This is a genomic window from Algoriphagus taiwanensis, assembly GCF_036245645.1.
GTDB lineage: Bacteria > Bacteroidota > Bacteroidia > Cytophagales > Cyclobacteriaceae > Algoriphagus > Algoriphagus taiwanensis.
Genome location: NZ_BTPE01000004.1, coordinates 57,672 through 288,357, shown reverse-complemented (window position 1 = coordinate 288,357; position 230,686 = coordinate 57,672). Strand labels below are relative to the sequence as shown.

Here is a 230,686-nt window from a genome sequence, read left to right as displayed (position 1 = left end):
AGTCTCCGGATACTGTCACTTGGGTGTTTGGAAAGTACTGACTTGGCCAGGATTGACCAATTCGGTGGACTACATCATAGCTGCCAAGGGCACCATGTGGGCATTGGACGAAACAAAAGCGTTTGGATCTGATTTGCCTGCACATCCATCACCTAACTTCTATCTCCTGCTTTTCCTTTACCCTATCCAAAAGAAGAAGTAGCATTTCTGCTATCAATGAATTGATGATCTCACATGGAGGAAAAGTACAGGTTTGGGAATAAACTAACTGGATATCCTAGGCCACCCTAGTTTGTGAAAATAGATCATAGGCCGCTACCAAAACTTGGTTTTCGGCCGAAAGCCCATATCTACCAAATTCCTCAATGGCCTCTCTCTCCTCGGCAAATACTGGATAATAATCTTCATCCAGTTCACTCCAGATTATAAAAAGGTAAGAATAGGAAAGCGGACTGTTTCTCCCCTTTTCCATCCAAAGCTCAAATTGATCTTCGGAAAGGGATTTGGGATAATCGGGACTGTCAAACATACTTGGAAATTTGCCCGAAAGGTAAAAAAAGGAAACTTTGAATAGTCAATTCCAGCTCAAGTTGGCCGGAATTAATCCAGGTTATCCTTTTTCTTGTTTTTCTCCTGATAAAAATCGCTCATTGCCTGAAGGTCCTCATCCATGCACAGGGGCATGAAATCAATCCGAAACTCCTCATTTTTTTTCCTGCGCTTTCTGAGAATATCCTCTCTTTTAGCTTGCACTTTTTCGGAATGTTTTTTCAAAGTAAACCTGTTTTTAAAATAGATCATAAAAAAGCTTTTCACACATTGGAAAGGCTGGTAGTCACTAATCACCCAATTGGATGCCAAACTTTATTCCCATCTGAATTTTTCCTCACGCCGATAAAAATTAACAGGAAAAAGTACCCACTTGAAGGCTTTAATTTCTGCCTTGTAATTACTCAAAGGTAGGGATTGAGGAGGGTAGAAAAATACCCAGTAGTGGGTATTTTTTCAAAAAAAAGGCAGTTTCACCCCATTTTTTTGAAGGACGAACTGCCTTTGCTCAGGATGGATCCAAAAACAGATTCCCTAGTTTTAGCCATGATTTCTTAGGCAGAAAAAACCTGTTTTTTCAGAAAATCAAGACCTATCAGAATTCCTGAATCAATCGATATACTTTATTTTCCTGAATGTAGGAATTCCCATTGACCGGTAAAGCCTGAAGAAACCCTTGCGAAGTAGGCCAAGAGGTAAAATAATTGAATGGGCTCTCGTAGATCCGTTGGATTGCATTTAATCTAAGTGTATTCAAGTCCAAACGGTAAAGATTACTTCCATCGGAAATCAGTAAATTCCCTTTCCATTCACTCATGTTTACTTGAAAGTTGAAAAGTGAAGGTCCATTTGCCACAGGTTCAACTTGCCCGCCTATACGATACCTTTTAATCTGCAAGGTTGAATTCCCGGAAACAAAATAGAAATAATCGCCTACCACTACCCAGCTATTTGAATTTCTGACCTCAGAAGGCACCTGAATCTCGCTTAACCTCCATTGGTCAGTGATCGGATCATATTCCCGGAAATTGAGGTAATTAAATAAGACAGCATAAATTTTTCCATTGACGGAGAATGATTTCACTACGTGCGAAAAATCAAAAGGGAAATCGCCCAGTCTTTCCCATCGACCTGTCTGAAAATCATAGCGATGAAAATCCTTGTGATGGATCTCATTATTACCGGAAAACTCCACGCCCAAGCCGTAATAAATATACCTGTCATTCAGCCCTACCATCAGTTCGGCAATTCGCTGAAAAGGCTGGTTGGCCTCATCTTGAAACGCTTCCAAGGACGTGTTTCCCACTTGAAGTTGATAAAATTTTTCCCTCTCGTCCCCACTGTTTTTCCAAAAGATAATCCGGTCACCAAATGGATACTTGCGAAATTCATGGAGTTGAGGGACATCCAGTCCATCTTGGAATACTTCCCAAGAAGGAAGAATTTCTATGGGCTGGGAATATTGACTAAAATAACCGGGAAATGACATTCTAATAAAAGAGGGGCCTGTGGGAAGAGATCGTACTGATCCTTCATAGACACCTCCCTCCAAAGAGGTCAATGGATAAATTTCCTGAATAAAGTTTTCTCCCGATTGCAGCAAAAAATCATAAGTTATGTTGAGCTCAGGATAGCTGGTGAAAATCCTTAGCTTTTCCCCCACATAGACTTGCCTAGGCTCCACCGACAGAATAGAAGGTACCGTAATAGAAAACACATCTGAAAGGGTAACCGTCTTCCCGCCGCTTTTGATCAATAAATCGAATTTTTGCTCAGTGGGCTGGAAATTATACGAGGTATTTTCTACCAAAATTTCCAATTGCTGATTGGTCGCGCTCAAAAGGGTTACACGAAAATCATTTTCCAATTCGGGAATCCTGACTTCATTGTTTTCGATCCGCGAATTAAAAAAGTCTCCCTTAATGGTGATTCTGGCACTTCTATAAAAGGAGGTCGGACTTACCTCGGTGACTACTGGAGGAGAGGTCCCCAAACTGGTAAATGGAAGAAATTCCCCGTAGACGGTCGTCTCACCTGCTTTCACATAGGGTCTTACCAAGTAATTTCTACCATCAATCAAGTCGTACTGAATCCGAAGGGACCCGACCTCTCCGCTGGGAGATCCCGCCTGAGATACCTTCATCACATCTGCAAACTCCGTGGGGTTGGCATTGGGTGAACTCAAAAAATACTCAAGACCATGCTCTTGAATAGAATTTCTTCCAGCTTTCTTAATTTCAAAATTTACTGAAACACCAGTTTGATTCAAATCAGAAACACCCAAGCTCTCTATGAATGGATAATCCCTCAGTGTTATTTCTTCCTCTTGTCGGCAGGAAGTCCCGGCCAGCAAAATCATTACAACCCAAAAACTATGTCTTAACCAATTCATCATTTTAAAATTTATATCCCAAATAAAAATTCAAACCTGCCAGCGCTCCATCCTTAGAATCTCCGGTAGCCTTGGAATAGTTGAATCCAAAAACTACCGCTCTTCGATTGGGAAGATATTTATCAGCACCCAAGCCAAATCCAGTGCCAGTAAAGGTTGTTCCCAGTTCCAGAGGAGGTGAAGAAGTAGTGACTTGATTGCCTTCTATCTCTGCCATAAAAAGCCCTGAAGTCGAATAGAAAGCTTGAACATAAACCAACCCTGCTTCTGCAAAAATCCTGAACCGATTTGGATTCAAATCAAAGTAATATCGAGCGGCAACGGGTACCTGAACCCAAGACATATCTACAAATACGTCGGTCTGAAAATCAGAACCTTTCCATGAATATTGCCGGAATTGCTGTGCATCCAATTGCGACCATTTCAATCCCAAATTGAAGGAAAGGCTTCTATTAAAGTTCAAAAATAATTCACCGTTCAGCCCGATCACAGGTGCAGCAGCCTGCAGCTTGACCTCCTCGAGACTTTCAGGTATCAAAAACTCAATCGAATTCAATCCAATACCTGCGTGGGGAGTGATGGAGGCAAACTTGGAGAAAGTCCTCTCCTTCTGGATAGTGCTAGCTGTCCTGGAAAAGTAGATGAGTGAACCCTCTTTCAACCTCGTGATAGGGATCAGATTTTCCAGACTCTTATCTGAAAAAGCTGATCTCAAGGTTTCCTTATAATCCTCCTCCAAAGGAAGGAGCTCCTGATCCACTTCCACAAAGAATTGATTGGGTTCCCCGTTCAATTTCCAGAAAATCGCCTTTACGAAAGGCCTGGGAAGTCTTTCCAAAAAGACAAATTGACTTTTTCCTTGCCAGTTCAATCGCTTTCTGAAAAATTTCCTTTCGGACACCTGAAATTCGGAGACCTCTTCGACCGAATATCGCTTAGGCCCTTCCCGCTTACTTCTTATGAAATAAACCACCCGATTGTCTTCCACGGGGATTCCCTCGACTTTTCCCTGTGCGAAGATCGAATCATTAATGATGATGTAATCTGTTTTCATGGAAGTTTGGGCCTCCGAGCGAATACAGAAAAATAAAAACAGACCAAAAACCAACAAAAATACCCGTATAGGGGCAAGGGAGAGAGTAACTAGCAAGAGGAAAATAATTAGACAGTGAGAATACAGGTTTTCGTTGCAAAGGTAACGGGAGTTCTCAATAGTTAAATAGATAACCGATTTTTCTAATAAAAAAATTTTCAAGTCGAAAAGACCCCACAAAAACAAGAGCGGGAGATAAAATCAAGGGTAATTCTAAATCCATGTTTTTGCTCCTTTTCCTCTAGCTTTGCAGGGATGAATAGGGAAATTTTGATCGACTTAGTAAATCAAACCATGCCTTTTGGAAAATACAAAGGCAGACTCCTCTGCGATATCCCCGAGTACTATCTTGTATGGATGAAAGGACAGGGCTTTCCTCCTGGCAAACTAGGGATGCAGCTGAGTACGCTTTATGAAATTCGCCTCAACGGTCTGGAAGGAATCCTGACCGAACTTAGAAGAACCTACGGAAAGGGCTAAAAAGCCTTACTTGATTCTTTCTTTCTGAAGCCTTTCAAATTCCTCCAGCAAAGCGATGAGTTTAATCCGCACATGCTTGTCTGAAATATCCAAGCCCATGGCAGAAAATTGAGTTTGGATAAATTTCAGGGCATTGTAAGGTGTCACTTGGATTTTGTTGAAAGCAGCCTCTTCAGGGGTCAGGATATTGTTATACATATCCATGAGGACATATCCCTTGTCAGAGGTACGCAATACCTCCAAGGCTTTGTCAATGACAGAGTTCCAATTCATAATAAAGTAATTCAGGCAGGAGTGGGTCTACTCCGGGATTTGGTGTTAAGCAGGTTAAAAATAAGGGGATGAGTTCATTGAATGGATATGCTCGGCCAAGTATTTGACAAAGAGGGGGCATTTTCTGAAAAAAAATCAGATACAATCCAGAAAAAAGATAAAATGCTCGAAAGTCCTTATATTTGTCACACTAATTATTTGCATGACACAAGAACTATTTGCCCGCTATTCCTTCCTACTTGACCGGACCGCCCGGCGCGTGAAGCAATATGCCCAACAGCAATTCAAGCAGGGCGAATTTGATGTGACTGTCGATCAGTGGTTGGTCTTGAAAAATCTGTCAGAAAATGGCCCAATGAGTCAGACGGAACTCGCCAATTTGGTATTCAAAGATCACCCTACCCTCACCCGAATCATTGATTTGCTTTGCAAAAAAGGGTATGTGGAGCGGGTCACCCATCCGCTGGACAGGAGAAGCTTCCAACTGCACCTAACTCCGTCTGGAATAGCAAAAGTAGCCGAACTCAAACCTCAGATTTTGGAAATCAGAGAAAAAGCTTGGGAAAATCTCAACGAAAAGGATTTCGAAGAATTCAAGCGGATTTTGAATACGATTTATGAAAATTTGGAGGGTCAAAAAATCGAGGATTGAAAATAGTTAGTACACTAATTATAACTACACAAACAATACTCCCTGTCTAGGGTTAAAGAAGATAAGATATGAATACCAATATGATCCATACAGATCTTTGCATCATCGGAGCCGGTCCTGTCGGGCTGTTTGCTGTTTTCGAAGCAGGCCTGCTCAAAATGAGATGCCACCTGATAGACGCCCTGCCTCAGATAGGCGGACAATTATCAGAAATTTATCCTCAGAAACCCATCTACGACATTCCGGGATATCCTGAAATCAAAGCACAGGAACTGGTAGACAACCTGTTGGAACAAGCCAAGCCCTTCCAGCCCACCTTCACACTTGGAGAGCGAGTAGACCACTTGGACAAGCAGGCCGACGGGAGCTACATCATCACCACCAACGAAAAGACTAAGGTGCACGCCAAGGTCATCATCATCGCGGGAGGATTGGGTTGTTTTGAGCCTAGAAAGCCTGTGCTGAATAACTTGGAAGAGTATGAAGGAAAAGGGGTAACCTACATGGTCAAAAACCCGGAGACCTTCCGTGAAAAAAATGTGGTCATCGCCGGAGGCGGAGACTCTGCATTGGACTGGACGATCTACCTGGCCAAAGTAGCAAATAGAGTGACCCTAGTGCACAGAAACGAAACTTTCAGAGGCGCGCCTGATTCTGCTTCTAAGGTTTTTGACCTAGCCAACAAAGGCAAAATTGACCTGATTCTTTCTGCCAATCTGAAAGAAATCGGAGGAAACGGAAAATTGAATTCCGTTACTCTGGAAGGCAAAAACAAAGAGGAAATCAAAATTGACGCAGACTACCTGATTCCTTTGTTTGGCCTCAGCCCCAAGCTTGGCCCTATCGCTGATTGGGGATTGACTATTGATAAAAATGCCATCGAGGTAGATACTCGTGACTACTCCACCGGAGTGGAGCGAATCTATGCCATCGGCGACATCAATACCTATCCTGGTAAGCTGAAGCTAATCCTTTGTGGCTTCCACGAGGCGGCGATTATGATGCACTCAGCCTTCAAATACGTCTATCCTGATCAAAAACTAAGCTTCAAATACACCACAGTAAACGGCGTCAACGCATTCTAAATCTACCCCAGCCATGATCAAATTTACCGTAGAGGACCAAGAAGGAAACAGACAAGAAGTCGAAGCTCCTGCAGATATGGGACTTAGCCTAATGGAAGTCCTCAAAGCATCGGAATACCCCATTTTGGCTACCTGCGGAGGTATGGCCTTGTGTGCGACTTGCCACGTGGAGATTTTGGAAGGAAAGGATGGGCTAGGAGATGCCACGGATGCCGAATTGGATCAGTTGGAAAACCTCCCAGAATACTTCCCTACTTCAAGACTTGCCTGCCAAATCCGCATCGGTGATATTCTAGAAAATGCAGTGATCAAACTCAGAGGGGAAGATGTGGTGTAAAAAAGTATCAAGTAGCTAGACTTTAGACACAAGACGCTAGATAAGAAGAAAAAACCACCTGGAGACGGGTGGTTTTTTTGTTTTATCCCACTTGGGAAATGGTGATCAGATTCCAAATAGTGAACAAGCTCTCCAATCCTTTATCTTCTTTAGGAGAAATCCGCTCGGTTCTAATATGGGACAACGTGAGTGTTACTAATTTGATTTTGGTTAAATAGCCTTCTCCATCTTTAATTTTTCGAAAGAAAGAGTGAATTATTGGAGGAAAGGGGATTTCATGATTTATTCCTAATTTCAGCAGAATCAACCATTTCTGCTGATGAAAAATCTACTCTGGATTATATACCTTTTTCCCAGTATTGCTTTTTCCCAAATCAAACCCGGTCAAAAAGAGGATGCCGTAAAAATCCATCACCTGATCAATCAATATTCCGAGGCAAGAGAAAAACAGGATACTGTTTTACTTAAATCTATCCTTACTGAAGATGTAGATCAATTGGTATCTTCGGGTGAATGGAGAAACGGAATCCGGGAAGCTGTGGACGGAATGCTGAGAAGTTCGAATGCCAATCCAGGAACCCGCACCCTTGAAGTGGAAAAAATTAGATTCTTTGGTGACGAAACGGCGATGGTGGACTGTCGGTATATTATCAAAAACACAAATGGGTCTGAACGAAATATGTGGAGCAGCTTTATAGTGATTTGGAAACGAAATCAATGGAAAATAGCCGCCATCAGAAACATGAATCCTAGTAGTTCCAATTGACTCGCCTTTCCATGAAAAATATTATTTATGCATCTCTGATTTTTGGTCTTCTGGCTTCCTGTGTCCAAACCAAAAAAGAGACACCCACTTTAATCCTACTCAATGGAAAAATCTGGACCGGGGAAGGTCCAGAAAGTTTTGTTGAGGCAATTGCCATCAAAGGAAACCTTATCCAGGAGACCGGAAGCTCCCAAACTATCTCAGCCTTAGCAGACGCTGAAACCGAAGTGATTGATCTTCAAGGAAAACTGGTCACGGCAGGCTTCAATGATGCACATATCCACTTCCTAGGCGGCTCCATGGGTTTGACTCAAGTCGACTTACTGGCTACTAAATCTCTGGAAGAGGTAATTTCCATCACGAATGATTTCATCAAAAACAACCCTGAAAAGGAATGGATCACCGGTCGGGGATGGCAATACACCTATTTCGAATCCGGCCTTCCTGATCATCAAACCATGAAAGCTCTGGATATTGAAAAACCCGTATTTCTAAAAGCTTATGATGGACACAGTGCTTACGCAAACCCAAAAGCTTTAGAATTGGCAGGAATCACCTCTTCCACAGATTTTGATGGTTTTGGTGAAGTGGTAAAGGATGCTAAAGGAAATCCAACCGGTGCTCTGAAGGAAGGAGCAATGAGTTTGGTTGGGAATTTTGTTCCAGAACCCAGCTACCAAGATGAGCTACAGGCGCTCCGAAAAGGAATGGAATTGGCGGCCTCTATGGGAATCACGAGCATGCAGAATGCCTCCGGAAGCGAAAAAGAACTGAAGCTTTACTTGGATTTACTTTCTAAAAATGAGCTGAAGGTCCGCTATGCAGCTTCTTTTTCGGTAGGGGAAAAGACTACACCCGAAGAATTGGAACGGTTCAACTTTCTTAAAGACAGTATAGGATTGGAAAATCCATGGATCCGGGCCGACGCAATCAAATTCATGATAGACGGAGTGATCGAATCGCATACAGCTGCTATGCTAGAACACTATACTGATCTATTGCCCGATGACGAACTCGCCTTGGGATTGATCAACATTCAATCCGAAAAATACCAGTCCTTGGTCAAGGAATTGGATGCTGATGGATTTCGCCTTTACACTCATGCCATTGGAGACCGGGGAGTTCGGGAAGTATTTTCTGCTTATGAAAAAGCAATGGCTGAAAATCCCAATCGGGATAGAAGACATCGAATCGAACATATAGAAACCATTTCCCCTGAGGATATTCCAAGATTTGCCAAATCCGGAATCATGGCCAGTATGGAACCTATCCATGCAGACCCGGCTACAGTAGGAGTTTGGGCTAAAGCGATTGGAGAAGAAAGACTTCCTTGGTCATTTGCATGGAATTCGATTTTGGAAAGTGGAGCACCCCTCGTTTTCAGTTCGGATTGGCCGGCATGTATTAGTTTGGATCCAATTCGGGGAATCCATGTAGCTGTCAACCGCCGGGACCCTTCTGGATTCCCAGATGGAGGATGGATTCCCGAAGAAAAGATCAGCATCTATGAGGCCTTGAAGGCCTACACTTCTATGGGAGCCTTTTCTTCTTTTGAAGAAAACAAAAAAGGCCTGATCAAACCGGGCTATTTGGCTGATCTGATCGTATTATCGGAAGATCTGTTCACTATCGATCCAATGAAAATCCATGAAACAAAAGTGGACATGACTTGGGTAAATGGAAAAAAAATCTTGAAAAATCGGTAGCAAATACCCTATAAATCTCGTCTCTTGGTCAAATTCTCCTAACTATGAAATCCCTCATCTGGACAACTCTTTTTATCCTACTTGCCGGTTTCAGCTGCATCGATGAGCAAGACCCCCTTCGTCAAGATCTTCTAGACCTTGATCAACTGAGATCTGAAATTGTCGCTTTATCCGAATCTGTCTCATGTACCAACTCGGATGAATGGAAATTCACTCCGATGGGAAGCAAAGCCTGCGGGGGCCCGGAAAGATACATTGCCTATCACCAAAGTGTAGAAAAGAGATTTTTGGAACTGGTCGGTCAGTACACTTTTCAGCAGGAAGAATACAACATAAAAAACAATGGGGTATCGGACTGCATGCTTGTGGTAGCGCCGAGGACTGTCTCCTGCGAAGGAGGAAAAGCTGTTTTGGTTTATTAAATCCCGCCAATGGGACTTTTGTCACAAAATAGTTTGGATTAAGAAAAGTAATATGGGCTTTAAATGAAAAAGCCCGGAATCACTGGAATCTTATTACTTCTTTTTCTCTCTCTTTCTTTCAGGGGGTTTTCGCAAGAAAAAACCAATCAAAAGGCTCTTTGGTACGGATACACCTTTCATGTACCCCTTACAAATAAATGGTACAATGAGACCGAAGTCATGGAAAGACATCTGGTTGACCCATTGGTACAAAGTCAGTTCTTTATCCGGACCCGCTTTCATAAGAAGATTAGCCCATTTTTAAACTATGGCCTTGGAGGAAGTATGTTCCTCTTTCACATCCCAACTAGTTCCGACTTGGCTAATTTCAACCTTCCCGAACTACGCCCTCAAGGGGAATTGAACCTACATGCAAAAGTAGCCGGCATCAGCTTGACTAATAGACTGCGGGGAGAATTAAGATTTTTTCAAAATACTAACCCAGAATACACCGAATCAGAACCGGGTTTCAATTTTACAGCTGCAAGAATCCGATATCGTCTTCAGGCGATTTTGCCACTGGCTAATCTGAAAGATGAAAAATCGCTGAAACTCAAAATAGCCAATGAAATCATGGCCATGGGAGGAGGAGATTTAGAAGAGCTGGCCTTTGATCAAAATCGGATTTCAGCAGATCTTAGCTTCTCTTTTTCCTCTGCCTTAAGCTTGGATTTGGGGTATGTGAATTGGCATCAATCGAAAACCCACGGGGGATATCTGGATCAGCATATCCTCAGGACGGTGGTGAAGCATCAACTCAAATCTGCAAAAAAGTAAAGGCCGGTTTCCCGGCCTTTGGTCGTCCTAGGACCTCGTGTTAAGTTTAATCAGGACAATTTCTTTAATTGCTTCTACTTTATCCTTGATATACCAGCAACTTAGGGACTGAAAGGAATTGTAATTTTCCGATCAGCTTCCTTATTGTTTCTCTGTGAGACAATAATAATTGCTTCTGGAGAAAAATCCTATTTACTTAGGCACACAATCCGAAAGTTTATGCCTCTACCAGAATCTTCTCACTATATTCCTCACTTGGCCTATGATTCGGTGGTCTTTGGATTTTCCAAAGGAAAGCTCAAAATCTTGGTCATGGAATACCACGATACGGGTCTTTTTGCACTTCCGGGAGGATTTGTCAGAAAGAATGAAAACTTGGATGATGCAGTAAAAAGAGGACTTTTTGAACGAACTGGGCTGAAAGAAATCTATTTGGAGCAGGTCCACCTTTTTGGAGACATCAATCGCTTTGATCCAGCCATAATGAAGCGAATCCTCGAAGCAAATGGCTACTCCGTGCCGGAAAACTATTGGATGCTTGATCGCTTTTTTTCCATTGCATACTATGCCTTGATCGATTGGGAAAAAGTCACCCTCAAACCCGATACCCTCTCTGATTCCATAGGCTGGTATGAAATCGACCAACTCCCCGACCTGATCTTTGATCACAAAGAAATTGTAAATAAAGCCCTGCTCACGCTTAGGGAAAACCTCGACAAAAAGCTGATCGGAGGCAATCTTTTACCTGAAAAATTCACCATGAATGAGCTTCAGTCTGTATATGAGGCGATTTTGGGTCAAAAAATCCGTCGGACCAGTTTCCAAAGAAAAATGCTAAGCCTTGATATTTTGGATCGACACGAGAAGCTTTTCACCGGAAAAAGTCACAAAGCTCCCTACCTCTACAGCTTCAAATCAACCTAGTCTATGAAAAATTCCGCCTTTCTGCTGATTGGATTTTTGGCCTTTCTTATTTCCTCCTGCGGAAAAAAAGAAAATGAAGGCCTCATTGCTGTGGATTCAGTAAAAGTAGAAGGAGGCCTGATTTCAGGTAAACTGGACGAAGCCGGAGAAATCAAAATTTTCAAGGGAATTCCTTTTGCAGCCCCACCCCTTGCCCAACTTAGATGGAAAGCGCCTCAGCCGGTGATTCCTTGGGAAGGGGTGAAAGCCTGCGTCAAAAACCCGCCCGCCCCAATGCAAAATCCTCCGGCACCCTTTTTTGCCTGGACAGAGGAGTTTTTAATTCCCAAAGAACCTATTTCGGAAGACTGCCTTTACCTCAATCTATGGACTCCTGCCAAAAGCACCGAGGAAAAACTTCCGGTCATGGTCTGGATTTATGGGGGAGGATTCAGTTCGGGAGGCAATACGGTGCCCCTATATGATGGTGAAGAGTTGGCCAAAAAAGGAATCGTAGTAGTCGCACTCAACTACCGAGTGGGTATTCTGGGCTTTTTGGCACATCCTGAACTCACTGCCGAAAGCCCTGAACAAACTTCGGGAAACTATGGCCTCCTGGATCAAATTGCCGGTTTGAAGTGGGTAAAAAACAACATTGGCGCTTTTGGCGGCGACCCGGACAGAGTGACCATCGCCGGTCAATCTGCCGGCGCCTTCAGTGTCAATGCCTTGGTGGTTTCTCCCAAAGCCCGAGGACTTTTTCATCAGGCCATCGCCCAGAGCGGGGGGATGTTTACCAGAGGTCCGGGCTTGGTCTCAGGACTTAAAGGAGCTGAGGAAAGAGGGAAAATTCTTACCGACACTTTGGGGATGAGTCTGGATGATTTCAGGAATATTCCTGCGGACAGTATCCTTAAAATCCCAGGAAGATATGGCCCTGTGATCGATGGGATTGTATTGCCATCGGTGAGGAAGGCATTTGAAGAGGGTAATTTTGCAGATGTACCTCTCCTTACCGGATGGAATGCTGATGATCGGGTGTCGGGAAATCCTGATTTGACCCCTGAAGAGTTTAAGACCAATGCCAAAAAGCAATACGGGGGAAGAGCAGGTGAATTTTTGGAACTATTCCCCGCTGGAAATGAGGTTGAACTTCAGCAGAGCCTGAATCTTCAGGGAGTATTGACCTTTGGATTTCAGAACTATACCTGGGCTAGGCTGCAAAGCGAAAAAGGGCAAAACAAGGCCTATCTGTATTATTTCACTCGAATTCCTCCCGGAGAACCGAACTATGGAGCCTTTCATTCGGCAGAGTTTAGCTATGCCCTCCACACCCTGAGAAACTGGAAAAGACCTTTTGAAGAAGCAGACTATGCTTTGGAAAAGACCATGAGTGAATATTGGGTGAACTTCGTCAAAACAGGAAATCCTAATGGAAACTCCCTGCCCGATTGGCCTGTATTTGACCCGGAAAATCCTATGGTCATCGAACTGGGCGTGGAAGTAAAACCTAGAGCTATGCCATTTTGGCCACAGATGAAGTTCATGGAAAGTGAATCCCGCTAAAGAGAGTTATTTCACCATCACACCCAGGGTCAGTTCCAGTTCTATCGCCTGACCAAGGCTTGTTTCTATTTCACTTTTGATCTGAGAAAAGTCTTCCGTGTGCAATTCCTTATCAGAAAGAATGGTAACTGATATCCGCAAAGGGCTGAGGTTCCTTATTTTGACCTCACGAAGAGTCCCATGAGGAATTTGGCTTCCGCTAAGCCGTTGGATGAGTTGATTTTCCCGAACCATCTCTCTAAAACTCAAAAACAAGGGAGCTGTAACCAAAATCAACAGGCCTAAAGAAATGAACAAGCCTTTTTTCGCCAGCTGAAAGGGACTGAATCCCAAAACCAAAAAAGTCAAAGCGGCAGCAAGTACAATTCCCGCCAAGTTGGTCCCTAAGAGTAAGGCAGCACCCCAAAACACATTCCATTCCCCCCAACCCAAACCGATTCCTGAAACTGCCAATGGAGGCACCAAAGCCACCGAAATAGCCACTCCGGCAAGGGTTTTGGCTATTTCTTCTTTGGAATGGGCGTAGGCCCCGGCCACACCTGACGCCACTGCGATACCCAAGTCTAGCAGATTGGGCCTGATCCGGGCAAGAATCTCGGCATTCATGGTTTTCAATGGAGTGATCCAAGTAATCACCACGGCAAAGACCAACCCAAGTAAAATACCCCAAAAGAGCGTGATCAGACTGGATTTGATCAAAATCCCATCTTGGCGAAGCGCTCCCATAGCTAGAGATATGATTGGCCCCATCAGGGGAGCCAATATCATAGCCCCGATTACAACCGGACTGGAATTGGCAAACAGCCCAAAGGTGGCAATCAGAGTAGAAAGGGCCATCAAAACCAAAAATGAAGAGGTGGTTTCCGAATTTTTCTTCAGGAGCGTAAAGAGGTCCTTGAATTCCTCGGTAGTGGCATGTCTGACCCAAGGGAGATACCCTCTAGTCAAAGCCTCCCGAAGCTTTCCTGTAGGGAGTCGGTTGAGATTGATCTCTTTTCTTTTGGATTCACTCTCCTTGGTCTGTTCAAATCCTGCCAAAATATTTACCTCCTGTTCAGAAACCTTCAGCTCAAGTTTTTCAGCTTTTTCCTCTTTTCCATCCAAGGCATAGGTAAATTCCTTTTTGCAGGAGACTTCCAGGTACTCTGTGGACACATAGCTCACAAAATCAGGAATTCTCCCCCCCTTGATGGGGAAAAACAAGTTTTGAAGTCCAAACTGTATGATGGAAAAAAGACTTTTTGGAGCCAGAATCAATACATGAAGCAGGCCATCATTCAGACCGGAGTCTTCGATCAGGCGCTTGAAGACTAGGCTACTTTCATTGTGTCCGGCAGCCAAAATCCCCATTGCAGCCACTTCCAGTTCTTTCTCCTCGTTTTCGTTTTTGATCTTGATTTTAAAAGTCTCGAGTTTGACCTTCCTGAACAGTTTGAGAAATCTGGAGAAACGATTGCCAAAAGAGCGGAAAAAATCTGATTCCCGAGGATCAAAAAGAACACTGAGGGACTCCCCAATCACTAAAGAGCTGATACAGATCTCCCCATTTACGGAAAGGAGGTCAAAAGTTTGGCTTTTCTCATGCTCCAAAAACCAATTGAAAGCCTTTTCCTTGGAGGAATCTATCCCAAGAGCTTTTGCAAATAGCCTAAGGTCTGGATGGGGTAAAAGGGCCAGATTTGGATTGTCTTTTTCCTTTAATTTTCCAAGAATACTTCGGCATTGCCCATCAGAAAGCCAAAGAAGCAAGTGATCCTCAGCCGAGAATTGCTCCAACTCAAACTCTTTCCAACTTATCGTTTTCTGGGGCTGTGGATCTAACTTTTCAAAAAAGGAAGCTCGTTCATCCTCGGGGATTGATGGATCAAAAATCAAATAATAGCTATTCATAAAAAGAAAATTAGGCAATGGCACTGATTCAAATTGAAGAAAACAAAAGGGAATTAAAAACTATTGAGCAATTAAGTTTAGAATGCTTTCCATTTACTATTTTGCTGGAGTGAACCAATAGATTTTTAGCCAATCACTTTTACATGAGTCAAGCAAAATCTCATCTTTTCCCAATAGGACTAATAGGATGTGGAATCTGGGGGCAAAACATTCTCCGTGATTTGATTTCCCTCCAGGCAGAGGTCTGGGTGGTGGACCCAGATCCAAAAAAGCTGGAACTAGCAAAAAAAATCGGTGCTCAAAAGACTTTTTTGGAAATCCCAATCGAGCAAATGCCTGAAGGATGGATCGTATCCAGTCCCGCAAGTACCCATCACGAGGTATTGCTTTCCCTATTTCCGCTTGGAAAGCCGATTTATGTAGAAAAGCCACTGACCTGCAGCTATCCTGAAGCCAAAAATTTGATTCAAAAGGCAACTGTCCCTGTCTTTGTGATGCATAATTGGAGGTATCATCGTGGAGTGCGACTCCTGACTGAAATCGCTCACTCCAAGGAATTGGGTGAATTGGTTTTGATCAAGTCCAACCGTTGCAACTGGACCAGCCCTAGGTCTGATGTCGACTCGGTCTGGACTTTAATCCCACATGATATCACTATTGCTTTTAATATTTTAGGCTATTTCCCCAAACCCATCGCAGCTGTGGTCGAAGAATACAAGGGAGTCCAAAGGGGAATGACCGCACTCTTGGGCGGAAAGCCCGCCTGCATAATGGAAGTATCCAACCGATATGCGGATAAGCGAAGAGAAATCCGCTTGCATTTCACTGAAGGAGTCGCTGTTTTGAAAAATGAACAGGTGGATTTTATTGAAATTTTCCATGGAGATGACAGGAGCAAGCCGGAGGAAATGCGACTCGAAATCCGAAAATTTGAGCCGATTCCCCCGCTATACGATGAGCTCCAATCCTTTTTGAATTATGTGAGAGGGGGAGCTTCTCCGCTTACTCCCTTAGAAGAAGGGGTAGAGGTAATACGGATTATCGATGAATTGAAAAAATTAGCCAACCATCCATGAGTAATCCCCTTTTTACCATCATTTTACCGACTTCGATTGACCGTGGGCTTCTTTTACCTTTTTCCATTGGCAGTGTTCAGAAACAAACCATACCTAGTTTCGAACTATTTATCATTGGGGATGGGGTGAATGACTTTACTCGGGAAGTCATTCGGGATTTGCAGGAGAAAGACAGCAGAATCCATTTTTTCGACCATCCCAAGCACCCCCGTAGAGGAGAAGAATACCGACACCAGGCCCTTCAATCTGCCCGAGGCAAATATGTAGCCTACATTACCGACCGGGATTATTGGTTACCCCACCATTTAGAAACCTTAGAAAAATACCTTCAAACGTATGATTTCGCTTCGACACTCAACTATGACGTGAAAGATGACTATATGATTTTTGGAAGAAAAAACCTTGATGCATGGGATGCCCCTTCTTGGCTTTTTTCCTGTGATGGGCACACGCTTGAAATGTACAAAAGACTACCCTATGGATGGAGGACTACCCCCAAACATCTCTACACTGACCGATACATGTGGGAGCAGTTTATCACCTTTCCAGAGTGCAAAGCCTATTGTGGTTTAGAACCCACCGTCTTATGGTTTAAGCGTGGTGATTTCCCGGGTCTATCTTCTGAGCAACGAAAAGAACTTATGATTAAGTGGATTAAAATCATGGAGGACCCTGCCCTTTTTCAACTGAAAAAAGATCATGCCCTCCATGAAATGATGTGGGATTTCAACTTTCTACATCGCAATCACTGGCTGCTCATCAAAGGAAGAACTCCTAAGAAGGCTCTTAAGGTCTTTTGGGAAAAGATCAAAAGTCGCCTATCGCCTGGATAAATGAATCCAAATCCGGAAAATCACCTGCTCGGGTAGAAATTATTGGATCGGTAAAGGACCAAGGAAAACCCAAATCAGGGTCATTCCAATATACCCCCCAATTATCGTCCTTTCCATAATCCACATAAGACTCAGATACGGATTGCAAATGGACAGATGGTGTAAAAAAATACCATCCATGCAATAAACCTCTGGGAAAGATCAAAGCGGCCAAGTCTTCTCCATGTAAGTCATAAAGCTGCCAATTGAGATAGGTAGGAGAATTAGGCCTCATGTCTTTAAGCCCCAACTGGCTATGTCCACTTACCAAACAAAAGTATTCATCGTGCCTTTTGTGAAAATGCAAACCCCTAAATACGTTTGCTTCAGATTTGACATAACTCCACTGTACTGCGTTCAAGTCCAGATTCCAACGATGATTATAAACCTCGGTAAAAGAACCTCTGTAATCTTGATTTTCTTTAAGTTTTTTCAAAACCACTCCCTCGATTTCGCTACCAGCGATCATCCGAGATTCTGAAATCATTTTTTCAATCATAAAAAAGGGTATAAAACTAAAACACTATTTTTTTATAAATACATAAGAAAGTCACACAGATAACAAACAACCCGTAAGATATGGGGCAAAATACAAAATTTCTCACCCTGTCAAAACAGGAAATGAAAAACATTTTCATGTATATATTCCACGTTTTTATGACACCGTGAGCTTTTTCCTGAGAATGATTTAGTGTCCAGCTTTTCTTAGGAAAAACAAAGGCGCTTTGCTGTTTTTGATCAACTATTTCCTGCCAAGGCAAAATTAAATATCCACTTACAGCCATCAAGAAATAGAAGATATATGACAATTCTCCTGAGGTAAGTAAAAGCATGGTCAAATGAAATCCCTGAATAGAGAAAAAAAGAAGTATTGGCTTCTTTCCGGTAAGGACCCAAAGCCCAAAAGTAAATTCAATAATTATGGTCAACCACGACAAGATTTTTGCAACACTAAACTCTCCCATAATCACCGAAGCCATTTGAAAAAGGGAGTTGGGATAAACTTCAGAAAAGAAAAAAATAAAATACTGCCCACTTTGCCAATCCGGATCGAGAAGCTTGTTTACTCCTGCACCTATGTAAAGTAAGGCAATCTGAATCCTAAATATCCATTCCATTCCCGGTCTATAGAGCCCAATCAAGAACAGTAAACTCCCGGAAAACAGAAAACTGTTAGAAAATTGAGTCTTGGATCCAAGAATGGAAAAAAACACAAGCAATCCCAAAATCAAACTAAATCGCTGGAATCGATAACCCAAAAATACCATGGCCAGACAAACCCAATAAATTGCATCCAGTAGATAGAAAAGGAAAGGCCATTGACTTATTGTCTCTAGCCCGGGAATAAAAGGTAAAAATGGCGGAAGAATATGTTTCATTCTTCGAATTCCCACCAAATAGATGACCAACATTCTCGCTGCAAAGAGTACTGGAACTTTAAAATCAGAACGTAACAGCAAGGGGCCTCCAGAATTCAATAATTGCGATACTCCCATGATTCGCCTTCTTTCCCGTTTGTCCTATACACCACAACAACTTTCACTGAATCACCCTGCCCAATCATTGATTCATATTGCTTCAATTGGTCGAAAACATGATGGATAGATCTGTTTTCTCTTCCACTTGAAAGAAAACCATAGCGCTTTTTAACCTCTTGGGTGCTTAAAGAAAGCCCATTGACTTCTGCATAGATTTCATAAAATGTAATCTGGTCAAATGGTGCCCAGGCAAAATACCGGACGTCTTGAAATCTTGCTAGGATAATTCCTACTACTTGAAGCCCAAAAAAAGCAATGATAATCCAATATCTCATTTAGAAATTCAGTCTGAATACTTAAGAAATAAATGAATCTCAAATAGATGATTTTTCTTAAATTTTAAAAATAATGCCAAGTCTACATGAAATGGATAAGGAGAATCTTCCGAAAACTATTCAGCCGACCTAATCATAACCCGATAGTCCGACACGATCTATTAGAGTTTCGGATCGAGGAAAACCTAAAGCTTCTTGTTTATTGGAAAACCCTAGATATTGGAAAAGGACCTGCAGTTGTCTTACAAGCTTTCGAAAAAGAGATTTTAAAATTTGATTGTTTTGGAAACAAGAAGGGACATTACCACATTTCTCCTCATTATGATTTTAGAATTTATTTTGTGGAACAAACCGTGCCCGATCAGATCTCAAGAAGCATTAAAGAACTCAAAATTAATGGATTGCGATACTTAAAGAGTCAAAAAGATAGCCGATTTGACTCATTTCAGCTCCATGAATCTAGCTTCCACTCCATATTGATTGAGGTGGAAAAGGCATTGAATGAATTCTACAGGACTGTACCAGAACTCAGTGAATAGCCCCTCTATTCCATCAATTTTTGTAAAATTTCTATTGCAGCCTCCGAAAGAACCGTTCCCGGCCCAAAAACGGCAGAAACGCCCTCATTTTTCAGAAAATCATAATCCTTCACTGGAATCACCCCTCCGGCAACTACCATGATATCCGGTCTTCCCAGTTCTCGAAGAGCCTGTATAAGCTGAGGAATCAAGGTCTTGTGACCCGCTGCCAATGAGGAAGCCCCCACTATATGCACGTCGTTTTCCACGGCCTGCTCTGCCACTTCCTGAGGAGTTTGAAAAAGAGGTCCGATATCCACATCAAAACCCAAATCAGCAAAGCCGGTAGCAATCACTTTAGCTCCACGATCATGGCCGTCCTGCCCCATTTTGGCGACGAGGATTCTGGGTCTGCGTCCTTCCAGGCTGGCAAACTTATCCGATAATTCTTGCGCTTTCTTAAATGAATCCTGATTTTTCACTTCTGATGCATAGACCCCGGAGATGGATTGAGTTTGGGCTTTGTGCCTACCAAAAGCAGATTCCATAGCCAGTGAGATTTCACCTAAAGTAGCTCTTTTTCGGGCAGCATCCACTGCCAATTCCAGCAAATTCCCTTTTCCCGATTCGGCAGCCTGAGTGATTAAATTCAATGCCTGATCTACTTCGGATTGGTTTCTGTTGCCTTTGATTTCCTTGAGTCGTTGGATTTGGGATTCCCGGACGGATTGATTATCCACTTCCAAAAGATCTATTTCGGTAGATTCATCTACCTGATATCGGTTGACTCCGACAATGATGTCCTTTCCGCTGTCTATTCTGGCCTGTTTTTTAGCTGCGGCTTCTTCGATTCTCAATTTGGGAAGTCCCGCTTCAATGGCCTTGGCCATCCCTCCCATTTCCTCCACCTCTTCAATCAGTGTCCAAGCCCTTTGCACCAGCTGATCCGTCAAATATTCAACATAGAGCGAGCCTCCCCATGGATCTACCACCTGAGTGATTCCTGTCTCCTGTTGAAGAACCAGTTGAGTATTCCTGGCAATTCGGGCCGAAAAATCAGTGGGAAGTGCTATCGCTTCATCCAGAGAATTGGTATGGAGGGATTGGGTATGTCCCATTGCCGCCCCCAAGGCTTCCACAGCTGTTCGAGTCACATTGTTGAATGGATCTTGCTCAGTAAGTGACCAGCCTGAGGTCTGACAATGAGTTCGGAGAGCCAAGGATTTTGGGTCTTTAGGATCAAATTGCTGGACGACTTTTGCCCAAAGCAATCTTCCCGCACGCATTTTGGCGATTTCCATGAAATAATTCATCCCAATGGCCCAAAAGAAAGACAACCGAGGAGCAAAGTCATCGATATCCAGTCCTGCCTTTATCCCAGTACGAAGGTATTCCAGACCATCTGCCAAAGTGTAGGCCAATTCCAAATCCGCAGTGGCACCTGCCTCCTGCATGTGGTAACCGGAAATAGATATGGAATTGAACTTGGGCATGTATTTCGAAGTGTACTCGAAAATATCCCCAATGATGCGCATACTGGGCTGAGGAGGATAGATGTAGGTATTCCGAACCATAAACTCCTTCAAAATATCATTTTGGATAGTCCCGCTCAGCTTTTCCGGACTCACTCCCTGCTCCTCAGCTGCTACAATATAAAATGCCAAAACCGGTATCACTGCCCCATTCATGGTCATGGAAACGGACATTTGATCCAGAGGAATCTGGTCAAAGAGAATTTTCATATCCTCTACCGAGTCAATAGCCACTCCAGCTTTTCCTACATCACCCTGAACTCTAGGATGATCAGAATCATATCCCCGATGGGTAGCTAAGTCAAAAGCAACCGAAAGGCCTTTTTGACCGGCCGCCAGATTTCTTCTGTAAAAAGCATTGGACTCCTCGGCTGTGGAAAAACCCGCATACTGCCTGATCGTCCAAGGCCGCTGAACATACATGGTACTGTAAGGTCCTCTTAGGTAAGGAGGGATACCCGCTCCAAAGTCCAATTGCTTCAATTCAGAAATGGCTTTGGCCTCAAAGAAAGAAGGAATGGTAATTTTCTCAGGAGCTTCCCATGATGCATTTCGGTCTCTTGGAGAATGGGAAGGCTTGGTAATTGGCCAAGTTTTTAAATCAGGTCTCATGGGTTGGTTTGGGTTTGAAGCTCGAAAAGATAAGTGGCACGGGTAGGCTGCAGCTGATGGATTTTTTCTTCAAAGAACTCAAAAGCCATGTCATTCTTGAGCTTTTCACTGGCAGGGAAAATATTGACCCCGATCTTGGATTTATTTTTTTCCAAAACCTGCTCCTGAACCCTTTCTCTTTCAGTTCTCACTTTGGAATGGATGACTCCGTCAGTTAGCATTCTCAACCAACCTCCAAAAGATTCAAGATTTTGAAGACCTTCACGGATCTCGTGCTCAATTTGAGATTGAAGGTTTTCTAGAAAAAAAGATCCGGATGCAGGATCCATTACTTTGTCCAGATAGGCTTCTTCTCTCAGTACTGCTGATACATTTCTGGCAATTCTCCTCTCCCTGCTTCCAGCTTGGTCTTCACCTAAAGGAAGAACCCAAAGCCAATTACAGCCTCCGAGCACTCCGGACATGGCTTGATAGGTTTGACGAATGAGGTTTGTATTTACATCAAGTGTGGACTGATCCCAGTGAGCACTCTTTGCCAAAAGGCAAACTTGATCTTCAGATAATTCTACTTGATAGAGCTTGGCCAATTGGGTCAAAACCTGACGAAGAGCTTTCAGTCGGGCGATCTCTCCGAAGTAATTCTCCCCTACGGCCACCTCAAACAACACCTTATTGAAAATAAAATCCGGCTTTTGGGTCGATTGATCCAGAATTTCTATCAATTCCCCAAGGATGAAAATGGTCCCATCGATCGGGTTGGCCCCAGATTCGGTGTACCGACTGGCTTGAAGGGCAAATGCCTTAAACTGAGGATAGGGTTCTGTCATTTCAAAAATCTCTTCCAAAACCTCCAAACCCAACCCAAAAGCTTCATTTTGATCAAAAACGAGGTCTGATGGAGACCAAAGCAATGCACCCTGTATCCGATCCAAAGGAGCAGACTGCCTGTCTACCCAGTCAAAGTAGGACTTCAATGCCGTGACAGGATTTCCCATGGGACGGATGGCAATGGGAATATATTGGGGCAAAACACCTTCAAGTAACTGATCCAAATCCTCCAATCCTGTCAAATGAAGTACTAAACCCTCGGAGCCATTTTGCAAAGCATCCAATACCTGTGCAGAGGTATCACCCGGCAGCACACTTGTAATGTTTTGCCAAATCCGAACAGATTCTCCCGGAACTTCGGATTCAGGATGAAAGCTGTATTGATGAGGCAAAGAACCTCCCAAATCCTCACGAGTATAAAAAGGATCAAGGGATATCCTTCCCCACAAATGTGACTTCAGCGCCTGTTCAAAATCCTTTCCTTTCAAGTCCTTTTTTACCTGAGCAATCCAGTCCGCCTTGGAGATAGCAGGAAAATCAAAAAAGTCATTTTTCATGCGATTTGGGTTTATTTCCATTCCAAAAATAACCAATCCATCGACGTACGCCAGAATAAATCCACTTGCAGGATTAACCAATTCATGAAATATTCAAATCATCTGAAAATCAAGCTTTAAAACATTCTATCGACAACCACCCGAATAACCATGAAAAAAAATGTAAAAAATCACCCCAACAAAAAAGGCAACTGAATCCTGTCCTGAAACCAAATAAACTACCAATTCTACCTTTCTAATGTCTTTTTATTCACTTTTTCAAACCTTATACAATTTTTTATTTAAGTTAATTTTCCACAAATTTGACGCCCTCGTCTTAGCCAAGATTCGAGGATTTTCAAGTAAATCTTTACTAATGAGTCTAGAAGCCAGTGCAGTTTGGAATGAATGCTTGCGTGTGATCGAACAACACGTCAATGAGCAAAGCTATTCCACCTGGTTTAAGCCCATCAATCCAGTAAAACTCGAAGGCTCGAGTTTGACCATTCAGGTACCCAGCCAGTTTTTTTATGAATGGCTGGAGGACAACTATGTGCAGGTCCTGAAATTGGCCATCAAAAGTACCCTTGGCCAAAACGGAAGACTGGAATATGCTGTAGTGGTGGACAAAGGCAACTCAGCCAACCAACCCTACGTCGTTTCCTTCCCTCAAGGCAATGCTCCAGGGAAAAAGCCCATCACCCCTCCTGCTGAAGTAAAGACGCCCTTTGAGATGCAGTCTTTGGACGCAGATATGCTTACGCAAAGCAATCTGAATCCAAACTATACGTTCAACACCTACATCGAGGGAGATTGTAACCGATTGGCGCGCTCTGCCGGATTTGCAGTAGCCACCAAGCCAGGAATTACCTCGTTCAATCCATTGATGGTTTACGGAGGCGTGGGTCTTGGAAAAACTCACTTAGTCCAAGCCATTGGCAATGAGATCAAAAATGGACCGGAGGATAAGTTTGTCCTCTATGTGTCTTCCGAGAAGTTTGTAAACCAATTCATGGATTCGATCAAAGACGGAAACGTGAAAAGCTTTACCAACTTCTACATGCAGGTCGATGTCCTGATCATCGACGACATTCAGTTTTTGGCGGGAAAAGACCGAACTCAGGAGATGTTTTTTCACATTTTCAACCATCTCCATCAGAGTAAGAAGCAAATCATCATGACCTCCGACTGTCCTCCGAGAGATCTCAAAGGACTGGAGGAGCGACTGCTATCCCGATTCAAATGGGGCTTGACCGCAGACTTGCAGATGCCGGATTTTGAAACTCGTGTGGCGATCATTCGGAGAAAGATGCAGTCTGAAGGGATTTTTATTCCTGACGATGTGGTCGAATACCTAGCCTACACCGTAGATACCAACGTCAGAGAGCTGGAAGGAATCTTGATTTCACTGATTGCTCACGCTTCTTTGAACCGCGTGGAAATCGACTTGGGACTGGCCAAAACCGTCATCAAAAACTTCATCAAGGACATCGAAACCGAAGTCGGGATTGAATTTATCCAAAAGGCGGTCTCTGAATACTTTGGCATCCATGCTGATGAACTGAAGGCCAAAACGAGGAAAAAGGAGATTGTGATCGCAAGACAAGTGGCCATGTTTTTCTCCAAGGAATTCACCAATCACTCCCTCAAATCCATCGGCTATCACTTTGGAGGAAGAGACCATAGCACGGTGATCCATGCGATTCAGACGGTCAATGATATGATGGAGACGGATTCCAGCTTCCGAAATTCAGTGAATGAACTGAAGAAAAAGTTTAAGATCAGATCGTATTGATTTGAGATTTTCTTCGAATACAAACCTTCTTCCTTCCCCCTCTTTTTACCAGCGAACGATCTCTCCCAATTCTTCTTTGGAAAACTCTAGCTCCGTGTAGCCCATTGCATAGGGCCCAATCTCGTAGGGAATATAAATCACTTTGAATTTATCTTCCTGAAATCCCATCGCATTGGCCAGAAAAAAGCCCGTCTCTGGCAAAAAGAATCTTCCGTCCTCCTCCAGGGAAGTTCCCTTCTCTACCTCATGAAAAGCTCTGAACTTTTCCTCAGTCAGCTTCAAAAGCTCCGTTTCCTTTAAGATAAGCTGATTCCTTTCCAAAACTTTTCCTTCGTTAGGATTCAAATTCAGGAAATACACCATACTATTCGGATGAGCGCCACCGAGGTAGGTGTATTGGAAAAATTGAATGCTTAGCGTTTGATCCGAGCTATAAACTACCTCCCCTTCTACTTGGATTTCCCATTCTCCTGCTGATTCAGGGAATTCGGATTTGAAGCTGAGGTATTCTTCCAAAAACACTTCCGCTCCAGCTTCCAGATCCGGAGACTCCTTTTCCCCGTATTCCATCAGGTTCCTGACTGTTTCTCGGATATGGTCATTGATTGAATTGGCTACCTCACCTCCTTTAGCCACAGGCCATACCAATCGGATTCGGGCACAGCTCTCTCCGGAGCATTTTTCCCTTACCAATGAATCCAATTCAAAAGTCACTGAAGAGATGACTACCCCTTCTTCTTTCTGGGTATTTTCCTGTGGTCCGCAGGACACGAACAAGACAGAAATCAAAACGAGGAAATAATTCATGGCTTAAGATTTAGAAAGGAAGAGATCGATGAGTTGTTGTGCCAAAATACGGGGATTCAATTCTCCGGATTTGGCCTTTGGCTTCTCAGTTTCAAGCTTTTGTCTGACTTGAGAATTCTTGAGGAACACCTGCCCGAGAAGATACTGAACTTGATCTTCCAGCCAGGTTAGTCTTTGGCTGGCACGGTTGCTATCCCAAAACCCTGAAGCCTTCATCCTCTGCTCATATTCCTGTAGATTTTCCCAAATTTGCTCCAATCCAAATCCCGTCAGAGAGCTAGCCAATAAAACTTGAGGATACCAGCTTTTTTCTGCCTCTGGAAAAAGATGAAGCGCATTTTGATAATTGGCTTTGGCCTTTTTGGCAGCGTCCAGATTCTCTCCATCAGCCTTGTTGATCACCAAAAGATCAGCCATCTCCATGATGCCTTTTTTGATGCCCTGAAGCTCATCACCCGCACCGGAAAGCATCAGCAAAAGGAAAAAATCGACCATATTCTTTACGGCAGTTTCACTTTGCCCCACCCCTACTGTTTCCACCAAAATCACGTCAAATCCTGCCGCTTCGCAAAGAAGAATTGACTCTCTGGTTTTGCCGCTGACACCTCCCAAGGTACTTCCTGAGGGGCTGGGCCGAATAAATGCCCGCTTGTCGGAGGAAAGCTTTTCCATCCGGGTCTTGTCTCCCAGAATACTACCTTTGGTCAGCTGACTGCTCGGGTCCACCGCCAATACTGCTACCCTTTTCCCTTGATTTAATAGCCAACTGCCAAACGCTTCGATAAAGGTGCTTTTCCCTACTCCAGGAACACCCGTAATCCCTATCCGAATGGACTTGCCGGTGTGAGGAAGTAAATCCTGAACGAGACGGGCAGAAAGCTCCTGATCCGAATCCAGAGCACTTTCCACAAGCGTGATCGCCTGACTCAACACCACCCGATCTCCGGCTAGAATCCCCTCAAGAAAAGTATCAAAACTTAGTCTTTTTCTCATGGCATAGATGGTAAAAAGCGGGATTCTCCCATGGGTGTTTTTTCGTATTGGGCGAGGAGCAGGGACTTAAATTCCTCTGGAAAATAGGGTTCGGTGGGAGAAAGATCGATTTTTTGGTTGAGTTCTTGGGTGAAGAAAAAGACCAAGGTCTTCCCATATTTGGTATGGGGCTGGGCATCTGCAAAATCCTTCATCCAAGATCGATCCTCGTCCAAAGCCCGAATGGCATAAACCCGGATGACCGGCCCGGTATTGTTTTCATTTCTGTAGAATGCCAGTTCCTCATATTTGCCTTCAAAAGCAGAAAGACCGGGTTGAGAAAGACTTTCACTGGTGATTTGATACAATAAAAAACACACTAAGGCGCTCAAAACATAAAATATCCACTTGTTGTTTTTCATTTTCCGGGTGAAAGCAAGGATTGTTCCTTTATGGCAGTAATTTAGCCCAAAATTCTGAAAATGGGATTCGAGTACATCAAAGCACTCCATATCATATTCGTGGTCACCTGGTTTGCTGGGCTGTTTTATATCGTCCGCTTATTCATCTACCAAACTGAAGCACTGGAGAAGCCCGAGGCCGAGCGAAAAATCCTAAAACCCCAACTGGATCTGATGGCCAATCGACTTTGGTACATCATCACCTGGCCCTCGGCGGTTTTGACGCTGATTTTCGGAATCTGGGTTTTGACCTACAGATGGGGATACATGCAGTTGGGCTTCATGCATGCCAAACTTGCCTTTGTGTTGCTTTTGTATGTCTACCATGGTTTATCCCATGTTTTGTACAAAGAACTTCAGCAGGGCAAAGCCCGATGGACCTCTACACAGCTGAGATTATGGAACGAAGTTGCCACACTTTTGCTTTTTGCTATAGTATTCCTGATCGTACTGAAAAGCACCCTCAGTATGGTTTGGGGAATCGTTGGGTTGGTAGGATTGGGAGTTTTACTGATGCTGGGCATCAAGATTTATAAAAAATACAGAAAAGATTAAAACATGAAATTGATTCGAATACTGCTTGTTTTTGGAGTGATCTTAGGAATTATCAGCGCTTGTTCTTCCGGAACCGAATCCGGCGGGGCCTCCATTGAGCTCCCTATTTTGGGAGAAAGGTATGTAGATGACAATCGGGACACCGTTTACCATCAGATCGCTGAGTTTTCTTTCATCAATCAAGTGGGAGACACCATCACCAATGCAGATGTAGAAGGAAAAATCTACGTAGCGGACTTTTTTTTCACCACCTGCCCTACCATCTGTCCCATCATGAAAAAGGAAATGCTCAGGGTGTATGAGCAGTTCAAAGACAATCCCGATTTCAAAATTTTGAGTCACAGCATCGACCCGACGCATGATACCCAGGAAGTGCTGAAGGATTATGCGGAAAAACTCGGAGTGGAAGATGCCCAAACCTGGAATTTCCTAACGGGTGATCAGGAGAAGATTTTTGAAATTGGGCAAACCAGCTACCTGACCACAGCGATGGCCGACCAAATGGAGCCCGGAGGATTTCTTCACAACGGAGCATTTTTATTGGTCGATGGGCAAGGAAGAATCAGAGGAGTCTATGACGGCACCAAATCAGACCAAGTGGATCGATTGCTCAATGACATTCCCAAACTGTTGAAGTAATGAGAAGCACTTTCTCTTTCCTTGTCTTATTTCTGTTAATCATTGGTTGCAGCCCCAAGTCGACCAATGACGAAAACACGCTGGCTCAGATATCTGATCCGGAAGTGATGAAATTTGCAGTGAACGGAAAAAGGCTGTATGAAAATTATTGCGCAAACTGCCATCAATCTGACGGCAAAGGATTGGGAAAATTGATCCCTCCGCTTCGGGATGCGGATTATTTCAAAGCGAGTATTCATCGCACAGTATGGATCATCCGAAATGGGCAAAAGGGGCAAATCACAGTCAATGGCCAAAAATACGATCAACCCATGCCGACCAATGCCCAGCTAACTCCATTGGAAATTGCACAAATCACCACCTATCTCTATAATATCTGGGGAATGAAGGAAGGAGTAATTTCTGCTTCGGATGTGGAAAAATACCTTCGAGAATCTCCCGATGCCTACTGAAACTACTGCTTGATTAGGGAATCGGCTTTATTGAGCACATTTTTGATGTCCTCATTTACTTTAGTCACCTTGACCATTTGATCCTCTAAGTAAGCTTTGACTTCCTCAGGGGTTTTCTCACCGTCTTCGACCTCGTATTGTCTCATCCAGACAAACATCCCCTCATAGGCTTGGTCCAATTCAGCAGCGAGTGTTTTCAGTGCATCGATTTTTTCCTGATTGGGTTCCGGACTTACGGACAATTCTTCCACCATCTGGAGAGCGGTTTTTTCCAGAGATTTGAGTTGTCCCATTTTGGGCATTACCTCATCATGAACTGCGATGACTTCTTCTCTGAGCTTTTTATTAGCCTCAACTTGCTTATTACCACAGGATTGAAAAAGAAAGGTCAGGCCAAAAAGCAAAAAAACAATGGAGTATTTCATATTGGAAGATTTTCTATGACAAACATACAATAAAATCTTATTTTAGTTAAAGTTTAACTTTCAAAATTTAGTCTATTGATAAATCGCCTTCCATTGGCTAATTTTGATTCAAATTAGAATTCTATGAAACCCTTTTGTTTTGCGGACGGCTCGATCATTGATTCCCAGACGGCAACCCTTCATCCCATGGACTTGGGGCTAATCCGCGGATATGGGATCTTCGACTTTTTCAGGACTGTAGATTACCAGCCTTTATTTTTGGAGGATTATTTGGATCGATTTATCGCCTCTGCAGAGAAAACTTACCTTCCTTTACCTCTAGGCCGAGAAGAATTGAGAAGTGTAATTTTTGAACTGATTGAAAAAAATGATCTGCAACAGGGCGGATTTCGAATGGTATTGAGTGGGGGCGTTTCGGATAATCACTTCTCTCCCGCCGATGGAAAACTATTCATCTTTGCAGAATCTCTGGATTTCCCTTCAGAAGAAAAGTACCAAAACGGAATTAAGCTGCTTACCCTTGAGTATGTCAGACCCATCGCCGAAATCAAAACAACAAATTATACCCTGCCTGTATGGCATAGTGTCAACTGGAAAAAGTTGGGTGCTGAAGATGTCCTTTATCACTGGAACAGATGGGTCAGCGAAAGCTCAAGAAGTAATTTTTTCATTGTAAAAAATGGAGTAATCCACACTCCTGATCAGCATATCTTGCATGGAATTACCCGAAAGCATTTGTTGAAACTTGCCCAAAATGCCATCATTCGACCGATTTCCCTGGAAGAAGTTTGGGATGCTGACGAAGCCTTCATCTCCAGTACCACCAAAGTCCTATTACCAGTAACTCAGATTGACGAGCGAAAAATCGGTAACGGAAAGGTAGGTCCTGTCACCCAATCCATTTTGGAAAAATTCAGAGCCTTGGAAAAAGTAACCGTGGCCCAATAAAAAAAGCTCCTTTTGGAGCTTTTTTTCTTATTCGAGGATCAATTCTGCATCCTTAAGAATGTACATCAGCTTTTCAGGGTCAGAAGCATTCAAGGTGAGCTTCCCTTTTACCTTGACTCGCTTGGAGGTGTATTTGATGGGTTTGCTCAGCATCACTTCCATCACTGTCTCTGGTCCTCCCGATCCACAGAAAAAACATTCTGCAAGAGGAAGACTCGACAGAATAATATGGTCAGGCTTGAACATCCCCTCAAAAGGGATAATGAATCCGTCTGCTTCCACCACTTTACCTTCTAGCTTGGTAATATTTTCAGAAAAGACCGGAACGTATAGCTCCCCAAATTGGTCCTCACTGATTTTGTAAGAAACCTCGGACAGATTTTTCCATACGCCCTGAGCTTTTACTCCCTGCATCCCAAGCAGGACAAACACCATCATGAGGATACTTGCAGACCACTTTTTCATTGTATTCAAATTCAAATTTTACCCTATTTAAGCTTTTGTCAATTGCTTTGCAATACTGGTCTGATAAGCGGACCAAGCAGGTATAGCAGAGGCAATAATACCTACTCCTAACGCATAAGCCACTATCCAAAGTTCTTGTTTAAGAAAAATCCATGGCTCTAGGGAAGAAGTCATCATCGGGTCTCCCTGACTGATCAAGAAAGCCAAAAAGCCATGACCTAGGCCGATGCCGATCACTGCACCTAAAAAAGTCAACAGGATTCCCTCCAAAAAGACCAAAATCACCAGCTGCATGCTCGAGGCACCCAAGGCCCGAAGAATAGCAAGGTCATATTTTCTTTCCTTCAGAGAATTGTACAGAGCGATAAAAATCCCCAAACCTGAGACTCCGATTAAAATAAAGGCAATCCCCTGCAGCAAACTGATCCCAATACCTAACAACTCAAACAGTCGGGAAATCTCAAAAGATGGAGAGGCGGCTTGCATGGAAGTACCCGAATTGATCATGCGGGGAAGTTGGACTGCCGCCATAGGGCTTCGATACTGCACCAAGACAGTAGTCACTTCTCTTGTTTCCTCTGTCTGAGGAAAGCCGGTCTTGGCCACAGGATGGTGAAAATGGTCATGATGTGTTTCTTCCTCATGATGTTCTACACCCTCTTCATCAGCTTCTTCTTCTCCGCCTTCTTCATCGTGCGTATACCAAACAGACTCAATGCTCGTCAAAACCAAGCGGTCTACCACATTTCCCCGGGGGGACAAAATACCTTTTACAATGAAATTGTGTTGATCATGGTCATGGCTTCCTACGCTGATTCCATGACTTCCCGAAAACTCACTTCCGAGGGTCAACCCGGATCTTTTCGCCACTTCGGCTCCTAGCACTACTTCAAAGGGTTCTTCCCAAGCTTCTCCCTCCCCAAATTCAACTCCATACAATTCCAGATAGTCGTGATTGGTACCGACAATCCTATACCCTTGATAGTTGTCCCCCAATGCGAGCGGAATCACATTTTTCACTAAACGATTTCTGGAGAGCCGCTGTGCCTCATCCATGGGAATATTTCCGGTAGGAAAATCAATGTGATAGACTGAGGATAATATCAACTGAAGCGGACTGCCTTTGGCTCCCACCACCAGATCGATCCCTGCCGCATCCTGATTCATTTTCTTTTCAAACTGATCTTGGATCAAGAGCAAAACAGTAATAATCGCCAAGCCCAAGGCCAGAAGAAAGACATTCAGCCCCGTGGAAAGAGGTCTGAACGTGAGGTATTTCCAGGCTATTTTGAAGAGATTCATGAGGCTTTGACTTCAATAAAGTTGGGAATATGCTGCTTGACACGCTGATCATGAGTTACGATAATCAGCGCTGCGCCTATCTTTGAGGCTTGGGTCTGAAGCAAACGGATGACTTTTTCCGTATTGCTATCATCCAGGCTAGAGGTGGGTTCGTCTGCAAGGATAAGTTTGGGAGCATTAGCCAAGGCCCGAGCAATGGATACCCGCTGAGCTTCCCCTTCACTGAGGGTAAGCACGGAGGATTTGGCCTTTTCGGCAATCCCAAGATCCTTCAAAAGATCGTTGGTCTTTTGTCCCTCCTTTTTCCCAAAAAAATGAGCGAGTTCCAGATTCTCTCGGACATTCAGTGCAGCCAGCAAATGAGGCTTTTGGAATACAATCCCGATATTTTTCCCTCTGAATAAATCCAACTTCTGCCCTTTCAACTCATTGATTTTGACTCCGTCCAGTACCACTTCTCCGGATGCAGGACTCAAAAGTCCACCAAGAAGGTTGAGAAGGGTTGTTTTCCCGGAGCCTGAATTCCCCAAAATCAACAGAGATTGACCTGAATCCACATTAAAATCAGGAAAACGAATGGACTTTTGCCCGGGATGGGCAAAGCTTAAAGACTTGGCTTGTAAAAGCATAATTTATTTGACTGGAATAGTGACCCGAAAGACAGTGCCTTTGTTTTGTTCGCTTTCAAATTCAATTTCTCCCTGGAGTACTTCCATGCATTTTTTGACAATAGAAAGCCCCAAGCCGGATCCTTCGATGATCCCGACGTTCTTGGCACGAAAAAAACGGTCAAAAAGTTGGCTTTGTTCCGATTTTGGAATCCCGATTCCTTTATCTGCAACCTTTGCTTTCAGAAAGCCATTTTCGACAGACAGCTTAAATTCTACTTTCCCTTTGTCCTTCGAGTATTTTACGGCATTGGAAAGGAGATTTTCCAGCACTTGATAGACCAATTCAGGATCCGTAGTGAGGGTTTTGGGCATCTCTCCAATCTCCGAATTGATGGTGACATCATTCTCGATACCTGCTTTGACCGTATCCATAACTTCCTTTACAAATGCCCCCATAAATACTTTCTTAGGCTTAAACTCCAGCTTGTTTTCGTCAGCTTTTCCAAAAAACAATATACTGGTCAGTAGATTATTCAAAGCACGGACTGAATTTTCAATTTTGAAGGCATGCTTGGTAATCTTTTGCCTGAAAGGATGATCCTTTTCGGCATAGATCTGGAGCAGCTGTGCAGAGCTCAGGATAGAGGTCAATGGAGTTTTGAATCCATGGGATACGTTCAATACAATTCGGGATTTGAGTTCGTTGATTTCCCGTTCTTTTTCGAGGGCTTTGGTCAGTTCTTTATTGGCTTCGTAAAGTTCTGCTGTTCTCAGCTTTACCTTTTCTTCCAGCTCATTGTTGAGCTTTTGGAGCTCTTTTTCTTTCCTGTCTTTAAAAATAGCCAGTTCGATCACCATGTTGAGCTCACGGATATTGAAAGGCTTGATGACATACGCACTCGGGTTGGTACCGACTACTTTGTTTAGTGTCTCGGCATCCGAACTAGCGCTCAGGTAAACAACAGGGATATCGTATTTTTCATTGATAATTTCTGTCGTACGGATCCCATCCAGCTCTCCGGCCAAATTGATATCCATCATCACGATATCGGCCAGATTGTCCTCCAAGATATCCAAAGCTTTTTCTCCAGAGTCGGCAATCCCGATGATTTGGTGGGCATTTTTCTCCAAAGCTCGCTGGAGCAGCAAAGCGGAAACAGAATCATCCTCAACTATGAGGATTTTTAGTGTAAACATAAGGTTGGATTCTTGGGTCTGATGAGGGCCAAAATACAAAAATTAATCTTTTGGCAAGGGGATTTTCACCTGAACCCGCGTTCCTTTAAACTTATCACTCCAAATGGAAATCTTGCCCTGAAGTAGTTCCACCAGATTTTTGGTAATGCTCAGCCCAAGTCCGGTACCGTCAAAAAGACGGTCATTCCCAGTACTTTCCTGCTCAAATGGATGATACATCTTATTCTGAAACTCCGCAGACATCCCCACCCCGGAATCCTCCACTTCCAAAATCAAATCATTGGATTCCCTGTAGACCTTTACCTCGATTTTGCCTTCTTGAGTGTATTTGATGGCATTTCCGAGGAGGTTATTAAATATAATCTCCATAAACCTCCGGTCTATTTTGGCAATAAAATCCTCATTGAGAAAATTCATTCCCAGATCCAGCTTTTTTTTGGAAGCTGAGATTTTGAGCGGTTTGATAAGGGATTCAAAGAAAGGATGGATTTGAGTCGAAGTGTAGACCACGGGCATTTTGTTGGCCTCGATTCGGGCCAAATCCAAGAGCGAATTGATCGTTCCCAAAAGACGTTCCCCGCTTTGAAGAATAATCTCTACCAAATCCGAAATCTCGGAATCCCCCTTTTTGAGTAAAAGGATTTGCTCGGCTCCCCCAATGATGCCATTCAGTGGAGTCCGGATTTCATGACTGATATTGGACAGCAGGCTGGTTTTGAACCGATTGGCCTCCTCTGCCCTATCCTTGGCCAGTTTTAGGTTTTTTTCGGCCAGTTTTTGGGCCGTAATATCCTTGAATACGCAAAGGATAAGCTCTTTTCCAGAAAAATCAGATTCAAGAAGCACACAATATACCTCCATTTCCAAAGCCCCTGATTTCCAATCCATTCGGGTTTCCAGTGAAACTCCGTTTCCCGGATTCTGTCGGATTTTGGCCAAAACATTCAATAATTCCACCCTGAGTATAGAATTCGGAGTCAGGAGTTCGGAAAAAGAAGTGTTTTCAAGAAGAGGCACCTGTTTGCCCATCATCTGAGCAAATGCAGGATTGGTGGTAAGGATATGGTCCTCCCCTAAAAACAAAACCATGCCGTCCTGAGAACTATTCCAGACATTTTTGAACTGCTGCTCTGCCAAAAATTTATCCCGGTTTTTTTGGTCCACTTCGGATTTGAGCACCCCCAGATTTTGAATCTGCCTAAAAACGACACTGATAAGAATACCTATCCCCACCAGAATCAAAACCGCGAGAACCAGAAAAAGAGGCTGCAGATAAAAGGGCCTTTTGATCCGAAAAAGGGAGGATTTGACAGAGGAGGAAAAAATCTCCCCATCGTAGGAAGCTTTCAGTTCAAAGACATAATCGCCTGGGGGTAAATTGGGAAAAAACAGCTCATTGGATCGGGGATCTCTGACTACTTCCCAGGGTGTATCCTCTGAAGTAGCCAACCGATAATGAACGAAGAGCTCCTTGGATTCATTGAATGCCGGTGCAGCATAGTTGACCCTCAAGGCATTATTTTCATGGGACACTTCAAAAGTCCCGTCTACCGAAACGTCTGTATCTCCAAGTATTGCGCTTTTGATGTACAACTCGGGAGCGATTTCACCATAAGCCTCCTGTTCCGGAAAATAAATAGAAAGGCCTTTGTGGGTGCCAATCATCACTCTTCCGGATTGGGCCTGAAGAAGAGCTCCACGATTGACCTCATCCCCGACCAATCCACCTGCTTCATTATAATTGGTCAGTTTGCCATCGGAGATGATGAAAACTCCATGATCAGTACCAGCCCAGATTTGGTTTTTCTTGTCTTTCATAAGCACAAATACCGGGTGGGTGATTGTTTTACCTTCGATAGTGAAAAGGCTCAATTCCCTATCCTTGTAAAGCTTCAGCCCGTATTCCGTCCCTATCAAAACCTCATCCGAACCCAATTCCAGAAAGTCATAGCCTTCTGCCAAAACAAACTTTGAACTTTCCACCACGGGATGTTGATTTTCCAGTCGGCTGGCTCGCATGACGATGAATTTCCCATTGGACAATCGACCGGACTTTCGCTGAAAAATCGTCACATCACCCAAAAGCTCTTTGATTTCACCGGTCAGTTCCTTGCCATAATTCCCCGTTCTCAAGGCTTCGAGAGAAGTATGGAATATTCGCTCCGAATTGGTGAGAAGGGCACTATCCCCAAGGATCGAGATGGAAGAAATATTGACACCCCGCGGTGGAGGAATCATCCTGATTTGCCTGGTAGTCGGGTTATAATAGCCGGTCCCTCCCCAATTGGCAGAAAACCAAACTTCACCTGAAGGTGCTTTTGAGAAATTGATAATTCGGTGATTGGGATTACCCTGGATATTGGCATCTCTGAGCAGAGTCTTTATTCCGGACCTGTTAAATCGCTGAATCCCATTATTAAATCCAAAAAGGAAATCTCCCGGTTCCAGTTCGGTAATTGCAGTAATCTCCTCTCCCAAAAACTCCAAAGATTCCCCACCATAATTTTGAAATGCCTGACTATTACTGTTTGCCAAGCCCCTGCTACTTCCCACCCAAAGTATCCCTTCTCGGTCAATAAAGAGGGTGTGAATGTAATTGGATCGAAAAAGGTAAAACAAATCCAACATCAGAGGTCTTCCTCTTGAAGGTTGGTATCTCTTAAACTGGGAATTGTAGTGGTAATAAACGTAATCTCCCTTGAAGGCTAGAGAAAAGTAAGGTGAGCTAATCACTTCAGGATTGGTAAAATCCTTATCCAGAATTTCTTCAGGAGAATCCGGAGTCTTCCCCCTCGCCAAGAAACTATTTCCCAAAAAATAAAAATCTCCTGAAGGACCCTGCCTTACAATTGCGGGAAAATCAGGAAGAGCTATTCCTTTGAGATTAAAGTCCTTTAGGTAGCCATTTTCCAAGACGTAAACCCCTTTTTGAAAAAACAGGATATCTTTTCCATCCCATCTCAATGCAGAAGAGAGACTACCCATGATCCCAATATCCCTTGAAATCACCTTTTTTTCTGTCTCACCCTGATTCCAATAGATCAGTTGAGAGCCCGTATCGACAAAAAGTCTTTTCTGACTGCCTTTCCCCAAGGTAAAGAAGCGTATTTCGGAAGAAAACTTGGCCGTGACTTGTGGAGGAAAATCCACCTCAGACCATCCTGACTTGGTCCCCTTCAAGACTACAGGTACTCCACTGGCATTGTAAAGCCAAAAATGCCCCTCCTCATCCTTGTGGATAGAAATCCGAAAGGCAAATTTCCGAAGAAGTGAATCTGTCAAGTCATAGGTTTGGATACCATCTGAATAAACCACCCCTCTGGAGGTAGCAAACCACATCTGACCAAGGGTATCTTGCTCAATCTGAAAAACAGTCTGGACAGGAAGTCGAACTCCCTTTGGCTGAAGATTAAACTTAAAGCTCTGGGCAGAGGTGGGGGTAAACCCGATAAAAAGACAAAAGCAGACGCTTAATAGGTAGAAATATCGCCACAGCATAGGACTAAAATCTGAAAAAGATTCCTCTTCCCAAATTCATTGGAGAATGTTTCGCTTTTCTTTTGTCAGCGGGTGGTTTCTTTTATTTTTGTGCCAAACTTAAAAAAGCGCATCGATGAGTGTACTAGTCAATAAGAATTCAAAGGTTATCGTCCAGGGATTTACCGGTTCTGAGGGATCCTTTCATGCCCAGCAAATGATCGAATATGGCACCCAAGTAGTAGGAGGTGTAACTCCTGGCAAAGGTGGTTCCACTCATTTGGAGAGACCCGTTTTCAATTCCGTGGAAGAAGCTGTTCAAAAGACTGGTGCTGATACATCCATCATTTTTGTGCCACCTGCTTTTGCTGCTGATGCGATTATGGAAGCTGCCGACGCAGGGATCAAAGTGATCATTGCTATCACTGAAGGTATTCCGGTGGCAGACATGATGAGAGCCAAGCCTTATATCAAAGAAAGAGGCTGTGTCCTTGTAGGTCCTAACTGCCCAGGCGTAATCACTCCGGGAGAAGCAAAAGTTGGCATTATGCCAGGCTTTGTATTCAGACCAGGTCGAATCGGCATCGTTTCCAAATCAGGAACCTTGACCTACGAAGCTGCTGATCAGGTAGCAAAGGCTGGCTTAGGGGTATCCACTGCCATCGGTATCGGAGGTGATCCTATCATCGGAACCTCTACCAAGCAAGCAGTAGAAATGTTGATGAATGATCCTGAAACCGACGCGATTGTCATGATCGGAGAAATCGGCGGTAATTACGAAGCAGAAGCTGCCAAATGGATCAAAGAAACAGGAAACAAAAAACCTGTAGTTGGCTTTATCGCAGGACAGACAGCACCTCCAGGCCGAAGAATGGGACACGCAGGTGCGATCATCGGAGGAGCAGACGATACAGCTGCTGCCAAAATGAGAATCATGAGAGAAAATGGAATTCACGTAGTAGAATCTCCTGCAGAGATCGGAGCTACCATGGCCAAAGCTCTAGGAGTAAACGCCTAAACCGGTTTTTATCAAAAAATAATTTCCACCAATCATCCAACCCAAGCCTCGGAAAATACTCCGGGGCTTTTTTTTGACATATTTTCTTGGCCTTTTGTATCTTCCTGTATGCAAGCTCCTCACCCCTTGGTTTCTGACCAGTTTTACTCAAAAAAGGTAAAAGACCTTCTGGTAAGAAGTATCCGATGGGTAACTCCCGAGACTTCAATCCAAACCTGCGCCCAATACATGGCCCAAGAGCAGGTCAGTTGTCTCTTTATCGGCTACCAAGCCAAACAGCTCATTGGATACATTACAGACTTGACTCTTCGCGATCAGGTATTGGCGGTGGGATTGGACCCCGGGACGAAGGTAGAAATGATAATGGAGAAGGATCTGATCAGTATCTCTCCGGAGTCCAGCCTTGTGGAAGCTCTTTTGCTGATGTTTCAATCCAAAGCTCGGTATTTGCTGGTAGGCAATGAACAGGGATTTTTGGGATGGATAAGCCGAACCAAAGTCCTCACCGAACAGAGTCAAGGCCCCTTCATGTTTATTCAATCGGTGAAGGAAGCCCGGCAATATTCCGAACTCCGGGAAAAATGGCAGCAGATGCCTGACCTCATCCATTTGTTGATTTCCAGAGGGATGAAGGCTGCCTACGTGAATCAGATTATCACCACCGTGGCTGATACGATTTCCCAAAGGGTCATCGAGCGGGTAATCAAAGCATTTGGCCCTCCACCGGCCCCCTTTGTATTTTTTGTTTACGGAAGTGAGGGAAGAGGAGAATTGACTCTGAAAACAGACCAGGACAACGGCATCATTTATGCCGACAAAGCCAATGAACATCGGGAAGAGGTAAGAGCCTATTTTCTGGAATTTGCCACTCGGGTATCTACTGCTCTCGATGAAATAGGTCTTTCTTTTTGCGATGGAAACTTCATGGCCATGAATCCCAAATGGACACACTCCCTCTCCCATTGGAAAAACAACTACTTGCAGTGGGTCAGCGATGCATCTCAGGAGACGGCTATGAACTACTCCACATTTTTTGATTGCAGAGGAATATATGGGGATTTGTCATTAATAGAGGAGCTAAAAAATCACATGGCCAACTTAATGGATCAGGCATCCGAACGCTTCTTTCTCAGTTTGGGTCAAAACGCCCTTCAATACGAGCCCCCGCTGACCTTTTTCAAAAGAATAAAAACAGAAGATATTGACGGAGAAAAGCAGCTCAATCTGAAAAAAACCATGCGGCCGATCGTGGACCTGGCCCGGGTTTATGCCCTAAAGCATAAGATCACAGAACCCAATACCATTCGAAGAATTGAATTACTGAAAGAAAAGGGCGTATTCTCTGAGAAAGAAGTTCAGGAATTGACTCATGCTTTTGAGTACCTGATGAGCCTAAGACTAGAAAGCCAAGCCTCCTCTCTTTTGGAGTCCCATACTGCCCCTAAGAACTACCTTTTGGTCAAGACACTCACAAAAATCCAACAAGTCACCCTGATTGAGATTTTTAAAGTTATTGAAGAATTCCAAGCAAGAATCCGAATTTCCTTTACCAGAACTCTATAATTTTTTTATGGAAAGGATACTTTTATAATTTTTTTAAAAAAGTTTATTTTTATTCGATAAAGTTTTTTATTTTTGTTTGAAGTTTTAATTTCGGATAAATCGGAATTAAAACTGTTCAAAACAGGGGTTTTATTGGCTTTACCTAGAAAAGAGAAATAAAACCCGAAATAAAATTTGGAAAACTGCCGAAATAACTCAATTCACACCTAATCCATCTTTCCTACATGCTCAGTAAGTATCCACTATCCGATGTTGAAAAAGCCTTTTTGGCAGAATCAGGAGTAGACAAGATTTCCACTCTGATTCCTTACCTGACCGTAGACAATTTCCCCAAGCTGGGCTTGATGACTGCTTGCCGTTTTTTGGAGTGGGCAGCTGCCAATCCCGAGGGAGTTATCAGTTTGCCAACAGGTAAAACTCCTGAGTTTTTTATCAAATGGACACAATACCTGCTTGAGAATTGGGATGCGAAGAAAGGGAAAGAAATCAGGGAAAAATACGGCCTTGGATCCACCAAAAAGCCGGTTTTGAAAGACTTGACTTTCGTGCAGATCGATGAGTTTTACCCCATTTCTTCCAAGCAACACAACAGCTTTTACGACTACGTCAACAAGTTTTACCTGCAGGGTTTTGGACTGTCCAAGGAAAAAGCAATTCTGATTAATTCAGACGAAATCCCCCTCTCAGGAGGCAAACACTTCAGTGAAGTTTTTCCTGATCTCAAAGTAGATCTCAGCTTAAGATTCAGAGACCCTGCAAACGAACTGGAAAAAATCCAACAGGAATCTATTTACATGATCGACCAGTGGTGTGGGGATTATGAGCAGAGAATTCGGGACTTGGGAGGAATAGGCTTTTTCTTGGGAGGAATTGGGCCTGATGGGCACATTGCCTTCAATACCCGCGGCTCACACCTTTACTCTGTCACCAGACTGACCGAGACCAATTTCGAAACTCAGGCGGTAGCTGCAGGAGATTTGGGAGGAATTGAAGTATCCGCCAATAGGCTGGTGATCACGATAGGATTGGACACCATCGTATATAATAAAGATGCAGTAGGCATCATCATCGCAGCCGGGGAAGCCAAAGCCGGGATTGTAAAGGACTCCCTGGAGACCAAAATGAACAATGTCTATCCTGCTACTGTGCTTCAAAAGCTCAAAAATGGCCGATTCTACCTGACCAAAGGAGCGGCAGTTAAGCTTACCGATTCTCTGGATGCTTACTACGAGAAAGGCGAATGGACTTTTGAAAAAACCGAAAGATCCGTCATCGAGCTTTGTAAAAAGCTGAATAAATATGGGCATAGACTCAAGCTTTCAGACCTGAAAGCAGATAAATACACCCGCCTAATCCCCGGCCTATCTGAAGACACGGTCAATCAGGTGATGAAAAGTATTGAAACAAAGTTGAGCAAAGGCTTGGAAAAGGAAACTGACCAAGTTCTGCTTCACACAGGCCCGCATCATGACGACATTTCTTTGGGTATTCTGCCCCATATCACCAATCAGCTCAGCGAGCCGACTAACGAAGCCCATTTTTCAGTTCTAACCTCAGGGTTTACGGCGGTGACCAACACCTTTGTCATTGATACCTTGATTTATACCCGCAAACTTTTGGATGAGGGTAAGATTCAAATGGTAAATTATGAGGACTTTTTCCAAATCGGATATAGTCTAAAGACTGACAAAGACGTCTACCACTACCTGACCAACGTGGCCTCCGAAAATGCAGATGCCAGAAGAAGAGGCCTTTCTCATAGAGTAGTTCGCGCCTTGGTGATCATCTGGTCTATTAAAAACAAGGCTCAACTGCGCGAGACGATCAATGATGTAATCAGCATCCTCAGAAACTCTTACGATGGGGAGAAAAATCCATCCAAGATCCAAACCCTCAAAGGAATGATCCGGGAGTTTGAAGAGGAATTGGTCTGGGGCTATTTTGGGGTACAAGTGAAAAATGTGCACCACCTAAGATTGGGATTCTATACAGGGGACATTTTCACTGAACAACCAGATAAAAACCGGGATGTAGAACCAATCGTGGAAATGTTCCGAAAAGTAAAGCCTACAAAGATTAGTTTAACGCTTGATCCAGAAGGTTCCGGTCCAGACACCCACTATAAAGTACTTCAGGCTACTGCAGCGGCTGTTAAAAAATGGGGAGAAGAACACGACACAAGCAAGTTGAGAATCATTGGCTATCGAAATGTCTGGTTCAAATTTGAACCTCACGAAGCCAATGTCATCGTGCCGGTATCTTTGGGAGACATGTCGGTAATGGAAGATTCATTTACCAACTGCTACCTCAGTCAGGTTAATGCCTCCTTCCCGAGCTACTCCCACAACGGCAAATTCAGTACTGTGGCTCAGAGAACCTGGGTGGGTCAGCTCAATGACATTCAGCTATTGCTGGGCAAAAACTATTTCTACCTGCACGAAAGAGCGAAAGTAAGAGCGAGTCATGGATTGATATTCTTCCGGGATATGAGCGTGGATGAGTTTTTGGCTACGGCCCGAGAGCTGGAGAAATCCATCGAAGGAATGCTTTAAATTAAGCCTTCCTTAGGAAGATACTACTTGATAAAATAAACCTATTAAATAACCAAAGCCTATGGGAAAGGCCATTCTGGGATTGGATATCGGAGGCACCGGAATCAAAGGCGGTGTCTTGATCGAGGGGCACCTTGAAGATATCCGATCGATTCCTACTCCTGCCATGGAGAGCAAGGAATTCATTTTGGAGACGATCGCAGACTTCATCCAATCCTATGAGTCCCATGAACTTTTGGGAATCGGAGTGGGCATTCCCGGGCTTGTAGAGACTGAGGCAGGTGTTGTGATCGGGCTGTCCAATATTCCTTCTTTTCAGCATGTAGAGCTGAAAAAATTCCTCACTGAACGATTTGGACTTCCTGTTTTTGTAAACAATGACGCCAATTGCTTTGCGATCGGCGTACACAAATTCGGAGTGGGCCGACCATTCAAAAACTTGGTTGGCATTACCTTGGGCACAGGGACAGGAGGAGGAATTGTCATCAATGGGCACCTCTATTCTGGCGTCAACTCTGCCGCAGGAGAATGGTGCAGTGCTCCCTATCTAGACAAAAACTTCGAATACTACTGCAGCGGGAAGTTTTTCCAAAACTTTTATTCCAGCAAGCCCAAAGCCTTAGCTAAGCGAGCCTATTCGGGTGATCCTGAAGCTATCCGTGCTTTTGATGAGTTTGGCACCCATCTCGGTGAATTGCTAAAGATGATCTTATATTCCCTAGCACCAGAAGCGATCGTCCTAGGCGGATCCATACGCAAGTCGTACCCGCTTTTCAAAAAATCCATGTACCGTTCGCTTGAGTCTTTTGCCTATCCTACTGTTCTTGAGAATTTAAAAATTCTCATTTCTGAGCTGGACGAAACCGCAATTCACGGCGCTGTGGCCTTGGTGGATGTGGAAGAAGATTTGGTAAGAATTCCTTAATCTGTCTTTTGCCAACATCCAAGCTCAAAACTCTGGGTGGCTTTCTCTTTCAAAAAATGTAAAGAGGATTGCTAAATCGTTTATTTTTGGGCAAATCTTCTTTTATCCCCTGTGAAACGACTGGCTATACTCGCATCCGGAAGCGGATCCAATGCTGAGAAAATTATGGAATTTTTTAAGAGCTCTTCCAAAGGAAAAGTAGCCTTGGTGGCTTCCAACAAACCTGACGCTTATGTATTGGAGCGAGCAAAAAAATTCAACGTTCCAACTTTCACTTTTTCAAAAAAAGAGATGGAGGCAGGACTTATCGAAGAAAAACTCAAGCAGGAAAAAATTGACTGGGTGATTTTGGCCGGCTTTCTTTTGAAAATTCCAGAAAGTTTAACTCGCTCCTTTCCTGACCGAATGGTCAACATCCACCCTGCTCTTTTGCCTAAATATGGAGGAAAAGGCATGTACGGGGCTCATGTTCACCAAGCGGTGAAAGAAGCCGGAGACAAAGAAACTGGCATCACCATCCATTTGGTCAATGAACACTATGATGAGGGGAAGATTATTTTTCAGGCGGCCACCTCAGTCAGCGCAGAGGACACCCCTGAAACTATCGCAGAAAAAGTTCATGCTTTGGAGCACAGGTATTTCCCACAGGTGATCGACAGTCTTCTTTGATTGGTCTTCCCGCCTATTTTGGGCAGATTTATTCCACAAGAGTAAAGACCATTTGTCTGAATTTCCAGCCTGTCTCATCCCCATTGCCAGCTCCTGAGGTCTGCTTGAAGATCAAACCGATGAGTTTCTCTTTGGGTGCTGCAAAATATTGCGTATTGAAATATCCACCCCAGTCGAAAGTTCCCAAGCTACCAATCCCTCCAAGCTGCACACCTTTAGCATCCACCAACCCAAAAGCCAAGCCATAGTCTTTTCCCCCATCACCCAAGAGGTCTCCCACTTGATTGGTCATCATGGTTTCGATGGTAGTTGGACTCAGGATTCTTTTTCCGTTGTAGGTTCCACCGTTTAGGTACATCTGGAGAAATTTGGCATAATCCTCAACCGTACTGGAAAGACCTGCTCCTCCGGAGAAAAACGTCTTCGCTCCGGCTTTGGGATAGTCAGGGTCATAGAAAGTCACTGGAAAAGAAATCCACTGATTATCCTTCCGGGTATGTACCGTCACCAATCTTGGAGATTGGGCCTCACTGAGATAAAATCGCGTATCATTCATTCCGAGAGGATCAAAAATCCGCTCCTTCAAAAAGACATCGAAGGGCTTTCCGGAAATGATTTCTACGAAATACCCCAAGACATCTAATCCCTCACTGTAGGTGTATTTTGCTCCTGGCTCATGGTGGAGAGGAAGCTGGGCCAATCTTTTGACACTTTCCCCGATGGTGACATTTTCTGTAGTGAATAAGTCAACTACTCCTGCTTTGTGGTAGATCATTTTCATCCGCTCATCTCCATCGATCACCCCGTACCCAAGACCGGAAGTGTGAGTGAGCAGGTGTCGAATAGTAATTTCTTTTGTACTGGGCTTAGTAGTATAAGTCGTATCTCCATACCGGAAGTTTTGAAGAATCTGAGGATTTTTAAACTCTGGGATATATTTCGAAATCGGGTCATCCAATCGAAACCTTCCTTCTTCCCAAAGGATCATCACTGCGGTGGAAGTAATCGCCTTTGTCTGAGAAGCAATTCGGAAAATGGAATTTTTCTCCATTTTTTTCCCTGTTGCTACATCAGAAAGCCCCTTGGCCTCGTGATATACAATTTTCCCATCCTTTACCACAAGAGCCACCAAACCAGGGACTTGCTCCTTGGAAACCGCTTCCTCAAGCATAGCATCAAGTTTATTTACTCTTTCCTTAGAAATACCGGGTACTGGATTGTCCCCTGCCGGACTTAAGATTTGAGCTGGTAGAGAATTCAGCAGGAAAAAGAACAGGACAAAGGAAAGGATAGGTTTCATATTTTGGGATTTTACAATCCCTGAAAATAGTAAAAATGGCAAACAAAAAAGCCGGCAAAGGGTATTTGCCGGCTCTTTCAGGAATTGTCTTAATTAGTTCAGTTCCAACTCGAAATAATATTCCGTACCATCAGGGAACATACCCAAAACGACAATCTCCTCACCTTGATGATCAGACAGGAAGTCGATCAGCTCTTGAGCATTTGAAATCTTAGATCTTCCATTGTCAGCGATCACAGAGGTGATGATAAATCCATTTCTTGCTCCTGCCCTTCTCCAATCTTCATTGCCGTTCATTTTGATCACAGCACCTCCGGAGATATTCAGCTGCTCTTTCTGACTTTCTTTGAGATCCTCAAATTGCACCCCTTCGAAAGAATAAGATTTTGGAACCTCACGCTTGATGATATTGGTGTCTCCCGAGAAGTTTTTCAAGGTAGCCGTAACTTTCTTGGTCTTGCCGTCACGGATATATTCTACTTCAACTTTGTCACCCGGTCTCTTTCGAGCTACCATTTCCTGAAGCATGGCCACATTATTTACCTGGCGACCATCCACGGCAATAATTATATCTCCTTCCTGAAGGCCTGCCTCTTTTCCGGCAGAGTTCTCATTGACACCACCAATGTAAACCCCCTGCTCCACAGGGAAGGTTTTATTCAGTAAATCTGCCAACTCAGGGGAAACACTTTGAATATTGACTCCAAGAAGACCTCTTTGCACCGCTCCGTACTTCATCAAGTCGTCCATCACCTTCTTCACCAAGGTGCTCGGAACAGCAAAGGAATAGCCGGAAAAGGTTCCTGTTCGGGTAGCAATCGCCGTGTTGATTCCAATCAACTCTCCGGCAAGGTTCACCAAAGCTCCCCCTGAGTTTCCGGGATTGACCACCGCGTCTGTTTGAAGGAAAGACTCGATTTGCAGATTGTTTTCAACCCCCTGAAGGATGCCAATATTTCTGGCTTTTGCCGAAATAATTCCTGCAGTCACTGTAGAGTTCAAATCAAAGGGATTTCCCACTGCAAGTACCCACTCTCCGATGCTGGTTTGATCAGAATCACCAAACCGTACAAAAGGAAGGTTGGTGGCTTCTATTTTCAGCAGGGCCAAGTCTGTGGTTGGGTCTGTACCCACGAGAGTCGCCTCATACCGCTTATTGTTTTCTAGGGAAATGTCAATTTTGGTTGCCCCATCGATCACGTGATTATTGGTGACAATGTAGCCATCGGGTGAAATAATTACACCGGAACCTGAACTCATAGGCATGGCCCCGCCTGGATTTTGTCTTTCTCTAGGATCAGGAAAACCGAAAAATTCCTGAATCGGGTCTCTTCCCGTTCTGGGAGTGTAGGCTATTTGGCTTTTCACGTGAACGACTGCTGGAGTCACCACTTGGGCTGCAGCTACGAAATTGATCCCATCCGGGACGGTGAAATTCTCTCCACCAAGGAGATTCACGAAGCTAGCCTGCTGTTTTTCATCAAATGAAGAAGCACTCTGTGGCTTCAAAAGAAAATTAACCCCTGCCAAGGCGACTACTCCACCTATCAGGGCCGCCATAAGCATTCCAAGGAAGAATTGTCTCTTACTCATATATTTTGCTGTCATAGTTTTAATTTTGTTTGAAGTACAATCTAAGACTCAAAAAACGAACCTTAGGATACGATAGCCTTCCAAATTAACAAGAATTAACCGCATCCGCGAGTCCTAGTGTATCAACAAAAAAAGAAAGAGTGGGTTTTCCCACTCTTTAATTATTTGACCTCGATGGAGGCTCTTTTTACCACCTTTTCCTTTTTTGGCAAGGTGATCTTCAGAAGACCATCTTCGTAGCTCGCTTCTACTTCCTCCTCCTTTACATCTTCAGGAATAAAGAAGGATTTGACAAATGAGCCAAACTGAGTCTGCACGCTGTGGAAGTTTTTACCTTCTTTCTTCTCTTCCATTTTTCTTTCTCCTGAGATGGTCAGCTTGCCATCCAAAAGATCGATTTTGAAATCCTGCTTCTTCACCCCCGGCACTGCTACATGGATTTCATAAGTTTTTTCATCCTCAGCAATATCCACAGCGGGACTGAACTGTCGCAAAGCAGGTGCAAATGAGTCATTGAAGAATCGATCGAGCATTCCGCTGAATGTCACGGGAAGCTGCGGGTCTAATTGGTTGTTTCTTACAAGTTTCATAATGTCGTTGGTTTAATGATTCTAAAGACGTTAAAGAAAATCTGTACCAAGAAGATTTTTGCGCCAATTTGTCCTAAAAATGCTTTATTAAAATAAAAAAAAGGTCATTTTGTCTTATTCTTAGGCGGAAAAATGAAATTCTCCTTTTACTATTTGGTTGAGAATTTTTTACTTTTAGGAAATTAACCTAACACCCATGCGCCTTTTCTTACCCCTATTTTTGGTCTTTGCTTTGACGATTACAACTATTAGCAAGGCTCAAGAATCAGAGACAGGCCCCATTATAGATTCACTTTTGGTCTCCAAAACCGACAGTATTTTTGAACTTTCACCTATTGACACGGTAAGGGAAAATCGGACGAAGAATGAACTCCCCGGATTGGAAGAATTGATCAGACAAGGAAAAAATCTGACCCTTCAGTCCAATCAAATCAAATTGGAGCTACAAAAACCACTGGATACCGCAAGGATATCTTCAGAATTGGAAGGAATCGAAATGGTCATTTCCAGCTTGGAAAGAAGGACCTCAGATTCCACTTTTCGATTTAATTTCAGATACATCAACACCCTCAGTTCGATCCTAAAAAAAACCGAGGAGCACAATATCGCACTCGATACTGAAGTCCAAACCAAACTCAATCGGCTTGCAGAAATTGATAGCCTGCTTGATGTATTTCGAAGAGACAAACTCTTTCGCCTGAAAATCAAAGATTCGCTGCTGATCCCCAAATACTCGGAGGAAATCAATGATTTGAAAAAGAATCTAAGCAAGTTGGACAGTTCACTTTTCAATCAAATCGTAAAAGCGGCCCAAATCCAATCTACCTTGAGCCTTCAACTGGTGCGGCTTTATGACCTCAAGGAGTCTGTTCTTCAAAGCCAAGAGGAGCTTAAGTCGAGTCTTTTTACCAAAGAGATCAACTACCTGTGGGAGGACCCAAAAATCCCCAACCCGGAATCCATCATTCAGATCACCTTGGATTCTTTCCGGATCAATATGATTGTGCTGCAGCGGGAGATGAGAGGACAAGAACTTGACATTGCATTTTCACTCTTGTTTATTTTCATTCTTTTCATTTGGATCCTTCAGGTGCGGAATAAGGTCAAAAATCAGGAAGTAGAAGGAGAATTCTTACTCAACCGACTCCGGTTTTTGCCCAAATCTCCATTAGCATCTACCACTGTCTCTATTCTTCCTGTGGTCTATTTCCTATTTGAGGGAGGCTCTATCACCTTTTTGTCTTTGATTTTATTTCTTTTGATCTGCTCTTCCACTTTTTTGATTTTCCGTTCCTTTCCATTGCCTATTCGGATCAAATGGGCGGGAATGGTCCTGATCTTGATTTTTTTCATTCTGAGCAATCTTTACTTCGAAATGGTCTATCAGGAGCGAATGTATCTGCTCATCGGAAGTATTTTGGCTTTGGTCATTCATATAAGATATGGCTCCAACCGATTCTATTCTGAGGTAAAAAGTGAAATAAAGTTTGTCAATATTGCCCGTTGGATCTCTATTTTCTTTTTGGTTTTGGGAGTGTTGGCCAACCTTTTTGGGCGCTACAGCCTAGCTAAAATCCTGAGCATCACAGGTGTGGTAAGCTTTACCTCGGGAATTGCTCTTTACTTTTTTGTGCAGGTCACTATGGAAATTATCTACCTGCTTCTAGAAGGAAACAAAAAACACAATCCTCTGGATATCATTCTGAATTTTCAGGAATTGCAAAAAAGACTGCGCAGTTTTCTCTCTTTGATTGCTCTGATCGCTTGGCTGATTATTCTTTTTCACCATTTGGCTGTTTATACCTATGTTAAGGACGGATTCAGTGAGTTTTTGACCAAACCAAGGGTATTGGGAGATTCTTCTTTTACTTTTTCCAGTATTTTCCTTTTTCTGGGAATCCTTTTCGTTTCTTCCATTTTGGCTAACAATATCGCCTATTTCTTTTCCTACAAAGATCAGAACAACACCGGCTCAAGAACCAAAAAACTGGGAAGTAGCATTCTCATTATCCGCCTTGGTGTATTGCTCTTGGGCTTTTTTATCGCGGCTACCGCAGCAAAAATCCCTCTGGACAAAATCACTATCGTCTTGGGTGCTCTCTCTGTGGGTATTGGATTTGGACTTCAGACCATCATCAACAATCTGGTGTCAGGAGTGATTTTAGCCTTTGAACGCCCCATTCAGATTGGGGATGATATCGAGGTGGGGACTCTGACCGGAAAAGTAAAAGAGGTCGGTATCCGCGCCAGCAAAATTTTGGCCTATGATGGCTCAGAAATTATTGTGCCTAATGGAGACCTCCTATCCCAAAGTCTGATCAATTGGACACTGTCCGATAAACGTAGACGGATCGAACTCATCATAGGGGTAGCTTATCAATCTCAAATGGAACGTGTCCAATCGCTGATTCAAGAAGTATTGGATGAGGCAAGAATCCTGAAAATTCCTGCACCAAAGATACTGATGCAGAACTTCGGTGAGAGTTCTGTAGACTTTAGGGTTCTTTTTTGGGTAGAGTCCATGGATATCTATCTTGATGTTCGCAATGAGGTAATGCATGCCATATTTGAGATTTTTCTGAAAAATGGCATCGAAATCCCCTATCCCAAAAGAGATCTCTACCTCAAAGAACTACCCAAATCAGCCCAAAAACCGGAGGAAAAAGAAAAATCCCCGGAAGATGATTCCGGGGATTCGAACACACAAACATAAAATGTATGCTTAGGCCTTTTTGACGTTGATGGCGTTGGGTCCTTTTTTACCATCTTTGACGTCGTAGGTCACCTTGTCGTTTTGGGCAACTTTGTCAACCAACCCTGTAGCGTGTACAAATACATCGCTCTGGGATTCGTCGTCAACGATAAATCCGAAACCTTTGGCTTCATTGTAAAATTTTACTGTTCCGGTAAACATAATGAATTGTGATAAATTGTAATTGAAAGTGCTTTAAAAGTAAATATTTGTGTGAAAAAAACAAAATAATCGTCTTTTTTCAGCCGATATGAAAAAATTTATTCTGATTAGACATGCAAAATCCGCCTGGGACCAACCTTTCCTACAGGATCATGACCGTCCACTAGCTGAGCGGGGGCTAAAAGATGCCCCTAAAATGGCTCAGAGACTGAAGAAAAAAGGAATTTATCCAGATCTGATGGTCAGTTCCACTGCTACTCGAGCCTTGGAGACAGCCAAGATCACGGTAAAAGAACTTGGCTATTCAAAGAAGGAAATCAAGGCCGATGCTCATCTCTATCATGCCAGCCCTCAAGCCATATTAAAAATCATGAGAATGCAGCCGGATTCGGTGTCCACATTATTCCTCTTCGGACACAATCCAGGCCTCAATGAGGTCATTGAATATTTAGGAGGAAAAATTGACAACCTTCCCACCTCAGGCCAATTTGGATTTTATTTGGAGGCGGATTCCTGGGAAGAATTAAGTCCAGAACGAGTCAAAGTTTGGTTTTTGGACTTCCCAAAAAATAAATCCTAAAAGTCTCTTACATCCTGAACCACTCCTTCAAATCGATCAGGGTATTCTATCATTCTGATGATCTTATCAGCAACTTCCTCTGGAGAGCTGAGTTTTTGGCTCGCTTTGTAGTCAACAAACCTCTCCAAAGCAGGAAAATCATCAGCCTTCGCACTCCGAATCTCTGCCTGCATTTCGGTATCTACTATTCCCGGAGCTAAGGAAAATACCCTGATTCCGCAACCCCTTAACTCCTCCTGAGCCACTTTTGAAAACATAGCCAAACCGGCCTTGCTACTACAATACTCCGACCAGCCGGAAAGAGGCTTGTGGGCTGCTCCCGAACTGATATTGATGACCACCTTCTCTCCTGGACTTTCACTGTAAGCCTTCACAAATCCATCCGTAATCATCATCGGTGCCAAGAGGTTCAGATTCATTGCACGCTGAATTCCTTTCGGATTAAGCTTTCCTACAGGCTTCACCTCTCCTATCCATCCCGCATTATTGATGAGAACGTATCTTTCGAAGGATTCCTTTGGAAAAATACGGGGAAGAATTGCCTCGAGCGCACTTAGATCACTGATATCCAAAGACAATTCCTTTACCCGTTCATCTTCGATCCCCAAAGTGGATCTGGAAATAGCTACTACCTGAATCTCCTTCCATTTAAGATATTGATCCAAAATAGCGTGTCCTAAGCCCTTGCTGTGCCCGGTAAGGATAAGTAGAGTTTTCATAAGAGAAAAAAGGCCCAAATAAGGCCTTTTAATTTATAGAATGTATTGTGATAAGTCTCTGTTCTTGACCAAACTGCTCAATCGATCCTGAACCATCTCCTTGGTAACCATAATCTTGGAGTTGGGCTCAATAGTATCTGGCACCTCAAAAAGGAAATCGTTCAACAAGTGACTCATGACCGTATGGAGCCGTCTTGCTCCGATGTTTTCCACTTCTTGATTGATCAAAAAAGCCAATCGGGCGATTTCCTCGATCGCCTCGTCATTGAACTCCAAGGAAACCTGCTCCGCTTCAAAAAGGGCTTGGTATTGCTTGGTCAAGGCATTTTTTGGCTCTCGGAGAATCCTCGAAAAATCCTCCTGAGTCAGGCTATTAAGCTCCACGCGGATTGGAAATCTCCCCTGAAGCTCCGGAATAAGATCCGACGGCTTACTGACATGAAAGGCCCCTGCAGCAATAAACAAAACATGGTCAGTATTGATTACGCCATATTTGGTAGTCACAGCCGATCCCTCCACGATGGGGAGCAAATCTCGCTGTACCCCTTCCCGACTCACATCAGGTCCTCCTCCATTTTTGCCGGATTTCGAAGCGATTTTATCAATTTCATCAATGAAGATAATCCCGTTGTTTTCAGCAAGTTTGATCGCTTCTTCTTTGACTTCGTCAAAATCCACCAATTTGGACGTTTCCTCTTCGAGAAGAACTTTCCTGGCTTCAGCGATACTCAGTTTTCTTTTCTTGGTCTTTTTAGGCATCATTCCGGAGATCATGTCCTGAAGTCCAGCCATACTGGCATCGTCTATCATTCCGTTGCCTATCATCCCAATCCCCACCGGCGAACCCGCCTTGACATTGATCTCAATCTTTCGATCATCCAATTCTCCGTTACGGAGCTTTTCTCTGAATCGTTCACGAGTTCGCTCATTCAACTCCTCATCAGAGCTCGGTTCAGCATTTGTCTCAGTAGCCACAGGCATAGTACGGTTAAAACCAGGACTTTTGACTGGAGGAATCAGAATATCCAAGATGATTTCCTCCACTGCCTCAGCAGCTTTGATTTTTACTGCCTCATTTTTCACCTCGCGTACCAAATGAACTGCCTGCTCGACCAAGTCACGAACCATGCTTTCTACATCTCTCCCTACATATCCGACCTCTGTAAACTTTGAGGCTTCTACTTTGGTAAATGGAGCTTGAGCAATCTTGGCCAGTCTGCGGGCGATTTCGGTCTTTCCGACCCCGGTACTTCCTATCATCAGGATATTGTTTGGCACGATATCCTTTTGAATTTCAGATTTAACCATCATCCTGCGGATTCTGTTGCGCAGAGCAATGGCTACGTTTCTTTTGGCGTCCTTTTGACCGATGATGTATTTGTCCAACTCCCCGACTATTTGCCGAGGAGTGAGTGAACCTATTGTATGCATGCTATAATCATTAAGTAATGGGCTTGACACGCCCTAAACACTAGCTCTTTTTGCAAAGGATTCAATTAATCCTTTGACTTATTCTCCTCCGTGAAGGTAAACTTCATCGGCTTATCCACCTTGTACTTGGTCAAGGCAACTTCCAAAACCTCTCCTACCCGGTCCACAAAATGGAAAGTGATTCCTTTGACATACTGTGGATCGATCTCTTCAATATCTCGTTTGTTCTTCTTGCAAAGAATGATCTCCTTAATCCCTGCTCTTTTTGCCGCTAGGATTTTCTCCTTGATTCCTCCCACAGGCATGACTTTCCCAATCAGACTGATCTCTCCGGTCATTGCAACTTTTGCTTTTACCTTTCTTTGGGTGTAAACAGAAGCCATAGCCGTGAGCATAGTGATACCAGCCGAAGGTCCGTCTTTTGGAACTGCACCAGCAGGCACGTGAATGTGAAGATCATATTGGTCAAAAACCCGATGGTCAATGCCTAGGGTTTCAGCTTTGGACTTGAGATAGGATAGCGCAGTCATAGCCGACTCTTTCATCACATCTCCCAGCTGACCAGATAGGGTCAATTTGCCCCGACCCTTGCTGAGACTGGATTCAATGAAGAGGATTTCACCTCCTACACTAGTCCAAGCCAGCCCGGTTACCACCCCAGCTTCGCTATTGTCCTGATAGCTTTCTTTGTCAAAAATCTCCGAACCCAAGATCTTTCTCACTGCGTCAGGAGTGATTTTATGGTCATATTCCTCCTCCATGGCTATGGATTTGGCTATGTTGCGGACTACTTTTCCGATGGCACGCTCCAGATTTCTCACTCCGGATTCCCGGGTGTAGTCTTCGATGATTTTAGTCAAAGCAGCCTTTTCAAAAGAAATGTCTTTTGACTTTAGGCCATGTTCTTTTCTTTGCTTTGGTACCAAGTGACGCTTGGCTATCTCGAGCTTTTCCTCTAGGGTGTAGCCGGTGACCTCAATGATTTCCATTCGGTCTCTGAGGGCGGGCTGAATCGTATCCAGTGAGTTGGCTGTAGCGATAAAAAGCACTTTGCTCAGGTCGTATTCTACCTCAAGGTAATTGTCTAGGAAAGCAAAATTTTGCTCCGGATCCAACACTTCCAGAAAGGCAGAAGAAGGATCTCCTCTAAAGTCCGAGGAGAGCTTGTCAATCTCATCCAAAACAAAGACTGGATTGGAGATTTTGACTTTTTTCATGTTTTGGATGATTTTCCCCGGCATCGCGCCAACATAGGTTTTGCGATGACCGCGAATCTCTGCCTCATCATGAAGGCCTCCCAAAGACATCCGAATGTATTTCCTCCCCAAAGCAGCCGCGATGGATTTTCCAAGGGAAGTTTTCCCCACGCCCGGAGGGCCGTAAAGGCATAGAATCGGGCCTTTCAAGTCATTTTTCAACTTGAGAACGGCGAGGTATTCAATGATTCTGTCTTTTACCTTTTCCAGTCCAAAGTGATCCGCATCGAGAATAGCCCGGGCATGCTTCAGGTCAAAATTATCCTGAGTGAATTCATTCCAAGGCAGCTCAACCATCGTTTCGGCATAGTTGAGCGCGATGGGATATTCTGCTGCTGAGGGGTTGATCCGGAGGATTTTATCCAGCTCTTTTTCAAAGTGCTTTTTCACTTCTGCTGGCCAGTTTTTTTGAGCTCCTCTTACTCTCAGGTCTTCTACCTCTTTTTCAGGGCCTTCTTCACCCAATTCAGTCTGAAGGACCTTCATCTGCTGACGCAGGAAGTAATCCCTTTGCTGCTGATCGATATCTGTATGGACTTTCTTCTGGATTTCGGACTTCAATTCCAGCATTTGGATGTCCTTCATCATAAATTCCAAAAGCAGGGTAGCCCGCTCCACCCCGTCATTGATCTCCAAAAGACGCTGCTTGGCCTCTACAGGAGCGTTGATGTTGGACGAAAGGAAATGCGTCAGGAAAGGCGTATTATCGATATTGTCCAATGCCACCTGAGCCTCTCTTGGAATCTCGGGATTCAGATGCAAGATTTTGGTAGCTGCTTCTTTCAGGGACTCCTCCAGCGCTTTGATTTTCTTGGAGTTTTTGGGGAAATTCTCCTCCAGATACTCCACCTTGGCAGTAAAATACGGATCATCAGACAGGGTTTCCTTGATTTGGAAGCGCTTTTTCCCCTGAATGATGATGGTAGTATTTCCATCAGGCAGGACAATCATCTTGATGATTTTAGCCAAAGTCCCTACGTGATAGATATCTTCCCAAGAAGGATCGTCATTGTTGGGATTGATTTGGGCGCAGACTCCGATCAGCTTGTTTCCTTTGTGGGCTTTTTTCACCAAACGGATAGAGCGCTGACGTCCTACCGTGATTGGGATGACCACACCGGGAAAGAGCACCGTGTTGCGGACAGAAAGAATGGGAATCTCCTCGACGTAGGTCTCGCTGCTTGGATCCTGCTCCTCTTCATCAGTAATCAGTTGGATCAAGTCTCCCTCGCCGGCAAAATCTCCGTTCATCATGTTTTGGAAAATATTAGTTTCGTATTGGCTCATATGGACACATTGACAGACGGGCTGTCGTATATAGCTAAAATAAGAGAAGAACCCTCAAATAACGAAGGTTCTCCCATATGGTTCAAGGTCAGTGCCAAAAGAAGAAAGGGTCAAAATGGCAGGGAACCCCTCTATAAATCAATAGAAATACTTCGGGTCAAACTCAAAAATACTGTTAAAGCCCCAAAGGTAAAATACATTACCCACCTGAAAAGCAGTTTTTGCATCTGCAAATCCGTATCTACTATTTAGATAATCAGGACTTTCCGCTTGCCAGGTATCCAAATCCAATACAGTCCAGATATATTCAGATTTGAAGTACACCCGATTTCCAATCTGTACGGTTTGATTTGCTTTAGAGAAAAACATCTGATTTTCTAAAAATCGGAAAAGCTCCCACTCCAGCTTAGCCTTGTTGAATTTATAAATACCCATACCATACCGAGTCGTTTCATCAAAGGCAACGTATGTTGAAGCATAGAGCTCGCCATTCCATTCGAAAGAGGTGTAAAAATTATACACCCCATCGTGCTGACTGAGACTAGGCAGCTTTTTCCATTCCTTGGACTTAAAATCAAACAAATACCTCTGAATATCCCCGTCATATCCTGTTTCGGGAATTATTTTATCCCCTTGGTAATAAAGTTGGCCGTCAACGATCACTACCGACTGAAACGAATGGTCCTCACTCGGGATTGATGGCAACTGGGTCACTTTCTTTGCTACAGGATCAAAGGAATAAAACAACTTGGGATCCGTGGGATTATAACTTGAATAGGCGGCAAAATAGATTTTACCTTCGCCTTCAATGGCAAAAAGACTCGTTGGATCATTCACCGGAAACGGAAACTGAGCTGATAATTTGACGGTTTGGGCGATTGGATCTATTTCAAAAACACCATTGGATGAGATCAAGTATCCCTTGTTTCCCACAGCCACGGCCCGACCGCTTATCCCATAATATGATTCATCAAATGGAATAACAGGAATACCCGGGGCTGTCCAAGTGATGGAAAAAGAATCCTTGGTTTGTTGACCCGCATTATTGAGCGTAAGGGATATTTCTCTTTTGGCAGGTTTTTCTCCTACGTATTCGAATGAAATCTCCATCTCTTCGGAGGTCAGGGAATTGACCTGATACCGAAAAATATCAGGAGAAAATTCAATCTTATTGAAATCCACAGATTTGGGATTAAAGTTTTCACCTTTCAGAATAAAAAATCCCGATGATCCATTAAAAGTGGTTTCTTGACCCGGCAAAATCACCGTTTCTTTCAAGGACAAAAGCTTGTCTACCGTGTAGGAATTTCCTCTGATGATCAGTTCGAGTTGAGGCTCCCTTTCAGTAAACAGGGCGTTCAACCCTACTCTGATTTCCTGGTCTCCGTTTCCATCTACATCCAAAATGAATGTCTCTCCATTCTGATTCTTGTATTTTACCTGAAGGTATCGGTCTTCCAAGTATTCACCTTTGATCAATAGGTCTTCAGTGTACCCCAAAGGCTGTGATGGCATTATTTCAATTTGCGGTTTTTTGAAATTAAAGGCTTTCTCGACTTTAAGGGTTTTTCCTGCTACATCGAACTCAACCTCAAACATCTGCTCCATTCCTTGATCTTGTAAAAAACCAATTCCTCTCGGAATGATTACCTCAAAGTAATCTTCTTTGATCTGCCCTATCGGAGCTATTACTCCTTGGATTTTGGCAGCATATTTATTTCCAACTTTTGACAAGTTACTCGCAAAAACCTTCAAAGTATCGCCGAAGTAAACTTCGCTGGGAATTTCAATCCGGTCAAAAATAAACCCATCAGAACCCTGACTGGTAAAGCTGTATGGCTTGGAATAAATGGTTCCCTTCGTTGTTTTGAGAAAAGCCGAAACGAAGATGATATCCCCGACCTTCATGGAGTGACTGGCCTTCAGCTTAAATTCTCTTTCGGGTTTACCTGTTTCACTCACATAATCTGCATTGAGGATGGTGGGATTGACATTGGTCCCGTAAGCAAATCCATACTCCTCAATCTCTTCTGAACCAAAATCCAGAATACTGGCAGAAAACTCAGCACCTGTCGCATCGACTAGCTGCACCAAGGCTACTGTAAACCGTGGATTGGTCCTTGGGATGACTTCTTCCTCTGCGCAGGAAAATCCCAAAAGGGAAATAAAGAAAAGGGCAAAAATCTTTGATTTCATAGCTTAAAATTCAATTCCAAACTGAACGGATAATCGTTGACGGGCGTACTCTGAGCTGCGGTTGATCAGGCTGAATTGATAATAACCTCCCTGAGTGGACCATTCCAGCTCTGTAAAAAACCTCCTGTTACCCTTCATTCGAAAATTGGTTCCCAACTTTATTACAGGAATAAATCTTGGATCCAGCGCTTGGGTAATGGGCACCTCAGAGATCATAGTCTCATTGTTTGACACAAATCGCTCATCTACCATTCCTCCGCTGGTTTCCACATTCCCAAACCAAAGTCCGGCTGAAAATCCGAGGTAAAGCTCAGATTGCTTCTTTTTTAAAAGGCTATATTGAAAAGACCAGGGGATATAAATGGCCGATTCTCTGAGCGTCTCTGTTCCGGTAACGACTACGGTACTACTGGAATAGCTCGAGGACAAGGTGGTCTCAAATAGGGAAAATGCAACTCTCAATTCGGTACTAAATCGGGGAAACACCCTGAGATCATGAAATCTGACCCCGACAAAACCTGAATAACCTAAATTAGTCCCAAGCTGATTGGCCAAATCCAGATTTTCCACCTCAGGACTTATGGAAAAATAGGTGAATCCTAATCCCACTATCGGGGAAACCTGGATCGAAGGAATTCTACTCAGATGAAACTCATAGCTTTGATTGCTGCACTGAAGATATTCCTGAATGATGGAAACAAAAGCTTGATCCCCAAAAGTCAGTTTGTCAATCTCAGAATAACGAACCACTCCGCATTCTCCTGTAAGGAAATTCTTCAGAGTGGCGATATAGGGCTTGGTGAATCGCTTTACAGGCTGATTGTTGACCATCACCATATCATATTTAGCTATCAACTCCTCAAACTTAGAACCATTGTCCAAAAAATACCTCCCCCGATACTTACTAAGTTCGATGGCCCCCGAGACCATGACCTGAAGAAATACCAACTCTTCACCATCGGGCAAAACTCGGCTATAAAACAACTGCCCATTGGTCAGACCAAAGCCCTCCAGATCTTTTGGCAAATAGGAAGTTCTAACCCCTTTTGCTTCAAATTCTACTTTTGGATAATCCGTCATATTGTAATTGCGGATGACGGTCCCAAATACTTTTTCCCCGGAAGCCAAAATCACGAAATCAGACTCCTGCATGCTGCCCAAAGGAACAGTGGACCACCTTTCACCTGAAAAAGTCTTGGTTTGGCTAAAAACGGAAAGGGCACTCGAAAAAAATAAGAGAAATGCAAAAGAATATTTTTTCTTCATAAACTTGGATTTGGGACCGATTTACCTAAGAAAAAATTAAAAAACAATCCCTCCCTGCCAATTATTAGTTATTTATTTGAAAATAGGAAACTTATTTTTTTGAGGTTGATTTTCACTCTTTTTCTTTCCAAAATTTTCATGATTCACAGCCTCTGCAAGCCAAAAAAATTAATGGTCAATCACACTACAGATGAGTGGATTTTAGGGACGATGGAGGAGGAAAAAAACAAGCCTGAATGATTTCAGGCTTGCTTGGTATTGATCTTCTTCCTCAGTTACGAGGCGGAATTAGGGTCAATTCAGAATCTACTAGCTAAAAAGCTTCAGGATATCATTTCCAATGGCGAAAACCATCAAAGCCAAAAGGATGACCATGCCGACTTTCTGTGCGTTCTCCAAAAACTTGTCTGAAGGAGCCCTTCCTGACACCATTTCATAAAGCAAAAACATCACGTGTCCTCCGTCCAATGCTGGAATCGGAAGCAAGTTCATAAAGGCCAAAATCATGGATATCAAGCCGGTGATGCTCCAGAATTTTACCCAATCCCAACGATTGCCATAGATTTTGGCCATCCCAATCGGACCGCTCACATTTTTGGCAGATACCTCTCCGGTAAACATTTTACCCAAAGCCTTGGCATTGACAATCACCACTCCAAAAGCACGGGCAGTACCTTTGGAAAGGGCCTCACCTATCCCATATTCTCTTCTGACCGGTTCAATCAGCGGGTTAGCCGCAATACCGATCGTCCCTTCGGCAGATACAGGCACCATTAGAGTATCCATTGTGCCTTCAGAGGAAATCACCAATTGGGCTTCCTTATTTTTCACCTCCGCCAAAGCCGACTGAAGCTGATCAAAATAAATGATCTCCTGACCATTGACTGATACAATCTTATCTCCAGCATCGATTCCCGCAGCCTTGGCAGCTCCATCCGGAGATACTTCCAAAACATCAAATGGAAACCGGACGGCAACAAACTTGCTGAATGCCTCTTCGGAATTGAAGGTATTGATGAATCCTCTCGGGATCTCAATTTTCAAAGTTTCTCCATTGCGATCCACGGTATAATAGCCATCCTCACTCAGCAAAGCTGAACCACTAGTCAGATCTGTAATACTCTGATAGGGAACACCATTGATGTCAAGCACTTTATCACCCGTTTGGAAACCGATAGCCTCTCCATACTCATAAGCTACGATTCCATTTTGGATAACCTGATCTCTTGAAAAATAGGTCTCTCCATTTTTGTAAACCAGGACCACAAAGATGACAATCCCGGTAATCACGTTGACGATAATCCCTCCCAGCATCACGATCAATCGCTGCCAGGCTGGCTTAGACCGGAATTCCCAAGGCTGAGGCTCGGAGGCCATCTGTGCCGTGTCCATGGACTCGTCCACCATCCCGGAGATTTTCACAAATCCTCCCAAAGGAATCGCCCCGATGGAATATTCGGTTTCCCCCCATTGGAATCCTGCGATTTTCGGAGGAAAACCGATGGAGAATTTTTCTACTCTCATGCCAAACATCTTGGCGGTAAGCAAGTGACCCAGCTCATGAAGGCCCACCAGGATGGATAATCCCAAGAGCAGCTGTCCCACCATAATTAAAGTTTCCATTTATACTTTTGACTTAATTAGATTTTCAGTAATAGTTCTTGCCTCTGCATCACTTGCCACATAATCCTCCAAGGACGGGTGAGCTACAAATGAAGCTTTCGCTAAAGTTTCCTCGATGAGATCAGACATTTCCAAAAATCCCACCTCACGATTTAGAAACGCTGCCACGGCAATCTCATTGGCTGCATTGAGCACACAAGGGGCATTTCCTCCTTTTGCTAAAGCATCAAAGGCCAGCTGAAGGTTCCGGAATGTTTTCATATCCGGCTGCTCGAAGGTCAATTGGGGATATTTGGTGAAGTCAAATCGCTCAAAGTCACTCTTCAGACGATGAGGGTAGCTCAAGGCAAACTGAATGGGGATACGCATATCCGGTGGCCCGAGTTGTGCTTTGATCGATCCATCTTCAAACTGCACCAAGGAATGAATGATACTCTGAGGATGCACTACCACTTCGATTTGCTCAGTTTTCAGGCCGAAAAGCCATTTAGCCTCGATTACTTCCAGGCCTTTATTCATCAAAGAAGCGGAATCAATCGTGATTTTGGCTCCCATATCCCAATTGGGATGCTTGAGTGCTTGCTCACGGGTGACTGTCTGCAAATAATCGCGGTCTTTTCCACGGAAAGGGCCTCCGGATGCAGTGAGAATGATTTTCTCAATGGGATTGTGAAATTCCCCAACCAAACACTGGAATATGGCGGAATGCTCCGAATCCACGGGATAGATATTGACCCCGTTTTCTTTGGCTAAAGCAGTGATAATTTCACCTGCCACGACCAGCGTTTCCTTATTTGCCAAGGCAATCTGCTTACCTGCTTTGATCGCATGTACCGTAGGAATCAAGCCCGAATAACCCACCAAAGCAGTTAATACCACATCGATAGTATCCATCTCCACAACTTGAGCAATCGCCTTTTGACCGGCAAAAACCTTAATATCTTGCGGGATGAGCGCTTCTTTTACCTTCTGGTAGTTGGCCTCATTACCGATCACAACGGCATTGGGCTTAAACTCCAAAGCCTGAGAAATCAACAGATCACAGTTATTTTGTGCAGTAAGGACTTCAACTTCAAAATCTTCAGGATGCTGTCTGATCACATCCAAGGTTTGGGTACCTATACTTCCTGTACTGCCAAGTATGGCTATTCTTTTGGGTTGGGTCATTCAGAGAGACTTTGGGATCAAACAAAAACCTTCCGAATGCCGGAAGGTTCGATCCAAGACTGACAAAATTACCAAATGCGGGGAGTTTTCCTTGTACACTTCGTCACAATTTGCCGATTGGGACAATTTTTGATCCTCCCTGGGCAGATTTAGGTCTTAAAAAATGTGAATGGGAAGTCCATCACCCAACCAATTTTCTGTGAATAAGTAAATGAATACCATGAACAACGCAATGAAATCATTTGCCATTCCTTTCGTCTCAGGCATAGCCGGGGCGGCACTATGGATCGCAATTCAGACTCCGGAAAAGCAGGATTTAAGCCCCTCTTTTACTCAATCCTACGAAATACCTACCCAAACGGCAAGTCAAACGGTCTCGTCCTCCCTTAGAACTGACCCGCCGATTTCCTTCATTGAAGCTTCGCAAAACAGTACTGAATCGGTTGTTTTTATCAAAAACTTCAGCGGGACAGACTACCGGCGATACAGCATGTTTGACTACTTCTTTGGAACAGGGCCTACCCAGCAGGTCAGTACCGGTTCGGGGGTGATCATTTCCAAAGACGGCTACATCATCACCAACAACCACGTGATTGACCGGGCGGAGACTATCGAGGTGGTTCACCAAAAAAGAACCTACAAAGCCAAACTGGTGGGAACGGATAAAAACACGGATATCGCCGTCCTGAAAATAGAAGCCGAAAACCTTCCGGAAATCAAGCGTGGGTCCAGCCGAAGCTTGCAAATCGGGGAATGGGTCTTGGCAGTAGGAAACCCTTTCAATCTTACCTCTACAGTCACAGCAGGAATCGTATCTGCAAAAGAAAGACAGATCAATATCCTGGGTGGGGATTTTCCTTTGGAGAGCTTTATCCAAACCGATGCTCCAATCAATCCCGGAAACTCCGGAGGCGCCTTGGTCAATGTCAATGGGGAATTGGTGGGGATCAACACCGCCATCCTTTCCCGCACCGGGTCTTACACCGGCTATGGATTTGCCGTGCCTGTAGATGTGGCCATCAAGGTTGCCAATGACCTGATCAAGTATGGTGAAGTACAAAAGGCCATTCCGGGCGTAGATGTAGTGGAAATCACTCCTGAACTCGCTGAGGAAATGAAGTTGAAAAGCTTGGATGGGGTAATCGTCACCCATACGCTCAGAAATGGAGCCGCAGAAATGGCCGGCTTACAGAAAAATGATGTGATCACCCGAATTGGAGATTGGAAGATTATGGGCAAAGGGAGCTTCGAAGAAGCCCTGTCCTACTACTATCCCGGAGATCAGCTCAATCTTGAATTTACGCGAGACGGAGCATCCAAATCAGCAACCCTTACCCTACAAAATCTGGAAGGAGGCACTGGAATCATTAAGAGGGAATATTATTCTTCTGCCTTGATAGGCGCACGATTGGAGGCAGTCAATACCATAGAAAAAGACCGACTCAAAATTCCTTATGGAGTAAAAATCAGCTCCCTGACTCGAGGATATCTTAGGGATTTGGGATTCCGGGATGGATTTGTTATCACCCATGTCAATGAAATGCCTGCCAAAGACCCCAAGACTTTGGGAGAATACCTTGAGAAATTCAGCGGAAGACTCAAACTGGAAGGAGTGGCGCCGAATGGTCAGCCGTTTATGCAGAGTTATAATGTCCGATAATTCTATGGGACTAATCGAAATCCAAACTCGCTTTTGGATTGATTTTTCCATAAATTAAACTTTCAACTAAACCCAAATGAAAACCCTACCCCAATCCTGCGAACAGTGCCTTGAACAGTTTTCCATGGCTCTTGAAGACCTGAAAATTCATGTTGACCGGGCCAAGAAAATCGAATTGAATGAATCTCAGTCCAGAGAGTTGATTATTGAATTTGAAGTGGCTCATGAGTTGGCCTTGAAGGTAATCTCCAAGTTTTTCCACAAAATGGGAAAAGGGCCGTTTTCAGGTTCGAGAGATGCTACAGCAGAGGCCTTTCATGCCGAACTTATCGACGATGGCAAAGCTTGGCTGGACATGGTCATCGACCGGATCAAATACAACCCAGTTTACGCGCTGGACAGCCAAAAGGACTTTCTAGAAAGAATCAAAAATCAGTATATCCATCTCTTCGAAAAATTTGAAGATACCATGGAAAAAAAACTGAATGAATAAAAAAAGAGCTGCTTCGACCGAGGCAGCTCTTTTTGGTTGATAATTTCCTCAGGTTTTTAACCCTAAAAATTCATTTGATTTAAATCCTCTTTATGTAGAATTTTCGCAGAAAAAGTCGTGGATCACTGCAGAGATCATTATCTATTGAGACTGATTTCTGAGACTACCTACTCCCAAACATCCAATCTCCCAAACTTCCCTACTACCAGACCTCCAAACTCCCCCACTCCCTAACTTTCTTACCTCACCAGAATACCCGATGGTCCACGTCCCACTTCCATGGTTTTGACCTCCGAACCGTCTTTGGAATAAACAGTCACTTCGCCATTTCCCTGGAAACCCTTGGAGTTGGATACATAAAGTTCCTGTCGGTCTTGGTCATAGCCTATTCCATAAAATCCAGTCCCCGTTTTCCAACTTGGAATCAAAGTCGTATCAAAAATTGAAGTCACCGCAATTCCATCGTTGTAATCAGGCCATCCCGAACTGGTCAAAATGTAAATTCGGTCATCTTCCCCGAATGCTACTCTACTCGTCGCATTGACTATGTCGAGTTGAAGGAAATTTTTCTTGGTTAAGTTATCCAAGTGAAAAGATTGGAAATACACATTTTCAGCATCGTAAGCATATACCCACAAATCGCCTCGCTGCTCAAAAAACTGAACAGGATTACCAGAAACCTCCAAAGTCTTCACAACAGTTTCGAGCTCGGCATCGATGATCTCGATTTTGCTTTCTTCTCTCCCGGCCACAAAAACATATTTCCCAAAGGCAAACAAATCCTCTGGCTTGCTCGAAACTTCGATTTTCTTTTTCACAGCGCCTCCATCCAAGCCTGAAACCACGGCTACATAAGAATCCGGAGTATTGAAACTGGCATCATAGGGTCCATAGTCTGAGATAAAAACCTTTCCTCTTGCTGTCACCAAGGACCTTGGCTGATCCAGATCGGCAACAACAGCTCCTCGGGACTTGAAATCACCCGGATTTACAATTTCGACTTTTCCAGTATTAGCAACCAAATACAAGCGGTCTTCTTCCAAAACCAAGTCCTCCAACAAGCTGGCAAAGGGACGATTGTTTTCCAATTCAAAGACATTCTGAGTCAATGTCCCAGACACCGGATCAAAGTGAAAGACCTCGCCGTCATTTGCGCCGAAAGCTCCTTCGTTCATCAGGAGAATTCCGGTATCGTATTTCCCAAGAGGACGCTCCTCGGTATCATTTTCACAAGAAAAAAGCAGGGTAATCAGGGCCAAAGCCCATAGTTGGTTTTTGAATAAATACTTCATAGTAAAAGAGTTAGATTAAATTGATATGATCGACCGGGCATGGCCCGGAGGTAAAGCACTTGATAATCCCGATCGAACAGATTCAGCACCTGAAAGCTGATCGGGACTTGGAGTTTTTTCCATTGGAGTCGGGAAAAAGAAAAGCCGGCATTCCAAAGTTGATAGCCTTCCAAAACCCGGGCATTTCCGGTACCGATGGTTCGCTGCCCAACATAAAAAGTGGAAAGATTGAAAGTGAGCCCATTGCTGTCAGCTTCCAAACTTCCATTAGCCTGATGTTCGGGCGTATAGGGAAGTTGCTGGGGATTTTGGGAATCTGAAGTCAAATCCAAGGCTCGGGAAAAGGTATAGCTTCCGTTCAGTTGCCAGTTCCACTGACCTGTTTTCCAGGCTCCTTTTCCCTGATATTCTAGCCCCTGATTGCGGACTTCTCGGATATTCTGTGGACTCCAGATTGCCCCTTGAGGAAGCCAAATGATCCAATTGTCCACCTGCATGCGATAATAGGTCAGGCTTTGTTCCCAAGAGAAATCGGATTTTCTATTCCAGCGAAAGCCGACTTCTCCATTTTGGCTTTTTTCAGGAAGTAAGTCGGGATTTCCTCCCGGATTCCAAAAGCGGTCATTGAGCGTGGGCACTTTGAATCCCCTTCCGGCTGAAGCTTTGAGTGAAAGTTGGTTTTTACCTTTTCCCCAAATCAAAAAGTCCATTCCCAATCCCGGAAGAAAAGGCTCCAACTGATCTTGATAAGCCAATTGTCGAAAATTAGCTGAGATCGACAGGCGCTGATTTGCAGTCCATTTAGCACTTTGGTACAATTCGATCCGTTGATCAGTGGCCGAGTAAGTACTCAGCTCTCCTCGGGCAAAAGTGCTACGAGCCCCAATCTTGAAAATCCAATTTGGCGTTTTCTCCACATCCCAATCGGTAGCCAAAAGAAACTGACGGGTTCGGTTTTCACTGCCGTTGAAAATGAGCTGATCCGTGACCCAACCCGCTTTGATGTTCCAAACCGAGCCGGCTCCAAACCGGAAATAATCCACCACAGCTCGCCAACTTTGATCCTGCTGCTCGTCACGAGTTGCGGAACCCATCACAGGCTGAATCTGCCGGTCTGCTCGATTCCACCAAATGGAGGCTTTGAACTGACTTTTCTCCGAAAGATTCCAAGCCAAATCCTGCACCCATCCCACTTGCTCGGTTTGGGCATTTTCCGCTCGGATTTCTGGAGTTCCGGGTTTGGAAAGATCCTGGAAAGGGAAATCATTGCGGGCAAACTGTCGGTAAAGCTTGGTTTGGGTGCTGAAATTTTTCCCTGAAAATCCAGCCGAAAACGCCGAATTACTCAAGCCAAAACTTCCAAACGTCTGACTCAGCTGCCCTCTGAAGCCTTGGCCAAATCGGCTCTGAGTACCCAAATGCACACTGCCACCGATGGCCTCGTTGCCAAAAAGAGCTCCCGAACTCCCAAAATGAACTTCCGCCTGATCGATAGCCTGAATAGGCAGAATGCTCAAATCACTTTGTCCCAAAGAAATACTATTGATCGGCAAGCCATTCCAAAAAACTGCCGTATGCCCTGCCGAAGTCCCGCGGAAGGAAGGAGAAGCCAGCATCCCCGCCCCATATTGACGGACAAAAACAGGAGATTTTTCCTGAAGCAAATCGCCCAAGGAGCGGGCAGAATACCCCTCCAACTCCTTTTTTTCGAAGGAAATCACTTTTTGCCCTTGAGCAAATCGGTCCAAGGCAGGCGCATACACCTCCACCTCAGCCAAAGCCACCGTGTCCTGTGGGGCAGTAAAGCCAAACAGGGAAAATACCCAAAACACCAAGGTCATATCCGATCGAATAGATTAAGACAATTCTTCCGATAGCTATCGGGATCGGCTTGGAAAGAAATTAAGAAAGAAATGAAAGCTTTCTCACCGACCGCTGTCGGCTGAGAAATCGACAAGTCTTCTTCGCTTTTCCTCCGAAAGCACAGAATCAACTGATCAAGGCAGGTCTCCTGGCTCGTCTGACTTTTGCCGGCCTTCTCGCCCCAGCTCCTTTCGGATTCGGACAATGGCTAAGTGGTGCAAAAGCACTTCCCCATTCCGATGGCTATCGGGACAGGGCAGACTTACAGTTGCGGGGACAGCTCCGGTTTCGCACCGGATTCCCTTTTAATCCCAAGCTCCAATCCCTTTTACCGGGATGGTTTGGGAACCAAAATCGACCTAAAGTAAAGCGATTTTTATTTGGCAGAAAAGCCTCCGAATGTTAAAAATTTTGGAAAGGTGCCAAAATCACCTTTACCTTGGCAGAAACTTTGGTTTTACTCCCTAGATGAAAAATCCCTCCAAAAAGTCAATTTTGGCCTATTTCTCATGGAATTATCACCCGATCCTACTGGGATTGATCCTGCTTTTTTCCTGTGAAAAAAAAGCGGAGACATCTCTTGCATCGACCCCTGTTGCTTTGGAATTTGCTCAGGGGTTTGAGCTTTTCAGGGGGGGAAATTTCTGGGAAATCCAGGTCACCCAAGGCTATACCGGAGCAGAAAAAACCTACCGCTACCTGGTCCTCGAGGAAGGAGCGAAAGTCGAAAAATCCGGCTTTGACGCAGTCGTACAGCTTCCTGTTTCCAAGGTGATTTTGACCTCGACTACACACATTCCTCACTTGGACATGTTGTCAGAAACCGACAAATTGATTGGTTTTCCTCAGACTGATTTGATCTCATCCCCGACAACCCGAGCCCTTATTGATTCCGGAAAAGTCACCGATCTGGGAGGCGGACCTTCCGCCAACCCGGAAATGGTTATTGATCTTCAGCCGGACTGGATCATGATTTCTACGTTGGGAGAGGATTTGAGGTACTTAGATCTCTTTTCCCAAGCTGGAATTCCGGCTTTGATCAATGGAGAATATGTGGAGCAAAATCCTCTGGGAAGAGCCGAATGGATCAAGTTTACGGGGATTTTGCTGGGCAAATACGAGGAGGCAGTCACAGAGTTTGAAAAGATCAAAGAAGCCTATCAGGAAGCAGAAAAATTGGCGACCCAACCCCCCTCTGACAGCCGCCCGAAAGTACTCAGCGGAGTGATGTATCAAGACATTTGGTACGCCCCGGGAGCGGAAAGTTGGGGGGCACAAATCCTCCAAAATGCTGGTGGAGACTATGTTTTTGCGGATCAAAGTGGGTCAGGCAGTCTCCAATTAAACTATGAATTCGTTCTCGATCGGGCTGCAGAAGCTGAAGTTTGGATTGGTTCGGCTGATTTTCCCGATGTAAAAACCATGGGAAGCAGCGAACCCCGCTATCAAAACTTTCAGGCTTGGAAAAGTGGTCAAATCTACACTTACACCGCAAAAAAAGGGGCGACGGGAGGCTTGGAATACTTTGAACTCGGCTATGTCCGTCCCGATCTGATTCTCAAGGATCTGATCAAAATCCTCCATCCGGAACTTTTGCCGGAGTATGAGTTATATTTTTATCAGAAGTTGGAGTAGACTATAGAAAAATGTAAAAATCATGTGATTCAGAAATTAAGATTTCGGAGTTCTTTTGAGTCTTTTTTTTCTAAAGTGCTCTAAAATCTCCTCGTTAGTCAGTTGGACCAATTCCTTAGAAATTCTCTCGCGCTCCTGACGCATGAATTTCACTGCATCGAATGATTTATCAGCTGTCTTCATATTTTCCAAACTCTCTAGGTGATCTTATTTCTAACTGTTTGTATCCCAATTTAACATTTACAGAATTATAACCTCTAATTCTTTGAATATTAACAATATGCTTAAAGTTCCAACTAACCAAGAAATCAGCGTGGTTTACGGTAGCGATCGCAATATGAAGACAATCCGCAAAACTTGTTTTTCCCACAACATTCTCTGAGATGTACGTTCTTGCGAGGTCGATCATTTCTTCAGTAAGGACTAAAAACTCTGAATTTATAGAATCGAATTTGAATTGAAGATTTCTCACTTTTTCTGGCGCATATTCAAGTTCTTCAATTGTAATCTCAGAATATAATCCCACAAACTCGTAATTTTCTATCCTTTCAAATAAAGAAATAGTATGCAATGAAAACTCTTCATCGAAATAACCTCCAAAAACTGATGTATCTAAATAAAGCCTTTGTTTCACATCATAATTTACGATTTTTAAAACTACTTCTTAATCCATTTAAAGTTATAGGATTGAAAATGATTGATTCTAGTATCTCCGCATAGGTTTGTGTCTCCACAAACCTCTTTTAGAAAAATAAATGTCCATTCGCCCCTACCTCTTCCCCATCGCCTTCCTCCTACTCGGGCTGAGCTTTTTGCTCAACTTGAGCTTGGGTTCGATATGGATTCCATTCGGAGAGATAGTCGGCGGATTAATATCGGGAGATTGGGCCAAAGCTTCTTGGGAGCAAATCATCATCAATTATCGACTTCCCAAGGCTTTGGTCGCCGTTTTTGCTGGAATCGGATTAAGTTTGAGCGGACTTCAAATGCAGACTTTTTTCAGAAATCCATTAGCAGGACCCTTCGTCTTGGGCATCAGTTCGGGGGCGGGTTTGGGAGTGGCAATCTTAATGTTGGCAGGATCAGCACTGGGGTTTGCCCTCAGTGGAATCAACTCCTGGGCTATTGCAAGCGCAGGGATTTTAGGTGCCGGACTAGTACTTTCCGGAGTGAGTTTGGTGGCTTGGAGAGTAAAAGACAGCATGACCTTGTTGATCGTGGGATTGATGTTTGGCAGTTTAGTATCTGCCGTGGTTTCTGTTTTGTCTTTCTTTTCAGGAGCGGAAGCACTCAAGCTCTATACTGTCTGGTCCATGGGAAGTTTGGGATCATTGGGCTGGGCACAAGTGGGGATTTTGGGCATGGTAATTCTATTGGGAAGCATTCCAGTTCTTTTTTCCATCAAATCATTTAATGCACTTCTCTTGGGAGAGAATTATGCCAGAAGTATGGGAGTTAGCATACAAGCCATGCGATGGATGATGATCATCAGCACCGGCCTGTTGGCAGGTGGAATCACTGCTTTTTGTGGTCCGATTGCGTTTTTGGGAATTGCAGTCCCCCACTTAGCTCGAATGGTATGGAAATCCTCCGATCATCGGGTATTGTTTCCCGGCTCGGCATTGATTGGGGCAATTTTGCTTTTGCTTTGCGATGCCGTAGGTCAGCTTCCTGGATTGGCAAGTACCTTACCGATCAATGCGGTCACGTCTCTGATTGGCGCTCCGATCGTGATTTCTCTAATTTTGAAAAGAAACTTCAGCAAAGACTTTTAACCCATGCGCCAAAGATCTCTTGCATCGATTCTTCAGGGAAAAGACCTCCAACTCGGGTACCTTAAAAATGGAAAGCGCAGGGAGGTTTTATCTCACCTTGACTTTGAGCTATTTACCGGGGAAATGACTTGTCTCCTTGGACCAAATGGTGTTGGGAAATCCACTCTGGTCAAAGCCATAATGGCCCAACTTCAACCTTGGCAAGGCTCTCTTAATCTAGATGGTCAGGCCATTTCTTCTTACAGTCAAGAAAGCTTAGCTCGAAAAATGGCCGTGGTTTTGACAGAGCCTGTTTTTCCGGGAAATATGACCGTCGGTGAATTGGTTGCCTTGGGAAGAACCCCCTATACCGGATGGTCGGGTAGGTTGAGTCTTGAAGATCAAAAAGAGGTCGAAAAGGCTATCGCACTTACCAACATCGTTTATTTGAAGAGTGAGCGACTTAGTGAAATCAGCGATGGACAACGACAAAAAGCCATGATTGCCCGGGCCATAGCCCAAAATGGGGATTTGATTATTTTGGATGAGCCCACGGCGCATCTTGATCTGGTCAACCGATTTGAAATCATGGACCTCCTTCGAGAAATCGCCCTGGAAGAAAACAAAGGGGTTTTGGTAGTCACCCATGACTTGGAAATCGCCATAGAAACTGCCGATCGATTTTGGCTTTTGACCTGTGGCAACCCTCTTTTGTCTGGAAGTCCTGAGGATTTGATTCTTTCCGGAGAAATCAATCAGCTATTACCCTCAAAGAAAATTCAGTTTAGTCCAAAAAGAGGCAGATTGGAAATTCAGGATTTCCCCGAAGAAATTCTCATTTCTGGCAACGAAGAATTAGTATATTGGGTCAGGAAAGGACTCAAAAAAGCAGGGATTCAAGCTGTACCCAAGGAAATTCGAGTCCAAGCTGATCCGTTCCGGATTATAGCGGATGAAAACACCTTCCAAAGTGTAGAAGAACTGATCAGCAGTTTAAAATTGAGTTGAGAATTAACTTTTTCATTCATGGACCAAAACGAACTTTTCAAAAACTACTTGGAAGGGAAACTTTCCTCTGAGGACCGACTTCTTTTTGAAAAGCTATTGAAAGAAAATCAGGCCTACCAAGCTGAGCTGAACCAATACAAAAAACAAGTATCTCCTGCAAAAAAAACCCGATTCAGATCTTGGGCCGTCTCTTTTCTGATCGCCTTGGGGATTGTAGCTCTGGGAATTTTTCTCGTGTATAGTCTCGCCAGCCCTCCTGGCACAAAACTGTTTTCTACCTACTATCAGCCTTTAGATGTGGAGACTTGGGAAAGTTTGTCCATTGATCCCTCGATTGAAAAGGGAGTAACTGCCTATAAAAACGGTAAGTACGAGGAGGCGAAGACCCTTTTTGAGCAAATGTTAGCCAGCAATTCTAGCCCGGATGTTTTGTTTTTTCTCGGGCTTTGCCATTTGGCCTTGGATCGACCGGAGAAGGCTGTTCCCATTTTGAGCAGAATCCCCAAAGACTCTCCATTAGCCGGAGATGCGGCTTGGTATGAGGGATTAGGCTATCTCAAATTGAATAAACTGGAAAAGGCCAAGCCCTTGCTCCTTACTGCATCACAGAACTCTACCCAGTTCTCCCCAAGTGCCCAAGAGATCCTTGGAAAATTGAAATAACCTCTTGATTTAGAAAGCCTGAGAGATTTTTCATTTCGAATTCAAAGCCCTATTTTTCATAAGCTTTAACCCTAAATAACCTTATGACCTCTCGCAACCTCGTTCTGGCTGGATTAGCTCTGATTATTTTTTCCTGAGAAAATACCTAGCTTCAACTTACCCAATCATCCGAATCCCTAATGCTCACCTTCCCGCTCAACGAGCAGGAATTGGTGGATTTGGTGAGTTGTTTGGAAACGCTGAAACAAATGACCTCTTATCAATAAATATCCAGTTTAGATTTCCACATTATGAAAATATCAATTCAAACATTAGTCATCATTGGCCTACTAGCCTTTTCATCAACCTATTTATCAGCACAAGATCGGATTGATAAAGAAGCCCTTAAAGGATCCATGAATTACGGAAAATCCGTCGCTGTCTTTGGTGGATCGGTCTCTGTAATCCCTCCCAGCGATAGCGCCAAAGTCCTGTGGGAAAGATACCTCGACCTCAAGATTACCAATTTTGGAGTGCCTGGAGCGGGATTTTCTTCACTTCAGGGAAAATCTCTACAGCAGCAAGTGGATGAGGCAGGCGTCTTTGATATCTATATACTCTGGGCCTCCACAAATGACTATACCAACGAACGAGAGAATGGAGAATACACCGATTACACTGAGTTTGATGGGTACGATGAGCAAAAGCTTACTACTCAGGCAGGTGGGATTAATTACTGCATCAAGAAAATCTATGAGAAGAATCCGGATGCCATCATCTATTTCTTCACTTCAAGCAAGGCATTTATCAACCGAGGCGCCTATGATCCATTTTTTGAGAATGGCATGGTTCGCTATGTTGAAATGCAGAAAAAAATCTGTGCACTTCATGGCATCCCGGTCTTAGATCAGTTTGAGGTAGCCGGTTTCAACACCTACAATCAAAGTAAATTTTACCGAGATCCCATTCACATGAATTACTTGGGCTATCAAAAGTTGGGTGAATTACAGGTTGGCTTTCTGGCTTTTCCAAAGTAAAATCGAACAAGATTACTCATCTTAAATCGGGAAAAACAATTTAAGCTTTGCCTTTCCACCTGGGCATCCATTCAAATAATTTTTTTGATTCTTTCTACAGAAAATCAATAGCTTACCCTATTCAAACCCAAAAAACCTACACCTATGAAAACACAATTCAAATTAGGCTTTGCAGTCCTTGTCTTGACTTTTTCTGCTCAGGCTTTCGCCCAAGACGGGACCATCTATCCGCTGGAAACTCCCGCCGAACCCAATGCCATTCTGCTTGGCACAGGCGGAGTGGAAAACCAACCTGCTCCTGAAACTTGGTTTCGACAGTGGGGCGACCCCATGGCACGGAACATCTCCACGGCTACCTTGACCCCCTTCCTTCCCGAACCCGGCAAAGCCAATGGTGCGGCAGTAATCGTCGCTCCCGGAGGAGGATTTAGCTGGCTGTCCATGGGAAATGAAGGTTGGGAAGTGGCCGAGGCGCTGGCTAAGCAAGGCATCGCAGCTTTTGTGCTGAAATACCGACTGAATCCCACTCCACCTTCCCTCGAAGACTTTTCGGCTTGGATGAACCGACCAAGACCTGCTGCTCCTGCTCCAACTTCTGATGGTTCCGGGTCAGCTGCTCCTGCTCCCAGACCTCCGCAGCGAGACCTTTCCAATCAGCTGGAAGATGCAGAAGCCGCTTATGCGATGATCGTAAACCGAGCCCAAGAGTGGGGAGTGGATATAAACCGGATCGGAATGATCGGTTTTTCCGCAGGGGCAGGATTGACCATGCATGCCACACTCCATTCCAAAACGATGAAATTGGCCTTTATAGGCCCGATCTACGGAGGAATGGGTCCTGTGGAAGTGCCTGCCGATGCACCGCCAATGTTCAATGTGATTGCCACGGATGATTTTCTCTACAACGGTCAATCCGGTATCATCGAATCCTGGTACAAAGCCGGAAAACCCGTCGAGTTTCACCTCTACCAAAACGGCGGCCATGGATTCGGGCTGGGCAATCCCAACCGGACCAGCAACCGATGGTTTGATGCCTTTATGCATTGGCTGGATGTGAACAAGTTTTTGGCTCAGAAATAAAATAAATGGCCATAAAACTTAGCTGAGCCTGAATCATCGAAATCACAAATCTAGGCATAGTTTCCACTCAGCATATCTGAAGCTCAGTGCTAGACTGAGTCGATCCCGACAGCTGCTCGGGATCGATTCCGGCTATACTAGTCAATCCGAAATGGGTGTTTTTTTTCCTTTTCGCCGAGAAACTTTATATCCACCGAATGCCAAGTATCATCTTCGAAATCCAACAGACTCCAAACAAGATCAATTCTTGTAGAAATGGACAAAAATTCTGATAGTCTAGCATTAATAGCCCTAGTGAAAATCAATCCAAGACTAACTTCAGAACATCCACCCCGATCGCATATCCAAAAGTCTGCTGTCCGCTTTTATAAATCCGAATCTTGTTGCAAGCTCTGCCCATATCCACAGGCAGCCAAGTCTTGCCTCCATCTTTCGTTTCATATCCGGATTGAATAGTCCCGACAAACCCATGATTTTCATCTAAAAAGCCAATCCCAAAAGTCCTAGCTCCGGCATCCTCTACCAGGTTCATTTCCTCCCATGTCCTTCCCCCATCTTGGGTTTTTGCAATCCTCTGCTGCTTCACTTGGGGATCAGGATTGTAAGATTGAATGGTCACATAGCCCACCTCGGGAGTTGGAAAAGATGCCTTCCAGGTCGTTTCAAAAGGCCTCTGACTCTGATATACCTTTTCCCAAGTCAGTCCCCCATCCTCTGTTCTCAAAATCAAAGCATTGGATTGAGCAATATCAGCATGGCTTGCTGCACAGGCGATCCCAACATTTTTGTCAAACATTTTAATATCAAAGAGCATCTGAGCATCCCCACCCATAGCATGAGAAGTCCATGTTTCCCCACCATCTGAGGACTTCATCAAGTTGGCAGGACTCCCGACTCTTCCCACCGCAAAAAGGTGTGTTTTGTAAGCTATCTCGCCATGATTGATGTATTGTTCACGCACCACATCTATGGCGCACAATCCCTTCACGTAGGGACCTGAATAGTCTACTGTCTGCCAAGTCTGCCCTCCATCCCGAGTTCGGTATAAAGGAATGGTATCTGTCACATTGGGGAAATAATCAGTGCCAACGGTACCTACAAAACCAATCTTCTCATCCACAAATGCAATGGTTCGGAAAAAAGACCCCAACTGCTCCCACTGTTTCTCCCAAGATTCTCCTCCATCTTGGGTCCGGTACACAGATCCTTTTCCGTTGACATACCATCCTTGAAGTTCATTGATAAAGACAATATCGTCCTGCTTACCGGGATAAGGATCGGTAGTCAGTTTGACCCATTTTGCCTGCTGGGCAGATGAATTAAGAATAGAAAAGAAAAACACCAGAATTAAGACACTTCTTCTCATAGCTTTTTGATTTTCGTTTTTTTAAGCAAAAGAACCTTTGTCTTTATTCTATCCCATTGAATACTACAGGAATGAAGAATTCAAAGGATAAATACGATCAAAAAAAAAGAAGTACGACTTCCTGAAAAATACAACCGCATAAGAAAATGGATACTACAGAAATCCCTCAGGAAATGCTCCTTTTTTCCCCTCAAATCAGGATCAAATATGGTCTTCATCTTTAATAGAAGCTGCTTGGTATTTTTCAATTCAGAAAGACTCTTTGAAAAACGCCCCATTTTAATCCTTAAAAATTCAATTATCCTTTTCCCACCATATTTCCTATTTTCAAAGGAAATCCCAGAACCATGAAAATCCCGATCCAACCTGCCATTTTCTTCCTTCTCACCCTTATTGCAGCTGCTTGTAGTCCTTCAACAAAAAAGGCGGCTCAATTTGAACTCCTTCCAAGTCCAAAGGAAATCAGTATTTCCGGCCAATCTTCCTTAAATCTGACTGAAGCGGAAATGGCTTTTGATCAGGCCAAAAAAACCATGATAGAAAAGGGAGATTTGGAGGGAATTGAGAAAATTTCTTTCCAATATCTACAGGACTCCGATCTGAAAGAAGAAGGATACCTGCTGGAAATAAATGATCAGGGGATTTCTATTCAAGCACCTTCAGATGCAGGGCTTTGGTATGGGTTGATGACCCTTGGACAGTTGATTCAGGATGCAAAGGATCAGGATGCGACTTTGCCTTTGGTAAAAATCAAGGACGAACCCTCCTTGGACTACCGGGCAGTTCATCTGGATGTGAAGCACCATTTGGAGAAAAAGGAATACTATTTCGAACTCATGGATCGCTTTGCTGCGCAAAAAATCAATGCCGTGATCGTGGAAATCGAAGACAAGCTGAAGTATGAACTTCAGCCTAAAGTCGGCTCTTCCGATGCCTTTACCGTTGCAGAATGGAAGGAACTCAGCGATTATGCCTTGGCAAGACATATCCGAATCAGTCCTTTGGTCCAAGGCTTGGGCCATGCTTCTTTTATCCTGAAGCATCCCGATTACATTCCACTACGGGATGACCCCGAAAGCGACTGGGCTTTCAATCCTCTGGATGAGAAGACCTATCAAGTCCAATTTGACTTGTATGAAGATGCACTGAAGGCATTTCCCTATGCTAACTATCTGCATGTGGGAGGAGATGAGGTGCATACTACGGGAAGAAATTCCGGAAAATCCCCGCTGGAGCTTCAGCTGATTTGGCTTAATCGGGTGAGCGAATATGCTTCCCAAAAAGGCTTGACGCCCATTTTTTGGGATGATATGCCGCTGAAGAATGCAGAAGTTTATCGCTCGATCTATGACTCCAAATTGTCCCAAGCCCAAGTAGACAGCATCTGGACCGCCAATGAACCCAACCTCAACAAGTACATTGATCTGTTTCCGAAAAACTGTGTCTACATGCGCTGGAATTATGATATGCCCGAGTCTCCGGGAAATAACCTGGCAATTCAATGGTTTTCCGACAACGGGCTAAAAGTGATGGGAGCTACAGCCGGACAAACCCGCTGGAACCTCATGCCACAGGACCAAAGCAACACGAATAATATCCGGGATTTTGCCCTGATTTCGATCCGAAACAAGGCCGATGGGCTGCTTTTGACGCTTTGGGATGATGATTCTCCTCACTTCGAATTGTACCAAAGAGGGATCGCCATCTTTGCAGAATACACCTGGGCGGGAAATAAAAGAAGTACCGATCAATTGCACCAAGCCTATCGTCAGCGGGCTTTTGGACCTGCTTTGGCCTCGGCCGATTTGGAGTTTATCAACGCCTTGGAAGCTCCTGTTGCTGAATGGAAAAACCTGCTTTTGGATAGGGGCAGGGACAGAAATAGACTTAGAAAACTGGAAAATCCGATCGAAGAGGCTGTGATTCCTTTTCCTGATTTGGATTCAGCGGGAAAATGGTCTGAAAACTACCAAAGCAAAATCCAGCAAGCCAAAACCAATCTGGCAAAGGTAGACTCCATTCTGAATCAGATCGGGCAGGCCAAAAAAACAGCCCTGAGGAACACCCATCAATTGGAAGTCTATGAGCAGGTGGCTCAGGTGGTTCAATTTTCCAATCGGGCTATTCTTGCTTTAGCCGAACTGGACGAACCGAGTGGGGAAAAAAGGGAGGTGGCTCTTTCCAAATTGAAGGAATTGGAAACGGAATGGGCCAACATCCAATCTCGAGTCGAGGAAGTCTATGGCAAAACCCGGCAACTTGACAAGCCTTCCGAATATATGCTTGACCAAGACCACCATGTTCACCTCGCTAATCAGGCGTTGAAGTTCCGGGATTGGCAGTTTTATGTGGAAGGCTTGTTTTTGGAGAAGGTAAAGAGGGAGCTGAGGTAGTAATTCAAAAACAATAATTTGACCCCATTCGGGGTCAAACTTCTCAATAGCCATGGGTGCAACCCATGGAATTGAAGGTGGACCTAATAACGACCCCGAAGGGGTCGAACCCTTTCAATCCAAATAGTTCAACCCCATCCTGGGTTAATCTCTTGAATTTCGATTTTCCCTAGGTTTCACCTAGGGCTATTGAAAGATTAGACCACTTTGTGGTCATAAAATCCATCAAAAAAGAACAAATACGCAAATCTTAAAGAACCATCACTCATTAAAAAACGGCCGCATTTCCTCATGGATCTCTTCCCGGAGAGTTTTGAGTTTGAGGGCATATTCTTCCAGTTTCTTTTCCTGCTCCGTCTTGGGCACCCAGGGTTTTACCTTTTTGGGATTTCCGTTTTCATCCACTGACACAAAAATGATGATGCAGTGGGTCTTTTTCTCAAATTTCTTCTGCTCAAAACTTCTCGAATAGACTTCCACCATGATGTGAATACTGGAACTTCCCGTAAAAATCACCTGAGAATCGATCTTGATGACTTCTCCAATTCCAATGGGTTTATAAAATCGGATTCCACCCACATAGACCGTGACGCAGTAGCTTTCCGCCCAATTTCTCGCGCAGGTATAGGCTGCCTGATCGATCCATTTCATCACGGTACCTCCGTGGACTTTTCCCCCAAAGTTGACATCTCCGGGTTCGCTGATAAACTGGAAGGTGGTTTTATTTGAAGCCATAGCAAGAGAAAATAGGATTAGTGAATTTCTACCAAGTTATCGATTTGCATTGTAGATAGGGCTAATGCTACTCGGGTAAAAAAATAGAATTTCCCCCATTTCACTTAAACCATTGTAAATAAAGAGTACCCATTGGGCTAGTCTATCCAAGGATTCATCCTGAATATGGGTGTTTTGGTCGAGTTTTTTACCCTAGATTATTCTGTCTGTTTATTAAAAGTCAAATGATTGATATATTGAATATGATTTTTACAAAATTTTATAAAATCCAGACACCTATGAAAAAACTATCCTTTATCCCTGCCTTGGCATTGACTGCCCTACTCTTTCTCCAGGCCAATCCAAAACCTGAAGCTGACAACCTCATTTCTCTGCACCCCGAAGCCCCCGCTCTGCCGGCTGATGTCAAGGCCATCGTACAGCAGAAATGCTACGGATGCCACAATGCCGAATCAAAAAATGAAAAAGGCAAAGCCAAGTTGGATTGGGATGCTCTGGAAGCAGCAAAAAAATCCAAAGCTTTGGCCACCATGGGTAAAATCACCGAAGAACTGGAAGAAGGAGCAATGCCTCCTACAAGGTTCCTCGAAAACAACCCTGACAAAAAACTAACCGAGGAAGAAACAGCAACTCTATTAGCTTGGAGTAAGGGCAAAAAGAAATAAGATGAAGGCCAGAACCTATCTTTTGGGTGGTTTGATTCTGATTCTTGGAGCCATCCAGCTTGTGCCCAATGAACTTCCTGCAGTCCAAAATACTAACCCTGCTGATATTTCAAACACAGGATTGCTCGATGAAGGAATGCATCAGACGCTCAAAAACTCCTGCTACGACTGCCATAGCAATGAGACTTCCTACCCTTGGTATTCTTATGTGGCTCCCCTTTCTTGGTTGGTAGCCAAAGATGTAAGAGAAGGAAGAGAGGAACTCAACTTTTCTCATTGGGCAGATTATGACATGATGGAAAAACTGAAAAAACTCGATGATATCGCCATTGAGGTTGCAGAGGGAGAAATGCCCATGGAGGTCTACACGGTGATTCATTCCGGAGCCAAACTAAATCCAGAACAAATTCAGGAAATAGTGACTTGGGCAGAAAACGCAATGGATATAGTAGCCGAAGAGGAGGAATAAGTCCTTTACTTCAAAAAAATTGGGCGGGCTGGAAAGGACTTTTTTCAGCCCGTTTCTTTTTTGATTGCTTTGGCTAAATTAGAAGCTATGAATCTCCGCGCTGCCAAATACCTGTTAGTGTACATCATCCCTGTAGTGGTTGCCTTTTCCCTTTGGTCGGCCAATGAATGGTCCTACTCGGCCTTGATTTTTGTATTTGGAGTAATTCCCTTGGTAGAGCTTTTTACCCGATCCTCCAGCAAAAATCTAGATGCACTGGAAGAAGAGCTGGTCAAAAAGGATCGCACCTACGATTGGATTCTATACTTTTTGGTTCCGGTTCAATATGCAATTTTGGTTTATTTCCTCCTTCAGGTAAGTCAGGAAGACCTTTCCCTTTCCACTCAAATAGGAATGGCACTTGCCTACGGGATGTCTTGCGGAGTGCTAGGCATCAATGCTGCCCATGAACTGGGCCACCGCAACACTTGGTATGAGCAGCTCATGAGCAAAATGCTCCTGCTGACTACGCTCTACATGCATTTCTTCATCGAACACAACCGGGGACATCACCGGCATGTAGCCACAGAGGAGGACCCGGCATCCAGCCGATTGGGAGAAAATGTGTATGCTTTTTTTGTTAGGACCATCACTGGTAGCTACCTGTCTGCCTGGAAGTTGGAAAAAGAAAGGCTGGCTAAAAAATCAATCTCTTTTTGGTCACTGAAGAATGAAATGCTGAGATTTCAGTTGTTTCAACTGGCTTTATTGGGATTAATCTATTCCATTTTCGGAATTCAAACCTTGCTATTATTTGGCCTTGGGGCATTTGTAGGCATTCTCCTCCTTGAGACGGTCAATTATATTGAGCATTACGGACTGAGAAGGGAAAAAAGAAACGGACACTACGAAAGGACCTTGCCTATTCACTCTTGGAATTCTAACCATCCGATCGGCCGAATGATTTTGCTGGAGCTTTCCCGACATTCGGACCACCACTACATCGCGAGCCGAAAATATCAAGTCCTCAGGCACCACGAAGAAAGCCCCCAAATGCCTACCGGCTATCCCGGTATGATGCTGTTGGCTTTGGTGCCTCCGCTATGGTTTAGGGTAATGAACTCAGAAATTAGAAAATACTGTTCGAAGGTTATCCTTTAAAAAACTTTTTATTTTTCTCGATAGCCTAAAAAATTTATAACACTTTATCTAAATATTTATATTTTTTACAAGATTGAAAGAAATTCAAAAAACAATTATTCCATAGTGTATATTTTCTAATTCACTTACAAAATCCGTTGTTTTCTATAAAAATTAATTTTAAAAAAAGCCAGGTCGTTTTTTTTTTGAATTTTTCTTTAATTCTTGAAAATTAGATTAACTTTTAAAAAAAAATTTTTATTAAGAGTGTCGAGAATGTAATAAATCTGTATTGGGTGGAGGGTTAGTTCAAAGTAAACACCATCAAAAAAGCAAATGACATATGAGCCTTTCGGGTATCCCACTAAATAGTAGAGTTAAATCCCTTGAAAGTCTCTCAACTTTGGTCTTTGAAGCATTGGATATGCCAATCTTCATACTCTCAATCAAGGAAGGTCTTGATTTTGTTACGATTTATTCATCAGAAAAAGCGCCAACCGAATTACTTCCAGAATCGATATGGAATCAAAAAGCAAGGAAATGTAATGATTACATCCATTGCATTGAGGATTTGAGGACACTCAACAATTCCTTGGGTGAGTTGGATCACCTTTTGGAAGTGGGTATTCTTTTTTGTTCGAGGATGAAGCTAGTCAGTAATCGAAAGGAGCATTTGGGTCATCTGTACCTTATGGATTATAGTGTTCGAGAAATTGGGAAAAATCAAACTCAATTGATGGAGGCCATTCGAGACTTATCTACAAAGATACTTGAGGGAGAAAAAGAAGGCCGTAAATTTTTTGAACGAAGAGATAGGGCTATCAATTTAAATAAACTTGTTCTTGAGGCTTCAAAGCAAATCGGTCTGGGTGGACTTTGTATCAACCTTCCTAAAGAAGAGATTTATTGGTACAAAAGCAATAACTCCATCTTAAACCTGCCTGATGGTTTTGACTTGGAGTTTTCCGAGTTTATAGATGAATCGATTTCTAAAAAGCATAAAAAATACCCATTGTTGGTTTCCCTAATTGAACAGGTTAGAATAGGGCTTTCCAAACTCAAAATCAGATTTCACAATAATTATGTGGTTATCGAAAATGAAACAAAATCCTATTTTTCCTTCTCCTTGGAAAGGATAGGAGATTTGATCTATGTTGTATTTTATGAAAATACCAAACTTATAGAGTTAGACTCAGAGCTCACCAGAATCGAATCACTTCTGCTAGCTGAAGAGTCTATTCAACAAGTAGCAGGATGGACTCTAACCCTAAATAATCAGGAAATGGCTTGGACGGAAAATGTCAGGAAACTACTTGGATTAGCTCCGGATACCCTGCCATCTTGGGATATTTTTGAAGCGAAACTAAGCCTTTGCAATAAATGTCTTCCTTCAGAACTGGAACTCATGGTAAGAGGACCTAAAGGAAAGTTTGAAAAAGTTGTAGATCTGGTTTTGGATTCTGGTGAGGTTAGACATTTATCGATCTCAGCTTCTCTTTCTAAAAACTCCAAAGGTGAAGAAATTATCTTTGGAAGCCTTAGGGATAATACTCAAGCACTTACTACTGAAAACGAACTGTCTTTTTTGGTCGATAAGCACCAGAAAATCAAAAGCTATATCGACCATCTTTTGTTTACAGACATTTTCTTTCTTCTGAGATTAACCATGGAAGGAACTGTAAAATCTGTCAATAATTATTATTCTAAAACTTTTCTGGGCCCCTATCCACAAAGTTTGGAATCTTACCATCCTATGAGCGATATCGTTGAAGATGATCATCTGCTTTGCCAACAGACCTTTGAAAAGGCCCTAGCCAACCCGGGAAGTAACAATCGGGTTTTCCTTCGAAAAAAGACGTTTGATAAAAAGGAAATTTACACTCAATGGGACTTCAAAGTAACTCTAAATGAATATGGACAACCTGAAGAAATTCTTTGCATTGGTATTGATATTTCCGAAATCCAGATTAAACGAAAGGAACTCCGTGAACTGATCGACTTGGTATCTAAACAAAACACGCAGTTAATCGAATACAACTCAATCTTATCCCATAACATTCGAAACCACGTTGCAAACCTCAAAGGACTAGCTAACCTAATTGACTTGTCTAAAGATCCAAAAGATATCTTCCAATTTTGGGACCTTATCAAAGAGGCAATCCATCTGCTTGATCAGCGAATCATTGCAATAAATCATTTGGCAAAGCAAAAAAGTAAACATACTCAGGAAAAAAGTCAGATTACCCTAAACACGATCCTAGCTAATTCACAGGCCTTTTTTACGGACGAACTTCAACTTACCAATGCACAATGGTATGTGATCTCAGAGCCAGAATTACTCCAATTGAAAATGAACTCAGTTCTTGAGCGAGTTTTGATTCAATTGATTTCAAATGCTATTAAGTTTCGATCTCCCAAACGAGAGTTAATCATCAAAATTAAAATAATCCTTAAACCCGATCTTCTTCAAATTAGCATTCAAGACAATGGGATCGGTATGGACCTCAAGAAAAATAAAAAGATTTCTTCTGACTATCTGGAATTTAACCACCTAGAACCAAATTCTAAGGGCCTTGGAATATTTCTGGCAAAGCACCTATTAGAAAGTATTGGAGGAGAACTTAACTATGTCAGCCGAATAGATTGTGGTACAAAGGCCATTTTAACTTTTTTCAATTATGAGAAGAAAACTAATCCTAGTGGATGATGATAAAATCTCCCTACTAATCACTAAAAAAGTGATCCAAAGTATAATCACAGATGATTTTTTTTCTGAAATCCTCATTTTTGACCAACCAGGACTTTGCTTGGATCAGATGGCTGCTATCTCATTTCAGGAAGAAAAAATATGCATCCTGTTGGATCTCAATATGCCGCTTATTTCCGGGTGGGATTTTCTGGAAAAACTTAGCCTAATCGATCCGAAGGAGAACATCCCGGTAGTTATTCTCACTTCTTCAGTCAGTGAACTAGACCGAGAACGATCCAAAGGGTACTCCCGGGTCAAGGATTTTTTTTCCAAACCAATGTCAGAGGCCCTAGTCAAACGCATATATCAAATCTGCATGGAGATGGAATAGGTGGCCACCGTCCTTTGTGAAAAATCCTTCTTATCCATTCTTCCCAACAAGCATCCCGTAGGATTTCTTAAAGTGGCTTTGCAACCTGCTCAAAAACCAAAAAATGCTGGATGCTGAGGAATTTCCCATTTTGAACCAATTTGAATCCATTAGCTTCCAACTCTATTTTAGCCTGATTGACTGTCATTTTGTGTAGGGGTTTGATAGGAATCCAATCGTCTTCTCCCCGATATTCGATTAGGATGAGTTTTCCCTTAGGCTTCAGGGCCTTTCTGATTCCTGCAAGCATTTCCACCGGATACTCCAGCTCGTGGTAGACATCGACCATCAAGGCTACATCCACAGTGTTTTCAGGAAGGTTAGGCGAAGTTTCAGTTCCCATGATCGGCTCCACCTGAGAAAATCCCAACTCTTTGCTCTTGGAACTAAGGTATTTAATAGCTGAATCTTGAATTTCTACCGCATAGACTTTTCCCTCAGGAACTCTGGGAGCAATTCGAAAGGTAAAATAGCCTGAACCTGCCCCGATATCCGCTACTACGCTATTTGGTTCCACTGGAAGATTCTCAATGGCTTTGGAGACATTCTCTTCCTTTTCTCTACTGGATCTTTCCAGCCATGACATGCCCTCAAAGCCCATAACGAAGGATATTTCCCTTCCCATGTAGACTTTTCCGATCCCGTCAAAGCTGGCGTTTTTATAGGTATAAACTTCCTCTTTACTTTTTTTTGAGGAGCTTTGTCCGGAGCAGGATAGCGCGAAGCAGAGGAAGAAAAGAAGAGAGAAATAGCCAATTGAAGTTTTCATAAGTTGATAACTTGGCAAATGGATTTCAGTTTTGGCTTGAGAAAACATATTTCGTTAAAAATAGAAAAGGCTTCTCTTTACCGGAGAAGCCTTTGACTGATCTTACATTCCCAATAAAAGTTGCAGGTCCAATTGATCTTCAACTTTGATTAGCCCTCCCAACTTTTTGGGAGGAGAGAGACCCAAAGTGGCAAAATCAAGAATTAAATTACCAGCCAACCCCTCCTTGCGTTTTTCCAATATAAAATCCGGAAATTCCAGCCTTTTGCCAGCGAGATCAAGAAAGAGATGACAGTAGATTTTTCCTGATTTTTGCCTGAAGTTGTTGACTTTCACCTCGGCAAAAGGATACTGATCTGCTTTGAGAGTAGATCGAAAATCACTGTTAAGGATGAAGTTGCCACAAGAAAAGCTCCGGATAGGAATCTGAAAACTCAGGGCTTGTCCGGCCTTTGGATTATTCACTTTGAGGGTATCAAAACTGCCCTCTTTAATGTAATCACAGTTGAATTTCCCAAGTGAAGTGTTTCCACTGACCTGCACCTTTTGGTGTAGAATCACCAATTCTCCCTCCTCCTGGGAAGGAGAAGAGAGAATTAAGAGGATGAGAAAAATCAGGCTGTTCATCTTAATGATCAGTTAAAATCCGACCACACCTTCGATCATGATTCCATTGAATTTACCTCCGTTTCTGATGTCAGTGGCTGCAAATCCATCGTATTTTTGATTCACGTATTCAATTTTGGCCAAGATATTTTTGGAGATAAACCAGCCCCCGCCAATCTGTGTACGGTCAATAGTCACATCCAATCCACTTCCTGCCAAGGCTCCTTTTACCTGGTTATATCTGCCTGCGAAATAGAATTTCTCGTTGCTTCCAAATCTGTAGACCAAATCTGCTCCGAGTTGATTCCAGGTTCTGTCTTCGGTTTCATTGGCAGCTTTTCCTTTGGACTGCTCGATATTTCCGAAAAACTCCAGTCCCTTATATTTCACGAATGGATTGAAAACCATGGCTGTAATATTGTCTGTCTGTCCGGGATTGATACGGCCGGAGGTAAAGTTGGCACTGGTAGAAGCTAGCGTGTTTTCCATCACGAGGTAATATCTGGATCCACCTCGATCGCCACCGTAAAGGGTGTTTCTGGCAGATCCGGAAGTAGTGTAGATAGACCCGGTCAGTCTCAGTCTGAAATCTTCAGATAGCTGCTTGTCATAGCCTACTTTTCCCATCAGAGAAAGCTTTCTGTTGTCAGGTCGGGTCACACCACCTTGGATTTCTCCACCGGTGATCCCACCCATGATCAGGAAACCATTGTTTTGGAAAGTCAAATCACCTCCTACTTCAGTGGTAAAGGCATCCATGATGTAGTTGCCCACGAAGGGGTTAAACATGGCATTACCGTTGTCTGTTCTGCGGAAGTGAGCATCCCCGTAGTTGATCTCCATGTGTCCCACTCGCAAAGTCAAGTACTTGGAAAACCACTCTGGATTGCCCAAAAAGGGCAGCTTGTCAAATTGAAGGAATCCACCTTTTACCCAAGTTTCTGGGTGGTGACGGGAGGACAGATAGGTAATCAGATTCAATCGGACACCATCCATCAGTTCCACGTCGATATTCAGGTTGGCTGTTGCCAAATTGCTACCAGAACCAATCTCAATCAATTCGTTGGTATTTACTCCGTTAGGATTCAATACAGCCTGTGCGGTGTTTTTGTGACTTAGACTTTGTAGCTGCTGGGCAAAGTGTCCCCCAATTCTTACTTTGACTCCTTCAAAAGGTACGGTGTCCAATTTGCTTGTTTCAAAGACATTGATACCTCTTTGGTCATAAGGTCTCCAGTATTGGACATCTCTTTGCAATCCCTGGGACAAACCTGTAGCAGAGATTCCTGCTGCAACTAAGGCACTGAATAGATACTTTTTCATAGTATTTTTGGATTAAAAGGGTTGAATTTTAAAGGGTAGGTTGAAATCCTGTCTTAAAGGATATTTTTATTTCATCGTCAGTTTTTACTGTTCCCAATAGAGCTGTAGGAGGCTCTATTGAAAAATAGGTCAACTTGGTACTCAGCTCTCCTTCAAAGACCATTTGGTTGCCTGAGGGGGTCATTTTCACCGGAAAACTCACCGACTTCGTTGCTCCTGCTATGAGCAAATCCCCGTTGGCAGTGAAGGTGGTGCCAGAACCTGAAAGCTCTTTTAGTGTGAATTTGATCTCTTTGTGGGAGTTGGTTTTGAGTGCTTTGTATGCGTTTTTATCCAATCCTGAGGTACCGCTTTTGAGGCTTTCTGCCTGAAAGGAAATAGTGAGTGATTGGACGGTTTTTAACTTACCAGCTTCCAGAAGAAACACCCCTTCTCCCTTGGCTTGATTAGTTTCCATATGCCAATCGTGCAGAGTTGAGCCGCCCTCGATTTTGAGTAATGGGCTTGCCGACATCACGTATTTTGCCTGAGAAAAACTCGCCTCTGAGCCCAGTAAAAACAAAAAGACCAGGAGTATTGCTGATTTGATTTTGGAGATTTTCATCATCGTTTGGGTTAATTTTGATGATGCTAAACTCCGCAGTGGTGCCAAATAAAAATGTGACGAATGTCAGCTTTAACTATGATTGATCACATCTGAGAAACTGACATTTTTAAAATTATATTCGGTTATTTTGAACTATTGGTATTAAAAATAAAATATAATTCCAAAATTTACATTAAAACAAATTAAAATTCCTTACCAATCTAAATTTTTAAAATAAAAGTTGGTTTTTGGTGACTTTGGTCACAAAAGGACTGAAATCCCCAGAAAAAATGCTGCATTTGACCTGGAAATCATTCCAAAAACCGGCTTTTGAGCCGCTTATCCCGATCAAAAAGCAAAGGATAATTAGTCCTCCCTCTGACTGGCCAATTGTTTAACCAGCTGCTTCCGTCATGCAATCCCCAAAAAGTCACCCGGGAAATTTTATCCCCATGTTTTTGAAATAGGTCAAAAAGAGAAATATAGCGGTCTACCAGTTCCTTTTCCTGCTCAGGAGATATTCCTTCTTTGAAAGGGTTCCATTCCTCTGACTCGGCAAAATTGATGGACAAATCCGCCCCCTCCACATCTGTAGGTCTGGGAAGGACATCCACATCCAATTCGGTGATATGCACCTCAAAGCCTGCCTCATGAATATCCAAAATAGCCTGCTCGATTTGTTCCAAGCTGGGAGAATTGAGCCGATAGTGCCCCTGCATGCCGATTCCATCTATCCGGACACCTTTGGCTTTCAATGCCTTGGCCATATCCAAAATGGCCTTTCTCTTTTCCGGTTTCCAGACATTGTAGTCGTTGTAAATCAGCTGAGCTTCCGGGTCGATTTCATTCGCCTTGCGAAAAGCCCTTTCGATATAGTCTTCTCCGATCAGGTTGTACCAATGGGTTTTTCTCCAGCTGCCGTCATCTTCAAAGGCCTCATTGACCACATCCCAAGCATGGATTCTTCCTTTGTATCTTCCCACCAAGGTAGAAATATGACCCTCCATGCGGTTCAAGAGATTTTCCCTATCCAAAAATCTCCCCTCCCCATCCTGAAAAACCCACTCGGGTGTCAGCTGATGCCAAACCAAAGTGTGACCGACAATGAATGCCCCCATCTTTTCTCCCATTTCCACAAAAGCATCACCAAAATCAAAGCGATACTCTCCCTGCTTGGGTTGAACAGGTCCCCACTTGAGTCCATTTTCTGAGGTGATCGAACTGAAATGCATTAATAGCAGGGAGTCCGCCCCCTTTTCGGTTCCATTGACCTGCCGCATATTGAGCGCAGCTCCGATAAAAAAGTCACTTTCAAAATGATCTTTTAATCCCTGCTCTTTGGGGCTTTGACAGGAAAACAAAAGAATAAAAGGCAATAGGCTCTGAAGTAGGTTTTTCATCTAGGAATATAAAAAAACCTGCTTCAAGTCAGAGCAGGTTTTCCACCAGTAGTCTTTAATCGCAACTGCCGGAGTGACACATTTCCCCAAGTTTAGTCCTTTCCTCCGCTTCCTTTGAATTGGTCCTCTTTGTAGGCAAAAAGGACATTGAAGGTGGTCAGGGATCCATAGCATCGAGTGATGTATTGCTGAAGTCCCACCCTATCCTCATCGTCTAGCTTGGGGTGGTTATTGATGTTTTGTTCCAAAACCCGGAGCTTTTCACGGACCATAACGATCTTATGAAAAAAAGTCTCAATGGGAATCTCCTTGCTCTGAAGGTTATTATCGTAGGGTTCGATGACCAGAGTACCGCCCATCCATTTTCCTCCCAAGGGCACCAGGGGAGCTCTTTCCGAAGTGGCCAAGAGCGCTTCCCGAATGGCTTTTTCCACGTCCTTCATCGTAAGCATGGGAAAATCCGGCACTTTGGCCTCCTCTACTGTAAAGCCTTCGTAGTCTCTTGCGAGAGTTTTCACCTCCTCGATGGAGGAAAAGTAAATTTTGTAATAGCTGGCATCAACGGATACAATGACCCCAGATCCAAATTTGGGGTGACCTATCCGGCTTCCCACCCCCAGTTCACTTGCTGACATAGATTCAAAAGTTTGTTGTTACGAAAATAAAAATAGCAGAAGGATTCCCAAGAATTCACTCCAAATTCAATAGCTGGAGGGCTGTAACAAATTGCTGATTTTTGCATCAATGGGTTATGCTTCCTATTTTTCTTTCCAACCCAAAACGCTTATGAAATCATTCTTTGTCCAGGGCATCTCTGCCTTTCTAGGTTTTACCTTTTGGGGTGCCGGGATGGTCAAATTATACGAAGGGCACAATTTTATCCAATGGATCGGACCTCCTTGGTTAGTCGAGCGATTGGTAGAGTTTGATTTGGGCTTTTATGCCCAATTCATTGCCATCTGTCAAATCATAATCGGATTTATGCTCATCACCACCCGATACAAACTCCTCGGCGGAATCATGCTTGTCCCGATGATTTTAAACATTCTGATGGTTACCATCTCCCAAAATTGGAGAGGAACTCCCTATGTTTTGGCAGTCTTGTTACTGCTTAATGGAATTTTGCTTTGGCAGTACCGTGATTATTTCAAGCCTATTGTTCAAGAAGAACCTATGAAAAACCCAAGCCGAAAAGCACCAGCAAGAGCCTGGCAAGGGCATTTGGTCTGGTTGGCAGGATTGGGGCTTTGCTTGGGTTCCATTTCCGTTTCTTATTTTCAACTGACTTTTGCTTTTATCTTGGCTGCCTTGGGTTTGATTTTGGGGATTCTTTCCATGCGGGTGGATAAAATCTTCAAAACCTAAAGAAGCCCGCTTCATTTTTTCCCGATTCCATATCCAAAAACCTTAACTTTTACCCTTTCTTTCCCAAGACCCCGCACAAAAATGAAACTTTACCCTTACCTCAATTTTGACGGCACGGCTGAGGAGGCCATGCGATTTTACCAATCCGACTTGGTGGAGAATTTGAAGGGCCCATTGGCTATTTTGGAGAAATTCCAGGAATGGAAATCCCCGAAGCAGAGAAGCAGAGAGTCATGCATGCCTCTCTTCGAATCAATGACCAGGTAAAAATAATGGCCAGCGACACCAGCCCAAGCATGGGGCATCACTGGGTGAAAGGCAATCACAACTACATCTCCATTGATGCTCCCAGCAAGGAAGAAGGAGAAAGATACTTTTGGGAACTTTCCCAAGGAGGAAGAGTAGAGATGGAGTACCAAAAAACCTTCTGGGGAGCTTATTTCGGCAGCTTTGAAGATCGCTTTGGAATCAGCTGGATGGTCAATTACGATCTGAAATCAGGAGAGGAATAATCTAAAAACAACGGAATGTCAGTAAATCAGCTCAAAGTCGCCCTAGCCCAAATAGCCCCCGTGTGGCTGGATAAAAATGCCACCTTGAAAAAGGTCCTCGAATCGATGAGTGAAGCAGCCTCACAGGGAGCTGAACTGATTGTGTTTGGAGAAGGGCTAGTGCCCGGATATCCCTGGTGGCTCAGCATCACGCATGCCTCTGCATGGGACGAAAGGATCCAAAAAGAAATCCATGCTCACTATGCCCAAAATGCCGTTCAGATCGAAAAAGAAGACCTGAAACCCATCCAGGAAGCTGCAAAAACCCATCAAATCGCCGTTTACCTTGGGATCATTGAGCGGCCGACTGACCGGGGTGGACACAGCCTGTATTGCTCTTTAGTCTACATCAATCCTCAGGGTGAAATCTGCTCTGTGCATCGCAAACTCCAACCCACTTATGACGAGCGCTTGACCTGGTCTCCGGGTGACGGCCATGGACTTCGGGTTCATCCACTCAAGGCTTTTACGGTCGGTGGACTGAATTGCTGGGAAAACTGGATGCCACTCGCTAGAACGGCTTTGTATGGCTTGGGAGAAAATCTCCATGTGGCCGTTTGGCCTGGAGCTGTCCGAAACACGGAAAATATCACCCGAATGATCGCCCAAGAAAGCCGCTCGTTTGTGATTTCCGTATCCAGTCTGATGCGAAAAAGTGATTTCCTGCCCGATACGCCTCATCTGGATGTGATTTTGGAAAATTGTCCGGAAGTGCTGGCTAATGGAGGAAGCTGCATCGCTGGGCCGGATGGCAAATGGATTTTGGAACCGGTGGCGGATCAGGAAGGACTTTTGTATCAAACTCTGGATTTCAATCGGGTGTTGGAAGAGCGACAAAACTTCGATCCGGTAGGCCACTATTCCCGACCGGATGTGCTTCAGCTTTCGGTGAATCGAGACAGACAAAGCTCAGTTTTCTATGAAGAATAGGTTTTTTTTTCTTCTATTTCAATCGGGGTTTTGAGCAGTTCAAAACCCTTTTTTTTCGAACTCTCCAAACCCATACTTTTCTGATGCTGGAGAAAAAAGTGAAAAATGAGGGAATGATGACTATTTTTCAGGAAAGTGGAGGGCAGATTTCCTCCTATTGAAGTACCTTTTACTAGTCAAGTCTTTGTTCCAAGATTTATGCCCACGTCTATCCCTGATTCCGAATTTTCAATCACCCGAGGGGGATTACTCTATAAATTCCTTAGAGGAATTGGGGTGATTCTTCCGGAAAAGCCCTCTATTCTAAGGCAAATCCTGTTTTTTACCCTATTTAGCTATCTCCCCCTACTGGTTCTTAGCTTAGTCGAAGGATTACACTTGGGAAACAAGGTAGAGGTCCCTTTTCTGGTAGAATTCGCTTCTGCTATCCGTTTTCTTTTGGTGATTCCCCTTCTCTTAGTCTCTGAGGTGATCGTGGACAAACGGGTCAAGCTGACACTTAACCAATTTGAGCGATCCAATCTCCTTTCCGAATCTGGGAAGGCCAAGTTTGAAGCAGCAAAATTGGACGCAGATCGATTGGGAGAATCCATTTGGGGAGATTTGGTGATCATTTTACTTATTCTTTCCTATCTCCTTTTCCGGATTCATGTCAATTCTGTTGAAATGACTACCTGGGCCTATCCTAATCCTGCAGATCCATCTGAGCATTCCTTAGCGGGGATTTGGGCTGCCTATGTGAGCTATCCGATTTTCCAGTTTATGATTCTTCGGTGGATTTGGAGATGGATCATTTGGAGCCGAATGATGCGAAAGATTTCCCGTGCTGATTTGGCGATTATAACGACCCACCCTGACCAATCCGGGGGTTTGGGTTTTTTGGGCGAGCCTCCCATGCCCTTCAGCATCTTTACTTTGGCTTTGAGCATAGTCTTTTCAGGGATTATGGCCGAGCGGGTGATTTTCCAGGGACTCCATCTCCATGACCATTACCCTTTGATTGCACTTTTCGCAATTCTGTGTATTCTGATCAATCTGCTCCCACTCATTCATTTTATAACCATACTGAATAAGGCGAGAATCAAGGGGATTTATGACTACCATGCACTCATTTCAAGGCATCATAGGGAGTTTGAAAAGAAATGGATCAGCTCCGGAAAAACCACCCCCGAGGAAATATTGGGTAGCCCGGACGCTTCCTCCGCTGCAGACATTCAGGCAGTGTATGAGGCCGTCAAAAAGATGACCCCTTATCCATTCAACCTCAAATCGATGGTGGCAACCTTGGTTTTGGTTCTGTTTCCTCTTCTGTTTGTCTTTGCTCTGGAAATCCCACTTTTGGATTTGCTCAAAAAACTGGCAGGAATTTTCTTCTAGGTGACTTCAAAAAAATGACCTCTTTCCATCAGGAATTGGATAGCTAAGCCAATTTCTCCAAATTCCGAAAAATTTGACTCCATGAAGAGTTCCCTGTTCAAAATCGCCCTTTTAATTCTGTTTCTGGCAGGTATCTTTTTCCTTTTTCAGCGAAGTGAGGAAAGAAAAGAACTCGAAGCCAATTCTGCCCTGATTCAGCAGCAGGTAGAGCAGGTAGGCAAGCTCATTGTGACTGAGGGCAACTATGCCAAAATCTTCAGCTATCGCAATTCACAGGGGCTATTCTACAACCTGCTCAGCTCTGACAAAAAGGCCCTGATTCTGGTCAACGCCAAAGCAACCGTAGAATATGACCTCAGAAAAATCAGCACGGAAGTGGATCCCAAGACCAAAACCCTGCGAATCAAAAACCTCCCCGATCCTGTGCTGAACATCTATCCCGACATCGAGTACTATGATGTGACTCAGGGTTACTTTAACCCCTTCAGCGCTCAGGATTACAACAAAATCAAACAATCTGTCACCGCTCAAATTCGGTCCCAAGTCGAGAAATCCGATCTGATGAAAAACTCCCAACAGCGCCTCCTCGAGGAACTCACCCGCCTCTATGTCCTGACTCAATCCCTGGGCTGGACCCTAGTTTACGAGGAGCAGGTGATTGGGAATGAAGGGGAGTTGGAGAGGCTGGGGAAGTAACCCCTAACTCACTCTTCTCATTTCATCAATAAAAAATCCCGCGAAGCCTTCGCCCCGCGGGATAAATCAAAAATCTGATATCCGAAATCCTCAAGCTCCTCTCCCACTTGCCTGAAGCGGAATATCCGTTAAGTCTTGAACTTTGATCGGTTTGCCTTGCTCGATGGATTTGCGTGCGGCAATTCCCACCAAGCAGGACATGGCCCCATCCCGGCTTCCCGCAGACTGTCTCCATGGATCAGGCGCATTGGTGTCCAGGAATAGTTTATCCTTCAATCGGGTATCTCCACCCCCATGTCCACCACCACCTTGAGGCACGGTGATGAGGTAGCGCTCTCCGAAGTTTTTGACCAAAACGATTTCATCCTCATTTTTCTCATCCCAAGGTTGGCTTTCCTTGATCCAGGCTTCCAAGCGGCCTTTGGTCCCGTTAAATGCAATTCGATAGCCCTCGTAAGGAGAATAAGTCGTAAGTGAATAGCTGACCTGCACGTTGTTTTTGTACTTGATCTGCACGGCCATCTTGTCGTAGATATCGATGCTTTCACGGAATACACAGCCATCCCGATGATAGCCGTCGTATTTTTCATTGTCCACGTAGAGCTTGGTCAGGTGATCACTTTTGGTGATATCCCAATAGAAATCACACTTCGACGCGTGAGGACAGCCTCGGCAGGTAGTGGATCGGAATGGACCGTTTTTCCCATAAAACTCCAAGGAGCCATAGGCAAATACCTCTTCCGGATCGGAATCCAGCCACCAGTTGAGCAAATCGAAATGGTGCGTGGACTTGTGTACTAGCAGCGTACCTCCAAACTCCCGGTGCCCATGCCATCTGCGGAAATAGTCCGCTCCATGGGAGGTATCCAGGTACCAGTGGAAGTCCACGGAAGTGATGTCTCCGATCTCTCCGGCTCGAAGGAGTTCATAGAGCTTTTGTCGATGAGGGGAATAGCGGTAGTTGAAGGTGACGATCAGTTTTTTGCCGGACTTTCGCTCTGCATCCAAAATAGCCTGCATTCTTTGCTCATCTGTGGTCATGGGTTTTTCAGAGATCACATTCATCCCTGCCATCAGCCCTTTCACGATAAACTCATGGTGAGTGCTATCCATGGTAGTCACAATCAGGACATCAGGTTTGGTTTCAGCGAGCATTTTGTCCGTATCTAGAAAAGTAGGACAGCTTACGCCCATGTAGGATTTGCCGTAGGCCAGTCTTCCTTCGTTTTTGTCTGCCAAGCCCACGAATTCAATTTGATTCTGGTAGGCACGGACCACTTCCCTTCCCCACATAGCGAGCCCTCTCACTCCAGTACCCACAAGGGCCAATTTCATTTTTTCTCCAGGTCTGTCAAAAAGAGTCAGAGCCTCGGCAAGGGGATGGATAAAAAGGGAACCGGCTAATGCGCCGCCTGTTTTGGCTATGAAATCTCTTCTGGATTGAAGCAGTTTACTTTTCATGGTCTTTGAGTTTTATTGTGATTTCAAGTTAGGAAAATGAAAAAAGGATGGAATAAAATTTTACGGAATCGATTTTCCTGTTCCGAGAATGGCAAAAAACCATTCACAGCTTAGTTTTTCATCTATTTTTACACCCAAGAAATCAAAAAATGGAACGGACACTCTCAGTGCGGGGACTTTTCAGGATAAGCAGGCCGATCAATCTGCTCCTGGTAGCATTTGCTCAGGGGATGACTGCCTATTTTCTGGTGGAAACCAATGCCCAAGGCCTGCCTGTCCTTCAGGATTACCGCCTGTACCTTTTGATTTTGTCTACGGTCATTATCACCGCAGCTGGCTATATGATCAATGACTATTACGATGTCAAAATCGACTATGTCAACCGGCCCCATGAAGTAGTTGTAGGCAAAGGAATCAAAAGACGGGTGGTGATTGTCTTGCATACCGTATTCAATTTCACGGCTATAGGATTGGGTTATTTGATTGCCCCAAGAATGGCCCTGATTAACTTCTTTGCAGCTTTTCTCCTTTGGCTGTATAGCAATCGCCTAAAGCGGGAGCCTTTTATCGGAAACCTCACCGTGGCTTTTTTGACAGGATTGGCCATTTATCTGATCGCATTTTACTATCAGAAAAATGAGCTTTTAGTCTTTACTTACGCCATGTTTGCCTTTTTTCTGAACTTAATCCGGGAAATCATCAAGGACATCGAGGATAGACCAGGAGACAGAAAACACGGATGCCGAACCCTACCGATTGTCATTGGCTTCCGCAAAACCAAGCAAGTCATCTTCGCCATTGCAATCACATTTGTAGGAGCAATTTTGACTGTGACTTTCCAAATCAACAATTCCCACCTATTCGTGTTTTTTGGGGTTTTGGGGATAGTCTTCTGCTTATTTATGTGGAAAGTCTATCGCTCTGACCGAAAAAATCATTTCACCCAACTCTCCGCATGGGCTAAACTTTTAATGCTTATGGGAACGATGAGTATGGCGTTTTTGTGATTTGAAATTTTAGGCTTGAGATTTTAAATCGAAGATGGTAAGGATTCAAGGTTTATCTTTAATCCTATCACGCGAATAGTTAAATTTGATTTAGCCAAAATAAAGTACAATGGGTGCGATACAACTTAAATCAGACCTCCGAAAAATCATAGAACGAATTGATAATGAACAACTCTTACAAACAGTTTATGATTTCCTTAAGCAAAGAGAAGATACAAAGGAAGGCGAATTCTGGAAATCATTAACGGATGAGCAAAAAAATGAAATCTATTTATCCTATAATGAAGCCGAAGATGACAAGAGCTTGATTGCTTGGGACAGTCTAAAGAAAAAATACTAGTGGAAGTCTTCGTCACTCCAAGGGCTGAGAGAAATTTTGATTCCATTGTGAAATACATCAGCTCTAAATGGGGAGAAAATACTGCCAAAGAATTTATCCATAAAGTGGATGAGATTTTTAAAATTCTGAAAACGCAGCCTTATATAGGAATGGTTGAAACTAGCGATATCAGAGGATTTCAACTTTCGCCTCAAACCAGAATCCTTTACAGAATCCGAGGGAATAAAATGATCATCTTGTCATTTTTTGATGTCCGGAAAAACCCCAAGAAAAAATTTAAATAACCTATACGAGTAGATCCAAAATCGTGAAGTCCGATGAAAGGATTTGCTTTATCTCATTGATTGTTTAAGGTATCTCGAGAAACCCCAACCATTGATCTCAGCGCGATGCGCTTTATTACGATTGTATTTCCATGGTATTTCCACAGTATTCCACCTCCATTTCCATTTCTCAACTCAAAAACCAACTTTTTTAGCAATTCCTTATTGAATCAATTACTTTCATGGAAATTTTTCAAAGAATGCACACTCCAAAAGTCATTATCATCAAAATTGGCTCCAATGTCCTGACCCAGTCCAATGGCTTGCCGGATTTGGAGAGAATGGCACATTTGGTCAAGGGCATTCATGATTTGATTCAGGCAGGAAAAAAGGTCGTATTGGTCAGTTCAGGAGCGGTAGCTTTTGGAAGACAGGCTCTTCCTCTTTCGGAAAAACTCAATCCAGTGATCAAAAAGCAGATTTGGGCGGCCACAGGCCAAATCCGTCTGATCAATCAATACCAAGATTTGTTTGGAAAGCTGGAACAGCCCATTGCGCAGATTTTAGTCACCAAGGAGGATTTTCGGGACCGGAAGCATTTTCTCAACATGAAAAACTGCCTCGAGGCTCTACTTCAGCAGGGGATTTTACCCATCGTCAATGAAAATGACACGGTGACCATCACCGAGCTGATGTTTACGGACAACGACGAATTGGCTAGCTTGACTGCCGCTATGCTCAATGCAGATACGCTTTTGCTGCTTACCAACGTGGATGGCATCTTCACCGGACCACCCTCCGAACCCGGTTCTGAACTCATCGAACAGATCTCTTCCTCCCTCCCCGAGATGACGCAATACATTTCTGCTACCAAGTCCTCCTTTGGACGAGGAGGCATGCTGACCAAGTACGCCATGGCCAAGAAATCTGCAGATTTGGGAATTCAGGTAATTATCGCCAATGGCAAGCGAGAGGGTGTGTTGGAAGAATTTGCGAAGCAAAAACTCAGATGTACCTGGTTTGAACCCAAAAAGGTAAAACAGGCCGCAAAAAAATGGCTGGCCCATGGAGCCCAATATTACAAAGGAGAAATCACCATAAACGAAGGGGCGAAGTCCTCGCTGACCTCATCTGTCATCCGTAGCTTATTGCCTGTCGGTATCACTCAGATTGCAGGGGAATTTTCCAAAGGGGACATTCTTCTGATTCGTGACGATAAAGGAACCAAAATCGGTCTTGGCAGAGCAGAATACTCCTCCAAACTTGCCTTGGAACGGATAGGTCTGAAAAACCAAAAAGCCCTGATCCACTACGACTACCTCTACCTCTTTGACCATGACTGAGTACCAATCCATCTTCGAAGCCGTCCAAAAAAACAGCCGAAAGCTGATTCATTTGGAAGATCAGCAGATTCGGGTGATTCTATCCGATTTGGCTGAATTGGCAGAGGAAAAGACTCCCTTTCTCCTTTCTGAAAATCAAAAAGACCTCGATCGCATGGATCAATCCAATCCCATGTATGATCGACTCCTGCTTACTGAAAGCAGGATACATAGCATTGCTGAGGAAATCCGACAGGTAGCCAATCTGGCTAGTCCTTTGGGATTAGTACTGGAAGAGAAAAGCCTGGAAAACGGACTGAAGCTGAGTAAAGTGACAGTGCCGCTGGGAGTCATCGGCATCATCTACGAGGCTAGGCCCAATGTCACTTTTGACGTGTTTTCTTTGGCGCTGAAATCCGGAAACGGATTGGTTTTGAAGGGAGGGTCTGATGCAGACTTTTCCAACCGTGCCATCATGAGTCTAATCCATCAGGTGGTGGAAAGGCACGGGTTTCCCAAAGAGGCATTTCAACTTTTGCCTCCTGACAGAGCAGCTACAAAAGCCTTGTTAGAGGCAGTAGGATTGGTGGATGTGATTATTCCGAGAGGTTCTCAGGGCTTGATTGATTTTGTGAGACAAAACGCAAAAGTACCCGTAATCGAAACTGGGGCTGGTATCGTCCATACTTATGTGGACGAATCGGCCGATCTGGATCAAGCCCAAGCCATTCTTTTCAATGCAAAGACCCGCCGTCCCAGCGTCTGCAATTCTCTGGATTGTCTGATCATCCACCAAAGCCAACTTCCTCATCTGGAAAAACTGATCTATCCCATGGTAGATGTAGGAGTGGAGATTTTTGCGGATGATCAAGCTCTAACAGTCCTGCCAAATCACCCCCAAATTCATCCTGCCGAAGAAAAGCATTTTGGAACCGAATTTCTCAGTCTGAAGCTAGCCATCAAGACTGTATCAGACTTGGATGAGGCTTTGGATCATATTTCCACTTTCTCCTCCAAGCACTCTGAAGCCATTCTCTCCGAAAGCAAGGAAAACATCAACCGATTCCTCAGAGAGGTGGACGCTGCTGCCGTTTATGTCAATGCTTCCACTGCTTTTACGGATGGGAACCAGTTTGGACTTGGGGCGGAAATCGGGATTTCCACCCAAAAACTCCATGCCCGAGGTCCGATGGCATTGCGGGAATTGACCAGCTACAAATGGCTGATCCAAGGACAGGGACAAGTTCGCAGCTAATTCCGGCTTTGTGCCCAATATCACCGAATCTAGGCTGGAATTCCTCTTAGCTTTGCAGCAAACGCAAACTCATGAAATACCTGTCCGCCATCATTTTAGCTTCTTTGATTCTTTTTTCTTCCTGCTCTTCAGAAAAATCCAATCAAGAGTCAGCCCATTCAGCAAGCCTAGTTGAAGTGATCAATCTCAGCCCCAAGGATTTTCAGGAAAAAAGCTCCGGAGGAATCATTCTGGATGTGAGAACTCCCGGAGAAATTGCCCAAGGAAAAATTGCCAATGCTGTGGAACTTGACTTTTACCAGTCCAACTTCCTTTCCAAGGCCCTTGAGTATCCCAAAGACCAAGAGATCTACCTCTACTGTGCTGTAGGTGCACGAAGTCTGGAGGCTGCCAGATTACTCAGTCAGCAGGGATTTACCAAAGTCTATCACCTTCAGGGAGGCATTCAGGCCTGGTATCAGAGTGGATTGCCGATCACTCAATAAATCAATACACATCCAAAATCAAGTATCGAACCCCGGCATGCTCAAAAGCATCGCCGGTTTTTTTACCTCTCATGGAAGCGAAAATCGGCGCTTTGGTAGAGATACCATACAGACAATGCCCATTCACTTCTACCAACTCTACTGAGGTGGAAATGAAAAAAATCCGCTGATCGGTGATGACCACTGCCCCAAGTTGCACTTGATTATGCTCTAGTTCAGGATCTATATTTTCAAGAACCCGAAGTTCATTTTTTAAAAAGGTCAATTCTTTTTCCATTCGCACCAGCATCTCATTTCGCTCAGCACCCCCCCGATGCTCCTGACTTGCTATTTCTGAATGATCAGTGATTTCAGTTCTTAGTGAAAGAACTTCCTTTTCAAAATCATCGATGGTCAATTGCTGCTTGATGATACAGGCATGAAGAATACTGGGCTTGGCAATTCGGGTCGTAGTCATTGGAATTCGATTTTTACTTTCCCAATACTAGGATCAAAAACCCAAAAGAAATATGATGAAAGTCAGGCCTTCAACTGATTTGGAAAATGCATCGTCCAAAGTTCAAAACGCCAGAAAATATCCTGATCATTAGGCTATTTTCACTGGTTTGCCAGACTTGGCACTTTCCAGAATGGCCTCCACTATCCGTATGTCTCTAAGTCCTTCCTCTCCGGGAACAGGCATGGGCTGCTTGTTCAAAATCGCCAAAGCATCCTGATCCATTTGGTTGGCTTGCTGCCAAGGCACCTCGTAGGGATAATTGATTTCACCGAAGGGGCTTTTTCCTTTGTTGCCTGCGTAGGAGGAGAAAGGTGCCATTTCGAGCTTTCCGTTGGCGCCGGTCACATGGAGATAATTGACATTCTCAGCAAAGGAGGTTTTGATCCACCCGGTCACTCCATCTGGAAAAAGCAATTCGGCCTCCACGATTTCTCCCAGCCCGTCCTTATAGATTTCGGGTCTTTCGGTCCACACCTTGGCTGATTTAACTTCAATAGGTTCCATCTGCGTACCCAATCTTGCTCCCTGAATTGCATAAACTCCCATATCATAAATGACTCCTCCTCCCATTTCCCGCTTTTGTTTCCAGTGGTCAGTTCGGTTTTCACGATAGCCGGCAGCACAGGCCACAGATTGGATTTGGCCCAGCTTTCCACTTCGGATCAGCTGCACGTAGGTCTTGGTATTGGGCTCATGCTGACAGCGGTACCCAATAGAGAGGCTGACACCATTGGACTTGCAGGCATCAATCATTGCCTGACAATCTTCGGCTGTCACGGCCATGGGTTTTTCGCACCAGACTTGCTTCTTGGCGGCCGCGGCGCGCTCCACATATTCCCTGTGCATGGAGGGAGGCAGGACTACGTAGATGACATCGATATCCGGATTATCCTTGATGGAGTCAAAATTGCCGTAATCATAAATGTTTTTGTCCGGGATGTTGTACTTGGCTTTCCATTGCTCGGCCTTAGAAGGAGTCCCGGTGACAATTCCTGCCAAATAACAGTGTTGGGTCATTTGCAAAGCCGGAGCTAAAAGATCTGTGCTGTAATAGCCCAATCCTACCAAGGCTACTCCTAGTTTTTTTCGTTTGGGAAAAAGATTTCCAGCCCAAAGGTCCGAAGGCTGAATCAAACTTAGGCCGCCAATTGCTCCTAATGCTTTTAAAGAATCACGTCTGCTTGTCATGGTAAATGGGATTTAGGTTTGAAAGAATTGAGCTTAAAAGATGCAGGAAAATCCTCCTAAAAATTAGGTAATTTTAGCCTAAACCAAACCACATGTCAATGAAATCCCTTCTTTTAATCGTCTTCAGCCTTTTCTCTTTTTCTGTCTTGGGACAGACTAAGCCCTACCTCAGTCTAGCCGACGCAGAGCGGGTATATGAATCCGCTGCCGCCAAAGCAAAAGCGGAAGGATGGAATGTAGTCATTGCTATTCTGGATGATGGAGGTCATCCCATCCTGCTCAAGAAAATGGACGGAGTACAAATAGGCTCTGTGGAAGTAGCTTTGGCCAAAGCCAAGTCCGCTGTCTTTTTTAAGCGGCCCACCAAGGTGTTTGAAGATGCCATGAAAGCTGAGGGAGGAAGCCGAATCGCAACTCTACCCAATGCAGTCGGTGTAGAAGGAGGACTCCCCATCTTCAAAGACGGAGTGATCATTGGATCGATTGGAGTGTCAGGGGTCACCTCCGCTCAGGACGGAATCATCGCCTTGGCCGGAGTTGAGGGATTTTAGAAAAAGAAAAATGAGGCTGTCTCATAAATCGTTTCGTTGTCAGCCTGAGCACTTGAGAGACGAGAGTCTCGAAATCGAAGGCCATTTCCAGTTTTCTAGAAAACATTTCGACTTCTCTCAATGTGACAAACTTTACTTTTGAGACAACCTAATTTTTTTAAGCATTCTTGATCAGCTTCTGGGCGATTTCATTCAGCTTTTCTTCGAAAGCCATGACGGAGAGTTTACCGTCTTCTTCCAAGGCTTTGAGATTGCCCAAGTCTGCCTTATCCATGTCCGAACTGGCATTGATAATTTTTGGCTCGATTCGATAGTAGTCTTCCGAATTTTTTCCGGAAAGTGTACCATAGATTTTCGCCAATTGATAATCAACCGTCTCGGAGTTTCCACTCATCATAATATCGATCAACGGCTGAATCCATTTCAATACCCCGGCATCTTTGAACTCGGAAAAATGATACGGCTTTTTGATCGAGCCCGTCCCAAGAGAGACTATCATCATGTCCTTTGCGCTTGGTTTGGTCGGTTTATCCTCATCATTCAGGATTTTCTTAAAATCCAGCTTTCGGCATTCGGAATAGGCACACAGCGCTGGATTATTGGCAAAAACCCCTCCATCGATCAGGGTATGCGGAGTCCCAAAAATTGAATAGATATGAGCAGGCTCAAAATAAGTAGGAGCCGCGGAAGTAGCTCTGGCTACATCCTTGAAGTGAAAATCATGAATATTGCTCAAAGCATCGATGCTGGTAAAAAAATGCGCCTTCCTGTTTCGAATATCATAACTAGTAACCAGACAAGGCTTTTTGGATTGGCTGAGTTTAATGTCTCCAAAGTAGTTTTTTAGCGCAGTATCCAAGGCATCAGCAGAGTATCGCTCATCATTGAGCCCGCTGAGACTTTTAAGCTTACGGCCCAGGCTTACATCAAATATCTCATCTCCCTGGTCCAGGTAAAGATCCAATGCATCTTTGGCAGAAAAGCGATAGCCTCCATTCTCATCCGGGCAAAGCATGATCAAACCTAGGATACCTCCGGTACTGGTCCCGGCCATAAAATCGAAATACTCCCCGATTTTAGCATCCGGATTTTTGGTCAATTCCTGGATTCTTTTTTCTAGGTGAGTAAGGATAGTTCCTGGAAGAATCCCCCGGATTCCCCCTCCATCGATGGACAAAATTCTGACTTTTTTCATGAGTTGATTATGGGTTGGTTAAAGAATCATTTTTCCCCAAATGAAAGGGAAGCATCTCTAAGAGCTGATTGGCTTATGGTCATAAAATGACTTGGATTTCCTAAAAATCAGGTTTAAAAATGCCATCAAAAATTAACTTTTAATCTCCTTAATTCCAATTGATTACCTATTTTGAGGAAAGTTTTACCTTATTTCTTTTAACCTAAACTCTACTTACTATGTCTCTCGGTGCCTTTTCCATCAGTCTCTCTGTCAAAAATCTGGAAGCATCCAAAGCCTTTTATGAAAAGCTTGGCTTCCAGGTATTTGGTGGCTCGGAGTCGATGAACTATCTAATCATGAAAAACGGAGATGCCTTGATCGGTCTTTTTCACGGAATGTTTGAGAAAAACATGCTCACCTTTAATCCTGGTTGGGACCAAAATGCCCAAAACCTCAATTCCTTTGAAGACGTAAGGGATATACAAAAAAGAATCAAGGAAGCAGGCATTCCACTTGCACAGGAAGCCAACGAATCCTCTGTCGGCCCTGCGAGTTTGTTGATTTTTGACCCGGATGGCAATCCGATTTTGATCGATCAGCATCGATAATCTGCACTGCTCCTTTTGATATTTGATCAAGCGATTGGGCTTTATTTCATTTCGAATTGAATGACCTGTTGTAGATTATGAAAATTAAAGCAATCTCTTTCCTGGCTTTTCTGACAGTAGTATTCTTATCCTTTTCCACATTGGGAGTTCAGCTGGACTCCGTCTCCACTTTTCCTTTTCATCTGGACAACAAACTCCTCGTCTTCACGGGTAAAATGAACGGAGTTGAGACCCAGTTTGCCTTTGATACCGGCGCTGCCATGGGACTGGCAAATAGCCTGAGCAAGCCAGCCGGAAGGCTAAAAATGAAAGGAAAAAAGATCAAAATGAGGGATTCCAATCGTCAGGTCAAGAAGGTCAAAACCGGCCTGACGGATGAGATCCAAATAGGTGATTTTAAATTTGAAAAAGTCCGAAGTCTAGTCAATGACATGAATTTGCTTTACTGCTTGGATTTCTATCTTTTGGGTTCGGACATCATCAAAAGACTCAATTGGGAGATTGATTTTGACGCGATGCAAATACGTGTTTCTTCAAAGCCCTTTCCTGTGCAAGCAGAAGATTTGATCTTTCCGGTGACCTATGCAAATAACCGTCCTTTTGTCAAAATGGAATTCTTGGGCCAAGAATTTGACCGGATTCTGGTGGATTTTGGCTACACCAAAGTGATGGACTTCGATGACAAGGAAGAAGCTATCCGGGATTTTTTGGCACAAAAAGACAGCTTGGGACTCAGTAACCCAAAAATCACCACATCCATGGGGGCTTTGGGTTCGGACACCTACTCTGCGCGTACCATCCTTGTGGACAGTCTAAAACTGGGGAATTTATACCTCTCCAAAATTCCTGTGGATTTTGAAAAAACCTCCGGATCAAAGATTGGATTGGAATTTTTCAGAGCCTTAAGCTCCAAAACCATCATCAACAATTCTGACGCTACTTATGCACTTAGGCTGCGAGAAAGCCCGGAATTCGAGAAATATACAAACCTTGGGGTATTTTACACTGACGGAAAACTTATCGTACGTGGAAAACCCATTGGCCTAACTCCGGATGATGATCAAATCGAAATCGGTGAAGAAATACTCAGTATTGACGGAAAGAAAGCCGCTGATTTCTCCTCAGAATGTGACTTTCTCGAATGGTCATTTTCCAGAACTCCCGATCAACTGGAAATTGTCAAGCTTGACGGCACTCGTCTGGTATTTCCAAAACTCGAGCTCAGGTAATCCTTGATTCTTCCCGCTCTGCGACAAATGGCCGTTACGGAGAAAAGACTTAACTTTTGAAATGCTTTCCTCGACAGAAACCAAAGACTCCATCCGGGATTTTTTCAACAAAAGACACACTTCCCTGGGCTTTATGCTTCGGTATTCCCACAGGAAATTCAGTCAGGCAGCTTTCCATCGGTTTAGGGTAGAGATCAAAAAACTCAAGGCGCTGTTGGCATTACTCGACCACGAATCAGCGGATTTTTCAAGGAAAAAAGTCTACGCTCCCATTAAAAAACTCTATGTTCAAGCAGGCCATGTTCGAGAACTTCAGGTAGAAAAAGAGCTTATTCACACCCAAATCCAGCCCGGGCAACTTGGCAATTTTTTCCTAAAACTTCAAAATGAAATTCAACAAAAAAGAGAGTCCTTTTTTGCAACCCGGACCTTGAAAAACAGAAAAAAAGCCGACAGAAGCCTGTTTAAAATCGGTCAGGAAATTGAAAAGCTGGGAACAATCAACCGAGCAGAAATCCTTCAAAAGAGCAAAGAGAAAATCAAAAATCTACTCAAAGAAGGCATTGAATCCCACAATGCACATGAGCTCCGCATCCAGCTCAAACTCCTAAAGAACCTCCAGGAAATCCTGGGAATGCGCCCACTTCCGGCTAATGGCCCTGAAGAAGAATTGATGAAGCTTTTGGGAGATTGGCACGATCTGGAAGTATTGGTTCAAAGAATGAATCATTCCCCTCTGAAAAAGGATCTCCCAGCTGAAGAAAAGAAAGACCTCGAAAAGGTGATCCGAGCACTTGATTCCAAAAGATCAAACCTACTAACTGATATCCAAATCAAAGCCCCTTCACTACTTACCTAAACCACCACACAATGAAAGCTTGCTTACGCCAAAAATATGGTCCACCCGAGACCTTCCAAATCATGGAAATTCCCAAGCCCATCCCTAAGCCGAATGAAGTCTTGGTCAAAGTCATAGCGACTACGATCAATCGGACAGATATCGGCGTATCTACCGGGAAGCCCTATGCTATCCGGGCCTTTGCTGGCCTTTTCTCCCCGAAAATACAAGTGACAGGAACTGATTTCGCCGGGATTATCGAAGAAGTGGGAAAGGAAGTGAAGGACTTTCAGGTCGGAGATCGGGTATGGGGATTTGAGGATAATGGGGCTGGCACTCACGCAGAATACTTGGCTTACCCCATCTCTAAGGCTATCTTGAAAATGCCAAGGGAGATTGACTTTGCTACAATGGTCGCCTGTGCTGAGGGGGCTCATTATGCCATCAACTTCATCAAAAAGGTAGAGCTTCGACCCGGAATGCAGGTATTGGTGATTGGAGGCGCCGGGGCCATTGGCTCGGCGGCAATCCAAATCCTGAAAGCCAGAGATGTGAAGGTTACGGCAGTTTGCTTTGAAGAAGATGTGGAAAAGGTAAAGAATCTCGGTCCCGATCGGGTGATAGCTTTGGAAAAGGAAGATTTTACCAAGGAATTAGCCGCCTACGACTTTGTCTTTGACTCGGTAGGCAAGAGCCGATTTTCCATTTGCAAACCCGTGCTTAAGGAGAAAGGGGTTTATATTTCCTCCGAACTCGGCCCCAACTGGGAAAATATCGGCTTGGCGCTCAAGGGTAAGTTCACCAAAGGCAAAAGGGTTATTTTCCCCTTACCCTTGGATATTCTGGACAGCCTGAAAACCATGCAGAAACTGGTGGAAGAGGGAAAATTCAAGCCGATGATTGATGAGCGACATTTTACATTGGAAAATGCCTTGGAAGGATTTGCCTATGTGGCTTCGGGGAAAAAGAAGGGAAATGTGATTCTACATTTAGCGTAATTTCTCATCTGAAGGCAGACCTTTAAAACAACCCAGAAATCTTGCCTTCTCTATCTATATCGACAGCTTCCGCAGCTGGCACCTCAGGCAATCCGGGCATTCGGAGGATTTCGCCCGCTATAGGAATGATAAATCCAGCACCCGCTGCAAATTCAAATTCACGGATCGTAATCTTGAAATCCTTGGGTCTTCCGATCAGCTTTTCATTATCGCTGATGCTCTTTTGGGTTTTTGCAATACATATGGGAAACTTGGAATAGCCGAGTTTCTCGATTTTTTTAAGCTGCTTTTTGGCATTCGTCGAATACTCGACTCCGGAAGCTCCATAAATGGTTTTTGCCACTTTTTGCACCTTTTCTTCCACAGAATCCTCCAAAGAATACGTAGGTTGAAAAGCGGATTTGGTCCCTTCAGCAGCCTCAATAACCAACCTCCCCAAGTCCTCGCATCCTTCACCTCCATGGGCCCAACCCTCACTCAGGGCTGCCGGAACTCCCTGTTTTATACAATAGTCCAGAATCAGTTCCTTTTCGGCAGTGGAATCCGAACTGAACACATTCACGGCTACGACTACGGGAATCCCAAAACTCTTGAGACTGTCCAAATGATGCTGGAGATTGGGTAAGCCCCATTCCAAGGCATCCACATCCGGATAGCTGAGGTCCTTGAGCGGCTTGCCTCCATGGTATTTCAAGGCCCTGATCGTTGCCACCAAAACCACCGCTCTCGGAGACAATCCAGCCTCTCTGGATTTGATATTGAAAAACTTCTCCGCTCCGAGATCCGACCCAAAGCCAGCCTCCGTCACCACAAATTCACCCAAGCTCAAGCCCATTTTGGTCGCCAAAATAGAATTGGTCCCCTGTGCAATATTGGCAAAGGGCCCACCATGAAGGATCGCCGGGTTGTGACCCAAAGTCTGAACCAAATTGGGCATGATGGCCTCCTTCATCAGGGTAGCCATCGCACCTTGGGCATTCAGGTCTCCGGCAAAAACAGGAGAACCATCAAATCGATCTCCGATGTATATTCTAGCAAAACGGGCTTTAAGATCCTCCAAATCCTTGCTCATGCAGAGAATGGCCATAATCTCTGAAGCCGCAGTAATATTAAAGCCGGTTTCACGTGGCATTCCTCCGTTTTTCCCTCCCAATCCTACAATTAGATTTCTCAAGGATCTGTCATTCATATCCATGGCCCGCTTCCATAGAATCGTCCGAGGATCTATGCCCAAGTTTCTGGTCTTACTTTGGATATTATTGTCAATCAGGGCTGAAAGCAGGTTATTGGCTTTTTCGATCGCATGAAAATCCCCTGTGAAGTGAAGGTTGATATCTTCCATCGGAATGACCTGAGACCAGCCTCCACCTGCTGCACCGCCTTTGATCCCAAACACCGGTCCCAGACTGGGTTCACGAAGCACGGCAATGGATGATTTGCCAAGCCGGTTTAAGGCATCGTTCAAGCCAATGGAAACGGTAGTTTTGCCTTCTCCAGCCGGAGTGGGTGTGATGGCCGTGACCAAAATCAGATGGCTTTTTTTGGCCTTTTCCTCATCGATCAATTCTAGAGGAAGCTTGGCCTTGTATTTCCCATAAAACTCGAGTTGATCTGTAGAAACCCCGATTTGCTTGGCGATATGCTGTATGGGTTTGGGATTTACCGAATTGGCAATCTGGAGGTCATTCATGGGTGTAATGTTTTTATAAAGGAAACAGAAAGAAAAAGGGAAAACGGTGACCAATCTTACCTAAAAGACTGATTGAAGTCAGGCAAATAAGAAGAATGCTCAATCAGAAGGCTGGGCTTTTTAATAAGAGTAAATTACGGGATTAAGGTTATCCGAATTCCGACATCTGAAATCCGAAATACTAAATCCCCTCCTGCTCGATCAAATATACCAAAGCAGCCATCGCAGCCGCACCCAGCTCCAATTCCCGCTGATCGACCGCCTCAAAGACATCCGCCTCCGTGTGATGGTAAAAGAAATACCGCTGCGAATCCGGCTTAAGCCCAATCAAAATCGGCCCCTGATCTCTGAGAGGCCCAATATCTGCGCCGCCACCCGGCCTATCCAGGCTCCAAAGCTGATACTGTCGGAGCAAATCTCCCCAAGAAGCTAATTTACCTCGCTGGGCATCTGTCCCGCTGGATGAAAAACCGATAGGCAAAAATCCACCCGAGTCAGACTCCAAAGCTGCGATATGTTTCTCGCCTTTTTCTTTGGCTACACGGGCATATTCCTGCCCTCCCCGAAGTCCGTTTTCCTCATTCATCCACATCACGGCCCGGATAGTCCGCTTGGGTTTCCAGCCCAATTCCTTATACAGTCTGAGCACCTCAATCGCCTGCATACAACCCGCCCCGTCATCGTGAGCCCCTTCTCCCACATCCCAAGAATCCAAATGACCTCCTACGGCGATGATTTCCTCAGGCTTCTCTGTTCCACGGATTTCCCCAATCACATTGTAGGACAGCTTTTCAGTTTTCATCTCCCCATGAGACTCTAGGTACACTTTCAAATCTGCCTGATCTGCCAAAAGCTGACTGAGCAATTCTGCATCTTGGGTACTGATCGCCAAGGCAGGGATTTTGGGGAAATCAGGATTGTAGCGCTGATTTCCGGTATGGGGAATATCATTTACCGTGTTGCTGAGCGAGCGAACCAAAGTTCCGATGGCTCCGAGTTTGGAGGCTTCGGCAGCACCCGAACTGCGTTGGGCATTGGCTCCGCCATAAGCTTGAAAGGTATCGATGAGCTTGGGGTCCATAGGTCCGTTGAAAAAGACGATTTTCCCTTTCACCTTGTCACCCATCTCCCTGAGCTCAGGAATGCTTTTCACTTCTACCACTTCCCCAACCAGACCTCCGGGGCCAGTTCCCTGTGTATTTCCCAAGGCCAAAGCGTTCAATTCCACCGTGCCGTGCTTTTCGGAATTGACGATTTTGACCACATCCTTTCCGCCCCTTTCCCAATGCGGAACCATCACCGGCTGAAGATAGACCGTGTCAAAATCATAACTTTCCATCAGTTGCTTGGTCCATTCCACAGCAGAAGCTGCACCCGGAGAACCTGCCAATCGGTTGCCCACGACTTTGCAGAGATAGCGAAGATTTTCATAGGTATGGCCGGAGGAAAGCTCAGCATTGTAAATCTTTCAAAGATTGGTTTCGTGATTTTGAGCGAAAGCAAATACAGGGATTAAGGCTAAGGCTAGGAGAAATTTCTTCATATCGGAAACTACTTTTTTGAAAAAATAGAAAAAGAAAAATTGTTCCGGAAATGAATTTGATCAATGGTGAATATCCCTAAGAAGGATAACCCTGAATTTCTTTTGAAAAAGCAGCTTTAGCCCAAATAATCAATCAGTTCCTTCGCTCGCTCATCCCCAAAATCGACCGAAACAGCAAGAGAATTTGGTAGTTCGGTTTCTTTTGTCCAACATTGAGACAATAGAAAACTATCCTATACCAAAAACCTATGCGAAATCATTTACCCTTGCGAGCTTTTTGGGCCTTACTGATGGGATTGGCAGTTTTTGCCTGTAAAACTGACCCATCAGATGACCCAACCCTCAAGCCCGAAGACAACCGATTTACCAAAGTCGTCCTGACTGAAGGCATGGACGAACCCATGGAAATGACCTTTTTGCCAGGCAATCGGGTCCTTTTTGTGGAGAGAAAAGGGGGCGTGAAAATCCTGGATGAAAACACCGGAGAAGTCACCTTGGTCGCCACCATCCCGGTCAACACCAAATACACCAACAAAGCCGGAGTCACCCGCGAGGCTGAAGAAGGGCTGATGGGCGTGATTGCTCATCCGGACTATGCCAAAAACAACTGGATCTACATGTATTATGCAGATCCAGCTGACGCCAAACATGTCTTGGCCAGATGGGAACTGAAAGGCAATGAGCTGGTGGAATCCTCCAAAAAGATCGTGCTCGAAGTCCCGACTCAACGCGAAGAATGCTGCCATACCGGTGGTGGGATGGTCTTCGACGCAGAAGGTAACCTCTACTTGACCGTTGGAAATAATACCGTAAACCCTAGAGAAGGCTCTTCCAACTTGGACGAAAGACCCGGTATGGAAAACTCCGACGATCAGCGTGCTCCCGGAAATACCAATGACTTGAGGGGTAAAATCCTCAGAATCCATCCGGAAAATGACGGTACTTACACCATTCCTGAAGGAAACCTTTTCCCTCCCGGAACAGAAAAAACCCGTCCCGAAATCTACACCATGGGCCATCGAAACCCTTGGAGACCGACTCTTGATTCCAAAACAGGCTATCTCTATTGGGGCGAAGTAGGGCCGGATGCCTCCGTGGATTCGATTTGGGGACCAAAAGGATATGACGAGTTTAACCAAGCTAAAGGCCCGGGATTCTTTGGTTGGCCTTATTTCATTGGAGACAATTTCCCTTATAATCGACATAATCACGCCGACAGCTCTTATGGAGCCCCTTACGACGTAAATAAGCCTGTCAACGAATCGGTGAACAATACTGGTTTGAGAGAACTACCCACTCCGGTCGTTCCTGCCATGATTTATTATCCTTACGGTACTTCTGAGAAATTCCCGGAATTGGGAAGCTCCGGTCGAAGTGCAACGGGAGGGCCGGTTTTCCGCAAAGCGGATTTCAAAAAGGATGCACCTTACGTCTTCCCTGCCTATTACGAAGGCAAATGGCTGATCGTGGACTTTATGCGAGGCTGGATTTTCGCAGTTACCATGGATGAAAATGGAGACTACCAAAGCATGGAGCGATTCCTGCCCAACGAGACGTTCAGCTCCGCAATTGATATGGACTTCGGGCCTGATGGCTCCTTGTACATTTTGGAATATGGATCAGCTTGGTTCCGTGGCAATGCCAATTCCCGCCTGATCAAAATCCAGTACAACAAAGGCAATCGTAAGCCGAATGTGAATGCAGTTGCAGATAAAACAGCCGGAGCAACACCTTTGACTGTGAATTTCTCCTCTGAAGGCACGAATGATTTCGATGACTACGATCAGGGCAAACTATCCTATGAATGGAAAATCACCAACGGTTCCGGCTTCAATCAAAACCTAGTTGAAGCCAATCCAAGCTTTACATTTAGCGAAGCTGGCACCTATCAAGTCATGCTAACCGTCACCGACACCAAAGGAGAAACCAACTCGGCCTCTTTGGAAGTGACAGCCGGAAATGAACCACCTGTGGTCAGCATTGACTTTGGAGGACTGAACAGAAGCTTCTGGTTTGGAGACAAAGATTTGACTTATGCGATCTCTGTGGTCGATAAAGAAGATGGTAGCTCGGCAGATGGAAACATCAAACCTGAAGAAGTTGCAGTCACTTTTGACTATGTACCGGCAGGGTTTGATCCAATCGAGGTAGCCTCTAAGCAAAGCGGTGTGGAAAGTGCCGCCATTTTGAACCTCGGCAAAAACCTGATTGAGCAGAGCGACTGTAAGTCTTGCCATCAATTTGCAGAAAAATCCATCGGTCCAAGCTATCAGGCGGTGGCCGAAAAATATCCCAACTCCGAGGAAAATACGAAGTACTTGGTGGGCAAAATCATCAACGGTGGAGCCGGAGTCTGGGGAGACCATGCTATGAGTGCTCACCCTTCACTCAGCGAGGCTGATGCCAAGCGAATGGTGGATTACATTCTGGCAATGGACGATGTGCAGGCTAATATTGCCTCACTTCCTTTGAGCGGAAAAGTCACTGCAGAGATCCCTGAAGGGGAAAACGGACAAGGAAGCTTCTTGCTCCGAGCGTCCTACTCAGATAAAGGCGGCAATTCCATCGGTTCGCTCAACGGGGTAGATTTTGTGGCCTTGAAAAGTCCTTTTGTGGATCCCCAAACTTCTGTGGACCGCAAAGGTGTACAACTCCTGACCACACCTCGGGTAAGCTTTTTGATGGCAGGTGATAATTCTCATTTTGCGCTAAAAGGAATCGATCTCACCGGAATCCAGCAAATCGATGTTCTCGCTGCAATCAATCAGCGAAATGGAGCCATCGGTGGCACAGTGGAAGTCCGTTTGGGTTCTCCAACAGGAGAAATCCTCGGAACATCTGAGAAAATCGGCAGAAAAGAAGGCGGAGGTTTCCGACCTCCTCAGGGAGTGAGTATGCAGGAATGGGTTCGCATGAACGCAAACCGGGCCAAGGTCAAAATCAAGCCTACCACGGGTGTTCAGGATTTGTATTTCATTTTCAAAAATGCCGATGCAAAAGGAGAACAAGTATTAATGAGCATCAACGAGATTGAGTTTAAAAATAAAGTAGAAGAGTAAAAGTTGCTTATCACCCCCAAAAGCCCCGGATCAACAGTTCGGGGCTTTTTTGATTACAAGCAGGTTCATTAAACCTATTTTATTCAAAATCAGGATAGAATATTTACTCTAAAGCCTTATATTTTTCAACCTGTTCCAATCCCGATGCTTTCTGCCGTAGCCCTCTCCTCTTTTGACCAAATCTCTTTCACAGCACTTCAAAGTTCTGTTTTAGTCCAAGCAGAGGGAGGATTTTGGCTAAGCCAACTTTTCGGAAGATTTCACCCCATGCTGGTTCATTTTCCGATCGCTCTGATTCTGGTGGCTGTAGTCATGGAGTTGTTTACGATTGGTAACTTCCGGCATTCCTATCGGGGAGGAATTCGCTTTTTGGTCATTATTGGAGCTATATCAGCGGCAATCTCAGCGGGGATGGGCTGGCTATTGGCTGAAAATGAAGGTATTACCGGAAGCACTTTGGACCTGCACAGGATCATTGGAATGGTCAGTGCAGGCTTGAGCCTCTTATTGTTGGTTTTGCTTCGCAAAAGTGAACTGAATCCCTCCTCTTCATCCATCAAGGCCTATCGCTTTTTCTTGTTTCTTACTGGAATCGGAATTGGAGCAGCTGGCCACTTTGGGGCATCTTTGACTCATGGGGAAGATTACCTCACCGAGGTTTTACCCCAAAATGCAGATCAGGAAGCTCCCCAATCCCTGACTGTGGACTTGGCAACTTTCGCTTCTGAACTTTCTCCTGAAAAAGAAATCCAGCTCGTGACCAATGTCCGATCAATCCTTGCCCATAACTGCTACAAGTGTCATTCAGGAGCAAAAATCGAAGGAGAACTTCGATTGGATGAGAAGGAATTTGTCTTTGCCGGGGGAGAAAATGGCCCCGTGATCGCTCCCGGAAATCCTACAAAGAGCGAGCTGATCCGCAGAGTTTCTCTTTCTAAAAACCACAAGGAGGTCATGCCAGAAAAGGGAAATCTCCTCAGCAAAGAAGAAATCCAATTACTTACCCTTTGGGTGGAAAAAGGTGCGCCTTGGCCAGATGGAGTGGCTCAGCAGTCGGTGTATCGAGTGGCAGCTTTGGCACCCCGAAAACCTGATCTCCCTGCATCCAAACCCGGGCTGGAGAATCCGATTGATCGCTGGGTGGATCAGTATTTCAAGCAAAACCAACTCTCCTGGAGCGAGCCTGTCGATGACCGGACTTTTCTCCGAAGAGTGTATTTGGACATTATCGGGCTTTTGCCTTCTCCGGAGGAATTGGCAGCTTTTCAGGCAGATACCAATCCCAATAAGCGGGAAATTTGGATCCAAAATCTCCTCGATCGAAAAGATGACTTTGCCCAGCATTGGCTAACCTTTTGGAACGATGCGCTGAGAAATGACTACACCGGAACAGGATACATTACCAAGGGCCGCTTTGCTATCACGGATTGGCTTTACACGTCCATTCGGGACAATAAACCCTACGATCAGTTTGTCAAAGAGCTGGTCAATCCATCTGAAAAGTCCAAGGGATTTATAGAAGGCATACGCTGGAGAGGAACTGTGAATGCTTCCCAGCGAACCGAAATGCAAGCTGCGCAGAATGTGGGACAGGTTTTGTTGGGTTTGAATCTGAAATGCGCGTCCTGCCACGACAGTTTTATTAGTGACTGGAAGCTTGAGCAAGCCTATGCTTTTGCAAACATCTTTGCAGATTCAACCTTGGAAGTAAGTCGCTGTGAGCAGCCCACCGGGCAGATGGCCAAAACCAAGATTCTTTGGGAGGAATTGGGGGAAATTGATTCCCTGGCCACCAAAGCTGAAAAACTCCGTCAACTCGCCGACCAACTCGTTCAGCCTGCCAACGGACGCATGTATCGCACGGTGGTCAACCGAATCTGGAAACAGCTGATGGGTCGAGGCATGGTCGAACCGGTAGACGAAATGGACAATGCTCCCTGGAGTCAGGATTTGCTGGATTGGCTGGCGGTAGATTTTGTGGAAAATGGCTATGATCTTAAGCGACTGATCTATCAAATCACGACTTCCAAGATTTACCAAAGCCCATCCGTCACCGTGGCTTCCGCTGAAAAGCTGATGGCCGAAGACTTCAAATTCCAAGGAGTGATCCGTCGCAGAATTACCGCGGAGCAGTTTTCCGACGCAGTGGCTGAGATAGCGGCTCCTTTGTTTGATTCAGTTGAAGTGAAATTCAGACCTTATCAACTCATTCCAGAAGCCAAAACCAATCTGAGTTTTGCAAGAGCCTCTTTGGTTGCCAACAATGAATTTCTAAAAGCGCTTGGACGACCCAATCGGGAAATCGTCTCAACCAGCCGGGATTCTCAGGCCAGTCTGCTGCAAGCCTTGGAGCTAAGCAATGGGGAAAAACTCAACAAAGCCTTGGTCAAAGGAGGTGAAAAATGGGCTACTACCTTTTCCGATCCTGTGGTCCTGACAGAAAATCTTTATGCCAAAGCCTTACTGCGAAAACCAAGTCCTAAAGAACTGGAAGTCGCCCAAAAAGCTTTGGGACCCAATCCAAGTCCTGAAGCTATTCAGGATTTACTCTGGGCCGTTTTCCTCTTACCTGAATTTCAATTGATCTATTGAGCCATGAAAACCCTCCAAACCCGACGCGACTTTCTCAAGAAAACCAGTGCTGCAGCCATGGCCACCATGGGCATGGGGGCGCCTTTGGCAGGCTTGCTTTCATCCTGCGAAAGCAAAATCCCTACGACGGCTGACTCGGTGATTTTACTTTTCATGGCTGGTGGAATGGCACACACCGAGACCTTTGATCCAAAGAAATTCACCCCTTTCCGGAAAGGAATGGAAGCCAAAGAAGTACTGAGTACTTTTCCATCAATCCCCACTAAACTGGACGGAATTTTCTTCTCGGAAGGCTTGGAAAACATCGCCACAGTCATGGACAAAGGCACCTTGATTCGCTCCTATCAGGCTGCTGATTTAGGACACATCCTTCACACGAGACATCAGTACCATTTCCACACCTGTTACGAACCTCCACAATCCGTGGTAGTTCCGCATTTGGGAAGTTGGATAGCCAAGGAAAAAGGCCCACTCAATCCGGTCATTCCACCCTTCATCAATATTGGACAGCGGTTTACCGTGGGCGAAGGCGAAGAGTTAAAGGCTTTCCACTCTGCCGGATTCTTGGGTTCGGAATTTGGTCCTTTCCTGATTCCCGATCCTTCTGCAGGATTGGAAGCGGTGAGACCGCCTGTAGGAATGGATTACAAGCGATTCGAAGGAAGAAATCAGCTCTACAATGACCTGATCGCAGCGAGCCCGATGGGAGAGTTTGGATCGGATTACCAAAAAGAATCCCTCAAGCGATCCATGGAGCAGGCGTACATGCTGCTCAATTCCCCCGAGGCGAAAGCCTTTGATCTGAGTCAGGAACCCAAGGAAACCTATGACCTCTACAACACCGGACGATTTGGGCTGGGTTGTCTTTTAGCAAAAAGATTAATCGATCAAGGTGCGCGATATATCACAGTGACTACGGAGTACGAACCATTTTTCGGTTGGGATACCCATGACAATGGGCACACCCGACTGAAGGATATGAAAAAAATGATCGATGCACCGATTGCCCAATTGATCAAAGATCTAGATCAAAGCGGAAAACTGGAAAGAACGGTAGTCATCGTGGCCAGTGAGTTTAGCCGAGACATGTTGACTGAAGGCAGACCGGATTTGAAAGTACAAGACCAAGTGGAAGTGCCTGACATCATCGAGGACATGAAAAACTACGGCATGCATCGGCATTTTACGGATGGTTGCTCAGTTTTGATGTTTGGAGGAGGAATCAAAAGAGGGCATGTTTTTGGCAAAACAGCCGACGAACGCCCCTGCAAAACCATCGAAAACCCAATCAAAATTGACAGCATCCATCAGACGATTTACCATGCCTTGGGCATTCCTCCGGACAAAAACTATGAGATCGAGAAGCGGCCTTTCTATACCACTCCGGACGGACATGGGAAAGTAGAATATGGGCTACTAGCAAAAGCCTGATTTTACCAACCAAAAAACCCCTGTTTTTTGCCTTTAATCATATTCCTCCAACCTTGAGGTTTTGCGACGTTAAACATTTTATCAAAAAGTAAGTCTAGCCTTTTGTAACTCTTCAAACCATTTTAACTAAACAAAACCATTTCAAAATGAAATTACTTGCAACGTTTATCCTAGGTCTTGTCACCGCTTTTACCCTAACTGAAAACCCGGCTCCTGCCACTGTAAATAAAGCTGAGAGCCAAGTTCGTTGGGAAGCCTCCAAAGTGACAGGAACCCACTGGGGCTATGTTCCGATCAAAAATGCGAATCTCGATGTAACCGGAGGAAAAATCACCGGTGGCTCCTTTGACATGGATATGGTCAATCTGACTGTGGAAGATTTAACAGATGAAAAATCAAAAGGCAACTTGACCAATCACCTGAAGTCTGATGATTTCTTTTCTGTAGAAAAATTCAATACCTCCACTTTCAAAATCACTGAGGCCAAAACTAGCAACGGGACTGACTACACCATTTCTGGCACTTTGACCATCAAAGGAATCAGCCAACCGGTTTCCTTTCCTGCGAAAGTAGCTATGGCTGGAGGTAAGATGACTGCAACCGGTCAGATCACTTTTGACCGCACCAAATACGACATCAAATTCCGCTCTGGAAACTTCTTCGAAAACCTCGGAGACAGAATGATCTATGACGAAGTGAAGTTGGATGTGAAATTGGTCGCTTCAGTTTGATAGGATTCGGAAATTGGAAGATTCCAAAATTGAAAAATTTGGCCTGGACGAATATCCAGGCCTTTTTTTATGGCTCCAGCAAACTAGCCAAAAACTGAGCAAAAGGACGAACATTCTGCTCCGCACTGGCAGACTCCAAGGCATTCATATACTCTTCCCTCCGAGTCACAGGCACTATTACCCAAGGATAGCCTCCTGAGGCCATCAACAGATTCATCAGGAATCGGGCAATACGACCGTTTCCATCCACATAGGGGTGAATGTAAACAAAGACGAAGTGACCCAAGACGGCTCGAACTGCCGCACTTTTTTCTGAAGAAAGCAACTCAAAATACGCCGGCATCAAGTCCCTCACCTGATCCTGGGCGGGAGGAACATGCTTAGATCGACGGATAAAAACCAGTTGATTCCGATATCCCGCCAAATCCGAAGCTCGGATAATCCCTGCCTCCACACTCGGAGCAAACAAGTCCCGATACCAAGTCCGATGGACCTTCTCAGCCACCTGACCTGATTCTGCACCGGAAAGGACTTCTTCCAAGGCCTTTTTCACCGACTGAAAAGCCTGCCAATAGCCTCTTGCTGCCATCGCATCCCGATGCTGACGGTCTGCCTCATGAATTTCGGGCTGCCAACTACCAGCTTTAATCCGCTCAATCAAATCTTCCGATACACGATAGCCTTCGATCGAAAGGGAGTTGTAAGCATCATTGACAAATAGCTCACTGACTCGCTGAAGGTAGGCGGAGGAATCAGCAGAAAGACCCGGCTCGGCTGGAAATACGTCCAAAACCGTCTCCCGCATGCTCATCCACATCAGCTGAAGCCGATTGACATAAGGCAAAACCTGCCGGGAAGGAATCAGCAAAGTACTCGCCTCGGTAAAGGGGTCCTGCTCGGTGACCGCATAACCTACACTCCGCATTCCCTCAAGAATATCGTCCGCAATAGCATCCCGACCAATATTTCGAAAGGCTCCCGCCAATCTTCCCGCCACCACGCTATGTCCCCCATCCAGTAACCTTCTCAGCAAATCTGTCCCGTCCCGAAATGAAGCCAAAGCCGCTCTTGCATCCACAGGATTATTCCGAAAGAAAGGCTCCGGGCAATAAATCAGGGCTGATTCCAGAGAAAAAAGGCGGAGACCATGCGAGTCAATGAATACTTCCTCCTTCTCAGCCATCCTTGCCCGAGTCTCAAAAATAGAGGTATCGAAAGGCAGCTGAGTTGTCTGATTACGGGCTGAGGGAGCTCGTACCAAAAGCTGTCTCGGCACGGTCAGGTTTCCTGCATGAAGGATGACTGATTGCTCAGGTGACAAACTCCACTCCTCCCCAAAACGCTCATTCAGATAGGCTGCGCAGAAATACCAAAAGGAGGTATACCAAGATGTGCTTTCCCCGGCCGGTTCGTCCGGTCGCGTAGGGATATACCATCCCCGCATCACCTCTTTCAAAAAACCCGAACGAACCAAGCGCTCCCGATGGGTACGGCTGAGATCGGATGATTTGACGGCGATCTTATCTACTTCCTGCAGATCTTTGAGGATAGTCAGAGAGTTAGCAAGTCTTTCGGAGATCGTAGCCATTACCTTTCAAATTTATTCAAAGGTAATTTAGCTTTTAATGCTTTACAACTTTTAGCTTTAAATGTTTTATTATTTTTAGCTTTTATTGAATTATTAAATCTAGCTTTTAATGTATTTCAAGTGAAAATTCAAATGGAGTATCCCAAAAAATCAGATCAAATTATCCTTCTTATGACTAATCCAAATTCAAATCCTTCCCACACTTATTATCCCTTTTCCGCGGATGGTTTTGACCTTTTCGGTTTTATTCTAAAATTGAAGCAAACACCCACTCTCCATGAAAATCAACAATTTCCTCTCTGCTTTCGCTTTATCCATCATCCTTTTCTCCTGCTCTGAAAAAGAAAAACCCAGCCTTCCTCAACTCCAAGACGAGGTCGAAGTAATTCGGGACCAAAATGGCATCAATCATATTTTCGCCCAAAACGAAGCCGACCTGTTTTTCATGCAGGGCTATTTGGCAGCCAAGGACCGATTGTTTCAGTTTGAAATTTGGCGCAGGCAAGCCACCGGAACTTTGGCCGAAATCCTCGGAGAAAGGGAATTTGAGCGGGATCGTGGGGTACGCCTATTTCAATTCAGAGGTGATAAGGAAACAGAACTTCGTCACTATCATCCGCGTGGTGTAGAAATAGTGGACGCGTTTGTGGCAGGGGTAAACGCCTACATTGAGGAAGCTAATTCGGATCCAAAATCCCTGCCTATTGAATTTCAAATGCTGGGAATCCAACCCCAACCCTGGACTTGGGAAGTGGTGATTTCCCGGCATCAGGGGCTTTTGGAAAATGTCGCCGATGAGTTAAAGATCAGCCAAGTAGTCAGTAAAATCGGTCCTGAAGCCGCAGAAAAGCTCTATTATTTTCATCCCAATAAACCTGATTTGAACTTGGACCCGGGAATTCCCACGGAACTCCTTTTCAAAGATATTTTGGCTCCTTATCAGGCATTTAGAGGAAGAGTGGAATTTCAGCCCGAGGATATTGACCCTGCTTATCGGGGGAAGGAAAAAGAAGTAGAGGTAGCTTTGGCAGCACTTCAAGAAGAAATACAAACCACCTTGGAGGCCGATGCTTTTGCCCAAGGCTCCAACAATTGGGTGCTGAGTGGAACCAAGACCGAAAGCGGTTTTCCCTTCATGGCCAACGATCCACATCGGCTTCAAGCCGCCCCATCTCTTCGCTACTGGGTGCACCTGAATGCTCCCGGCTGGAATGTAGTCGGAGGCGGAGAACCGGTCATTCCGGGCGTTTCAATAGGACACAATGAATATGGAGCTTGGGGCTTGACGATTTTCTCCACGGACAATGAAGACATGCGGGTCTATGACATCCACCCTGATAATCCAACCCAATATCGCTTCCGGGATGAATGGATGGAGATGAAGGCGATCTCTGATACGATCAAAATCAAAGGTCAGGAAGACCGAATCGTTACACACTATTACACCCTGCATGGACCAGTCTCTTTTATTGATGAAGAATTGAACAAGGCCGTGGCCGTTCAGTGCGCTTGGCTGGAACCGGGTTCGGCACCTTATTTGGCGAGTTTGAAAATGGACCAATCCAAAAACTGGGAGGAATTCCGCGATGCCTGCACGAACAACTTTATTCCTGCCGAAAATATGGTTTGGGCAGACCGGGAAGGAAATATCGGTTGGCAGGCTACAGGGATCGCGCCGGTTCGAAGAGGATTTTCGGGCTTGGTAGCCACTATGGGAGATGGTCGATACGAATGGAACGGATACTTACCCATAGCCGATCGACCGCATGAGTACAATCCGGAGTCCGGCTTTATTTCCACAGCCAATCAAAATGTTGCTCCAGCTGATTATCCTTATCCCGATGCCTTGGGCTACGAATGGGCGGACAACTTCCGTGGGGAGCGAATCAGGGAGGTTTTGAGTCAGGATAAAAAATTCACTCTGGAAGAAATGGGAGCACTTCAAAATGACTATTTGGCACTTCCTGCCCGTCAGCTTGTCCCATTTTTGAAAGATCTAACTCTCGAAAATGAGCGCACGGATTCTCTTCGAAATCTCCTGCTCAATTGGGATTTTATCCTTGCTCCCCAATCCATTGTAGCAGGCATTTATGTCATGTGGGAAAGAGAGTTGAGGAAAAAAGCCGGAGAAATCGCCGTGCCTGAGGAAGTCAGAGGCTTGGTTGGTAGCATTGCCCTTACCCGGGTAATCGAATGGGTGATGAATCCATCCCTGATTTTCTCATCCAATCCAGAAAATTCAAGGGATGCCTGGCTTTCTGAGTCTTTTGCCTCTGCAATTTTGGCTTTGGAAAAAAAACTTGGCCCAAATCCTCAAAAGTGGCAATACGGCCAAAAAGACTACAAGCATGCCCTGATTTACCATCCTTTGGGCAGAATTGCATCCGAGGAGTGGCAAGCCAAACTCAACGCCGGACCGCTTCCCCGTGGCGGCTACAGCTTTACCCCCGGTGCCAATGCCTATGGAGACAACAATACTTCCGGAGCTTCTTTCCGGATTTTGGTGGATACCAAAGACTGGGAAAACACGATGGGGATCAATACACCCGGTCAGTCTGGCAATCCTGAGAGTCCTTTTTACAAAAACCTCTTTCCGGTTTGGGCTAAGGATGAATTCGTTACGATTCCCTATTCCAAGGAATCGGTGAAAAGCAAGGCTGCTGAATTCCAAGTCTTTTCACCGAAAAATTAATTCGCTTACAAATCAAACTTCACCGTGAGCAAACCATACCTAGGCTGCACCAAATAGGAATAGGTACTGATCAGGTTTTCATTGAAGCTATCTCTCCGGATGGAGCGGGTGTCCAGGATATTCCAAACTGAAAGTTTGAATTCCCAAGGACTCTTTTTGCCCTGATAGATCAAAAAGGCATTGAGAAAATCAAAGTCGCTCTGTGTGGCAGTAGCCTTGTTCAGGTAGGTGTTGTAGGTGTAATCTGCTTTCAGTTTCAAGCCTTTTACGATATCCAAATCAATCTCCACCTTGGGACTATGGGTGGTAAAAGTGTTTTGGATCGGACCTGAATTGTAATTATTGGCTGTGAAAGAATACCCCAAATCCACTTCCAGGACCTTGAAGAAAGTCGTAGTCACTTTGGTGTCGTAAGTCTGGGAAAACTGCTGATTTTGAGTAGGCCGCTCATCCAAAATCAAATTGGTAGAAAAGGCATTCCACTGTCCACCTACCTCAAACTTGAGCTTGTTCAGGGATTTATCCAATCGCAAATCCCCGTTGAGTGTCTCGTTTACCGGCTCCACATTGATCAGGGAAAGCAGACGGTTGATTCCTGAAAAATCGGTCGTAGTTGTGATTTCATTTCGCTTGCGGCTGTAATTCAGGTTCCCAAAAACCGTCAAGCCAGAAAACATATCAAAGTGGGAATAGCTCAAGCTATGGTTATTGAAAATCCCATTGTCCAAGGCCCGATTTCCCTGAAAAATCGCATTGTAATCCTGCAGAACAAAGCCCTGAGCCAGTTTCTGGATATCCATAAAATTGGCCTCGGTCTGGAATCGATAGGTTAGGGACCGGTTGGATTTGATCGCCCACTTGGCATAGAGACCGGGCAAAGCGAGAATTTTATCGTAGCTCAGTTCATTCTCAAACTGCCGATCTTTCCATGAATACCGATGCAAATAGGCCGAAGGACTGATGATCCATTTTTTCCACTTGGTCTTCCAGGTCATTCCCAAATACAAATCCTGCAAGCCAAACTTATTGGCATTGTCAAATTCCTCAAATGCTTCCTGAGAACCTTCCTGTGCCAAACTTCCATTCAGGGTTTGGGCTAGATTTTGGTAGCCCAAAGTCCAGTTGAGGTGATTGGTCGGATTGAGGATGTAATAGTAATTCAGTGCTCCTTCCAGTGTCTGAGTGGTGATTTCCTGGTTTTGAAAAAAGCGATAGGATTCCTCGTCTTGGATAGGATACAAGCCCAACAAAGGTTTGAGATTGGTGGTCAGATCGTAAAGCGGATCGTTGAATTTTCGCTCGGCATTGAGCTCCATGGAAAAGACATGCTGCTCATTGGGAGCATGGAAATAATCCAATCGATGCTGCCAGCTGTAGGGATTCCGGGAATTGATTGCTCCGATATTCTGGACATTTTCACCAAAGGTGGAATTGAGGATATTGCTGTTGGAAATGTCCGATAGCTTTCCGAAAAAGCTGTATTTCAGGTAAGTTTCTTCTTTCGGAGTGTAAGTTAAAGAGTATTTCCCCAAGCCTGATTTATTTTCGACCTGACTGGCCGAATTGAGGATTTCCTGCGTGTTTTCCTCCGAATTCAAATAGGTCCGAAGCGAGCTACTCCCTAGTCTGTTATCCGAAGCGGAGGCAATCAAGAAACCGGAATGTCTCCATTTTTTACTGGGAGAATAGTTGAAATTCAGCGCTCCCAAGGTGGTTTTTAAGTCAAAGGCGTTGGTGCGGGAAGCCAAGGGAATTCCCAAATCATCTGAATTGAGTTGGACACGGGAACCCGCACGTCCACCCAATCCAGCCATTCCTCCGCTGAACCGGAAATAATCCTGTAGCGTGAAGGTTTGCTCCCCGACATTATTGCTCCCACCGATCAGATTCACATTGAGTTTGGGCGCGTAGTAAAAGGCATTTGCATGCCCCAAATAGCGCTCCTGAGGACCTGCCCCGGCCGTCAAGTCTCCAAAGACCATGTTCTTTTTCCCCTCTTTCAACTGGATATTCAAAGCCAGGGTCTCATTATTGTCCAAGCCTCGGACGGGGGAGATTTCATTAAAATTTTTCAAAACCTGCACCCGATCCACAGCATTGGCGGGGAGATTTTTGGTGGCCAGTTTGGAATCACCGTCGAAGAAAGTTTTCCCATCCACGAGTACTTTGTCCACCTTTTTACCTTGCACTTTTACCTCTCCATTTTCATCCACTTGGAAGCCCGGAAGCTTTTCCAGCACATCTTCCAGCTTGCGCTCATTTCCCGTGGTAAAGGCATCCGTTTTGTAGGTCAGGGTGTCCCCTTTCATGGTGACGGGCATTTCCGAGACTACCTCCACCAAACCCAATTCGGTATCCGCCTGCTGCAAGACAATTAACATGGGCGTTTCGGAATCCCATTCCTTGACCGGCATTTCAAACTGCCGAAAACCGACAAATGAAACCCGAAGCAAATATTCATTACCCGGTGCCAAGGTGATTTTGAACCGCCCCTCGTCATTGGAAATCCCAAAGCCTCCGATCTTTTGGGTGCTTTGGTTGATAGCCACCACATTGGCATAGGGAATCGGCCGATTGAGGGAGTCTAGCACTTGGCCGATCAGGGGCTTACTTTGGCCGAAGGCCGAAAAAGCATATCCCAGAAAAAAGGCAAAGAGAATCAGTCTTTTGGAAAAAAGCATTTTGGTTAAGTATGAAATTTGAAGTGAGAAAGCTGAAATTTCTTACGTGAAAGCTTTAGATACAGCTTCCAGTTTCTAGCGTCTAGAGTCTAATGTCTTGCTTCTGTAATTCATGAATCGGAAATGGATGGGGCTTCGACTCCGCTCAGCATGACATCGGACATCTGTCATCCGACATCAATCAATTCCCAATCCGTATCGTAAACTGATTCCCCTCTCCCGGCTTGCCTTGGTAGCGGTTCATCATCTGCTTCATCCCTTCTTCCTGAATCGCACGGAATTCCTCACGCGTCACTTCTTTTCCCCGCTTGGGACGAACAATGGCGACCGGTTCGGCAGAAGGATTCAACTCTATTTTTTGACAGATAAGGGTTCTCCCGGAGTTTTGCACTTCCAAAATCAATCCTGGCAATCCAAAGAAGTTTTCCGGTCCATGAGGCACGGGAATATCCGGAGTGAACCAAGCCGTCACTTGAATCGTGTCTTTGACATTTTCCATCTCCGTCATGCCTGTGGAAAAGCGCTGGGAGTCTACGATTCGGGAATAGGTGGCCTTTTGTGCGGTATAGTCGCCGATTTTATTGGTTTCTCCGGTCAGTTCCCATTCAGCCGGCTCGAGTGCATCCTTGATCAAAAACTCTTTCCCCATAACATCCTGCTCCTGCTCGAAAGTCTGATCGGCTATGTTTTTATAGAGCACCCGATCCTGACTTCCCTGATTGATCACAATCTGCATGCCTCCTGAAGATGCCGTGGCCGGACCTCCGCCGAGGCTTTCTACCTGCTTCCAGTTGGATTCGATGGGAGTAAACGAAAGGACATATTCCCTCTCCATTTGCTTTTTGAGCTGGGCTTGGATCTCGGCCATTTGCTCAGGAGCCATTTGGGAGGAATCCATTTCAAATTTGAAAGAAGAAGAGGACTTATAATATGCTCTGCCGGTAAGGCCTTGAGCCATACTGGTAGAGAATGAAACGGCCAGCAAGAGGACCGAAGCGAAAAGGTGTTTGATTTTCATAGCAGCTTTTGTTTTACCCTACAAATGAAATAAAGCCCGCAAAAACACAAGGTTAAGCAGTGTTAACGAGTGTTAACCTGAGTTTTTTCCTCCTTCCTAACCTGCTAATTTAGCCTTATGAATAGACTGGAATTCAAGCGGATCGGAATTTTAATCGGGGTGACCTTAGCCATCAGTATATTAGTTCAGGCTTGGAGACTGTTCAACCAATTTGAGGTAATTGAATCCAAATTGGTTAGCGATATCCAGCAAAGCTTGGACAATGCGGTAGAAAACTACTATGCAGACATCGCCAAAACCGATGTCATCACTTTGACTGACAACCTTGAACTTTTTCAGATCAAAGGCCAGCCTGATTTGATTGATTCTCTTCCAAAAGGCTTTGACCCGGAAAATTTCACTGAATCTGATACCTCAATCTCGAAAGAAACCTCTGACTTCATTGAACGGGTTGGGAAAAGCAAGATGATTTTTAGAGCCATACAGGACGTTGAAAAAAATCGTCCTGACTCTATGTTCTGGTCAGAAATCAAAAAAGATAGTGCCTCGCATTCATACACTTGGGACTCTACATCAGGAGTCGGTCTTGACCAGGAAAATGAACTTCGGGTATTTTTTGGAAAGAGAGCAGCTGATAGTTTAAATCAGATCAAAACCTTAACCAATCGTATCATAATCTCTATCACCCGGGATAGTTTGGATTTTGACAAAATCAATGCGTTTCTTTTCCAGGAACTGGATCGTCGGGGCATAGCTATCAATTACAGACTTATCCAACTCAGTGGAGATACTGCAGAAGATAGCTTTGTATTAGCCCAAAAGCCCCAGATGCCTTTCAAAACCGTTTCCCGATCTACCTTCCTGCCTCCGGGGCATTCCTTAGAAATGTATTTTGAAAATACCGCCATTACCATTTTTAAGCGGGGATTAGTTGAATTGATGACCTCCTTGGTTTTCCTTGGGATTATTGCCTTTGCCTTTTACTACCTCTACCAAACGATCAAAAACCAGAAAGAAATCGCTGAAATCAAGCAGGACCTGATCGGGAATATCACACACGAATTCAAAACTCCGATTGCGACCACCCTTACTGCGATCGAGGGAATCCAGCAATTCAATCCGGAGAAAGATGCAGCCAAAACAGACCGCTACCTGGATATTTCCAAAACCCAAATGCTCAAACTGAACCAAATGGTTGAAAAATTGCTGGAAACAGCCACGTTGGATTCAGATCAATTGGTGATGAAAAAGGAGGCGATCGAACCCGAAATTCTCCTGAGACAATTGGTGCAAAAGTTCCAGACTTTAGCGCCGGAAAAGCAAATCGACCTGATTCTTCCGGCCAACCCCCAACCAATTTTCGCAGATCCTTTTCACTTCGAAAATGTGATTTCCAATCTCCTCGACAATGCCATCAAATACGGCGGTGACCAAATCCGAATCTGCCTCGATCAAAACGGTTTGCACAAAATCCGAATTCACGACAACGGAGGAAATATCAGTTCGGAGCAAAAAGAGCGGGTTTTTGAGCAGTTTTACCGAATACCAAAAGGCGATGTCCATGACGTGAAAGGCTTTGGAATAGGCTTGTATTACGTGAAAAAGATTTTGGAAAAGCACGAAGGAAAAATCGAACTGGAAACGGGAAAGAATTCTACCACCTTTATCACTTATTGGCCATGAGCAAAATCAACGTACTATTAGCTGAAGACGAGCTGGCGCTGGGAATGATCATTCAGGAGAGTTTGGAAAGCAGGGACTTCAAAGTTCGGCTATGTCCCGACGGGCTAAAAGCCTGGGAATCCTATCAGGCCCAAAAGCCAGATATTTTGGTACTAGACGTGATGATGCCCAAAAAGGACGGATTTTCCCTTGCTGCCGAAATCCGCAAAATCGATCCCCACACCCCGATCATTTTCCTGACTTCCAAAAGTCAGACAGAAGATGTGGTCAAAGGCTTTGGCCTCGGAGCGAATGACTACGTGCGCAAGCCCTTCAGCATGGAAGAGCTGATCGTGCGGATCAAGGCCCAGTTGGATCGCCTGCGAACCCGGCAGAATCAAAGCGACTGGATTTCAATAGGTAAATATAAATTTCACCCTACTCGTCAACTGCTAAAGCTTGCCGAAACCGAGACTCCCCTGACTGCCCGAGAAAGCCAACTGCTGCAGATGCTTTTGGAAAATGCCAACGACATAACCGACCGCACGCTGATTCTAAACCAAATTTGGGGTTCGGATGACTTTTTCAATGCCCGTAGCATGGATGTTTTTATCACCAAGCTTCGCAAAAAGCTGCAGGACGACCCCAATATTCAAATCCTGAATGTGCGGGGATATGGGTTTAAGTTGGTGTGTTGAGGATGTACTCGGATTACAGATATCGAATAGCGGAAAAGCATTTCTTTCTACCCAGAATCCTGCCCTTAGGATATCCATCCTCTCACTTTCATTGAAAAAAGCCCCTTTAGAATCCAACGAAACAATAAATCAGGCATCAAAACTACCTCTCCGGATTTTTTAGTCAGATATTTCCGAGTGAGTCTGGCGCGAATCTTCTCAGCTGGATATTTGACCAAAAAGCCTAATTCTTCGTCAAATTCCCCTTCCGCCCATCGTGTAGGTGTAGTCTCCTCCCTTACCGAATACATCATGTAGGGAAGAAATCTGATCTTCTTTTCCAAGCCCTGACTCCTAAGTCGAAACAGAATGTACTGTTCATGATTCCAATTGGGCTTGGGATTATAAGTTTGCATCTGCCGAATCAGTTGATCCGGTTCACTAAGAACCGGGCCAATCAAATCCAGATAAGGCCGAAGATAATTGGAGGTCAAAACCACATGCCGATCGGTAACTCCCCAATAAAATTCCCCATAAGGAATCCAAATTTTGTCTGGATCCAATCGATCCAACTTGGGATGTGACACCTCCCAGATGAAATCAGAGCGGGTGATTACGTATCGATCGTATTTCTTTCTGATTTCCTCCTTTTCAAGAAATTCCAAAAGTTTGGCCTTCAGATACACCAATATCCCGGCACTTCCTGGTTGTTCATTTCCCCCCTTTATCCCCCCGAGCCATTGGTCAGGCACAGTTAATACCTGCCTCCATTCGGTATTTTTCCCATACCTATCCAGCTGAATCTGATCAAATCCATCGCCGAAATCCTCATACTCAGGTACTACCCAACGGTAGATAGCATGCGCCCAATACTGATTGGAAGGGGTATTTTCAGGAGATTCTCCAATGCAAAGCGCCAAGTCTGCCTCAAGGGCCTTCAACACGTTTTTTTTGAAGGAATCCCAAGTAAGCCTGTCAGCTCTCGCCTGTCCCAAAATGATGACCAATGTTTTGGATTTCATTTGATCAGACTGCTTTCAATCACCACTTGTTTCTCGATCCAATGGAAAGTCTCAGTCAGACCCTTAATCAAGGGTGAAAAATTGGTCTTTCCTATCTTTTGCTCAAAGAGTCTGTTGTCGGAATTTCGCCCCATCACCCCCAAAGGACAAGGAAATCCATATTTTTTGAAAAAAGCTTCGCCTTGAAGATTCCGGATTCGGAGATTTTTGCCTGAAAGTCCGATGGCCATTGCTGCAAGTTGATTGATGGAGAGCATCTCCTCCGAACCGATATTCACCGGTCCGGTAAACTCACTCGCCATAAGCTCCAAAACCGCATCTACACAATCCCCTACATAAAGAAAGGAACGCGTCTGAGTTCCGTCTCCCCAAACCTCGATTTCACCTCCATCGGGAGCCTCGATGACTTTGCGAAGCATTGCAGCCGGCACTTTTTCTTTGCCTCCTTTCCAGGTACCGAAAGGTCCAAAAATGTTGTGGAAGCGGGCAATTCGCACATTTAGCCCGTAGTTCCGGTGAAAAGAAAGGTAAAGCCTTTCACTGAAGAGCTTTTCCCAACCATATTCCGAATCCGGAAAGGCGGGATAAACCGTAGACTCCTCACAATTGGGATGGGTTGGGTCTTCTTGGTTGAAAAGGGGATAAACACAGGCAGAAGACGAAAAAAACACCTTTTTCACACCTTTTCTCACACACTCTCGCACCACATGGAGATTGATCAAAGCGGAGGAACTCATCACATTCGCATCATTCAAGCCCGAAAAAAGGTACTCGGCTCCTCCCATATCGGCTGCCAGTTGGTACACCTCATCGCAACCTTGAGGAATGGCTTTTTCTACCTGAAGAGGATCCGTAAGGTCTAGGATTTGATATTCATCAGCGATTTGGTTGGGATCTAAATATTCGTGGAACTTGAGGTCACAGACTAAGACATGATTGCCTTGTTCCTTTAATCGTTTGGCAAGATGTCCTCCGATAAAACCTCCACCGCCTAAAACGGCAACTTTCTTTTTCATTTTTCTTCCTGCTGGGGAGCTATAAGATTAAGAAATTTACACGAATGCAGGAAGCCTCTCTTTGCAATCCACAACCACCGATTTTCCCCAAACGAAAAGCCATCTAGGCAACTCGATTCTAAGAAAAAGTGATTATTGCTGTTTTCAACCCGGGTAGTTAGGAGATTTTCAGATTTATTCTTCTCCTTTTGCTGCTGCGAGGTTTTTCTTGAATAGCCCCAAATCCCGATGTTTACTTTGCTCTCCAAGCTTGACTGCCTTTTCAAAATAGGGAATAGCTTCTTTGGTTTTACCCATAGCGACCAATCCGTCCCCCATACTGTCATAGACATTGGCTGACTGTGGATTTTGCTCCAGATTATAGGAAAACAGAACCAAAGCATGAGCAGGCTGATCTTTGCGAAGCTGATCATAGCCAAGCATGTTGATGATGGCTTCGGTAATCTCGCCATTCAAAGTATGCGTCTCCAATCCCTCCAGGTATTTCTTGAATTGCTCTAAATCATATTTTTGGGCTGCTTTGACCAGCTTTTTGGCAGGATCTCCATGATACTTCGAGAGAATCGAAGCGGAAATTTTCTCAGGTTCCTGAAGGTGGAAATAATGCATGTAGTTGGATAGCAATATCATTTCAGAATCTTGCCTGTTTAGGATCAAATCCGTGAAATTTGAAATTCGGTCTCGCTGAAGCAAATTGACCACCTGCTGATAATCAACAGTGAGCGTTGGCTCAAAAGGATTTTCCATATAGCCTACATGCTTGCCTCCCAGCAGAATTGCCGAAGGAATTTCAGGGAAATCGTAAAGCTTAGGATTGCTTTTTTCTCCCAATGCAAACTCATACATCACTTGAGCCTCTGCTTTTATTCCTGCCGGCGCTTGCTGGAATCTCTCTTTCCTAACTTCAAAAAACTCTTTTGCGATTTTCTCTCCATCCCATCCTGCTTGGTTGAAAATGGTGATCATTTTCTCAAAACTGGAAGACTCGTCCACCGGGTCAAGATAAATCATCCCCTCCACCGACTCGGGATATGTCATTGCAAAATCCTTGATCAGCATACTTCCCCAGCCATGACCCACCAAAATATAGGGAGGTTCCAAGTTTAATTTTTCCAGCAAATTTCTAAGCTGCCGGGTTCGATTTTCAGGGGTGGGTGATTCATCAAATGGATCAGATTGCCCAATCCCCGCTCGATCATAGGCCAAAATAGGGACGTTTTCAAGGTTATCAATCACTTTATACCAAGTATCGAAACTTGATGCATGGTTACTTTCAAGGATTACCAAAGGTTGGCCAAACTTTCTATTTTCAATTCCAGCCAAATGATAAAAGATGTCTTTTCCATCAATTGCCACCTTTTTGCCTGGGTTTTGGCCAAAGCAAGTCACAAAAGAGACCAAAACCAATACTAACCAAACTGAGATTGACTTTGCCATAATGATTTGATTTTAAAAGCTATATCTAGTTAAAGTACGTACAAAATCCTACTAATTGCAATCTCAAGCAATTATTTTTTAGTAAATCTTTTAAATTACATACACAACTTTTCCAAAGTTTTGAACTTTGGAAAAGCAGTTTCCCCACTAAAAGACCATGAACAACTTACCGGACTAATTGGTAGACTTCATTATTGTAATAATTAGTACAGTAATTATTCCTGCAAAAACTACATAGCCCTTGGCAGCCTCGCTCCAGTCTCCCTCCACCAGTTCTCCAGTTTGGCTTTGAGTTCGGCTACCACAAAGGGCAACTGTTTGGCTAAGTTGGTTTCCTCCTTGGGGTCATTGGCGAGGTCAAACAGCTCCACTCCTTCCCCGTCAAAATAATAAATCAACTTGTAGTCCCCCGATCGAATGATAGAATAGGGCAAAACATCCGGCGTCCGGTAGTGGGGAAAATGCCAAAATAAATCCCGGTTGCCAAGTGCTCCTTGTTCCAATAGCAAAGGCTTCAAACTCACCCCATCTCCGACTGCCGAATCCTCTCCCATTAAGTCCAAAACGGTCGGAATCCAATCCATGGTGATGATTGGTGTGTCCGAAATCGTCCCTGCAGGAATCTTATTCAGCCAAGACACGATTGTAGGCACCCGAATGCCTCCTTCGTAGGGATAGCCCTTGAAGGATCGAAGTCCCAGATTTACGGTAACCGGGTTTTGGGGATTTCCGATGAGCCCGCCATTGTCAGAGGTGAAAATAATCAGAGTCTTTTCCCGAAGCCCCAACTGCTCCAACTCCGCGATTACTCTTCCTACATTTTGATCCAGATTCTCAACCAGAGCTGCATAGGTGGGATTTCTCTGTTTTCCCGGAGGTTTATTTTTATATTTTTCCACCAAATCCTCAGGACCCATGATCGGGGTATGTACTGCATAGGGTGCCCAATGTATGAAAAAGGGCTCCTTGGACTTTTGCTGAAGAAACTTCACGATCTCATCCCCTTCCCGATCGGTCAGAAATTCCCCCTCTTTTCTGGGAGGGACGTTTTTTAGCACATAATCTGGGTTGCCGTTGGGTGATAGATAAGGGTCAAAATAGCTTGGTGGCTGACCGAGATCATTTCCGCCGATATTAATCTGGAATCCCTGATCTTCGGGGTGGTGTCCTTCCTCACCCAAATGCCATTTCCCCACATGCATGGTGGCATATCCCAACCGAAGCAATCGCTCCGGCAAAGTCAACTCTTCCAAAGGCAAGAAGCCCTGAATTTTTGGAGTCTTCAAGGGCTTATCTTCAAAGATCACATATTCCCCCGGGTCACCGGAAGTAGAATATCCCTGAAACTTGGCCCGAATCCAATCGGTGATGCATATGCGTGCAGGATATTTCCCAGTCAAAAGTGCCGCTCTCGTCGGGGAGCAGATCGCCGCCGCAGCGTAGGATTGGGTAAATCTCATCCCTTCTGCAGCCAATCCATCCAAGTTGGGAGTCTCGTAGAAATCACTTCCAAATACCCCAAGATCAGTCGCTCCCAAATCATCCACATGGATAAGCAGGATATTTATTTTCTCCTTTTTCTGAGCTAAAGCTTGAGAGGAAAATACAATTAAAACACTTATTATCAATAATTTATGCATTCGTATTCGGATTTGTGTTGGGGATTTATATGTAAGATAAAATCATTTAATTAAAAAATTCAGCCACAGGCAAAGAAGTGTCCGTTGATAGCAGTAGTTGTTTTCAAAGTAAGGTTTATTCAGTTTAGTCCCAAAAGTCAGGGGAATTCGGGAAGGCAGCCCAAGGTCTTCCCGAGCCTCTGCACAAATTCGAACTCGATCAAAATCTCATAAAAAAGCCCGGAAAATTTTCCGGGCTTTCATTTTTTAGAAACTATGATGCAGACTCAGCTGCAACTGACCTTTGCTGACTTGGCTAGTGGTCTGATTCATCCAGCCGCCTTGCATGCGCAGGTTGTTTCTCAGTCCATAACCGAGCCCCAAATAGGTACGGTTTCGGTCAAATCGCTCGACCACTCTCCCGTCTCCGATATCTGTCTGCCCGTTGATGAAAATCTCATTGTATAAAGCCAGATAGACTACATTCTTCTTCAGCTCGGTTCCATTGAGAGGAAGGTTGAGGAAAAGATTGTACCGATAGCGGGTACGAAAATCCTGATTTTCCACCCAGCGTTGTTCATAGCGAAAGCGATGGGTGAGGAAAACTCTACCCCCGACCTTTTGAGGTAGGAGAGCCTCTTGGTAAATCCGGTTTTCGGGAACTGAGTTTCTGCTTTCTCCAAACTCCCCCGAGGAAATAAAGGCATAGCCCAAGGTAAACATCACGTCGGCCTTTTTGGGTCGATAGGTGAACCCCGTCCTGAGCAGCAGCTGCTCCCGATCACTCCCCAAATCCCAATACCGGAACTGATAATCCCCCTGAATCCCAAAGCCTTTGTCCCCCAACTTTTTGGTAAAGAAATACATGTACCAAGCCCCCAACTGATCTTCATCTACCTGAGCCCGCACCCATGAGGGGGAGGCCAGGAAGAGCATGAAAAAAAGGATTAGGATTCTTTTCATTTCTTTTACTTTCAAATTTTGAGACTATTTGGAAGCCAGTTTTTGCGAAAAGGCAGGCAATGAAGTGATGGTCTCCTCGATAAAATTAACGTAGCCTGTCTGCAAATCATAAACCGCTCCCACGATGAGAATATCCTCTCCGTCAAACTTCCTGCTGAGTACCGGTTCCAATCCGCGGAGCATTTTTACCTGCTCAATTACATTCTCTCTGATAGCCACATCCAAAGCCTCCTTGGCCGGAAGATTTTGCGCTTTTGCCCGGAGAGAGGCAGGCTTGATTGAATTAATCAGCGTAACCACATGGCCCGGAGGGTTGGCAGGCAGCTTCATTGCCGCATCTACAGCGCCGCAAGATTGATGACCCAAGACCACGATGAGACGGGTTTTCAACACTTCCACAGCATATTCGATTGTACCATAGGAAGCTTCAGCCATCACCTGACCGGCTGTTCGAGTGATAAAAAGATCGCCCACTCCCTGATCGAAGATGATTTCGTTGGGCACCCGGCTATCCGCACATCCGATGATAATGGCAAAAGGAGCCTGACCTGCCTCGGTGTTTTTTAGGTCCTGATCGGTTTGTCTTGGATTGATACTTTTATCCTCAGCAAATCGACGGTTACCATAAATAAGCTTCTTCAGTCCATAAACAGGGTCAGCATAGGCACTGTCACGATTTGCGAAATATTGGTTTTGCTCCAACTTTAGAAACTCTGAAACTTCAGGGGAAATTACCTGCCCAAATAAGTTGCCCGGACTTACAAACAGGGCAACCAGAATGATATAAATTAATTTAATTTTCATTTTTGAAATTTTAGGAATTGAAATAGGCTTCAGGCCCTCTTTTGATTTAGAAAAGACCGGAGGTTTCCCACCTTGCCCGTACCCCATCAACCGATGGACAAAGCAAGAATTGGAAGTATCACGATTTACTTTCCAATAAGAAAGGATCTGAAAACAAAGAATACTGGGATTTAGAGTGAAGAAATTGATTCACTCAACTAGAAAAATCACTGGGATTCGGGAGGGAAATCAACCCTAAATAAAAAGCCTGCGGGAAATTGATTGACACTTAACTCGGCCACTTCTGAAACGAAAATTCCGGAAAATCCGAGAAGTACAGGTTCTGTTTCCAGCACAAACTTGGTTTTGTCCTTGCTCTCTTTTCTTTCCTCTTCTATTTCCAAAATCTCAACCAGATTAAATCCATAATAATCATCCACCCAGTCTATTGCATTCAGAGAATTCACAATTGGACCAAGCAAAATGATAAAAATAAATAAAGAGGATAATAAGCGCATTTTAGACACGATATGCCTAAAAACAGGTTCATTGGCCTTTAGTTTGAAAAATCATAAAAAAAATTTGTAATCAAGAAAAAATTAATAAATCAAACCCCTTGCAATCAAAGGCTTACATCCAGGAATCCAGCCTGATTCAATATTTCAAGCTTTTTAAATATGCGATACTTTTTGGCAAAGCTTCCAACTCATGATCGCTTTCATCTTCAATAAACATGTGCTTGATTCCGATCTTATTAGCCTCCCTGAGAATGGCCGGAAAATCCAATTCACCCTCGCCCAGTGGGACATCATTCTCCGGTCCGGTGAGTCCAGTCATATCCTTTGGAGCTCCTTTTTTGAAATCCTTCAGATGAAGTGACACCCATCGCTTACCATATTTTTTCAAAAGTGCAGCAGGATCCCCTCCACCAAAATGGGTCCACATCACGTCCATTTGCAGAGAGACGTACTTAGGATCGGTATTTTCTACCAAGTAATCAAAAAGGGTTTCCTTGCCATAAGGCTGAAACTCGTATCCGTGCACATGATATTTGAACGTGATTCCATTTTCTTTGAGGACTTTGCCCCCTTCATTGAAAGCCTTGATCGCACGATCGGCATCGGCCTTGGAGAATTGACCTGTCTTATGCGGAATCCAAGCGCACATGACATACTTGGCTCCCAGCGCTTTGGCCCGATCTGCCACTGCCTGCGGGTCTGACTCCAATTGCTCGAAACCCGTGCCTGTTGAGGGTAAAGAAATGCCCCGATCAGCCAGCATCTGCTTAAAATCCTCCACACTCACCCCTTGTGGTGCACCTCCTTCAAACTCGGTAAAGCCCATTTGCTGGATGATATCCAGTGCTTCAGGAACTCCATTTTTCCATTGATTTCGGAAAGTATAGGAGGCAAAGCCAAGAGGAACCTGAAGCATAGGGTCGCCTTTTTTCTGGGCATGGGTTTGGGGAGGGATGATGATCCACACCAAGGTGAGAGCGATGAAGAGCAAGGCCTTTTTCATAGGTTTTTGGGAAGTTATTTCTCACAGATGACTCAGATGAACACAGATAAAAAATCATCCGTGAACATCTGTGAAATCTGTGAGAGCATTTTACAAATTCATTTTTTTCAACTCCTCCACTGCGTGATTGGCAGCTCGGGCAGTCAGGGTCATAAATGTCAAAGTGGGGTTCTGTGTACTCGCACTGGTCATACAGGCTCCATCTGTCACAAAGACATTCTTGCAGGCATGCAGTTGATTGTATTTGTTTAGCAAAGAAGTCTTGGGATCATTACCCATTCTTACTCCACCCATCTCATGAATATCCGACCCAGGAGGAGATCCCCGATCTACCACATTGATATTTTTGAAGCCCATCCGCTCAAACATCTCACTCTGCTGCTCCACAAAATCGCGTGTCATTTTATCATCATTTTCTTTCCACTCCACAGACATAATGATTTTTGGAATTCCGTACTTGTCTTTCTCGGTTTCACTCAATCGCATATGGTTGGATTCCTCTGGGACCATTTCTCCCTGCATCCAAGCTGCCATGCTCCAAACTCCATATTTCGGATTGAGCAGACTGTCTCGCAAAGCATCTCCGATCAGTTCTCCGTTTCCATCCAATTGCCTGCTGGCTGACATCCCGATCGCATAGCCTCTCAGAAAGTCGGTCTCCTGCCGATAGACATTCCGGAAGCGGGGCACATAGGCGTGTCCGGGATTCTTGCCGTCATTGAATTTATCCTGAAATCCCTCAAAAATGGCATTTCCACTACCTCGGTAATTGTGGCATGTGATGAATTTCCCCATCAAACCATTGTCATTCCCTAGTCCGTTAGGGAAGCGGGAAGACTTGGAATTGAGCAAAATCGAATTGGAATTGATCGTGGAAGCATTGACAAAGATGATTTTGGCATAAAACTCGATCGCTTCCTTGGTATGTCGGTCAATCACCCGAACCCCGATGGCTTTTCCCTTTTGCTCATCGTATAAAATCGATTCTACTACAGAATCCGGGCGGATTGTCAAATTCCCGGTTTTCTCTGCCCAAGGCAAAGTGGATGCATTGGCGGAGAAATACCCTCCATAGACACATCCCCGATTGCACATGTTTTGATTTTGGCACTTATTCCGGCCTTGATCTTTGTGAATCTGCTGTGGATCGGTCAAATGAGCACAACGTCCCTGGATCAAATGTCGCTCATTCCCATACAGCTCCTTCAGCTTTTCCTTGTAGTACTGCTCCACACAGCTCAACTCGAATCCCGGCTGCACCACCTGATTTGGGAGTACATCCAGACCATCCCGACTTCCCGCAAAGCCAACAAAAGTCTCGACATAGGTGTACCAAGGCTCCATGTCCTTGTATCGGATCGGCCAGTCTACTGCATAGCCATCACGCGCAGGGCCCTCCCAGTCAAAATCCGACCAGCGCTGAGTGCCCCGAGCCCAAAGCAGGGACTTACCTCCTACATGATAGCCCCGAAACCAACGGAATGGCTTCTCTTCGATGTAAGGCTGTTCGTCTTCAGCCAAAGCCCAGTGCATCGTTTCCTCGCGTCTCCAATTGGCAGCACCCACACCGGATCTTTTTTCGATCGGAACTACGCCTCGGAACTCAAATTCCCAAGGGGCTTTGGAAGCGGTGGGATAATCTTCGATATGCCGGACCATCCTTCCACGCTCTAGCACGAGTGTTTTTAGGCCTTTTTCGCAAAGTTCTTTGGCAGCCCAGCCGCCCGAAGCCCCAGAACCGATCACAATGGCGTCGTAGGTGTTGTTTTGTTTAACTTTCAAATTAAGGTTGGACATGGGCTTATTATTTTTTGCTTACTTAAATTTTTCAAGGAATTCTCGTGGAGAGATAATTTCAGTATTGTGGAATCTTTTTAAAGTGAGCAGGTCATTATCTCCCGTGATTAGGAAATCAGCCTGACTTTCAAGGGCTAGATTAAGAAACTTATCGTCCTTTGGATCTCTACAGATTGAAACATTACTTTTCACAAGTTGAAACTGAAGCTCCTTCACCAGAATACTTTGGAAAAACAACAATTCATCATTACTGTAATACTTTCTGAATTTGGGCCTTTGAAGAACCCCAACTACTTCCTTGAAACATTCGTCAGAAGTCAGCAAAACTCCAATTTCAAGCCCCCTCCTGAACGAATCTGCAACCCTTGAATCGGGAGAAAGGAGGGTGCTGACAAGACAGTTGGTATCAAATATTATCTTAATCCTCATTCAGTATCTGATTGAGAATATCCTCCGTCAATCCTTTCTCAGATGCATTTTTGCGAATTTCTCTCAGTCTCTCCCAGTAATCTATGTTTTTAGATTTTTCGCTCTGGGAAATGATTTTAGAAACCAATTCATTGATTTCTTTTTTCTTTTTATCCTCCAATGCATTCCAAGCATTAGCTACACTTTTGGAAACTTCTATGGTTATCTTTTCCATGATCCTTCTTTAAGAAATAGGCACATCCACACATCCATGATAGTAGCCGGGAGCTACTTTATAATCCCGGTAATTGACCATGACTTCCTTAACTGTGGTAAAGCCCATGATCGTATTGGATCGCATTAAACTGTAGAACTTTTCTTCCTCCTCTACCCCGGAGTCTTTGAGTGCGAGCAAGCTTTTCTCTTTTTCCTCTTGGGAAAGGTCCAAAAAACCAGCTTTTCCCAAGGATTTCAACTGGGTCTTGATCAAATCCTGATCTTCTTTTTCGTAGCATTTTTCGAAGAGCTTGATCAAAAACTGGTCTGTCCCGGTACTGATTGCACCTATGGGCTGGGCATCAGGAATAGGCAAGATGGGAGGCAAGCCCTCGGGAATAAAGGTTTCAGCGATTGCCGAAATCAATTGCTCCTCCTCGAAAGAGAAAAAGCCCGCGTGGGTCAGGCGATCTACGATTTGCCATTTCCAGTCTGCGAAGACCAATCCTGCAATTCCAGCCACCGAACCTCCGATGATTTTCAATGATTTGCGTCTATCCATGATTTCGAATTAGGGAAAAGAAATATTCTTTACAAGTTAGATTATTTTAAAAAAGAGTTGGAAAATGAAGGATGTAATTCCACCAGCGGAAAAAAATTTGAAGCCTAATCTATCGATCAGTTTGGTTCAAAGAAAACCCTAAGGAAAAGTAAGATCTAAACCTCTTATCCGTGGTATTGGAGCTGATTCCAAAGGAGATCGGACCCAGTATGGATTGGTAAGAGATATCTGCCCCATACCCGAAATAAACCTCATCTTGGAATATTTCATCGGCCCATTTGCCATCGGAAATTGGATCTGCATCGCTGAATCCCACACTGTTGATTCCAGCTCTTACAAAGATCTTGTTTAAGGGGATGAATTGGACATCCAAGCCCAATTTCAGAAAATTGGAAGTGGTGACTTCTGCATAATTGAGCCCCCAAAACCGGGTATCATTGAATCGGATATTCTGATAGCCTCCCAGATAAAATTCCTGAAACGATTTTACGCCCTCATTATTTGATAGCGTAATAGATCCAGCGACGATCGGCTGGACCTGAAATCGGCGGCTAAGCGGAAGCAGTTTGGAATATCTTCCATACATACTCAGGTAAGGGTCCGGAGTAAGGGACTCGGCCAACAGGTCCACAAAACTTTCAGGAAAACCCACCTGAACTCCGTCAAAATTGAAAAACACCGAATCTACTCCCGCTCTAAGATTGATGCCTACCCAGTTTTTGAAATTAAAAGTCCCTTCGATCAATCCTTCTGCACCACGGGTCGGAAAATTCCTGTCATTCTGGGAGTTGCGATAGTACCTCACCCTAAACCCCAAATGGGACTGGAACGCATTTTTGATATCCTCTGGGACTGTCGGATTGAGCCTTACTTTTGAGCTGGATGTCTCAAAAACACCCCCCACATACCAAGCCTCTTTCAGAGAGGAAGTAGAGATTAATTGAAGCTCTGCCCTCTGGTTTCTTTCAACATTTATATTGACTTCTCTACCTCCTTCGTACTCTGGAAGTTCCTGATTGAGGAAGTTGTAGCGGGCATTTAGTGCAAATTTCTTTTCTCTTCCAATGTATTTGTAATGATCCACCCTAAACTTAGGATTGGCTGACACATCACCCACAAATACTGTCCTGGAGGATTTCCCAATGAAATCTCGAGCTGTGAAATTGAGCAGGATTCCCGCCGAAAACTGATTATCGTAATGAAAAGCAAAGCTGAAAAGCTTAGAGGATTTCTCTTTTACCCGGATGATAAGGTCATAGGTATTTTCTCCCAGCCATCTCATGGAATAATCCACTTTATAAAATCCATTGATCCCAAAGACCCGCTGAATCCCTTCCTCGACCATGTCGCGGGTAACGGATTCTCCGGATTTTATTCCCAGTTTCGAAAGAATCAAAGAGGAAGGGAAAATAGAATTTCCTTGAACCTCTATCCTCCTTATTTTGGAGGACATTGCCTCCATTCCAATACCCGGAGAGGGAGAATCAAGCTGTAAGCTGTCAGCTAGTCGCTGAAATAAAGGCAGAAACTTTTCCCCAGTCTCATCTCCTAGACGAAGGATTTTATCAAAACTACCAAAACTACCGGTAGAATAAGGTCCCAAATCCGGCTTGATGTAGATGTCAGTTTGTTCGATATTCTCTCTTGTCTTTGCCAAGGACTTGGCCATAGAAAGCTGCATGAGAATGGCTCCAAAACCTTCGAGTTTCTTGGAATCAATGAAGTCTTCGTCACTCACGTTGACTCCGATGATAAATTCAGCCCCCATTTCTTTGGCGACATCTACCGGGAAGTTGTTCACCACTCCCCCGTCCACTACAATGGTAGAATCCAGCTGAAAAGCCGTGAATGCTGTGGGTATTGCAATACTTGATCTCAGTGCATCATGAAGATATCCTTTGGAAAAAACCACTGGCTCTCCGGTACTGACATCTGTGGCAATGCACCGAAAAGGAATCGGCAAGTCGTCAAAATCCGAAAACTGATTTGCCGGCCAGGTGAAATAGTGCAGTACCTCTGAGAGCATCTGACCTTCGATCAATCCTGAGGGTAGAGACACTTTACCATTGACCAAAGGAAGCTCAATGAGATATCGGTTGTAGTATTCTTTCTCTTCGAAGGCAATGGTTTCAAAGCCCACCCGATTGGAAATAATCAAGTCCCAATCTATAGATCTGATGATTTGCTCCAGCTCGTCGGCATTGTAGCCCATCGCATACAATCCCCCTACAACCGACCCCATGCTAGTTCCCACAATGTAATCCGGACGGATACCCGCTTTCTCCATGGCTCGCAGGACTCCTATGTGAGCCATTCCTTTTGCCCCGCCTCCACTCAGCACAAGTCCAATTTTTGGTTTTTCCGAAGGCTTTCCTGGGGTCTGAATAGCAGATGCTGCTTCAGGAAAACCTGAAAAACCAAAATGAAAAACAATAAGAAGGAATAAAGCGCGAGCCAAGGAAGTTTTCAAGGGAAAATTATTTTCTGTAATCCAAAGGTGCGCTTCTGTCACCTACCAAGGCCTCGTAAGTAAAGTCAGCCCCTCTTCTTCGATTCAGCTCATCCAAAGCAGTCTGAGTTACGGAAGGGTTTTGGAAAATATCCATAGCCGTGAGAGTGAGAGTTTTTGCAGCCACGAGCATTCCTTTTTGTCCAATGCTCATCCCTCCGGCAGCCACTGCTTGCCAAGTGTGAGCTGAAGTGCCCGGAACCCAAGTCGCTGCTCCAAGTCCCACAGTAGGAACCAACCAGCTGATATCACCCACGTCTGTAGAACCTCCGCCGCCTTTCTCTTCCACCAGAAACGGCGCTATTTTGGTAGCATCCTCAGGAGAAGCTTTTACTCCAGAGGGAAAAGTCTTGATGATATCCTCTGCAAATTTTCTCTCCTCAGGAGTATAATTCACTCCACCCACCAACTCTAGATTTTTATGCATGATTCGTGCAAGGGTTTCATTGGGAAGAAGGTTATATACGCCATTAATGATCTCGTATTCCATTCGCGTTTGAGTGCCCAAAGCTGCCCCTTCGGCTGCCTTGACCATTCGGTCAAAAATCTCCTTGACCACCTGGGCATCCGGGTGCCTCACGTAATGATAAGACTCTGCAAAAGCAGGAACGACATTGGGAGCCTCACCGCCCCGGGTGATGACGTAGTGCATTCGAGTCTCCATCGGCACGTGCTCCCGCATCAGATTGACCATGAAGTTCATGGACTCGACTGCATCCAAGGCAGATTTACCTCTCTCCGGCGCTGCAGCGGCATGAGAGGCCTCCCCGTAAAATCTAAACTTGGTTGAAATATTGGCTAAGGATGAAGTCGCGCCGGCTGCATTTTGAGAGCTTGGGTGCCAGTGTAGCATGGCATCTACATCGGAAATAAGACCTGCTCTTGCCATATAGACTTTGCCTCCACCACCTTCTTCTGCCGGGGTTCCATACACGCGGATGGTACCGGAGATTTGATTAGCCTTCATCCACTCCATCACGGTAATACCAGCTGCCACTGAAGCAGCCCCGAAAAGGTGATGCCCGCAAGCGTGACCTGCTCCACCTTCCACTACCGGTTCACGGAAAGGAACCGCTTTTTGAGACACTCCCGGTAAGGCATCGAATTCAGCCATAATGCCGATAACCGGTTTACCTGAGCCATATTCTGCCACAAATGCAGTAGGAATATCAGCTACCCCTGAAGTCACTTTAAACCCTGCATCACTTAGCGTTTTTTGAAGCAAAGCGGAGCTATTGGTCTCTAGGTAGCCCAATTCTGGATTTGCCCAGATCTGTCGGGCGATATCTCCATAAAAGTCAGCTTTGGAGTCCAACTTACTCAAAACTTCACTTTGTTGGCTAAACGCAGGCGAGACCAAGATCAGAAATACAACTAGAAAGAGCTTGTTCATGGGATTGATGGTTTGTTGGCTGTGAAAATAGAAAGTCTTTTTTCCTTGAAGAAGAAAATTCAAAATCTGTTTCACAAGAACCTTTAAATATTTCTTCAAATTGAAACTATCCAAGAAAAAAGATAACAATTACGGATTTTTACAAAACTTTTTATGGACAGAGGTTCCGAATCAAAATCCTAAAAATTAACTTTCTGATAACCAAGCCAAAAGCACTATGAATAAAATATTTAAAATCGCAGCCTACCTCCTAGGGGCTATTGTTTTGCTCTGGATCTGTGGGGTAGCCTTTCTCCAATTTGCCTTTCCCAAGGTAGACCCGGCACCTGAACTCACCATCGAATACACTCCTGACAGGATAGAAAATGGCGCTTACCTAGCAAACCACGTGGCTGTCTGTATGGATTGTCATTCCAAGCGCGACTTTTCTCTTTTCTCCGGACCTCCAACTCCCGGAACCTTGGGTGCAGGGGGAGATCGATTTGACCACAGCATAGGCTTGCCGGGTGTTTTTTATGCAAAAAACATTACCCCATTCGGGATTTCAAACTACACCGACGGTGAACTATTCCGGCTGATCACTACAGGAGTGACCAACGATGGCCGGGCCATGTTTCCGCTGATGCCTTATATGTATTATGGAAAAATGGATCCAGAAGACATCTACGACATCATTGCCTATATCCGATCTATTCCTTCTGTAGAAACTGATATTCCTGATTCTAAGGCAGATTTCCCTGTAAACCTGATTCTGAGAACCATGCCCCAAAATGCAGAGATGGTGACCAAACCCGATCCTTCAGATCAGATTGCCTACGGAGGCTATTTGGTGAATGCTTCCGGGTGCATTGAATGCCATACCCGAATGACTCCTCAAGGGGTAATAAATCATGAATTTGCATTTTCAGGGGGCAGAGACTTTCCTTTCCCTGATGGCTCGTTGGTAACCAGTTCCAATATTACTCCTGACGCGGAAACCGGCATTGGAAACTGGACAGAAGAGATATTCATTCAGCGGTTTAAACAATATGCAGATTCCGGCTATGTCATTCCAAAAGTCAATCTAGGAGAATTCAATTCCATTATGCCATGGACCATGTATGCCGGAATGAAAGAAGAAGACCTGAAAGCAATCTATGCATACCTACAAACTATCCCGGCCATGAAAAATGAGGTAGTCAGATTTACCGCAGCCAATTGATAGTTGATCTTTTGATTTGACCTTTAATAGAGGACCTCAGTTGTCTGAGGTCCTTTTTTTTTGGCTTTGTGACACCTGTCACCGAATTTTTGAAGGCTTAAATTCTATTTTTCGAAAGATTTTGGGGAGGTATTCCCTTACCCGAAAAATTTTAGATCCCTTTACATAAGCCCAGAAATACCTTACTAAATGAAATCCTCAAGAAGAAAATTCATAGCTCAGTTGAGTGCTTTGGGAGCCACTACCGGACTTACCGGAATCGCCTCTGCATCAACCCAGCCAGAAAAATCTCCCAAAGAAATCCCTACCTCCTTTACCGTTTCCATCTTACAAACCACTGACGTCCACTGCCAGATCCATCCTCATGATGAGTTATTTTGGGAAAATGGACAATCGGTATTTCGCAAGACAGGCGGTTATGCGCATCTCAAAACATTCGTAGAGAAACTCCGAAAGAAAAGCGAACATAGTTTCTTGATAGACACCGGAGATATGTTTCAGGGCTCGGAACTATCCGTGAAAACTACCGGTGAGGCCATGGTACCCCTACTAAATGAGATGGGCTACGACCTTTATCTTCCTGGCAACTGGGAGGTGATCTATTACAAAAAAGCCATGCAGCATCTCCTAGGGTCTCTGTATGCACCAAAAGTATGCGCCAATATGTACCATGACTTGGGTGAGGGAAAAAAGGGTGAACTCATCTTCCCGCCTTACCATATCTGGACTGTTAATGGGGTGAAAATAGGTTTCTTGGGCTATACCGATCACCTTGTCCCCATCCGACAATCCCCTAACTACAGCAAGGGAATCATCTACACCAAGCCGGAAGAGAATCTGGCTCACTACGTGGATGTGCTGAGAAATCAGGAAAAATGTGCCTTTGTGGCCATTATTGCCCATCTGGGTTTATCTCAGCAGCTGCATTTGGCCAACCTGCCCGCCTGTGAAGGAGTGGATTATATTCTGGGAGGAGATACCCACGAGCGGGTCAGAAAACCCATCCAATCCAAGTATGCCAAAGTCGTGGAACCCGGAGCTTTTGGTTCTTTTGTAGGAAAACTGGAATTAAAAATCGAAAACGGAAAAGTGGTCAGTGACCGCTATGACCTTTTGGAAGTGGATGCTGTAAAAAATGCTCCGGACAAAAAAATGACCCAATTGATTGCTCAAAATGAGCAACCTTTCCAAGAGGATATTTACCAGATTGCAGGCTATAGTACCGTGCCCCTTTATCGGTACTTTGTGATCGAAAACCCCATTGACACCATGATTCTTGATGCCATCAATTGGCAAGTACCTGAGGTGGACATAGTTCTTTCCAACGGATTCCGCTTTTGTCCCCCCAGAACCACCCCGGACAAGACCGGAAATATCCCGATTACCCATGGCTTCATCTACGACATGCTTCCTGTAGACAGCACGATCCGTACCGGAAAAGTGACTGGAACCCAAATCAAAAACTGGCTGGAAAAAGAACTGAACAATGTCTTTGCAGAAGATGCCTCCAAGCGTTTTGGTGGATGGGTGATCAAATTCAAAGGAATGGAAGTCGAATTCAATGCCTTTGGTGAAGAAGGTCATCGGGTTCAAAAAGCTTTGGTTCATGGAAAGCCTCTGGAGATGGAAAGAGTCTACACGATCTGTGCCTGTGAGCGGGACGGAGATCCGGATGATATGCTTTGCCGATTCAAAGGAGTAATGGATACAGAAAATACAGCCTATACACTTCATGAGGCTATGAAAAACTATTTGGCGAAAAATTCACCTGTAACTCCAATCCCACCAAAATCTGCCGTGGCGTTGGATGCTCCCGCCACTTTACTTACCCAGGTCCATGGCGTGGATTACGAATTCAGATAAAATCAACCAAGAGAAAGTTGCTTCAACCCCGAAAGCCGGCACTTTGATGCCGGCTTTATTATTTTTTGGCAGCATAAATCACATAAGACAGGCTTCCTGCTGCCATTCCAAAACCCACTCCCACAGACAGCCAAAGACCAAAATCGTCCTTAATTATACTCAGGGTAATTCCTAAAAAAACCCCAAGCAATAATCCACCCGAAATAAACATAGGGAGGTACTTTTCTTTTTCATTCTTCATCTTCAAAACTGAATAAATCCTCAATTCTTACTTCAAATACCTGCGCCAAATCATAGGCCAGTCTCAAGGAGGGGTTGTACTTGTTTTTCTCCAAAAACACGATCGTCTCCCTTCTCACCTTTACTCTTTTTGCCAAGTCTTCCTGCGTCATTTCTTTTTGCAATCTGAATTCCCGGATTCGGTTAGTCATTGGGCACACCTCTAAAATGAAAAAACAACCAGCTCAAAGCAAAAATGACAGCCATACCCAAAATCCCGGTCCCGATCAGCTCCTCCTGATCAAATGCTACCTGGTCTTTTAGCCAAAGCAGAAAAACCCAGAAATAAAGGGAAATGTAGTAAGAAAGCGAGGAGGTACGCAGCATGACCATTTTACTCAGTTCATCCTCCTGAGGCTCGCCTGATTTCCAGCTTTTTATCCTTCGCCCTAGAATAAAAACAGCAAATGCTACAATGACCAAGATGATTCCTAAGCTCCCCAAGTCAAACCCTGTCATGGAATCCTTGCTAAACCAAAGTACCAAGGTGATCGCCAGAAGGGCGAGTAGGACGAATAAGGCGATTACATTTTTCATGTCGATATGTGATATATTTCTAACACAATGTTAGAATTATTTAACATCTCATCCAAGAATAAAATCACGTTTTTTTAAACTTAAAGACCGAATCTTTACTTTTCAGAAAAAAACCATCTCTTCATGTCCAGAATTACCCTGCTGCTTCTGACCCTCTCCTTTTTCACTTTCTCATGCCAGCGAGTTTTAAAACCCTCCGGCTGGGATACTACTCAGGTTGAGATAGTACGAGACGAGTTTGGAGTACCTCATATTTTTGGAAAGAAAGATGCTGACGTAGCCTACGGGCTGGCTTGGGCACACGCAGAAGATGATTTTGAGACCATTCAGAAAACCATTTTGGCAGGAAAAGCCTTGGCAGGCCGGGTTTTCGGTGAGCAAGGGGCAGGAGTGGATTTCTTCGTCCATTTACTGGAAACCAAAAAAATAGCAAAGGAAAGATACGATGAGGCCTTCTCCCCTGATTTTAAAAAGGTCTTGGAGGGCTACGCTGTTGGCATGAATGATTATGCCCTGGCTCATCCGGAAGAAGTACTCTACCAGCCTGCATTCCCCATTACCCCAAAAGAAATAGTCTCGGCTTATATCCTTTCTCTTGCACAGATGTCCGGTGCCGACCGAGCCGTGCAAGCAATCGTGGGCGGAAATGTGGAAATGATTCCTGAAGACCCGATGCCCAAGGGGTCCAATGCCATCGCGGTTCATTCCAGCAGGACAGATTCCGGTGAAACCTTCCTGGCTATCAATTCCCACCAGCCTCTGGAAGGTCCGGTGGCCTGGTATGAGGCCCATCTTCAATCGGAAGAAGGCTGGAACATTCTGGGCGGGCTTTTCCCCGGCGGAGCCATGATTTTTCATGGAGCCAATGAACATTTGGGGTGGGCTCATACGGTAAATACTCCAGATTTTCTGGACCTCTATCAGCTAGAACTCAATCCCGATGACCAAAATGAATACCTCGTCGATGGAGAATGGCTGGAATTGGAATCACACTATGCCTGGCTGAAGGTTCGACTTTGGGATTGGATTACAATTCCTGTTCCGAAGAAAGTTTGGAAAAGCATCCATGGCCCGACTTTAATCACAGAACAGGGAGCATTTGCCATCCGATTGGGTGCGTTGGAGAGAATAGGAGCACCGGAACAATGGTGGAGAATGAACAAAGCCAAAAACTTTTCCGAATGGAAAGCTGCCATGAACTCCATGCAGTTAACCAATTTCAACACGGTCTATGCAGACAAATACGACACGATTTTTTACGTCAGCAATGGGCTCTTACCAAAAAGAACTCCCGGCTTTGACTACTCAGGTACCGTCCCGGGCAACACCAAAAATACCCTTTGGACAGAATTTCACGCATTCCAAGACCTTCCACAGCAGGTAAATCCAAGTTCTGGATACCTGTTCAACACCAACCATTCTCCATTTAAAGCCAGTGGATTGGAAGACAACCTGTTTTATGAGGATTATCCTGTTGAAATGGGTTTTGACTTGAGAGACAACAATCGCTCCGTCAGATTCAGAGAACTGATGCCCGATACAGGCAGGATCTCTTGGGAGGATTTTGAGCGGATCAAATTTGACCAGACCCTACCTCGGAACCTGGCTTTTCGCACTGACATGACTTCCCTTTTCTCCTTGGATTCCCTAGCGAATGAGGACATCAAATCGCAGATTCACAGGCTTCAAAATTGGGATCGGGAAGCTGCAATAGATAGTGAAGGCGCGGCGATCTTTGGTTTTATTTATTACTATTGGTGGGACCAGTTTGCCAAGGCAGGCAGAAGTTTTGACACAAAGCTGACCGAAGAAGAGGCCCTGATAGGCATCCGTGAGGCAAAAAAGCATTTTGAAACTCATTTCGGTAAGCCGATCGTGACCCTGGGAGAATACCAAAAGCTAATCCGTGGAGAGAAGATCTTGCCCCTTTGGGGCTTGGACGATGTGCTGGCTGCCATTCGGAGCAGCCCACAGGAAAATGGAACCCGAAAGGCCGTGCAGGGAGAATCCTACATTTTGATGGTCCGGTTTGGAGATGGACTTCCCGTATTGGAAAGCATCAATGTCTATGGGACAAGCAACCGACCCGAAAGTCCACACTTTTCAGACCAGATGGAGCGCTTTATAAATCGAGACCTCAAGCCGATGACTTTGGACAAGGAAGAGGTCATGAAAAAAGCCAAGCGGGTTTATCATCCGGGAGATTGATTTCTCCATATTTCTGAGGAAAAATGGCATTGAGAAGGTTTCAATCCGACAAAAACATGAACATGATGAGGGACGCCGTTAACGATAATTGACTTCTGACCTTTGTTGGTAATTATTCCAGCCATGTATTTGAAAACCTCCTCTCTACCAAGGCTTTTGAAGCAGGTTTTGTCTTCCTTTGACAGCGAAGATAAATCTGATGAAAAGTGTCAGCTATGATTAAAAAGGTTAAATATTGAATCAAAATTAGTTTTTCATAAAAAACCTAAGCTTAAGATCTTTATTCAAATTACCCTATCCTATTTTTTGCATTTCACCCCTTCGGGGTTTGTAACAAGAATCCCTCGCTTGTTATCAAAAACATTTCATCCCTTCGATTCTAAAATCTTTTCATCCCTTTGGGGTTTGGGAGTTTGGGAATAAAATTTATTGACAGTTCAACCAAAAAAGAGACGAGAATTAATTCACTTTTAGAATGCCATCTTCAACAAACCAAAAACCATCCCATTCCCAATCCCAAGTGGATAAGTCTAAAATGAGGGCCTCAGATTGATTTGTAGATATATATTTCAGCGCTTGTTGGCCTAAATTCCAATTTAGAGGAAAAGTACTTTGAAGCTTTTCTGGCTGCTCATCGGGGCGATTATCTTCCAGGAAGTATGCATAGGATTGACCCAATATACGGGCGAAACCATTTTTATCAATTACAACTGCAGTTCGTTCATCGACACCGATTGCTTTTAACGGTTTATTTGCTGAAACCTGTTTTAACCGGGCTAAAAAACTAACCAATCTTCCTTCCCGGTTTCTTTGATAGAAGTGCTGATCGGTGATGGTGTTTTTCAGAAAGGGATGATTAATTAGACTGGATTTCCGGACAGTCAATCGTCGATCAAATGGATTTTGCAATGCTTCCTGGCTAACAATTGAACCATTTTCGCCAGTGTAAACAAACTCACCCATTATCGCACAGCCAGCACTAGTTCCTCCAATAGGCACTTTTTTTTCATGAATAAGGTATTGAATGGCTTCTTCGACCAAGGTCCCCTCCCACATTTCCAAGTAAACTGACTGATCTCCTCCCGCAATGAACAATGCTTCGGCATTTTTAAGGGTCTGATACACCTGTTCGTTGTTAGCTGATTCTCTGGAATTCAACAGAAGCGTTTCGACGGAGTTTAGCCCGCCCATTTCAAATAGATAATCATTGTATCCATCTCCTCCGCTCGCACGGATTATGACCATATCTCCTCCTCCAGATCGCTCAATCATCCACTTCATAGCCGCATCTACATCAGTACTTCCTCCCATGAGCACCAAGCCTGATTCAGTTACTGCCTCCACATTTTCGGGATTTCCCACTTTTCCCTTGGAATAGGGATTCAAGGCTTGGGCAGGGTCAGAAGGTGTAGGTTGGCCTTGCCCATCACAAGAAAAAGAAATCACGAGGATTAATAAAAGAAATGGATTTGTTGATACTCTAGTCATAAATCAACTATTGGATTGTAATTCAAAAATAAAAGGGCTAGAATTATTACCTATCTTTTTCAGAATAAATTTTCAATTTGGGCACTTCATTTTTGGCAAAAAAGGGAATAGGACAAGATTGAATCAATAGTTAAAACCCAAACTGAAAAGAATTTTACTAGGATACTTGCCCAAATATAGGCTGAAGTTATAAGAATTCTGGCTAGTTTAGCTTTCAGGACCTAAACCGCAAACCCGAAAGATATGTCGAGAATTCATCAACATACAGCAATTTTTCTGATAGGTATGCTTACTTTATCCTGCAGCCCAAAAGCAAGCTTCCGAATCCTAGACAAACCCATTACCTGGAATTCAGAACGGGAACAGCTGTCTCTTCAATACCTGAAAGACCGTCATGGATTGGAAAAAAGCCAAGCTAGCATTGACCCTCAAATGGTCGTGGTGCATTGGACGGCCATTGACAATATTGAGGTGACTTTCGATGTCTTTGATCCACCTACGCTTGGAGGTCGGGCGGATTTGACCGGGGCAAGCAATCTGAATGTTTCCAGCCAATTTTTGATTGATCGGGATGGGACAATTTTTCGGCTTTTGCCGGATACCACTTTCGCTCGGCACACAATTGGCTTGAACTATTTGGCCATAGGAATTGAAAATATCGGAAGTGACGATATGCCTCTGACCAAAAAACAGCTGAAAGCGAATGAGGCTTTGATCCGCTATTTGAAAAGAAAATATCCTATCGACTATGTAATCGGGCATCATGAATACCAGAACTTTCAGGATACGGAACTTTGGAAAGAAGCCGATCCCAACTATCGGACTGTAAAAACTGACCCCGGAGACAAATTCATGAATCAACTGAGAAAAAACCTTTCTGACCTCAACCTCAAACCAGTACCCAAGCTTTAATCCCCTCCATGAATTCCACTTCAAAATGGGTCCTTTGGACCTTCGCTTGCCTATTTTTTCTCTCGGCATGTAAATCGCAAAAACCATCCGCCTCCGCTCCTCCCACCAATAAATCAACCGGACCCATATCTGGCACCCCAAAAACCACAGAAACCCTTCCTACCAAAACCCCGGTTAGGCCTCCCGTGGCACTTCAGCCCCTTGCTTACCGACTGCCCGATATACCCAGAGAATTTCGTGGGGTGTGGATTGCTACGGTGGCCAATATCGACTGGCCAATCTCAGGAACCGATCCCTGGGAAAAACAGAAAAGAGACTATTTGGCCCTTTTGGATTACTACAAGGACCTGAACTTCAATGCCGTCATCGTCCAAATCCGAACCGCGGGAGATGCATTCTACCCCAGCAACTATGCCCCGTGGTCAAAATACCTGACAGGAACCCAAGGCGTGGCACCCCAAACTCAGGAAAACCCACTCACCTGGATGATCAAAGAAGCCCATGACCGCGGGTTGGAATTCCATGCCTGGCTCAATCCCTACCGGGCGACCATGGATCTGAAAACAGAGGAGCTTAGTAAGTCTCACGATTTTTACCGGCATCGGGACTGGATGCTGAAATATGGCACCAAATGGTACTACGACCCGGGATTGCCTGAGGTCAAAAACCACCTTTTGGCCATCATTAAGGAAGTGGTGAGCAACTACGACATTGATGCCATCCATTTTGATGATTATTTCTATCCCTATCGGGAACCCAAACAGGAATTTCCCGACAAGGCTTCCTACAATAAGTACAAAAAACCCGGACAATCTTTGGAGGATTGGAGAAGGCAAAATGTGAATGAATTGATTTTTGCCCTGAATCAAACCATCAAATCCACCAAACCTTGGGTTCAATTTGGCATTTCTCCCTTCGGAGTATGGCGTAATCAGGACAAAGACCCCAAAGGCTCTCCCACCCGCGCAGGTCAGACCAATTACGATGATCTGTTTGCCGATGTCTTGCTCTGGATGAAAAATCAGTGGATCGATTACCTTATTCCCCAGCTCTATTGGAGCATGGAGCATCCTTTGGCTTCCCACCGCAAACTGGCCGATTGGTGGGCAAACAACAGCTACGGAATCCCCATTTACCTAGGAAATGGTCCTTACAAAGTCAGGGAAGACTCCGATGAAGCCTGGAAAAATCCTGGGGAAATCAACACCCAAGTAAACTACGGACGAACCCTGACCCAAATCCATGGCAACTCCTTTTTCTCTGCCAAATCCATATATTCCAAAAACAGGGATGTAGCTCAGCTACTCAAAAATGAGGTGTACGACCGACCTACCCTCCCGCCTTCTTTTGCTCCAAAAGCTCCTGCTGTGATCGAAATCCCGGTAGTTTTTGATGTGAAAAGCAACTCGGAAAAAACCCAAATCCAATTGGAAAAACCCTTGGATCCCGCCATCCGCTATGCTATGGTGCAGGGAGGAAATGAACTCGACACACTTCATGAAGCAATTATTCATACGGCTTGGGTAGGTGGATCGAGAGTCCGATATTTAGAAGTTCCGAGTCTGAATACCGACTATTTGGCCATCCGATGGATTGACCACTACGGAAGGATCGTTCAGACTCAGGTCTTCCAAACCCCAAAAAACACCCGCCCATGAAAGACATGCTTGTCCGCCTGATTGAACTCCCGGAGTCTTGGGCCTTGGAAGCCAAGTTGCAGGAAAAAGAGAACATCCATATCCGAAAAGCCATCGCCCCGGAAAAGCATCTAGTCTGCGATTGGGTTTTTGAGCATTTCGGTGCCTATTGGAAATCAGAGGTGGAGGTAGCTTTTTCCCGACAGCCGGTTTCCTGCTGGATTGCTCAGCGGGGAAATGAGATTTTGGGTTTTGCCTGCTACGAGTGCACGGCAAGGAATTTCTTTGGACCCACAGGTACCTTGGAATCCGAAAGGGGAAAAGGAATAGGAAAGCTGCTTTTACTTAAATCTCTGGAATCGCTGCGTGAAATGGGCTACGCCTATGCCATCATCGGGGGAGTCGGTCCGGCTGAGTTTTACGAGAAGGCTGTCGGAGCAAAAATCATCGAAGGCTCAGAAATCAGCATTTACCAGCATTTATTGAGAAAATCATGACCCAAAATCCCTCGAAAAACCCATGGATTTGGGTGCCCTCACTTTACCTGACCGAATCAGTTCCCTATGTCATCATCATCACTGTCTCAGTGATCATGTACAAGAGCCTGGGAATCTCCAACGCAGATATCGGCCTTTACACCTCCTTCCTTTATTTGCCTTGGGTGATCAAACCCATCTGGAGTCCGATTTTGGAGCTCTTTGGGAATAAAAAGAAATGGTTCCTGTCGATGCAGCTAATTCTTTCGCTGGTGTTTTTGGGAGTGGGATTGACCACAGGCTTGAATCAGTTTTTCACGATCACCTTAGCCTTCTTTTGGATGGGGGCCTTTGCCTCCGCCACCAATGACATCGCCTCGGACGGATTGTATTTAATTGCCTTGAAGCCCGATCAGCAAAGCTTTTTTGTGGGAATGCGAAGCACCTTTTACCGAGTGGGAATGATCACCGGACAAGGTTTGATCGTAGTGATCGCTGGTAACCTGGAAGAAAGCCTGGGAGATCCGACCAAAGCTTGGTCCTGGACCATGATCATTGTGGCGGGATTGATGCTTCTTCTGACTCTGGTCAACTTTTTCTCCACTCCCAACGTGCAGGAGATCCGGGTAAAAAAGGAAGATCAGCCCAGTTTTGGAAAGGTTTTTTCTACCTTTTTCACCAAGAAAAATATCGGGCTATCCCTGGGTTTTGTCCTGCTTTACCGCTTGGGTGAATCCCAATTGGTCAAGATGGCCTCTCCTTTCTTTTTGGATGAAAGAACGGCGGGAGGCTTGGGACTGAGCGTCACAGATGTGGGTTATTTGTACGGTACTTTAGGAGTGATTTCCCTTTTGGCAGGGGGAATCATCGGCGGAATTGTGATTTCCCGAGATGGCTTGGGCAAGTGGATGATGCCCATGGCTTTCGCTATCAATGCCCCAAATCTCGGTTATGTCTTGCTGGCTTGGCAACAACCCGAAGGCTTTGTTTTTCCTGCTTTTGTTGTCGTGATTGAGCAGTTGGGTTATGGATTTGGCTTTGCAGCTTACATGGTGTTTCTGATCTATCTGGCGGAAGGACTTTTCAAAACTGCCCATTATGCCTTGGCCACGGGTTTTATGGCCTTGGGCATGATGATTCCGGGGATGATTTCGGGCTATATGCAGGAGTGGCTGGACTATCCCGGGTTCTTTGTTTGGGTGGTGCTAGCCACGATTCCCAGTTTTGTCATGGCGTATGCGGTGAAGTATCCGAGGGAGTTTGGGAAGAAAGTAGAAAGCTAAATTCAGAATTCTGAAACTTAAGTGAATTAATAAATGCTTAAGTGATCAAAAAACAAATTTATACTTTGACGACACCTCGACAAGCTCGGTGTCCGGGAACTCAAAGTGTTTTGGGGTTGGAGAGAAAAGGAGGCTTTGCCTCCTTTTCTCTCCAACCCCACAGTTAAAATAAAACTACGGTGGTCGAGCTTGTCGAGACCAACCACCTAATTTTCAAATCTTTGAATTTTGCAATCTTCCAATCAGCAAATGAACAAATCCCAAAAAATAGCCCAATGCTTCTCACCGGCAGCATTTATTCACGATACGGAAGAAAACTACCAAGCCAACGAGCGTCTGATCGTGGAGCAGGAAATCGGCGGGTTGACTTTTTTTCATAGCCGGCATTCTGCAGCGGCCAATTTTGAAAAGCGGGCAGAGACCTTGGACGTTTCAGGCACTTTTGAAAAATTGATCCAACTGATCAATAGATACCAAAGACTTTCCAAAATTCCGCTTTTGATCAGCATTGATGGGGAATATGGATTGGCTATGCGAGTCGAAAAAACCCCACAATACCCCTTTGCCATCACCTTGGGAGCATTGAAAAAAGATGCAGAAAAGTGGGTGGAAGAAGTCGGCTATCGCATGGGCTTGGACATGAGGAGATCCGGAATTCACTTGAATCTTGCTCCCTGTGCCGATGTCAATACCAATCCTAATAACCCGGTCATCGGCTATCGCTCTTTTGGCGATCAGGCAGAAAAAGTGGCCAAACTCGCTTTTGCTGCCTATTCAGGAATGAAAAAAGCAGGAATCGAGGCTTGCCTGAAGCATTTTCCCGGTCACGGAGATACTGCGGTGGATTCCCATTTGGGTTTACCGATTTTGCACAAGACCAAAGCAGAACTTGAAGCCGAGGAATTGCTCCCCTTCCAATATGGAATCGATCGAGGAGTAGAAATGATCATGGTGGGGCACCTGGCTGTACCTGCCCTGACAGGAGGAAAGGATATTCCTGCAAGTATCAGCCGGGAATTGATCAATGATTTACTCAAGGGCGAGATGGGTTTCAAAGGGCTGGTAATTTCCGATGCGCTGAATATGAAAGCCGTTGCTAACCTTTATCCAGAACCTGGCGAACTCGAATGGCAGGCGTTCCATGCGGGAAATGACATTTTGTGCTTTTCAGATCATGTGAAAGAAGGAATTGAAAAAATTGCCCAAAATGCCTCAGAGGAAGAAGTGGATTCGGTTTTTGAAAAAGTCATGGACTTGAAAAAGCGATTGGGAGTAATGGAAAGTAAACAAATTGAGGTTCCAAGTTTCGATTGGGAAATCCATTCCCAACTCCAAAAAGACCTGGCGGAAAACTATGTTTCGGTGATTTCGGGGGAAATTAATCCTTCCGAACTTCAAGCCTTGGCCGAAGCTGGAAAGCTAGGGTATCGGGAGTTTTTCACCCAAAATCAAAGCATCTTTTCCAAGCAACTCAAGTTGAATTTTGTCCCGGTGGAACAAGCCGAAAAATTTATTTTAGCTGTCTTTGTCCCCAGTCACAAACCTTTGAATCAGTTTGGGATGAATCAAGCTGAACTCGATGAAATCAAAGAATTAGCAGATAGCAAACCTTGTATTCTGGTTCATTTCGGAAATCCTTTGGCCTTAAAGCACTTTGGGAAAATGGAAGGTTTCGAAGCAGTGATGTGTGGTTATCAGGGATTTGAGGAGGTGCAGGGGGTGGTCACCAAACTTTTTTCGTAGGCTAATCTATTGTAAATCCTTTTTACATTAAGATCCATAGAAATCAACCTTATGAATAGCACTCCAAAATACCGATCACCTGATGGTAAACATAAACTGAGTTTTATTTTAGAGGGGGAAATAAGATATGGGCCTTCATACTATAAACTTGAATTAAACGGAAAACCCATTAAAAATCGAATTTTTGGATTTGTTAACCTTTGGCATCCAGAGTCAAGGTTTTTGGCATTACAGGAATGGCTTACAACTGATTATCAAGAAGGGCCAATTACCTCTCTAACTATTATTGATTTAAAAGAAATGCTAATTGCGAATATTTCTACATTACAAAAAGGTTTTATATCTCCAATAAAATTTGAAGAAGATGTAATTCTCTACCAAAAAGATTATTCTTTTGGTCAAAAAAGAGAGTTTGAGATGGATTTAAGAACTGTTAAGAATTGGCAAAAAATGATCTTATAGAATTGAAAAAATAACAAAACCCTTCGATGGCTTTAAATTCCTTGGAGGGTTTCTTTTTTTACTTCTCTACCGAAAAACGATACTCGATGTTTTGGGTGTACTTCTCCCCTGGATTCAAGATTGGACTTGGGAAGTTGTCGTGATAGATGGCATCCGGCTAGTTTGAGGTAAAAAACCTCAAACAGAAAAAATCTTAAGTATTTTAATCTTGTATCCAAGTGATTACATTTACGTATGTTTCTTCTGGAGAAAACCTCAGAATTCGACAAGTGGCTTAAAAAATTGAATGACAGAAAAGCCAAAGCTAAAATCCTCTTGAGGTTACAACGAGTAGAAGCAGGGAACTTAGGAGATGTCTCTTCTGTCGGCGAAGGAATCGAAGAATTTCGGATCCATTATGGTCCGGGTTACAGAATTTACTTTCGGAGACAGGGAGAAAAAATTATACTCTTACTTGTGGGTGGGGATAAGAGTTCCCAGGAATCCGATATCAAAAAAGCAAAGGCTCTCTGGAATCAATACAAAGAAAACTAATATGGATACCTCAAAATTTGACATTGCCGAGTACCTCGATGATGAGGAGATGGTTCAGGAATACCTGAATACCGTACTCGAAGAAGGAAATGCTCAAGAAATCATTGTTGCGCTTGGCCATGTGGCAAAAGCGATAGGAATGTCACGGATTGCTGAACAAACCGGACTCAGCCGTCCAAGCCTTTACAAAGCCCTTTCCTCGGATTCAAAACCGCAATTTGAAACCATTCTAAAAGTAATCCGAGCGATCGGGGAAAACTTTCAATTGAAGGCAAGCCTGTAATTTTTTCAGACCTAATTCGGAATTTTTCCGAATTGACTCTCAAAAAATAACAAAACCCTCCAAAAGCTTTAGACTCTTGGAGGGTTCTTTTTTTACTTCTCCACCGAAAATCGATACTCGATGGTATGCTCATACTTCTCTCCAGGATTCAAGACCGGACTTGGGAAATTATCATGATTGATAGCATCCGGCCAGTTTTGAGATTCGAGGCAGAAGCCCCAATGAATATCATACGTTTTGCCATCTGCACCTGAGAAGTTGGAAAGGAAATTAGCGGTGTAAAATTGGACGCCTGCATTGTCAGAGTACATATCCATCACCCGCCCACTTTCCGGATGCTTGATTCGGACGAAGTGTTTCATTTCAGGGGTTCTTTCCATTTTCATGATCATATTGTGATCAAATCCCCCACCATTGGCAGCAATTTGATCTCCCAAGATTTTTGGAGTTCTGAAATCAAAGGGAGTTCCGGTCACGTCTTTTACCTCACCTGTTGGGATCAATTCCTCATCCACCGGTGTGTACGCATCCGCCCAAAACTGAAATTCATGATCCGTCACGTCCCGCTTCATTCCTCCCAGATTGAAATAGGTATGATTGGTCAGATTGAGAATGGTCTTTTTGTCGGTTGTTGACTCAAAGCGAATTCTAAGGGAATTATCCGTCGTCAACTCCATCCAAAGGGTGGTTTCCAAATTTCCTGGATAGCCTTCTTCCCCATCCACGCTGAGGTAGGTCATCTTTACACCCACTGTAGAGTCATTGGAGTAGGTTTCCGGAGTCCAGACTTTTTTATTGAAACCTTCCACTCCACCATGCAGGTGGTTATCTCCATTGGTTTTGGCCAGCGTGTACTTGGTTCCGTCCAAGGTAAATTCTGCATCGGCGATTCGATTGGCAACCCGACCTGCAGTGGCTCCAAAAAATGGATTGGGCTTGCTGAGGTATTCTTCCACAGTGTCGAAAGTGAGCGTGATGTTTTCCTTGTTTCCATTTTTATCGGGAGCGATGATTTTATGCACCAAACCTCCATAATTGGATAATTCCACTTGCATGGTGCCATTGTCAAGGACATAATGGAAAACCGGCTGGCCCTTGTGTTCGGCCACTTGTTGTGCTTTGATCATAAGATTGATTTCTTCTTTTATAGGTTCTTGGGTGGGTTTTTGGGAGCAGGAAAAAGCCATTGAAAGGATGGCTGTAATGCCTAGGATTGAGGTGTATTTCATGGGGTGGTTTATTGCAAAATTGAAAGATTTGAAAATTGGAAAATTAAGTGAAAAGGTGGCAAGGTTGTAAAGTTGTAAGGTTGCAAAAAGGCCTTAACTTCACCCAGCCCCTCGTAAATCGTAAATCCAAAACCGTAAATCTACTGCCTTAAATACTTCTGCCGAATCAGATTCAACTGAAGCTGGAGCTCATCCCGTTGGATAAATTTCCCCTGAATCATGATGGCCTGAGGTTTTTGCATGGTAGTCAGGTCTTCCAATGGATTCTTTTGAACTAATACAAACTCCGCAGCGGCACCGGGTTTCAATACTCCCCATTCCCCGCTTTCTTCAAAGTAGTCAGCACAATTGACTGAGCCGGTTTTCAGAATTTCATAATTGGACATGCCTGCTTTGGACATGGACTCGATCTCCCGATGAATGGAAAAACCAGGGACATTGAAGACCTGAGGGGAATCCGAACTCATGATCATCGGTACCCCTGCTTTGTGCAAATCCAAAAAGAGCTTTTGTCTAAACTCCAGAAAGGGTTTGACTTTGGCTTCAGCAAGTAACCCATCCGCTTCCAGCTTAGATTTGGTATTATACCATTGGGTGGTCAGCTGACCCGGAAGATAAAACATCTCAGGTTGCTGCCTTAATTCATAAGCAGGCTGATAGCCGAAATAGCGCTCGAAAAGTGTCAGAGTCGGGGCGATCCAAGTTTTATTTTCGAGACAAAGCTGAATCAATTCCTGCAGTTTGCTTTGATCTACCTGTCCCACCAAATTCAGGTTGAAAGGACCGGAAACCGCTGGGTCAATTACCGTCCCATCAGGAAGCATGGCTTCCAAAAACCCATCGATATGCTCCACGGAGCGATAGCCATTTTTCACCGAAGTGACCAATCCCACATCCAAAGAAACATGACCTCCATAATAGATCCCGACTTTTTTGGCTTCATCAGCAATGGCCAAAAACTTTGGATCGTCCAGTCCCGGGTGTAATTTCAGATGATCATATCCGGCAGACTTTTGGTCTCTGACCATCTGCCGGCCTGAATCGGGATTTTCTACTGAACTTCCATTTAGGGAAGGTCCTGAAATAAACATCCGAGGCCCGGCAATTTCTCCTGATTCTACTCGCTTTTTCAAGTCCAAATGAGATTCATGCCCCAGCATACTTCGGATTCTTAGCACCCCATTCGCCAAATACATCCACAAGACTTCCTCCTGGAAAACTGCCCCAAACTGATCAGGATTGGGCAGGTGCGCATGAAATTCCGCCAAACCGGGGAAGACATACATCCCACGTCCATCCAAGGTTCGGATACCCGCAACCGTGATTTCCTCCTCAGGAGCAATTTCCATAATCACCCCGTCTTTAACATAGATGGAATGATCTTCCAAAACCTGATCATTTTCCATGGTGATGATATTCACATGGTTGATCAACAATTCTTGGGAAAAAGAGGGATTCAAAATAAGACATCCCAAAAAGAGGACAAGGAGATATTTAAAAGCTTTCATAGGGCGGTGGGTTTTATACGAAACATAATTTCGCCTATTCCCCTATGGAAACCAATCCGATGGTGGATTTTTTGTATTTACCACCTAGATGTAAGGGAAAAATGCTCACAGATGACACAGATGCTCACAGATTTATTCATCTGTGATGATCTGTGTCATCTGTGAGAAATAAAAAAGGGCTGAATCTCTCCAGCCCCTCCTTTTTCAGATTTCAAATTTCTGAATTATGAATTCCATTGGGTATGGTAAAACTTTCCGCTTGGGTCATCTTTGCGCTGATAGGTATGCGCACCAAAGTAATCCCGCTGCGCCTGAATGACCGAAGCAGAAGATTCCGCCGTAATTCTTCCCAACAAATAATTGATCCCTGCGCTCATGACCGGCAAAGCAAAGCCATGAGTCAAGCCCAAGCCAACCAATTCTGCCAAAGCCTTCCTTCCGGAAATCACCTGCTCTTTTACTCCTGACATTTCAAAGAAAGAAACCGGATCAGAGTAATTCGCTGAAATATTCTCCATCAAGCCAGATCTGATAATGCAGCCATTGGTCCAGATTCGGGAGATTTCATTGAAGTTCAAGTTCCAGCCTTTGGTATCGGAGACGGTTTTCATCAATCGGAAACCAACCTCGTGGTTAATGATTCTAGCCAAGGAATAGGCTGCTTTGATTTTTGGGAGCCAGGATTCCAAAGAACCTTCGACTTTTTGGAATTCGTGTTGGAAAGTTTTGGAAAAAGCTACCCGCATGGCCTTTTCGCCTGAAACTCCGCGGGCATTGACCGCCTCAGCCAAGGGACTGTAGGGAATTCCATATTCCAAGGCCGTAGTCAAAGACCAGGCGCCGGTACCTTTTTGACCTGCCTGATCGAGGATTTTGTCCAATAGCAATTCCCCGTTTTCTTTGAACAGGAGCAAATCAGCTGTGATTTCAAGCAAGAAAGACTTCAGTTCGCCTTGGCCCCATTCCGTAAAAATCTCGGAAACCTGTTCAGGGCTACAGCCGAAACCAAATCTGAGCAAGTGCACCAATTCTGCCAAAACCTGCATCTCTCCATACTCGATGGAGTTGTGGACCATTTTGATGAAGTGACCGGAACCTCCCGGACCCACGTAAGTCACGCAGGGCTTTCCGTCTTTGTCTTTGGCAGAAATTCTCCCCAAGAAATCCTCCACCATGGCATACCCTTCAGCATTTCCACCGGGCATAATGGATGGACCTTTTCTCGCTCCTTCTTCTCCTCCGGAAACCCCCATGGGCAAAAAGTGCATGCCTACTTCCTTCATTCGATCCACTCTTCTTTCAGAATCTTTGTAGAAGGAGTTCCCTCCGTCGATGACCAGATCGTCATTTTCCAAAATCGGAATCAGCGTATCCAACTGGGCATCAATCGCAGCACCTGCAGGAATCATCATCAGAATTCGGCGCGGTTTTTCGAGCGAATCCACAAACTGCTGCAAGTCCTCAAAGGCTAGCATATTGGAAAATTCAGGGTTTTCATCAACCACCTTTTGGGCGATTCCTTCCTCTTTTCCAGCGACAAATCGGTTATAAAGTGAGACCGGAACTCCTTTTTCGGCGAGGTTTAGCGCAAGGCTTTTGCCCATTACGCCCATTCCGATCACTCCCATTTTCATTTTCATCGATTGAGATTTTAAATAGTGAAGGGAAGCTTCCAGCAATTGCTCGGGAGTCCCCGTGATATCCAATAAATACCCGGCTTGCGGCTTTTCCCAAACAGCAATCTGAGAATCCAGCATTCCGGCTTTCATGTAATGATTTTTTCTGGCCAGCATTCGCTCCCAAATCAAATCCCTATCCCCTGTCAGATGAATCCAGCGAAGATTTTCTGATATGGAGAGTTTGTCCCGATAGGAATTTTTCAAGGCCGAACAAGCCAATACCGCTCCACCTTTTTGCTCCGAAGCCAGAAGCTGATCTGCCAAAGCCTGTAACCAGGGCTGCCGGTCCTCGTCATTCAGGGGATGCCCGGCGCTCATTTTGGCGATATTTTCGGCAGGATGAAAATGATCCGCATCGAAAAATGGAAGTCGAAGCCTCTCGGCCAAAAGCGTTCCCAGGGTAGTTTTCCCCGTTCCCGATACACCGGTGACGATTACAAGCATGGGGCGAAGTTAAGTTTTTATGGCCTATCCGCTAATTTTCCAATCTTCAAATTTTTCAATATTCAATTTCCTACCTTTGCCCCTTCAATTTCAAGATTCATGATTTCAGTAGATAACGTGACCGTCATGCACGGCGGCACTCCGCTTTTCAGCAACATCACCTTCAATATCAATGAGAACGACAAGATCGCGCTCATGGGGAAAAACGGGGCCGGAAAATCCACCCTCCTCAAGATCATCGCAGGGGTAAATAAGCCCACCACCGGGGCTGTCTCTGCACCGAAGGGGTATGTGGTAGCCTATCTTCCCCAACACTTGTTGACAGCAGATGACTGTACCGTGATGGAAGAAACTTCCAAGGCCTTTGCCGAATACTTGGGGATGAAGGAGGAAATCGACCGAATCAACGAGGAGCTAACCGTCCGAACGGATTATGAATCGGAGGACTATTTCAAACTGATCGAAAAGGTATCCGAACTCAGCGAGAAGTTTTATGCCATCGAAGAAATCAACTACGAAGCTGAGGTAGAAAAAGTACTATTAGGCTTAGGATTCGTTCGCGAGGACTTCCAAAGATCCACTTCTGAGTTTTCCGGAGGATGGAGAATGCGGATTGAGTTGGCCAAAATCCTTTTGAAAAAGCCTGACCTGATTCTATTGGACGAACCGACCAACCACTTGGACATTGAATCCATTCAGTGGTTAGAAGAGTTTTTGATCAATAAAGCTAAAGCGGTGGTGGTCATCTCCCACGACCGGGCTTTTGTGGACAACATCACCACCCGCACCATCGAGGTGACTATGGGCCGAATCTACGACTACAAGGCCAAATACAGCCATTACCTTGAGCTTCGCAAAGAGCGTCGCGAGCAGCAGCAAAAGCATTACGAGGAGCAGCAGAAGTTTATCGCAGAGACGACTCAATTCATCGAGCGATTCAAAGGGACATACTCCAAGACCCTTCAGGTTCAGTCCCGGGTGAAAATGCTCGAAAAACTGGAAATCGTGGAAGTGGACGAGGTAGATACTTCTGCTTTGAAACTTCGGTTCCCTCCTTCTCCACGTTCCGGAAAATATCCGGTAATCGTCGAGGAGATGATCAAAAGCTACGGAGACCATGTGGTCTTTAAGGATGCTTCCATGACCATCGAGCAGGGACAAAAAGTGGCTTTCGTCGGGAAAAACGGTGAAGGTAAATCCACGATGATCAAAGCCATCATGGGTGAAATCGACTTTCAGGGGAAATGCGAACTTGGGCATAATGCCATGGTGGGCTATTTTGCCCAAAATCAAGCTTCCCTTTTGGATGAAACCCTTTCCATTTTTGAAACCATCGACAACATCGCTGTGGGTGAAATCCGAACCAAAATCAAGGATATTTTGGGAGCTTTCATGTTCAAAGGCGATGATATCAACAAGAAAGTGAAAGTCCTTTCCGGAGGGGAGAAAACCCGTTTGGCCATGATTAAGCTTCTTCTCGAGCCGGTGAACTTGCTGATTCTTGACGAACCAACCAACCACTTGGACATGAAAACCAAGGATATCATCAAGGATGCGTTGAAAGCATTTGACGGCACCTTAATCGTCGTCTCTCACGACCGGGATTTCTTGGATGGATTGGTGACCAAGGTATTTGAGTTTGGCAATAAGCGCGTGAAAGAGCACTTCGAGGATATCAATGGATTCCTGAGAAACAAAAAGCTGGAGAACTTGAGGGAAGTTGAGAGAAAGTAGGCAGTTCCCAGTCGGCAGTAAGCAGTCGTCAGGTTGAAAGTCTGAAGAAAGAAGTCAGAAAGCTGAAAATCCGGAGTGAAAGCTTCGGGTTTTTAGTTTGCTTTTACCCCGAAATCTGTGTTCATCTGTACCATCTGTGAGAAATAGTTTATCCCATAAAAGGAAAAAGAATCAACTTCTCTTCCTTGCTGGACTGATAAATCGCCCGAATCAATTCAAGGGATTTTCGGGATTTCGGCCCATTTACTTCAGGCTGGTTTCCGGTTTCGATTGAATCCAAAAAATCTTTCCATTGGGAAGCATGCAGTTCAAAGCCAATCGCATTCGGATCAGAGGAGCCGGAAGCCGCGATTATCTCTGAGTTGGCAATAGGACTTGCTTTTCCTCTCACATTCCAAGCCACCAATTTCCCCGCTTCCAATATGGCACTTCCTTCGGTACCATAGACTTCCAGTCGCTCAGGATAGCCGGGAAAAAGCGAGGTTCCGGCGGTGATCGTCCCCATTGCTCCCAATTTAAAGTTGACCAAAGCAGCACCCAAATCCTCTCCTTCAATTGGATAGAGAGCCGTTTTGATTTTCCCAAAAACCGAATCCACCTCACCCATCACTTCCAGAAGCAAATCCAGGGTATGAATGGCCTGATTGATTAGTGCTCCTCCCCCGTCATAGGTTAAAGTCCCTTTCCATTGACTGGATGAATAATATTCAGCTGAACGGAACCAATTAACCGCCGCATTCCCCATCAAAAGTTTGCCAAATTCCCCTGCTTTGACCGCTTTATAGAGTTTTTGAAAATCGGGAGAAAATCTGTTTTGGAATACGACTCCCAACTTTACTCTCTTTTCATCGGCGGCTTTGATCAATCGGTCTGCTCGTTCCAAAGTGACTTCGATGGGCTTTTCTATAAACACGTGCTTTCCTGCCTCGATGGCTTTCAGAGCAGGCTCTAAATGCAAACCACTTGGAGTACAGATGCAGACGATTGAAAGACCCGGTATTCCAATAAATTCATCCCAATCGCTAAAGACTGGAACAGCAAATTGGGCTTTGGCTTTTTTTGCACTTTCTGGATTGGGGTTGAAAAGTCCGACCAATTCCGCATTCGCCAAGCTTTCTATAGCCTGTGCATGTTTGACGGCGATGGCACCTGTCCCGATGATTCCTATTTTTTTTTGCTGCACTTTTAAGGGAAAATTGAATAAATGTCTTTTCGATGGGCGATTCGGGTGAAAGTAACTGTTTCACCATCTAGGAATATCCCAACTCGAAAATTACCAAGCCGAACCCGAAAGGCATCTTTAAAACCTACCAACTTTTTCAAACCAGAAAGCTCTTTAATCGAACCCACTTGCTCTGTTTTTTGAATTAGGTCTTTGATGCTGCGGAGGACCTTTTTATCATGAATTTTTCGGAGATCCTTTTCAAAAGCTTCTAAAAATAAAACTTTCAAAGCCCTTCAAATATCTTATCAATATTGTCTTTAGAAACATGCTTTATTTTATCAACTTCTTTCATCATTTCTGAAAGACCTAAATCAAGTTTTTCCTCCACGCTCAACTTTTTGGAGGAAATACCTTCCTTCTTAAGATACCTTTGGATTTTCTCCAATTCTTCCTTTGATTTTGGAGTGATTACAATTGATTCCATTTTTTATGCTTTTTAGGCAGCTAACCACATCACTTATTTGCAATTATTCAATATACTTTAAACCAAATTTACTAAAAACCCAATTAATTATTAACCCATCAAAACCAAAGGATCCTGTCTAAGCAGCTGCACGAGAGACTGATAGAGCTGAGCATGGTACTCTTTGAATTCCCGGCTTCTCTCGAAGAAGTTCTCTAGGGCTACTGCAAAAAACTCATGCTCGTTTAAGCCAGCACTTTCTCTGAAAAAAGTACCTTGGCCACTTTTCACTTTTGCGAGTTCCCCAGGAACCCATTTAGAGTACTCTTTCCAAGCTTGGGGGCTGAATTCCCTTTCCCCGTCATTTTGAATCCAATTGGCTAATTTCAAGGCATGGGCTACTTCATGGATTCCAAGGTTGATCCCATCCGATTTGTCTGCCAAACCTTCTACAAAGCACCGCCAGGAAATGACAATCAAGCCATGCTTGGGATTAACCTCTCCCCGATGATAAATCTTGTTGATCGTACTGTAATAGGTATTGGGATAAACCAAAATGGTATGGAAATGAGCCAATCTGAGACTTTTCCACCCAAAAACAACCATGGTGATCGTCGCTCCGATCAATAGCTCCATTTCTGTCGTCACCTCCTCCAATCCTCCTCTTCCCAGAAATCGCTTGCTGGATAAAATCGTCTCCAGCCTATGAATAAATTCCCTTTTGTGGGGATTTCTCAGCTGAGCGAAATAATAGAAGTGTTGCTCCAAAAATCGTACTTCTTCAAAAGAAACTTTCCTGGGGAAAAGCCTCCATCTGGCCTGATTGATCAGGTCAATGAAAAGGTGGGATCCAAACATGTGCAAATAAAAATGGCAATCACCTAAGGTAATTGCCATTTTCGGGATATGCAATGGTAAGATTATCGGGCGTAATTGACCGCTCTCATTTCACGGATAACCGTGATTTTAATCTGTCCAGGGTATTGCATTTCCTTTTCTATTTTCTGTGAAATATCGAAGGAAAGCTTACTAGCAGTCTGATCGTCCACGTGGTCTGCATCGACCAAAATTCTGAGCTCACGTCCAGCCTGCATTGCAAAGCACTTGTTGACACCGTCAAAGCCGAGAGCCAAATCTTCCAATTCCTTCAATCGCTTGATGTAGCTATCCATGATCTCGCGACGGGCGCCCGGTCTGGAACCTGAGATCGCGTCCGAAGCCTGAACAATCGGAGAAATCATAGAGGTCATCTCAATCTCATCGTGGTGAGCACCGATAGCATTGCAGATTTCCGGATGCTCTTTGTAGCGCTTGGCCAATTCCATTCCAAGGATTGCATGAGGCAATTCCTGCTCTTCCGGCCATACTTTTCCGATGTCATGTAGCAATCCAGCTCGCTTGGCAAGCTTGGCATTGAGGCCCATTTCGGCTGCCATGGTAGCGGCAAGTTTGGCAACTTCTCTAGAGTGCTGAAGAAGGTTTTGTCCGTAGGAAGAGCGGAATCTCATCCTTCCAACCATTTTGATCAGCTCTGGATGCAATCCGTGAATTCCCAGATCAATACAAGTTCGCTCTCCGATTTCAACGATTTCCTCTTCGATATTTTTCTCAGTCTTGGCTACCACTTCCTCGATTCGGGCAGGGTGAATTCTTCCGTCCTGAACCAAACGGTGCAGGGAAAGCCGGGCAATTTCTCTTCTCACGGGATCAAAGCCAGAAATAATAATCGCTTCAGGCGTATCATCCACTACAATTTCGACACCTGTAGCAGCCTCGAGAGTCCGGATATTTCTTCCCTCACGACCGATGATTTTTCCTTTGATGTCGTCACTTTCGATGTTGAATACGGACACGCAGTTTTCTACGGCGTGCTCGGTAGCGGTCCTTTGGATGGTATCCAAAACAATCTTCTTCGCCTGTTTTGTGGCGGTCAGTTTGGCTTCATCCAAAATGTCCTTCATCTGGGAAGAAGCTTTGGTTCTCGCCTCCTCGGTCAGCATTTGAACCAACTGCTCTTTGGCTTCCTCTCGGGTCAATCCGGCGATTTTCTCCAAGTCCGCGATTCGCTGATTAGTCACCCGATCCAGTTCCTCTTTTTTCACCTGAACGGCGTGAAGCTGGGCATTGAGATTTTCTTTCTTGCTGTCCAGTTCTGCTTCTTTCCTCTTGACTTGCTCTTGTTCTTTAGCTACCTGCTGCTGCAGCTGCTTGACCTTGTTTTCGTTGGTGATGATGATGTTTTTCTTGTTGCTCATCTCCTCATCAAACTCAGCCTTCATTTTCAGGAACTTCTCTTTTGCTTCGAGTATCCTGTCCTTTTTGATCGACTCGGCATTCAATTCTGCCTCACGAATCATGGATTTGACTCTTTCTTTAGTCTCCTCTTCCAGTTTTGCGTGTTTATTCTTAATGAAAAATCCCGCCAAAGCGGCACCCCCACCAAGCCCCGCCAGGGCTGCAAGGATGATAAATAGTACGTCTGCCATAGGGTTATTTATATATTGGATCCCTACCGGCCCAAAGAATTGCTAGAAAAGAGTGGGTGTCAATAATTAGACTGCTTTGCTCAGCAAAGCTGAAATATGGGATAGACTCCGCTGAATATGCTCAGAGTCTTCTGCATTGACTTCGTTGGTTTCCAGAGATTCAACCATACAATCAAAGGCCACCATAGCCAAAAGGTCAGTCGCATCATCCAGGCCAAACTCCGCCTTATATTTCCTCAATTTTTCATTAATCAGTTTTCCAGCATGCCGAATTTTCGCCTCGTCTTCCGGCTTGACTCGCATGGGATATTCCCTGTCCCCAATTTTCACTCTGATTGCCAGCGTCTCCATTTCATTCGGACAGATAAGTGATCAAATGATCTATTTCTTGTATATAATTATTGATTAAGTCACTCATTTCGGTGGCATCCTCTGGACTCACCGGTCGGTTATCCACAATGTTACTAATTTTAATCTTATTTTTAAAATGATGGATTTCCTGCTCTTTTTCCTGAATTTCTCCCTCCAGAAGAGAAAGACGGGCTTTTAGCTCCTGATTTTCAGCAGACAAAGCCTCGATTTTTTTTCCAGCCTGCACGGCCAGTTTCTCCAGTTTTTGCAGTTCCTCGTGTATCATTTTCAACTTCTGATGACAGCCCCCACTTGTTCCTGAAAGGCTTGGATCAATTTACTCATTGTTTTGTCAATTACCTTGTCGGTCAGGGTATTTTCCTGATCCTGCAAGATAAAGCTCAGGGCATAGGCTTTCTTACCTGAATCAATCTTATCTCCCTGATAGACATCAAACACTCCGATTCTTCTCAAGAGCTTACCTCCGGCTTTTTCTGCCACTGCCTTGACCTGATCGTAGGTGATTCCCTTATCAATGACTAGAGAAAGATCTCTCCTTACCTCAGGGAATTTGGAGATTTCCTGATAGCGCTTGAGTCCGGATGCTTTTTTGCATAGCAAATCCCAGTTCAAATCAGCATACCACACCTCCTGCCTCACTTCTGCCAGCTTGAGGATTTTATCATCCACCAAGCCCAAAGTAGCCACTACTTTTTCTCCCAACTTCAATTCCAATCCATAGGCAAAAGGCAAAGCTTCTACCGGAGTCACCTGAGTCACCTGCACATTGAGTTTTTCAAGAATCCGCTCTACGGTAGCATAGAGATCCGCAAAGCCAAATGGTTTTGCAGATTCGATCCAGCTTTCAGCAGAACGATTTCCTGAATGGAAAATTGCCAATCTCCTGCCTTCCTGATAGCCTTCGGAGGTTTTTTGATAGACTGTCCCAAACTCAAATCCTTTCACATCTGTCTGTCGCCGGTTGATATTGTGTGCCATCACCTCAAGTCCTGAAAAGAGCAGGGTCTGACGCATGACACCCAAGTCTTCACTCAGCTTATTGTAGATCTCCACATTGAGCGCTGGATCCAAAAAGCCGGATTTCTCGGCATATTGAGGCTTAGTCAGGGAATTGGTAATCAGCTCGAAGTAGCCATTTCCAGCCAGCATTTCAGTAAGACGATACTGGAGTTTGTTCAAGTCTTTAACCGGATGCTCGGCCAGGTAGTCTGTGCTGAGATTTTCAGCCAAAGCAACTTGCTGAAAGCCGTGAATCCTTAGGATCTCTTCAATGATATCTGCCTCCCGTGTCACATCCACCCGATAAGGCTTCACCATGGCCGTAAACCCTTCCTCAGTCTCATTTACTACCCGAATATCCAAGCTTTCCAGGATGGTTTTCACCTCCTTGGGTTCGATTGCTTTTCCGATCAGCCTATTGATTCGAGCAAAGGCTACCTCTACCTCGAAGTCCTGAACTGGATTGGGGTACAAGTCGATGATTTCAGAAACGACTTTCCCTCCGGCAATTTCCTGAAGTAAGGAGACTGCCTTTTTGATCGCATAGACAGGAATATTCGGATCTGTTCCTCTTTCGAAACGGAAAGAAGCGTCAGTTTTCAAACCGTGATATTGAGAACCTTTTCGGATCACATCCGGTGAGAAATAGGCGGATTCAAGGAAAATGGTGGTAGTCTGATCGCTAACCCCAGACCCTTTTCCGCCGAAAATCCCTGCAATACACATCCCACCTTCCGAATCACAAATCATCAATTCCTCTCCGGAAAGCTTTCGCTCTTTTTCATCCAATGTGACAAACGAAGTCCCTTTAGCGAGTTTTTTCACTATGATTTTTCTTCCTGAAATCTTATCCGCATCAAATGCATGCAGCGGCTGACCCAAATCGTGGAGAATGAAATTGGTAATGTCCACCACGTTATTGATCGGCTCCAAGTCCAAGGCGCGTAGGAAATTTTGCAACCACTGAGGAGATGGTCCTACTTTCAAATCAGAAATAACCACCCCTGCATATCTCGGACAGTCATTGGCATCTTCCACCTCCACAGAGATGGATGGTCCAGCAGACTCGATGTTCAGTTCCTTTTCGGCAGGGAGGCAAATAGGGCGTTGGAGAAGGGCTTTCAAATCACGGGCTACGCCTAAGTGAGATGCAGCGTCCGCACGATTCGGCGTCAATCCGATCTCCAGCACGGAATCATTTTCCACCTCAAAGTAGGCCGAAGCGGGGATCCCATTGGGCAAATCGGTATCCAAAACCATAATCCCTGCATGGGAAGTCCCAATGCCGATTTCGTCCTCTGCGCAGATCATCCCTTCGGAAACTTGACCCCGGATTTTTGCTTTTTTGATTTCAAAAGGTTCTCCTTGTGTCGGATACAGCATAGCCCCGACTGTAGCCACAACTACTTTCTGTCCAGCAGCGACATTGGAAGCTCCGCAGACAATGTGCGATGGTGTACCTGTTCCGATATCCACCGTGGTAATGCTTAGCTTATCCGCATCAGGATGCTTTTCGCAAGTCAGCACCTCGCCGATTACGATGCCCTCCAAGCCTCCTGGAAGGGATTGAAATTCCTCCACAGCTTCCACCTCAAGACCTGATTGAGTCAAAAGTGCAGCGATTTCTTCTGGGCTTTCAGTTAGAGAAATGTATTCTTTAAGTCGATTAATCGAGATTTTCATAAGTTTTCATTCTCGGAGATGCTCCGATGGTTAAGAAAAAAGGTGCAAAAGCACCTTAGAAAGCAATGAGCAAATTTAAAAGAATTGCAGGAGGGCAGGATTATTTATCATAATTTTTCTCTCCTGCCTCGATAGATATGGTCAGCAGATTCTCTTTTGGAGGCAAAGGACAGGCATAGTCGGGGTTGTAGGCGCAGTAGGGATTGTAGGCTAGATTGAAATCAATGGTGATGCTGTTTTTCCCATCCTGACGGACATTGAGATAGCGCCCTCCTCCATAGGTCTCTCTCCCACTTGTCTCGTCTGCAAAGGCCAAAAAGAAATTTCGCATGTCACTCTCGCTGACGGACTGTAAAAGAAGCAGCTTATTGGTCTTTCCTCCCAATTCAAATTCAGCATAGGAATGCTCGATATACCGCTCTGTGGAGCCGTCAGTCATGGGTACTTGGCGGACTTTTTTACTCTCTATAGGCGTAAGTCTAGCCTTCACCTTGTATTCTGGATTGATCTCGTAAAAGGTTAAGGTTTGGAGGTTCCGCTTTTGATCTTCGGTAAGCGGAGATTCCACATTGAAGCGAAGATATTTAAACTGCCTCTCCCGCTCTTTTTCAATTTTTTCAATGTAGGCTTCGGGGCTTTCAGCAGCTGTAAACATGTATGCTACTGCCGAAATCACTACTATTCCTACTACAAGAAGAATAATCTGGTTAGTTTTCATAAATCAAAGGATGCCTTCATCGGCGAAGCTAAAATAGCCATGATCGGAGTAAATCACATGGTCTACCACTGCCAAATCCAAATCTCTTCCGATTCTGACAAGCCGTTCGGTAAGCCTCTTATCCTGCTCGGAAGGACTAGTGGACCCACTTGGATGATTATGAACAAGGATAATGGACTGGGCCATATGCTCCATAGCTATCTTAAAGACCATTTTGGGATCGACTACAGTCCCTGCTGTGCCTCCCTGACTGATCAACTGCTTTTTGATCACATGGTTGGATCGGGTCAATAAAATCAGGTAAAAATATTCCACCACTTCATCATACAGCTCTGGCCTCATCAGGTCATAGGCATCCTTTGAAGAGGAGATTTTGTACTTGACAGGAGGCTCCTGATCTTTTCTCCTACGACCTAGCTCCATCGCACTGACTATGGAAATGGCTTTGGCCTCTCCAATGCCTTTGAATTTCATCAAGTCCTTGACCGATAGCCTTGCCAAAGCAGATAAGTCATGATTGACATTGCGGAGGATCATCCGGGAGAGATCGACGGCACTCATGGTCCGGGTACCCGAACCAATCAAAATGGCAATCAACTCAGCATCTGTCAAAGCGGATTTCCCCTTTAAAAGGAGTTTTTCTCTTGGCCGGTCCTCTTCAGCCAACTCTGAGATTTTGGTGGATAAGTATTGATCCATAGGCATTTATTAAAAAGTGAAATGAAATTTAGTTAGAAAAAGGCATAAAAAAAACCCCGGGGAAATCCCGAGGTTTTGCATGCAAAATGGTACCAAAGATTAAGCTATCGCGTTAACGAATTTAGCCAATTTAGATTTCTTGTTGCTGGCGTTGTTCTTGTGAATCACGTTCTTCTTGGCCAGTTTATCCAGCATAGAAGACACCTTCTTGTAAAGCTCCATCGCTTCTACTTTGTCGGTAGCAGCCTTAAGCCTTTTGATGAAAGTTCTGGTGGTCTTAGCCTGATATCTGTTTCTCAAACGCTTAGCTTCGTTGGCACGAATTCTTTTCAGAGCTGATTTGTGATTTGCCATATCTCGTTTTTAAATAAATTCTTTACGATCCCCTATTCCGAATTGGAGTGCAAAGTTATTGTAAATTATTAATTCTGCCAAAGGAATTTGAAACATTCATTCCGTACTGGGTTTCTTTTTCTGAAGATGCTTCGGAAAAACATGGGGTTCAGAAGCGCAAAGATACATTTTTTCGAAACCACCAAACGAAATGTTTTGCCTAAATTCAGGAATGAAAATTTTTATTCTTTATAGTTTTCTTTATACCTCATACTTTTTTGTGCCGCCTTTTTGGGGATTTTATGCTCATTCTCTGATCAATAGACAAGCCGTATTTTCCCTCCCGCCTGAAATGTTGGTCCTTTATAAAGCCGAAGTGGAATTCATTACCGAAAAGGCAGTCAACCCTGACCGCAGAAGATATGCCGTAGAGGGGGAGGCTGAAAAACACTACATCGATCTGGATCATTATGGAGACAGCGCGCTGTTTATCCTCCCAATTTATTGGCAGGAAGCCATTCAAAAGTTTCCCGAGGATACCCTCCGTGCTCACGGCATCGGTCCCTGGTCGGCTTATTTGACATTTATCAGCTTGACCAAGGCCATGGAGCAAAAGAACAAAGCGGCAATCCTTAGACTTTCCGCTGATTTGGGTCATTACTTAGGAGATTTGAATGTGCCGCTTCATACCACCAAAAACTACAATGGTCAGCTTACCGGACAGGAAGGAATTCATGGGTTTTGGGAAAGTCGGGTTCCGGAATTATTGGCAAAAGATTATTCATTTTGGGTGGGGAAGGCAGAATATGTGGAAAAGCCTCAGCTGGCCATCTGGGAAGCAGTTGCAAATGCCCATGCCCAGGTAGACAGTGTACTAAGAATAGAAAGAGAGCTCACGGCTCAATTTCCGGAAGATCAAAAATTCAGCTACGAGGAACGAAATGGCCTTACGGTTCGAGTTTATTCCAGAGAATTCACCGAGGCTTATGCCACGGCTTTAGATGGGATGGTGGAAAGACAGATGCGCAAATCCATTAAAATGATTGCTGATTTTTGGTACACAGCATGGATTAATGCGGGACAACCGGATTTGAGCACGTTGGGACAGTCAGTTTTGGAAGAGGAAAAATTTGACAAAGACCCGAAGCTGAAGGTTAGGGATCATTAAAATAAGTAGGCAGTCACAGTTAACAGTAGGAAGTTTAGCCCAAGAACTTAATTTGGAGAAACATGGATTATCGAGACTTAATTGTTTACCAGAAAGCATTCAAACTGGCAATGAGGATTTTTGAAATCAGTAGAACATTTCCAAAAGAGGAAACTTATTCCCTTACTGATCAGATTCGTAGAAGTAGTCGCTCGGTTTGTACAAACATTGGAGAGGGTTATCGCAAAAGAAGATATCCAGCACATTTTATTTCCAAGCTAAGTGATGCAGACATGGAAAATACCGAAACTCAGGTTTGGTTAAATTTTTCATTAGCCTGCAAATACATTCCTGACTCCATTTTTCAAGAGCTGGACAAGGAAGCTACTGAAATAGGCAGACTGCTTAACTATATGATGGAAAATCCAGAGAAATTTGGTTCCAAAAAGCTCTGAAATTCAATTATTCTCAAGTGAGAAATACCGTGACAGTCTGCTTACTGAGACTGCCTATTGAAAACTTCTTACTTAAGAATTCAAATACCTACGAATAGCCCCTCCCAATCTTTCAAATGTATCCTTGAACACCTCCTCCTTTTCCTCAAGCAGAGTCACACGAAAACCTCTGAGGTCCGAACAAAACGATGAAATTGGAACTACGCAAATTCGCTCTGAGGCAAGTAAATAATATACAAATCGTTTATCCAGAGGCATTTCCTGATCTTCGAGCCATGAATCCAATAACTTTTGCAATCGCTCATCCTCCACCGGAAGAGATTGGTTTGGTGACAGCAGTCTCTCATCAAATACGATGGTGTTGTAAAATGCCCCTTGAGTTGGATTAAACTTGATGCCATTGATATCACCCAAAATTTCCCGCATCCAGTCACTCCGTTTTCCAATTTGCGCATTAGCATGCTCCCTATACGAATGATACTCCGGATGGCTCATGATTCGTGGAATTGCCAATTGGGGTAAAATAGTCGAGCAAACCTCTATCATTTTGGCATTTTCCAAGGTCTGGCAAAGTTTCGAGAACTCTTTCGAAGCCTCACGATTGTAAAATTCCATCCAACCGCAACGAGCCCCGGGCCAAGGGAATTCTTTAGAAATACCCTTTAAAGAAATTGCAGGACGGTTACCAATAACTTCTGCCAAAGCCACCGCTTCAATCCCGTTGTAGGTGATGTTTTGATAGATCTCATCCGCTATCAAGAGAAGATTAAATTCATCTGCGATTTTCACAAAACCTTCCAAGACTTCCTTGGGATACACCATCCCAGTGGGATTGTCAGGATTGATGATCAAGATGCCGACAATCGAAGGATTGTATTTGACCTTGAGATACAGGTCTTCCATATCCGGTAGCCACTGATTATCCGGATCGAGTCTGTAGGTAATCGGGGCCGTATTGGCATGGGCAGCCTCAGCCGAGCTATGGGTAGAGTAAGCCGGGGAAGGACCTATGATTCGGGCCGTTGGAACCAAGAATTGATATAATTTGGCAATCGCATCTCCCAAACCATTGAAAAACAAAATGTCCTCAGCGGTAATCTGAGTTCCTCCTTTTTCATTGTTGAGTGTAGCCAAAAACTTCCGGGTTTCCAACACTCCCTTGGAATCGGCATAGCCATAGGTTTTATCTTCCTTCAGAAGGTCTGCTATGATCGCCTTCATCCAATCTGGCACATGATTGCTTTTTTGGATAGGGTCTCCGATGTTTTCCCAAGTGATAGGAAAACCCAAAGCCTCAATTTGTCGGGCTTTTTTGACGATTCCTCGGATTTCGTAAGAAAGTTCTTCTGCTCCGGGTCTAAGGAGTAGCTGTCTCATGATTCAATAGGCTGGTTTGGACAAAAATTCCGGCACAAAGAAAGGGAAAAGCCGATGGAAATCTCAGAAAACCTCCAAAAAGCAAAATGAAGAAATAGGAAAGGCCCGATTAATAATCTAGAGTTTTCTCACTTGAGCTCTTCGCAGAACATTTAACGTAAGAATCCCAACCTGATGACTTTTGACTCGTTGAGGTATTTCGTTACTCAAAAATCACAGAACCAACTCAGTTCAGCTTGAGTTACTATAATCTAAAAAAACTAAACCCAGTGCTTGCCATTATCCTTCGAATCCTCCTCTTCATCTTATTTATCGGCCTGATTGATTGGTATGCTTATCAGGCTTTCAAAACCCTCTTTCCCACGCAGTTTTGGGTGAAAATCGGCTATTGGGTCTTTTCCCTTTTTGTTTACCTATTCATTGCCTATGGCTTTTTGACATTCAATAGGGAAGCGATGAATCCCAATTTTGGAAGGATGGTTTCTTTGCTGATTCTATCTCTAATTCCGAAACTGATCATTTTGACCTTCCTTTTTGGAGAAGACATAACCCGTTTTTTTACAGGAACTTACCAGTCTCTGACAGGAAATAAAGAGGGTGATTTTCTGCCTGACCGCAGAAAATTCGTCAGTCAGGCAGCTTTGGCCCTTGCAGCTATTCCTTTTGTGGGAATTCTGCATGGAGTTTTGATCGGAAAATATCGATATCGGGTGATGAAGCATACCTTGGAATTCGACGATCTGCCTGAGGAATTTGATGGCTTTACCATCACCCAGATTTCGGATATTCACTCCGGAAGCTTTGACAACAAGAAAAAGTTGGAGTATGGGGTAGACTTGATCAATCAGCAAGAGTCTGATATTATCCTTTTCACCGGTGATTTGGTCAATAACCACTCGGGAGAAATGGAACCATGGATCGAGACTTTTCAAAAACTCAAGGCTCCCATGGGTAAGTATTCTATCTTGGGAAATCATGATTATGGAGATTACATGGCATGGCCGAGCAGAGAAGCCAAGGTCCAAAATCTTCAGCGACTCTTTCAGATTCACGAAGAACTCGGCTTCAAACTGCTTCGCAATGAAAACCTTCAACTCCAAAGAGGAAATGGGAGCATCGATTTGATCGGGGTGGAAAACTGGGGGAAAGGCTTTGCTCAATATGGGGACCTAAACAAAGCAACCGCCAATCTGAAAGAGAAAAGCTTCAAAATCCTGATGAGTCACGATCCCTCCCACTTTGACGAGGTGGTCAAAAACTTCAGCCAATTCATCCACCTCACGCTGAGTGGACATACCCACGGGATGCAATTTGGAATCGAGATTCCGGGTTGGATCAAATGGAGTCCCGCTTCCCTTCGCTATTCAAAATGGGCCGGCCTTTACGAAGAATTGGGTCGCTACCTCCATGTCAACCGAGGTTTTGGGTTTTTAGCCTTTCCCGGAAGAGTGGGGATTTGGCCGGAGATTACCGTGCTGGAATTGAGGAGGAAATAGTTATAATCATCTTCCACTGAGGGAAAATCTTTTTAAATAGCCTTAAAATCAATATTTAGCAATGCTATGAAGAGACTTCCAGAAATTTTCCAAGGAAATGAACAGCGAAAATTAAACCGAGTGACGAGTGTACTTGAGGTAACTGGAACGATAATCTTCGGCTCACTTTTAGGATTATTTATCTTTGGTAAAAGCTTCAACTATTGTGAACATGTTTTGGAAATCCAATCAATTCAATTAAATGGTGTGGTAACTGAAAAATTTCTCAGAAGTTGGGACCGGAATTATCACGGGTTAAAAATTATGGATGATAATGGGGAAACCATCTCCTTGAATCTTACACTTGATCTCAACATTGGGAAAAATGGTCGAAGCATACTTTGGGAAAATATAAGTCAGGGAGACTCCATTATTAAGAAATCTGGTGATTTAGATGTAAGATTTAAGAATGATGATCAAAGTTGGAAAATGCAGAAATTAAAATATGATTTAACTCAATGTAAGGATTGATCAGCACCCAGATCTCAGTTTGAACCATCTAAAATAGAATACCCATTTAACTGATTATATTTTTCCATTCCTTTCCCATTTGGTCAAAAAATAGGCTGATCTTATAAAAGCTTGTATTACAAATACAAGATATCTTGTATTTGTAATACAAGCTTTTATATTTGTATTGATTTACAGTAACTTAAATGATACAAATAGAGCTATTAGCCCAAGTGATCGAGGAGCAAAACCAGAATTTTCTCCAAAAACAGCTCATCTCAAGGGAGGAGTCTATCCCTTTGGAAAGCAATCAAATACTTGTAGTCAGCGGAGTACGACGCTGCGGAAAAAGTATTCTGATCCGTAAAAGTCTTCCCTCGGATGCACCGGGACTTTATCTAAACTTTGAAGACCCCCGATTGGTGGATTTTGAGGCCGCTGATTTCCCCAAATTGGAACAACTAAGAGATCAACTGGGCAAAAGCTCCATCCTTCTAGATGAAGTCCAAAGTGTGGCTGGATGGGAGATCTTTGCCAGATCACTTCACGAAAAAGGCCAAAAGCTCTACATCACCGGTTCCAATGCCAGCATGCTAAGCCGAGAACTAGGTACTCGCCTGACGGGACGATACAAGCAGATCGAACTATTCCCTTTCAGCTATGCTGAGTTTTTGCTTTTCAAAAAGCTCTCTCCTGGAGAAGAGAGCTTCGAAAGCTATTTTCTTGCCGGAGGCTTTCCGGAGTATTTGCAAAATCAGGATCAAGATTACTTGAGGACCTTGTTTCGTGACATCCTTACCCGTGATGTGGCTGTCCGAAGAAACATCAGCAACGAGACAGCCCTTATTCGCTTGGGTGTATTCCTATGCTCTAATGTAGGTAAGCCGTTCAGCTATTCCCGAATGGGTAGTTTGTTGGAAATCAAATCCGTTCGTACTGTGATCGACTATTGTGATTATCTCGAGGAAAGCTACCTGTTTGATCTCATCCCCATGTATTCTCCCTCGATACGCAAACAGCTGGCCAACCCCAAAAAAGCCTTCTGCGTGGACCCGGCTTTGGCCTCAGCCAATTCCCTCTCGTTCAGCAAGGATTTGGGAAGAAAGCTGGAAAATTATGTTTACCTGCATCTCCGCAGATCCTTCAAAGAAATCCAGTATTTCCAAAACAAAGATTCGGAGTGCGATTTTGTAGTAAAATGGAATGAGGAAATCATCGGGGCAATACAGGTGTGCTGGAGCTTGAACTCGGACAATCTCCAACGAGAATTGAAAGGCTTGAAAGCAGCCTTAGAAGAGACTCAGGCTCACAAAGGTATTTTGCTAACTTGGAATCAGGAGGATCTATTGGATGGGATAATGGTGATGCCTGTGTGGAAATGGATGATGCAGCCGTCGAAAGATTTCTTTGGCGTAGATTAAGACTTCTTTTTCCGCTGCCTCATCCCCTCAACAAAAAAAGCAATTGCTCCCCAGGCTATCACAAGACCTAAGACCCAATTGGGAATTGGGAAAATGTCCAAATACTTAATTAGCAATATCAGAATGATCAGGACAAAAGGAAGGCCGTAGAGCCGATCGATGATTTTCTTACTCATTTTCGCTTTAGCAAATATCTCGTTTGACCATTAGAATAGCCGAAAATAAGGGTATCCCCTAAGAATCCATATCGGTTTTGGCGACTTCCTTCACTGGTATTCATTTCCAGGATTTGATTGTCGATAGTTTTCCATTGGAACGTAGGAATCGCAGAATAATCAATAGGAGCATTTACCCCGAGTCTTTTGGCATCATCTCTCAAGAACTGGGGATCAATGATCCATTTTCCATCCTTGGTGAAGGTTTCGACATAGTTCTTTCCATAAAACTCATCTTTGACTATTTCTCCATTTGCATCTTTTGAGAAAAGCATCGTCCATTTCCCAATCAATCGCGGGTCTCGTTCGGCTTTTTGAAGAAATAAAAGAGAAAATAAAATCAGGAGAAGTAGCGTTTTCATGGCTTAATTTTTTCTAATACTGGTATCCCGAAGCTTTTTACCTTGAATAATTATACCTGCTCCAAGCCATACCGATTGTAAAAACATAGAAATAACCACGGGATTCGGATAATTTTTTCCCTCAGGCACAAGTCCCTTGTACCACCATGAAAATCCCCCAATTAATAGCGAAGTTGTGAAAAGAACAGTGTATGCGATTAAAAGACTTTTATCCTTCCTTTCCATGCTATTAACCTAGCTCCTATTTTTTTTAAGTCCAGTCAAAAGCATACCTCCCTGCCCAATTATCAATAGGACCATAGCTATTGCTGTGAAATTGGGCACTTTACTTTCTCCATTCGACCAAATCCCACTATGCCATAAAGAAAGGCTTCCAATCAAAAAGGCGACAAAAATGATTCCCAAATGAAAATAAAACCTCCTGCTACTCATTGGTCAAAAATGGTTTAAGACCTAAAAAAATAAAATTTAATCCAAAAAACAACCCCTCGAGAATTTCTTCTCCAGGGGGCTATTTTCAGACTTCTTATTATAAACTTCTGCAATAAAGCCTTCGACTCCGTCAGGCTGACCATCTGCCTACTGAGACTGCCTACTTTATTGGCACAAACCTTCGAGATCTGAGAGACCTCAAAGGTTACTTCAGATTTTTATACCGAATTCGCTTCGGCGTCACATCACCCATTCGCTTCTTCTTGTTTTCCTCGTAATCGGAGAAGTTGCCTTCAAACCAATACACCTGAGAATCTCCTTCGAAAGCCAGAATATGCGTACAAATTCGATCGAGGAACCAACGGTCGTGGGAAATGATCACCGCACAGCCACCGAAGTTTTCCAAAGCTTCTTCCAAAGCTCGTAGCGTGTTTACATCCAAGTCGTTGGTCGGTTCGTCCAAAAGCAGCAAGTTGCCGCCCTCTTTCAGCATCATGGCCAAGTGAACCCGGTTCCGCTCCCCTCCGGAAAGTACCCCAACTTTCTTTTCCTGATCCGCTCCGGCAAAGTTGAACTTAGAAACATAAGCTCGGGAGTTCACTTCCTTGTTACCCAGCTTCATCAGTTCGTTCCCGTCGGAAATAATCTGGTATACCGATTTATTTGGATCCAAGGAGTCATGCTCTTGATCCACATAAGCCAGTTTCACAGTCTCTCCTACCTCAAAATTGCCTGAATCCGGTTTTTCCTGCCCGGTAATCAGTTTGAATAAGGTAGTTTTACCTGCACCATTCGGCCCGATGATTCCTACGATCCCGCCCTGTGGCAAAGCAAAACTTAAGTTTTCAAACAATAACTTATCCCCATAAGCCTTGGAAACATTATTTGCCTCAATGACTTTGGCACCCAATCTTGGTCCCGGGGGAATGAAGAGTTCCAACTTCGCTTCTTTCTCTTTTGCTTCTTCTCCGACCAACTTATCATAAGCATTTAGACGGGCCTTGCCTTTGGACTGTCGTGCTTTGGGCGACATTCGAATCCATTCCAATTCCCGCTCCAAGGTCTTCTGACGCTTGGATTCGATTTTTTCTTCCTGCTTTAGTCGATTTTGCTTTTGCTCCAGCCAAGAAGAATAATTTCCTTTCCAAGGAATTCCTTCTCCCCGATCCAGCTCCAAAATCCAACCGGCTACATTATCCAAAAAGTATCGGTCGTGAGTCACGGCAATGACCGTACCCTTATAATTCTGCAAGTGCTGCTCAAGCCAGTGGACGGATTCCGCATCCAAGTGGTTGGTAGGTTCGTCAAGAAGAAGCACATCCGGCTCCATAAGCAGAAGACGGCAAAGGGCTACCCTACGCTTTTCCCCTCCGGAAAGATTAGCCACATTGGCATCAGATGGGGGAAGTCTCAAAGCATCCATCGCTTTGTCCAGCATCACGTCCAGTTCCCAAGCATTGGCTGCGTCCAGTTTTTCCTGGACTTCACCCTGACGCTCGATCAGCTTGTTCATCGCATCCGGATCGTCCATCAGTGCCGGATCCATGAATTTTTCGTTGATTTCTTCAAATTCCTTCAGCAGGTTGACCGTGTCAGCCACAGCTTCTTCCACTACTTCTTTGACGGTTTTGGTTGGGTCAAGCTTAGGTTCCTGCTCCAGCATTCCGACGGTATAGCCGGGAGACCAAACTACCTCGCCGAGGAAATCTTTGTCGATTCCGGCTATGATTCGTAGAAGGGAGGATTTACCCGAACCGTTGAGTCCGAGCACTCCGATTTTGGCTCCATAGAAAAATGAGAGGTAAATATCTTTGAGAACTTTCTTCTGAGGCGGGTACACTTTGGATACCCCTGCCATGGAAAAGATGATTTTTTCTGCGCTCATAGGTGTCTTTTCAGCTTTTTGGATCTAAGTGGGCAAAGATGGCAAAAATATCCCTCTTTTAGGATTAATGAGGGGTAATTGGTTATTTTGCAAAAAATTGAAAACGACCACCTATAACCTATTGAATTGAGATGGATCATCCGTACGGGTATATCAAAGACGGAAAAGTCTTTTTGAAGGGATTTTTGGGAAAGCCAGACCGTGAAATCGGCGAAGTGAAAGAAGACGAGGCATCCACTATCAGTTATTTTGAGGCAAGATTTGAGCAGGTCAAAGAAAAAGTCGAGAAGCTCAAAGCTGACATTCAGGAAAATCAAAACAAAGGTTCCTTCCTGATGAAGTTGATTCATCTCAGAGATTCCTTGTATGCCACAGACGCATTAGGAGATTTTATCCCCTTAATCGAAGAGCTCAATCAGCAGGAAACCTACCTGAATGAGATCATTCAAGCCAACAGAACCAAAAACCTGGAAGTGAAGAAGGGCTTGATTTTGGAAGCTGAGGCGATGAAGAATGATACCGACTGGAAGGAAACTGCAGAGAAATTCAAAGACTTGAAGCTCCGCTGGATCAAAACCGGGCCGGTGGACAAAGAAATCCACGAAGAAATTGAGACGCAGTTCAATGAGGCCGTTCAGACTTTCTTTGAAAACAGAAGACATTTCTTTGAGGGCTTGGCCCTTCAGGCTGAGGAAAACATCAAAGTCTACGAGGCACTTGTAGTCCAAGCTAGAGAAGCGCACGACTTACCGGATGCCAAAATGGCTTTTGAAATCTCCAAGCGAATCCAAAAAGAATGGAAAGAAGCCGGTAAAGTCCCTGCTGAAAGACGACAACCCCTATGGGATGAATTTTCCAAGCTGAACAATCGGATTTTCTCCAGATTCAAGCGTACGATGAACCCAGGACCACAAATGCATCCAAGGGAGGTGGTTCGGAAAATCGAACAAATGGTAGAAGAATTGAAAAAAATGGCTCATCAGCCCAGCAGCCGAGCGATCACTGAGCGCGCCAAAGCCATTCAGGAAGATTGGAAAAAACTTCCCCCAAGAAAACCAAAAGAGGCAAATCTCCCTGCACGTTCCTACCAGTTTTTCATGGATATCGTTTTCGAAAAAGCCTTCCTCGAAAGACTCGCCCATGGAAAATACCCGGACTTCGACGACAAGCCTCTAAACGAGCAAATTCAGATCAAAACAGCCATTTTGAAGGATTTGATGCACAGAGATCAAGGAGAATTGCAGACCATGCAAGAAAACTCCGAAAACTTCCGTGTACAGACTCCAGACTTCGAAATGATGATGAGAAAAAAGCTTTCTGGACTGAAAAGAAAAGTGGATGTAAAAAATTATATCCTAAAGCAACTTTCTCCCAGATAATGAGTAGAACCTACATAATCAAAAATTTACTATTCTTGCATTCTTAAAATCCGGAACACCTTAAAATAAATCCTATGTACTGGACACTTGAACTTGCTTCCTACCTTGAGGACGCTCCCTGGCCAGCCACCAAAGATGAGCTGATTGACTACGCCATCCGATCCGGCGCTCCACTTGAAGTAGTGGAAAATCTCCAAGAACTTGAAGACGATGGAGAACCTTACGAAACCATCGAGGAGATTTGGCCTGACTATCCTACCAAGGACGACTTCTTCTTCAACGAAGACGAATACTAAAAAAAACCCTGCGATTGCAGGGTTTTTCGTTTTCTGAATTAGTGGTAAAGGCATTAAAGAATCAAAGTCCCAAAACCTGCCTCAGCCTAGCATAGCCTGATTTACTTACTGGAATCTTCTCCCCGGATCTCAGCTTTGCCAAGTAGCTCTCCCGCTCATAGGGCTCTATTCCTGTGATTTCGTTCAAATTAATCAGGAATGATCGATGGACCCGAGCAAACTTTCCAGCATCCAGGCTATCTTCCAGCTGCTTCATCGTCATTTTTTTCAGATACTTCCCCTCTTCGGTATGGATACCTACATAATCGTCCTCAGCTTCGAAATAGCGTACAGATTGGACAGGGATAATTTTGATGTCATTTTTGACCCGAACCACTAATCGGTCACTTTTCTCAGCAAGAGACTGTAGTCCAGACTCCTCCTCGGACTCCACTTTCCCCAGCTGATTCATTGCCCTTTCCATAGCTTGTCTGAATCGCTCTTTGGAAAAAGGCTTGAGCAGATAGTCCAAGGCTTGGGCATCAAAGGCCTTCAGGGCATATTGGTCAAATGCCGTAGTAAAGATCACTGCCGGAGCTTCATCCAGCAGTTCCAGCATTTCAAATCCGGTGATTTTGGGCATCTGCACATCCAGAAAAATCAGCTCAGGATTATGCTCTTGGATAGCTTTGAATCCGGAAAACCCATCCTGACAAACCGAAATCACTTCAATCTGCGGATAATCCATCAGATATTCCTTGACCAGCTCTGCTGCTAGTGGTTCGTCGTCGATGATGATGGTTTTGATCATTGAAAAGGGGGGATAGAGTTTAAAATATGGGAATTTTTAATTTGACTTGGAAGACCTCTTCCAGAGCTGACTTTTGGAGCAGATCCTTTCGTCCAAAGATCAAAAATAGCCTGCGCTCTACCGAACTTAGCCCAAATCCAGTGCCTTTTTGGGTAGAGGCTGTCGGGTCAAAGGGATTTTTTACTTCCAAAATCAGGTAATTCCCATCCTGTTGGGCACTGATTTCGATTTTCACTTCCCCTGCTACTCCATATAAGCCATGCTTGATGGCATTCTCTACCAAAGGCTGGATCAAAAGCTGGGGGACACGGATTTCGGCTGTACCCTCACCGATCTGAAAATCCACGGATAATCTATGTCCAAACCGGATGCGCTCGATTTCTAAATACATCTTTAGCGTCTGCAGCTCCTCTTTGAGTTCTATTCTGGCCTGCAAGTCCTTCCGGATGGTCCCTCTCAGAAAATCAGAGAGTAAAAGAACCATTTCTCTTGCCCGCTGAGGCTGAGACACGACCAGAGAATTGATGGAATTGAGACTGTTGAATAAAAAATGGGGCTGAAGCTGCTGCCTGAGCTGAGTGAGTTCTGCCTCTTTGGCCAGTTCCAGCATCTGAGATTCCCGACGATTGATTTCCTCTTGTCTTTCCAGCTGAGAAACTGCCAAAGCCAACAAGGCAACCATCTGCTCAGCCAAACCCAATACGGCCCAGCGAAGGTAAAGCTGGGCATCCAGCATCTCACGGTATCCCGGCTCATTCGCATACCAATCCATCACCCAGCGGTGAATCCAAACTGAAATGAAACTCAGACTGATAGGCAGAAAAAAAATGAGCCAAATATTCTTGCCTTTGGGAGAAATCAAGCTGAAAACCTGATCCAAAATCATCACTCCGCCTACAAAAAGCAATGCATAAATCAGGGCATCTGCCCCGGCTAGAAATGAATCCAATCCCCAATCAATCAACAAAAAACAGCATCCCAGAAACCAGATGAATCCGGCTCCCGGGATGACCCATTTTCCCAAATTGGGATTGGAAAAAGCGTGTAGTAGCAAGTGAAAGAGGTTTAAAAGAGACTTTTAAGGTCGTTAAAAGGATTTGATTTCCAAACCTCCAAACAAGATCGTTCCTTTCAGGACCACGACTTTGGATGTATCCACTCCGCCTTCTCTGAAAAACCGCTTGTCTTCCAGTCCTGCGGCAATGTTGGTCACCTCAGTTCGGATATCCCAATGAGGAGGCACGAACAATTTGACCCCACCAAAGATGATGTCGACCTGAATGGTGATCACCCCATTGAAATCCACTTGGGTCAAGTCCAAGTCCGCCCCACCAAAAGCTGCGGTGATTTTTCCACCCTGAAAGTTTTTGGACATAAACTTCCGATTGACTCCGCTAAAGATCGCGTCGATATTTAATCGGTCATGGAAGGAAGTGCCCGTAGTTCGAGTAAATCCGGAGTCAGAATAAGTGCTATCTTCTGAAGAAAAGGCAGAGCTGCCGGTCTCATCGACCACTTTGGCATCCTCTACTGTGGAGCTCCCAAAGGAAGATTTTGAGTTTTTATTCTGCCAGTTTTGCCGAATATCCTCAAGCACCTGCTTTTCCCTTCTTTTTTGGGTAATCAGATAAATCCCCAAAACAATCAGTCCCAACGGCCAGATGTATTGACCTAGTCCAAAGTCAAATCCAAATTCATTTCGGAGGAGAAAATAACTACCCAAGAAGAGCATCACTGCTCCAAAAAAGCTTCTGAATTCATGCTTAATCAGGGTAAAAACCCCTATTGCAATCAAAATCATCGGCCAGGAAAGCACCCATCCTGGGATAAAAAAGCCGAGTTTTCTGAGAAGGAGGATGACCCCGATACCTAGGATGATAAATCCTATCGCAATGCTGCCGTCATTGTTTTTTTTGCTGAGTTGGTTCATGGTTTGTTTCGGTTTTATATGATGGGACCAAAACTAGCCAACCCATTCCTTGCTCTAAATAGGCAATAGGCAGACTTGGGGATAAAGTCGGTAAAGCCCACCAAAAAGTCGGTGAATCTGCAGGGCTCAGTCTTTTTTCTTTGAAATCAAAAACTCAGCAAACTCCATGTCCTCAGGAGTGGTGATTTTGATATTTTCCGGATTCCCTGCTATCAGGCTGACTTGCCATCCCTGATGCTCATAGACAGTAGCATCGTCGGTGAATTCAGGGATTTCGGTGACTTGAAAGGCCTTGAGAATCTTTTCTACCTGAAAAGTCTGAGGAGTCTGCACCAATCGGTAGCGCTGTCTTTCCCGGAATGAGCTTTTTCCATCATCAGAAAGCTTCCGGATAGAGTCCTTCAAGGCTACTACAGCCACCGCACTCCCCGATTGCTGAGCCACTTCAAAGCTTTGCTTGATGACTTCCTCCTTGACAAAAGGACGTACCCCGTCATGAATAGCCACTAATTGAGTATCCGGAGCCAAAGCATGAAGACCGTTTCTAACAGATTGAAATCGTGAATTCCCACCTGCTACGACTTGATGAGGGATATCGAATGCGAATGCTTGACAAAGAGAATTCCAATAATCAAAATCATCTGCCGGTAGCACCAAAATCAATTCAGCTTCCGGGACGGAGCTATTAAAAATCCGAAGCGTATGCATCAAAACCGGCAATCCACCCACTGGGAGATACTGCTTGGAAACCGGCCCTCCCATTCGGGTACCTCTTCCTCCTGCTACCAAAATCGCCGCTTTTTTCATGGCAAATTATTTTCTATTCGGGTGATCAAAAAACCAAAACATAAGGGCTAAAAAAAAGCCCCTTTCGGAGCTTTTTAGTTTATAGAATCAACATGGCGTCACCATAAGAGAAGAATCTGTACTTCTCTTTGATGGCTTCTTTGTATGCTTTCATGATCAAATCATACCCTCCAAAGGCCGCTGCAGTCATCAAAAGAGTGGACTCCGGCAAGTGGAAGTTGGTGATCAGGGAATTGGCAATTTTGAAATCATAAGGAGGGATTATGAATTTGTCAGTCCATCCGGTAGATGCTTTAAGCCTTCCTCCTGCAGTCACAGAAGATTCGATGGTCTTAAGAGATGTGGTACCTACAGCTACAACCCGCTTTTTGGCATCCAATGCCTCATTGACCAATTCCACGGTCTTTTCAGGAATATTGTAGTTTTCTGAATCCATTTTATGCTTGGTCAGATCTTCTACATCTACCTGTCGGAAAGTACCCAAACCCACATGCAAGGTAATCGGAGTGACTTCCACCCCTTTCAATTCCAATCTTTTCAGCAATTGTGGAGTAAAGTGAAGTCCAGCAGTAGGGGCTGCCACTGCGCCGACATTTTTGGCAAATACAGTCTGATAGCGATCTCTGTCCTCAGGCTCTACCTTTCGGTCAATGATTTCCTTCAAAAGCGGGGTTTCACCCAAGGAATCGATGGTCTTTTCAAACTCTTCCGGAGTTCCGTCAAAAAGAAACCGGATCGTCCTGCCTCTTGAGGTAGTATTGTCGATGACCTCAGCTACCAAGTCGCTGTCTCCAAAATACAATTTGTTACCAACTCTGATTTTTCTTGCAGGATCTACCAAAACGTCCCAAAGCTTCAAATCAGGATTCAGTTCTCTTAAGAGAAACACCTCAATTTGAGCCCCGGTTTTCTCCTTATTTCCATACAATCTGGCAGGAAAAACCTTGGTGTCGTTGGTAACGAAAACATCACCATCGCCAAAGTACTCAAGGATATCCTTGAAGTTTTTATGCTCGATCTGTCCGGTTTTTCTGTGGACGACCATCAATCGGGATTCATCCCGGTTGTCGGTTGGATATAGAGCAATTAGTTTTTTAGGGACGTCAAATTTGAAATCTGATAATTTCATCTGTAGTTATTTGATTTTTATGGTCAGACCTGCTTTTGCAAACAGGAGGATAGAATTTCGAGCAGCTTTCCAAGAAGGCGGGGCAATCCCAATGTGCAAGGAACAAGTCATACTCGATTTTCTAGGGTGCTTTTGATTGGATTCTCTTTAAATTCGCTTGGTTTTTGCTTTAAAAAGTGCAAAGTTAACAACAATAATGTCCAAATTCGCCTAACTTACCAAATTGTTTTAAACCAACTATTCATCGCATGCTGTTTTTCCGCCTCACCTGGGAAAGTTTCCGTTTTGCCATCAATGCACTCCGCACCAATCTCACCCGGACTATCCTTTCCCTTTTGGGAGTAACGGTCGGGATTTTCGCCATTATCACCGTATTCACCCTAGTAGATTCATTAGAGACCAAAATCCGTTCCTCTTTTGCATTCCTTGGTACAAATGTAATGCGGGTGGACCGTTTTCCATTTGAAGGAGGAGGCCCTGATTTTCCTTGGTGGAAGTATTTCAGACGACCCACAGCCACACTCTCCGAATACCGGTTTCTGTCAGATCGCATCAAAAATGCGCAAGGGGTGACCATCTCTGCTTCATCAAACACCACCATCCAAGCCGGAAGCAATGCCTTCGAGGGCATGGCCTTGACAGGAGTCGTACATTCTTACCAAGAAGTATATGAAATTGTCCTAGAAGAAGGACGGTATTTTTCAGAAGCAGAAATCGAAGCCTCCAGAAATTTGGCCATCATTGGTAAAAAGATAGCCAACACCCTTTTTCCCAATCAGCCGGCCATCGGAAAAGAAGTAAAGATAAAAGGGATGAAATTTGTGGTGATCGGGATTTTTGAGGAGGAAGGTGAGGGATTTCTAGAACTGCCATCAAAAGATGAAGCCTGCTTGATTCCTTACGGGGCCTTCACAAAAATGTACTATACGGGCAGAAATGGCTTGGAGCCTACGATCGCAGCAAAAGGGCTGGCAGAAGATGTCGGTTTGGTCGCTCTGGAAAATGAAATGACCGGGCTCCTTAGAGCAAAAAGAGGACTTAAACCCACTCAGGAGAATAATTTTGCCTTGAACAAAACAGAATTTATTCAAAATGCTATCGGGTCAATTTTCGATGTGATTTCTGTAGCCGGTTGGGTAATTGGCGGGTTTTCCATTTTGGTCGGTGGATTTGGCATTGCCAATATCATGTTTGTCTCTGTACGGGAAAGAACCAATATCATCGGCATTCAGAAATCGCTGGGTGCAAGAAATTACTTTATTCTCTTCCAGTTCTTATTTGAGGCGATTTTCTTGAGTCTAATCGGCGGAGGCACAGGAATCATTCTCGTTTTTCTATTGAGTTTCGTACCACTCGGTAGCTTGGACCTGATTCTATCCTTCAAAAATATCATCTTGGGACTTGGTGTATCGTCTGCCATAGGGGTAGTCGCGGGTATTGTTCCGGCCACTTTAGCTGCGAGGCTAGACCCGGTAGAAGCCATTCGAACTACCTAAAACGAAAAAGGAGGCCTTTGAGCCTCCTTTTTTTTATTGATTCAATTGATTGTCAATCTTCCAAGTCCACCGTTGGCTCGGTAGGCAGAAGCCCTGAAGCAGCTTTGATTTTCCCTTCCAGTTCTTCCATCAGTTCAGGATTATCCAAAAGCAGGTTTTTCACAGAATCTCTTCCCTGTCCTAGCTTTTCACCGTTGTAGCTAAACCAGGAACCGGCCTTTTTGATGATGTCCAGCTCCACGCCCAAGTCAATGATTTCTCCTACTTTGGAAATCCCCTGACCATACATGATATCAAATTCCACCACTTTGAAAGGAGGAGCCACTTTGTTTTTCACCACTTTTACCCGGGTTCGGTTGCCAAGGACATTGTCTGCACTTTCTTTGATTTGGCCTACGCGTCGGATATCCAATCGGACTGAAGCATAAAACTTCAAGGCATTACCCCCTGTAGTCGTCTCCGGGTTGCCAAACATCACTCCGATTTTCTCACGAAGCTGATTGATGAAAATACAAGCGCAACCGGTCTTATTGATCGCACCTGTCAGTTTTCTTAAGGCTTGGGACATCAATCGGGCCTGTAAGCCCATTTTGCTATCTCCCATTTCTCCTTCGAGTTCACCTTTAGGAACCAATGCAGCTACCGAGTCAATCACAATAATATCAATCGCTCCCGAGCGGATGAGGTGTTCTGCAATTTCAAGCGCCTGTTCTCCATTATCCGGCTGAGAGATGAGAAGATTTTCAGTATCGATCCCCAATTTTTCTGCATAGCTCTTATCAAAAGCATGTTCTGCATCGATGAAAGCAGCCAATCCTCCGGCTTTTTGTGCCTCAGCGATACAATGCATCGTCAGAGTAGTTTTCCCTGAGGATTCAGGACCATAGATTTCGATGACTCTTCCCCGAGGAATGCCTCCTACACCCAAAGCCATGTCAAGCCCCAAAGAACCGGTAGAGATCGCGGGGACTTCCAGGACTTTATTGTCACTCAGCTTCATTACGGTGCCTTTGCCGTAAGCCTTTTCGAGTTTATCGATGGTCAGCTGTAGTGCTTTTAGTTTTTCTGCGTTATTACTCATGAGTTAGAAAAGATGAAAATTGAAGATTGGAAATTTACCAAATACCCAAGCATTAGCAATGAAAAGCCCGGATTGTTTTCGATTGCCAAATTTGTACATTTAATTTATCCGAAAAGCTCTATTTTTCGTTTAGAAAAACAAAACCTGAAAATTTTGTCAGTTATTGTCAGAAAATCCATGATTCGCTCAAGTCTCTTCCTTGCGGGAATCCTCCTTCTTCTCCATTTCCCGGCTCCTGCCCAATCCAATAAGGCCTTTACCTTTGGGGAAGAGCTGACTTTTGAGGTGAGTTATGGTTGGCTGGAACTGGCCGAAGCCAAACTTCAGGTGGCCAAGCGGGCTGTGCAGGAAGGGACCAAAGCTCATTATAAAATAGATGCCTACGGCAAAACCAAAGGAGCTGCCACCATTTTCGGAAAAGTAAATGACAACTGGGGCACCCACCTAGATACAGGAAGTTTGCTCCCCTCCCTTTCCTATAGGCATATTGAGGAAGGAAAATACCGAAAGCACGAAAAGGTCTATTTCGATCAGGAGAAAAAGCTGGCCAAAATGGAACTCTATGACCGTGAAAACAAAAACTTAAAAGAGGTCAAAGAATTTAACCTGCCTGGAAAAGTCCAGGATTTGGTCAGTGGCTTTTATTATTTGAGAACACTTGACCTTTCCAAACTAAAGAAAGGAGAGACCATCACGATTACTGGATTTTTTGATAAAGAAATATATAACCTAAAATTAATATACGAAGGCAAGGAAGAGATCGATACCAATCTCGGCAAGCAGGAAACCTTCGTTTTTTCTCCTCAAATACCCAAAAACAAACTCTTTCGCGGAGAATATCCGGTCAAAGTGTGGGTTACTACGGATCAGAATAAAATTCCGGTAAAGATCAAAGCCAATCTTTTCATTGGTTCGCTGAATATCGACATCGCAGAGGCGAAAGGACTCCGGTCAATGTAATATTTTCTTAATTTTTGAATAACGTCCGCTTAACTTTTAGGAAACCTCAAGCCCAAAAACCCATTCAAAAAGCTGGTCAGCCAATGATTGTTTGGTTTAAATGAGGGATTATTGATTAATTTTAACCGAACCTTAAAATCATCTCCATGAGCGAGAAGCAGAAGATCAAAGTTTTGGTCGTCGATGATGAACCAGATATCGTTGAAATTCTAAAATATAATCTCCAAAAAGAGGGGTATGAAGTAGCCACCGCAGAGGACGGAATCAAAGCTGTGAAGACAGCCGTCAAATTCCAACCCGATGTCATCTTGCTTGATATCATGATGCCCGGACAGGACGGCGTGGAAACGTGCCTTCAAATCCGTCAGATTCCCGAACTCAAAAATGCTTTTGTCATCTTCCTCACAGCCCGGATGGAAGAATACTCCGAGGTAGCGGCCTTTGATGTAGGGGCAGATGATTACATCACCAAGCCCATTAAGCCCAGAGCCTTGATGAGTCGAATTGCGGCCCTTTTCCGCAGGGAATCCAAAAAAGAGCAGGAAGTATCCCAAATCAAAATCAGGGACCTTGTCATCGACAGAGGTAGCTACACCATCAATAAGTCTGGCAAAACCATCACCCTGCCCAAGAAAGAATTTGAATTGTTGTATTTCCTCGCCAAAAACCCTAATATGGTCTTCAGCCGGGATGAGCTTCTCCAAAACATCTGGGGTTCGGATGTTTTTGTATTAGCCAGGACAGTGGATGTGCATATCCGTAAAGTCCGGGAAAAAATCGGAGAAGACTACATCACCACGGTAAAAGGCGTAGGATACAAATTCGACTTGGGATAACACATGCTTACCAACTCCAGGGGGATAGCACTTATTTTGGCTATTGCCATTGCTGCTTTGGCGACTGCTTTCCTTTCCCTGATGGGCGAGAGCTCCATCACTTATATGCTGGTGGCGGGAGCTTTGATTTTTTCCATTTCCTACTTGCTGATCAATATCACTTTGGAGTTTCTCATTTTTAGAGAAATAGGGAATATTTATACCCTTTTGGAAAAAATCCAGAAAAAGGATCTTTCCGATATTCAGGACAAATCCTTTCGCTCCTCCCTCTCTCCGCTTCGCAAAATCAACTCGGTGATCAACTCCTACGCGATCGCCCGTCAGAAAGAAATAGAAACTCTGACCAAAAACGCGGAATTCAGAAGGGAATTTATCGCTGATATTTCCCATGAACTCAAGACTCCCATTTTTGCTACGCAGGGATATATTCATACCCTTTTGGATGGAGCCATAGAAGACAAGCATGTTCGGATGAAATTCCTGAAGCGTGCTGCCAAAAGCTTGGATTCACTTGATGTACTGGTTCAGGACTTGCTTACACTGAATCAAATGGAGAGTGGAGTTATCAAGTTTTCCTTTTCCGATTTCGACCTTCGAGAACTCATCGATGAAGTCATCGAAGAATTAGAGCACAAAGCTTCCAAGCGGGAAGTGAAAATCAAATGGGAGTATGACTCCGAAAGGAAATATATCACCCACGCCGACCGACCCAAAATCTACCGCGTGTGCCAAAATCTGATTTTCAACGCCATCAAATACAACCACCATGGAGGGGAAGTGCAGATTTCACTTAAACCCGGGAAAAACACCCTCCAAGTAGAAATCAAAGATGATGGACAAGGCATTCCCCCTGAAGATCTCAAGCGGATATTTGAGCGCTTCTATAGAGTGGAGAAAAGCCGAAACAAGAAAGAAGGCGGTACCGGGCTGGGATTGGCCATCGTCAAACACATTCTGGAGGGCCACAAAAGCAAGATTTCTGTCAGCTCTACCGTGGGTAAAGGGTCCCTATTTAGCTTTTCACTTCCCATGATCAAGCATCAGGAACAGGAAGACTCAGCCAAAGCAAGTCCACAGAAACAGTAAATTAAACGACAGGTATTTTTTATTCCTCTATCCTTTTGGCTTACCTTTGCCCCCTCTTTAAAGAGGCGCGGGAAAATCCATGAAGAAAGTAGACTTTCAAAACCTTATTCTGTTCGAAAACGAGGATTACCTGGTGATCAACAAGCCGCCTTACCTGTCGAGCTTAGACGACAGGCACGAGGCGCAGAACATTCTGGACCTTGCCAAGATGCACACAGCAGATGCCCAGCTGTGCCATCGATTGGACAAGGAGACCTCCGGATGTCTGGTGATTGCCAAAAATCCAGAGGCCTACAGGCACTTGGCCATCCAGTTTGAAAACAGGGAAGTCGAAAAAGTCTATCATGCCGTCATCGAAGGAATCAAGGACTTCCGGCAGGAGCTGGTAGACCGAAACCTCGTGGCGACAAACAAAGGAATTGCCAAAGTCAGTAAAGAAGGAAAGCCTGCGCAGACCGTCTTCAACACCTTGAAGACCTACTATGCGCATACGCTCGTAGAATGCAAGCCTATCACCGGTCGTCTGCATCAGATTCGAGTACATTTGGCTTATCTCAAGTCTCCGATTTGCGGAGACACTTTATATGGTGGCAATCCCTTATACCTTTCTTCGCTCAAGCGCCGCTTCAATCTCAAAAAAGACACAGAAGAATTACCCATCATGCAGCGGGTTTCCCTTCATGCTTATTCTATAGCCTTTGAGGGTCTGGATGGAAAATCCATTCAAGTCGTTGCGCCTTATCCAAAGGACTTTCAGGTACTGGTCCATCAGCTGGAAAAAAATACCTGATCGAAAGCAGGGCCAAGGAAGCTAAAAAACCGAGGAAAATTCGGGATTTTGGACCTAAACCCATGAAAATTAGGAATAAGGATTGGAAATAGTTTGCATAAAAAACAAAATGCATCTATCTTTGTGTCCCTTTTTGGGGTCGATAATTAAATAACAAGCTAAAAATTAAACAGTTACACAGTGGATACTCTGAGCTATAAAACCATCTCAGCCAACAATTCCACCGTAGAAAAGCAGTGGGTCGTCGTAGACGCGCAAGCTGCGATTCTGGGAAGATTGGCGAGTGAGGTTGCGAAAATCTTGAGAGGAAAGACGAAGCCTAGCTTCACTCCTAACGTGGATTGCGGTGACAATGTCATTGTAATCAACGCAGACAAGGTACGATTGACGGGTGACAAGTGGGATGCCAAAGTATATGTGCGTCACACCGGATACCCAGGTGGACAGCGAATTTCCACCCCAAGAATCCTGAAGCAGAAGTCTTCAGCGATTTTGGTGGAGAAAGCCGTTCGAGGCATGCTGCCTAAGAACAGATTGGGAAGAAAAATGTACGGTAACCTGTACGTGTATGAAGGTGCTGAGCATCCTCATGCCGCACAGCAGCCAAAAGCCATCACCCTTTAATCGCTAAATCATGGAAATGATCAACACAATCGGTAGAAGAAAAACATCCGTAGCCCGAATCTACATGACTCCAGGCAACGGAACCATCACCGTAAACAACAAGGCAATTGAAGTGTACTTCCCGTTTGATTTGCACCAGATTGTAGTTAAGCAGCCTTTGGCACTAGTAGGTGTAGAAGGTAACTACGACGTGAAAATCAATGTAGACGGCGGTGGAATCAAAGGACAGGCTGAAGCAGCTCGTATGGCAATCTCCAGAGCGCTATGCGAATTTGATGCTGAGCACAGAGGACCTTTGAAAAAAGAAGGTTTCCTTACTCGTGACCCTAGAATGGTCGAGCGTAAGAAGCCAGGACGTAGAAAAGCAAGAAGAAGATTCCAGTTCTCCAAGCGTTAATCGGAACGATCTTCATTCCATAGAAAACAATTTTATTCATGTCAAAAATCGAATACAAAGACTTACTGGATGCTGGTGTTCACTTCGGACACTTGACGAGAAAGTGGGATCCAAGAATGGCTCCATATATCTTCATGGAGAAAAACGGTATCCACATTATCGACCTCAACAAAACGCTTGCTTGCCTCGAAGAAGCATCCAACGCAATCAAGCAAATTGTACGTTCCGGCAAAAAAGTGATGTTTGTCGCTACGAAAAAACAAGCCAAAGACCTAGTAGCTGCAGAAGCTCAGCGTCTCAATATGCCTTACGTGACCGAAAGATGGTTGGGTGGTATGTTGACCAACTTCGCTACCATCAGAAAATCTCTTAAGAAGATGTCTTCTTTGGAGAAAATGATGAAGGAAGATTCTTACAAAAACCTGGCTAAGAAAGAGCGTCTGATGGTAAGCCGTCAGAAAGACAAAATGGAAAGTGTACTCGGCGGTATCGCTGACCTGAGCAGACTTCCTGCAGCTCTTTTCGTAGTAGATATCAAAAGAGAACACATCGCAATCGCAGAAGCGCAAAAATTGGGTATCCCGGTTTTCGCATTGGTAGATACCAACTCAAATCCTAACGAGGTGGACTTCCCAATCCCTGCAAATGATGATGCATTTAAGTCTGTTTCTTTGTTGGTAAAAGCTTTCGGAGCAGCCATCGAAGAAGGTCTTTCCGAAAGAAAGAAAGACAAGGACGAAGCCAAACTTTCTGAAGAGGAAGAGGCAAAAAAAGCCGTGGACGCCGAAACTCAAGAGTAATCCACACCAAATTTGAAATAAATAAAATTGAACATCCGGCCCAGGCCGATGTTCAATTTTTTTGTTTTTACTCTTTCCCCTGGTGAGAAGCTTAACCCAGAGGAAATATTCCCCGGTCCTCTGTTTTGAAACATGGACCGTCAATCACAGAAAATAATTAATCGCTAGATAAACTGATCACAACATGGCAATTACTGCACAAGACGTAAACAAACTGAGACAAATGACCGGTGCCGGTATGATGGACTGCAAAAAAGCTTTGACTGAAGCGGAAGGTGACTTCGAAAAAGCAGTAGACATCCTCAGAAAGAAAGGTCAAAAAGTATCTGCTTCCAGAGCAGACCGCGAGACCAAAGAAGGCGTAGTAGTAACCCGAGTAGCCGAAAACGGCGCAAAAGGAATCCTTCTTTCCCTGACTTGCGAGACTGACTTTGTGGCTAAAAACGAAGAATTCGGTGCTTTCGCAAATACCTTGATCGATATGGCTGTGGCTAACAATGCTTCTTCCAAAGAAGATATCCTTGCCCTTCCTTTCGAAAACATCACCGTAGCTGAGAAAATCGTAGAAATGACCGGTAAAATCGGTGAGAAAATCGAAATCTCTCACTACGAAGTCATCTCTGCTGAGAAAGTCGTTCCTTATATCCACTCCAATGGCAAATTAGGTGTATTGGTAGGATTGGTGAATACTTCAGGTGCTGACGTAGAAGATGCCGGAAAAGACGTAGCCATGCAGATCGCAGCTATGAATCCGGTAGCGGTAGATAAGGACGGAGTGGATGCTTCCATGATCGAAAGAGAAATCGAAATCGGTAAGGAGCAAGCCAGAGCAGAAGGCAAGCCAGAAGAAATGTTGGAAAAAATCGCTATGGGTAAATTGCAGAAGTTCTACAAGGAAAATACTTTGTTGAGCCAGCAGTTCGTAAAGGACAACTCCAAGTCAATCGCTCAATACCTTGACGGTGTTACCAAAGGCTTGACTGTTAATACTTTCAAGAGAATCTCCATCGGATAATTTCTCCGAATTTCTACTATCAAAAAACCCTCTCAGTTAATTCTGAGAGGGTTTTTAGTTTTTTAGAAAAATTCAAGGTGAATAACTTTCCCAATTTGGGAAAAATCCCGATCGTCGTGAAGTAGCGGAATTCCTTCCAAATTGGCGAAAAAAGCAATCTGACAGTCCGGACTTTTTCGGATGGTAATTCCCTCTTTCCGACATCTCCTAAAAATTTCAGCTGATCCAATAGCAACCAAATAGGGATCTACTTTCAGTTTTGGAATAAAATTGAGAAAATGGGAAATTCTTTCTGCCTCCTTCTCAGTTTTGATTCCTTGTAAGATTTCTTGCAAAATTATGGGGCAAATCACGGCTTTGTCCTCAAAAAGCAAGACTTTAACCTTTTCTCGGATCACGGGGTCAGAATCCCTAAAAAAATGTATCCAAGCACTTGTATCAACCAAAACCTGCATCCCAGCTATTTTTCAATACGCATTTCCTCCAAATCCCCTTCCCATTGAACTTTGCCCGCTAGCCCTGCCAATTCTTTTAATTTGAGCTTTCTTAAATACTCTTCAAGGGCAAGGTGTACAGCCTCTTTTTTTGTCTTTATTGAAGCTAGCTTCATAATCTCTTCGATCAGCTCTTGATTGATTTCAATATTCGTTCTCATCTCACTACAGTCTATACACCAATTTACTTTTTTATTTACACCAAAAATAAAAAACTCCCCAAAATAGTTCTGGAGAGTTTAAAAAGGAGTCAACAAACTTTTCCAAAGTTTCGAACTTTGGAAAAGTTACCCCATCTGAATCTGCTTAAGAATTCATCAACTCTTCAATCTCCTCCGCCTCAACAGGAATATTCCGCATCAGGTCAAAATATCCCTCTTCCTGAACCACTACATTATTTTCCAAGCGAATCCCAAACCCTTCCTCCGGAATATAGATTCCTGGTTCCACCGTGAATACCATTCCGGCTTTGATCGGGAAATGCATCGTGCCCACATCATGCACATCCAATCCCAAATGATGGGAAGTCCCGTGCATAAAGTACTTTTTATAGGCTGGCCAGTTGGGATCCTGATTTTTGATATCGGTCTGATCTATGAGTTTCAAACCAACCAACTCGGATTGCATAATCAGACCCACTTCCTTGTGATAGTCCTGAATTGTCACTCCAGGGCGCAACATTGATGCCGCCTGTCGCTTGACTCTCAGGACTGCATCATACACTTCTCGTTGCCTTTTGGTAAATCTTCCACTCACAGGAATAGTCCGCGTCATATCCGCATTGTAATTCCCATATTCTGCCCCTACATCGAGCAACAACAATTCACCGGCATTGCAGGCTTTATTGTTTTCGATATAGTGCAAGACACAGGCGGATGGACCGGAAGCGATGATCGGCTCGTAAGCAAAACCCCGACTTCGGTTTCGGACAAATTCATGGATAAACTCAGCCTCGATTTCGTACTCCGTCACTCCCGGTTTGACGAAAGAGAGGATTCGTCGAAATCCTTTCTCAGTAATATCACAGGCGATCTGCATCTGATTGATTTCTTCCTGCTCCTTCACTTCTCTCAGTTCATGTAGGATCGGAGCCGCTCGCTCATATTCATGCAAAGGGAATTTCTCCTTGCAGCTTTTGATAAATCTTGCATCCCTAGTCTCCACCACTACTCCGGCACGGAGGTGTTCATTGGTATTCAGGTAAACCCGCTCCGAAAGAGCCATGACCGAGTTGAAAATCTGATCAAAAGCCGATAGCCATTGGATATTTTTTATTCCTGAGGCAGTTTCGGCTTCTTCCTTGGTGTATTTATGCCCTTCCCATACGGCGATATGCTCATTCGTTTCTCTCAGGAACAAAACTTCTCTCCAGGCAGGATTGGGGCAATCGGGAGCGATAAGCAGGATAGTTTCCTCCTGATCGATTCCAGAGAGATAAAAGAGGTCATTATTTTGTCTGAATTTCATCGTGCCATCCGCATTGGTGGGCAGGATATCGTTGGAATTGAAGATGGCCACTGAATTTTTCGCCAGTTTGGCAGCGAGCTTAGCCCGGTTGCGGATATAAAGTTCTTTGGGAAGAGGTTGATATTTCATAAGTTGAAAATTAAGCGGGCAAGTTAATAAAATCTCATTATCGGCTTCTTTGACAATAGTTCGTAATGGCCTCGACTTCGCTCGGCCACCTAGATTGACATTTGTAAAGGGAGGGGGAGGAATGCGGCTGAGCCGCATTCCTCCCCCTCCCTCAGTAACAGATCAGACGGACACCGAGCGAAGTCGAGGTGTGCATTAATAATTCCAAACACTGGAAAGAAAGCGGATATGCACGTATAAAACCTGTCTATCCTCGGAATCAAATTCAGAGATAGCCCGTTTCAAGTTAAATTTGTACTTTCCAAAAAGGATTAGCGCAGCATGCAATTGAATATAAAAGAGCTACCCAACGGGATTCGGATAGTTCACCAAGAAGTCACCCACACCCGTTTGGTTCATTGCGGATTCATTCTCAACATAGGCAGCCGAGATGAAGATAAAGAGCAGGAAGGACTTGCCCATTTTTGGGAACACATGGCTTTCAAGGGCACTCATAAAAGGAAGACCTTTCATATCATCAACCGACTGGAATCTCTCGGGGGAGAACTTAATGCCTATACTACCAAGGAAAAGGTTTGCTTTTATGCCTCGGTATTAAAAGACCACTATCCCAAAGCAGCCGAATTGCTGTTTGACATTACCTTCAATTCTACTTTCCCAGAAAAGCAGATCGAAAAAGAACGGCAGGTGATCCTCGAAGAAATGGCCATGTACCGGGACTCCCCGGATGATTCCATTCAGGATGACTTGGATGCTTTGGTCTTTGCCAATCATGCCTTGGGAAGAAATATCCTGGGCACCGAAGAGACCGTGGGGCGATTTTCCCAACAGGATTTCTTTGACTTCATTTCCACCCATTTGGACACCTCGCAGCTGGTTTTCTCTGTGGTGGGAAATATACCTTTTGAAAAAGCCCTGAAGGCAATCGAAGGCCCACTGAAGGAAATCCAAACCAGACGGACACTTTATGTCAGAAATGGATTTCACACCTACAAACCTCAGGTAAAAACAGTCAACAGGGAGGTTTCCCAATCTCTCTGTGCCATCGGCCGACCTGCCTATTCCCAGCATGACCCCAATCGATACAAGCTATTTCTGCTCAATAACATTCTCGGAGGCCCTAGTATGAACAGTCGCCTGAATCTTTCCCTCAGGGAAAATTACGGCTACGTGTACAGCATCGAGTCCAGCTATCAGCCCTTTTCAGACACAGGATTCTTTGGGATTTATTTTGGGACAGAGGAAAAAACCCTAAAAAAATCACAGACCATCGTCTACCGGGAAATGCAGAAGCTCCGAACCAAAAAGTTGGGAACTTTGCAACTCCATATGGCAAAAGAACAGGCTATCGGACAGATGGCCATGGCTGAAGAAAACTACGCTGCCCTGATGCTGGTCTATGGAAAAAGCCTAATTGATCACGACAAAATCGATCCTTTGGATCGGATATTTGATCAGATTCGATCCACTTCGGCCGAGGATATTCAAGAAATCGCAAAGGACATCTTCGACCCTGAACAACTTAGCGTCCTTACTTATATCCCCTCTTGATCCATGGAATTCATCGACCCTGCATTGCTCGCCTATTGCGAAGCACATACCAGTCCTGAGGATTCACTTCTCCAGAAAATCACCCGGGAAACCCAAGCCAAAGTCCTGATGCCGAGAATGCTATCCGGCCATCTTCAGGGCAAAACTCTAGAGCTTTTCGCCAAAATGATCCGTGCCCAATCCATCCTTGAGATCGGAACATACACCGGCTACTCAGGAATCTGCCTTGCCAGAGGCCTAAGCAAGGGAGGCAAACTCACCACCCTGGATATCAATGACGAACTGGAGCCTATGGTGAGGGGATTTTTTGAGGAAAGTGGCTTGGCTCATCAGATCGACTACCGATTGGGAAATGCCAGAGAGATTATCCCTACTCTTCCCGGTCCTTTTGATATGGTATTCATTGATGCAGATAAGTTTTACTATTCGGAGTATTTCGACTTGGTCATAGACAAAGTCAGCCCGGGAGGGATCATTTTGGCCGACAATGTGCTTTGGTCAGGCAAAGTGCTAATTGAAGAGGGGAAAAAGGTAGATAAGGATACCCAAGCATTGCTTGATTTTAACAGGAAAGTACAGGAAGATCCACGGGTGGAAAATGTACTTTTACCCCTTCGGGATGGGATTCTGATGGCAAGAAAACTGGGTTAGGATAAAATGGGAATCATTTTTGCTATTTGGGGCAGTAGCAATTGATTTCTTCGAAGACCATGATCCTAAGACTGCCCAGCTTTTTCTTTTTAAGCTTTTTCTGTACCCTAGGAACGCTTTTGGCCCAAATTCCACAGGTGCCAAGTGAGATGGAATTTGCGGACCTGATCGTGAGAATCAATCCCCAAGCCAAGCGGGAAATCCAACTGGATGTCGATGCCCTTTACCGCAATCCTACCTATTTCAAGCTCAAAAACGACCGGGTCAATCTATTCATGCCTATTGTGGAAAGAGAGCTTCGCAAGCAAGGGGTGCCTGATGATCTCAAATACCTGGTAATTCAGGAAAGTGGGCTGATCGCAGATGCGGTATCCACTTCCAATGCGGTAGGCTTTTGGCAGTTTAAGCAAGGAACGGCGGAAGAAGTGGGACTGAGAGTGGATGGACAGATCGATGAAAGGAAAAATATTGTCACTTCCACTCAAGGCGCAGCCAAATACCTCAAAAAGCATCAAGCTGTTCTGGACAACTGGATGACTGCACTCGTCTCTTATCAGATGGGACTTGGTGGAGCCAAATCCTACTTCGGAAATCAATATTCGGGTAAAAAAGTCATCGAAGTAGACAGAAATTCCCATTGGTATTTCAAAAAATACTTGGCCCATAAAGTGGCCTATGAAGGGCAAATCTCTGTTTTCGCTTCAAATCAACGATTAGCTGAAGTCCAAATACAAGGTCCGGCTACCTTCAGCACTTTGGCAAAAAGATTTGGTGTCAGCGAAGATCACCTCAAAGAATACAACAAGTGGGCAGTCAATGGAAAAGTACCTGCGGGAACGCATACCCTTTTCTACATCGCTGCAGGATCCCTTCCTGTGGAGCCTACCATTGTCACAACACCTGAAAAGAAAAACAGCAATACTTCGACTTCTTCCTCCTCGAGTACGGCTTCATCGGCTTACAAGCAGGCCGATTCCTACCCAAGAATTAGCGGCAATACCACCCAAGCGAGCAAGCCCAATCAAATCAAAGTCAATGATCTCGATGGCGTTCAGGCCTCCACTGCCACAACTCAAAGTCAATTTGCAGACCGAGTGGGCTTGAAGGAGAAAAAACTCAGAAAACTCAATGATTTGGAACCCGGAGAGCGAATAGAAACAGGAAAATACTATTACACCGAAAAGAAAAAGGCCAAAGCTGATGTGGAAACCCATATCGTACAGCCTGGGGAAACGCTTTGGAGCATTTCACAGAAATACGGAATCCGATTGGCTTCCCTTAAGGCAAAAAACAGAATCCGCAGTGACCGGGAGCTTAAGGCAGGAATGGTTCTGCAGCTTCAGGAACCCAGAAAACGCGGAGAGGAAATTCAAATCGTTCCTTTGAAGAACTCCAGCCCTGGGCCACGAACCGTAATCGCACAGGACAACACACCTACCCAAGCTCCGTCCTCATCAGCTCCAAAACAAGAACAGAAACCATCTTCCAGCCCAAGCTACCACATTGTCAATCAGGGAGAAACGCTATTTGCCATTTCCAGAAAGTACGGAATCACCGTGGAGCAACTCAAGTCTTGGAACAACATTGGCAGCAATAACATCATCTCCATCGGTCAGAAATTGGTTATCTTCCAGCCCTGATTCAGCCTGTTATCCAAAGTAAATGCGACGTTTTCTCTTACTTTTCAGTGTATTTTTTTGCTTGCTGATCCGGACTTCGATGGGTCAGGATCGGATTATTGTACCTGATACGGTTTTGATCAACGGAGACACCCTGGTGATGCTGGGCGATTCCATTTTGATCGAAGAGCCGCAAAAGGAGATCTTTTGGTCCACAGGTGGAAATTATAACCTGAATATTCAGCAGGTCACCTTGAGCAATTGGGCTGCAGGTGGGGCGAGTTCTTTTGCTCTAAACTCAGGTGTATCCCTTTTTGCCAATTATAAAAAAGACAAAAAGGTATGGGACACGCAATTGAACATCAATTTGGGCTTCAATCGACAAAACGACCGAACCTTCGAAACTCGAAAGACCAACGATAACTTTGTCTTTTCCAGCAATTATGGTAGAGAATTGTCCGATAAGTACTTTCTTTCCACCCAACTTGACGCCCGAACCCAACTTTTAGTGGGTTACAAATACAGCAGGCCCGCTGGCAGCGAAACTGAAATCCGAACCAAAATCTCCGATTTGCTTTCCCCCGGGTATATTCAGTCCTCTACGGGTTTGAATTACAGGAGAACCTTTGAGGATAAAAGCAGCCTTTCCCTCATCGTATCCCCCTTCACAGGACGATTTACCATAGTACTCAATGACTCCCTGAGCAATGCAGGAGCCTTTGGGGTGACTCCGGGAGAAAATGTACGTGCTGAAGCAGGGATGTCCTTCGGGGCTCGGGTAGCAGACTTTATTCTGATGGAAAATGTCACCTGGAGAGCCAATATCAACCTATTCTCCAATTATGAGAGCTTTGGAAATATGGTCGTCAACTTCAACTCCGACATCCGACTAAAAGTAAATAAGTACATCTCTACCCGGATCGAAACTGTGCTGATTTACGATGAGGAGGTATTTATCAAGCAGGATGATGGAAGCAGTAAACAGGCCGTGCAATTCCAAAACCTGATCAATTTCGGAATATCCCTGGATTTTTAGAAATCTACATCCAGTCCAAACTTCCGCTGAAGCTCGCCTAAGGCCGGATACTTTTTCATCAAATGGATCAGCTTATCGCTATCTGTGTATAGCTTACCGCTGTTGTCATCCTCTTCTTCCTTGATATGCACTCCGATGGTAAAGCCATTGGCGCCGGTCAATCTTCGGATCAAGCCCACCAGATCTGGCTTCATTTTATTTGCAATTTCCTCCTGCATATGTCCAGCCACTTCCAGTCTGACCTCCCCCGATTCCAGCCTGATGACCTGATCCAAAATTGCCAATTCAAACTTCCTTTCCGCTCGACGGAAGTGATCTCTTACTTCAGGCAGGCAAGAGTCCAGCATCTCTTGGGTCAGGGGCTTGGATACCGTAGGCTCCTCAACTTTGACCACTTTCTCGGCAGGCTTAGGAGCTTCGGCTTCTTTGGCTTTTCTGTCTACCAACTGCTTGGTCTGTGTCAGGCTGACCGGGATGGCAATGGTCGACTTGATCGGAGATTTTTTCTCGGGAATGGGTGTGGGACTTGGGATAGGAAGAGGCTCAGCCGGACTCTCTGAGGGATTATTTATCCTTTTTTTTTTAGCTCATCAGCCAAGGTAGCCATACGGAAAGCATGGGGGAGCTTCGCCATTTTCATCAGTGCCAGCTCCACATGGAGGCGCTGATTTTTACTCGTACGGTAGTGGATATCACACTGATTGGCAAGATTGAGGGCTGAAATCAAAAAAGAAAGAGAAGCCTGCTGGGTCTGCTGCAAATAGCGGTCCTTGGCGGAATCAGATACTTGCAAAAGATCAATAGTCGCCTCGTCTTTCACCACCAGAAGATCCCTGAAATGCTCACTCAGCCCAACAATGAAGTTGTGCCCATCAAAACCCTTTTTCAGAATCTCGTCAAAAATCAAAAGCACAGAGGAAATATCCTCAGCGACCAGCGCATCCACAACCTTAAAGTAGTAATCGTAATCCAGGATGTTGAGATTGGCAATAGTCTCTTGGTAAGTCACCTTTTTCCCCGCAGAATAGGTGACAATCAGGTCAAAAATCGACAAGGCATCTCTCAGAGCTCCATCCGCCTTAGTAGCAATCAATCGAAGGGCTTCTTCTTCGTAATCGACACTTTCTTTCTCGGCGATGTACTGAAGGTGATCGGCAATGTGCTTGATCTGAATTCGGTTGAAGTCAAAAATCTGACAGCGAGAGAGGATGGTAGGAATGATTTTATGCTTCTCTGTAGTCGCCAATATAAAAATCGCATATTTAGGCGGCTCCTCCAGGGTCTTCAAAAAAGCATTGAATGCCTGGGTGGAAAGCATGTGCACCTCATCGATGATATATACTTTGTATTGACCTTTTTGAGGAGCATATCGGACTTGCTCTACCAGATTCCGGATGTCCTCCACGGAATTGTTGGAAGCTGCATCCAGCTCATAGATATTGAAAGAGGCACTGTTTTGGAAGGAAACGCAGGAATCGCAGGTTCCGCAAGCTTCGTAGTCTTTGGTGAGATTCTCACAGTTGATGGTCTTGGCCAAAATACGGGCACAGGTAGTTTTTCCCACCCCTCTTGGTCCACAGAAAAGAAAAGCCTGGGCAAGGTGATTATTTTTGATCGCATTCTGAAGCGTAGTGGTAATATGCTGCTGCCCCACCACACTCTTGAAATCTGCCGGTCTGTATTTTCTTGCCGAAACGACGAAATTTTCCATCGCTGCAAGATATAAAAAAGTGGATACTCGGGAAGGGAGAAAAACGAGGTATGGTAAAGTTTTTCAGTAATTGATTGATTTTTAAACGGATTGGAAAATTGAAAAATTGGAAGACTGGAAAATTGAAAAAGTCGAAAAGTGATAAGGCTGTAAAATTATTGCTGGAGTTCTCCAAAATATCGTAAATCGAAAATCGTAAATCGAAAATGAACGAATTTCCTCCTACTTTTGTCTTCCCTACATAATGGGGCTGACCGGTTTTGACAGTAAGTGTAAAGATCGGGCTCGCATGCAGGCTGGAGTATGTACGGCCTTGAAAGATTCATACGAACGATAAATGGCGAAACTTCTTACGCCATGGCTGCCTAATCTCTCCTAACTAGGACAGATCGCTTAAAGGGTTGAGTCACGAGAGTGATTCCCCGGCCACATCTCCCCACTCGCCGTCTGATCCGGGTGGATTCGAGGTGTCGACTTGATCGGACTGCTGCTTGTGATGCGATTAAGCAAGCTTAAGACCAATCGATAAGCCAAGTTGAGGTGTGTCACCCAGCATAATTTGGTCGAAAACCCAACAGGTGACTAAGCATGTAGACGGTACGGTGTTTCCTTATCTGGACGCGAGTTCGAATCTCGCCAGCTCCACGAAAAAATCCCTTCAGATCAAACTGACAGGGATTTTTTTGATTTATTACCATTCTTATTACCTCGATAGCCAGTTACACTTTTCTGGATATACTCACTTTTAACATTCATATAAAATGTCAAGTTTTAGCCCAATGAAAAAACTCCTCCCTCTTTTTTTGATCCTTTTCAGCTGCAATATCATTCCCCCTGAGCCCTCAGATTACACCATAGAGGAAGTAAGTGTCGTGGGTGGTCCGGTTTTATCCGTTCAGGATAGCGTAGGCTTGCTTTTGACAGTAAGAGGGCTTCCTCCTAGCAATGCATGGAAAATGGTGTGGGAAGTCAATGGACAGGATGCTTTCACACAAGATGTCTCAGGCAAACCGGGGACATTTTCCTTCACCAAGAAATATCGAGGATCTCAGACTGGAGAATATCTTTTCAAAGGATGTATTCAATCCAAAACCAGAAGAATATGTGATGAGACCACCTTCTTCCTCCAATAGGAGAAAAATTCTTGTCAGCCTGTAAAATAGGCCTCCAACTCACTCATCATCGCTTCTTTTTCCCTTAGGTCCCGGATGATTTTTCCTTTTTCCAGCAAAACAATCCGGTCACAGATCTCCGTCACATGATTCAGGTCATGGCTTGATATCAAAAAGGTTCTTCTCGAATTCTCAGTTTCCCTCAGCACCAATTTTTTGAGTCGAATCTGAGAGCTTGGATCCAAGTTTTCGAAAGGTTCGTCGAGGAATACGACATCCGGATTGCCCATAAGTGCAGCAGCGATACCCACTTTTTTCAGGTTACCTTTGGATAGGTCACGGATGTATTTCTTTTTACCCAAGACCTCATCATTGAATAGCTCCACAAATTTTTCCAAATGAAGCCTCAAGTCCGCCTCTGACATCCCATAGATTTTCCTCAGGGATTCAAAATACTCATCCGGAGTGAGGTAGGACAAAAGCATGTGCTCGTCCAGATACGCTCCAACTTTGGCTTTCCATGCTTCTGTTTTTGCGACATTCTCTCCGTTGATCATTACGCTGCCCGCAGTCGCTCTGACCAAGTCAAGCATGATTCGGAAAAGGGTGGTCTTCCCTGCCCCATTGTTTCCTACCAGTCCAAAACACTGCCCGGAGGGAATTTCCAGACTTTCGACATCCAAAACGACGGCATCTTTGTATTGCTTCTTAAGCTGATTTACTATAATCATAATTCTTGACGGAAAGAGGATGAAATTTCGTAACGATTATTGAGTACTCGATTGATATTGATTTGGGACAAAGGCTTAAATGCCACCAATCCGATTAGTCCGATTACCCCCAAGGCAATCACTCCTGCAACCTCATTAAATAGAAGGAAAAATGGGATATAAATGGCATAAGGAAAGATAAACATCGGGATAAACATCAACCATTGGGCAGCTCCCATCCCTTCGTAATTAAACATGGCGCCTTTGTTCAAATCCATCGGTTTGGGCTTCCAAAGCGAGAAATAGATGATCACATGCATCAGCACACCAATATTGAAAAAGAAACAACAGATGTGCAAAAGCAAAAACTGAAGCCCAAAGAATGCATAAGGAATTGAGGCCAAAAGGCAAAGGAATGAAGTTCCGATAAACAGTAGATATTTTCCTCTGATCAGGGATTCAATCCCATTCCTTTTTGAAATGTAGAAATCAAAGCTTGAGGAATTCCAGCTCAGGAAAACCTGAGCATATTGAAGCATGAAAATCCCGGTAATAAATACTCCCACGAATACAAAGATCCAGTGCAGACCGCTTCCCTCCTCAGTGGCATATTGGGGGTTTTTGTAGAAAATCAAGCCATAGAGAAGGAAGAATCCGGCCAGCATCAGATAGGTCCTGCTCTTTTTATGCCGGATGATCAGCTTCCATTCCAGATTTGCAAGCTCTCCAGCCAAACCAAACCGGGAGAAAAACCCAATGTTTTGATTCACGAAGCGGACATCTTCCTCTTCGGTCAAATCTTCCAGATAGGCATTGGCTACGTAAAATTTGAAACAAAGCACATAAGCCCCCACCCCAAAAGCCAGTAAGGCAAGAAAAGGAAGTGGGCTAAGAAGGGCTAAATCAAAAACCGGCTTCATGATTTCTCCCAGATTAAACCAGCCCATGTAGCTTGAACCAGTTCCCAAGAGCAAAACGGCAAAAACGGAGATTAACCCAATCATGCTGTCATCAAATCGCTGTTTAAACCACAACATAAACCAATGCAGCGTCCAACTAGTCAATAAAATGGAACCCAGCCAAGTAATTAACCCCTGCCACCCATATTCACTCCAAACCACATCCAAGCCGAAAGGCAAAAAAAGCAGAAGTGCAATCAGGGAAAGCGGAGAAATGAAGGAACGAAGAAGAAGAATATTGACAATTCTCTTTTTACCAATGGGAAGATGAAGCAGGCTTTCCAGATCGACTACAGGCAGCTTTTGGATAAAATACCGGTACATGAACTCCGCTAAAAAGAAATAAATCAAGTAGCTGTTTAGCACATCCAGCGGGTTTTGCCCTTCAGCTAAGCTCTCAATGATTCTTTTCAGAAGAAACCCGGCCGCAAAAACATAACTCAAGAGCAAGAGAGCCAAAAAACCCATAAACAAATTCATGAGCAGGCTTTTGGCAAAGGAAGTAGACCGGACACTTTTCAGAAACTGCAGTCTAATAAGGGTAAAAAACATAGGCTTAAGTCAGGAGTTTTCTATTAATGAACCAAAATAGACCCAAACCTTTTAATTTTTAAAATAAATTTGACCTCAAAAAGGATAAATGACGAATAAGCTACAGGAATTAGGATTTTTTGAGGCGGTAGAGCAAAGGCGATCCGTTCGAATCTTTGATCAAGACACCCCATTCGACCATTCCGTCGTCCAAAAATGCCTTGAAGCAGCTATCCTTTCACCCAATAGCTCCAATCTTCAGCTGTATAACTTTGTCCGGGTGCCGGAAACCTCCCCTCTCAAGGAAGAACTATCCAGGCTTTGCATGGGACAAAAAGCTGCCACCACGGCCCGAGAACTTGTCGTCGTGGTAACCCGAAGAGATCTTTGGAAATCCCGAGCAAAAGCCAACTACGAATACATCAAAAAGTCCTACGAAGGCAAAGCCGATAAAAAGCAGAAACAGGCATTGGGCTATTATGGAAAGTTAATTCCCAAGCTGTATTCCTACTATCCGGGCTGGTCATTGATCAAAAAGCTGATCGCTTGGTGGGTGGGTTTGAAAAGACCGATGGTACGAGAAGTGGGTGAAACTGAGGTTCGCATTTCTGTCCACAAAAGTGCTTCACTGGCGGCCATGACTTTTATGCTTGCGATGAAGGCCTCAGGCTACGATACCTGTCCCATGGAAGGACATGATTCCCAGCGGGTAAAAAAACTGCTCAATCTCCCCTCCTCCTCTGAGATATGCATGATTATCGGCTGTGGAAAAGGCCTTCCAGAAGGAGTTTACGGAGAAAGATTCCGAGTACCTAGCAGCGAATTGATCAAGGAGAGCTAAGCAAATGGCCTAGTTAAAAATCATCGTTGATCTCGATCCAGTATCCATCCGGGTCTTGGATATAGATCTGTTTAATTCCATCCACCCGGTTGGTGATTTCTCCCTTCACTCCTGCCCAGCTTTCGAAAGGATAATTTCTAGCTTTCATATTGGCTACGAAAGCTGCCATATCAGGAATGCTAAAGCACAAGTGATTGGTTTTTGACTTTTCTTTCGGATGATTCGCTGCTTCGATCAAATGAAGAGAAGCCCCACCTCCGATATCGTACCAGGCATGCAGCCCATCCTTGAAAGGTTCATCGATTTCTTTGAGCGCAAGTACATTTTGGTAGAAATCCATGCTTCGCTTCAGTTCCGATACATGGACAGCAATGTGATTCACTTTGATTTGGGCAAAAGAAGCCATAGCTAAAGTCAAGAATAAGCAGGTGAATAGGATTTTCATGGTTTTCTGGGTTGGATGATTAATGATAGCCAATTTCTTCTCAAAATGAAAAAGCCAGCCCTTGGTCAGGCTGGCTCTTTGCTATTTTTTAATGCAATGCTTTTCGCTATTCCTTCAGTGTGGTAGCCAAAGCGATACGGTCCGCCTCATCAAAGAGGTTGATGGCACGCATATAGACTTCATTAATGTCATTTACCACCTTGTAGAATGCATTGTCATCAAATACCTGTCGACCCAAGTGAGCTTTCACCAGTAATCTGAGGTATTCCTTAGACTTATTGAAATCCTTGGCATCGAATTCCACTTTGTTTTTCTTACCAAACTCGGTCAATTCCATCAGCATGGCATCACTCACTTTGTATTGAGAGTAATACTCATCCAAGGTCATGGAAGCGAAACTATCCTTGTTTTTGCCATAGAAATCCAAAATAAACTCTCTGGAAGAATCCGAATTGAACAAGCGGGTCACGTAAGCACTGCTCATAGTCGTATCCAATGGAACAAAGTAATCCGGCATAATTCCTCCGCCTCCGTAGACTAAGCGGCCTTTTTTGGTCTCATACTTCAGACTGTCATTGAACTTGATGCTGTCTGCAGAGAAAAACTCTCCGTGCTCATAGCGATCCATCCAGTCTTTCTCGTAAGCCTCGTAATCTGAGCTATAAGGCTTCTGAATAGATCTTCCAGAAGGAGTGAAATATCTTGCAATGGTCAGTCTTAATTCTGCACCATCAGAAAGGTCGATTGGCATCTGCACCAAACCTTTCCCGAAGGATCTTCTACCCACAATCAATCCCCGGTCATTGTCCTGAATGGCTCCCGCCAAAATCTCAGAAGCAGAGGCTGAACCCTCATTGATCAATACAATCACTGAGCCCTCTTCAAACATTCCCGGCTTGAAGGCAAAAGCCTTTTGGCTGTATTGGGACACTTTTCCTTCTTGTGATACGATCAAATCCCGGTCTCCCAACAGCTCGTCAGCCATATTGATCGCAGCCCCCATGTATCCTCCCGGATTACCCTGAAGGTCGATGATCAGCTTCTTCATTCCCTTCACCTGAAGGTCACTGACAGACTTTCTGAATTCCTCATACGTTGTTGCCGCAAATCGGGTGATTTTGATGTATCCGATTTCGTTATTGACCATGTATGCGGCAGGGATACTGTATTGAGGGATTTTATCTCGAGTAATCTCATAGGTAATCAGATCCGGGTTATTTTTCCTCTTGATGTCGACTACCACTTTGGACCCTCTCGGACCTCTCAGGTAGTCAAACACATCCCGGTTGGTGATTCCGATACCAGCTACATTTTTTCCATCAACAGAAATGATTTGATCTCCGGATTGGATCCCCAAAGCCTCAGAAGGCCCTCCTGTCAGCGGAGCGACCACATAGATCGTATCCCGGATAATCCCAAATTCCACACCGATGCCGTCAAATTCCCCTTCCAGCTGTGACTGGGCGAGAGAAGCATCCCGGGCAGGAATATAGCTGGAGTGCGGGTCGAGGTGCTCCAGCATCTTGTTGATACCAAATTCCACGAGTTCATTGGTATTGACACTGTCCACATAGTCTCTGTTGATATAGGTCATGATCTCCTGAAGCTTGTACAAAGCAGCTCTCAGGTCATTTTGATTGCCTTTGGGTTCGGCAAATGTCGCCCCAATCCATATTCCGGCAGAAATAGCCAAGGCCAAAAGTATGGGCAATCTGATTTGGGCTTTTGAATTTTTAGTCTCGCTCACGTGAATTTTTGTTATCTCCTCTAAGTAACTCAAACTACAAGAAAATCATTTGAGTTTAAAATGGATTTTAGATAAAATTAACGATTGATTATACGATAGGAAAAGATAAAGGTCTGAACACCCCCACTTTTTCGCTCAAAAAAAATTAATTTTGCCCAATGAAGTTAAATCCCGGTTTTGAAAAAAATTCAGTTGGTGAGCTAGTTTCCGAAAACTATGTCTTTGCCGCTGTCTTGCATTACTTCGGGATCAGCTTTTATCAATATCCTACCGATTCTTTGGAAAAGGTCTGCCGCAAGCACAAAGTAAATCCCCAGCAACTGGTGGCAGAATTGGAAGCTTGGGCAGAACAAAAGGAACCTTCTGTCGAAGATCTCTACCTGAATCCCATCGAGCTTCTTGTCGCTTACCTGAAAAAGAAACATTACTATTTCGTCAGACAAGAACTTCCTTTTCTATCCAACATGGTCTCCGGAATTACGGCAGATTCGAGATACGCCTCTCTGATGGCTGACTTGAAAATCATGTTTCCCATGTTTGTGGAAGACTTCATTCATCACATCCATGAGGAAGAAAGCCGAATGTTTAAGCGAATTGAGCTGCTTCAGGATATCGAAGACGGAAACTTCAGGACACAGGACGCCTTGGTGATTTTGGAAAAAGATCCCATCAGCTTTCTGGCGGATCAGCATGAAATCCACGACGATGAGATGCAGGGAATCCGTCAGCTGACCAAGGACTATTTCCTCGAAGAGGATGCTCCTTTGACAATGAAAGTCCTTTACCACGAGCTGCAAAATTTTGAAAAGGAACTTTCCATCCATGCCAAAATCGAGGATGAGCTTTTGTTCCCAAAAGCAGTCCAGTTGGAACTCGAGGCCCTCAGAAAAATCCGAAAACAAATCCAAACCAACTGATGGCAAGAATCCTCGCCATAGATTTGGGAACCAAGCGCACCGGAATTGCTGTTACTGACCCGCTGCAGATTACCGCAAATCCTTTGGAGACAATAGACACGGCTCAATTAATCCCTTTCCTGAAGACCTACTTTACCCAAGAGGAAGTAGACACTTTGGTTTTGGGACTTCCTATCCGGCTCAACGGGCAGGACAACGAAATGACCCCAAAGGTCAGAAGTTTGAAATCAGAACTTGAGCGTGTTTTTCCGGAGAAAAAAACGGTATTGATCGACGAGCGATTTACTTCCAAAATGGCCATGCAAAGCATGATCGCCATGGGAAGCAAGAAAAAAGACAGAAAAGAAAAGGCCGGCAATCTGGACAAAGTCTCTGCCGCCATCATTCTTCAATCCTATTTAGAAAGACAATGATTTACCCTATCGTTGCCTATGGCAACCCGATACTGAAAAAAGAAGCTGAGGACATCACAGAAGGCAGCGATATTTCCCAACTCATTCAGGATATGTATGCCACCATGGACCATGCCAATGGGGTGGGTCTGGCTGCACCTCAAATTAACCAAGGCATCCGGCTTTTTGTCATCGACAGTACGCTGATGCTGGATGAAAATGATGAAGAAAAGGGAATCCGAAGAGTATTTATCAACCCCATTATTCTGGATGAATACGGAGATAATTATGGATTCGAGGAAGGTTGCCTAAGTATTCCTGATGTCAGAGCGGAAATCATCCGTCCAGAAAAGCTCACCATTGAATATTTCGATGAAAACTGGAACCTCAAAGAAGAAGAATTCTCAGGAATGACCGCCCGGGTGATCCAGCATGAATACGATCATTTGGAAGGGATTCTTTTTGTGGATTATCTGAAAGGTTTGAAAAAAAGGCTCATTCAATCCAAACTGATTGATGTAAGCAAAGGAAAAATCCCAACCGATTATCGGATGATCTATCCCTTGCGCTAATGGAAAGAAGCCCCGAAATACGGATCGCTCTCGTTCAGACAGACTTGCATTGGCTCGATAAAACCGCCAACATGGCCAAGCTGGAGGAGAAAATCTGGGATTTGAAGGGCAAATGCGACTTGATTGTCCTGCCGGAGATGTTTCCTAGCGGATTTACCATGGAGGCGCAGAAGTTGGCAGAACCCATGAACCTCCACATCCACCGATGGATGAAGCAAATGGCTGCCCACACCAACTCAGTGATCACAGGCAGTGCAATTATCAGCGAAGGCGGTAATTTTTTCAATCGCCTGTTATGGGTAAATCCTAACGGATATACCGAGCATTATGACAAGCGCCATCTGTTTAGAATGGCAGATGAGGAAAAGACTTTTTCACCCGGAAAGCAACTCCCGATTTTCACCCTAAAAGGCTGGAATTTTTGCCCTCAGATATGCTACGATCTCAGATTCCCTGTGTGGGCAAGAAATGGTTGGGAAGATGGAATTGCGGGCTATGATGTGCTATTTTACGTAGCATCCTGGCCAGCAGCAAGAGTAAGTGCTTGGGACGCCCTGCTCCCAGCAAGAGCGATCGAAAATCTTGCTTATTCCTTTGGAGTGAATCGAATCGGAACTGACGGAAATGGCATCCAATACAATGGTCACAGCGCAGTTTTTGACTTTAAAGGGGGAAAAATCCTAAACCTGGAAGAGGAAGAGTCCATCCAAATCATCTCTCTCAATTTCAAGGAATTGGAAGATTACCGGATCAAATTTCCTGCTTGGCAGGATGCAGATTCCTTTCAGATCACTGAGTAAAGCCGGAAGAATGGCCTTAACTCTCCTTGAAAGGCAGTTTGAAACCACCCCAATTTTTGTATTTTAGCCCTCCAATTTAGCTCTGTCCTTATTTTTCCCCAGCCGAAGAACCAAGTTTTCGGACCAAAAAAAGACAGACCCTAATCCTTCACCACTAGATGAAACCTATGAGTCACTCACCCAAAATTCTCTACACGCTAACCGACGAAGCGCCTGCGCTTGCCACGTATTCCTTACTCCCGATCGTTCAGGCCTTTACCCATTCGGCAGGCATCCAAGTAGAAACCAGAGACATCTCGCTTTCCGGCAGAATCATCGCCAATTTCCCTGAGTTTTTAAAACCAGATCAGCAAATCGGCGATGCTTTAGCCGAATTGGGTCAGATTGCAACTACTCCAGAAGCCAATATTGTCAAGTTGCCCAATATCTCTGCCTCCGTGCCCCAATTGAAAGCAGCTATCAAAGAATTGCAAGAAAAAGGATACGCCCTGCCGGACTATCCCGAGGAGCCAAAAAATGAGGACGAAAAGGCCATCAAAGCCAAGTATGACAAAATCAAAGGCTCGGCAGTAAACCCTGTGCTACGTGAAGGAAACTCCGATCGAAGAGCTCCTTTGGCAGTAAAAAATTACGCCAAAAAACATCCCCACTCCATGGGAAAATGGGGCTCAGACTCACTTACCCACGTAGACAGCATGAGTTCGGGGGATTTCTATGGTAGCGAAAAGTCCATTACCCTCTCCTCACCTACGACTGTTTCTATCGAATTGAACGGAAAGGAAGGACAGAAAGAAACCCTCAAGTCAGGACTTAAGCTTCAGGCAGGAGAAGTCATTGATGCGGCTACGCTAAGTGTATCTCAGCTCAAGGCATTCCTGAAAAAAGCCAAAGCAGACGCTAAGGAAAAGGGCGTTCTTTTCTCCCTCCATATGAAAGCCACCATGATGAAGGTTTCCGATCCTATCATCTTTGGTCATGCGGTTCGTGTCTTTTTTGAGCCCATCTTCACCAAGCATGCAGACACACTCAAGTCAATCGGCGTGGATGTGAACAATGGCTTCGGAGATCTTTTGGCCAACTTGGACAAGCTTCCTGAAGACAAAAAGAATGAGATTCTAGCCGATATTGATGCATGCTATGCAGACGGACCGGACTTGGCCATGGTCAATTCGGACAAAGGCATCACCAATCTTCATGTGCCAAGTGATGTGATCATCGACGCTTCTATGCCCGCAATGATCCGAACCTCAGGCCGCATGTGGAACAAGGAAGGCAAGCCTCAGGATACCAAAGCGGTGATTCCAGACCGAAGCTATGCCGGAGTTTATCAGACCGTGATTGATTTTTGTAAGAAAAACGGGGCCTTTGATCCAGCTACCATGGGTTCAGTACCCAATGTGGGCTTAATGGCTCAGAAGGCTGAAGAATATGGTTCGCATGACAAAACCTTCGAAATTCCTTTTGCCGGTACGGTAAACGTGATAGATGCTGAAGGAAAAGTTCTTCTTTCCCATGAAGTCGAAGCCGGAGATATCTGGAGAATGTGTCAGACCAAGGATGCTCCCATTCAAGATTGGGTAAAACTTGCTGTGACTCGGGCAAGACTGTCTCAAACTCCTGCTGTTTTCTGGCTGGATAAAAACCGGGCTCACGACCGTGAATTGATCAAAAAGGTAGAGCAGTATCTTCCAACCCACGACACAAAAGGCCTGGAAATCCATATCATGTCTCCCGTGGAAGCCACTCAATTTTCCTGCGAAAGAATTGTGGAAGGAAAGGATACCATCTCCGTGACCGGAAACGTGCTCAGAGATTACCTGACCGACTTATTCCCTATTCTGGAAGTAGGTACTTCTGCCAAAATGCTTTCCATCGTTCCTTTGATGAATGGAGGCGGACTCTTTGAAACCGGTGCGGGTGGATCAGCTCCCAAGCATGTGGAGCAATTTGTCACTGAAGGCCACTTACGCTGGGATTCTCTCGGCGAATTCCTCGCTTTGGCAGTTTCTCTGGAGCATTTGGGCGAAACCTTTGGAAACGCACAAGCCAAGCTTTTGGGAGCAACTTTGGACAAAGCCACCGGAAGATGGCTGGAAGAGGACAAATCTCCTGCTCGAGTGGTGGGCAAGCTGGACAATCGAGGCGGGCATTTCTACCTAGCCATGTATTGGGCGGAGGAATTGGCCAAACAAACCGAAGATCCTTCCCTAGCAGCTAAGTTTGCTCCCATAGCTAAAGCAATGGCTCAAAACGAAGAAAAAATCGTCGCAGAATACAATGGCTCCCAAGGAAAGCCGGTGGACATCGGCGGATATTACAGACCTGATGAGAGCAAAACGTCTGTCGCAATGAGGCCTAGTGATACCTTTAATGATATCTTGGCTGAATTGGTATAAAAAGCAAAGAGGCTGTCTCATAAATCGTTTCGTAGTCAGCCTGAGCGGAGTCGAAGGCCGTTTCCAGCTCTCTGGATGACATTTCGACTTCGCTCAATGTGACAAACTTTAATTTTGAGACAGCCTCTTTTCATTCCAATTTTTCCAAAGTTCAATGGAGAGATTAAGCCACTTGATATTTCACCCCCTGCTGATCCATAAATTCCTTGATGGCTGAAACATGAATACACTCTCCCAAATGAATAAAGGAGTAATCATTCACCTTTTTTGATTTGCCATGGGCTACGATTTCTTTTTCCTCTATGTCAAAGCCCAAATGCAGATGTTTGGTCCGGCTTTGCATCCCGACCACAATTCCTTCTGAGTCAAAAAGCGGACCTCCACTTTGGCCTCGTAGTCCGGGCGTGCTCATTTCAATTCCGTAGACTTTCCCCTTTTTATCCCCCAAAAACCGGGTAACCATCCCTTCCAAAGGAAAGCGGGGAGATCGAGGCTGACCTGCCTGGGTCCATTCCAATTGGTCTTTGGCCAAGTTGAGTTGAAAATTGCTGAATTCCGGAAAGGGGAAACCCAAGCGGCAAAGCATCTGACCGGGTTGAACCAGCTGATTGTCTTTCAAAAATCTGGGGAATTGAGTCACACCTAATTTTTCAAAACCCTCGATTTTGATCAAAGACAAATCATATTCCGGATGATTGACAAAGCGGATATTTTGGATCTTGTCTACACAATCCACAAAGGTGATTCGCATTTCGGCAGTTTTAGAATCATCCAAGCCTAATTTATTGGCTACTGTTTTGGCCAATTGAGAGGACAGTCCTCGGCTTTCGCTTTGGTATTGATGAAATTTTCTATTGATCGCGTCGGCTTGGGCAATCCACTGGGCCACATGCTTGCAGGTCAATGCCCAGCCTTCTTCATTGACAAAAAACAAAGTAGCGGCTCCTCTTTGAGCTTTTTGACTACCAAAATTTCTGGATATGGAATGAATAGCCCGGGTGAAACCCGCAACTTCTTGAATGGCTTTGACAAACATAAGCTTGGAAAGGATGAATGCTGAAATTAGGGAAATGAGGTGATTTTTGACTGCATTTAGATCAAAAGAAAAATTTTCAAACCCGCAATCGTTTGTATTTCAAATTCACAGGCATTGAGAATTCAGAGGACTTTGGAAGTTTGGGGAGACCATTTATTTGTAATAACTTAGGCTGTCATTCAGGAAATTTTGAGCTGTGGAGCTCCCTGAAGAAGTTTTTAATTCAAACCTATACTCAAAATAATAATAGCTTATGAGCAAAATTAAAGTAGGAATCAACGGATTCGGAAGAATCGGCCGCTTGGCATTCCGTGTAGCCACAGAAAGAGAAGACATTCAGGTAGTAGGCATCAACGATTTGATCGATGTGGACTACATGGCCTATATGCTGAAATATGACTCTACCCATGGGCAATTCAAGGGTACAGTGGAAGTAAAAGATGGCAATCTGGTAGTCAACGGAAACAGCATCCGAGTGAGTTCTGAGAAAAACCCTGCCAACCTGAAATGGGGAGACATCGGGGCAGATTATATCATTGAATCTACCGGTATTTTCTTGACCAAAGATACTGCTCAGGCTCACATCGATGCCGGAGCGAAAAAAGTGATTATGTCTGCACCTTCCAAGGACGATACACCAATGTTTGTCATGGGAGTAAATGAGCATACCTACACCCCGGACATGACTTTTGTATCCAATGCATCTTGTACGACCAACTGCTTGGCTCCAATTGCCAAAGTACTCCACGACAACTGGGGTATTGAAGAAGGATTGATGACTACTGTGCATGCGACTACCGCTACCCAGAAGACCGTAGACGGACCTTCTGCTAAAGATTGGAGAGGTGGACGTGGCGCTGGACAGAACATCATCCCGTCCTCTACAGGTGCAGCCAAAGCCGTGGGCAAGGTAATCCCTGAATTGAATGGCAAGCTCACTGGTATGGCATTCCGCGTGCCTACTCCGGATGTATCTGTAGTGGATTTGACTGTACGATTGAAGAAGCCTGCCAAATACGCTGAAATCTGTGCTAAAATGAAGGAAGTGTCTGAGACCTCCATGAAGGGAGTTTTGGGATACACTGAAGATGCCGTGGTATCCAATGACTTCATTGGCGATCCTAGAACTTCCATCTTTGATGCCGAGGCGGGAATTCAGCTTTCTGACACCTTTGTAAAGGTGGTTTCTTGGTATGACAACGAGTGGGGATATTCCAACAAGGTAATTGACTTGCTCGCTTACATTGCTAAAAAATAATCGTAAAGCCCCGGAAAATATCCCGGGGCTTTTTTTTGCCTATCTCCAAGTAGGCAACCAAAGCCCTATTTTAGAGTTACAATGAAAATCCGCTAAAGAGCATGTATCTCCCATTCTTCCCACTTAAGCTAGTTGCCTTTCCTGACGAAGAGGTGAATTTGCACATTTTCGAACCCAGGTACAGGCAGCTGATGGGGGATGTAGAGTCTCAAAAAATCAACTTTGGCATTTGCTCTTACACCAATCAGCTTTCCGGATACGGCACAGAGGTAAAGCTTATCCGGGTTCATAAAAGGTATGAGGATGGAAGAATGGATATTCAGACGTTGGGAATACGACCCTTTAGGATTCTTTCTTTTGACAATCCCATGCCCGGCAAGCTTTATTCAGGAGGAGAAATAGAGTTTCTCCCCAATGACCCAAGAATTAGCCAAGTCACCCATCATGAATTTATCTTCTATCTGAAGGAAATTCTTCACCTGTTGAATTACCCAAATGTCTTTGATCCAAAGACCGTCACCTCCTTCACTTTTGCCCATAAAGTAGGGCTGAAACTGGAAGAAGAGTTGGAGCTATTTAAATTACCTTCGGAAAACGAGCGAGCAGAATACTTGATTCACCATTTCAAGAGAATGATTCCGGTCATCAAAGCAGTGGAACAGGCCAAGGAAAAAATCAAGCAAAACGGGCATTTCAAGCATCTGGACCCGCTCAACTTCTAAAAAAAATGCCAATCAAACAGATTGGCATTTTTTTGATCTTTGGTGATCCCGCTGGGGCTTCCCGATATCAAGGCTATCGCCTCTCATCGGGACAGGCTTCTCGCCCGTTGACCCTGTTGTGATCTTCTGTGATCCCGCTGGGGCTTCCCGATATCGAGGCTCTCGCCTCTCATCGGGACAGGCTTCTCGCCCGTTGACCCTGTTGTGATCTTTTGTGATCCCGCTGGGGCTCGAACCCAGGACCCTAACATTAAAAGTGTTATGCTCTACCAGCTGAGCTACGGAATCAAAATAAAAGCGGAGATCTTCCGCTTCTATTTTCTTTAAAGTGATCCTGTCAGGACTCGAACCTGAAACCTACTGCTTAGAAGGCAGTTGCTCTATCCAGTTGAGCTACAGGACCTGGATACTATTTCTAGTATAAATTAAGTCGGGGTGGCAGGATTCGAACCTACGACCTCCACATCCCAAATGTGGCGCGATACCGGGCTACGCTACACCCCGAAACTTTTTAACTCCTTGTGAGTCTTGGTACTCTTTTGTGATCCCGCTGGGGCTTCCCGATATCGAGGCTCTCGCCTCTCATCGGGACAGGCTTCTCGCCCGTTGACCCTATTGTGATCTTTTGTGATCCCGCTGGGGCTCGAACCCAGGACCCTAACATTAAAAGTGTTATGCTCTACCAGCTGAGCTACGGAATCTTAAATCTTCCAAATCCGGCTTTTTTACCTTGCTTTTTGATCGATCATTGCCGTAATTGGACTGCAAATTTATGACTCTGATCTTTAAATGCCAAGTACCAAATCAATCTTTCTAGCAAAACTTTCTATATTTTTTTTCTTGCTTTTGCAAACAATTCATTGTCAGGCCAATACCCCTCAGCTTTTGGTAGCAGATTCTTTGTTTGAAAACAAAAGCTACAAGGAAGCCATGGAGATTTACAGGAGTAATTTCCAAAATGGCATCTATTCTCCTTCCATGTTGCTGAAAATGGCCTTCATTTCGGAGGGAATTGGCGACAAAGAAAATGCCGCCCTCTACCTGAGTAAATATTATGACCTCAGCCCCAATCCTCAGACCATCTCCAAAATCAAAGATCTGACCGGGCAAACGGTTATTGAAGGCTATGAAGTAAGTGACGGAATGCGATTTCTGGTTTTCCTGGTGGGCTATCAGGAGATTATCGTAGGTCTCCTGGCTTTGGCCTTGCTTGTCTCATTTATTCTACTTTGGTCTAATCGTAGCAATCTGACCGAAGCAAGGTTTTTCTGGCCTTCCATCATTCTGATCATTTTACTCTTCCTTTCCAACAATTTCTTCAAAGCTCCCAAAACCGGCCTTGTCACCGGAAGCCCGACCTACATCGTGACCAAACCCAGCGCAGGAGGAGAACTTATCGAGCGGGTGGAACCCGGGCATCGAGTTAAAATCAAATCCTCCAAAGACGTATGGTACGAGGTAGAGTGGAAAGAGCAGACAGCCTACATCAAAAAGGAAAATGTCACCCGATATTGATATGCATTTAAAGCAAACTCAATTAAAACCACTGGGCGGTGGAAAAAATCAGGCCGAATAATAAAAGGAGATCCAAGCCGAAAAAATAGTGTGTAAATGAAAAATGCCCGGGTTCGCCGGGCATTTCAATTACAACTTCTTGATCTGGATGTTTCGGTAGTGAACCACATCTCCGTGGTCTTGAAGGGCGATTTTCCCTTTCTTGTATTTTCCGAAACCCGGCATATCCTTGAATTTGCTTTTGGCAATCAATTCTTCCCACTCTGGTGTCCAAAGTGTGGTTTTTACAACAGCCACTCCATTAAGTCGAAGTTCAAGATTTCCCTGATCAACGATAATCTCGGCCGTGTTCCATTCGCCTGCGGGCTTTACTGTCTCCTCACTGCTTACAATAAGATCATAAAGATCTCCTGCTCGGTGACTGATGATTTTTGCATCTGGGTGACCTTCATTATCCAACACCTGCATTTCAGGGCCAGTCTGCCAAGGATAATCGTATTCTGCAGACTCATTCACCAAGAAAATAATCCCACTGTTTCCATTGGGAGCAATTTTCCAATCACATTTGAAATGGAAGTTTTCGAACTCCTCGGTGGTGATGATATCGCCTCCATCCCCTGTTTGCCAGCCATCTTTATTGGCGGCATCTAGATAAATCTCTCCGTTTTCAATCTTCCAAGCCTTTCCGACTTCACCTCCGCCGTATTTGGACCAGCCGTTAAAGGTCTGACCGTCAAAAAGGGAAATCCATTCCTCTGCAGGAGCTGCTGCAGTTTCTTCGCTAGCTGTACTTTCGGCTTCATCGGATTTGGGAGCTGCACATGAGGCAAGCATACCTACCAAAGCCAATCCGGCCCAATAACTTTTCTTCATTTTCTTATTTTTTTAACAACAATACGTAACGCACCATATCCTTGGCATCTTCTTCACTGAGTCCTGGATGTGCAGGCATTGGTACCTCTCCCCAAACACCTACTCCGCCCTGAATCACCTTTTGAGCAAGCATGGCTACATTTTCTTCGGTGCTTTCATATTTGGCAGCCACCTCTGCGTAAGACGGCCCTACGATCTTCCTTTCCACCATATGGCAAGAGGTACAGTCAGAGCCTTTGACTTTTTCCAAGCCTTTGATGTAAATCGGATCATTGGCGTACTTCTCCTCCAAACTCACCTCCTTGGCAGGTGCAGGGGCTGCTACCTCCTGCGTCTCACTGCTTGATGATGCTTTCTCTCCTCCCCCACATGCAAAGGTAATTGCGGCTAATGCCAGCAGACCTAGATTTACTTTGTTTGCAATTTTCATTTTCTAACGTGTATAAATAAAGTGAATTAAATTCCTAAAACTTTTCTGTTGAACGCCTCGTCTGCGCCGGTTCCCGCAAAATCATCAAAGGCCTTTTCAGTGACTCGGATGATATGTCCTTGGATGAAAGGAGCCCCTTCGGCCGCACCTTGCTCAGGATGCTTGATGGCACACTCCCACTCCAATACAGCCCATCCGCTGTAATCGTACTGCGAAAGTTTGCTAAATATTCCCGCAAAATCAACTTGACCGTCTCCCAGAGATCTGAATCTTCCGGCTCTTTCTACCCAGCCCTGAAATCCGCCGTATACGCCCTGCTTTCCTGTAGGATTAAACTCGGCATCCTTCACATGAAACATTTTGATTCGATCATGATAGAAATCAATGAATTGGAGGTAGTCCAAGCACTGAAGCACAAAGTGAGATGGATCATAGAGGATATTTGCTCTCTTGTGACCGCCTAATTTTTCCAAAAACATCTCAAAAGTGATCCCGTCATGGAGATCTTCTCCCGGGTGAAGTTCATAGCATACATCCACTCCCACCTCATCGAAAGCATCCAGAATAGGCTTCCAACGCTTTGCCAATTCGGTAAAGCCGGTATCTACCAATCCTGCCGGACGCTGAGGCCAAGGATACACTGTGTGCCACATCAAGGCTCCGCTGAAAGTAGCGTGGGCATTAAGACCTAGGTTGGCAGAGGCTTTCGCCGCATATTTGAGTTGCTGGGTAGCCCACTCAGACTTTCCTTTGAGGTCTCCCTTAAGATTCGCTGGCGCAAAACCGTCAAAAAGCTCATTATAGGCAGGATGCACAGCCACCAGCTGTCCCTGAAGGTGAGTAGAAAGCTCAGTGATGACCATCCCTGTATCCTCCACGATTCCGGCTACTTCATCTGCATAGGTTTTGCTTTCTGCTGCTTTTTGCAAATCGATCATTCGACCATCCCAGGAAGGAATCTGCACTCCCTTGTAGCCTAGGTCGGCCATGTATTCACAAATGTTTTTTAGCGTATTGAAAGGGGCTTTATCATCGGCAAACTGTGCCAAAAAGATTGCCGGTCCTTTGATTGTTTTCATATCTGTTTTACTGATTTATTTTGAGTTCTGTTTATTGGTTTCCTCTAAGAGAAAAAGAAAGGATTTATCGAAGCTAAACGATGGGGAATTGGTTCTATTTCTCCACCACAAAAGGAGTCCATTTCTGATCGGACTCATTGCTCTTTAGCACCAAGTCGATAAATGCCATCCCCCGGATTCCGTCCTCTATACCCGGATAGTCCTCCCACTCCCATTTTGGCTTTTGACCGGCTCGGTCTGCATAGATACAGCGGGCAAAATTCCGGTAATGATTGGCAAAAGCCTCAATGTATCCTTCCGGGTGTCCTGCTGGAGTGCGGGTGTTTTCCTGGGCCAATGATCCCAAATAACCTGTTCCCGCACGGAAAATTCTAGCTGGTTCATTGGGGAATCTCACAGTCAAGGAGTTGTTGAGCTCTTGCTCCCACTCCAAGCCTCCTTTTTGTCCGTAAACCCGGACTTTGAGGTTGTTTTCACAGCCTGTATCCGTCTGAGAAGCCATCAACACCCCAGATGCACCATTTTCAAAGCCAAGCAAAACCACTCCGTCGTCATCAATCGGCCTTCCCGGGATCTTGATATACAGGTCTGCGCAAATTTTAGTCACCTTGAGGCCCGTGATGTACTCTGCCATATTGAAGGCATGGGTACCGATATCTCCCATACAGCCCGCTTGTCCATTTCGGGCCGGGTCTGTCCTCCACTCGGCTTGTTTGTTGTTTTCAGTTTCCAAAAGCTTGTACAACCAGCCTTGGGGATATTCTACATAGACTTTTCGGACCTCTCCAATCTCCCCATTCATGACCATCTGCTTGGCCTGCTTGATCATAGGGTAGCCGGTATAGGTATGGGTGAGAAGAAATCTCCGATCAGAATTTTTCACTATGGGATAAAGCGCCTTGGCTTCGGCATAATTGAGCGTCAACGGCTTATCCAAAGCCACATGAAACCCATGCTTCAGTGCTTTGACAGTAGGATCAAAATGAACATTATTTGGAGTCACAATAGCTACCACATCCATTCGCTGATCCTCGCGAAGCTCTGCCTCTTTTTGAAACATTTCATCGTAGCTTCCATAGACTCGGGAAGGGTCTATCATTAGTTCCTCTCCTCTTTGTCTGGATTTTTCAGGATTGGAGCTAAAAGCTCCACATACCAGTTCAAACATCCCATCCATCAGGGCTCCGTTGAGATGAATGGCTCCAATGAATGATCCTGGGCCGCCTCCCACTAGACCTAGTTTGAGTTTTCTTGCCGTTGACATAGTCAATAGTTTAGTTTAAAGGTTATTTTGAGTTGTGTTATTTAAAACTGGAATTTCGGGTATTCTCAGCCCTGTTTGGCTAATTTCTGATCAATAGCTTCATGGGTTTATGAATGGCTTGACAAAACTTTCCGATCCTTTTCTTCAGAATCTGGAAACAGATGCTTAAAATACAGCAAAAAGCCCAAAATTTAAATCTGAAAGCAGAAAACCACTTTTTCTTCGAAAAAATCCCCTCTCCTCGCTTATGAACCCAATGACCAAATTTCGCCTGTCACTCATGATGTTTTTGGAGTTTTTTGTCTGGGGTTCTTGGTATGTCACCATGGGTACGTTTTTGGGAAATAATTTAAAATCAGCCGATCAGGAGATTTCCTTGGCTTTTTCCACCCAATCATTCGGTGCCATCATCGCTCCCTTTATCGTCGGACTGATTGCTGACCGGTATTTTCATGCTCAAAGAATTTTAGGCGCAATTCATCTTTTAGGGGCTGGCTTGATGTACTTGCTCTACAGCTCCACAGATTTTTCCGGCTTTTTCCCGGTTCTTTTGGCCTACATGATTTTGTTTATGCCTACCCTTGCCTTAGTCAATTCCATTTCCTTCAATCAAATGAAAGATCCGGCTAAGGAATTTTCCATAGTCCGGGTTTGGGGGACCATAGGATGGATAGCTTCCGGTCTTTTGATTTCCACTTTAGGATGGGATAGTGTTGCTGGTCTAGCCGATGGAATGCTCAAAAACACCTGGTTGATGGCAAGCTTGGTTTCTTTGGCATTGGGCATTTACAGCTTTACCCTTCCTGCTACCCCGCCTAGGGCACAGGCCCAGGGTGAGTTTAAGCTTTCAGAAGCTTTGGGATTGGATGCCTTGGCCCTTCTCAAACATCGAAACTTTGCCATTTTCTTCTTGTCTTCGATTTTAATCTGTATTCCGCTTGCGTTCTATTATCAGAATGCCAGTCCCTTCTTGACAGAGATCGGGGTAGAGAATTCCACTGGAAAAATGACCATTGGCCAGGTTTCGGAAGTTTTGTTTATGCTAGCCTTGCCTTTGTTTTTCTCCAGATTTGGCATTAAAAAGACCCTGATCGTGGCCATGCTGGCTTGGGCGATCCGCTATTTGTTTTTCGCTTTTGGGGATGCTGACTCTGGTGTATGGATGCTTTTGGTAGGGATAGCCCTGCATGGAGTTTGTTATGATTTCTTTTTCGTGAGCGGACAGATTTATACCGATGCCCACGCCGGACATCGATTTAAATCCTCCGCGCAGGGCCTCATCACTTTGGCCACGTATGGAGTGGGCATGCTGATCGGTTTTTGGGCAGCCGGGCAAATCTCGAATCACTTCCTCGACGGCTCAGGAAAACATGACTGGACATCGATTTGGTTGATTCCTGCTGGTATTTCCGTTTTGGTTTTACTATTTTTCATTTCTTTTTTCAAAAAGGAAAAAATCAAACCTATTACTAACCCAAACTAACCATGGATTTTGATTCCGGAAGACGATCTCTCGTGAAAAAACTGGCTTTTGGCGGTGCTGCGCTAGGGTCACTCTCCTCTTTTGATTGGAAAGAGGAAAAACTCCCCTCCTTGAAAGGAAATATCAATCATGGCGTATGCGCCTGGTCCATGAGACCCCTGTCTCTCGAAGAGCTCTGTATAGGGATCAAAACTGTCGGCGTACAGGCCATCGACCTAATTGGCCCGAATAACTGGGCTACCCTTCAGAAGCACGGCATCCACTGCTCCATGTGCAACGGCGCGGAGCTAGGCATCCCTGACGGGTTCAATGATCCGAAATTCCACGATCAGCTGGAGAAAAACTACAAAGAAGTCATCCCACTGGTAGCAAAAAACGGGTACAAAAACCTCATTGCATTTTCCGGAAACAGAAGAGGAATGGATGACGAAACCGGCCTCAAGAATTGCGAAGCAGGAATCAAGCGCATTTTGGCGGATGCTGAAAAGCACGGCGTCATCATCACAATGGAATTACTAAACAGCCGGGTGGATCATAAAGACTACATGTGCGATAAGTCCGCCTGGGGAGTAGAGCTATGCAAGCGGATTTCGAGTGACAACTTTAAGCTCCTTTTTGACATCTACCATATGCAGATAGACGAGGGTGACATCATCCGGACTATCCGCAATAACCATCAGTACTTCGGTCATTACCATACTGCCGGCAATCCCGGGAGAAATGATCTGGATGAATCTCAGGAAATATATTATCCGCCCATCATGCAAGCCATTGTGGATTCTGGGTTTAAGGGGTATGTTTCTCACGAATTCATCCCCAAAGGACAAGATAAAATCGCTGCACTGGGACATGCCGTGCAGGTTTGTGACGTTTAAGAAAATTAATTAACCAAATACCATACTTATGGCAAATGAGAAATATGACGCAATCGTAGTTGGGTCAGGGATTAGCGGTGGTTGGGCCGCAAAAGAGCTGACGGAGAAGGGGCTGAAAGTATTGCTCCTGGAGAGAGGCCCGATGGTTGAGCATGTGAAGGATTATAAAACAGCCACTCTACCCCCATGGGAAATCCCGCATAGAGGACGCCGAACTCAGGAAATGTTGGAAAACCATCCCAACCTGAGAAGAGACTACGTACTCAATGAACTTAATCTGGATTGGTGGGCTCACGAAAGCGACTCTCCCTATGTGGAAGAGAAGCCCTTCACATGGTTTAGAGGCTATCAGGTAGGTGGCCGATCTTTGCTTTGGGGCCGTCAGTCCTATCGATGGGCTAATGTGGATTTTGAAGCAAATGCCAAAGAAGGTATAGCTGTGGACTGGCCTATCCGATACAATGATTTGGCTCCTTGGTATAGCTATGTGGAAAAATTCATCGGGGTATCCGGTTCCAAGGACGGATTGGAAATCCTTCCGGATGGAGAGTTTCAGACTCCTGTCCCCATGAACTGCGTAGAAAAAGACGCAGCAGAAAAAATCAAAGCCCACTATGCCGGTGCAAGAACTTGGACCATCGGCCGTCCGGCTAACAATACCGACCCTTTACCCGGTAGATCTGGCTGTCAATACCGAAACAAGTGTTCCTTGGGCTGTCCTTTCGGAGGATATTTCAGTACTCAGTCCTCCACTTATCCTGCAGCTTTTGCTACAGGAAACCTTACCCTGAGACCTTGGTCTATTGTAAGGAGACTGATCTATGACAAAGACACCCAAAAAGCTACAGGCGTAGAAGTATTGGATGCCGAAACCAATCAAACCTATGAGTTTGATGCCAAAATCATCTTCCTCTGTGCTTCTGCCTTCAACTCGACGGCAATTTTGATGAGATCGGCCACCGATATCTGGCCGGGAGGATTAGGATCCAGCTCCGGAGAGCTTGGGCACAATGTAATGGATCATCACTTCCGCTGCGGAGCCAATGGACAAATGGAAGGCTACGAGGACAAGTATTACTTTGGAAGAAGGCCTACTGGTCTATATATCCCCAGGTTCAGAAATCTCAACGGGGATAAAAGAGATTACCTGAGAGGATTTGGCTATCAAGGGGGTGCCAGCCGCAGTGGCTGGTCCAGAGACGTAGCGGAATTGGGCTTTGGTGCTCCTATGAAAGAGGCTTTGACCGAACCGGGACCATGGAGTGCCGGATTTACTGCCTTTGGAGAGATTCTTCCTTACCATGAAAATCATATCCGACTAAGCGATACAGTGAAAGATAAGTGGGGTATGGAAGCTTTGGTGATGAATGCTGAGATCAAGGAAAACGAGCTGAAAATGCGTCAGGATATGATGAATGACATGGCCGAGATGCTGGAAGTAGCCGGATTCAAAAACGTAAAAACATTCGATGCAGGCTACACTTTTGGTCAGGGTATCCACGAAATGGGAACGGCCAGAATGGGAAGAGATCCTAAAACCTCTGTCCTCAATGGGAACAATCAGGTATGGGAAGCCAAGAACGTATTCGTCACAGATGGAGCGTGCATGACTTCGGCTGCAGCCCAAAATCCATCCCTGACCTATATGGCATTGACTGCAAGAGCTGCAAATTTTGCCGTGGAAGAATTGAAAAGACAAAACCTCTAATCAATAAAAGCTAT

At 44.5% G+C, this 230,686-nt stretch carries 215 protein-coding genes, 4 tRNA genes, 1 other RNA gene, 1 pseudogene and 1 riboswitch; of the genes and pseudogenes, 109 read left to right on the top strand and 112 right to left on the bottom strand.

Annotation, left to right across the window (positions count from 1 at the left end; genetic code table 11):
- Window positions 1-19 precede the first annotated feature (19 nt).
- A complete protein-coding gene (locus tag AAA938_RS07590; protein ID WP_338228030.1) occupies window positions 20-202 on the top strand; it encodes a hypothetical protein in 183 nt (60 codons plus the stop codon).
- Window positions 203-277: 75 nt separating this feature from the next.
- Here the strand turns inward: AAA938_RS07590 and AAA938_RS07585 are convergent, their stop codons facing one another.
- From AAA938_RS07585 to AAA938_RS07570, 4 genes are all read right to left on the bottom strand, one after another.
- Entirely contained in the window at window positions 278-529 is a 252-nt protein-coding gene (locus AAA938_RS07585; protein ID WP_338228029.1) for a hypothetical protein, read from the bottom strand.
- Window positions 530-600: 71 nt separating this feature from the next.
- Complete coding sequence (locus AAA938_RS07580) at window positions 601-774, bottom strand: hypothetical protein (protein ID WP_338228028.1); 174 nt, start codon at window positions 772-774, stop codon at window positions 601-603.
- 370 nt (window positions 775-1,144) lie between these two features.
- Entirely contained in the window at window positions 1,145-2,944 is a 1,800-nt protein-coding gene (locus AAA938_RS07575) for a Kelch repeat-containing protein (protein ID WP_338228027.1), read from the bottom strand.
- 1 nt (window position 2,945) lies between these two features.
- Window positions 2,946-3,995 (bottom strand): outer membrane beta-barrel protein, encoded by a 1,050-nt coding sequence (locus AAA938_RS07570; RefSeq protein ID WP_338228026.1) that lies wholly within the window; start codon window positions 3,993-3,995, stop codon window positions 2,946-2,948.
- A gap of 294 nt (window positions 3,996-4,289) precedes the next feature.
- Between AAA938_RS07570 and AAA938_RS07565 the strand changes: the two genes are divergently transcribed.
- Window positions 4,290-4,514, top strand: a complete 225-nt coding sequence (locus AAA938_RS07565; RefSeq protein WP_338228025.1) for a DUF3820 family protein — start codon at window positions 4,290-4,292, stop codon at window positions 4,512-4,514.
- Window positions 4,515-4,520: 6 nt separating this feature from the next.
- On the opposite strand, the gene AAA938_RS07560 is transcribed toward AAA938_RS07565, so the two are convergent.
- Window positions 4,521-4,787 (bottom strand): hypothetical protein, encoded by a 267-nt coding sequence (locus AAA938_RS07560; protein ID WP_338221859.1) that lies wholly within the window; start codon window positions 4,785-4,787, stop codon window positions 4,521-4,523.
- 202 nt (window positions 4,788-4,989) lie between these two features.
- Here AAA938_RS07560 and AAA938_RS07555 point away from each other — a divergent pair, with 202 nt between their 5' ends.
- The 9 genes from AAA938_RS07555 (at window position 4,990) to AAA938_RS07515 (ending at window position 13,040) form a co-directional block, all read left to right on the top strand.
- Complete coding sequence (locus AAA938_RS07555; RefSeq protein ID WP_338228024.1) at window positions 4,990-5,439, top strand: MarR family winged helix-turn-helix transcriptional regulator; 450 nt, start codon at window positions 4,990-4,992, stop codon at window positions 5,437-5,439.
- Window positions 5,440-5,519: 80 nt separating this feature from the next.
- Window positions 5,520-6,524: an NAD(P)/FAD-dependent oxidoreductase gene (locus tag AAA938_RS07550; RefSeq protein WP_338228135.1), complete on the top strand. Its 1,005-nt coding sequence runs from the start codon at window positions 5,520-5,522 to the stop codon at window positions 6,522-6,524.
- A 13-nt stretch (window positions 6,525-6,537) separates the two neighbouring features.
- Entirely contained in the window at window positions 6,538-6,861 is a 324-nt protein-coding gene (locus AAA938_RS07545; RefSeq protein ID WP_338228023.1) for a 2Fe-2S iron-sulfur cluster-binding protein, read from the top strand.
- A 319-nt stretch (window positions 6,862-7,180) separates the two neighbouring features.
- Entirely contained in the window at window positions 7,181-7,627 is a 447-nt protein-coding gene (locus tag AAA938_RS07540; protein WP_338228022.1) for a nuclear transport factor 2 family protein, read from the top strand.
- 11 nt (window positions 7,628-7,638) lie between these two features.
- A complete protein-coding gene (locus AAA938_RS07535; RefSeq protein WP_338228021.1) occupies window positions 7,639-9,333 on the top strand; it encodes an amidohydrolase in 1,695 nt (564 codons plus the stop codon).
- Between the two features lie 44 nt (window positions 9,334-9,377).
- A complete protein-coding gene (locus AAA938_RS07530; RefSeq protein WP_338228020.1) occupies window positions 9,378-9,755 on the top strand; it encodes a hypothetical protein in 378 nt (125 codons plus the stop codon).
- A 63-nt stretch (window positions 9,756-9,818) separates the two neighbouring features.
- Window positions 9,819-10,571, top strand: a complete 753-nt coding sequence (locus AAA938_RS07525) for a DUF2490 domain-containing protein (protein ID WP_338228019.1) — start codon at window positions 9,819-9,821, stop codon at window positions 10,569-10,571.
- Between the two features lie 219 nt (window positions 10,572-10,790).
- Window positions 10,791-11,495 (top strand): NUDIX hydrolase, encoded by a 705-nt coding sequence (locus AAA938_RS07520; RefSeq protein WP_338228018.1) that lies wholly within the window; start codon window positions 10,791-10,793, stop codon window positions 11,493-11,495.
- A gap of 3 nt (window positions 11,496-11,498) precedes the next feature.
- Window positions 11,499-13,040 (top strand): carboxylesterase/lipase family protein, encoded by a 1,542-nt coding sequence (locus AAA938_RS07515; RefSeq protein WP_338228017.1) that lies wholly within the window; start codon window positions 11,499-11,501, stop codon window positions 13,038-13,040.
- 6 nt (window positions 13,041-13,046) lie between these two features.
- On the opposite strand, the gene AAA938_RS07510 is transcribed toward AAA938_RS07515, so the two are convergent.
- The gene (locus AAA938_RS07510) at window positions 13,047-14,930 is read right to left on the bottom strand and encodes a TIGR00341 family protein (RefSeq protein ID WP_338228016.1); all 1,884 of its coding nucleotides are present in this window, start codon (window positions 14,928-14,930) and stop codon (window positions 13,047-13,049) included.
- Window positions 14,931-15,073: 143 nt separating this feature from the next.
- Here AAA938_RS07510 and AAA938_RS07505 point away from each other — a divergent pair, with 143 nt between their 5' ends.
- Both AAA938_RS07505 and AAA938_RS07500 read left to right on the top strand, forming a co-directional pair.
- Complete coding sequence (locus tag AAA938_RS07505) at window positions 15,074-16,006, top strand: Gfo/Idh/MocA family protein (RefSeq protein WP_338228015.1); 933 nt, start codon at window positions 15,074-15,076, stop codon at window positions 16,004-16,006.
- A complete protein-coding gene (locus tag AAA938_RS07500; protein WP_338228014.1) occupies window positions 16,003-16,839 on the top strand; it encodes a glycosyltransferase family 2 protein in 837 nt (278 codons plus the stop codon). The genes AAA938_RS07505 and AAA938_RS07500 overlap by 4 nt, the downstream gene beginning before the upstream one ends.
- Here the strand turns inward: AAA938_RS07500 and AAA938_RS07495 are convergent.
- The 3 genes from AAA938_RS07495 to AAA938_RS07485 all read right to left on the bottom strand — a co-directional run bounded on the left by AAA938_RS07495 (window position 16,814) and on the right by AAA938_RS07485 (window position 18,691).
- Window positions 16,814-17,365, bottom strand: coding sequence for a dTDP-4-dehydrorhamnose 3,5-epimerase family protein (locus AAA938_RS07495; protein ID WP_338228013.1), 552 nt, complete (start codon window positions 17,363-17,365; stop codon window positions 16,814-16,816). The genes AAA938_RS07500 and AAA938_RS07495 overlap by 26 nt on opposite strands.
- A gap of 28 nt (window positions 17,366-17,393) precedes the next feature.
- Complete coding sequence (locus tag AAA938_RS07490) at window positions 17,394-17,858, bottom strand: hypothetical protein (protein WP_338228012.1); 465 nt, start codon at window positions 17,856-17,858, stop codon at window positions 17,394-17,396.
- A gap of 494 nt (window positions 17,859-18,352) precedes the next feature.
- Complete coding sequence (locus AAA938_RS07485; protein ID WP_338228011.1) at window positions 18,353-18,691, bottom strand: hypothetical protein; 339 nt, start codon at window positions 18,689-18,691, stop codon at window positions 18,353-18,355.
- A gap of 86 nt (window positions 18,692-18,777) precedes the next feature.
- Here AAA938_RS07485 and AAA938_RS20270 point away from each other — a divergent pair, with 86 nt between their 5' ends.
- Window positions 18,778-19,230, top strand: coding sequence for a DUF7700 domain-containing protein (locus AAA938_RS20270; protein ID WP_420915730.1), 453 nt, complete (start codon window positions 18,778-18,780; stop codon window positions 19,228-19,230).
- Between the two features lie 5 nt (window positions 19,231-19,235).
- Here AAA938_RS20270 and scpA read toward each other — a convergent pair whose 3' ends face one another.
- Window positions 19,236-21,353, bottom strand: a complete 2,118-nt coding sequence (gene scpA / locus AAA938_RS07480) for a methylmalonyl-CoA mutase (RefSeq protein WP_338228010.1) — start codon at window positions 21,351-21,353, stop codon at window positions 19,236-19,238.
- The gene (locus AAA938_RS07475; RefSeq protein ID WP_338228009.1) at window positions 21,350-22,738 is read right to left on the bottom strand and encodes a methylmalonyl-CoA mutase family protein; all 1,389 of its coding nucleotides are present in this window, start codon (window positions 22,736-22,738) and stop codon (window positions 21,350-21,352) included. The genes scpA and AAA938_RS07475 overlap by 4 nt, the downstream gene beginning before the upstream one ends.
- Before the next feature lie 355 nt (window positions 22,739-23,093).
- Between AAA938_RS07475 and dnaA the strand changes: the two genes are divergently transcribed.
- Window positions 23,094-24,512: a chromosomal replication initiator protein DnaA gene (dnaA, locus tag AAA938_RS07470; RefSeq protein WP_338228008.1), complete on the top strand. Its 1,419-nt coding sequence runs from the start codon at window positions 23,094-23,096 to the stop codon at window positions 24,510-24,512.
- Window positions 24,513-24,557: 45 nt separating this feature from the next.
- On the opposite strand, the gene AAA938_RS07465 is transcribed toward dnaA, so the two are convergent.
- The 3 genes from AAA938_RS07465 to AAA938_RS07455 are packed head-to-tail and all read right to left on the bottom strand — an operon-like array spanning window position 24,558 to window position 26,713.
- Window positions 24,558-25,319, bottom strand: a complete 762-nt coding sequence (locus AAA938_RS07465; protein WP_338228007.1) for a PdaC/SigV domain-containing protein — start codon at window positions 25,317-25,319, stop codon at window positions 24,558-24,560.
- 3 nt (window positions 25,320-25,322) lie between these two features.
- Entirely contained in the window at window positions 25,323-26,312 is a 990-nt protein-coding gene (meaB, locus tag AAA938_RS07460) for a methylmalonyl Co-A mutase-associated GTPase MeaB (protein WP_338228006.1), read from the bottom strand.
- Entirely contained in the window at window positions 26,309-26,713 is a 405-nt protein-coding gene (locus AAA938_RS07455) for a hypothetical protein (protein ID WP_338228005.1), read from the bottom strand. The genes meaB and AAA938_RS07455 overlap by 4 nt, the downstream gene beginning before the upstream one ends.
- A 60-nt stretch (window positions 26,714-26,773) precedes the next feature.
- Here AAA938_RS07455 and AAA938_RS07450 point away from each other — a divergent pair, with 60 nt between their 5' ends.
- From AAA938_RS07450 to AAA938_RS07440, 3 genes are read left to right on the top strand one after another with little or no spacing between them, the layout of a single operon-like run.
- Complete coding sequence (locus tag AAA938_RS07450; RefSeq protein ID WP_338228004.1) at window positions 26,774-27,307, top strand: CopD family protein; 534 nt, start codon at window positions 26,774-26,776, stop codon at window positions 27,305-27,307.
- Window positions 27,308-27,310: 3 nt separating this feature from the next.
- A complete protein-coding gene (locus tag AAA938_RS07445) occupies window positions 27,311-27,946 on the top strand; it encodes an SCO family protein (RefSeq protein ID WP_338228003.1) in 636 nt (211 codons plus the stop codon).
- Window positions 27,946-28,398: a c-type cytochrome gene (locus AAA938_RS07440; protein WP_338228002.1), complete on the top strand. Its 453-nt coding sequence runs from the start codon at window positions 27,946-27,948 to the stop codon at window positions 28,396-28,398. Before AAA938_RS07445 ends, AAA938_RS07440 begins: the two co-directional genes overlap by 1 nt.
- A 2-nt stretch (window positions 28,399-28,400) precedes the next feature.
- Here the strand turns inward: AAA938_RS07440 and AAA938_RS07435 are convergent, their stop codons facing one another.
- A complete protein-coding gene (locus AAA938_RS07435; protein WP_338228001.1) occupies window positions 28,401-28,823 on the bottom strand; it encodes a hypothetical protein in 423 nt (140 codons plus the stop codon).
- Window positions 28,824-28,946: 123 nt separating this feature from the next.
- Here AAA938_RS07435 and AAA938_RS07430 point away from each other — a divergent pair, with 123 nt between their 5' ends.
- Window positions 28,947-29,771, top strand: coding sequence for an aminotransferase class IV (locus AAA938_RS07430; RefSeq protein WP_338228000.1), 825 nt, complete (start codon window positions 28,947-28,949; stop codon window positions 29,769-29,771).
- 27 nt (window positions 29,772-29,798) lie between these two features.
- Here the strand turns inward: AAA938_RS07430 and AAA938_RS07425 are convergent, their stop codons facing one another.
- The 5 genes from AAA938_RS07425 to AAA938_RS07405 are packed head-to-tail and all read right to left on the bottom strand — an operon-like array spanning window position 29,799 to window position 36,844.
- Window positions 29,799-30,209: a hypothetical protein gene (locus tag AAA938_RS07425; protein WP_338228134.1), complete on the bottom strand. Its 411-nt coding sequence runs from the start codon at window positions 30,207-30,209 to the stop codon at window positions 29,799-29,801.
- Between the two features lie 54 nt (window positions 30,210-30,263).
- Window positions 30,264-31,538 carry an ABC transporter permease gene (locus AAA938_RS07420; RefSeq protein ID WP_338227999.1) on the bottom strand — a complete coding sequence of 425 codons (1,275 nt, stop codon included), beginning with the start codon at window positions 31,536-31,538 and terminating at the stop codon, window positions 30,264-30,266.
- A complete protein-coding gene (locus AAA938_RS07415) occupies window positions 31,535-32,167 on the bottom strand; it encodes an ABC transporter ATP-binding protein (RefSeq protein ID WP_338227998.1) in 633 nt (210 codons plus the stop codon). Before AAA938_RS07415 ends, AAA938_RS07420 begins: the two co-directional genes overlap by 4 nt.
- A 3-nt stretch (window positions 32,168-32,170) precedes the next feature.
- Window positions 32,171-33,346: a hybrid sensor histidine kinase/response regulator gene (locus tag AAA938_RS07410; RefSeq protein ID WP_338227997.1), complete on the bottom strand. Its 1,176-nt coding sequence runs from the start codon at window positions 33,344-33,346 to the stop codon at window positions 32,171-32,173.
- A 42-nt stretch (window positions 33,347-33,388) separates the two neighbouring features.
- Complete coding sequence (locus AAA938_RS07405; protein ID WP_338227996.1) at window positions 33,389-36,844, bottom strand: sensor histidine kinase; 3,456 nt, start codon at window positions 36,842-36,844, stop codon at window positions 33,389-33,391.
- A 115-nt stretch (window positions 36,845-36,959) separates the two neighbouring features.
- On the opposite strand from AAA938_RS07405, the gene sucD reads away from it, so the two are divergent.
- From sucD to purN, 5 genes are all read left to right on the top strand, one after another.
- A complete protein-coding gene (gene sucD / locus AAA938_RS07400) occupies window positions 36,960-37,841 on the top strand; it encodes a succinate--CoA ligase subunit alpha (RefSeq protein WP_338227995.1) in 882 nt (293 codons plus the stop codon).
- A 108-nt stretch (window positions 37,842-37,949) separates the two neighbouring features.
- Window positions 37,950-39,404 carry a DUF294 nucleotidyltransferase-like domain-containing protein gene (locus AAA938_RS07395; protein ID WP_338227994.1) on the top strand — a complete coding sequence of 485 codons (1,455 nt, stop codon included), beginning with the start codon at window positions 37,950-37,952 and terminating at the stop codon, window positions 39,402-39,404.
- 224 nt (window positions 39,405-39,628) lie between these two features.
- On the top strand, window positions 39,629-41,956 hold the full coding sequence (locus AAA938_RS07390; RefSeq protein WP_338227993.1) for a glucosamine-6-phosphate isomerase: 2,328 nt from the start codon (window positions 39,629-39,631) through the stop codon (window positions 41,954-41,956).
- A gap of 61 nt (window positions 41,957-42,017) precedes the next feature.
- A complete protein-coding gene (locus AAA938_RS07385; protein ID WP_338227992.1) occupies window positions 42,018-42,881 on the top strand; it encodes an ROK family protein in 864 nt (287 codons plus the stop codon).
- Window positions 42,882-42,992: 111 nt separating this feature from the next.
- The gene (purN, locus tag AAA938_RS07380) at window positions 42,993-43,550 is read left to right on the top strand and encodes a phosphoribosylglycinamide formyltransferase (RefSeq protein WP_338227991.1); all 558 of its coding nucleotides are present in this window, start codon (window positions 42,993-42,995) and stop codon (window positions 43,548-43,550) included.
- Window positions 43,551-43,578: 28 nt separating this feature from the next.
- On the opposite strand, the gene AAA938_RS07375 is transcribed toward purN, so the two are convergent.
- The 3 genes from AAA938_RS07375 to AAA938_RS07365 form a co-directional block, all read right to left on the bottom strand.
- Complete coding sequence (locus AAA938_RS07375; RefSeq protein ID WP_338227990.1) at window positions 43,579-44,850, bottom strand: serine hydrolase domain-containing protein; 1,272 nt, start codon at window positions 44,848-44,850, stop codon at window positions 43,579-43,581.
- 93 nt (window positions 44,851-44,943) lie between these two features.
- Window positions 44,944-46,443 (bottom strand): S1C family serine protease, encoded by a 1,500-nt coding sequence (locus AAA938_RS07370; RefSeq protein ID WP_338227989.1) that lies wholly within the window; start codon window positions 46,441-46,443, stop codon window positions 44,944-44,946.
- Window positions 46,444-46,604: 161 nt separating this feature from the next.
- On the bottom strand, window positions 46,605-47,033 hold the full coding sequence (locus tag AAA938_RS07365) for an Hsp20/alpha crystallin family protein (protein ID WP_338227988.1): 429 nt from the start codon (window positions 47,031-47,033) through the stop codon (window positions 46,605-46,607).
- 196 nt (window positions 47,034-47,229) lie between these two features.
- On the opposite strand from AAA938_RS07365, the gene AAA938_RS07360 reads away from it, so the two are divergent.
- On the top strand, window positions 47,230-49,746 hold the full coding sequence (locus tag AAA938_RS07360) for a mechanosensitive ion channel family protein (RefSeq protein WP_338227987.1): 2,517 nt from the start codon (window positions 47,230-47,232) through the stop codon (window positions 49,744-49,746).
- 9 nt (window positions 49,747-49,755) lie between these two features.
- On the opposite strand, the gene AAA938_RS07355 is transcribed toward AAA938_RS07360, so the two are convergent.
- The gene (locus tag AAA938_RS07355; RefSeq protein WP_024281570.1) at window positions 49,756-49,947 is read right to left on the bottom strand and encodes a cold-shock protein; all 192 of its coding nucleotides are present in this window, start codon (window positions 49,945-49,947) and stop codon (window positions 49,756-49,758) included.
- A gap of 88 nt (window positions 49,948-50,035) precedes the next feature.
- Between AAA938_RS07355 and AAA938_RS07350 the strand changes: the two genes are divergently transcribed.
- The gene (locus AAA938_RS07350; protein WP_338227986.1) at window positions 50,036-50,527 is read left to right on the top strand and encodes a SixA phosphatase family protein; all 492 of its coding nucleotides are present in this window, start codon (window positions 50,036-50,038) and stop codon (window positions 50,525-50,527) included.
- Here the strand turns inward: AAA938_RS07350 and AAA938_RS07345 are convergent.
- The 7 genes from AAA938_RS07345 to AAA938_RS07315 form a co-directional block, all read right to left on the bottom strand.
- Window positions 50,524-51,246 carry an SDR family NAD(P)-dependent oxidoreductase gene (locus tag AAA938_RS07345; protein WP_338227985.1) on the bottom strand — a complete coding sequence of 241 codons (723 nt, stop codon included), beginning with the start codon at window positions 51,244-51,246 and terminating at the stop codon, window positions 50,524-50,526. The genes AAA938_RS07350 and AAA938_RS07345 overlap by 4 nt on opposite strands.
- A 33-nt stretch (window positions 51,247-51,279) precedes the next feature.
- A complete protein-coding gene (gene hslU, locus AAA938_RS07340) occupies window positions 51,280-52,677 on the bottom strand; it encodes an ATP-dependent protease ATPase subunit HslU (RefSeq protein WP_338227984.1) in 1,398 nt (465 codons plus the stop codon).
- A gap of 65 nt (window positions 52,678-52,742) precedes the next feature.
- A complete protein-coding gene (gene lon, locus AAA938_RS07335) occupies window positions 52,743-55,220 on the bottom strand; it encodes an endopeptidase La (protein WP_338227983.1) in 2,478 nt (825 codons plus the stop codon).
- A gap of 138 nt (window positions 55,221-55,358) precedes the next feature.
- On the bottom strand, window positions 55,359-57,416 hold the full coding sequence (locus AAA938_RS07330; RefSeq protein WP_338227982.1) for a Kelch repeat-containing protein: 2,058 nt from the start codon (window positions 57,414-57,416) through the stop codon (window positions 55,359-55,361).
- A 3-nt stretch (window positions 57,417-57,419) separates the two neighbouring features.
- Entirely contained in the window at window positions 57,420-58,682 is a 1,263-nt protein-coding gene (locus AAA938_RS07325; protein ID WP_338227981.1) for a hypothetical protein, read from the bottom strand.
- 309 nt (window positions 58,683-58,991) lie between these two features.
- Window positions 58,992-60,305, bottom strand: a complete 1,314-nt coding sequence (gene rseP / locus AAA938_RS07320) for an RIP metalloprotease RseP (RefSeq protein WP_338227980.1) — start codon at window positions 60,303-60,305, stop codon at window positions 58,992-58,994.
- Window positions 60,306-61,472 (bottom strand): 1-deoxy-D-xylulose-5-phosphate reductoisomerase, encoded by a 1,167-nt coding sequence (locus tag AAA938_RS07315; protein ID WP_338227979.1) that lies wholly within the window; start codon window positions 61,470-61,472, stop codon window positions 60,306-60,308.
- A gap of 220 nt (window positions 61,473-61,692) precedes the next feature.
- Between AAA938_RS07315 and AAA938_RS07310 the strand changes: the two genes are divergently transcribed.
- The gene (locus AAA938_RS07310) at window positions 61,693-63,132 is read left to right on the top strand and encodes a S1C family serine protease (RefSeq protein WP_338227978.1); all 1,440 of its coding nucleotides are present in this window, start codon (window positions 61,693-61,695) and stop codon (window positions 63,130-63,132) included.
- 76 nt (window positions 63,133-63,208) lie between these two features.
- Window positions 63,209-63,625, top strand: coding sequence for a nucleotidyltransferase substrate binding protein (locus AAA938_RS07305; protein ID WP_338227977.1), 417 nt, complete (start codon window positions 63,209-63,211; stop codon window positions 63,623-63,625).
- Window positions 63,626-63,864: 239 nt separating this feature from the next.
- Here the strand turns inward: AAA938_RS07305 and AAA938_RS07300 are convergent, their stop codons facing one another.
- Window positions 63,865-64,917, bottom strand: coding sequence for a YncE family protein (locus AAA938_RS07300; protein WP_338227976.1), 1,053 nt, complete (start codon window positions 64,915-64,917; stop codon window positions 63,865-63,867).
- Window positions 64,914-66,758, bottom strand: coding sequence for a TonB-dependent receptor plug domain-containing protein (locus AAA938_RS07295; protein WP_338227975.1), 1,845 nt, complete (start codon window positions 66,756-66,758; stop codon window positions 64,914-64,916). Before AAA938_RS07295 ends, AAA938_RS07300 begins: the two co-directional genes overlap by 4 nt.
- A gap of 143 nt (window positions 66,759-66,901) precedes the next feature.
- Window positions 66,902-67,148, bottom strand: a riboswitch (cobalamin riboswitch).
- A 100-nt stretch (window positions 67,149-67,248) separates the two neighbouring features.
- Between AAA938_RS07295 and AAA938_RS07290 the strand changes: the two genes are divergently transcribed.
- Window positions 67,249-68,415: an ABC transporter substrate-binding protein gene (locus tag AAA938_RS07290; RefSeq protein WP_338227974.1), complete on the top strand. Its 1,167-nt coding sequence runs from the start codon at window positions 67,249-67,251 to the stop codon at window positions 68,413-68,415.
- Window positions 68,416-68,584: 169 nt separating this feature from the next.
- Here AAA938_RS07290 and AAA938_RS07285 read toward each other — a convergent pair whose 3' ends face one another.
- Window positions 68,585-69,049, bottom strand: coding sequence for a PIN domain-containing protein (locus AAA938_RS07285; protein ID WP_338227973.1), 465 nt, complete (start codon window positions 69,047-69,049; stop codon window positions 68,585-68,587).
- 121 nt (window positions 69,050-69,170) lie between these two features.
- Between AAA938_RS07285 and AAA938_RS07280 the strand changes: the two genes are divergently transcribed.
- From AAA938_RS07280 to AAA938_RS07260, 5 genes are all read left to right on the top strand, one after another.
- A complete protein-coding gene (locus AAA938_RS07280) occupies window positions 69,171-70,190 on the top strand; it encodes a FecCD family ABC transporter permease (RefSeq protein ID WP_338227972.1) in 1,020 nt (339 codons plus the stop codon).
- 3 nt (window positions 70,191-70,193) lie between these two features.
- On the top strand, window positions 70,194-71,177 hold the full coding sequence (locus tag AAA938_RS07275) for an ABC transporter ATP-binding protein (protein ID WP_338227971.1): 984 nt from the start codon (window positions 70,194-70,196) through the stop codon (window positions 71,175-71,177).
- A gap of 18 nt (window positions 71,178-71,195) precedes the next feature.
- The gene (locus AAA938_RS07270; RefSeq protein ID WP_338227970.1) at window positions 71,196-71,840 is read left to right on the top strand and encodes a tetratricopeptide repeat protein; all 645 of its coding nucleotides are present in this window, start codon (window positions 71,196-71,198) and stop codon (window positions 71,838-71,840) included.
- Between the two features lie 290 nt (window positions 71,841-72,130).
- Window positions 72,131-72,856, top strand: a complete 726-nt coding sequence (locus AAA938_RS07265) for an SGNH/GDSL hydrolase family protein (RefSeq protein WP_338227969.1) — start codon at window positions 72,131-72,133, stop codon at window positions 72,854-72,856.
- A 144-nt stretch (window positions 72,857-73,000) separates the two neighbouring features.
- Entirely contained in the window at window positions 73,001-73,936 is a 936-nt protein-coding gene (locus tag AAA938_RS07260; protein WP_338227968.1) for an alpha/beta hydrolase, read from the top strand.
- Between the two features lie 301 nt (window positions 73,937-74,237).
- On the opposite strand, the gene AAA938_RS07255 is transcribed toward AAA938_RS07260, so the two are convergent.
- Window positions 74,238-75,302 (bottom strand): WD40/YVTN/BNR-like repeat-containing protein, encoded by a 1,065-nt coding sequence (locus AAA938_RS07255; RefSeq protein ID WP_338227967.1) that lies wholly within the window; start codon window positions 75,300-75,302, stop codon window positions 74,238-74,240.
- A gap of 347 nt (window positions 75,303-75,649) precedes the next feature.
- Here AAA938_RS07255 and AAA938_RS07250 point away from each other — a divergent pair, with 347 nt between their 5' ends.
- Window positions 75,650-77,695, top strand: coding sequence for a family 20 glycosylhydrolase (locus AAA938_RS07250; RefSeq protein ID WP_338227966.1), 2,046 nt, complete (start codon window positions 75,650-75,652; stop codon window positions 77,693-77,695).
- Between the two features lie 261 nt (window positions 77,696-77,956).
- On the opposite strand, the gene AAA938_RS07245 is transcribed toward AAA938_RS07250, so the two are convergent.
- Window positions 77,957-78,430 carry an acyl-CoA thioesterase gene (locus AAA938_RS07245; protein WP_338227965.1) on the bottom strand — a complete coding sequence of 158 codons (474 nt, stop codon included), beginning with the start codon at window positions 78,428-78,430 and terminating at the stop codon, window positions 77,957-77,959.
- A gap of 278 nt (window positions 78,431-78,708) precedes the next feature.
- Here AAA938_RS07245 and AAA938_RS07240 point away from each other — a divergent pair, with 278 nt between their 5' ends.
- From AAA938_RS07240 to AAA938_RS07220, 5 genes are all read left to right on the top strand, one after another.
- Complete coding sequence (locus tag AAA938_RS07240; protein ID WP_338227964.1) at window positions 78,709-79,095, top strand: heme-binding domain-containing protein; 387 nt, start codon at window positions 78,709-78,711, stop codon at window positions 79,093-79,095.
- A gap of 1 nt (window position 79,096) precedes the next feature.
- A complete protein-coding gene (locus AAA938_RS07235; RefSeq protein ID WP_338227963.1) occupies window positions 79,097-79,564 on the top strand; it encodes a heme-binding domain-containing protein in 468 nt (155 codons plus the stop codon).
- An 87-nt stretch (window positions 79,565-79,651) separates the two neighbouring features.
- Complete coding sequence (locus tag AAA938_RS07230) at window positions 79,652-80,704, top strand: alkane 1-monooxygenase (protein WP_338227962.1); 1,053 nt, start codon at window positions 79,652-79,654, stop codon at window positions 80,702-80,704.
- 322 nt (window positions 80,705-81,026) lie between these two features.
- A complete protein-coding gene (locus AAA938_RS07225; protein WP_338227961.1) occupies window positions 81,027-83,390 on the top strand; it encodes a sensor histidine kinase in 2,364 nt (787 codons plus the stop codon).
- Window positions 83,362-83,763: a response regulator gene (locus AAA938_RS07220; protein WP_338227960.1), complete on the top strand. Its 402-nt coding sequence runs from the start codon at window positions 83,362-83,364 to the stop codon at window positions 83,761-83,763. The genes AAA938_RS07225 and AAA938_RS07220 overlap by 29 nt, the downstream gene beginning before the upstream one ends.
- Window positions 83,764-83,830: 67 nt before the next feature.
- On the opposite strand, the gene AAA938_RS07215 is transcribed toward AAA938_RS07220, so the two are convergent.
- The 6 genes from AAA938_RS07215 to AAA938_RS07190 form a co-directional block, all read right to left on the bottom strand.
- The gene (locus tag AAA938_RS07215) at window positions 83,831-84,571 is read right to left on the bottom strand and encodes a class I SAM-dependent methyltransferase (RefSeq protein WP_338227959.1); all 741 of its coding nucleotides are present in this window, start codon (window positions 84,569-84,571) and stop codon (window positions 83,831-83,833) included.
- A 102-nt stretch (window positions 84,572-84,673) separates the two neighbouring features.
- Complete coding sequence (locus tag AAA938_RS07210) at window positions 84,674-85,198, bottom strand: hypothetical protein (RefSeq protein ID WP_338227958.1); 525 nt, start codon at window positions 85,196-85,198, stop codon at window positions 84,674-84,676.
- Window positions 85,199-85,210: 12 nt separating this feature from the next.
- The gene (locus AAA938_RS07205) at window positions 85,211-86,500 is read right to left on the bottom strand and encodes a hypothetical protein (protein WP_338227957.1); all 1,290 of its coding nucleotides are present in this window, start codon (window positions 86,498-86,500) and stop codon (window positions 85,211-85,213) included.
- A gap of 28 nt (window positions 86,501-86,528) precedes the next feature.
- Window positions 86,529-87,107, bottom strand: a complete 579-nt coding sequence (locus tag AAA938_RS07200; protein WP_338227956.1) for a YceI family protein — start codon at window positions 87,105-87,107, stop codon at window positions 86,529-86,531.
- Window positions 87,108-87,397: 290 nt separating this feature from the next.
- A complete protein-coding gene (locus AAA938_RS07195; RefSeq protein ID WP_338227955.1) occupies window positions 87,398-88,486 on the bottom strand; it encodes an endo-1,4-beta-xylanase in 1,089 nt (362 codons plus the stop codon).
- Window positions 88,487-88,578: 92 nt separating this feature from the next.
- Window positions 88,579-89,121 (bottom strand): hypothetical protein, encoded by a 543-nt coding sequence (locus AAA938_RS07190; protein WP_338227954.1) that lies wholly within the window; start codon window positions 89,119-89,121, stop codon window positions 88,579-88,581.
- 151 nt (window positions 89,122-89,272) lie between these two features.
- On the opposite strand from AAA938_RS07190, the gene AAA938_RS07185 reads away from it, so the two are divergent.
- The 5 genes from AAA938_RS07185 to AAA938_RS07165 all read left to right on the top strand — a co-directional run bounded on the left by AAA938_RS07185 (window position 89,273) and on the right by AAA938_RS07165 (window position 93,405).
- Window positions 89,273-89,851, top strand: a complete 579-nt coding sequence (locus AAA938_RS07185) for a hypothetical protein (protein ID WP_338227953.1) — start codon at window positions 89,273-89,275, stop codon at window positions 89,849-89,851.
- 200 nt (window positions 89,852-90,051) lie between these two features.
- Window positions 90,052-90,363 carry a VOC family protein gene (locus tag AAA938_RS07180; protein ID WP_338227952.1) on the top strand — a complete coding sequence of 104 codons (312 nt, stop codon included), beginning with the start codon at window positions 90,052-90,054 and terminating at the stop codon, window positions 90,361-90,363.
- 15 nt (window positions 90,364-90,378) lie between these two features.
- On the top strand, window positions 90,379-91,332 hold the full coding sequence (locus AAA938_RS07175; protein WP_338227951.1) for a carbon-nitrogen hydrolase family protein: 954 nt from the start codon (window positions 90,379-90,381) through the stop codon (window positions 91,330-91,332).
- Window positions 91,333-91,530: 198 nt separating this feature from the next.
- A complete protein-coding gene (locus AAA938_RS07170; RefSeq protein WP_338227950.1) occupies window positions 91,531-92,709 on the top strand; it encodes a hypothetical protein in 1,179 nt (392 codons plus the stop codon).
- 81 nt (window positions 92,710-92,790) lie between these two features.
- A complete protein-coding gene (locus AAA938_RS07165) occupies window positions 92,791-93,405 on the top strand; it encodes a DUF4230 domain-containing protein (protein WP_338227949.1) in 615 nt (204 codons plus the stop codon).
- A 90-nt stretch (window positions 93,406-93,495) separates the two neighbouring features.
- Here AAA938_RS07165 and AAA938_RS07160 read toward each other — a convergent pair whose 3' ends face one another.
- Entirely contained in the window at window positions 93,496-94,866 is a 1,371-nt protein-coding gene (locus tag AAA938_RS07160; RefSeq protein WP_338227948.1) for a Gfo/Idh/MocA family protein, read from the bottom strand.
- 149 nt (window positions 94,867-95,015) lie between these two features.
- Between AAA938_RS07160 and AAA938_RS07155 the strand changes: the two genes are divergently transcribed.
- The 6 genes from AAA938_RS07155 (at window position 95,016) to AAA938_RS07135 (ending at window position 99,538) form a co-directional block, all read left to right on the top strand.
- The gene (locus tag AAA938_RS07155; RefSeq protein WP_338227947.1) at window positions 95,016-95,873 is read left to right on the top strand and encodes a geranylgeranylglycerol-phosphate geranylgeranyltransferase; all 858 of its coding nucleotides are present in this window, start codon (window positions 95,016-95,018) and stop codon (window positions 95,871-95,873) included.
- Window positions 95,874-95,982: 109 nt separating this feature from the next.
- Window positions 95,983-96,213, top strand: a complete 231-nt coding sequence (locus tag AAA938_RS07150; RefSeq protein ID WP_338227946.1) for a hypothetical protein — start codon at window positions 95,983-95,985, stop codon at window positions 96,211-96,213.
- Entirely contained in the window at window positions 96,213-96,497 is a 285-nt protein-coding gene (locus tag AAA938_RS20265) for a type II toxin-antitoxin system RelE/ParE family toxin (protein ID WP_420915729.1), read from the top strand. The genes AAA938_RS07150 and AAA938_RS20265 overlap by 1 nt, the downstream gene beginning before the upstream one ends.
- Before the next feature lie 221 nt (window positions 96,498-96,718).
- The gene (gene proB, locus AAA938_RS07145; protein ID WP_338227945.1) at window positions 96,719-97,819 is read left to right on the top strand and encodes a glutamate 5-kinase; all 1,101 of its coding nucleotides are present in this window, start codon (window positions 96,719-96,721) and stop codon (window positions 97,817-97,819) included.
- Window positions 97,812-99,053 carry a glutamate-5-semialdehyde dehydrogenase gene (locus AAA938_RS07140; RefSeq protein WP_338227944.1) on the top strand — a complete coding sequence of 414 codons (1,242 nt, stop codon included), beginning with the start codon at window positions 97,812-97,814 and terminating at the stop codon, window positions 99,051-99,053. The genes proB and AAA938_RS07140 overlap by 8 nt, the downstream gene beginning before the upstream one ends.
- A 71-nt stretch (window positions 99,054-99,124) precedes the next feature.
- Window positions 99,125-99,538 carry a rhodanese-like domain-containing protein gene (locus tag AAA938_RS07135; RefSeq protein WP_338227943.1) on the top strand — a complete coding sequence of 138 codons (414 nt, stop codon included), beginning with the start codon at window positions 99,125-99,127 and terminating at the stop codon, window positions 99,536-99,538.
- A gap of 1 nt (window position 99,539) precedes the next feature.
- On the opposite strand, the gene AAA938_RS07130 is transcribed toward AAA938_RS07135, so the two are convergent.
- Both AAA938_RS07130 and AAA938_RS07125 read right to left on the bottom strand, forming a co-directional pair.
- Window positions 99,540-99,995 (bottom strand): hypothetical protein, encoded by a 456-nt coding sequence (locus AAA938_RS07130; RefSeq protein ID WP_338227942.1) that lies wholly within the window; start codon window positions 99,993-99,995, stop codon window positions 99,540-99,542.
- Between the two features lie 129 nt (window positions 99,996-100,124).
- Window positions 100,125-101,225, bottom strand: a complete 1,101-nt coding sequence (locus tag AAA938_RS07125; protein ID WP_338227941.1) for a Gfo/Idh/MocA family protein — start codon at window positions 101,223-101,225, stop codon at window positions 100,125-100,127.
- A 98-nt stretch (window positions 101,226-101,323) separates the two neighbouring features.
- Here AAA938_RS07125 and AAA938_RS07120 point away from each other — a divergent pair, with 98 nt between their 5' ends.
- The gene (locus AAA938_RS07120; RefSeq protein ID WP_338227940.1) at window positions 101,324-101,776 is read left to right on the top strand and encodes a GlcG/HbpS family heme-binding protein; all 453 of its coding nucleotides are present in this window, start codon (window positions 101,324-101,326) and stop codon (window positions 101,774-101,776) included.
- A gap of 157 nt (window positions 101,777-101,933) precedes the next feature.
- Here AAA938_RS07120 and AAA938_RS07115 read toward each other — a convergent pair whose 3' ends face one another.
- Complete coding sequence (locus AAA938_RS07115; RefSeq protein WP_338227939.1) at window positions 101,934-102,971, bottom strand: patatin-like phospholipase family protein; 1,038 nt, start codon at window positions 102,969-102,971, stop codon at window positions 101,934-101,936.
- 218 nt (window positions 102,972-103,189) lie between these two features.
- Here AAA938_RS07115 and AAA938_RS07110 point away from each other — a divergent pair, with 218 nt between their 5' ends.
- The 4 genes from AAA938_RS07110 to AAA938_RS07095 all read left to right on the top strand — a co-directional run bounded on the left by AAA938_RS07110 (window position 103,190) and on the right by AAA938_RS07095 (window position 106,626).
- Entirely contained in the window at window positions 103,190-103,561 is a 372-nt protein-coding gene (locus AAA938_RS07110) for a VOC family protein (protein WP_338227938.1), read from the top strand.
- Between the two features lie 77 nt (window positions 103,562-103,638).
- A complete protein-coding gene (locus AAA938_RS07105) occupies window positions 103,639-104,790 on the top strand; it encodes an aspartyl protease family protein (protein ID WP_338227937.1) in 1,152 nt (383 codons plus the stop codon).
- Window positions 104,791-104,851: 61 nt separating this feature from the next.
- Window positions 104,852-105,649, top strand: coding sequence for a CHAD domain-containing protein (locus AAA938_RS07100; RefSeq protein ID WP_338227936.1), 798 nt, complete (start codon window positions 104,852-104,854; stop codon window positions 105,647-105,649).
- Between the two features lie 11 nt (window positions 105,650-105,660).
- Window positions 105,661-106,626, top strand: a complete 966-nt coding sequence (locus tag AAA938_RS07095) for an NAD(P)-dependent alcohol dehydrogenase (RefSeq protein ID WP_338227935.1) — start codon at window positions 105,661-105,663, stop codon at window positions 106,624-106,626.
- Window positions 106,627-106,648: 22 nt separating this feature from the next.
- Here AAA938_RS07095 and AAA938_RS07090 read toward each other — a convergent pair whose 3' ends face one another.
- Window positions 106,649-108,316, bottom strand: coding sequence for a formate--tetrahydrofolate ligase (locus AAA938_RS07090; RefSeq protein WP_338227934.1), 1,668 nt, complete (start codon window positions 108,314-108,316; stop codon window positions 106,649-106,651).
- Between the two features lie 181 nt (window positions 108,317-108,497).
- Window positions 108,498-109,718, bottom strand: a complete 1,221-nt coding sequence (locus tag AAA938_RS07085; protein ID WP_338227933.1) for a M20/M25/M40 family metallo-hydrolase — start codon at window positions 109,716-109,718, stop codon at window positions 108,498-108,500.
- Window positions 109,719-110,107: 389 nt separating this feature from the next.
- Here AAA938_RS07085 and AAA938_RS07080 point away from each other — a divergent pair, with 389 nt between their 5' ends.
- The 4 genes from AAA938_RS07080 (at window position 110,108) to AAA938_RS07065 (ending at window position 117,672) form a co-directional block, all read left to right on the top strand.
- The gene (locus AAA938_RS07080) at window positions 110,108-112,918 is read left to right on the top strand and encodes a PQQ-dependent sugar dehydrogenase (RefSeq protein WP_338227932.1); all 2,811 of its coding nucleotides are present in this window, start codon (window positions 110,108-110,110) and stop codon (window positions 112,916-112,918) included.
- A 267-nt stretch (window positions 112,919-113,185) separates the two neighbouring features.
- Window positions 113,186-115,510, top strand: coding sequence for a DUF1549 domain-containing protein (locus tag AAA938_RS07075; RefSeq protein WP_420915733.1), 2,325 nt, complete (start codon window positions 113,186-113,188; stop codon window positions 115,508-115,510).
- 3 nt (window positions 115,511-115,513) lie between these two features.
- A complete protein-coding gene (locus tag AAA938_RS07070) occupies window positions 115,514-116,941 on the top strand; it encodes a DUF1501 domain-containing protein (RefSeq protein WP_338227930.1) in 1,428 nt (475 codons plus the stop codon).
- Between the two features lie 146 nt (window positions 116,942-117,087).
- On the top strand, window positions 117,088-117,672 hold the full coding sequence (locus AAA938_RS07065) for a YceI family protein (protein ID WP_338227929.1): 585 nt from the start codon (window positions 117,088-117,090) through the stop codon (window positions 117,670-117,672).
- Window positions 117,673-117,739: 67 nt separating this feature from the next.
- Here AAA938_RS07065 and AAA938_RS07060 read toward each other — a convergent pair whose 3' ends face one another.
- Entirely contained in the window at window positions 117,740-119,260 is a 1,521-nt protein-coding gene (locus AAA938_RS07060) for a Fic family protein (protein WP_338227928.1), read from the bottom strand.
- A 277-nt stretch (window positions 119,261-119,537) separates the two neighbouring features.
- Here AAA938_RS07060 and AAA938_RS07055 point away from each other — a divergent pair, with 277 nt between their 5' ends.
- Window positions 119,538-121,952: a penicillin acylase family protein gene (locus AAA938_RS07055; RefSeq protein ID WP_338227927.1), complete on the top strand. Its 2,415-nt coding sequence runs from the start codon at window positions 119,538-119,540 to the stop codon at window positions 121,950-121,952.
- 5 nt (window positions 121,953-121,957) lie between these two features.
- On the opposite strand, the gene AAA938_RS07050 is transcribed toward AAA938_RS07055, so the two are convergent.
- Both AAA938_RS07050 and AAA938_RS07045 read right to left on the bottom strand, forming a co-directional pair.
- Window positions 121,958-124,633: a TonB-dependent receptor gene (locus AAA938_RS07050; RefSeq protein ID WP_338227926.1), complete on the bottom strand. Its 2,676-nt coding sequence runs from the start codon at window positions 124,631-124,633 to the stop codon at window positions 121,958-121,960.
- 181 nt (window positions 124,634-124,814) lie between these two features.
- Window positions 124,815-125,651: a GLPGLI family protein gene (locus AAA938_RS07045; protein ID WP_338227925.1), complete on the bottom strand. Its 837-nt coding sequence runs from the start codon at window positions 125,649-125,651 to the stop codon at window positions 124,815-124,817.
- Window positions 125,652-125,768: 117 nt separating this feature from the next.
- Here AAA938_RS07045 and AAA938_RS07040 point away from each other — a divergent pair, with 117 nt between their 5' ends.
- Both AAA938_RS07040 and AAA938_RS07035 read left to right on the top strand, forming a co-directional pair.
- Window positions 125,769-127,334 carry a sensor histidine kinase gene (locus tag AAA938_RS07040; protein WP_338227924.1) on the top strand — a complete coding sequence of 522 codons (1,566 nt, stop codon included), beginning with the start codon at window positions 125,769-125,771 and terminating at the stop codon, window positions 127,332-127,334.
- Window positions 127,331-128,011: a response regulator transcription factor gene (locus AAA938_RS07035; protein WP_338227923.1), complete on the top strand. Its 681-nt coding sequence runs from the start codon at window positions 127,331-127,333 to the stop codon at window positions 128,009-128,011. The genes AAA938_RS07040 and AAA938_RS07035 overlap by 4 nt, the downstream gene beginning before the upstream one ends.
- 65 nt (window positions 128,012-128,076) lie before the next feature.
- On the opposite strand, the gene AAA938_RS07030 is transcribed toward AAA938_RS07035, so the two are convergent.
- From AAA938_RS07030 to AAA938_RS06965, 14 genes are all read right to left on the bottom strand, one after another.
- On the bottom strand, window positions 128,077-129,012 hold the full coding sequence (locus tag AAA938_RS07030; protein ID WP_338227922.1) for a hypothetical protein: 936 nt from the start codon (window positions 129,010-129,012) through the stop codon (window positions 128,077-128,079).
- Window positions 129,009-130,028 (bottom strand): NAD-dependent epimerase/dehydratase family protein, encoded by a 1,020-nt coding sequence (locus AAA938_RS07025; protein ID WP_338227921.1) that lies wholly within the window; start codon window positions 130,026-130,028, stop codon window positions 129,009-129,011. The genes AAA938_RS07030 and AAA938_RS07025 overlap by 4 nt, the downstream gene beginning before the upstream one ends.
- Before the next feature lie 174 nt (window positions 130,029-130,202).
- The gene (locus AAA938_RS07020) at window positions 130,203-131,465 is read right to left on the bottom strand and encodes an alpha/beta fold hydrolase (RefSeq protein ID WP_338227920.1); all 1,263 of its coding nucleotides are present in this window, start codon (window positions 131,463-131,465) and stop codon (window positions 130,203-130,205) included.
- A 230-nt stretch (window positions 131,466-131,695) separates the two neighbouring features.
- Window positions 131,696-133,105, bottom strand: a complete 1,410-nt coding sequence (locus tag AAA938_RS07015; protein ID WP_338227919.1) for a sulfatase — start codon at window positions 133,103-133,105, stop codon at window positions 131,696-131,698.
- Window positions 133,106-133,351: 246 nt separating this feature from the next.
- Complete coding sequence (locus AAA938_RS07010) at window positions 133,352-134,047, bottom strand: DUF2490 domain-containing protein (protein WP_338227918.1); 696 nt, start codon at window positions 134,045-134,047, stop codon at window positions 133,352-133,354.
- Between the two features lie 24 nt (window positions 134,048-134,071).
- Window positions 134,072-134,851, bottom strand: a complete 780-nt coding sequence (locus tag AAA938_RS07005; RefSeq protein ID WP_338227917.1) for a carbonic anhydrase — start codon at window positions 134,849-134,851, stop codon at window positions 134,072-134,074.
- Between the two features lie 206 nt (window positions 134,852-135,057).
- Window positions 135,058-135,297: a hypothetical protein gene (locus AAA938_RS07000; protein ID WP_338227916.1), complete on the bottom strand. Its 240-nt coding sequence runs from the start codon at window positions 135,295-135,297 to the stop codon at window positions 135,058-135,060.
- Between the two features lie 187 nt (window positions 135,298-135,484).
- Window positions 135,485-136,351, bottom strand: coding sequence for a sugar phosphate isomerase/epimerase family protein (locus AAA938_RS06995; RefSeq protein WP_338227915.1), 867 nt, complete (start codon window positions 136,349-136,351; stop codon window positions 135,485-135,487).
- A 90-nt stretch (window positions 136,352-136,441) separates the two neighbouring features.
- Window positions 136,442-138,148: a GMC oxidoreductase gene (locus AAA938_RS06990; RefSeq protein ID WP_338227914.1), complete on the bottom strand. Its 1,707-nt coding sequence runs from the start codon at window positions 138,146-138,148 to the stop codon at window positions 136,442-136,444.
- A gap of 18 nt (window positions 138,149-138,166) precedes the next feature.
- A complete protein-coding gene (locus tag AAA938_RS06985; RefSeq protein ID WP_338227913.1) occupies window positions 138,167-138,577 on the bottom strand; it encodes a putative toxin-antitoxin system toxin component, PIN family in 411 nt (136 codons plus the stop codon).
- On the bottom strand, window positions 138,567-138,791 hold the full coding sequence (locus AAA938_RS06980) for a hypothetical protein (RefSeq protein WP_338227912.1): 225 nt from the start codon (window positions 138,789-138,791) through the stop codon (window positions 138,567-138,569). Before AAA938_RS06980 ends, AAA938_RS06985 begins: the two co-directional genes overlap by 11 nt.
- Before the next feature lie 9 nt (window positions 138,792-138,800).
- The gene (locus tag AAA938_RS06975; RefSeq protein WP_338227911.1) at window positions 138,801-139,334 is read right to left on the bottom strand and encodes a gluconate 2-dehydrogenase subunit 3 family protein; all 534 of its coding nucleotides are present in this window, start codon (window positions 139,332-139,334) and stop codon (window positions 138,801-138,803) included.
- Window positions 139,335-139,443: 109 nt separating this feature from the next.
- Window positions 139,444-141,804 carry a patatin-like phospholipase family protein gene (locus tag AAA938_RS06970; RefSeq protein WP_338227910.1) on the bottom strand — a complete coding sequence of 787 codons (2,361 nt, stop codon included), beginning with the start codon at window positions 141,802-141,804 and terminating at the stop codon, window positions 139,444-139,446.
- 7 nt (window positions 141,805-141,811) lie between these two features.
- Window positions 141,812-143,236, bottom strand: coding sequence for an amidohydrolase (locus AAA938_RS06965; RefSeq protein WP_338227909.1), 1,425 nt, complete (start codon window positions 143,234-143,236; stop codon window positions 141,812-141,814).
- A gap of 217 nt (window positions 143,237-143,453) precedes the next feature.
- Between AAA938_RS06965 and AAA938_RS06960 the strand changes: the two genes are divergently transcribed.
- Both AAA938_RS06960 and AAA938_RS06955 read left to right on the top strand, forming a co-directional pair.
- Window positions 143,454-144,437, top strand: coding sequence for a c-type cytochrome (locus AAA938_RS06960; protein ID WP_338227908.1), 984 nt, complete (start codon window positions 143,454-143,456; stop codon window positions 144,435-144,437).
- Between the two features lie 189 nt (window positions 144,438-144,626).
- Complete coding sequence (locus AAA938_RS06955) at window positions 144,627-146,300, top strand: bifunctional metallophosphatase/5'-nucleotidase (protein ID WP_338227907.1); 1,674 nt, start codon at window positions 144,627-144,629, stop codon at window positions 146,298-146,300.
- Window positions 146,301-146,358: 58 nt separating this feature from the next.
- Here AAA938_RS06955 and AAA938_RS06950 read toward each other — a convergent pair whose 3' ends face one another.
- Genes AAA938_RS06950 through AAA938_RS06940 form a run of 3 tightly spaced genes read right to left on the bottom strand, consistent with a single transcriptional unit; the run spans window position 146,359 to window position 147,116 of the window.
- Window positions 146,359-146,541, bottom strand: a complete 183-nt coding sequence (locus tag AAA938_RS06950) for a hypothetical protein (RefSeq protein WP_338227906.1) — start codon at window positions 146,539-146,541, stop codon at window positions 146,359-146,361.
- Window positions 146,531-146,731 carry a helix-turn-helix transcriptional regulator gene (locus AAA938_RS06945; protein ID WP_338227905.1) on the bottom strand — a complete coding sequence of 67 codons (201 nt, stop codon included), beginning with the start codon at window positions 146,729-146,731 and terminating at the stop codon, window positions 146,531-146,533. Before AAA938_RS06945 ends, AAA938_RS06950 begins: the two co-directional genes overlap by 11 nt.
- Window positions 146,724-147,116 carry a hypothetical protein gene (locus AAA938_RS06940; RefSeq protein WP_338227904.1) on the bottom strand — a complete coding sequence of 131 codons (393 nt, stop codon included), beginning with the start codon at window positions 147,114-147,116 and terminating at the stop codon, window positions 146,724-146,726. The genes AAA938_RS06945 and AAA938_RS06940 overlap by 8 nt, the downstream gene beginning before the upstream one ends.
- Before the next feature lie 123 nt (window positions 147,117-147,239).
- On the opposite strand from AAA938_RS06940, the gene AAA938_RS06935 reads away from it, so the two are divergent.
- Window positions 147,240-149,324 (top strand): acylase, encoded by a 2,085-nt coding sequence (locus AAA938_RS06935; protein WP_338227903.1) that lies wholly within the window; start codon window positions 147,240-147,242, stop codon window positions 149,322-149,324.
- Window positions 149,325-149,356: 32 nt separating this feature from the next.
- On the opposite strand, the pseudogene AAA938_RS20260 reads toward AAA938_RS06935, so the two are convergent.
- A pseudogene (locus tag AAA938_RS20260) lies at window positions 149,357-149,537 on the bottom strand (transposase); the annotation flags it as partial.
- Between the two features lie 246 nt (window positions 149,538-149,783).
- The gene (locus tag AAA938_RS06930; protein WP_338227902.1) at window positions 149,784-150,812 is read right to left on the bottom strand and encodes a cyanophycinase; all 1,029 of its coding nucleotides are present in this window, start codon (window positions 150,810-150,812) and stop codon (window positions 149,784-149,786) included.
- 243 nt (window positions 150,813-151,055) lie between these two features.
- Between AAA938_RS06930 and AAA938_RS06925 the strand changes: the two genes are divergently transcribed.
- The 8 genes from AAA938_RS06925 (at window position 151,056) to AAA938_RS06890 (ending at window position 158,142) form a co-directional block, all read left to right on the top strand.
- Window positions 151,056-151,724 (top strand): N-acetylmuramoyl-L-alanine amidase, encoded by a 669-nt coding sequence (locus AAA938_RS06925; protein ID WP_338227901.1) that lies wholly within the window; start codon window positions 151,056-151,058, stop codon window positions 151,722-151,724.
- A gap of 8 nt (window positions 151,725-151,732) precedes the next feature.
- The gene (locus AAA938_RS06920; protein WP_338227900.1) at window positions 151,733-153,382 is read left to right on the top strand and encodes a glycoside hydrolase family 10-like protein; all 1,650 of its coding nucleotides are present in this window, start codon (window positions 151,733-151,735) and stop codon (window positions 153,380-153,382) included.
- The gene (locus AAA938_RS06915; protein WP_338227899.1) at window positions 153,379-153,858 is read left to right on the top strand and encodes a GNAT family N-acetyltransferase; all 480 of its coding nucleotides are present in this window, start codon (window positions 153,379-153,381) and stop codon (window positions 153,856-153,858) included. The genes AAA938_RS06920 and AAA938_RS06915 overlap by 4 nt, the downstream gene beginning before the upstream one ends.
- Window positions 153,855-155,120, top strand: a complete 1,266-nt coding sequence (locus tag AAA938_RS06910) for an MFS transporter (protein WP_338227898.1) — start codon at window positions 153,855-153,857, stop codon at window positions 155,118-155,120. The genes AAA938_RS06915 and AAA938_RS06910 overlap by 4 nt, the downstream gene beginning before the upstream one ends.
- Before the next feature lie 249 nt (window positions 155,121-155,369).
- Window positions 155,370-156,863 (top strand): glycoside hydrolase family 3 protein, encoded by a 1,494-nt coding sequence (locus tag AAA938_RS06905; protein ID WP_338227897.1) that lies wholly within the window; start codon window positions 155,370-155,372, stop codon window positions 156,861-156,863.
- Window positions 156,864-156,914: 51 nt separating this feature from the next.
- A complete protein-coding gene (locus tag AAA938_RS06900) occupies window positions 156,915-157,325 on the top strand; it encodes a hypothetical protein (RefSeq protein ID WP_338227896.1) in 411 nt (136 codons plus the stop codon).
- Window positions 157,326-157,559: 234 nt separating this feature from the next.
- On the top strand, window positions 157,560-157,859 hold the full coding sequence (locus AAA938_RS06895; protein WP_338221735.1) for a type II toxin-antitoxin system RelE/ParE family toxin: 300 nt from the start codon (window positions 157,560-157,562) through the stop codon (window positions 157,857-157,859).
- A 1-nt stretch (window position 157,860) separates the two neighbouring features.
- Entirely contained in the window at window positions 157,861-158,142 is a 282-nt protein-coding gene (locus AAA938_RS06890; RefSeq protein WP_338227895.1) for an addiction module antidote protein, read from the top strand.
- Between the two features lie 92 nt (window positions 158,143-158,234).
- Here AAA938_RS06890 and AAA938_RS06885 read toward each other — a convergent pair whose 3' ends face one another.
- The 3 genes from AAA938_RS06885 to gndA form a co-directional block, all read right to left on the bottom strand.
- Window positions 158,235-159,371, bottom strand: a complete 1,137-nt coding sequence (locus tag AAA938_RS06885; RefSeq protein WP_338227894.1) for an aldose epimerase family protein — start codon at window positions 159,369-159,371, stop codon at window positions 158,235-158,237.
- Between the two features lie 140 nt (window positions 159,372-159,511).
- Window positions 159,512-160,879 carry an amidohydrolase family protein gene (locus AAA938_RS06880; protein WP_338227893.1) on the bottom strand — a complete coding sequence of 456 codons (1,368 nt, stop codon included), beginning with the start codon at window positions 160,877-160,879 and terminating at the stop codon, window positions 159,512-159,514.
- Between the two features lie 224 nt (window positions 160,880-161,103).
- Window positions 161,104-163,002, bottom strand: a complete 1,899-nt coding sequence (gene gndA / locus AAA938_RS06875) for an NADP-dependent phosphogluconate dehydrogenase (RefSeq protein ID WP_338227892.1) — start codon at window positions 163,000-163,002, stop codon at window positions 161,104-161,106.
- Between the two features lie 99 nt (window positions 163,003-163,101).
- Here gndA and AAA938_RS06870 point away from each other — a divergent pair, with 99 nt between their 5' ends.
- Complete coding sequence (locus AAA938_RS06870; RefSeq protein ID WP_338227891.1) at window positions 163,102-164,736, top strand: ABC-F family ATP-binding cassette domain-containing protein; 1,635 nt, start codon at window positions 163,102-163,104, stop codon at window positions 164,734-164,736.
- 148 nt (window positions 164,737-164,884) lie between these two features.
- Here AAA938_RS06870 and AAA938_RS06865 read toward each other — a convergent pair whose 3' ends face one another.
- The 11 genes from AAA938_RS06865 to rpsT all read right to left on the bottom strand — a co-directional run bounded on the left by AAA938_RS06865 (window position 164,885) and on the right by rpsT (window position 173,675).
- The gene (locus tag AAA938_RS06865; protein WP_338227890.1) at window positions 164,885-165,919 is read right to left on the bottom strand and encodes a Gfo/Idh/MocA family protein; all 1,035 of its coding nucleotides are present in this window, start codon (window positions 165,917-165,919) and stop codon (window positions 164,885-164,887) included.
- Between the two features lie 2 nt (window positions 165,920-165,921).
- Window positions 165,922-166,188 (bottom strand): type II toxin-antitoxin system RelE family toxin, encoded by a 267-nt coding sequence (locus tag AAA938_RS20255; RefSeq protein WP_420915728.1) that lies wholly within the window; start codon window positions 166,186-166,188, stop codon window positions 165,922-165,924.
- Window positions 166,185-166,385 (bottom strand): hypothetical protein, encoded by a 201-nt coding sequence (locus AAA938_RS06860; RefSeq protein WP_338227889.1) that lies wholly within the window; start codon window positions 166,383-166,385, stop codon window positions 166,185-166,187. The genes AAA938_RS20255 and AAA938_RS06860 overlap by 4 nt, the downstream gene beginning before the upstream one ends.
- Before the next feature lie 90 nt (window positions 166,386-166,475).
- Window positions 166,476-167,222: a zinc-dependent peptidase gene (locus AAA938_RS06855; RefSeq protein ID WP_338227888.1), complete on the bottom strand. Its 747-nt coding sequence runs from the start codon at window positions 167,220-167,222 to the stop codon at window positions 166,476-166,478.
- A gap of 62 nt (window positions 167,223-167,284) precedes the next feature.
- Window positions 167,285-168,850: a ribonuclease Y gene (rny, locus tag AAA938_RS06850; protein ID WP_338221725.1), complete on the bottom strand. Its 1,566-nt coding sequence runs from the start codon at window positions 168,848-168,850 to the stop codon at window positions 167,285-167,287.
- Window positions 168,851-168,916: 66 nt separating this feature from the next.
- Window positions 168,917-169,201, bottom strand: coding sequence for a cell division protein ZapA (locus tag AAA938_RS06845; protein ID WP_338227887.1), 285 nt, complete (start codon window positions 169,199-169,201; stop codon window positions 168,917-168,919).
- A gap of 1 nt (window position 169,202) precedes the next feature.
- Window positions 169,203-169,487, bottom strand: a complete 285-nt coding sequence (locus AAA938_RS06840; protein WP_338221723.1) for a hypothetical protein — start codon at window positions 169,485-169,487, stop codon at window positions 169,203-169,205.
- A gap of 2 nt (window positions 169,488-169,489) precedes the next feature.
- A complete protein-coding gene (gene pheT, locus AAA938_RS06835) occupies window positions 169,490-171,904 on the bottom strand; it encodes a phenylalanine--tRNA ligase subunit beta (protein WP_338227886.1) in 2,415 nt (804 codons plus the stop codon).
- A 100-nt stretch (window positions 171,905-172,004) separates the two neighbouring features.
- The gene (locus AAA938_RS06830; protein WP_338227885.1) at window positions 172,005-172,622 is read right to left on the bottom strand and encodes a DUF1684 domain-containing protein; all 618 of its coding nucleotides are present in this window, start codon (window positions 172,620-172,622) and stop codon (window positions 172,005-172,007) included.
- Between the two features lie 3 nt (window positions 172,623-172,625).
- Entirely contained in the window at window positions 172,626-173,321 is a 696-nt protein-coding gene (radC, locus tag AAA938_RS06825) for a RadC family protein (RefSeq protein WP_338227884.1), read from the bottom strand.
- A 99-nt stretch (window positions 173,322-173,420) separates the two neighbouring features.
- The gene (gene rpsT, locus AAA938_RS06820; RefSeq protein WP_338221719.1) at window positions 173,421-173,675 is read right to left on the bottom strand and encodes a 30S ribosomal protein S20; all 255 of its coding nucleotides are present in this window, start codon (window positions 173,673-173,675) and stop codon (window positions 173,421-173,423) included.
- 211 nt (window positions 173,676-173,886) lie between these two features.
- Here rpsT and AAA938_RS06815 point away from each other — a divergent pair, with 211 nt between their 5' ends.
- Both AAA938_RS06815 and AAA938_RS06810 read left to right on the top strand, forming a co-directional pair.
- Complete coding sequence (locus tag AAA938_RS06815) at window positions 173,887-174,822, top strand: zinc dependent phospholipase C family protein (RefSeq protein ID WP_338227883.1); 936 nt, start codon at window positions 173,887-173,889, stop codon at window positions 174,820-174,822.
- Window positions 174,823-174,884: 62 nt separating this feature from the next.
- Entirely contained in the window at window positions 174,885-175,256 is a 372-nt protein-coding gene (locus AAA938_RS06810) for a four helix bundle protein (RefSeq protein WP_338227882.1), read from the top strand.
- Window positions 175,257-175,328: 72 nt separating this feature from the next.
- Here AAA938_RS06810 and AAA938_RS06805 read toward each other — a convergent pair whose 3' ends face one another.
- The gene (locus AAA938_RS06805; protein ID WP_338227881.1) at window positions 175,329-176,633 is read right to left on the bottom strand and encodes a pyridoxal phosphate-dependent aminotransferase; all 1,305 of its coding nucleotides are present in this window, start codon (window positions 176,631-176,633) and stop codon (window positions 175,329-175,331) included.
- 236 nt (window positions 176,634-176,869) lie between these two features.
- Between AAA938_RS06805 and AAA938_RS06800 the strand changes: the two genes are divergently transcribed.
- From AAA938_RS06800 to AAA938_RS06790, 3 genes are all read left to right on the top strand, one after another.
- Window positions 176,870-178,129: a metallophosphoesterase gene (locus AAA938_RS06800; RefSeq protein ID WP_338227880.1), complete on the top strand. Its 1,260-nt coding sequence runs from the start codon at window positions 176,870-176,872 to the stop codon at window positions 178,127-178,129.
- Between the two features lie 66 nt (window positions 178,130-178,195).
- Window positions 178,196-178,639 carry a hypothetical protein gene (locus AAA938_RS06795; RefSeq protein WP_338227879.1) on the top strand — a complete coding sequence of 148 codons (444 nt, stop codon included), beginning with the start codon at window positions 178,196-178,198 and terminating at the stop codon, window positions 178,637-178,639.
- Between the two features lie 185 nt (window positions 178,640-178,824).
- Window positions 178,825-180,039 carry an ATP-binding protein gene (locus AAA938_RS06790; RefSeq protein WP_338227878.1) on the top strand — a complete coding sequence of 405 codons (1,215 nt, stop codon included), beginning with the start codon at window positions 178,825-178,827 and terminating at the stop codon, window positions 180,037-180,039.
- On the opposite strand, the gene AAA938_RS06785 is transcribed toward AAA938_RS06790, so the two are convergent.
- The 3 genes from AAA938_RS06785 to ettA all read right to left on the bottom strand — a co-directional run bounded on the left by AAA938_RS06785 (window position 180,036) and on the right by ettA (window position 182,933).
- Complete coding sequence (locus AAA938_RS06785) at window positions 180,036-180,215, bottom strand: hypothetical protein (protein ID WP_338227877.1); 180 nt, start codon at window positions 180,213-180,215, stop codon at window positions 180,036-180,038. The two genes, AAA938_RS06790 and AAA938_RS06785, sit on opposite strands and share 4 nt — an antisense overlap.
- Complete coding sequence (locus AAA938_RS06780) at window positions 180,212-180,616, bottom strand: hypothetical protein (protein WP_338227876.1); 405 nt, start codon at window positions 180,614-180,616, stop codon at window positions 180,212-180,214. Before AAA938_RS06780 ends, AAA938_RS06785 begins: the two co-directional genes overlap by 4 nt.
- Before the next feature lie 637 nt (window positions 180,617-181,253).
- On the bottom strand, window positions 181,254-182,933 hold the full coding sequence (gene ettA, locus AAA938_RS06775) for an energy-dependent translational throttle protein EttA (RefSeq protein WP_338227875.1): 1,680 nt from the start codon (window positions 182,931-182,933) through the stop codon (window positions 181,254-181,256).
- 131 nt (window positions 182,934-183,064) lie between these two features.
- Between ettA and AAA938_RS06770 the strand changes: the two genes are divergently transcribed.
- On the top strand, window positions 183,065-184,312 hold the full coding sequence (locus AAA938_RS06770; RefSeq protein WP_338227874.1) for a DUF349 domain-containing protein: 1,248 nt from the start codon (window positions 183,065-183,067) through the stop codon (window positions 184,310-184,312).
- 74 nt (window positions 184,313-184,386) lie between these two features.
- The gene (locus AAA938_RS06765) at window positions 184,387-184,608 is read left to right on the top strand and encodes a DUF2795 domain-containing protein (protein ID WP_026952747.1); all 222 of its coding nucleotides are present in this window, start codon (window positions 184,387-184,389) and stop codon (window positions 184,606-184,608) included.
- Between the two features lie 61 nt (window positions 184,609-184,669).
- On the opposite strand, the gene AAA938_RS06760 is transcribed toward AAA938_RS06765, so the two are convergent.
- The 5 genes from AAA938_RS06760 to queA form a co-directional block, all read right to left on the bottom strand.
- The gene (locus AAA938_RS06760) at window positions 184,670-185,398 is read right to left on the bottom strand and encodes a LytR/AlgR family response regulator transcription factor (RefSeq protein WP_338227873.1); all 729 of its coding nucleotides are present in this window, start codon (window positions 185,396-185,398) and stop codon (window positions 184,670-184,672) included.
- A gap of 19 nt (window positions 185,399-185,417) precedes the next feature.
- Window positions 185,418-186,452 (bottom strand): sensor histidine kinase, encoded by a 1,035-nt coding sequence (locus tag AAA938_RS06755; protein ID WP_338227872.1) that lies wholly within the window; start codon window positions 186,450-186,452, stop codon window positions 185,418-185,420.
- 33 nt (window positions 186,453-186,485) lie between these two features.
- Window positions 186,486-187,328 carry a LiaF transmembrane domain-containing protein gene (locus tag AAA938_RS06750; RefSeq protein WP_338227871.1) on the bottom strand — a complete coding sequence of 281 codons (843 nt, stop codon included), beginning with the start codon at window positions 187,326-187,328 and terminating at the stop codon, window positions 186,486-186,488.
- 126 nt (window positions 187,329-187,454) lie between these two features.
- Window positions 187,455-188,135: a 2-C-methyl-D-erythritol 4-phosphate cytidylyltransferase gene (locus tag AAA938_RS06745; protein WP_338227870.1), complete on the bottom strand. Its 681-nt coding sequence runs from the start codon at window positions 188,133-188,135 to the stop codon at window positions 187,455-187,457.
- 79 nt (window positions 188,136-188,214) lie between these two features.
- Window positions 188,215-189,264, bottom strand: coding sequence for a tRNA preQ1(34) S-adenosylmethionine ribosyltransferase-isomerase QueA (queA, locus tag AAA938_RS06740; protein ID WP_338227869.1), 1,050 nt, complete (start codon window positions 189,262-189,264; stop codon window positions 188,215-188,217).
- Between the two features lie 248 nt (window positions 189,265-189,512).
- Between queA and AAA938_RS06735 the strand changes: the two genes are divergently transcribed.
- The gene (locus tag AAA938_RS06735) at window positions 189,513-190,760 is read left to right on the top strand and encodes an ABC transporter permease (protein ID WP_338227868.1); all 1,248 of its coding nucleotides are present in this window, start codon (window positions 189,513-189,515) and stop codon (window positions 190,758-190,760) included.
- 52 nt (window positions 190,761-190,812) lie between these two features.
- On the opposite strand, the gene recA is transcribed toward AAA938_RS06735, so the two are convergent.
- Window positions 190,813-191,841 (bottom strand): recombinase RecA, encoded by a 1,029-nt coding sequence (recA, locus tag AAA938_RS06730; RefSeq protein ID WP_338221703.1) that lies wholly within the window; start codon window positions 191,839-191,841, stop codon window positions 190,813-190,815.
- Between the two features lie 153 nt (window positions 191,842-191,994).
- Between recA and AAA938_RS06725 the strand changes: the two genes are divergently transcribed.
- The 8 genes from AAA938_RS06725 to tsf all read left to right on the top strand — a co-directional run bounded on the left by AAA938_RS06725 (window position 191,995) and on the right by tsf (window position 198,349).
- Entirely contained in the window at window positions 191,995-192,801 is an 807-nt protein-coding gene (locus AAA938_RS06725; protein WP_338227867.1) for a DUF3108 domain-containing protein, read from the top strand.
- A 146-nt stretch (window positions 192,802-192,947) separates the two neighbouring features.
- Window positions 192,948-193,637, top strand: a complete 690-nt coding sequence (locus AAA938_RS06720; protein WP_338221701.1) for a response regulator transcription factor — start codon at window positions 192,948-192,950, stop codon at window positions 193,635-193,637.
- A gap of 3 nt (window positions 193,638-193,640) precedes the next feature.
- Window positions 193,641-194,723 carry a sensor histidine kinase gene (locus AAA938_RS06715; RefSeq protein ID WP_338227866.1) on the top strand — a complete coding sequence of 361 codons (1,083 nt, stop codon included), beginning with the start codon at window positions 193,641-193,643 and terminating at the stop codon, window positions 194,721-194,723.
- Window positions 194,724-194,802: 79 nt separating this feature from the next.
- On the top strand, window positions 194,803-195,513 hold the full coding sequence (locus AAA938_RS06710; protein WP_338227865.1) for an RluA family pseudouridine synthase: 711 nt from the start codon (window positions 194,803-194,805) through the stop codon (window positions 195,511-195,513).
- 180 nt (window positions 195,514-195,693) lie between these two features.
- Window positions 195,694-196,137 (top strand): 50S ribosomal protein L13, encoded by a 444-nt coding sequence (gene rplM, locus AAA938_RS06705; protein ID WP_338227864.1) that lies wholly within the window; start codon window positions 195,694-195,696, stop codon window positions 196,135-196,137.
- A gap of 10 nt (window positions 196,138-196,147) precedes the next feature.
- Window positions 196,148-196,534, top strand: coding sequence for a 30S ribosomal protein S9 (gene rpsI / locus AAA938_RS06700; RefSeq protein WP_338227863.1), 387 nt, complete (start codon window positions 196,148-196,150; stop codon window positions 196,532-196,534).
- Window positions 196,535-196,572: 38 nt separating this feature from the next.
- Window positions 196,573-197,334: a 30S ribosomal protein S2 gene (gene rpsB / locus AAA938_RS06695; RefSeq protein WP_338227862.1), complete on the top strand. Its 762-nt coding sequence runs from the start codon at window positions 196,573-196,575 to the stop codon at window positions 197,332-197,334.
- Window positions 197,335-197,518: 184 nt separating this feature from the next.
- A complete protein-coding gene (gene tsf, locus AAA938_RS06690) occupies window positions 197,519-198,349 on the top strand; it encodes a translation elongation factor Ts (protein WP_338227861.1) in 831 nt (276 codons plus the stop codon).
- Window positions 198,350-198,411: 62 nt separating this feature from the next.
- On the opposite strand, the gene vapC is transcribed toward tsf, so the two are convergent.
- The 3 genes from vapC to AAA938_RS06680 all read right to left on the bottom strand — a co-directional run bounded on the left by vapC (window position 198,412) and on the right by AAA938_RS06680 (window position 200,439).
- The gene (gene vapC, locus AAA938_RS20250; RefSeq protein WP_420915727.1) at window positions 198,412-198,804 is read right to left on the bottom strand and encodes a type II toxin-antitoxin system VapC family toxin; all 393 of its coding nucleotides are present in this window, start codon (window positions 198,802-198,804) and stop codon (window positions 198,412-198,414) included.
- 5 nt (window positions 198,805-198,809) lie between these two features.
- On the bottom strand, window positions 198,810-199,004 hold the full coding sequence (locus AAA938_RS06685; RefSeq protein WP_338227860.1) for a type II toxin-antitoxin system VapB family antitoxin: 195 nt from the start codon (window positions 199,002-199,004) through the stop codon (window positions 198,810-198,812).
- Window positions 199,005-199,149: 145 nt separating this feature from the next.
- Window positions 199,150-200,439 (bottom strand): aminopeptidase P family protein, encoded by a 1,290-nt coding sequence (locus tag AAA938_RS06680; protein WP_338227859.1) that lies wholly within the window; start codon window positions 200,437-200,439, stop codon window positions 199,150-199,152.
- A gap of 321 nt (window positions 200,440-200,760) precedes the next feature.
- Here AAA938_RS06680 and AAA938_RS06675 point away from each other — a divergent pair, with 321 nt between their 5' ends.
- The 4 genes from AAA938_RS06675 to AAA938_RS06660 are packed head-to-tail and all read left to right on the top strand — an operon-like array spanning window position 200,761 to window position 205,296.
- Window positions 200,761-201,990 carry a M16 family metallopeptidase gene (locus AAA938_RS06675; protein ID WP_338227858.1) on the top strand — a complete coding sequence of 410 codons (1,230 nt, stop codon included), beginning with the start codon at window positions 200,761-200,763 and terminating at the stop codon, window positions 201,988-201,990.
- A gap of 3 nt (window positions 201,991-201,993) precedes the next feature.
- Window positions 201,994-202,641 carry an O-methyltransferase gene (locus AAA938_RS06670; RefSeq protein ID WP_338227857.1) on the top strand — a complete coding sequence of 216 codons (648 nt, stop codon included), beginning with the start codon at window positions 201,994-201,996 and terminating at the stop codon, window positions 202,639-202,641.
- A 59-nt stretch (window positions 202,642-202,700) separates the two neighbouring features.
- Complete coding sequence (locus tag AAA938_RS06665) at window positions 202,701-204,281, top strand: LysM peptidoglycan-binding domain-containing protein (RefSeq protein ID WP_338227856.1); 1,581 nt, start codon at window positions 202,701-202,703, stop codon at window positions 204,279-204,281.
- A 22-nt stretch (window positions 204,282-204,303) separates the two neighbouring features.
- Window positions 204,304-205,296, top strand: a complete 993-nt coding sequence (locus tag AAA938_RS06660; RefSeq protein WP_338227855.1) for a DUF3078 domain-containing protein — start codon at window positions 204,304-204,306, stop codon at window positions 205,294-205,296.
- On the opposite strand, the gene AAA938_RS06655 is transcribed toward AAA938_RS06660, so the two are convergent.
- Window positions 205,293-205,742: a hypothetical protein gene (locus tag AAA938_RS06655; protein WP_338227854.1), complete on the bottom strand. Its 450-nt coding sequence runs from the start codon at window positions 205,740-205,742 to the stop codon at window positions 205,293-205,295. The genes AAA938_RS06660 and AAA938_RS06655 overlap by 4 nt on opposite strands.
- 122 nt (window positions 205,743-205,864) lie before the next feature.
- Window positions 205,865-207,007, bottom strand: coding sequence for a DNA polymerase III subunit gamma/tau (locus AAA938_RS06650; RefSeq protein WP_338227853.1), 1,143 nt, complete (start codon window positions 207,005-207,007; stop codon window positions 205,865-205,867).
- Between the two features lie 246 nt (window positions 207,008-207,253).
- Here AAA938_RS06650 and ssrA point away from each other — a divergent pair.
- Together ssrA and AAA938_RS06640 are read left to right on the top strand one after the other, a co-directional pair.
- Window positions 207,254-207,655: a transfer-messenger RNA gene (gene ssrA / locus AAA938_RS06645) on the top strand.
- A gap of 131 nt (window positions 207,656-207,786) precedes the next feature.
- Window positions 207,787-208,140: a hypothetical protein gene (locus AAA938_RS06640; RefSeq protein WP_338227852.1), complete on the top strand. Its 354-nt coding sequence runs from the start codon at window positions 207,787-207,789 to the stop codon at window positions 208,138-208,140.
- A gap of 14 nt (window positions 208,141-208,154) precedes the next feature.
- Here the strand turns inward: AAA938_RS06640 and AAA938_RS06635 are convergent, their stop codons facing one another.
- Together AAA938_RS06635 and AAA938_RS06630 are read right to left on the bottom strand one after the other, a co-directional pair.
- Window positions 208,155-208,850, bottom strand: a complete 696-nt coding sequence (locus tag AAA938_RS06635; protein ID WP_338227851.1) for an ABC transporter ATP-binding protein — start codon at window positions 208,848-208,850, stop codon at window positions 208,155-208,157.
- Window positions 208,847-210,340, bottom strand: a complete 1,494-nt coding sequence (locus AAA938_RS06630) for a DUF5687 family protein (RefSeq protein WP_338227850.1) — start codon at window positions 210,338-210,340, stop codon at window positions 208,847-208,849. Before AAA938_RS06630 ends, AAA938_RS06635 begins: the two co-directional genes overlap by 4 nt.
- A gap of 88 nt (window positions 210,341-210,428) precedes the next feature.
- Here AAA938_RS06630 and AAA938_RS06625 point away from each other — a divergent pair, with 88 nt between their 5' ends.
- Complete coding sequence (locus AAA938_RS06625; protein ID WP_338227849.1) at window positions 210,429-211,160, top strand: nitroreductase family protein; 732 nt, start codon at window positions 210,429-210,431, stop codon at window positions 211,158-211,160.
- A 13-nt stretch (window positions 211,161-211,173) separates the two neighbouring features.
- On the opposite strand, the gene AAA938_RS06620 is transcribed toward AAA938_RS06625, so the two are convergent.
- On the bottom strand, window positions 211,174-211,605 hold the full coding sequence (locus AAA938_RS06620) for a VOC family protein (RefSeq protein ID WP_338227848.1): 432 nt from the start codon (window positions 211,603-211,605) through the stop codon (window positions 211,174-211,176).
- Window positions 211,606-211,711: 106 nt separating this feature from the next.
- Entirely contained in the window at window positions 211,712-213,352 is a 1,641-nt protein-coding gene (locus tag AAA938_RS06615) for a S41 family peptidase (protein WP_338227847.1), read from the bottom strand.
- A 158-nt stretch (window positions 213,353-213,510) separates the two neighbouring features.
- Between AAA938_RS06615 and AAA938_RS06610 the strand changes: the two genes are divergently transcribed.
- The 5 genes from AAA938_RS06610 to AAA938_RS06590 all read left to right on the top strand — a co-directional run bounded on the left by AAA938_RS06610 (window position 213,511) and on the right by AAA938_RS06590 (window position 218,429).
- Window positions 213,511-214,269: a hemerythrin HHE cation-binding protein gene (locus AAA938_RS06610; RefSeq protein WP_338227846.1), complete on the top strand. Its 759-nt coding sequence runs from the start codon at window positions 213,511-213,513 to the stop codon at window positions 214,267-214,269.
- Window positions 214,269-214,682, top strand: coding sequence for a Holliday junction resolvase RuvX (gene ruvX / locus AAA938_RS06605; RefSeq protein WP_338227845.1), 414 nt, complete (start codon window positions 214,269-214,271; stop codon window positions 214,680-214,682). Before AAA938_RS06610 ends, ruvX begins: the two co-directional genes overlap by 1 nt.
- Window positions 214,679-215,233 (top strand): peptide deformylase, encoded by a 555-nt coding sequence (def, locus tag AAA938_RS06600; RefSeq protein ID WP_338227844.1) that lies wholly within the window; start codon window positions 214,679-214,681, stop codon window positions 215,231-215,233. Before ruvX ends, def begins: the two co-directional genes overlap by 4 nt.
- Complete coding sequence (locus tag AAA938_RS06595) at window positions 215,233-216,033, top strand: amidohydrolase (protein ID WP_338227843.1); 801 nt, start codon at window positions 215,233-215,235, stop codon at window positions 216,031-216,033. Before def ends, AAA938_RS06595 begins: the two co-directional genes overlap by 1 nt.
- A 167-nt stretch (window positions 216,034-216,200) precedes the next feature.
- On the top strand, window positions 216,201-218,429 hold the full coding sequence (locus tag AAA938_RS06590; protein WP_338227842.1) for an NADP-dependent isocitrate dehydrogenase: 2,229 nt from the start codon (window positions 216,201-216,203) through the stop codon (window positions 218,427-218,429).
- A 163-nt stretch (window positions 218,430-218,592) separates the two neighbouring features.
- Here the strand turns inward: AAA938_RS06590 and AAA938_RS06585 are convergent, their stop codons facing one another.
- Window positions 218,593-219,465, bottom strand: coding sequence for a S1 family peptidase (locus AAA938_RS06585; protein ID WP_338227841.1), 873 nt, complete (start codon window positions 219,463-219,465; stop codon window positions 218,593-218,595).
- A 253-nt stretch (window positions 219,466-219,718) separates the two neighbouring features.
- Between AAA938_RS06585 and gap the strand changes: the two genes are divergently transcribed.
- Together gap and AAA938_RS06575 are read left to right on the top strand one after the other, a co-directional pair.
- Window positions 219,719-220,723, top strand: a complete 1,005-nt coding sequence (gene gap / locus AAA938_RS06580) for a type I glyceraldehyde-3-phosphate dehydrogenase (protein WP_338227840.1) — start codon at window positions 219,719-219,721, stop codon at window positions 220,721-220,723.
- Window positions 220,724-220,824: 101 nt separating this feature from the next.
- Window positions 220,825-221,445 (top strand): LON peptidase substrate-binding domain-containing protein, encoded by a 621-nt coding sequence (locus AAA938_RS06575; RefSeq protein WP_338227839.1) that lies wholly within the window; start codon window positions 220,825-220,827, stop codon window positions 221,443-221,445.
- A 215-nt stretch (window positions 221,446-221,660) separates the two neighbouring features.
- On the opposite strand, the gene AAA938_RS06570 is transcribed toward AAA938_RS06575, so the two are convergent.
- The 4 genes from AAA938_RS06570 to AAA938_RS06555 form a co-directional block, all read right to left on the bottom strand.
- Window positions 221,661-221,733 (bottom strand) — tRNA-Lys (locus AAA938_RS06570).
- Window positions 221,734-221,774: 41 nt separating this feature from the next.
- Window positions 221,775-221,848: transfer RNA gene (locus AAA938_RS06565), tRNA-Arg, on the bottom strand.
- A gap of 27 nt (window positions 221,849-221,875) precedes the next feature.
- Window positions 221,876-221,949: transfer RNA gene (locus AAA938_RS06560), tRNA-Pro, on the bottom strand.
- A gap of 124 nt (window positions 221,950-222,073) precedes the next feature.
- Window positions 222,074-222,146: transfer RNA gene (locus AAA938_RS06555), tRNA-Lys, on the bottom strand.
- Between the two features lie 139 nt (window positions 222,147-222,285).
- On the opposite strand from AAA938_RS06555, the gene AAA938_RS06550 reads away from it, so the two are divergent.
- Window positions 222,286-222,960 carry an SH3 domain-containing protein gene (locus AAA938_RS06550; protein ID WP_338227838.1) on the top strand — a complete coding sequence of 225 codons (675 nt, stop codon included), beginning with the start codon at window positions 222,286-222,288 and terminating at the stop codon, window positions 222,958-222,960.
- 129 nt (window positions 222,961-223,089) lie between these two features.
- Here AAA938_RS06550 and AAA938_RS06545 read toward each other — a convergent pair whose 3' ends face one another.
- From AAA938_RS06545 to AAA938_RS06530, 4 genes are all read right to left on the bottom strand, one after another.
- Window positions 223,090-223,833 carry a 3-keto-disaccharide hydrolase gene (locus AAA938_RS06545; RefSeq protein WP_338227837.1) on the bottom strand — a complete coding sequence of 248 codons (744 nt, stop codon included), beginning with the start codon at window positions 223,831-223,833 and terminating at the stop codon, window positions 223,090-223,092.
- A gap of 4 nt (window positions 223,834-223,837) precedes the next feature.
- A complete protein-coding gene (locus tag AAA938_RS06540; RefSeq protein ID WP_338227836.1) occupies window positions 223,838-224,263 on the bottom strand; it encodes a c-type cytochrome in 426 nt (141 codons plus the stop codon).
- Window positions 224,264-224,289: 26 nt separating this feature from the next.
- Complete coding sequence (locus AAA938_RS06535; protein WP_338227835.1) at window positions 224,290-225,342, bottom strand: sugar phosphate isomerase/epimerase family protein; 1,053 nt, start codon at window positions 225,340-225,342, stop codon at window positions 224,290-224,292.
- A 94-nt stretch (window positions 225,343-225,436) separates the two neighbouring features.
- On the bottom strand, window positions 225,437-226,606 hold the full coding sequence (locus AAA938_RS06530; protein WP_338227834.1) for a Gfo/Idh/MocA family protein: 1,170 nt from the start codon (window positions 226,604-226,606) through the stop codon (window positions 225,437-225,439).
- A gap of 247 nt (window positions 226,607-226,853) precedes the next feature.
- Between AAA938_RS06530 and AAA938_RS06525 the strand changes: the two genes are divergently transcribed.
- The 3 genes from AAA938_RS06525 to AAA938_RS06515 are packed head-to-tail and all read left to right on the top strand — an operon-like array spanning window position 226,854 to window position 230,672.
- Entirely contained in the window at window positions 226,854-228,089 is a 1,236-nt protein-coding gene (locus AAA938_RS06525; RefSeq protein ID WP_338227833.1) for a nucleoside permease, read from the top strand.
- A gap of 2 nt (window positions 228,090-228,091) precedes the next feature.
- Entirely contained in the window at window positions 228,092-228,964 is an 873-nt protein-coding gene (locus AAA938_RS06520; RefSeq protein WP_338227832.1) for a hydroxypyruvate isomerase family protein, read from the top strand.
- 28 nt (window positions 228,965-228,992) lie between these two features.
- Window positions 228,993-230,672 carry a GMC oxidoreductase gene (locus AAA938_RS06515; protein WP_338227831.1) on the top strand — a complete coding sequence of 560 codons (1,680 nt, stop codon included), beginning with the start codon at window positions 228,993-228,995 and terminating at the stop codon, window positions 230,670-230,672.
- Window positions 230,673-230,686 lie beyond the last annotated feature (14 nt).

Bases quoted from the DNA above. Each gene is read 5' to 3' on its own strand.
- AAA938_RS07585 (WP_338228029.1), bottom strand. From the start codon at position 529: ATGTTTGACAGTCCCGATTATCCCAAATCCCTTTCCGAAGATCAATTT.
- AAA938_RS07575 (WP_338228027.1), bottom strand. From the start codon at position 2,944: ATGATGAATTGGTTAAGACATAGTTTTTGGGTTGTAATGATTTTGCTG.
- AAA938_RS07570 (WP_338228026.1), bottom strand. From the start codon at position 3,995: ATGAAAACAGATTACATCATCATTAATGATTCGATCTTCGCACAGGGA.
- AAA938_RS07565 (WP_338228025.1), top strand. From the start codon at position 4,290: ATGAATAGGGAAATTTTGATCGACTTAGTAAATCAAACCATGCCTTTT.
- AAA938_RS07560 (WP_338221859.1), bottom strand. From the start codon at position 4,787: ATGAATTGGAACTCTGTCATTGACAAAGCCTTGGAGGTATTGCGTACC.
- AAA938_RS07555 (WP_338228024.1), top strand. From the start codon at position 4,990: ATGACACAAGAACTATTTGCCCGCTATTCCTTCCTACTTGACCGGACC.
- AAA938_RS07550 (WP_338228135.1), top strand. From the start codon at position 5,520: ATGATCCATACAGATCTTTGCATCATCGGAGCCGGTCCTGTCGGGCTG.
- AAA938_RS07545 (WP_338228023.1), top strand. From the start codon at position 6,538: ATGATCAAATTTACCGTAGAGGACCAAGAAGGAAACAGACAAGAAGTC.
- AAA938_RS07540 (WP_338228022.1), top strand. From the start codon at position 7,181: ATGAAAAATCTACTCTGGATTATATACCTTTTTCCCAGTATTGCTTTT.
- AAA938_RS07535 (WP_338228021.1), top strand. From the start codon at position 7,639: ATGAAAAATATTATTTATGCATCTCTGATTTTTGGTCTTCTGGCTTCC.
- AAA938_RS07530 (WP_338228020.1), top strand. From the start codon at position 9,378: ATGAAATCCCTCATCTGGACAACTCTTTTTATCCTACTTGCCGGTTTC.
- AAA938_RS07525 (WP_338228019.1), top strand. From the start codon at position 9,819: ATGAAAAAGCCCGGAATCACTGGAATCTTATTACTTCTTTTTCTCTCT.
- AAA938_RS07520 (WP_338228018.1), top strand. From the start codon at position 10,791: ATGCCTCTACCAGAATCTTCTCACTATATTCCTCACTTGGCCTATGAT.
- AAA938_RS07515 (WP_338228017.1), top strand. From the start codon at position 11,499: ATGAAAAATTCCGCCTTTCTGCTGATTGGATTTTTGGCCTTTCTTATT.
- AAA938_RS07510 (WP_338228016.1), bottom strand. From the start codon at position 14,930: ATGAATAGCTATTATTTGATTTTTGATCCATCAATCCCCGAGGATGAA.
- AAA938_RS07505 (WP_338228015.1), top strand. From the start codon at position 15,074: ATGAGTCAAGCAAAATCTCATCTTTTCCCAATAGGACTAATAGGATGT.
- AAA938_RS07500 (WP_338228014.1), top strand. From the start codon at position 16,003: ATGAGTAATCCCCTTTTTACCATCATTTTACCGACTTCGATTGACCGT.
- AAA938_RS07495 (WP_338228013.1), bottom strand. From the start codon at position 17,365: ATGATTTCAGAATCTCGGATGATCGCTGGTAGCGAAATCGAGGGAGTG.
- AAA938_RS07490 (WP_338228012.1), bottom strand. From the start codon at position 17,858: ATGGCTTCGGTGATTATGGGAGAGTTTAGTGTTGCAAAAATCTTGTCG.
- AAA938_RS07485 (WP_338228011.1), bottom strand. From the start codon at position 18,691: ATGAGATATTGGATTATCATTGCTTTTTTTGGGCTTCAAGTAGTAGGA.
- AAA938_RS20270 (WP_420915730.1), top strand. From the start codon at position 18,778: ATGAAATGGATAAGGAGAATCTTCCGAAAACTATTCAGCCGACCTAAT.
- scpA (WP_338228010.1), bottom strand. From the start codon at position 21,353: ATGAGACCTGATTTAAAAACTTGGCCAATTACCAAGCCTTCCCATTCT.
- AAA938_RS07475 (WP_338228009.1), bottom strand. From the start codon at position 22,738: ATGAAAAATGACTTTTTTGATTTTCCTGCTATCTCCAAGGCGGACTGG.
- dnaA (WP_338228008.1), top strand. From the start codon at position 23,094: ATGAGTCTAGAAGCCAGTGCAGTTTGGAATGAATGCTTGCGTGTGATC.
- AAA938_RS07465 (WP_338228007.1), bottom strand. From the start codon at position 25,319: ATGAATTATTTCCTCGTTTTGATTTCTGTCTTGTTCGTGTCCTGCGGA.
- meaB (WP_338228006.1), bottom strand. From the start codon at position 26,312: ATGAGAAAAAGACTAAGTTTTGATACTTTTCTTGAGGGGATTCTAGCC.
- AAA938_RS07455 (WP_338228005.1), bottom strand. From the start codon at position 26,713: ATGAAAAACAACAAGTGGATATTTTATGTTTTGAGCGCCTTAGTGTGT.
- AAA938_RS07450 (WP_338228004.1), top strand. From the start codon at position 26,774: ATGGGATTCGAGTACATCAAAGCACTCCATATCATATTCGTGGTCACC.
- AAA938_RS07445 (WP_338228003.1), top strand. From the start codon at position 27,311: ATGAAATTGATTCGAATACTGCTTGTTTTTGGAGTGATCTTAGGAATT.
- AAA938_RS07440 (WP_338228002.1), top strand. From the start codon at position 27,946: ATGAGAAGCACTTTCTCTTTCCTTGTCTTATTTCTGTTAATCATTGGT.
- AAA938_RS07435 (WP_338228001.1), bottom strand. From the start codon at position 28,823: ATGAAATACTCCATTGTTTTTTTGCTTTTTGGCCTGACCTTTCTTTTT.
- AAA938_RS07430 (WP_338228000.1), top strand. From the start codon at position 28,947: ATGAAACCCTTTTGTTTTGCGGACGGCTCGATCATTGATTCCCAGACG.
- AAA938_RS07425 (WP_338228134.1), bottom strand. From the start codon at position 30,209: ATGATGGTGTTTGTCCTGCTTGGGATGCAGGGAGTAAAAGCTCAGGGC.
- AAA938_RS07420 (WP_338227999.1), bottom strand. From the start codon at position 31,538: ATGAATCTCTTCAAAATAGCCTGGAAATACCTCACGTTCAGACCTCTT.
- AAA938_RS07415 (WP_338227998.1), bottom strand. From the start codon at position 32,167: ATGCTTTTACAAGCCAAGTCTTTAAGCTTTGCCCATCCCGGGCAAAAG.
- AAA938_RS07410 (WP_338227997.1), bottom strand. From the start codon at position 33,346: ATGTTTACACTAAAAATCCTCATAGTTGAGGATGATTCTGTTTCCGCT.
- AAA938_RS07405 (WP_338227996.1), bottom strand. From the start codon at position 36,844: ATGCTGTGGCGATATTTCTACCTATTAAGCGTCTGCTTTTGTCTTTTT.
- sucD (WP_338227995.1), top strand. From the start codon at position 36,960: ATGAGTGTACTAGTCAATAAGAATTCAAAGGTTATCGTCCAGGGATTT.
- AAA938_RS07395 (WP_338227994.1), top strand. From the start codon at position 37,950: ATGCAAGCTCCTCACCCCTTGGTTTCTGACCAGTTTTACTCAAAAAAG.
- AAA938_RS07390 (WP_338227993.1), top strand. From the start codon at position 39,629: ATGCTCAGTAAGTATCCACTATCCGATGTTGAAAAAGCCTTTTTGGCA.
- AAA938_RS07385 (WP_338227992.1), top strand. From the start codon at position 42,018: ATGGGAAAGGCCATTCTGGGATTGGATATCGGAGGCACCGGAATCAAA.
- AAA938_RS07375 (WP_338227990.1), bottom strand. From the start codon at position 44,850: ATGAAACCTATCCTTTCCTTTGTCCTGTTCTTTTTCCTGCTGAATTCT.
- AAA938_RS07370 (WP_338227989.1), bottom strand. From the start codon at position 46,443: ATGAGTAAGAGACAATTCTTCCTTGGAATGCTTATGGCGGCCCTGATA.
- AAA938_RS07365 (WP_338227988.1), bottom strand. From the start codon at position 47,033: ATGAAACTTGTAAGAAACAACCAATTAGACCCGCAGCTTCCCGTGACA.
- AAA938_RS07360 (WP_338227987.1), top strand. From the start codon at position 47,230: ATGCGCCTTTTCTTACCCCTATTTTTGGTCTTTGCTTTGACGATTACA.
- AAA938_RS07355 (WP_024281570.1), bottom strand. From the start codon at position 49,947: ATGTTTACCGGAACAGTAAAATTTTACAATGAAGCCAAAGGTTTCGGA.
- AAA938_RS07350 (WP_338227986.1), top strand. From the start codon at position 50,036: ATGAAAAAATTTATTCTGATTAGACATGCAAAATCCGCCTGGGACCAA.
- AAA938_RS07345 (WP_338227985.1), bottom strand. From the start codon at position 51,246: ATGAAAACTCTACTTATCCTTACCGGGCACAGCAAGGGCTTAGGACAC.
- hslU (WP_338227984.1), bottom strand. From the start codon at position 52,677: ATGCATACAATAGGTTCACTCACTCCTCGGCAAATAGTCGGGGAGTTG.
- lon (WP_338227983.1), bottom strand. From the start codon at position 55,220: ATGAGCCAATACGAAACTAATATTTTCCAAAACATGATGAACGGAGAT.
- AAA938_RS07330 (WP_338227982.1), bottom strand. From the start codon at position 57,416: ATGAAATCAAAGATTTTTGCCCTTTTCTTTATTTCCCTTTTGGGATTT.
- AAA938_RS07325 (WP_338227981.1), bottom strand. From the start codon at position 58,682: ATGAAGAAAAAATATTCTTTTGCATTTCTCTTATTTTTTTCGAGTGCC.
- rseP (WP_338227980.1), bottom strand. From the start codon at position 60,305: ATGGAAACTTTAATTATGGTGGGACAGCTGCTCTTGGGATTATCCATC.
- AAA938_RS07315 (WP_338227979.1), bottom strand. From the start codon at position 61,472: ATGACCCAACCCAAAAGAATAGCCATACTTGGCAGTACAGGAAGTATA.
- AAA938_RS07310 (WP_338227978.1), top strand. From the start codon at position 61,693: ATGAACAACGCAATGAAATCATTTGCCATTCCTTTCGTCTCAGGCATA.
- AAA938_RS07305 (WP_338227977.1), top strand. From the start codon at position 63,209: ATGAAAACCCTACCCCAATCCTGCGAACAGTGCCTTGAACAGTTTTCC.
- AAA938_RS07300 (WP_338227976.1), bottom strand. From the start codon at position 64,917: ATGAAGTATTTATTCAAAAACCAACTATGGGCTTTGGCCCTGATTACC.
- AAA938_RS07295 (WP_338227975.1), bottom strand. From the start codon at position 66,758: ATGACCTTGGTGTTTTGGGTATTTTCCCTGTTTGGCTTTACTGCCCCA.
- AAA938_RS07290 (WP_338227974.1), top strand. From the start codon at position 67,249: ATGAAAAATCCCTCCAAAAAGTCAATTTTGGCCTATTTCTCATGGAAT.
- AAA938_RS07280 (WP_338227972.1), top strand. From the start codon at position 69,171: ATGTCCATTCGCCCCTACCTCTTCCCCATCGCCTTCCTCCTACTCGGG.
- AAA938_RS07275 (WP_338227971.1), top strand. From the start codon at position 70,194: ATGCGCCAAAGATCTCTTGCATCGATTCTTCAGGGAAAAGACCTCCAA.
- AAA938_RS07270 (WP_338227970.1), top strand. From the start codon at position 71,196: ATGGACCAAAACGAACTTTTCAAAAACTACTTGGAAGGGAAACTTTCC.
- AAA938_RS07265 (WP_338227969.1), top strand. From the start codon at position 72,131: ATGAAAATATCAATTCAAACATTAGTCATCATTGGCCTACTAGCCTTT.
- AAA938_RS07260 (WP_338227968.1), top strand. From the start codon at position 73,001: ATGAAAACACAATTCAAATTAGGCTTTGCAGTCCTTGTCTTGACTTTT.
- AAA938_RS07255 (WP_338227967.1), bottom strand. From the start codon at position 75,302: ATGAGAAGAAGTGTCTTAATTCTGGTGTTTTTCTTTTCTATTCTTAAT.
- AAA938_RS07250 (WP_338227966.1), top strand. From the start codon at position 75,650: ATGAAAATCCCGATCCAACCTGCCATTTTCTTCCTTCTCACCCTTATT.
- AAA938_RS07245 (WP_338227965.1), bottom strand. From the start codon at position 78,430: ATGGCTTCAAATAAAACCACCTTCCAGTTTATCAGCGAACCCGGAGAT.
- AAA938_RS07240 (WP_338227964.1), top strand. From the start codon at position 78,709: ATGAAAAAACTATCCTTTATCCCTGCCTTGGCATTGACTGCCCTACTC.
- AAA938_RS07235 (WP_338227963.1), top strand. From the start codon at position 79,097: ATGAAGGCCAGAACCTATCTTTTGGGTGGTTTGATTCTGATTCTTGGA.
- AAA938_RS07230 (WP_338227962.1), top strand. From the start codon at position 79,652: ATGAATCTCCGCGCTGCCAAATACCTGTTAGTGTACATCATCCCTGTA.
- AAA938_RS07225 (WP_338227961.1), top strand. From the start codon at position 81,027: ATGAGCCTTTCGGGTATCCCACTAAATAGTAGAGTTAAATCCCTTGAA.
- AAA938_RS07220 (WP_338227960.1), top strand. From the start codon at position 83,362: ATGAGAAGAAAACTAATCCTAGTGGATGATGATAAAATCTCCCTACTA.
- AAA938_RS07215 (WP_338227959.1), bottom strand. From the start codon at position 84,571: ATGAAAACTTCAATTGGCTATTTCTCTCTTCTTTTCTTCCTCTGCTTC.
- AAA938_RS07210 (WP_338227958.1), bottom strand. From the start codon at position 85,198: ATGAACAGCCTGATTTTTCTCATCCTCTTAATTCTCTCTTCTCCTTCC.
- AAA938_RS07205 (WP_338227957.1), bottom strand. From the start codon at position 86,500: ATGAAAAAGTATCTATTCAGTGCCTTAGTTGCAGCAGGAATCTCTGCT.
- AAA938_RS07200 (WP_338227956.1), bottom strand. From the start codon at position 87,107: ATGATGAAAATCTCCAAAATCAAATCAGCAATACTCCTGGTCTTTTTG.
- AAA938_RS07195 (WP_338227955.1), bottom strand. From the start codon at position 88,486: ATGAAAAACCTACTTCAGAGCCTATTGCCTTTTATTCTTTTGTTTTCC.
- AAA938_RS07190 (WP_338227954.1), bottom strand. From the start codon at position 89,121: ATGTCAGCAAGTGAACTGGGGGTGGGAAGCCGGATAGGTCACCCCAAA.
- AAA938_RS07185 (WP_338227953.1), top strand. From the start codon at position 89,273: ATGAAATCATTCTTTGTCCAGGGCATCTCTGCCTTTCTAGGTTTTACC.
- AAA938_RS07180 (WP_338227952.1), top strand. From the start codon at position 90,052: ATGGAAATCCCCGAAGCAGAGAAGCAGAGAGTCATGCATGCCTCTCTT.
- AAA938_RS07175 (WP_338227951.1), top strand. From the start codon at position 90,379: ATGTCAGTAAATCAGCTCAAAGTCGCCCTAGCCCAAATAGCCCCCGTG.
- AAA938_RS07170 (WP_338227950.1), top strand. From the start codon at position 91,531: ATGCCCACGTCTATCCCTGATTCCGAATTTTCAATCACCCGAGGGGGA.
- AAA938_RS07165 (WP_338227949.1), top strand. From the start codon at position 92,791: ATGAAGAGTTCCCTGTTCAAAATCGCCCTTTTAATTCTGTTTCTGGCA.
- AAA938_RS07160 (WP_338227948.1), bottom strand. From the start codon at position 94,866: ATGAAAAGTAAACTGCTTCAATCCAGAAGAGATTTCATAGCCAAAACA.
- AAA938_RS07155 (WP_338227947.1), top strand. From the start codon at position 95,016: ATGGAACGGACACTCTCAGTGCGGGGACTTTTCAGGATAAGCAGGCCG.
- AAA938_RS07150 (WP_338227946.1), top strand. From the start codon at position 95,983: ATGGGTGCGATACAACTTAAATCAGACCTCCGAAAAATCATAGAACGA.
- proB (WP_338227945.1), top strand. From the start codon at position 96,719: ATGGAAATTTTTCAAAGAATGCACACTCCAAAAGTCATTATCATCAAA.
- AAA938_RS07140 (WP_338227944.1), top strand. From the start codon at position 97,812: ATGACTGAGTACCAATCCATCTTCGAAGCCGTCCAAAAAAACAGCCGA.
- AAA938_RS07135 (WP_338227943.1), top strand. From the start codon at position 99,125: ATGAAATACCTGTCCGCCATCATTTTAGCTTCTTTGATTCTTTTTTCT.
- AAA938_RS07130 (WP_338227942.1), bottom strand. From the start codon at position 99,995: ATGACTACGACCCGAATTGCCAAGCCCAGTATTCTTCATGCCTGTATC.
- AAA938_RS07125 (WP_338227941.1), bottom strand. From the start codon at position 101,225: ATGACAAGCAGACGTGATTCTTTAAAAGCATTAGGAGCAATTGGCGGC.
- AAA938_RS07120 (WP_338227940.1), top strand. From the start codon at position 101,324: ATGAAATCCCTTCTTTTAATCGTCTTCAGCCTTTTCTCTTTTTCTGTC.
- AAA938_RS07115 (WP_338227939.1), bottom strand. From the start codon at position 102,971: ATGAAAAAAGTCAGAATTTTGTCCATCGATGGAGGGGGAATCCGGGGG.
- AAA938_RS07110 (WP_338227938.1), top strand. From the start codon at position 103,190: ATGTCTCTCGGTGCCTTTTCCATCAGTCTCTCTGTCAAAAATCTGGAA.
- AAA938_RS07105 (WP_338227937.1), top strand. From the start codon at position 103,639: ATGAAAATTAAAGCAATCTCTTTCCTGGCTTTTCTGACAGTAGTATTC.
- AAA938_RS07100 (WP_338227936.1), top strand. From the start codon at position 104,852: ATGCTTTCCTCGACAGAAACCAAAGACTCCATCCGGGATTTTTTCAAC.
- AAA938_RS07095 (WP_338227935.1), top strand. From the start codon at position 105,661: ATGAAAGCTTGCTTACGCCAAAAATATGGTCCACCCGAGACCTTCCAA.
- AAA938_RS07090 (WP_338227934.1), bottom strand. From the start codon at position 108,316: ATGAATGACCTCCAGATTGCCAATTCGGTAAATCCCAAACCCATACAG.
- AAA938_RS07080 (WP_338227932.1), top strand. From the start codon at position 110,108: ATGCGAAATCATTTACCCTTGCGAGCTTTTTGGGCCTTACTGATGGGA.
- AAA938_RS07075 (WP_420915733.1), top strand. From the start codon at position 113,186: ATGCTGGTTCATTTTCCGATCGCTCTGATTCTGGTGGCTGTAGTCATG.
- AAA938_RS07070 (WP_338227930.1), top strand. From the start codon at position 115,514: ATGAAAACCCTCCAAACCCGACGCGACTTTCTCAAGAAAACCAGTGCT.
- AAA938_RS07065 (WP_338227929.1), top strand. From the start codon at position 117,088: ATGAAATTACTTGCAACGTTTATCCTAGGTCTTGTCACCGCTTTTACC.
- AAA938_RS07060 (WP_338227928.1), bottom strand. From the start codon at position 119,260: ATGGCTACGATCTCCGAAAGACTTGCTAACTCTCTGACTATCCTCAAA.
- AAA938_RS07055 (WP_338227927.1), top strand. From the start codon at position 119,538: ATGAAAATCAACAATTTCCTCTCTGCTTTCGCTTTATCCATCATCCTT.
- AAA938_RS07050 (WP_338227926.1), bottom strand. From the start codon at position 124,633: ATGCTTTTTTCCAAAAGACTGATTCTCTTTGCCTTTTTTCTGGGATAT.
- AAA938_RS07045 (WP_338227925.1), bottom strand. From the start codon at position 125,651: ATGAAAATCAAACACCTTTTCGCTTCGGTCCTCTTGCTGGCCGTTTCA.
- AAA938_RS07040 (WP_338227924.1), top strand. From the start codon at position 125,769: ATGAATAGACTGGAATTCAAGCGGATCGGAATTTTAATCGGGGTGACC.
- AAA938_RS07035 (WP_338227923.1), top strand. From the start codon at position 127,331: ATGAGCAAAATCAACGTACTATTAGCTGAAGACGAGCTGGCGCTGGGA.
- AAA938_RS07030 (WP_338227922.1), bottom strand. From the start codon at position 129,012: ATGAAATCCAAAACATTGGTCATCATTTTGGGACAGGCGAGAGCTGAC.
- AAA938_RS07025 (WP_338227921.1), bottom strand. From the start codon at position 130,028: ATGAAAAAGAAAGTTGCCGTTTTAGGCGGTGGAGGTTTTATCGGAGGA.
- AAA938_RS07020 (WP_338227920.1), bottom strand. From the start codon at position 131,465: ATGGCAAAGTCAATCTCAGTTTGGTTAGTATTGGTTTTGGTCTCTTTT.
- AAA938_RS07015 (WP_338227919.1), bottom strand. From the start codon at position 133,105: ATGCATAAATTATTGATAATAAGTGTTTTAATTGTATTTTCCTCTCAA.
- AAA938_RS07010 (WP_338227918.1), bottom strand. From the start codon at position 134,047: ATGAAAAGAATCCTAATCCTTTTTTTCATGCTCTTCCTGGCCTCCCCC.
- AAA938_RS07005 (WP_338227917.1), bottom strand. From the start codon at position 134,851: ATGAAAATTAAATTAATTTATATCATTCTGGTTGCCCTGTTTGTAAGT.
- AAA938_RS06995 (WP_338227915.1), bottom strand. From the start codon at position 136,351: ATGAAAAAGGCCTTGCTCTTCATCGCTCTCACCTTGGTGTGGATCATC.
- AAA938_RS06990 (WP_338227914.1), bottom strand. From the start codon at position 138,148: ATGTCCAACCTTAATTTGAAAGTTAAACAAAACAACACCTACGACGCC.
- AAA938_RS06985 (WP_338227913.1), bottom strand. From the start codon at position 138,577: ATGAGGATTAAGATAATATTTGATACCAACTGTCTTGTCAGCACCCTC.
- AAA938_RS06980 (WP_338227912.1), bottom strand. From the start codon at position 138,791: ATGGAAAAGATAACCATAGAAGTTTCCAAAAGTGTAGCTAATGCTTGG.
- AAA938_RS06975 (WP_338227911.1), bottom strand. From the start codon at position 139,334: ATGGATAGACGCAAATCATTGAAAATCATCGGAGGTTCGGTGGCTGGA.
- AAA938_RS06965 (WP_338227909.1), bottom strand. From the start codon at position 143,236: ATGAACAAGCTCTTTCTAGTTGTATTTCTGATCTTGGTCTCGCCTGCG.
- AAA938_RS06960 (WP_338227908.1), top strand. From the start codon at position 143,454: ATGAATAAAATATTTAAAATCGCAGCCTACCTCCTAGGGGCTATTGTT.
- AAA938_RS06955 (WP_338227907.1), top strand. From the start codon at position 144,627: ATGAAATCCTCAAGAAGAAAATTCATAGCTCAGTTGAGTGCTTTGGGA.
- AAA938_RS06950 (WP_338227906.1), bottom strand. From the start codon at position 146,541: ATGAAGAATGAAAAAGAAAAGTACCTCCCTATGTTTATTTCGGGTGGA.
- AAA938_RS06945 (WP_338227905.1), bottom strand. From the start codon at position 146,731: ATGACTAACCGAATCCGGGAATTCAGATTGCAAAAAGAAATGACGCAG.
- AAA938_RS06940 (WP_338227904.1), bottom strand. From the start codon at position 147,116: ATGAAAAATGTAATCGCCTTATTCGTCCTACTCGCCCTTCTGGCGATC.
- AAA938_RS06935 (WP_338227903.1), top strand. From the start codon at position 147,240: ATGTCCAGAATTACCCTGCTGCTTCTGACCCTCTCCTTTTTCACTTTC.
- AAA938_RS06930 (WP_338227902.1), bottom strand. From the start codon at position 150,812: ATGACTAGAGTATCAACAAATCCATTTCTTTTATTAATCCTCGTGATT.
- AAA938_RS06925 (WP_338227901.1), top strand. From the start codon at position 151,056: ATGTCGAGAATTCATCAACATACAGCAATTTTTCTGATAGGTATGCTT.
- AAA938_RS06920 (WP_338227900.1), top strand. From the start codon at position 151,733: ATGAATTCCACTTCAAAATGGGTCCTTTGGACCTTCGCTTGCCTATTT.
- AAA938_RS06915 (WP_338227899.1), top strand. From the start codon at position 153,379: ATGAAAGACATGCTTGTCCGCCTGATTGAACTCCCGGAGTCTTGGGCC.
- AAA938_RS06910 (WP_338227898.1), top strand. From the start codon at position 153,855: ATGACCCAAAATCCCTCGAAAAACCCATGGATTTGGGTGCCCTCACTT.
- AAA938_RS06905 (WP_338227897.1), top strand. From the start codon at position 155,370: ATGAACAAATCCCAAAAAATAGCCCAATGCTTCTCACCGGCAGCATTT.
- AAA938_RS06900 (WP_338227896.1), top strand. From the start codon at position 156,915: ATGAATAGCACTCCAAAATACCGATCACCTGATGGTAAACATAAACTG.
- AAA938_RS06895 (WP_338221735.1), top strand. From the start codon at position 157,560: ATGTTTCTTCTGGAGAAAACCTCAGAATTCGACAAGTGGCTTAAAAAA.
- AAA938_RS06890 (WP_338227895.1), top strand. From the start codon at position 157,861: ATGGATACCTCAAAATTTGACATTGCCGAGTACCTCGATGATGAGGAG.
- AAA938_RS06885 (WP_338227894.1), bottom strand. From the start codon at position 159,371: ATGAAATACACCTCAATCCTAGGCATTACAGCCATCCTTTCAATGGCT.
- AAA938_RS06880 (WP_338227893.1), bottom strand. From the start codon at position 160,879: ATGAAAGCTTTTAAATATCTCCTTGTCCTCTTTTTGGGATGTCTTATT.
- gndA (WP_338227892.1), bottom strand. From the start codon at position 163,002: ATGCTTGTAATCGTCACCGGTGTATCGGGAACGGGGAAAACTACCCTG.
- AAA938_RS06870 (WP_338227891.1), top strand. From the start codon at position 163,102: ATGATTTCAGTAGATAACGTGACCGTCATGCACGGCGGCACTCCGCTT.
- AAA938_RS06860 (WP_338227889.1), bottom strand. From the start codon at position 166,385: ATGGAATCAATTGTAATCACTCCAAAATCAAAGGAAGAATTGGAGAAA.
- AAA938_RS06855 (WP_338227888.1), bottom strand. From the start codon at position 167,222: ATGTTTGGATCCCACCTTTTCATTGACCTGATCAATCAGGCCAGATGG.
- rny (WP_338221725.1), bottom strand. From the start codon at position 168,850: ATGGCAGACGTACTATTTATCATCCTTGCAGCCCTGGCGGGGCTTGGT.
- AAA938_RS06845 (WP_338227887.1), bottom strand. From the start codon at position 169,201: ATGGAGACGCTGGCAATCAGAGTGAAAATTGGGGACAGGGAATATCCC.
- AAA938_RS06840 (WP_338221723.1), bottom strand. From the start codon at position 169,487: ATGATACACGAGGAACTGCAAAAACTGGAGAAACTGGCCGTGCAGGCT.
- pheT (WP_338227886.1), bottom strand. From the start codon at position 171,904: ATGAAAATCTCGATTAATCGACTTAAAGAATACATTTCTCTAACTGAA.
- AAA938_RS06830 (WP_338227885.1), bottom strand. From the start codon at position 172,622: ATGAAAACTAACCAGATTATTCTTCTTGTAGTAGGAATAGTAGTGATT.
- radC (WP_338227884.1), bottom strand. From the start codon at position 173,321: ATGGATCAATACTTATCCACCAAAATCTCAGAGTTGGCTGAAGAGGAC.
- rpsT (WP_338221719.1), bottom strand. From the start codon at position 173,675: ATGGCAAATCACAAATCAGCTCTGAAAAGAATTCGTGCCAACGAAGCT.
- AAA938_RS06815 (WP_338227883.1), top strand. From the start codon at position 173,887: ATGAAAATTTTTATTCTTTATAGTTTTCTTTATACCTCATACTTTTTT.
- AAA938_RS06810 (WP_338227882.1), top strand. From the start codon at position 174,885: ATGGATTATCGAGACTTAATTGTTTACCAGAAAGCATTCAAACTGGCA.
- AAA938_RS06805 (WP_338227881.1), bottom strand. From the start codon at position 176,633: ATGAGACAGCTACTCCTTAGACCCGGAGCAGAAGAACTTTCTTACGAA.
- AAA938_RS06795 (WP_338227879.1), top strand. From the start codon at position 178,196: ATGAAGAGACTTCCAGAAATTTTCCAAGGAAATGAACAGCGAAAATTA.
- AAA938_RS06790 (WP_338227878.1), top strand. From the start codon at position 178,825: ATGATACAAATAGAGCTATTAGCCCAAGTGATCGAGGAGCAAAACCAG.
- AAA938_RS06785 (WP_338227877.1), bottom strand. From the start codon at position 180,215: ATGAGTAAGAAAATCATCGATCGGCTCTACGGCCTTCCTTTTGTCCTG.
- AAA938_RS06780 (WP_338227876.1), bottom strand. From the start codon at position 180,616: ATGAAAACGCTACTTCTCCTGATTTTATTTTCTCTTTTATTTCTTCAA.
- ettA (WP_338227875.1), bottom strand. From the start codon at position 182,933: ATGAGCGCAGAAAAAATCATCTTTTCCATGGCAGGGGTATCCAAAGTG.
- AAA938_RS06770 (WP_338227874.1), top strand. From the start codon at position 183,065: ATGGATCATCCGTACGGGTATATCAAAGACGGAAAAGTCTTTTTGAAG.
- AAA938_RS06765 (WP_026952747.1), top strand. From the start codon at position 184,387: ATGTACTGGACACTTGAACTTGCTTCCTACCTTGAGGACGCTCCCTGG.
- AAA938_RS06760 (WP_338227873.1), bottom strand. From the start codon at position 185,398: ATGATCAAAACCATCATCATCGACGACGAACCACTAGCAGCAGAGCTG.
- AAA938_RS06750 (WP_338227871.1), bottom strand. From the start codon at position 187,328: ATGAACCAACTCAGCAAAAAAAACAATGACGGCAGCATTGCGATAGGA.
- AAA938_RS06745 (WP_338227870.1), bottom strand. From the start codon at position 188,135: ATGAAAAAAGCGGCGATTTTGGTAGCAGGAGGAAGAGGTACCCGAATG.
- queA (WP_338227869.1), bottom strand. From the start codon at position 189,264: ATGAAATTATCAGATTTCAAATTTGACGTCCCTAAAAAACTAATTGCT.
- AAA938_RS06735 (WP_338227868.1), top strand. From the start codon at position 189,513: ATGCTGTTTTTCCGCCTCACCTGGGAAAGTTTCCGTTTTGCCATCAAT.
- recA (WP_338221703.1), bottom strand. From the start codon at position 191,841: ATGAGTAATAACGCAGAAAAACTAAAAGCACTACAGCTGACCATCGAT.
- AAA938_RS06720 (WP_338221701.1), top strand. From the start codon at position 192,948: ATGAGCGAGAAGCAGAAGATCAAAGTTTTGGTCGTCGATGATGAACCA.
- AAA938_RS06715 (WP_338227866.1), top strand. From the start codon at position 193,641: ATGCTTACCAACTCCAGGGGGATAGCACTTATTTTGGCTATTGCCATT.
- AAA938_RS06710 (WP_338227865.1), top strand. From the start codon at position 194,803: ATGAAGAAAGTAGACTTTCAAAACCTTATTCTGTTCGAAAACGAGGAT.
- rpsI (WP_338227863.1), top strand. From the start codon at position 196,148: ATGGAAATGATCAACACAATCGGTAGAAGAAAAACATCCGTAGCCCGA.
- rpsB (WP_338227862.1), top strand. From the start codon at position 196,573: ATGTCAAAAATCGAATACAAAGACTTACTGGATGCTGGTGTTCACTTC.
- tsf (WP_338227861.1), top strand. From the start codon at position 197,519: ATGGCAATTACTGCACAAGACGTAAACAAACTGAGACAAATGACCGGT.
- vapC (WP_420915727.1), bottom strand. From the start codon at position 198,804: ATGCAGGTTTTGGTTGATACAAGTGCTTGGATACATTTTTTTAGGGAT.
- AAA938_RS06685 (WP_338227860.1), bottom strand. From the start codon at position 199,004: ATGAGAACGAATATTGAAATCAATCAAGAGCTGATCGAAGAGATTATG.
- AAA938_RS06680 (WP_338227859.1), bottom strand. From the start codon at position 200,439: ATGAAATATCAACCTCTTCCCAAAGAACTTTATATCCGCAACCGGGCT.
- AAA938_RS06675 (WP_338227858.1), top strand. From the start codon at position 200,761: ATGCAATTGAATATAAAAGAGCTACCCAACGGGATTCGGATAGTTCAC.
- AAA938_RS06670 (WP_338227857.1), top strand. From the start codon at position 201,994: ATGGAATTCATCGACCCTGCATTGCTCGCCTATTGCGAAGCACATACC.
- AAA938_RS06665 (WP_338227856.1), top strand. From the start codon at position 202,701: ATGATCCTAAGACTGCCCAGCTTTTTCTTTTTAAGCTTTTTCTGTACC.
- AAA938_RS06660 (WP_338227855.1), top strand. From the start codon at position 204,304: ATGCGACGTTTTCTCTTACTTTTCAGTGTATTTTTTTGCTTGCTGATC.
- AAA938_RS06650 (WP_338227853.1), bottom strand. From the start codon at position 207,007: ATGGAAAATTTCGTCGTTTCGGCAAGAAAATACAGACCGGCAGATTTC.
- AAA938_RS06640 (WP_338227852.1), top strand. From the start codon at position 207,787: ATGAAAAAACTCCTCCCTCTTTTTTTGATCCTTTTCAGCTGCAATATC.
- AAA938_RS06635 (WP_338227851.1), bottom strand. From the start codon at position 208,850: ATGATTATAGTAAATCAGCTTAAGAAGCAATACAAAGATGCCGTCGTT.
- AAA938_RS06630 (WP_338227850.1), bottom strand. From the start codon at position 210,340: ATGTTTTTTACCCTTATTAGACTGCAGTTTCTGAAAAGTGTCCGGTCT.
- AAA938_RS06625 (WP_338227849.1), top strand. From the start codon at position 210,429: ATGACGAATAAGCTACAGGAATTAGGATTTTTTGAGGCGGTAGAGCAA.
- AAA938_RS06620 (WP_338227848.1), bottom strand. From the start codon at position 211,605: ATGAAAATCCTATTCACCTGCTTATTCTTGACTTTAGCTATGGCTTCT.
- AAA938_RS06610 (WP_338227846.1), top strand. From the start codon at position 213,511: ATGAAGTTAAATCCCGGTTTTGAAAAAAATTCAGTTGGTGAGCTAGTT.
- ruvX (WP_338227845.1), top strand. From the start codon at position 214,269: ATGGCAAGAATCCTCGCCATAGATTTGGGAACCAAGCGCACCGGAATT.
- def (WP_338227844.1), top strand. From the start codon at position 214,679: ATGATTTACCCTATCGTTGCCTATGGCAACCCGATACTGAAAAAAGAA.
- AAA938_RS06595 (WP_338227843.1), top strand. From the start codon at position 215,233: ATGGAAAGAAGCCCCGAAATACGGATCGCTCTCGTTCAGACAGACTTG.
- AAA938_RS06590 (WP_338227842.1), top strand. From the start codon at position 216,201: ATGAGTCACTCACCCAAAATTCTCTACACGCTAACCGACGAAGCGCCT.
- AAA938_RS06585 (WP_338227841.1), bottom strand. From the start codon at position 219,465: ATGTTTGTCAAAGCCATTCAAGAAGTTGCGGGTTTCACCCGGGCTATT.
- gap (WP_338227840.1), top strand. From the start codon at position 219,719: ATGAGCAAAATTAAAGTAGGAATCAACGGATTCGGAAGAATCGGCCGC.
- AAA938_RS06575 (WP_338227839.1), top strand. From the start codon at position 220,825: ATGTATCTCCCATTCTTCCCACTTAAGCTAGTTGCCTTTCCTGACGAA.
- AAA938_RS06545 (WP_338227837.1), bottom strand. From the start codon at position 223,833: ATGAAGAAAAGTTATTGGGCCGGATTGGCTTTGGTAGGTATGCTTGCC.
- AAA938_RS06540 (WP_338227836.1), bottom strand. From the start codon at position 224,263: ATGAAAATTGCAAACAAAGTAAATCTAGGTCTGCTGGCATTAGCCGCA.
- AAA938_RS06535 (WP_338227835.1), bottom strand. From the start codon at position 225,342: ATGAAAACAATCAAAGGACCGGCAATCTTTTTGGCACAGTTTGCCGAT.
- AAA938_RS06530 (WP_338227834.1), bottom strand. From the start codon at position 226,606: ATGTCAACGGCAAGAAAACTCAAACTAGGTCTAGTGGGAGGCGGCCCA.
- AAA938_RS06525 (WP_338227833.1), top strand. From the start codon at position 226,854: ATGAACCCAATGACCAAATTTCGCCTGTCACTCATGATGTTTTTGGAG.
- AAA938_RS06520 (WP_338227832.1), top strand. From the start codon at position 228,092: ATGGATTTTGATTCCGGAAGACGATCTCTCGTGAAAAAACTGGCTTTT.
- AAA938_RS06515 (WP_338227831.1), top strand. From the start codon at position 228,993: ATGGCAAATGAGAAATATGACGCAATCGTAGTTGGGTCAGGGATTAGC.